The organism is Streptomyces sp. NBC_00012 (assembly GCF_045040875.1).
Classification (GTDB): domain Bacteria; phylum Actinomycetota; class Actinomycetes; order Streptomycetales; family Streptomycetaceae; genus Streptomyces.
This window is the reverse complement of the sequence record NZ_CP108309.1, coordinates 5,604,560-5,835,245: the sequence shown is the minus strand read 5'-3', so window position 1 is coordinate 5,835,245 and position 230,686 is coordinate 5,604,560. Positions and strand designations below refer to the sequence as shown.

The following is a 230,686-nucleotide window of genomic DNA, read 5'->3' as shown; positions in this document are numbered from 1 at the left end:
GTCGCGGTGCGCGGCTCGCGCAGCTGGGCGACGATCCACCCCGGCTTCATGACGATGTACGCCCGCAACGGCCTGAAGGACTTCACGGTCGACGGCGGGAAGGTGAAGCCCGCGATGAACTCCCCGGAGGCGATCGCGTTCACCCGGGACTGGGCGGAGATGGTCAAGAAGGGCGGGCCGCCGTCCTGGACCTCCTACACCTGGTACCAGTGCTCCAGCGACCTCGGGGCGAAGAAGGCGGGGATGCTCTTCGACGCGGACACCGCCGCGTACTTCCAGGCGGTGAAGGGGGCCTCCCCCGCCTCCGGGAAGATCGCCTTCCATCCCGGGCCGAAGGGCCCCGGCGGCTCGCTCGCCACGAACATGTGGATCTGGTCGCTCGGCATGAACGCCCGGAGCCGCAACAAGTTCGCCGCCTGGCTGTTCCTCCAGTGGGCGACCGGCAAGGAGCATCTGCGCAAGAGCGCGATCGAGCACAACCACATCGACCCGGTACGGAAGTCGATCGGCCAGGACTCCGCGTACAAGGACAAGATGCGGGCCGTTCCGGGCTTCATCGAGACCTTCGAGACGGTCGTCGACGAGACGAGGATCCAGTTCACCCCGCAGGAGCAGTTCTTCGACGCGACGACCAGCTGGGCCGCCGCACTCCAGGAGATCTACGGCGGGAAGAACGCCTCGTCCGTGCTGAACGGCCTGGCCGGCGATCTGGCGTCGAAGGTCGGCTGACCGGTGCCGGGACGCGCGGCCCCCGCACTGGAGGCCGACCACGGGGCGGTCTCCGGCACGGGTGCCGGGAGGCGTGCGGTGCGGGCGGTGCCGGCCTGGCGCCGCTCGCTGCGGCCGTATCTGCTGATCGTGCCCGCGCTGCTGCTGACCGGCGGCATCCTCTACCCGTTCGGCCTCGGCCTCTACTACACGTTGTTCGACTTCGCGGCGAGCAAGCCGCGACCCGACCTGGTGGGCGTCGAGAACTACCGCCGGATCTTCACCCAGCCGGCGTTCTGGGACTCGGCGCGGGTGACGGTGGCGTACGCGGTCGGCGCGGCGGCCGTCGAGACGGTGCTCGGGGTGGCCGTGGCACTGCTGCTGCACCGGTCGAGCCTCGTCGGGCGGGTGCTGGAGAAGATCCTGATCCTGCCGCTGATGATCGCCCCGGTGATCGCCGCGATCATGTGGAAGCTGATGCTCCAGCCCTCGGTCGGCGTCATCAACCATCTGCTGGAGCCGTTCGGGCTCGGCGGTGTGCAGTGGACGGACACCCCGACGGGCGCACTGCTCTCGTCGATCGCGGTGGACGTGTGGGTCTACACCCCGTTCGTCGCGATCCTCGCGCTGGCCGGTCTGCGCTCGCTGCCCGCCTCGCCGTTCGAGGCGGCGGCGGTCGACGGGGCGGGCTGGTGGTTCACCTTCCGGCGCCTGACCCTGCCGATGCTCTGGCCGTACGTCCTGGTCGCCGTGATCTTCCGGTTCATGGACTCACTGAAGGTCTTCGACATCATCTACGCGCTGACCGAGGGCGGCCCCGGCGACTCGACGATGGTGCTCCAGATCCGGGCCTACCTGGAGGCGATCCGCTTCCAGCGCTACTCCTTCGGGATCAGCTACATGATCGTGCTCTGGGCCGTGGTCTACCTGGTCACGATGGCGCTGGTGCGCTATCTGGGCCGGATCCAGAACCGGGCCGCGGAGGTGGAGCGATGAGGCGCAGGCTGCTCTCCGTCGCCGCCGACCTGGCGCTGATCGTCTACTTCGTCTTCGCGCTGTTCCCGGTCGCCTGGATGGTGGTCCTGTCGCTGAAGCCGACGAACGAGCTGTTCAGCACGTACTTCTCGTTCACCCCGACCCTCGACTCGTACCGCACGGTGCTGGGCGCGGGGGAGGACCAGGGCGTGCCGTTCCTCCGGTTCTTCGTGAACAGCCTCGTGGTGTCGCTGGGCGCCGTCGCGCTGTCGCTGGTGATCGGGCTGCCGGCCGCGTACGCCGCCGCGCGGTGGCGGTTCCGCGGCTCGGAGAACCTGATGTTCACCCTGCTCTCGTTCCGCTTCGCGCCCGAACTCACCGTGATCATCCCGCTGTTCGTGCTCTACCAGCAGCTCGGGCTCTTCGACACCTACGTCGGCATGGTGTGGGTGCTGCAACTGGTGACGCTCCCGCTGATCGTCTGGATCATGCGGTCGTACTTCTCGGACCTCTCCCCCGAGCTGGAACAGGCGGCGCTGCTCGACGGCTACACCCGCAAGCAGGCGTTCTTCAAGGTCGCGCTGCCCCTGGTGAAGCCGGGGATCGCGGCCGTCTCGCTGCTCGCGTTCATCTTCGCGTGGAACAACTTCGTCTTCCCGCTGATCCTCACCTCGTCGAACGCGCAGACGGTGACGGTCGGCGCGCTGTCCTTCCTGGGCGGCGACCGGCCCAAGTACAACCTGACGGCCGCGGCGGCCCTGGTCTCGGTGGTCCCGCCGCTGCTGCTGGCCCTCACCATCCAGCGGTATCTGGTGCGCGGCCTGTCGTTCGGGGCGGTGAAGTCATGACCGGTCCGACGGCCATCGCGCTGCGCGGGGTCAGCAAGCGGTACGGGAAGCACACCGCGCTCGACGGCCTGGACCTGGAGGTGGCCGAGGGCGAGTTCTTCTGTCTGCTCGGCCCGTCCGGCGCCGGGAAGACGACCACGCTCAAGACGATCGCGGGCCTGGAGCAGCCGCAGGCCGGGACGGTCGAGCTGGGCGGGGCGGACATGGCGGGCGTGGAGCCCTACGACCGGGGCGTGGCCATGTGTTTCGAGTCGTACGCGCTCTACCCGCACCGCACCGCGTACGACAACCTCGCCTCCCCGCTCCGCTCGCCGCGCCACCGCCTCCCCGCGCACGAGGCGCGCGAGCGGATCGGGGAGATCGCCGAACTCCTCGGCATCGGCGCCCTGCTGGACCGCCAGGTGGGCCGGCTCTCCAACGGCCAGCGGCAGCGGGTGGCGCTCGGCCGGGTGCTGGTGCGGCCGGCCAGGGCGTTCCTGCTGGACGAGCCGCTGTCGCACCTCGACGCGAAGCTGCGGCAGGCGATGCGCGCGGAGCTGCGGGCGATCGGCGCGGTCCGGCGCACCACCACCCTGTACGTCACCCACGACTCGGTGGAGGCGCTGGCGCTCGGCGACCGGATCGGGGTGATCAGGGACGGCCGGATGGTGCAGACCGGTACCCGCGAGGAGTTGTGGCACCGCCCGTACGACACCTTCGTCGCCCGGTCCTTCGGCCGGCCGCGGATCAATCTGCTGCCCGGGACGGTGACGCCCGAGGGGCACTTCCGCTCGCCGGACGGGGCCTGCGAGCTGCCGCTGGCGGTGCCGGCGCCGCCGGGCACCGCCGTCCAACTGGGCGTACGGCCCAGGGACATCGGCCTGGCGGGTCCGGCGGGGGGCGACGGCGGGGGCCCGGGCCTGGAGCTGACCGGTGCCGTCCATGTCACCGAACTGCTGGGCCGGGCCACCGAGGTCACCGTACGGATCGGCGGGCAGCGGCTGTCCCTCGTCGTCCCGCGCGCCGAGGCGGCCGGTCTGAGCCCCGACCGGCCGGTCCGGCTCTCCGTACCGCCTGAGAGTCTGCTGCTGTTCGAGGCCGACCGGCCGGCACGTCCAGGACGAAGGATCAGCACGTGAGCAACGTTCCGCAGCGGGGGCCCGCCCCGCGTCAGGCATCCATATCCGAGTACGTCCTCGCGCAGGGCGAGGTGAGCGCCGCCGAACTGGCGGAGCGCTTCGACGTCAGTCTGATGACCATCCACCGCGATCTGGACGAGCTGGAACGGCAGGGCATCGTCCGCAAGTTCCGCGGCGGCGTCACCGCCCAGCCGTCCGGTGTCTTCGAGTCGAACGTCTCCTACCGGCTGAAGACGATGCGGGCCGAGAAGGCCGCCGTCGCGGAACGGGCCGTGGAGCTCATAGAGCCCGGCATGGCGGTGATGCTCGACGACTCGACGTCCACGCTGGAGATAGCGCGCAGGCTGCGCTCGATCACCCCGCTGACCGTCGTCACCAACTTCCTGGAGGCGATCAATCTGCTGTCGCAGGAGCGCGGCATCCATCTGATGGGCCTCGGCGGGGACTTCGACCCGCTGCACTCCTCGTTCCTCGGTGTCTCGTGCGTGGAGGCGGTGCAGTCGCTCCAGGTCGACATCTGCTTCACCTCCACCTCCGCCGTGTCCGGCGGCTTCGCCTACCACCAGGAGCAGCACATCATCTCGGTGAAGCGGGCGATGCTCGACTCGGCGAGCCGCAATGTGCTGCTGCTCGACCACTCGAAGCTGGGCCGGGTCGCCCTGCACCGGCTCGCCCCGCTCTCCCGCTTCGACCTGCTGCTGGTCGACGACGGGGCGTCCCCGCAGGCGCTGCGCGAGCTCGACGAGCACAAGGTGCCGTACGAGGTCTGCTCCACCGGCCGGGACTCCGGAACGGAGGACCGCGATGACGGGTGAGCACGATGACGGGTGAGCGCGGGGCGGCGATGCCGGATGAGCGCGAGGCGGCGGTGACGGATGACTGAACTGGCCCTTCGCGCACTGCGCAAGACCTACACCGGGCGGGGCCGGGCCGCCGTCGAGGCCGTCCGGTCCATCGACGTCGAGCTGCGCTCCGGCGAGCTGCTGGGGCTGCTCGGCCCGTCCGGCTGTGGCAAGTCCACGACGCTGCGGATGATCGCCGGCCTGGAGACGGTCACCGGAGGCGACATCCTCATCGGCGGCTCGTCGGTTGTCGCGCTGCCGGCCCGGCAGCGCAACATCGGAGTGGCGTTCGAGAACTACGCGCTCTACCCGCCGCTGACGGTCGCGGGGAACCTCGGTTTCGGTCTCGCCGCCCGGGGCGGGTGCGGGCGCGCCGAGATCCGCCGCCGGGTCGCCGAAATGGCCGAACGCATCGGGATCACCGACCTCCTGGACGCCCGTCCGGCCGGGCTCTCCAGCGGCCAGAAGCAGCGGGTCGCGCTGGCCCGCGCGCTGATCCGGGTCCCCGACGTCCTCCTCCTGGACGAGCCGCTCTCCCATCTCGACGCCGCCCAACGCGACACCACCCGGCGGGAGTTGAAGCGCATCCAGCGCGACAGCGGCCACACCGCCATCCTGGTCACGCACGACCAGGAGGAGGCGCTGTCGCTCGCCGACCGGATCGCGGTGATGCGGGACGGCGAGATCCAGCAGCTCGGCACGCCCGAGGAGATCTACGACGCCCCGGCGAATCTGTTCGTCGCCGACTTCGTCGGGGAGCCGGCCGTCAATCTGCTGCCGGGCACGGCCGACGGATCGGGCGGGGTGCGCCTCTCGGACTCCGTGCGCGTCCCCGTACCGCACCGGATCCCGGCGGGACGCGCGGTGGTGCTCGGCATCCGCCCGGAGGATGTGCGTCTGGACGACACTGGTGCACGGGCCCGGGTCGCCGCCCACGAGCCCCTGCTGGAATCCGGCATCGCCACGCTCTCGCTCGACGGGGTGGCGGAGCCACTGGTCGTCGTGACCGGTCCGGAGGTACGGCTCGACCGGGACGACACCGTACGCATCACCGCCGATCCACAGCACGTCCATGTCTTCGACGCCCAGACAGGAGACGCTCTGCGATGACCCGCCCCGAGACGGTCCGCCCCGCCACGAGGATTCTGCTCGCCGGTGACCACTTCGTCCGCAACTCGCTGCTCGCCGAGGCCGTGCACCGCGCGCTCGACCCGCTCGGCACGGATCCGCAGCTCGGCGAGCTCACCCTGCCCTGGCCGCTGGAGCCCTTCGGCAAGGTCGCCGAGGTCGACGAGGCGAGCGACGCCGAGGACGCGCTGATCGCCGCCCTGGACGGGGTGGAGGTGTGCGTGACCCAGATGGGCCCGTTCACCGAGCGGGTGCTGGCCGCCGCCCCCGGTCTCCGGCTGATCGTGGTCTGCCGGGGCGGCCCGGTCAATGTGAACGCGGCAGCGGCACGCGCCCGGGGCGTGCGGGTGTGCTTCGCGCCGGGGCGCAACGCGGCGGCGACCGCCGAGTTCACCGTCGGGCTGATCCTCTCCGCCCTGCGCCGCATCCCCGAGGCGCACCGCTCCCTCGCCGCCGACGGCCGCTGGGACGCCTCGCACTACACGTACGAGAACTGCGGCCTGGAGCTGGAGGACACCCCGATCGGCCTGATCGGTTACGGCGCGGTGGGCAGCCGGGTGGCCCGGGTGCTGTCCGCGTTCGGTGCCGAGGTCGAGGTGTACGACCCGTATGTGCGCGGCGACGTCCACGGCATGCGGGCCGGTTCGCTGGAGGCGCTGCTGGCCCGCTCGCGCGTCCTCACCCTGCACGCCCGGCTCACCCCGGAGTCCCGCCATCTCATCGGCGCCCGCGAGCTGGCCCTGCTGCCGCGCGGCGCGGTGCTGGTGAACGCGGCCCGGGGCGGGCTGCTGGACACGGACGCGCTGTGCGACGCCCTGGACTCGGGGCAGTTGCGGGCGGCGGCGCTGGACACGTACGAGCAGGAGCCGCCCCCGCCCGGCTCGCGGCTCTTCCGTACCCCGCATCTGCTGATGACCCCGCATGTGGCGGGTGCCAGCCGGGCCGTCGCGCAGAAGGCGGCCCGGATCGCGGCGGCCGAGGTGGCGCGCTACGTGCGGGGCGAACCGCTCGCCCACGCGCTCTGAAGGGAGCCGTGACGATGACCGCAACGACGACCGGGACCACAACGAGATACATCGGCGTCGACGTCGGCACGTCCGTGGTGAAGGCCGCGGCCTTCGACCCGCTCGGCCGGACGCTGGCCGTCGAGTCCCGCCCGGTGGGGCTGGCGATCCACGACGGATGCGTGGAGCAGGACATGGACGAGGTGTACGGCGCGGTCGGCGAGGTGCTGGCCGCGCTCGGCTCCGACGAGGTGGCGTTCGCCGGGCTCACCGGCCAGGGCGACGGTGTCTGGCTGGTCGACGCGGCGGCCCGGCCGGTGCGCAAGGCGATCTCCTGGATGGACGGCCGGGCCCATGAACTGGTCGACTCCTGGCTGGCGTCCGGCGTCTTCGAGACCGTCTACCGGCGCACCGGCAGCGCGATGTTCCCGGGCTGTCCGGGCCCGGTGCTGGCCTGGCTCGACCGGCACGAGCCGGCCGCGCTCGATGCCGCGACGACCGCCCTGTACTGCAAGGACATGGTGTTCCAGCGGCTGACGGGGGTCCGGGCCACGGATGTCTCCGACGCGTCCATGCCGTTCCTGGACCCGGTGACCCGTGCGTACGCCCCGGATGTCGTGGCCGCCCTCGGCCTCACCCACCGGGCCCCGCTCCTGGCCCCGGTCAGCGACCCGGTGGCCACCGCCGAACTGCCCTGCGGGTTACGAATCTCCAACGGCCCGTACGACCTGCCTGCCTGCGCGCTCGGCGCGGGTGTCACCCGCCCCGGCGACGGGCTGCTGATCGTCGGCACCTGTCTGGCCGCGCTGGTGGCCACGGAGCGGCTCGACCTGGACGGCGAACCGGCCGGCCTGCACATCTCCACCGACCGACCCGGCCACTGGCTGCGCGCCATGCCCGCGATGGTCGGCACGGCGGCCCTGGACTGGGTCCTGACCACCACCGGCGTGCGCCACACGGAGGTCGACGCGCTGCTCGCCGCCACCCCGCCGGGCGCGAACGGGGTCCGGGTCCTCCCGTACTTCGCTCCGTCCGGCGAACGCGCCCCGTTCGTCGAGCCGAGGCTGCGCGCCGAGTTCACCGGCGTGTCCCTGGAGACGACCCCCGCCGATCTGATCCGCGCCGTCTGCGAGGGCATCGGCTTCGCCGCCCGGCACTGCCTGGAGGCCGCGGGGCTCACCGGCACCCTCGCCCTGTGCGGCGGCGGCACCCGCTCCCCCGCGTGGATGCGGCTGTTCGCCGATGTACTGGGCCGGCCGGTCCGGATCGTCGAGGGGGAGGTCGGTGCGCGCGGCGCGGTGCTCGCGGCGGCGCGGCGGTTCGGCGCGGAGCTGGACACGGCCGCGTGGACGGCCCCGACGGCAGTCGTCGAGCCGGACCCGGCGCACGCGGCGTACTACGCGAAGGCGTACGAGGACCATCTGAACCGGCTCGCGGAGGCCCGTACCCGCGCCCGCGTCTGATCGGCGTACACGCGCCCGCTCCTGATCAGCGGAGAGCCCGGCCGAAGGCGGCGGTCGCGAGCACGGTGCCGTGCGCGTCGGTCAGGCGTATGCCGGTGACCGGCACCGTGCCGGCCGGGACGGGCCCGCCCCAGGAGCCGTAGCCGTCGTCGTCGAGCGTGAAGGAACCGGCCTTGACGGTGGTGCCGTCGGCCCGCTGGACCAGGCAGTGGACGGTGCCGGAGTGCCCGTCGGCGTCCACCGCCATGTAGAGCCAGGGCGAGGCCCCGGCGTAGAGGTAGACCTGCCCGAACGAGTGGTTCCCGTGGGCGAGTTGGGCGGTGAGCAGCTGCGGCTGGACCGGGGAGGCGATGGGCGCGACCGGGGCCGGGCCGCCGGTGTACGCGCCGAGCACCCAGCCGCCGCCGCCGAGCGCCAGGCCCGCTGCCGCCGCCGCGGCGGCGAGGGCGATCCGCCGCCACCGCGGGTGCCGGCCGGCCGGCCGCCGCGCCGGGGCGAGCCCGAGCCGCTCGATCACCCGGTCCTCGAAACCGGCCGGCGGTTCGCGTCCCGGGACGAGGTCCAGCAGCGCGTCCGAGGCGGCGGCCAGCTCGTGGACGTGTTCGCGGCAGGCGGGGCAGTCCTCCAGGTGGTCCATCGCCCCGGCCCGCTCCCTGGCGGGCAGCACGCCGAGCGCCAGCTCCGCGCCGATCTCCCGGAGCTGCTCGCAGCTCAGCGCGCCGTTGTCAGTCATGGTCCACCTGCCTGGCCGCGAGGGACGCCCGGACCTTGCCCATGGCCGCCCTGATCCGGGTCTTGGCGGTACCGAGCGGTATCTGCTCGAAGTCGGCGACCTGCTGGGCCGTCATCCCGTAGATACCGGCCATCACCAGGGCACGCGCCTGTTCCCGTGGCAGCTTGCCGACCGCGCGGCGCAGGTCCGCCACGGCCTCGGCGGACAGCGCGTGCCGCTCCGGGGTGTCGGCGATGGTCTCCATCATGTTCTCCAGATCCGCGGGGTCGACCGGGGTGGCCTTGCGGGCACGTACCGCGTCGATCGCGAGGTTGTGCGCGATGGCGGACAGCCAGGTGGGCACCGATCCCCGGCGCGGGTCGTAGACCTGGGCGTGCCGGCAGGCGCGTTCGAAGGTCTGCTGGGCGATGTCCTCGGCGAGCTGGATGTCGCCCACCACGGCGAGGGCCACGCCGAAGACCCGACGCTGGAACCGCCGTACGAAGGCCACGGCGATCTCGGGATCGCCGGTCATGAGCCCGGCCAGCAGCGCTTCGTCGGGCACCCGCTCCAGGGGGATGCCAATCCTGCGCATACTCCTTACGTAACACGCGCCCGCGCGGATTTCCTGCTGCGGGCGCCCCCGGGACCTCTCGTTCGAACAGGACGGGCCGGGGCGGGGCGGGGCGGCCGGGGCGGGGCGGGCCGGGGACGATCATGAACCCTCGTCCCTGCGGTGCCGTAGGTAATGAAGGCGCGCCCTACCCGGACACGGCGGCGCACGCCGCCTCGGACCCTTGGAGTCGTGATGACGTCCCGCACGACACACATGGCATTGCTCGGGACCGGAGCGGTCTGCGCCCTGGCGAGCGCGGTGCTCCATCTCCTGCTGGTCCCCTCGCACCTGACGGAGATGCCGTACATCGGCGTCCTGTTCCTGATCGGCGGTGTGGTGCTGCTCGCCGTCGCCGCGGGCCTCCTCGGCCGGCAACGGCCGCTCGGCGCATGGCTGATCGGGGCCGTCACCAGCATCGGGATGATCGTGGGTTTCCTGCTGTCGCGGACCGTCGGACTGCCGGGCTACCGCGAAACCGGCTGGGAACCGCCGTACGGCATCCTGTGCCTGATCTCGGAAGTCGTCTTCGTGCTCGCCTTCCTGGCGTGGCTGAAGGCCGGCGGCGCGGGCGGCGGAACGGAAAATCCCCGGGAACGGCAATCCCACGAGCACCCTGGCGCGTATTCCGTCCAGAAGCCTCTGAGGAGGGAAGCCGATGGCGATCTTCAAGCATCTGATCCCCGCCAAGCACCGTGACGAAAAGAGGAACATGACGTCGGGGCACGACGACCACGGCGAAGGGCGCCGTCGCCGCCGTGACCGCCGTAACACCCACCACGGTCACTACTGGTGACCACCACCCGGCACGGCTGAGCGGGCCTCTGTTCCTGGTCCGCTCAGCCGTCGGTTCACGAGGAACGCGTCGATGAGGCGTGTCTCGCACCATTTCGTGCGGCGGCTGCTGTCGGTGGCGGACGATCCCGACGCGGTCGTCGCCGCCGCGCCCGCGGTCGCCCCGCGCGAGGTGTTCCGGCGCTTCTGGCCGTACACACGCGGCGGCCGGCACCGGCTCGTTCCGATCCTCGCCCTCAGCCTGATCGGCCCCGTCGTCGACGCGGCCGAGATCTGGCTCTTCAAGATCGTGGTGGACGACGTCCTCGTCCCGCGCGATCTGCGCCCCTTCGTCTGGATCGCACCGGCGTACGCGGCGCTCATCCTCTGCTCCGGCGCACTGGACTTCGCCGACGACGTGATGTCCACCTGGGTGAGCGAGCGCTTCCTGCTGACCCTTCGGTCGGACGTGTTCCGGCATGTCCAGAACCTCTCGCTCGGGTTCTTCGAGCGGAGCCGGCTGGGGGACGTACTGTCGCGCATCACGGGCGATGTGGACGCGGTCGAGACGTTCCTCCTGTCGGGAGTAGCGGACGGCTTCTCCTACGTGATCCGGCTGGGCGTCTTCCTCGGTCTGCTGTTCTACCTGCGATGGGACCTGACCCTTCTCGCGCTCCTCGTCGTGCCGCTCTTCTGGGGCGCGGCCCGGCACTTCTCGCGGCTGATCAAGGCCGCGTCGCGGGAGCGGCGGCGGCGCTCCGGTTCGATCAGCGCCATCGCCGAGGAGTCGCTGGGCGATGTCGCGCTGGTGCAGGCGTACAACCGGCAGGAGACGGAGGCGCGCCGGTTCGAGCGCGAGGGTGTGGGCAGGTTCCGCGCGGCGATGGCCGCGGCCCGTATCCGTGGCGTGTACGGCCCGGTCGTCGATGTCGTCGAGCTGGCCGGAGCGCTGGCCGTCATGGGCCTGGGCACCTGGAAGCTGGCGCAGGGGCAGCTCACGCTGGGCGGGCTGCTGGTCTTTCTCGCGCTGCTGAGCAACCTCTACGGCCCGATCCGCGATCTGTCCCGTCTCACCACCACGTTCTACGCGGCTTCCGCCTCCGCCGAGCGGATCATCGAGCTGCTCGACCGGCGCCCCCAGGTCACCGAGGCCGCCGGAGCCCGCCGGAGAGGGCGCGCCCGGGGCGAGGTGGAGTTCCGCGACGTCTGCTTCCGCTATCCGGGCACGTCCCGGTGGGCGCTGGCGGACGTGTCGTTCCGTGTGGCACCCGGCACGACGCTGGCGCTGGTCGGCGCGAGCGGCGCCGGAAAGTCCACGGTCGGAAAGCTGCAACTGCGCTTCTACGACCCGGACCGGGGCGCGGTCCTGCTCGACGGCACCGACCTCAGGGAGCTGCGCCTGTCCGAGCTGCGGGAGAACGTCGCGGTGGTGCTTCAGGAGACGCTCGTCCTGCACGGCACGGTGCGGGAGAACATCGCCTACGGCCGCCCGGACGCGTCGGAGGCGGACATCGTCGCGGCGGCCCGCGCCGCCGACGCCGACGGCTTCATCCGGCTGCTCCCCGAGGGCTACGACACCGTGGTGGGCCGGCGCGGCAGGACGCTGTCCGGCGGGCAGGCCCAGCGCCTCGCGATCGCCCGCGCGATGATCAGGGACGCACCCGTACTGCTCCTGGACGAGCCGACCACGGGCCTGGACGCCCGGTCGGGCCGCCGGATCATGGAACCGCTGCGGCGGCTGATGGCCGGGCGCACCACCGTCGTCATCTCGCACAATCTGCTCACCGTCCGCGACGCCACGTCCACGGTGGTGCTGGACCACGGCCGCGTCGTCGAACACGGCACGCACGAGGAGCTGCTGCTGCGTGACGGCGCCTATGCCCGGCTGCACCGGCTGAGTGCGGGGACCGGCCCGCCACCACCGCTGCGGAAGGTCCTGTCATGAGCCCCCGCACCACCCCGCCGCTCACCCCCGGGACGAGACCCGCGCCGGGGTACGAGGTGCTGGCGCATCTGGCCCGGACCGGCTGGCTCGACCTCTACGACGCGTGGAGCGAGGAGCGGGACTGCCGGTGCGTGGTGAAGGTGCTGCGCCCCGACCGCCGCGACGAACAGCGGCTGCGCGAGCGGCTGCGGCGGGAGGGCCACTGGCTGCTGGCCTTCACCCATCCGCATCTGGTCCGCGCGTACGAGACCTTCGACGCGCCCGAGCCGGTCGTCGTGCTGGAGACGCTGACCGGCGAGACGCTGTCGCACCTCGTCGGCCGGCTGCCCCGCCGGGTGTCCGCCCGGGATCTGGCGCTGCTCGGCACGCAGCTGTGTTCCGCGGCCCACTACCTGCACGGCCGGGGCCTGCTGCACCTGGACCTCAAGCCGTCCAACGTGGTGGTCGACTGCGGGCACGCCAAGGTGCTCGACCTGAGCGTGGCCCGGCCGCCCGGCATCGCCCCCGCGGGCATCGGCACCTTCTGCTACCAGGCTCCCGAACAGGCGCGGGGCGGGCCGCTGTCGGCCGCGGCCGACGTGTGGGGCATCGGCGTCACGCTGTACGAAGTCGCCACCGGCGACGCAGCGTTCACCCCCGACCGGTCCATGGACAAAACGACCAGCACGAACGACACCGACACCACCGCCGACGCGACGGACCGGTACCCGCAACTGGAGGAGACCGCGCCGCCGATCGGGTCCCGCCGACGCCTCCCCCGTGACCTGGCCACGGCCGTCGACGCCTGTCTCCGGCCCGACCCGGCCGCCAGGCCCACGATCCCCGAGCTCGCCGACGCTCTCGACTCGACTCTGCCCCGGCAGCGGCGCCGCGTCGCTCCGTCATCGGCCTGCCGGAGGGACGAGCCCTGGCACTCCAGCAGGACTTCTTTATCTGTACTGGTCAACGGCTTGGATGCGGAGCTTTCCGGGTTCATGCGTGGTCTCGACGCCGGTGCTCCGGACCGCGTCGTGGCGGAGGCATCGTCACCGCCCGTCAGTCCCCGACCCGCTGCGCCGGGCGGTGGCGATCGCGGTCGAGGCGGCGAGCGCGAGACACAGCGGCGAATAAGCAAGCCGGTCGAGGCGCCGGAAGCGGGGGGAGGTCGACCCCGTGGCCAGCAGGTCCGTCCGCCCCGACAGCCCGGCCGCACCGCGCAGAGCCAGTACGCCCGCGACGCCGGCCGCACCGGCCCGGGACAACGCCGGGCGCCGCCGCGGTCTGCCCGCGACCAGCAGTGCCGCGGTCCCCAACGCGCCCGCCACCGCGAAACACGCCACCGGGCCCGGCGGATCCGGGCGGCCGACCACCACGTCGGAAAAGGTTTCCCGGTCCGGCAGCGGCCATGCCGAGCCCAGCCCCCACGCGACATGCAGCCCGGCAAGCGCGGTCAGCGAGGTGACAGAGAGCCGGCAGGCAGCACGCTCGATCGTCATGCCACTCACGCTAACGCCCGGATTGAGCGTCCCCGGGACCGGGGCACCGTACCCGCGACGTCCCGTGATGCCCGGTCCGGGCTGCCGCGCACCATCGCCGGACATTCGGATGAAGGCCGAACCGGCACAAGTAGCAGGTGGGAGTGGCGGTGTGGCCTCGTTGTTCGTGGTGGCTGGTACGGGATCTCCTGGCTATCCGCCGAACACCCTGCTGCGGCGCGGAAGTTCGACGCGCACCGTGAGGCCTCCCCCGGCCCTGGGGACGGCGGTCACCCTTCCGCGGTGCGTGACGGTGATCGTCCGGACCACCGCGAGTCCGAGCCCGGCACCGTTGCCGCGGTGTTCCTGGCCACGATGGAACGCCTCGAACAGGGCCGGGATCTCGTCCGGTGCCAGCACGGGACCGGTGTTGGCGACCTCTATGTAGGCCGCGGCGTCCGTGGTGCCGGTGGCCACCGACGCCGTGCCGTCGCGGTGGTTGTGCCGTACCGCGTTGGCCAGCAGGTTCAGCGCGATCTGCCGGATCAGCGCCGGATCGCCCGAGACCGGCGCGGGCTCCGGTGTGCCGGTGATCCGGATGCCGGCCGTACGGGCCTCGTCGGCCAGGTCCGCCAAGGCGTCCCGGGCGGCGTCCGCGAGGTCGGCCGGTTGCGGGGCCGACACTTCGGTCCCACCGCGCGCGAGCGTCAGCAGTGCCGCGATCAGCCGTTCGGTACGGGCGTTGGCATCCAGCGCGCGCTGCACAGCGGGCTTCAGGTCGGCGGGAACCCGGCCCTGCGCCAGCGGGATCTCCAACGCGGTGCGCTGGAGGGTGAGCGGGGTGCGCAGTTCATGCGAGGCGTGCGCGGTGAAGCGGCGCTGCGCGGTGAAGCTGCGGTCCAGGCGGTCGAGCATCGCGTCGAAGGTGTCGCCGAGTTCGCGGACCTCGTCGTGCGGGCCGGTCAGGCCGAGCCGTTCGTCCAGCGTGTTGCCGGTGCTGATGCGCCGGGCCGCCGCGGTGACCTGGCCGAGCCGGCGCAGCGAGCGGCGGCCGGCCCACCAGGCGAGTACGGCGGCGAGCGCGGTGAAGACCACGAGCATCAGCAGGGACCGCAGCAGGAGGCCGCCGAGGACACTGTTCTGGAAGTCGTCGAAGTTCTGCGCGGCGTCGACCGTTGCGGCGCCGGTCGATCCCGGCGCCCCGGACGGCCCGGCGTCCCCCGCCCGTGCAGCGCCGGGGCCCGGCACCGGCGGTCCGGCCTCGGTCGTGACGGCGGCTGGCACGACGAGATCACGGTACGCCTCGAGGAGTTGTCGGGAACTCAGCCAGTTCAACAGGAGCAGCCCGCAGCCGAGGACCGCGAAGACCGCCGTCGTCACCAGCGTCAGCCGGCCGCGCAGCGGCAGCCGGTGCGGCGACGGGCCAAGGAGCCGCGCACGGTTCACAGCCGGTACCCGTAGCCGGGGTCGTGGACGATCAGTGCGGGTTCGCCGATCTTGCGGCGCAGCGCGTGCACGGTGACCCGGACCGCAGTGGTCGCCGGATCCAGTGCGGTGTCCCACAGCGCATCCCGCAACTGTCCGGTGGCGACTGGGGCGCCGTCCGCGGCGAGCAGCAGCTCCAGGACACCGAGCTCCCGGGGCGTGAGCTTCAGCGGCCGGCCGTCCCGTTCGGCGACTCTGCGTACGGTGTCCAGACTCACCCCGTGTCTGCTCAGCACCGTGCTGGAGCCACCGCCCGGGGACCGGCGCCCCAGCGCGCGCAGCCGGGCCACCAGCTCCAGGTACGAGAACGGCTTGGCCAGGTAGTCGTCGGCGCCCTGGCCGAGCCCGTCGACCAGGTCGGAGAGGGTGCCGGCGGCGGTCAGCATGAGGATGCGGGCCGGGTAGCCGACCGTGTTCAACGCCCGGCAGACCGCGTCACCGCTCCGCTTGGGCAGGTCCCGGTCCAGGATCAGGACGTCGTAGTCGGTCGCGGCCGTCAGCTCCAGCGCGCGGGCGCCGTCGTGCGCGACATCGCAGACCATGCCCTCGTCGCGCAGGCCCTCGGCCAGCATCGCGGCCAGATCGGCCTCGTCCTCGACGATCAGCACCCGCATTCCGCTCCGCTCCGATCTGCCGTACCTCGCCCCACTGAGCGGTGTGGCCACCAGTCTGCCCCCACGGGGGTTAGCCGACGGTTAGTCCGGCTCTGACAGGTGGCTAACGCGCGGGTCCATAGAACTGTCGGACGTCATCATCGACATCCGGCAGGGAGTTCAAGAAATGCACGGTCGAACCCGACGGACCCTCCTGGCGTCAGCCGTCATGGCGGCGGCACTGCTGCTGAGCGCCTGTTCCACGGACGACCCGGCGCCCAGGGTGGCCGGGGACAACGGCGCGAAGAAGGCCGAACAACAGGACGGTGCCGCACTCCGGCAGGCCTGGGTCGATTGCATGCACAAGCAGGGGCAGACGGACGTCGAACAGGACAAGGACGGCAACATCACCTTCCCGGCGTCCGACGTCGACGGCGCGTCGGCCGATGGGCGCGAGAAGGCCGCCAAGGTCTGCGACGCCAAGGTTCCCGGTGTCCAGCAGGTCACCGGGAAGACCCAGGAAAAGCTCGTCGAGCAGGCCCGCGCCTTCGTTGCGTGCGCACGCAAGAACGGCTACCCGGACATCCCCGACCCCGACCCCAGGACGGGCGTCGTCACCTTCACCAGGACGACGTTCGACACGGCCAAGTGGGATGCCATCCAGCCGGCCTGCGGCAAGTTCCCGATGCCCGGCTACACGATCGGCGAATGACATGAGCCGCACCGCCAAGACCGCCGCCCCCGCCGACAGCACGCCGACCCGGGCACGGAAGAGTCGCCGCAACGTCGTCGTCCCACTGCTCCTGGTCGCCGTGCTCGGCGGTTCGGGGGCACTCGCTGTGACCCGCCCCTGGGAACGCGGAGAATCCACCACCGGGCAAGTGCCCGTCGCCTACGACGTCGTCGCGGTCGAGAAGGGCTCGCTGTCCACCGGCATCCAGGCCGGCGGCGCACTCGGCTTCGACAACCCCACGCCCGTCGTCGCCACGGGCCGGGGCACGCTCACCGCGCTGCCCGTCGTCGGCACCGTCGTCAGGACCGGCGGCAAGCTCTACGAGGTTGACGGGCGGCCCGTGGTACTCCTGAAAGGTGAGCGGCCGATGTGGCGCGACCTCGGCCCGGAGGCGACCGACGGCCCCGACATCGAGCAGCTCAAACGCAATCTGATCAGGCTCGGCCACGCCGAGGGGCTCGGGCTGGCGGCCGACCAGAGGTTCACCCCCGGCACCGCCACCGCGGTCAAACGCTGGCAGAAGGCGCTCGGCATGCCGCAGACCGGCACCGTCACGCTCGGCAGCGTGGTCATGCTGCCGCAGGCCACCGCACGCGTACAGCAAGTAGGCGCGCAGCTCGGCGCGGCGGTCGGGACCGGTTCGGTCCTGACCGTGACCAGCACAGATCTGGTGGCAACGGTGCAGCCCGCCGAAAACCAGCTATCCCGTTTCAAGCCCAACGGCAAGGTGACCGTGAAGCTCACGGACGGCGGCACGATCGACGGCCACATCCGCTCGCTGGTCCGTGGTAGCACGAGCGGCGGGGAGGGCGGGCCGGGCGGCGGCAGCGGTGACGGCTCGGACAAGACCACGGTCACCATCGCCCTGGACACCCAGGGCCTGGCCAGAAAGTCCGGCCCCTCCTCGGTGGTCGTCAGCGTCGTCGGAGACAGCGTCAGCGATGCGCTCATCGTGCCGGTCACCGCGCTGCTCGCGCTGGACGGCGGTGGCTACGGCGTGAAGGTGGCCGGCGGAGCCGACGCCACCACCGCCCGGCTGGTCAAGGTGGAGCTAGGGCTCGTCGCCGACGCCAAGGCGCAGATAACCGGCGGCATCCGGGCCGGCGACCAGGTGGTGGTCCCGAAGTGACGGCCTCCCAGCCATCGTGCGACGCCCCGGTCCTGGAGCTCACCGGCGTCGTCAAGGAGTACCCGGGCGCGCCGCCGCTGCGCATCCTGCACGGCATCGACCTGACCGTCGAGGCGGGCGAACTCCTCGCCGTCGTCGGCCCGTCCGGCTCCGGCAAGTCCACCCTTCTCGCGCTGCTCGGCTCGCTCGACCGGCCCACCGGCGGGCGGCTGCGGTTCGAAGGGCGCGACCTGTCCGGCCTCGCCGACCCCGAGCTGGCCGCTTTGCGCGCGCACCGGATCGGCTTCGTCTTCCAGCAGTTCTTCCTGCTGTCGGGGCTCAGCACGGTCGAGAACGTCGCCACCGGTCTCCTCTACAGCGGCGCGCCCGTCTCCGTGCGCCGTGTCCGCGCCGCCGAAGCGCTCCGCGAAGTGGGCCTCGGCCACCGGCTCGACCACCGTCCCGACCAACTCTCCGGCGGCGAGAAGCAGCGGGTCGCCATCGCCCGCGCGCTCGTCGGACGCCCCGCACTGCTGCTCGCCGACGAGCCCACCGGTGCCCTCGACAGCGTCTCCGGAGCGTCCGTCGTCGACCTGCTGCGCACTCTGAACGCCGACGGCACCACGGTCGTCGTCATCACCCACGACCGCGACCTTGCCGCATCCTTCCCCCGGCGCATCGGCATCCACGACGGCCGCATCGACTTCGACGAACGCGGCGCACACCAAGCGGGAGCGGCCCTGTGACGTCCACCCTGCGCCGCGCCCGGCTGCGTCCGGCGGACCTGCTGCGCCTCGGCATGATCGGTCCGCGCACCCGGAAGATGCGCTCCGCGTTGTCCGCTCTCGGCATCTCGCTCGGCATCGCGGCCGTCATCGCAGTGACCGGCATCTCGCACTCCAACCAGGCGCACCTGCTCGAACGGCTCGACCAGCTCGGTTCCAACCTGCTCACCGTCGCCCCCGGCAAGGGGCCCGACCAGAAGCCGGTGCCGCTGCCGCCCACCGCCGAGAAGATGCTCGCCAACATCGCCCCTGTCCAGCAGGTCACCGCGACCGGGGCCACCGAGGCCCACGTCTACCGCAACGACCTCATACCGGCGGAACGGACCGGCAGCATCACCGTGCTGGCCGCTCGCCGCAACCTGCTCAGCGCCCTGCGCATGCACATGAAGAGCGGGCAGTGGCTGGACGCGGCGAGCGAGAACCTCCCGGTGACCGTACTCGGCGAGCAGGCCGCGCAACGGCTCGGCGTGAGCGCGCCGGGCGAGCGGGTGTGGCTGGGCGGGCAGTGGTTCGTCGTCGGCGGAGTCCTGGCGCCGAACGAACTCTCCCCCGAGCTCGCCACCGCCGCCCTCGTCGGCTGGCCACAAGCCACCGCCCACTTGGGCGCGGACGGAACCGCCGCCACCGTCTATCTCAGGACGCACCCGGAACGCGTCCCCGACGTGCAGGCGGTGGCCGGGGCCACCGCGGACCCCGCCAACCCGAGTACCGTCGCGGTCAGTCGCCCGTCCGACCTGTACACGGCACGTGCCGAGGCGAAGAACGCCCTCACCGGGCTGGTCCTCGCCCTCGCCGGAGTCGCCCTGCTCGTAGGCGGCGTCGGCATCGCCAACACCATGGTGGTGGGCGTGATGGAACGCCGCGGCGAGATCGGACTGCGCCGCGCGCTGGGCGCCCGAGGTGGCCAGATCGCCGCGCAATTCCTCCTGGAGGCCGTCCTGATGGGCTTCATCGGCGGCGTCGGCGGCCTGCTCGTGGGCGGCCTCACCGTCTACGGCTACGCGTTCGCCCAGGACTGGCCGGCATCGATCCCGCTCTACACGGTCGTCGCCGGACCGCTGGTGTCGGTTCTGGTGGCCGCCCTGGCCGGAATCTACCCGGCGCTGCGCGCCGCCAAGGCGTCCCCGACGGACGCCCTCCGCTCGGCCTGACGTCCCGCACGCCGCCCCGGAGGTCCACCACATCCGGCGCCGGGCCACCGGCGCCGGGAACATCAGCACCAAGCCCGCACCAGCCACTGCAAACCACGAGGCCACACCCCCAGCAGGGCCTGCCCGGCCGCCGCCGCAGGGACTCTTGTGGTCCTAGTCCGAAAGGCTGATCACTTGCGCCCACCTCCTGCTGTTAGCCTGCTCTTGCATATAGGTTGCAATAACAACAGGACAGCAGCTGGAGGGTTCGACCACATGGCCACGTACACGCTTCCGGAACTCCCGTACGACTACGCGGCGCTCGAACCGGTCATCAATCCGCAGATCATCGAGCTCCACCACGACAAGCACCACGCCGCCTATGTGAAGGGCGCGAACGACACCCTGGAACAGCTGGCGGAGGCGCGCGACAAGGAGGCCTGGGGAGCGATCAACGGGCTTCAGAAGAACCTCGCGTTCCACCTCTCCGGCCACATCCTGCACTCGATCTACTGGCACAACATGACCGGCGACGGCGGCGGCGAGCCGCTCGCGGCGGACGGTGTCGGTGACCTGGCGGACGCGATCACCGAGTCGTTCGGCTCGTTCGCCGGTTTCAAGGCCCAGCTGACGAAGGCCGCGGCCACCACGCAGGGCTCCGGCTGGGGCGTCCTGGCGTACGAGCCGGTCAGCGACAAGCTGATCGTCGAACAGGTCTACGACCACCAGGGCAACGTCGGCCAGGGCTCCGTCCCGGTCCTGGTCTTCGACGCCTGGGAGCACGCCTTCTACCTCCAGTACAAGAACCAGAAGGTCGACTTCATCGACGCGATGTGGGCCGTCGTCAACTGGCAGGACGTGGCGAAGCGTTACGCGGCCGCCAAGGAGCGCGCCGACGTGCTGCTGCTCGCCCCCTGACCGAAGGCGCCCGAACGTCCTGCCTCGTGATCGTCTTCTCAACCTTCACCGGGCAGGCGGATGAAGGGAGGGCCCCCGCCTGGACGTGACAGGCGAGGGCCCTTCTGCCACGTCCGAAAACTCAAAGGCCCTATCGCTTCTCCCCGGGACGGCGCTGGTCGGTCACCTCGCGGCGGACCCGGTAGCCGCGATCCGTGTCGGGGTCCCCCTCGAAGTACACCTCCGGCTCGTCCCCGCCCCGGGCGGCCCTGAGCACGGCAAATCCGGTGTCATCGGTGAACGAGCCGCCCTTCGAGAAGCTGAGCGCGATGCCACTGCCCGGGTCCCGCTGCCCCTCCATGTACCACTCCCCCTTCCCGGAAAGGCTGCCCTTCCCGGGAGGGAGAGAGGGGAAGGCTGGTTCGACGGCGCTCCGCGGGATGCCCGACATGTCGAACGTGCCGTCCGCCCGGAACTCGATCCGCCCACCACCGGAGCCTTCCCAGACGCCGACGACCTCTCCGGAACCGAGTTTCGGGGTCTCCCCCTCGCACCCCTGCAGCGCGAACAGAGCGACGAACAGCAGCAGAGGAACAGCCACACATATCGCACACCCACGAAAACGCCTCATATCCAGCCCACTCGCTACTTGTAGATCTTTTCCTGCCAGTTGATATCGACCCGGAATCCCGCGAAATACCCACCCATGTAGCGCGGCGCCTTGTTCGCGCCCTCCTGCCACTTGGCGTGGCTCGGGATGAAGGACTCATTGTTGATGTCGGTCCACGCATGGTAATTGACCGTCAGCGAGTTCCCCGTGGACTTCGTCACCGTGTACTTGAGGGCGTAGGAACCGAGAACACCCTGGGCCGCGCGGTCCTCCTTGCTGATCACGAGCCCGCCGAGGTCCGAAACGTACACGCCTGCCATCTGAAGCAGGTTCAGGTCTTCCTTGTCCCTGGTCTTGGTAGTGCTGTAGTCGGCTCGGCCCTTTTTATCTCCCGTGGCGGCGAACTGCTGGGCGGTCTGCACCCGCGCGTCCTTCATGCTGGAGGACTTGATCAGCATCTGGGTCAGCTCGTCGTCCTCGTCGTAGCTCTGGTTCGCTGACTGGTTCGTGCCGTTGACGTCGCCCCAGATCCAGCGGAAGGCCAGGCTCCACGGGCCGCCGCTCTTGACCTTTCCGTCACCGCCGAACGAGTCGATCAGCCCTCCGGACTGCGGTCGGCACATGGCCTGGGCGTCCATCAGCATCTTCTGGATCTTCTTCATCTCCGGGCTCTGGCTGAACTGGACGGGGAGCGGGTCCGGGCCCAGCAGCAACGGCGGCGGCTGGAGCAGCGGTGCCGTAGGCAGGAAGCCCGTGAGCCCCTGGCTGGATGTCGGTGCGCTGCCGTAGTTACCGCTTCCGGGGAACGGGGGAGCGGCAAACATGTCCGACATCAGCGCCCCGGTGCTGCAGTCCACCCCCATGGTGCACGACACGGACGCCCGGCCCGTGGGGTCCGAGAAGGTCGCGGGGTTGTTCTCGGCGTATCCATAGCCGTTGAGGGACTGGTGCTTGGCCGGTTCCAGCAGCGGGTCGGCGCTCAGGAAGAGCCCCAGGGCAGGGTCGTACTCGCGGGCGTCGAGATGGGTGAGCCCGGTGCCGGAGTCATGGGTCTTGCCCAGGAACGCCCGGTCGTCGATCCAGGAGCCCACCGCTCCGGCCTTCCGCTCGGCACCGAAGACAGTCATGTAGCGCTTGGTGACGGCCTGGGTGTCGGAAGCGATGGCCACGCTGGAGGTGCCGTGCTCGTCACCGGTGAGGTAGTGGAGCTTGTTGGCGCCGGTCTGGTTGGTGCGGACGGCGACGGTCAGGTTCTCGGTGCCGTAGTAGCGCTGCGCCCAGGTGGTGCCGTCCTTCCTGAGGTGGAGTTCGGTGGCGCCGGCGTACAGGATTCGCTCGCCGTTGCCCGCATCGCGGATCAGCAGGTTGCCGTCCCCGTCGTAGAGGTAGTCGGTCGAGTCGGCGCCTTCGGTGAGCTTCGCGAGCTTGCCCTCGGGGGACCAGGCCAGGCTCTGGGGCCCCTTCGCGCCGGGCCGGGTTGTCATGTTGCCCGCGTCGTCGTGGGCGTACTTCTCCTCGACGCCGTCGCAGGTGGCCGCCGCGGTCGTCGCGATCAGCGTGTGCTTCTGGGCCGATGCGTAGCAGTAGGCCGTCCTGGTGTCACCGGTGCTCTTGTGCTCGGTCTCGCTGGTCCGCTGCCCGGCGTCGTCGTAGGTGTAGCCGGTCCAGTACGGGGCCGGGCCGCCGAGCGCGTCGGCGCTCCGGGTGTCGTCGCACTGCTGCGAGGCGGGGGTCCATGCCTCGGTGAGGCGGCGGTGGCCGTCATAGGCGAAGCACTGGGTCTCCGCCTTGCCGGTCCCGCCGAGCGTGGCCGGATCGCTGATGGAGGTGACGTTTCCGGCTTCGTCGTAGCTGTAGTCGAGGTCCTGCAGCATGTACGGGTGCGTCTGGTCGGTGACCTGGCTGCTGATCAGACGCCCGGTCCCCTCTTCATACGTGTGGGCCACGTACACCTTCTTCTGGGCTTCCGTGTCCGCCGTGCCGAGGATGAGCTGCTGCGGTTGGCCGAGGGCCGAGTAGTCGGTGCCCAGCAGGTACCCGGTGCTTCCGGTGATGGCCTTGACCTGACCGAGGCCGGTGTAGCCGCGGGAGACCGTCTCGGCGGAGAGGCCCCCCAGCGCGGGTTCCCGCGCGTACTGGAGCGTGCCGTCGATGTTGTAGTAGCTGCTGAACTCCAGGGTGGACGGCGCTCCGGCCTTGACGAGCGGATCGCCTGCCGGGAGTTCGAGCTGGGTGACCACGGGGCGGTCGAGACCGTCGTACTCGGTCACCCTCCGGGTGTAGGTGTCACCACCCGCGCCGTTCACGTACCGGATCGAAGCGGCCGGCCTTCCCTTGAGCACGGTGTCGTAGGTCTGCTCGGTGAGGCGGTTGGCGTCCGTCTTCGAGCCGGCCCAGGTCCCGGTGATGCGCCCGAGCTCGTCGTACTCGGTCATGATCGGCTCGGTGCGCCGCCCGTCCGTGGTGCTGACCACCTGGTCGAGCGCGTTGTACTCCGTGGTCGCTTCGCCCTTGTCCGGGTCGAGGGCGCGGGTGCGGCGGCCGAACAGGTCGTACTCGTAGGTCCACTTCGCGGTGTCGGGGCCGACGATGGTGGACTCCTTGTCGTCCAGTGTGTAGCTGGTCCGAACCGAGGTGTAGGCGGCGCCCAGTCCCCCGCCGAACTCCTTGTCCTCGGGACTCGGTCCCACGTACTCCCGGGTCTCGACGGTCCGTCCTCGCGCGTCGACGATGGTGCGCTTCGCCGAACCGTGTTCGAGCGCGGTGGTGGCGGTCGAGTCGCCCGTGTAGGTCGTCGTGCTGGTCCACCGCTTCTGTCCGTAGAAGGACACGGTGCGTTCCGTCTCCCGACCCGCACCGTCGTGGCCTATGGCCGTCTGGGTGGCGGACTCGCCGTACTCCGCCCGGTTGTAGCTTCCGGTGGGCGTGCTGCCGCTGTCGAAGATGTCCGCGTAGGTCTCGTCGGCCAGGCCACGTGAGTCGTAGCGGGTGTCGGTGAGGATCCGGCCGCCCAGCGGAGTGGGCGACTGGGTCTGCAGCGGACGCAGCTGCGCGTCGTAGAGGTTGTACGTGGTGTTGTACGTCTTACCGTCGGCCTTCAGCGTCGAGGTCGACACCCAGGATGCCTTGGTGGTGTTCAGCTGGTAGTCGAAGGTGCTGCTCGGCGCGTCCTCGGCGGCCTTGCTGCGGTTGGGCAGCCAGACCGACACCAGCCGGCCGAGCGCGTCGTACTCGAGCTCTGTCTTCTTCAGGTTCGCGTCGTAGGTGCGTTCCGCCAGGCCGCGCCGCGGGTCGAGGAAGCTGGTGGTCTTGTAGTTCTTGGGGTCGATGGCGACCGTCTTGGTCAACGGCCCCGCGTCGGCGGGCGTGTACTCCGTGACGGTCGACTTCTTGTCCGCGTCCGTCACTCTGGTCGTGCGGCCCAGCGCATCGAACGCCGTCGTGCTGACGGTCTGCCAGCCGCTGGGCAGGCGCTGCCCGTCGGCCCCTGCCTTAGCCGGATACCCGGTGGCCCGTCCCGACCAGGTGGCGTTCCCCTTGGTCGGGGCCTGGTCCGCGGTCCACCCGGTGGCTTGCGGGTTGTCGAACACGGTCGCGGTGTCGGACAGCACGTCACCGCGGGTCCCGGAGCCGGCCGGCAGGGCGAGTCCGGCGTCGGCGACGGAGCACGGCCTGCCCACCTGGCGGACCCGGGACTTCAGGCCGGCGATCCCCGCCTTGTCGTTCCGGGCGTACCACGTACGGGCACAGGTCTCGTCCCCGTTCCGGCCGACGTCGCCGGAGTCGTCGACGGTGACAGGCATGCCGTAGTCGTCGTAGGTGGTGGCGACGGCGCGCGTCCGCCAGGTCTTCGACCCGGTGAGGTACGTGTAGGTGGTGGTCCTGCCCGCCCGTACGTACCGGGCGGTGTGGTCCGCGGCGTCCGGCACCGTCTGCCGGGCCGTCTCCTTCGACCAGGGGTCGGCCACCGTGACCGAGACCGGTTCGGTTCCCGCGTAGACGATCTGCTGGCGCAGCTGGCCCGCGTACTGGTCGCTGTCGTCGAGCGTCGCGATGCTCAGGCCGCTGACGGGCACCGGAGCGATGGTCGCCGGCCGGGTGGTGCCGTCCGCCTTCTCGTCCTTGTCCATGCCCTGCATGTAGAGCGAGACGGTCTTGGAGCGGGTGGTGCCCTTCGCCCCCGTGTACACCGTCACCTGCCGGTAGCCGCGCCAGTCGGCCCAGGTCCGCTCCGCCTTCGGGGTGAACGGATCGTCGCTGTAGTGCCATGCCGCGCCCGCGTACTCGTAGGCGTGCTCGACCGCGTCGTTCTGGCCCGCAGGATCGGTGGTGACCACGGCCAGCACCCGGTACTTGTGGAACCAGTCCACGGAGGCGTTCTCCGCCCCGTTGATGTTCCAGTACTGCGGGTAGCAGGACCGGGTGTTCGTGTCCTCCGCGGCGTCCTTGACCTCGCTGCGGAGACATTCCGGCGAGGAGAGGGTCACCGTGGTGAGGGCGCCCGTCTCCGAGGTGACGGTGAGGATGCGCGGTCTGGAGAGGGGCAGGACGTCCTCGGTGCCGTCCACCCGGTTCGGACGCATCTGGTAGGTGAAAGAGATCGAGTGCGAGGCGATGCTCGTGCTTCCGGCCTCGGCGGTCCGCTTCAGCGACTTCAGCGTCAGTGTGTGGTCACTGCTGTCGCCGATGTCGCCGCCGTCGAGGTACTCCTGGGTGAATGCCCAGGAGTCGACGGGCTTGTAGATCTTGTCGGCCGCCGACCAGGAGAAGGTGTGGACTCCGGTGACCCGCTTGCGCGTGAAGAACGCCGGCCCGGCGGCGTTGCACTCCTTGTCGCCGTCCGAGCAGAGCGCGTCGAAGGGCACGTCCGGCCAGTTGCGAGCGGTGTCCTTGTTCAGTTCCGAGCAGTCCGACGCGATGCAGCGCTCCGCATGGCCGAAGGTGACCTTGGCGTCGGCGTCATCGGTGAACAGCGCGTCCTTCCGCAGCCCGTACTTGATCTCCTTCAGGTAGCCGCCTCTTGTGTAGGCGGCGTCCGCGGTTTCGGACTTGTTCTTCTTGTAGTAATTCGTTTCCTTGGCATACCAGTAGGTGGCGGCGTTGCCCTGGGGGCTCTCGACGTGGTCGAGGTTCCAGCGCCAGGCCTGGATCAGTGCGCGGTCGGCGAAGTCGCTCCCCTTGTCGTAGCCGGGTTCCTTGGAGTCATCACCGAAGACCGGAACCGTCCAGGTGGAGTTGGTGCGCTGGTCGGAGGCTCCGTCGAGCTTGTCCAGACCGAAGACGTACTTGGTGCCTTCTCCTGTGACCACGGTCCAGTACTCGCCGTCGTCGTCGCCGTTGTCAGCGCCCGTCGACCGGGTCACCTTCGACGCGTCGTCGTCCTGAAGCCGCCACTGACCGGAGTCGTCGCCCTTCACCAGCCGGGACGACTTTCCGTTCAGGACCAGGCGTGCGTTGTCGTACGTCCAGCAGCGGTCGAAGACGTCCTTGTGCCCGTCGTCGTCGCAGCTGCCGTAAGAACGCTCGATGTACGAATCGGTCAGTCCGAACCCTTCACCGACTGGCGTTCCCTGGTTGTTGGTGTTCGAGGTGCGGCCGTCCACGCTGCCCGAGTCGTAGGTGAGCGACAGTGTGGGCGTCGGATCGGCGGCGGCGGGGGGCAGCGGGAACTTGTGCGACCACGTGAAGGAACCCGTGCTGCCGCCGGCCTCCCACGACGACGAGGCGGCGAGTTCGGTCGCCGAGTAGTCACCCGTACCGGACGGCGATGCTCCGGCGCCTGCCGACAGCGCGGTGACCGCCAGGACCGTGGCGCCCGGCGAAGCGGCCGACGGCCGGGCGGATCCGGAGGGATTCGCTTCGGCGAAGGAGACCTGCGCCGAAACAGACCGGCGGGCGAGGTCGTTGTCGGACTTCAGGGGCGTCTGCCGACGGCACTCGGCCTTCTCGGGCGTCGTCAGCGCGCAGGCGGGGAGTCGGACGAGGCGCAGCCGCCCCGCCCAGCCGCCGCCGACGGCACTGGCGAACTCGCTGTAGTCGACGGATACACGGGCACGCCCCGGGGCGTCAGCGGTCGCGGCCAGCACGACGCCCAGGACACCGGCCTTCCGCGCGGTCCGCTGATCGTGCACCGCGATCTCCGCTTCGCCCCCCGTGTCGGCGAGAGATCCGGACCGCGGTTCGATCGTCACCGGCACGCCGGACGGCGAGGCTGCGCCACGGCCCTTGGCCCGGAGAGCGATGACCGCCTTGCCGGGCGTCGGCCAGGTCGCCTTCCGCTCGGCCGTTGCCTTCTTCGCCTGCTCCTTGTTCACTGCACGGCGGGCGGCGGCCTCCTTGCTCGCCCGCTTGGCTCCGGGGCCGTCGACGGCGTAGACCTTGCTGGTGCGCTGAGCGGGCAGGTCGGGGCGGCCCAGCCCCTTGCCGTTCCCTGCCTGTGCGACCGGTGTGACCACTCCGGTCGCCAGCAGAGCCAGTGCCAGTGCTGTGATCAGCGAGCGCGCACGACGGTGTCTGCCGTCACCACTCGATGGTCTCGAAGTACCTGTGCCAAAGGCCATGACTATTCCGTCCCCACCCGAAAGTTCCGCAGGCCGAAAGCCTGAGAGCGCGCTCGTGATCACGGTCGCGGTGGGGTGCGGCGCCGCGGCACGGCCCGCACCCCACCTGTTCGCCGTCAGTCGCCGATGTTGTAATCGATCTGCTCGTTGCCGGCCATCGCCCCTGCCCACAGCCGTACGTCGGAGATCCTGGCAGGCAGGTAGTGCTTCCACGCGCCTGCGCTGAAGCCCTTGCCCACAGCGAATTCGCCGGTTCCCACCTCGGCGGTGTACGCCATCGCGTCGCCCATCTGGTTGCGGCCGAGATAGAGGCTGATCGTCCCGTCCAGGGGGTCGCAGACACCGGTCAGCCGTACGGGGCTGTCGAATTCGGCAACCTGGTCGGAGACGACCGAGGAGAAGGTGCCGTCGGCGTTCAGGCGGCCGAAGTGCCACTTGCCGGACGGCACGAGGCGCTCCTCCAACGTCTCCTCGTCCAGCACCGTGTCCTTGCCGGTCAACTCGTACCAGAAGCCCCAGGCCGAACCGTCCGCGGTCCGCTGGCCCACCACCTGTCCGGTGTATCCCACGCTCTTGGACACGAGCTTGGCACCGTCGAGTTCCACCAGGGTGGAGACGGTGAAGGCACCCTGGTCGGACATGAGCGGCCCCGGGGTGGTGGCGGCGCCGTCCACCCCGTCCAGGGCGATCGTGCCGCCGTCCAGCGAGGCGCCACCGCTCAGGGTCAGGTTCCTGTCGTACCCGGAGCTGTCGGGGACGGCGGTCGCGCTGCCCTTCTCCGGCGACCACTCGGCGACCAGCTCGGTGCCGGCGAAGCCGTCCGAGATCAGCAGCCGCGCCTCGTCCGCCACTTCCTCGGCCGTCAGAGCCCGCTGCCATACGGCTACTTCGTCGATGCTGCCGGGGAAGTGGTACTGGTAGGTGTCGGCCCACTTGTACCGGCCGATCTGGAGAGCGCCGGGCGCCTGCCAGGCGCCCGGGGCTGTCCTGGTGCCCTGCAGAACACCGTTGACGTACAGTGCCAGTTCCTGAGTGACGGGGTCGTAGGTGCCCGCCAGGTGCGTCCACGCACCGACGACCGGCGGGTTCTTCGCCTTGACTCCGTAGTAGGCCTTCCCCGTGGCCTCGTCCTTCTCCTTCACACCGAAGTACCAGGTACCCACGTCCTGCGAGTAGCTGAGGATGAACGGCGTGTAATGGGCGCCGTCCTGGGAGACGACGATCCCCACGCTCGACGTGCGGTCGAGCCGGGCCCAGGCCGAGACCGTGTAGGCGGACCGGGTCTCCAGCGCGGGACCGCCGGTCGCCGCGTACCCGGTGGTGCCATTCAGAGACAGCCCCTTGTCCGTGACCGGGGTCTCCAGCGGAGCACCTGACGCGTCATGGGTGAGCAGTCCGCGGCGCCCGCGGTCGTCCCGCACCGCTCCTCCGGCCAGGGTGGCGTCGTCGGCGCCGTCCGCCGTGGCGGCGTCCTTGGCAGCTCCGTCCGCCTCGTCGAAGTGCCACCTGCCGACCGGCCCCTCGCCCGCCGCGACGAGGAAGTCCACCAGATTCTGCGCGCCCCAACGGCCGACCGTGTCCTTCGCCCGGACGTACAGCCTGAACGTTCCCGACTTCGACGGCGTGATCACCTCCTTGGCCGTCGCACCGGCGCGCTCCGGCGACCACGCGGCATCCTGCGAGAGCCGGTACTGGTACGCCGTATTGGTGTCACCCGTCGCGGCGGAGAAGGTGAACGTGTCCTTCACTCCGGGGCCGCCGCCGGGCGCGCACGCGTTGGTGGTGCACTCGGTGTAGGTGGTACCGAAGGTGATCTTCGGGGCCTTCGGAGCGGTCGGGTCGACCTTGAAGTAGCACCAACCGGTCGTCGAGGCGTTCGACGGCCCCGGCAACTGGCTCTTCCCCCCGTTGTAGTACGAACGCGTCCACGACCGGTACCGGTACAAGGTGCCCTCCGCGAGAGCCGGCGCCGACGCCGAGAGCTTCACGTTGTCACCGACGTAACCGGTGGTCGGGCGCTCCATCTCGGTGAACGCGTTCGACCACGTCCCGTCGGCCGCCTTCCTGTCCACGTCCATCGCGACCCGCAGCTGCGCTTCCTTCTCGCCGCCGGACGCCGTCTGCGGAGTGGACGTCAGCGTCGGCGTGGGGTCGGACACGATCGCCGGATCGGACTCCTTCGTCTCGCAGACCGTTCCCGAACCGGTCACCAGCCCGATCCCGGTCGGCTTGGCCGGCAGCCCGACGAAGTCCACCGCGAGCACCGCGTCGTTCTTGAACCGCTTCCACGCCCCGGTGTCGCCCTCGTCATGCGCCTTGACCATCAACGTCAGCCGGGAGAACTTCCCCGCGGCGAAATCACGCACCGTCGGCGTCAGATTCTCGTTCGTCTCATCCGCACTGTCATTGAACTCGATGGGTGCGTCCGGCGAATCCGGATCACACAGCGAACCCCGCCCGGCGGACACGTTCCGGTCCACCATCAGGTCCAGGTCCTTCGGCCGCGACGACCAAGTGGTGGACGAGGAGATGTTGTTCGTGCGGACCAGGTCCACCCATCGCGGGTCGCACTGGAACGCCCACGGCTCCGTCACCCGGAACGTCGCATCCAGCACCTGCTTACCCTTCAGGCTCGCCGGCGAGAACTCGAAGTACAGCCGCTGCACATACCCCGGCCCGCAGTAATACCCGTTCCACGTACCGCACTTGCCGGCGCCCTTGCCCTGGTCGTCGTCCCCGTTGCCCCACCCGTAGGACTCGTACCCGTCCGAACGCAGCAGCGTCCGCTCCGACTCCCCCCACGTCACCGTCGGGTCGATGAACAGCGGAAACGCCTTCGCCTCGGTCTTCGCCAGCATGTCGGCATCCGGTACGACGGCCAGGGCGTCCTGCGCGAGCTCCACATCGATGCGGGAGACGTTGTCCCCCTGGCCGGGTTCGACACCCGTCCCCGACGGCGCCGCCTCCGCGGCGTCCCCCGCCACGGCCGGACCCTCGGCCGCGGACCGCACGACACCACCCTTGAGAGATGCGGACGGGCTGGTGGCCGCGCCCGCCGAGTCCCACATCCGGGCCGGCGGCGCACGGAAGACGGTCTGCCCGTTCCCGTCCACAGCGGTGAGGTTCCCGGCGGCGCCCCTGCGGACCTCCAGCCCCTTCGCCCTCAGCCCGAACGACAGTTTCTTCAACTCCGGGGCCGCGGCCGCCTCCGGCGTCTTGACCACCAGCACCTGCTGGAAACTCTCCACCGTCGCCGTGACCACCAGATCCACATCCGGCAGCACGTCGCTGTAGACCGCGCTCGGGCCGTCGATCCGAGGTGCCGGAAGTTTCACCGGCCAGTCCAGCTCAAGCGAACGGCCCCGGTCCGAGATCTCGACCAGCGGCTCACCGCCCCCACCGGAGAACGACATCTCCACCACGGCCGCCTTCGGCCCCACCGAACCATCCGCGCGACGCTCCAGCGTCGCGTCCGGGTCCTGCCACCCGCCCCCCGGTTTCACTACCCGCACCGGAACAACCGACTGCTCCAGCGTGAAGGTGAACCCGTCCGGGTTGGCGAACATCGTGGTCCGCTCGGAGCGCTCGCCCAGCACCTCGACCCGGGTGCCCGACTCCATCGCACGGGCCAGCGCCAGCTGCCCCTCCGTCCGCTCCCCCGTGCCCGTGTCCGCTTCGGCGGCACTCGCACCAGGTAATGGCGACACCACCACCGACAACAGAACCGAAGCAACCACCGCCACGTATCGGCTGCGCCGTCTTCGAGCACGCCAGAACGCCAACCCCATGCCCCACCCCAGAGTCACAAGTTGCTCACAAGTCGCTCACAAGTAACCAAGATCTAAACGCCACTTCCATGTACCCGTCAAGGGTTTTCAGTGGCCGCCCAATCACTTCTCACAGAGAGGCCCTGGCGAGGACCACGGAGTCGGAAGAACGTGCCGACCAGGATTCGTTCGCCGGTTTCAAGGCCCAGCTGACGAAGGCCGCGGCCACCACGCAGGGCTCCGGCTGGGGCGTCCTGGCGTACGAGCCGGTCAGCGACAAGCTGATCGTCGAGCAGGTCTACGACCACCAGGGCAACGTCGGCCAGGGCTCCGTCCCGGTCCTGGTCTTCGACGCCTGGGAGCACGCCTTCTACCTCCAGTACAAGAACCAGAAGGTCGACTTCATCGACGCGATGTGGGCCGTCGTCAACTGGCAGGACGTGGCGAAGCGTTACGCGGCCGCCAAGGAGCGCGCCGACGTGCTGCTGCTCGCCCCCTGACCGAAGGCGCCCGAACGTCCTGCCTCGTGATCGTCTTCTCAACCTTCACCGGGCAGGCGGATGAAGGGAGGGCCCCCGCCTGGACGTGACAGGCGAGGGCCCTTCTGCCACGTCCGAAAACTCAACAGCCGGCGACGCGCCCCAGCAGCGTGCTCAACACCTGCCCGGCATGGGTCCAGAGCACCGCCCCGCCGGCCTCCGGCACCAGATGCCGGACCGCCCCCGGAATGCGCGAGGCCAGCCGGACCCCCTGATCGGGCGAGTGACCGGTGTCCCTCTCCCCGTACCAGAGATCGACGGGTACGGAGATGTCCGACAGCCCGATCCCCCAGCGCCCCATGGCCAGGACGGTGTCCCGGGCATAGCCGGCCGCCCCCTGCGCGAAGGCCTCGTCGAGAGCATGCCGGTACGCGGCGGCGAACGCGGGCTGCCGGTACACATCGAGGTCGCACTCCGGGCTGCCGGACATGACCATGTCCCACATCCCCTGGGCGGTGAACCCGGCGAAGACCCGCTCGGCAGCGGCCGGATCGGACACGGTCAGGCCCACCAGGCCCCGCAGCTCCTCCGGAAGCACGTCCGTGAAGCCCGGCTCCGCGACCTCGTCCGCACCGGAGACCACCGCGAGCGCCCGGACCGCCCCGGCGGCGGCGCACGCCAGCGCGAAGGGCGCCCCCTGCGAATTGCCGACCATCAGGGGCCGCCCCAGGCCGCGCTGACCGGCGAACGCCCGGATGTCGTCGACGAAGTCACCGAACGTACGCCCCGGCGCGGGCGAGGAGACCCCCAGACCGGGGCGGTCGACGGAGATCAGCCGCACCCCGAGCCCCTCCAGCACACCGGCACCGAACCCGAGATGCCTGCTGGTGGCCGCCCCGGGCGACAGCAGCACCGGCACCCCGTCCTCCGGCCCCCACTCGGTCCAGCCCAGCGACCGCCCTCCCGGCAGCTGTTCCGTACCGACACGAACCGGGTCACTCACACGCAAACTCATGCACCCGATCATGCCCGGGCCCGCCGCACCCGTCGAACAGATTTCCCGTCGGCGCCACCTTCCGCCCTGTCACGCCAGGGGGCAGGTCAGCCGGGCAGCGGGCCGCCGAGGTTCGGCATGGGGACGACCTTGCCGGGGTCCGGCGCCTTCGCCCGCACCGGCTTCCCGTGGTCCGCCAGATTCATCGTCGCCTTGACGCCCGCCGCCCCCATGGGCCAGTCGAGCCGGGTACGCACGATGCGCCCCTTCCGGTCGATCCAGGCATCCGCGTACACGGTGATCCCACCGACCTGCTCCCGCGCAGAGTCGATCTTGGCCCGCATGCTCTTCGCCATCCGCAGCGTGACCGTCTCATCGGTGAGCACACCGCGGTAGTGGACCGTGGGCGTGCCGTTCACCGTCTCCTGACCGACCTTCGAGATCCGGCGCATCTGCGCCACCTGGCGCAAGACGTGCTCGGGGTCGTTCATCGGTGCCCGCAGCGCGTAGTGAGCCTCGGCCTCGTCCCGGCGAATCGATCCCCAGGATCCTTCCATCTCGGCGAATCCACCCACGTAGACGGTGCCACCGGCGAAGATCTCGTCCATGCGGGGCGACGTCTTCCCAGGAACCGCCGGATTGCGGAGAGCGACCGCGAGACGCCCTCTGGCACCCGCCCAGTCGAAGTCGCCCTTGATCGAGACGACGTAGTCGGTGGTGCCGTCCCCTATCTCGATCCGCTCATCGATCCGGGCGCTGCTCTTCTTCGTCTCGGCCACCGCGGCCCGTACCGCCGCCCCGTGGTCCGCCGCAGAGCGGGACGCGGAGGCCTTCCCGGACTTCTCCGCCCCTCGCGCCGATCCCGATCCCCCGGAACATCCAGCGCACAACAGCGCCACGGCGACGACAAGCGGGACGAGGGGGCGCTGCATGGTGTCTCCACAGGGTGGTGGCCGGGTGCCGAGGCAGGCCCGACGCGTCGAACGCGCGATCGTATCAACGCGGTCCCGGGGCCTACCCGGTGACCAGCACCATCATCAGCCCGTCGTACCCCTTGCTCCCGACGGTCTGCAGCGCGGTCGCGGTCAACGTCGGCTCGCCTGCTACGAGTTCGGTGAACCGGCGGACGCCCTGCACCTTGGGGTCGTCGCTCTCGCCGTCCACCACCTCTCCGTCGCGTACGACGTTGTCGGCGACGATCAGGCTGCCGGGCCGGGTCAGCTTCAGGGACCAGGCCAGGTAGTCGGGGTTGCTCGGCTTGTCGGCGTCGATGAACACGACGTCGAACGGCCCGTACCCCTCCGCCGCCAGCTCCGGCAGCGTGTCGAGGGCGGGGCCCACCCGGATCTCGACGACGTCCGCGAGCCCGGCCCGCTCGATGTTGGCCCGCGCGACCTCCGCGTACGCCGGATCGGCCTCCAGCGTCACGACCTTGCCGCCCTCCGGCAGCGCGCGGGCCAGCCAGATGGTGCTGTAGCCACCCAGCGTGCCGATCTCCAGCACGGTGCGCGCCCCCTGGAGCCGGGCCAGCAGATTCAGCAGCTTGCCCTGGTTGGCGGCGACCTGGATCGCCGGGAGCCCGGCCCCGTCACTGGCCTCCACGGCCGCGTCCAGGGCTTCGTCCGGGCCCACCAGCAGGCCGTTGAAGTAGTCGTCGACCTCGGTCCATTGCGCCAGCGTCACGGCGTGATCCTTTCGATCCGATGTGCGTTCCCAAAGAAAACTTACCCCACTTGGAACGGATGCGATGATGAGCGCCATGAACACCACGAGCCCGGTCCCGGCCGACCCCACCGCCCTGCACCCGATGCCCGGCCAGCCCCGCGTCGTCCTGCTGAAGCCCCTGGTGAAGTCCGAACTGATCGAGGTCGGGGACTTCTCGTACTACGACGACCCGGACGACGCGACCGCGTTCGAGACCCGCAACGTGCTGTACCACTACGGCCCGGAGAAGCTCGTCATAGGAAAGTTCTGCGCGCTGGGGACCGGGGTCCGGTTCATCATGAACGGCGCCAACCACCGGATGGACGGCCCGTCCACGTTCCCGTTCCCGTCCATGGGCGGCTCCTGGGCCGAGCACTTCGACCTGCTGACCGGGCTGCCGGGCCGGGGCGACACGGTCGTGGGCAACGACGTCTGGTTCGGCTACAACTCCATGGTGATGCCGGGCGTACGGATCGGGCACGGCGCGATCATCGGCGCCGGCTCCGTCGTCACCTCCGACGTACCCGATTACGGCATCGTCGGCGGCAACCCGGCCCGCCTCATCCGCACCCGCTACGACGAGGAGACCGTCGCCCGGCTCCTCGCCGTCGCCTGGTGGGACTGGCCCACCGAGCATCTCACCCGCCACATCCGCACCATCATGTCCGGCAGCGTCGACGCCCTCGAAGCGGCCGCCCCGGAGGGGACACCATGACGATCACCGTCCGCGAACTGGCCTACTACCCGGTCAAGGGCTGCGCCGGGACCACGGTCGAGTCCGTGCAGGTCTTCGGCACCGGCCTCGAACACGACCGGACGTTCATGGTGGTGGACGCCGCCGACGGCGCCTTCCGCAGCCAGCGCACGCACCCCGCGATGGCCGCGATCAGGGTGGAAGTCCTTGACGGCGGAGCGGCGTTGACCCTGACCGCCGAGGGCGTGGAGCCGTTGCGCCTGGATGTCGACGGGGACGGCGCACGCCGCGACGTCAGCATGTTCAACCGCCCCCTCGGCGCGGCCGTCGACCAGGGTGACGCCGTCGCGGAGTGGTTCTCCGACGCACTCGGCGTGAAGTCCCGCCTGGTACGGGTGGCTCCCGGCTTCGACCGGGACGGCTGGGGCGACACCCCGGGCAAGGTCAACTTCGCCGACGCGCACGCGGTGCTGGTCGCCTCGACGGCGTCCCTGGACGACCTCAACGCCCGCATCACCGCCCGGGGCGACGCGAAGCCCGTCCCCATGAACCGCTTCCGCCCCAACATCGTCCTGACCGGCGACGACGAGCCCCACTTCGAGGACCGGGTCCGCCGGATGCTCCTCGGCACGGTGGAACTCGCCCACTCGGTACGGGCGATGAGGTGCGCCGTCCCCATGGTCGACCAGGCCACCGGCCACCGCGCGGGCCCGGAGCCGATCCGTACCCTGTCGACCTACCGGCGCGAACCGGAGTACGGCAACAGGGTCAGCTTCGGCGCGAAGAACGCGGTGGTCTGCGAGGGCACGGTGAGCGTCGGGGACGTGGTCGAGGTCGCGGAGTGGCTCAACGCGTGAAGGCGATGGCCAGGCTGCCGGGCATGGACATCGTGATCCCGCTCTTCGACCGCTTCGAACCGCTCGACGCGATCGCCCCGTACGAGATCCTCGCGTACGTGCCCGGCGCCACCGTCCGCTTCGTGACCGCCGAACCCGGCCCGGTCCAGGACGTGTTGGGCTCCATGCCGGTGCACGGTCCCGACGAGGCCCCGGGGTGAGACACCGCTCTTGTTCCCTTGTGGGTTACAGCGGATTCAGCCTCCTCGCGGCGAGGCGAGCGGGCCACGCGCCCCAGCAGACTGAGGGCGAAGACAACCAAACGGCGATTTTTGGTTTGTCTCTGTGGCCAATCGGCATATCAGGCCGTTTGGGAGGCCTCTCCGAGCAGCAGTATTCCCCTCGCAAGGTTCGAGGTAAGGGGACAGGAAAATGGCTGACTGGAAGAACGTCTCCGGTGGTCTCACTTCGATCTCGGTCGGGTCCAGGACTCATGTCTGGGGCGTGAACTCCCTGGGCCAGATGTACCGCTACACCGGCCACGACTCCAACCCGTGGGTAGGCATCCCCGGCAAGGCCGTCGACATCGGCGCAGCAGCCGACGGCACCGTATGGCACGTCAACTCAGCAGGCGGCATCTACCGCTACACCGGAGACCAGGGCTCCACCGACTGGGTCTCCGTCCCAGGCGGCCTGACCCGCATCTCCGTCGGATCCAGAACCCACGTCTGGGGCGTGAACTCCCTCGGCCAGATCTACCGCTACACCGGCCACGACTCCAACCCCTGGATCGGCATCCCCGGCAAGGCCGTCGACATCGGCGCAGCAGCCGACGGCACCGTATGGCACGTCAACTCAGCAGGCGGCATCTACCGCTACACCGGAGACCAGGGCTCCACCGACTGGGTCTCCGTCCCAGGCGGCCTGACCCGCATCTCCGTCGGATCCAGAACCCACGTCTGGGGCGTGAACTCCCTCGGCCAGATCTACCGCTACACCGGCCACGACTCCAACCCCTGGATCGGCATCCCCGGTAACGCCGTCGACATCGGCGCAGCAGCCGACGGCACCGTATGGCACGTCAACTCAGCAGGCGGCATCTACCGCTACACCGGAGACCAACCGAGCTGATCCCGGACGCCGACGAAGGTGGGCCCACGCGTGGTGCGCGTGGGCCCACTCCCGTTGGTGGCGGACGCTGTCGGGAAAACGTGTGTGCGTACGGGATCCCCGCCATGCAGGATGGCGTCGGAAAGCGAGGTCTCGTGGACGAGTTGAGGCGATTCCGTCAGGCGGCGGTCGAATGGGCGGCCGGCGGAGCGGGGGCGGACGCGGCAGCCGCAAAGGCGCGGGAACTGGCCGGTGGCGTGCGTACGGTCGTGCTCGTCGAGGGAAGCAGCGACCAGGTGGCGATCGAGGCCCTGGCCACGCGCCACGGCCGCGACCTCGGCGCGGAGGGCGTCGCCGTCGTACCGCTAGGCGGCGCGATGAGCATCGGGCGCTTCCTGAACGTGTGCGGCCCGCCGGGGCTCGGCCTCCCGCTGGCGGGGCTCTGCGACATCGGCGAGGAGCGGCACTTCCGGCACCACCTGGAACGGGTCGGACTCGGCTCCGGCCTCACCCGCGCCGGGCTGGAGGCCCTGGGCTTCCAGGTGTGCGTGGCCGACCTGGAGGACGAACTGATCCGTGCCCTCGGCGCCGACGACGTACAGCAGGTGATCGAGGCCCAGGGCGAGATGCGCCCCTTCCTCACCTTCCAGGGCCAGCCCGCACAGCGGGAACGCCCCGTGGAACACCAGCTGCGCCGGTTCATGGGCACGCACAGCGGCCGCAAGGCGCTGTACGCGCGGGCGCTGATCGCACACCTGGACCTCAAATACGTACCCCGACCGCTGGAGCGCCTCCTCACGAACGTCTAGTGCGGCCCGCCCCCGGGTGCGTCAGCCCCCGAAGGCCCCGCCCTTCACCCCGTCGACGAACGCGGCCCACTCCTCGGGGGCGTAGAACTGGAGCCCACCGTCGCGGCACTTGCTGTCCCGGACGGCGCGGCCGCCGTCGGCGGTGCGGGCCACCTCGACGCGGTCCTGCTGCCCTCCCCGCGAGGCGCTGGACTTCTTGAAATCGGTGACGATCTGCTGGTTCCTCATTACTGCTCTTTCTCGCTCTCAGGGATGCTTGCGATGTGCTCACGCAGGAAGATGAGCGATTGCGCGGGCGTGAGCGCTGCGGATCCGAGGGCTTCGAAGATCTGCGCATGGGTGGCCATCTCTTCGAAGTCCTCGATGATGACGGTGCTCGTCGCGCTGTCGAAGGCGACTGCCTCCGGGGCGGGTTCGGGACCGAAGTTGAACATGACGAAGTGCGATGCCATGTGCGCGGCCTCCCACTCCGTGGCAGGGAGCACCTGAACGCTGATGTTCTGCCGTTGCGCCACGTTCAGGATGTGCAGGAGATGGTCGCGATGCGCTTTCACGGAAGGCATCGGGGCCGTGAGTGCGGGCTCCCAAATGACCGCCACGAACCGGGCGCCGTGCTCCTCGATCACCTTCCTGCGCGTCTGAAGAATGGCCACCATTTCGTCAACCGCCTCGGGCGTATGAACCTTCAGGCCGGCACCGAGCAGCGCCCTCAGGTAGTCGTCCGTCTGTAGAAGTCCTGGCAGGAACAGCGGCTGCCAAGTACGGATATACGTCGCGTCGGATTCGAGCGTGATGAAGTCCGCGTACTCCGGCTTGGCGGCCCATTCATAGTTGAGCCACCATCCACGCTTGTTGGAAGCCCGAGCCAACTGCTCCAACTACTGGTACACGGAGGCGTCTTCCACCCCGTACAGCTCAGGAAGCATCCGCCATGGTCCCCATCCCGGTCTTCCGTCGCATAAGGCTGATCCCAGGGCGAGTTCGCCGCCCTCCCCGCCCCCTTCGCCGCACGGCACCGACGCCGTGGCCGCAGCCTAAGGCCTGTCCGGCCGGTCGTGTCAGTCGTCGGACCTAGCATGGCGGCCATGGCAGTCACGGGGTTCAGGTCACAGACGAGGGTGGGGGCGGCGGAACGGATGCTGCGCGGGGTTCTCGACGCCGCTCGGGGTGCGGATGCGGCGGGCCCGGCGGAGGAGGGCGCCGCTCTGCGGGCGGTGGAGCGGGGGCGGCCCGCGCGCATGGTGGCGGCGAAGGTCGCTGCGGCCGGTGGGGTCGACGGTCAAGCGGCGGGGCTGTTGCGGGAGTTGGCCGGGAGTCGGCTCGGCGCCGACATGGAGCGGTGGCGCGGCCTGCACGACGCGCTTCCCGGGCACCGGGGCGACCTGCCCGCGCTGCTCGCCGAGCAGCCGGCGCCCCTGGGGCCCGGCGACACGCTCCGTGCGCCCGCGCCCCGCAGCGTCCACGCCACACTCGGGCTGCTCCTGGAGCACGCCGAGCCGTGCGACGCCGCCGCCGCGCTGGCCGCCCTGCCCGAGCGGCTGACGACGGACCTGCTCGCCGGTGGGGCACCGCCCGCGTCCGCCCTCGTCGCCGCCGTGCTGGACCACGGCGACCGCCGTTCCCGTGCCGCGCTGGCCCGCCATCCCCGGCTCGACGCCCGGGTGCTCGCCCGGCTGGCCGCGCTGGGCGACGCCCGGGTCTCGGCCGCCGTCTACCGCAACCCGCGCACCACCGCCTCCCTGCGCCGCGCCATCGCGCACCGGACCGGCACCGTTCCCCTCGACGAGGCGCTGCTCTCCGAGCTGACGGCACCGCAGGGCGATGTGCCGCACTCCTGGCTGGCGCCGCTGCTCGGCTCCGGCGACCCGCGGCTCGTGGGCCTCGCGCTGCGGGTCGGGTTCCGTCAGGTCGCGCAGCAGTACGCGCTGTTGCGGGTCTGGGAGCGGAGCGGCCCGGAAGCCGTACGCGCGCTGCTCGACGACCCCACCGCGAGCCCCTGGCTGAACCGGGCCGTCGTGATCACGGTGACCGGGGCCCTGTCCGACACCGGCGGCGACGCCCCGCGCCGGCTGCGCGCGCAGTGCGAGCCGTACGAGGACCCCGCCCGGCTGCCCGCACTGCTGGCCACCGCGCGGGGCACCAGCACCCTGCGCGATCTGCTGGCCGAGCCGTACGCGCACGATCTCGACGCCCTGGCCACCACCCATGCCGCGACCCCGTTCATGCCCAAGGCCTGTGAGGAACTGGCCCGTCACGAGGCGGCGGACGACACGCAGCGTCTGGCGTTCCGGCTGAGCGTCCTCAACGAACCGTGGCGGGCCGGCGGCCGTCGCGCGGGCAACAGCACCCCACCCGCGCGGCGCCTGGCGAAGGAGGCGCTCGACGACAGCGCGACCCGCTGGGCGGAGGGCATGGTGGGGGCGGGGCTCCTCGACCCCGTCGAGCTGGTCCGCACCGCGCGGCCCGCCGTGCACGCCGTGGCCGCGCTCGTCCGGCTCGCCGAACGGAACCAGCTCGGTGAGGCGTCCACCGCCGAACTCCGCGCTCTGACCGGGGCCCACCTGGGCGAACGGCCGCACGCCTGGGCGGCGCTCGACACCCTGTTGCCCGAACATCCGGGCACCGTCGCGGAGTTGATCGCCGAGGCGGGCACGGCCCCCGTCGGGGAGGCCGGTGAACCCGACCCGCCGGCCGCCGTGCCGCCTCCCCGGCCGTCCCTGAACCGGGTCGAGCGGGTCCACGCCCTGGCCGCCCTCGACCTGCTGTACGCCCTCGCCCCCGCCGACGCGCCACGGCCCGCCTCCCCCGACGTCCTGAGCGCGCTGACCGTGCACGACTGGAGCGACGCGCCCGGCCTGGCCACCCCGGACTGGTTCGCCGACGCCTGCGCCGCCGAGGGCATCCCGGCGTCCGAGGACGGCTTCGCGTACGCCGCGCCCAGCCTCGCCGAGATACGCGCGAACCTCCCGGCGACGCAGGGATCCGGTGCGCAGCTCACCGAACATGCCTACGGCCAGGGCTTGTTGCCCGCTGACGAACTGATCGCCCTGTTGCCCGCACGCAGGCTGCTCCTGCTGCCCCACGACTGGCGGCGGCTGGCATTCGCGGAGGCGTGGCGGTCCGCGCTCGCCCGGCGGCTGCGCTCCGAGCTCGGCACCGACGCCGATGCATGGCTCCGCCTGGCCGCGACGGTGACGGCGTCCGAAGCCGCCTCGGAGGGGCTGACCTGGGCGGAGCTGCTGCACCGCGCACCGTCCGGTGGAGCCGCCCCGGCGGCCGGCGGCGGGTCGCCCTCGTCGGTGCCCGTGCCGGGCACGCCCGACGAGGCGATCAAGCTCCTGGAACGTGGCAACCATCTGTGGGCCTGGCCGGAGGGCACCCTGCTCTGTCTGGCCGACGCCGAGGTCGTCGACGCCGTGCTGCCCCGGCTCGGCCCCGACGGGCCCTGGCTCCTGGCCGCGTACCTGCTGCGGTACGACCGTACGCCGCGCCGGGTCCTCGACCGGCTGCTCGCCGGACGCGACCGCGACGCGCTGCGCGTCCTCGCCGAGCAGTCCCGCTGGATGAAGAGGAGCGGATCGGTGGAGCGGATCGTCGACCTCGACGACCCGGACGTGGACCTCACCCTGCTGCGGCACTGGAACCCCCGGCCCGCCGTCCACCGGATCGTGACCCGCTCACGGCCCGTCGACGGGAAGACATCACTGGGCGGCCGGGTGCTGGCCGACTGGCGCGCCCGCGGTTCCGCCCGCCCGGCCGGGGGCCTGACGTGGCTCTGCTCCGCCGAACCCGACCTCGTCGAGCAACTGCTCGTCAAGGAAGGCGCTCAGCTCGACCTCGCCCATCAACTCCTCGGCTGTCTGCGGCTGTTCGAGCACGGCGGCGCCGACCGGCTGGCCCGTGTCGCGGGCGCGGACCTGCTGGGGCGGGCCGCCACCACCGTGTGCGCGAAGGCCCTGGCCGCCGCCGACCCCGCCACCGTGCTCCGCACCCGGCTCGACCGCGAACTCGCGCCGGGAAAGCTCGTCGCGAAGCTGCGGCGCGCCCGGCACGCCGCGCACACGCGCGAGATCCTCGGGTCGCTCCCGCCGGGCGAGGCGGTGGACTGGGCGGCGCTCGAAGCCGCCCACGCCGAGGACCCGCTCCCGTACTGGTCCGACGTGGTTCGTCTCGACGGCGTGCCCGAGGAGGTCCGGCTGCGGCACGCGGCGCTGCTGCCCGAGCCGGGTCCCGACGGCCTGTCCGGGAGCGCGCGGCTGACCCGGGAACGGGCGCGGCACGGGCTGGGCACCCTGTTCCACTGCGCGCCGGCCACCCAGCTGGACGGCCTGCTCTCGGCGGGCCTGCTGACCGGCGCGGACCTGCTGCGGCAGGCGGCCCCGGCCGCGCGGATCCTCGCCTACCTGAGCGGGGCCGCCCGCCGCACGGACGCCCCGCCCGGGGCCGCCGAGGCCCGGACCGGCCTCGCGGAGCTCGTACGCTCCCGGCTCGGCACGGACGAGGCGGCCTGGACCCGCGTCGCCGAGCGGCTGACCGGGCACGACCCCGAGTGGGAGCCCATGTCGCCGGTGACCGCGCTGCTGGACGTGGCCGGGCCCGGATGACCCATCTCTGCTGCCGGCGGACCGGGAGAAGGGGCTGGAATATCCCCGGCGACTCCCCACACCCGCGTGCACTTGCGGCAGCCATCCATGACCTCGGCCGCCTCGGCGTCCCCTTCAGCAACGACGACCTGCTCCCCTACGCCAAGCTCGCCGCCTCCGTCGCCCACCTCGATCTGGAACACCTCGGCGACATCGACCAGGCGGAGCAGCAGGCCGAGCGGGCGGCCATCGTGATCCTGCCGCTCGAACCGGTCCTGGCACTGCTGCTCCGGCTCGCCCAGGAGGGCGAGCTGCGCCGCAGCGCCCAGGGCACCGAGCGGGGGGAGTGAAGCCGACGAGCATCACCCCTCAGCCGTCCCCCTGGGCCTCCACCAGCACGCCGCCCGCCTCCGTGCGGAAGTACAGGACCGAGCGTCCGGTCCGGCGGCGGTCTGCCAGGCCCGCGTCGAGGAGGACCTTGAGGTGGCGGCCGACCGAGCCCAGGGCCTGGCCCGTCAGGGCCACCAGTTGGGTGGTGCTCTTCGGGTCGGTGAGGAGGACGAGGACCATGGCCCGCGCGGGGCCGAGGAGTCGGGACAGGCTGTCCGGCACCCGGGCCCGGTCCGCGTCGGCCAGGGCGCCGGAACACGGGTAGACGACCGCGTACCGCTCGGCGTCGTCGTCCCAGGAGACCCAGCCCGAATGCTGGGTGACCGGGACGAACAGCAGCCGCACGCCGGCCAGTTGTTTCGTCGGGTAGTCGTGCGCGTTGATCTGGAGCCGGCTCCCGCCCAGCCACCGCATCCCTGGGCGCAGACCGCCCAGGGCGGCCGCCCAGCCGCCCTGGCTCAGCTGCCCGGTTCGCGCGACGATGTCCGCCTCGATGATCCGGCGGCGGCGCGGCCAGTCCGGCAGGACGGCGTGCAGCCAGATCCATTGCAGGACGTCGGCGGCCCGCTGGGCCAGGTCGTCACGGTCCAGGAGCGCCGGGAGGGGGGCGCCGCCGAGCGATACCGACAGGTCCGCACGGGCGCGCTCGGGCGTGGTCGACCGGATGGGGGCCAGCTCCTCCTCGAAGGACGGGGCGCCCTCCCCCGTCGGCGTGGGCGTGATGAAGTCCGCGTTCCAGCTGCCGCCGAGCGCCGCCGGCACGAGACGAGCGGCGACCGGGTCGGCGGCCTGCCGGGCACGGTAGGCGGGCAGATGGACGTCGAGCCAGGCCCGTTCGCCGGGGTGCCCGGCGCGGGCCCGCTCCAGGGAGTTCAGGGCGGAGACGGTCTCGGCCAGCGGTGAGACGACGAACCGGCTCCCCGCGAGGGTGTCCGCGTTGATCTGCCACAGGCCCAAGACGTCATGCCTCCACGTTTCGCCTCCGCGCGAAACAGTAACGGTCGCCCCGGACGGCCGCTGAGACTCCCCGCATGCGCACCTACCGGGAACTCTTCCGTACGCCGCAGTTCGGACCGCTCTTCGCGACCAGTGCCGTGCAGGTCGCCGCGTCGACGACGAGCGGGCTGGCCCTCGGTACCCTCGTCTACGCCGCGACCGGCTCGCCGCTGCTCGCGGCCCTGTCCATGTTCAGCTCCTCTCTCGCCCAGATGATCGGGGCGACGGTGCTGATGTCGGCGGCGGACCGGCTGCCGCCGCGGGCCGCGATGACCGGCATGGCGCTCGCCTTCGGACTGGCCACCGCCGTCCTCGCCGTCCCCGGGCTGCCGCTGCCGGTGGTCTTCGCGATCACCTTGGCCGAGGGCGTGGTCGCGGCCGTGGGCGGCGGTGTGCGGTACGGGCTGCTCAACGAGGTGCTGCCCAAGAACGGTTATCTGCTGGGGCGTTCCGTACTGAACATGTGTGCCGGCCTGATGCAGATCGGCGGGTTCGCGCTCGGCGGGCTTCTGGTGACGACGCTGTCCGCGCGCGGCACGCTGCTGGTCGCCACCGCCCTGTATCTCACGGGCGCGGCCGTCGCCCGGTTCGGGCTGGTGCGCCGGCCGCCTCGCGCCACGGGACGGCCGTCGGTCGCCGAGACCTGGCGGATCAACGCCGTTCTGTGGTCCTCGGGCCCGCGCCGCCGGGTCTATCTCGCGCTCTGGGTGCCGAACGGGCTGATCGTCGGCTGCGAGTCGCTGTTCGTGCCCTACGCCCCCGAGCACGCCGGGCTCCTCTTCGCCTTCGCCGCGCTGGGGATGCTCATCGGGGACATTGTGGCGGGCCGGTTCGTCGCGCGGCACTGGCGGGGACGGCTGGCCACGCCGTTGCAACTGCTCCTGGCCGCCCCGTATCTGCTCTTCGCCGCGCGCCCGGCGCTCCCCCTGGCGTTCGCCCTGACCGTGCTCGCCTCGGTCGGGTTCTCGGCGAGCCTGCTGTTCCAGGAGCGGCTGATGGCCCTGACCCCGGACGAGATCACCGGTCAGGCGCTCGGCCTGCACTCCTCCGGCATGCTCACCCTGCAGGGCGTCGCGGCGGCGCTGGCCGGCACCATCGCCCAGCTGACCTCCCCGGCGTCGGCGATGACCGTGATGGCGGCGGCCTCTCTCGCGGTCAGCCTGGCTCTCGTCGCGGCCGGGCGCAGGGCTGCGGGAGCCGTGGATAGCGTTGCGCCTCATGGGGCTTCGGAAGCGATGGACGTCACGGGTGCTGCTGATCGACGAGCTTGAGCGGCTGCTGCTGTTGTGCGGCGGGGACCCGAGGCGGGACGGTGCTTGGTGGTGGTTCACCGTCGGCGGTGGGGCCGAGGACGGCAAGGACTATGTTCAAGCCGCGATACGGGAGGTTCGGGAGGAGATCGCGCTGAGCCTGCCGGCCGCCCGGCTGGGGCCGGTGGTGTGGACGCGGCAGACGCTGTTCAGCGTGGACGGTCAGGGCTTCGACCAGTACGAGGAGTACCGAACGGCCCGCGTCACCGCCGCCGACGTGGCGGCGATGCGGATGGAGACCGACGAGGCCCGGTACGGCCATCGCCGGTGGACGGTGGACGAGCTGTCGGGCTCCCGGGAGACGGTCTGGCCGAAGGGGCTGGGCGGACTCCTGCCGCCCCTGCTGGGGTCCCCGTCCCCGGGGCGGCCCCCGCTGCACCCGGGCGACTTCAACGAGGACGCGGACTAGTACTCCAGCGGTGCCAGGACAAGAACCAGGGCGACCGGAGCGGTGCGGGACCGTACGGCGGACGGCCCCGCACCCGGTGGGTCAGTCGAAGACCGGGCCCTGCGTCCGGGTCCGCTTGATCTCGTAGAAGCCGGGGATCGACGCCACCAGCAGCGTGCCGTCCCACAGCTTCGCCGCCTCCTCGCCCTTCGGGGCGGGGGTGACGACCGGGCCGAAGAAGGCGATCTGCTCGCCGTCCGCGCCCGGGACGGCGATGACCGGGGTGCCGACGTCCTGGCCGACCTTGTCGATGCCCTCCTTGTGGGAGGCGCGCAGCTCGGTGTCGTACGCGTCCGAGTCCATGAAGTCCGCGAGCTCGGCCGGCAGGCCGACGTCCTGGAGCGCGCCCACGACCGCCTCGCGGGTGGGGCCCTCGCCCTGGTTGTGGAAGCGGGTGCCGAGCGCGGTGTACAGCGGGCCGACGATCTCGTCGCCGTGCTTCTGCTGGGCGGCGACGACGACGCGGACCGGGCCCCAGCCCTTCTCCAGCAGCTCCCGGTACTCCTCCGGCAGCTCGTCGACCCGGTCCTCGTTGAGGACGGACAGGCTCATCACGTGCCAGCGGACCTCGACGTCGCGGACCTTCTCCACCTCCAGCATCCAGCGGGAGGTCATCCAGGCCCAGGGGCAGAGCGGGTCGAACCAGAAATCGGCGGGGGTCTTTCCGGTCGTCGCCGTGCTGTTGTCAGACATGTCTCTCCTCATGAGGGCGTTCGCACCTGTGGCGCAGAACGTCCGCGGACGCGCCTGTCATTCCCGCCTGCCGGGCCGAGTGACGACATGGGAGGATCAAAGTATTCGAACGTGACACAAAGGAGTGTGCCCGTGCCCGGTGAGAACCTGTCCCGCGACGAGGCCCGCGAGCGGGCCGAGCTGCTCAGCGTCGACGGCTACGAGGTCGATCTCGATCTGCGTTCCGCCGTAGGCGGGCCCGACGGGGACGGGGACACCGCCTCCGGTCCGCGGACCTTCCGCTCGGTGACCACGATCCGGTTCCGCAACGCGCGGGCGGGGGCGTCGACCTTCGCGGATCTCGTGGCGCCCGCCGTGAACGCGGTGACGCTGAACGGGCGGTCGCTCGACCCCGCCACCGTCTTCGACGGCACCCGGGTGGCGCTGGAGGACCTGCCGGAGGGTGCCAACACCCTCGTGGTCGACGCGCAGTGCGCGTACAGCCGGACCGGCGAGGGCATGCACCGGTTCGTCGACCCGGAGGACGGCGAGGTCTACCTCTACACGCAGTACGAGCCGGCCGACTCGCGGCGCGTCTTCACCAACTTCGAGCAGCCCGACCTGAAGGCCCCCTTCCGCTTCCAGGTGACGGCGCCCGAGGGCTGGACGGTCTGGAGCAATGGGGCGGAGGAGTCGCGGGACGGCGAGGTCCGGCGGTTCGCCGCGACGAAGCCGATCTCCACGTACATCACGGCGATCGTCGCCGGCCCGTACCACTACGTGACGGACTCCTACAGCCGTACCTTCGAGGACGGCACGACGCTGGAGATCCCGCTCGGCGCGATGTGCCGCAAGGGACTCGCCCGGCACTTCGACGCGGACGACGTCTTCCTGATCACCAAGCAGGGCCTGGACTTCTTCCACGACAACTTCGACTACCCGTACCCGTTCGGGAAGTACGACCAGGCGTTCGTGCCGGAGTACAACCTCGGCGCGATGGAGAACCCGGGCTGTGTGACGTTCCGCGAGGAGTACATCTTCCGCGGCAAGGTGACGCAGGCGGCGTACGAGGGCCGGGCCAACGTCATCCTGCACGAGATGGCGCACATGTGGTTCGGCGACCTCGTCACCATGCAGTGGTGGGACGACCTGTGGCTGAAGGAGTCGTTCGCCGACTTCATGGGCGCGTTCTCCATGGTGGAGTCGACCCGGTTCAAGAACGGCTGGATCACCTTCGCCAACAACCGCAAGTCCTGGGCGTACCGCGCCGACCAGCTGCCGTCCACGCACCCGATCACGGCCGATATCCGTGACCTGGAGGACGCCAAGCTGAACTTCGACGGCATCACGTACGCCAAGGGCGCCTCGGTGCTGAAGCAGCTGGTGGCGTACGTGGGGCGGGACGCGTTCCTGGAGGGCGCCCGGCGCTACTTCAAGAAGCACGCCTACGGCAACACGCAGCTGGGCGATCTGCTGTCCGTGCTGGCCGAGACGTCCGGGCGCGACATGACCGCCTGGTCTCGGTCGTGGCTGCAGACCGCGGGCGTCAACTCGCTGACCCCGGTGGCGACATACGACGCCGGGGACCGGATCACGGAGCTGGCGGTCCTCCAGGAGGCGGCCGAGTCCCACCCGGAGCTGCGGCCGCACCGGGTCGCGGTCGGCCTGTACCGTCGCGCCGCCGACGGCGACCTGGTGCGGTACGCCCGTGCCGAGGTCGACGTGGCCGGGCCGCGCACGGTGGTCGGGGAGCTGGCGGGGGCCGAGCGGCCCGAGCTGATCCTGGTCAACGACGACGACCTCACGTACTGCAAGGTCCGCTTCGACGAGGCGTCGCTGGCCACGCTGCGGGCGCACCTCGGCGACATGACCGACCCCCTGGCACGGGCGCTGTGCTGGTCCGCGCTGTGGAACATGACCCGGGACGGGCTGATGCCGGCCCGCGACTTCGTCTCGCTGGTGCTGGCCTTCGCGGGCCGGGAGTCCGACATCGGCGTGCTCCAGATGCTGCACGCCTGGACCCGGACCGCGCTCACGCAGTACTCGGCGCCCGGGTGGCGCGAGGAGGGCGGCCGGGCGCTGGCCGAGGGCGCGCTGCGGGAGCTTCGGGTCGCCGAGCCGGGCAGCGAGCACCAGCTGGCGTGGGCGCGGTTCTTCGCGTCGGTCGCCGACTCGGAGGCGGACTTCCGGCTGCTGTCGGGGCTGCTGGACGGCTCGGCCCGGATCGACGGTCTCGATGTCGACCAGGAGCTGCGGTGGGCGTTCCTGTCCCCGCTCGCCTCGCACGGGGTGGCCGACGAGTCGGTCATCGATGCCGAACTGGCCCGCGACGACACGGCGTCCGGCAAGCGGCACCAGGTGCGGTGCCTGGCCTCGCGGCCCTCCGCCGCGGTCAAGGCGCAGGCGTGGGCGGGCGTCGTGGAGTCGGACGCGCTGTCCAACGCGCTGGTGGAGGCGACGATCTCGGGCTTCGCCCAGTCGTCGCAGCGGGAGCTGCTGGCGCCGTACACGGGCAAGTACTTCGACGCGATCGAGCGGGTCTGGGCCGAGCGGTCGATCCAGATCGGGGTGATCGTGGTCAAGGGCCTGTTCCCGGCGCTTCAGGACGACCCGTCGACGCTGGCCGCGACGGACGCCTGGCTGGCCGCCCACGAGGACGCTGCGCCGGCGCTGCGCAGGCTGGTGCTGGAGGCCCGGGACGATCTGGCGCGGGCGCTGCGGGCGCAGGCGTGCGACGCGGGGGCGGCACAGGCCGCGGCAGGGATCTGACGGACGCGGGGCGGGGCGGGGCCGGTGCGTCCGCCCCGCCCCGGCTCGTCCGGCTCCCGGAAGGGGCCGGGCCTTTTCGGCCGTCGAACGCGCGTACTTTAGTACGACGTTGTCCTGAATTGTCGACGAGCGTGTAACAGGGGTTAGCGCCGCTGCGGCTTGCGGGATACCCCGGAGCATGACCCAGAACACTCCGCTCTCCCCCTGTCACCCCCGCACCGCCGACGATGTCCGCCAACGCGTGCTTTCCGCAGCGCAGTTGAGGGAACGGGGGGTGTCCGCGTCGACGGCCGCCGCGCACTGCGGGGCCGACGGGCCGTGGCAGCAGCCGCTGCCCGGCGTGTACGTCCTGCACCCGGAGCCGCCCACCGGCGAGGAACGACTGGTCTCCGCGCTGCTGTACGCCGGCCGGCCACCAGCCTCCGGCCGCCGGGGCGTACCGGCCCAGCCGGAGCGGGAGAGCGGGCCGGAGTCCGGGTACGGCGAGGCCGTGCTCACCGGGTTCGCCGCACTCGCCCTGCACGGCTTCGCCGCCGTGCCGCCGCCCGCGTCGGCGGCGAGCATCGAGGTACTGGTGCCGCGCACCCGGCGGCTGCGCTCGGTCGGGTACGTGTGCCTGGTGCGCTCCTCCGCGACGCCCCGCGCCGAGCAGGTGGGCGGCCTGCCCGTGGCCCCGGTGGAGCGGGCGCTCGCGGACGCGATCGCGGGGCTCCAGGACCCCCTGGCGGTGCGCGGGCTGCTCATCGAGGCGGTGCGCGGCGGTCACTGCGAACCGGCCGTCGTGGTGCGCGAGTTGAGCCGCGCGAAGCTGCTGGGCCGGTCGCAGGTGGTGGCGGCCGTGGACTCGTTCCTCGCCGAGGGCCGGGCGGTGGCGGAGAGCCGGCTGTACGAGATGGTGCGGGCGCACGACCTGCCGGAGCCGCTGTGGAACGTGGAGCTGCGGCTGCCTGGCGGCCCCCGGCTCGGCGGTGTGGACGCCTACTGGCCCGAGCAGGCGGTCGCCGTGGAGCTGGACACCAGGGCGCCGCGGCGCGGCGGGCCCGGCGACGGACGGCGCGGGGAGGAGAACGGGGCCCAGTGGTCCGCGTACGCCGCCCGGCGGGAGCACCTGGAGCGGCTGGGCATCACCGTCGTCCACCTCACGCCGAAGAAGCTCCGCGACGCGAGCGAGCAGCAGGCGGTCGTGGTCCGTACGGCGCTGATGGCGGCGGCCGACCGCGAACCGGCCGCACAGGTGACGGTCCTGCCCCGTTGAGGACGGCGAAACGGGCCACAGGCGCCACTTATGACCCGCTTGGTCCTTGATGGCGCATCAGCACCAGTGGCGGGATTCTGCCATGTCCACATCTCGCCCCTTCAACTCTCCACAAACCCCTGTCATTTACGAAAGGGTGAGCGGTCATCCGGTACCGAATTCCGGACTCTCTCTTTCATATCCAGGGATGCTGATGACCTCCGAATCCCCCAGTTCCATACCCGGGGCGAGACGCGTGGCCCGAGTCGCGGCCGCTGCTGGTCTGGTGGCCGCACTGGCCGCCACCGGCGTCGCCCCCGTCTTCGCCGCCGACGCGCCCGACACCGCTCCTGTCAAGTCGGCCGCCGAGGGCGCCACGGCGAGCAAGCTCGGCACCAACGACGAGCAGCTTCTGGCCAAGGCGAAGGCCAAGGGCCAGAAGAACATCACGATGATGGTCGCCACCGCTCCCGGTGCGACCGAGCAGGTCGCCAAGCAGCTGGACGCCGTCAAGGGCTCCGTGCTGGGACGTGCGTACGACAAGCTCGGCTACGTACGGGCCACCGTGCCCACCGCGACCGCCGAGGCGACCATCAAGGCGGCGTCCAAGCTGTCGTCCGTCCAGGGCATCGATCTCAAGCAGGAGATCAAGCTGGACGACCCGACGCCCGCGGCCGACCGTGCCGCCGGCGCCGGGGTGAAGGTCAAGTCCACCGGCTCGTACCCGGCGCCCGGCAAGAAGACCCCGGCGAAGAACCCGTACAACCCGTCCTTCGAGACGGGCGCGGTCGACTTCGTCCAGCAGCACCCGAAGGCCGACGGCCGCGGGGTGACCATCGGCATCCTCGACTCGGGTGTCGACCTCGGCCACCCGGCGCTGCAGAAGACCACCACCGGTGCCCGCAAGATCGTCGACTGGGTGACCGCGACCGACCCGGTCAGCGACGGCGACGGCACCTGGCTGCGGATGACGGACGCCGTGTCCGGCCCGACGTTCACGTACGAGGGCCTCACGTACAAGGCGCCCGCGGGCGACTACCGGATCAAGCTGTTCGCCGAGGCCGCCACCAAGGGCGGCGACATGGCGGGCGACCTGAACCGCGACGGTGACACCACCGATGTCTGGGCCGTGCTCTACGACCCGGTCACCGGCACCACCCGTGTCGACCTGAACAGCAACGCGGACTTCTCCGACGACGCCGTGCTCAAGCCGTACAAGGAGAAGCACCAGGTCTCCTACTTCGGCAAGGACGACCCGCGGACCGACGTCGCCGAGCGCATCCCGTTCGTCGTCGAGACCCGCAAGGACGTCGTCTACAACGCCGCCGGTGACACCTCCGACTTCGTCAACATCGGTGTCATCGAGAGCGAGCACGGCACCCACGTCGCGGGCATCACCGCCGCGAACGGCCTGTTCGGCGGCAAGATGAACGGCGCCGCACCCGGCGCCAAGATCGTCTCCTCGCGTGCCTGCACCTGGGACGGCGGCTGCACCAACATCGCGCTCACCGAGGGCATGATCGACCTCGTCGTGAACCGCGGTGTCGATGTCGTCAACATGTCGATCGGTGGCCTGCCGCCGCTCAACGACGGCAACAACGCCCGCGCCGCGCTCTACAAGCGGCTCGTCGACATGTACGGCGTCCAGCTGGTCATCTCGGCCGGCAATGACGGTCCGGGCGTCAACACCATCGGTGACCCCGGCCTCGCCGACCACGTGATCTCCGTCGGTGCGTCGATCTCCAAGGAGACCTGGGCCGCCAACTACGGCTCCAACGTCACCAAGAAGTACGACATGCTGCCCTTCTCCTCGCGCGGTCCGCGTGAGGACGGCGGCTTCGCACCGATCCTGACCGCCCCGGGCGCGGCCATCAACACCACCCAGACCTGGCTGCCCGGCGGCCCGGTCAAGGAGTCGGGCTACTCGCTCCCCGCGGGCTACTCCATGCTCCAGGGCACCTCGATGGCCTCGCCGCAGGCCGCCGGCGCGACCGCGCTGCTGCTGTCCGCCGCGAAGCAGAAGCACATCGAGCTGCCGCCGGCCGACCTGCGCACCGCGCTGACCAGCACCGCCACCCACATCAAGGACGTGCCCGCGCACGCCCAGGGCTCCGGTCTGATCGACATCGTCGGCGCCTGGAAGCAGATCGAGAAGCAGGGCGCCCCGGCGCACGAGTACTCGGTGAAGGCCCCGGTCGACACCGCGATCGACTTCGCGCTGGAGACCCCCGGCTTCGGCACCGGCCTGTACGACCGCGAGGGCGGCCTGAAGGCCGGCCAGACCAAGTCGTACGACGTCACGATCACCCGCACCACGGGCCCGGACAAGGCCGTCAAGCACAAGCTGTCGTGGAAGAACAACGACGGCACCTTCAAGCTGACCGGTTCGAGCACCGTCTCGCTTCCGCTGGGCGAGCCCGTCACCGTCAAGGTGCAGGCGAAGCCGGGCAGCGTGGGCGTGCACAGCGCGATCCTGAAGGTGGACGACAGCAAGACCGTCGGTGTGGACCAGCAGATCCTCACCACGGTGGTCGTCTCCACGAAGCTCGTGAAGCCTTCCTACGCGTTCAAGGCGTCCGGCTCGGTGCAGCGCAACAGCAGCGAGTCGTACTTCCTGACCGTTCCGGAGGGCGCCAAGACCCTTGAGGTCGCGATGAGCGCGCTGCGCTCCGGCAGCCAGACCCGCTTCATCTCCCTCCACCCGTACGGGGTGCAGATGGAGGACAGCTCCACGATCTTCTGCTACCCGAACTACGAGAACCCGGCCAACACCTGCCGTCCGGACGTGCGCTCGTACAAGGACCCGCAGCCGGGCGTCTGGGAGATCGAGGTCGAGGCACGGCGTACGTCGCCGCTGCTGGACAACCCGTACAAGCTGGACGTCTCGCTGCTCGGCGCCACCTTCGACCCGGCGGTGCAGACCATCGCCGAGGCGAAGGTCGGCACGCCCGCCACGGTGGACTGGAAGGTCACCAACAACGCCGGTGACCTCCAGGGCGCGCTCAAGGGCGGCTCGCTGGGCTCCGCCAAGGTCGACAAGCCGTCGATCAAGACGGGCGACAAGCAGAAATACACGGTCACCATCGGTGAGGGCGTCGAGAAGCTGGACGTCGCCATCGGCGGCACGTCGGACGCCAACGCCGACCTGGACCTGTACGTCTACAAGGGCAACACCGTGGTCGGCAAGTCCACCACGGCGGGCTCCGAGGAGTCGGTCAGCCTGGCGAAGCCCGCAGCCGGCACGTACACCGTCGAGATCGACGGCTACGACGTCCCGGCCGGCACCACCACGTACGACTACCGCGACGTGTACTACGCACCGTCGCTCGGCACGATCAAGGTCGACGAGTCGAAGGCCGTGAACCTGGCCAACGGCGCCTCGGCGCAGATCGGTGCCGAGGTCTCGGTCGCCGGCGCGGCCCCCGAGGGCCGGCAGTTCTTCGGCGAGGTCCACCTGGTGAACGGCCGCGGTACCGCCGCGGGCGCCGGCAGCGTCGTGATCGAGAAGGTCACGCCGTAACGGCCACCGTGTGATCCGTACGACAAGTACGGCAGTGGGGCGGGCGCTCGAAGGAGCTCCCGCCCCACTGCCGTGTGCCCGGGCGGGCGGGCACTGTCCGTACCCCGGACAATGGATTGGACAAGAAAGCCGTGGACATACGCATCATGGAGCGGCAACCGTGCCAGTTCGTACGTTCGAAGGAGTCCCCGTGAAGGTCGGAATCGTCGGCGCCACCGGTCAGGTCGGCACAGTCATGCGCAGCATCCTGGCCGAGCGGAAGTTCCCGGCCGACGAACTGCGACTGTTCGCCTCCGCGCGCTCCGCGGGCTCCACGATCGAGTGGCAGGGCCGGGAGATCACCGTCGAGGACGCCTCGACGGCCGACTACACCGGGCTGGACATCGTGCTGTTCTCGGCCGGTGGCGCGACGTCGAAGGCGCTCGCCGAGAAGGTCGCCTCTCAGGGTGCCGTCGTGATCGACAACTCCTCCGCCTGGCGCAAGGACCCCGAGGTCCCGCTGGTCGTCTCCGAGGTCAACGCGCACGCGATCAAGAACCGCCCCAAGGGCATCATCGCCAACCCGAACTGCACCACGATGGCCGCCATGCCCGTGCTGCGCCCGCTGCACGACGAGGCCGGTCTCCGGACGCTGACCGTCGCCACCTACCAGGCGGTGTCCGGCTCCGGTCTGGCCGGTGTCGCCGAGCTGCACGGCCAGGCGTCCAAGGTCGTCGCCGACGCCGACCGGCTCACCCACGACGGCGAGGCCGTCGAGTTCCCCGAGCCGAACGTCTACAAGCGCCCGATCGCCTTCAACGTGCTGCCGCTGGCCGGTGCGATCGTGGACGACGGCTCCTTCGAGACCGACGAGGAGCAGAAGCTCCGCAACGAGTCCCGCAAGATCCTGGAGATCCCGGAGCTGAAGGTGTCCGGCACCTGCGTCCGGGTGCCGGTCTTCTCCGGTCACTCGCTCCAGGTCAACGCCCGTTTCGCCCACCCGATCAGCGTGGCGCGCGCGTACGAGCTGCTGAAGGACGCGCCGGGCGTCGAGATCTCCGAGATCCCCACCCCGCTCCAGGCGGCCGGCAAGGACGCCTCGTTCGTCGGCCGGATCCGGGTCGACGAGACCGTGGAGAACGGCCTCGCGCTCTTCGTCTCCAACGACAACCTGCGCAAGGGCGCGGCGCTGAACGCGGTGCAGATCGCGGAGCTGGTCGCGGCGGAGCTTAACGGCTGACGCCGGACGGACACGGGAAGGGGCGGTCGCCGGGTGCGGTGGCCGCCCTTTCGTATGCCTTCGGTGTACGTCAGAGGGCGAAGTGGCGCCGCAGGGCGGCGTCGATCTCGGCCATGCGACGACGGGGGACGGTGCCCACCCGCTTCAGGACACGGTCCGGGGCGACCGCCCGGACCCGCTCGCACTGAACCTTCGAGTCCCTCGGCAGACGGCACTCGCCGGCCCTGAGAAGGACCTGGAACGTGAGCACGCGGGCGGTGTTCGACGTCAGGGGCACCACGGTGACGACGCCTCTGCCATTGAGCTCGACCGACTGGTTGGCGGCGTTGTTGGACACGATCACGGCCGGCCCGACCTTGTTGGCCTCGCCGCCCCTGGCCGGCTCCAGGTCGATCAGGTGGATGTCTCCCCTACGCATCGGCGATTCCGTCCCCGGCCGTACGGTCCCAGAGCTCGGCGCCCTCGCTCGCGTCCCACTCCTCGAACGCCTCCGTGTACTCCGCCTCCAGGCCGGCGGTACGCAGCAGCTCGATCGCGGCGTGTATCACCGCGGACCGGGAGTCCGCCTCGGTCTTCGTGGCGTACTCGTCGAGGAAGGCGATGTCCTCCTGCGGCAGACTCACGCTGATCTTCATACCATCGATGCTACTGCGGTGGCATCCGCAAGGCTACTCCACTCCGGCGCACGACGTGGAAGGATGACCGGAAACGTCACATACCAAGGAGATGACCGCGTGCCTGGCACGAATCTGACCCGCGAAGAGGCACAGGAGCGGGCGCGCCTGCTGACCGTGGACGCGTACGAGATCGATCTCGACCTCTCCGGAGCGCAGGAGGGCGGCACCTACCGGTCCGTGACCACCGTGCGCTTCGACTCCGCCGAAGCCAATGCGGAGACCTTCATCGACCTGGTCGCCCCGGCCGTGCACGAGGTCGAGCTGAACGGCAAGTCGCTGGACGTCGCGGCCGTGTTCCGCGAGTCGCGCATCGCTCTCCCGCACCTGGTCGCGGGCTCCAACGAGCTGAAGGTCGTCGCCGACTGCGCGTACACCAACACGGGCGAGGGCCTGCACCGCTTCGTCGACCCGGTCGACCAGCAGGCGTACCTCTACACCCAGTTCGAGGTGCCGGACGCCCGCCGGGTCTTCGCGAGCTTCGAGCAGCCGGACCTGAAGGCGACGTTCCAGTTCACCGTGAAGGCGCCGCGGGGCTGGACGGTCATCTCGAACTCGCCGACGCCCGAGCCGAAGGACGACGTCTGGTCCTTCGAGCCGACGCCGCGCATCTCGTCGTACATCACGGCCCTGATCGTCGGCCCGTACCACTCGGTGCACAGCAGCTACGAGAAGGACGGCCAGTCCGTCCCGCTCGGCATCTACTGCCGCCCGTCGCTGGCCGAGTTCCTCGACGCGGACGCGATCTTCGACGTCACGCGGCAGGGCTTCGACTGGTTCCAGGAGAAGTTCGACTACGACTACCCGTTCGCCAAGTACGACCAGCTGTTCGTCCCGGAGTTCAACGCCGGCGCGATGGAGAACGCGGGCGCGGTCACCATCCGCGACCAGTACGTGTTCCGGTCGAAGGTGACGGACGCGGCGTACGAGCGGCGTGCGGAGACCATCCTGCACGAGCTGGCGCACATGTGGTTCGGCGACCTCGTCACCATGGAGTGGTGGAACGACCTGTGGCTGAACGAGTCGTTCGCCACGTACACCTCGGTCGCCTGCCAGGCGTACGCCGAGGGCTCGAAGTGGCCGAACTCCTGGACCACGTTCGCCAACTCCGAGAAGACCTGGGCCTACCGCCAGGACCAGCTGCCCTCCACGCACCCGATCATGGCCGACATCCGTGACCTGGACGACGTGCTGGTCAACTTCGACGGGATCACCTACGCCAAGGGCGCCTCGGTCCTGAAGCAGCTGGTGGCGTACGTCGGCATGGACGAGTTCTTCAAGGGCGTCCAGGCGTACTTCAAGGCGCACGCCTTCGGCAACACCCGTCTCCCCGACCTGCTGGGCGCCCTGGAGGAGACCTCCGGCCGCGACCTGAAGACCTGGTCGAAGGCGTGGCTGGAGACGGCGGGCATCAACGTCCTGCGCCCGGAGCTCACCACGGACGAGAACGGCCACATCACCTCGTTCACCGTGCTCCAGGAGGCCCCGGCCCTCCCGGCCGGCGCCAAGGGCGAGCCGACGCTGCGCCCGCACCGCATCGCCATCGGCTGCTACGACCTCGACGAGTCCGGCAAGCTGGTCCGCACGGACCGCATCGAGCTGGACGTCGACGGCGCGCGCACGACCGTGCCGTTCCCGGCCGGTACCGCCCGCCCCGCCGTGATCCTGCTCAACGACGACGACCTCTCGTACGCCAAGGTCCGGCTCGACGAGGAGTCGCTGCGCGTCGTCACCGAGCACCTCGGCGACTTCACCGAGTCCCTCCCCCGCGCCCTGTGCTGGGCCTCCGCCTGGGACATGACCCGCGACGGCGAGCTGGCGACCCGCGACTACCTGGCTCTGGTGCTCTCCGGCATCGGCAAGGAGTCGGACATCGGCGTCGTCCAGTCGCTGCACCGCCAGGTGAAGCTGGCGCTGGACCTGTACGCGGCGCCGGAGTGGCGCGAGGCCGGGCTGACGCAGTGGACCGAGGCCACCCTCGCGCACCTGCGCGCGGCGGAGCCGGGCAGCGACCACCAGCTGGCCTGGGCGCGCGCCTTCGCGGCGACGGCCCGCACCCCGCAGCAGACGGACCTGCTCCAGTCGCTGCTCGACGGCAGGGAGGCGGTCGAGGGCCTGGCCGTCGACACCGAGCTGCGCTGGGCGTTCGTCGAGCGGCTCGCCGCGACCGGTCTCATCGAAGAGGACGAGATCGCCGCCGAGTACGAGCGGGACAAGACGGCGGCGGGCGAGCGCCACGCGGCGACCGCCCGTGCGGCACGCCCCACCGAGGAGGCGAAGGCGGAGGCGTGGGCCTCGGTCGTCGAGTCCGACAAGCTGCCGAACTCCCTCCAGGAGGCGGTCATCGCCGGCTTCGTCCAGACCGACCAGCGCGAACTGCTGGCCCCGTACACGGAGAAGTTCTTCGCCTCGGTCAAGGATGTCTGGGACTCGCGCAGCCACGAGATGGCGCAGCAGGTCGCGGTCGGCCTCTACCCGGCCCTCCAGGTCTCACAGGCCACCCTGGACACCACGGACGCCTGGCTCTCCTCGACGGAGCCGAGCGCGGCCCTGCGCCGGCTGATGTCGGAGTCCCGTTCGGGTGTCGAGCGTGCCCTGAAGGCCCGCGCCGCGGACGCGGCGGCGGCCACGGCGTAACGCACCGGACGGCCCAGCAGTGAGGGGCGCCTCCCGCGACGGCGGGGGCGCCCCTTCTCGTCTCACCACCCGGCTGCCGGATCACAGCCGGAACGTGTTGCCGACCAGGTCGACCACGACCTCGATCTCCGCTCCCACGGTCGCTTCCGCCGCGCCGTAGGGACGCGGGAAGCTCGCCTCGAACGGCGGGAAGCCGGTCCCGTCGACCCGTACGCGAATCCAGATCAGCCGGGAACCGCCGTCCGCTGTCGTGTCCTCGGGCCCGACCCCGATCACTTCCGCCCTCGCCCCGACCCCGGCGGCTTCGAGCCGGAGCGTCGCCCGCCGCGCGTCCCAGTGGTGGAGCACCGTGCCGAGTCCCACGTAGCCGACGAATGCCGCGAACAGGCCTCCGGCGATCAGGAGCCCCAGATCCACGCCCTCGGCGTCTCCAGACACCGCTCGGGCCCCGGCGACCAGGGCCGCGCCCACGCCGCCGGCGAGGAGGACCAGGCCCACGGTGCATCCGATCACGGCCAGGACGGGACCTGTCGGTTCTATCCGCTCGGGCCCGGTGCTGCTCTCCTTCGGCATCGCAGAACCGTAGCCCGTGGCGGGTCCGGGTGGACAGGTGCGGGCGGGAATCCGCCGGTATGGAAACCGCCCGTCGGGCGGGCGCGGTCGCGCAGCCGTCCGACGGGCGGGAGCAGGGAGGTACCCGAGGCCTTTCCGGTTACGAGCCGGACTCCTCGTAGCGGCGGGCCAGTTCGGCCGCACCGGTCTCCGTCAGGCTGCCGTGCAGGCGCATGCGGGCGACGCCGCCGTCCGGGAAGGCGTCGAGGCGGACGTGGGTGACGATCGCCTGGGCGCGGAGCGGGAAGCGGTGCAGGGTGTCGGGCTGGAGCCGGGTGCGGGGGATGATCTCGAACCATTCGCCGGTCTCGCCGTTGCGGCCCTGGAGGGCGATCCAGCCGGCCGAGTTGCCCTTGAGGTAAGCCGTGTCGATCTCGATCGCCCGGACCGCGCCCTGGGCGGGGAGACGGAAGCGGACCCAGTCGTTCGTGTCGCGGACCCGACGGCGACGGTTCTCCCAGCCGTCGTCCATCTTGCGGGAGGTGCCGGGCAGGATGATCTGGGTCGGCGAGGAGTAGAAACGGTCGGAGGCGTCCTCGTAACTGCCGCCGTTCAGGACCGAGATCAGGTCGAACGTGCCGAGCGTGGCGAGCCAGGCCGGGTCGGGGAGGACCTCGCCGTGGACGCGGAGGCGGGCTATGCCACCGTCGGGGTGCTGGCACAGGCGGATGTGGGTGCAGCGGCGGCCGCCGGTGATCTCGAAGCCGTTGGCGGCGTGTCCGCGCACGGGGGTCGGCGGGACGATCTCCTCCCACTTCACGTCGTCGGCGAGGAGCTCTTCGGGGCTGGGCGAGCCCGCGACCGCGATGGCCTGGATCGAGACGCGCTGCGGGTAGTTGCCGCGGAAGTGGGCCGTGTCGACGACGATGCCGCGGATGATGCCGGGGGCGCCGAGGCGGATGAGCGCCCAGTCGTGCTCCTCGGGGGCCGGGAACGGGTGCTCCGCGTCCGCGCCGCGTCGGCGGCGGGTCTCCCAGCCGTCCATGATCTTGCCCTTGTGCCCGAAGTGCTCGGGGTCGAAGACCGCGCGCTCCCGGAGCAGCAGGTTCTCGCGCTGGGCGAAGAACTCGTCGTTGGCGGCGATCACGCCCGCGCCGAGACGGCGGTCGGCGAGGTCGACGAGCTCGGTGAAGGGGAGGTCGGTGGTCCGGTAGTCGGCGTACGGGTCACCACCGCTGTACGGGGCCGCGTCGTTGGCGTGAGGGTCCTCGTGGTGGTTCTCATTCTGATCGAAGGTCATGCGTCTACTGTCGCGGCGAACAACCCATCAGGTCCAGCGAAAGTTTTTGCATCATTCATTCAGTTGAAGTGAATGATTCGGCTGTCGCGGTGAGCGCGGCGAGGACCCTGGCCACCGCGGGACCCCGCTCGGCACCCTGCCGTACCGCCGCCACCACATGACGGCGCGGCTGGTCGGCGTCGAGCGCGCGCATCACCACGCCGCCCCGGCTGCGGCGTTCCGCCGACGCCATGCGCGGGACCAGCGCCACTCCCAGGCCCGCCTCGACCATGGCCAGGATCGCCGTCCAGCCGGAGGCGCTGTGCGCCTGTTCGGGCACGAATCCGGCGGCCTCGCAGGCGGCCGTCGTGATCTGCGACCAGGGCCCGGAGCCGCCGAAGATCCACGGCTCGCCGGAGAGGTCCGCCAGCCGGAGGGCGGGCGCGGCGGCGAGGGGGTGGTCCGCGGGCAGCGCCACGTCCAGGGGGTCCGCGAGCAGCGGCAGCACCGCGAACCGGGGGTCGCGGGCCGTCGGGGCGTGCGCGGCGAGGGACAGGGCGAGGTCGACGTCACCGGCGACCAGGAGCTCGTACGCCTGCGCGGCCTCCGCCTCCCGCACCCGCACGTCGGGCCCCGGGCGGCCCTCGGCGCGCAGCCGCTGGATCGCCGGTACGACGAGGGCGGACACCGCGGTCGAGAACGCCGCGATCCGCACCTCGCCGGCCTCACCGCGCAGATAGCCGGTCAGTTCGGCGTCGGCGCGCTCCAGTTGGGCGAAGACGGCCTCGGCGTGACGCAGCACGAGGTGCGCGGCGTCGGTGAGCCGGACCCGCCGGCCCTGGGCCTCCAGGAGCGGCACGCCGAGCTGCCTGGACAGGCCGGAGAGCTGCTGCGAGACGCCGGACGGGGTCATCAGCAGGGCTTGCGCGGTGGCGGTGACCGTGCCCCGGTCGCGCAGGGTGCGCAGGATGCGGAGCTTCTTGACGTCCCACTCGATCATGGCCGCAACCTACCCGGCACCGCGGCCGGGGTGTCCTGCCTCGGACATGCGCGCGCCGCTCGGTACTCGTCGCGGACATGCGTGTGCGCCGCCCGGTACTCGTGGAGTACCTGCGGCGCACACGCGACGGGCGTGGAGTGTCAGGCCTGCTTCTTGGACTTGTCCAGGACCATGACCAGGCCCGTGATGACCAGGAACAGGACGATGGGTGCCACGACGTAGAGGCCGATGGTCTCCATCGCGCTCAGGCCGGGCCCCGGGTCGTCACCGTCGTCGCGGGTGAGCGCGAGCGCGGGGGACGACATGAGCAGCATCATCAGCGTCGTTCCGGCCGCGACGGCGCCGGCGCGCATAGCGTTCTTCTTGTCCACGGTGCAAACGTAGCGAACGCCCGCGAGGGGCGCGCGCCCGGGGGTGCCGTACGGGGTCGGGGGCGGGGTCCGGGGCGGGTCATCGGGTGGGGTCCGGGTGGTCCTCGCGCGGTTCGAAGACCTCCATCAGCCGGTGCAGGCGGGGCGCGGCGGCCAGCTCCTCCAGGGTGACCGGGTGGCTCTGCGCGTCGGCGACGGGCAGGCGCCAGTTGGGGTACTGGTCCCAGGTGCCGGGGAGGTTCTGGGGGCGGCGGTCGCCGAGCGCGTCGGGCAGCCAGACGCCGGTCAGGCGAGCGGGGGTGCGCAGCAGGAAGCGGTGCACGGCCCGTACGGCCCCCTCCTCGTCGCCCTCGCCCTCGGGGAGCAGGCCGAGTCTGGAGAGGTACCCCAGCCAGTCGGCGGTGTCCGCCGCGTTGGCCGTCAGCTCCTGGTCGAGGGGGCGGGTGAGCAGGCCGAGGCGGTGGCGCAGCGTCACATGGTCGCCGGTCAGCCGGGCCACGGTGGACGGCAGGTCGTGGGTGGTGACCGTCGCCAGGCAGTCCTCGCGCCACTGCTCGGGGGCGAGCGGGCGGCCGGTGCCCGCCCAGTCCCGTTCGAACCAGAGGACGGAGGTGCCGAGGACCCCGCGCCGGGACAGCGCTTCGCGGACCCCCGGTTCGACGGTGCCGAGGTCCTCCCCCATGACGACCGCGCCGGCCCGGTGCGCCTCCAGGACGAGGACGGCGAGCATCGCCTCGGCGTCGTGGGTGACATAGGTGCCCTCGGTGGGCGGGCGCCCCTCGGGCACCCACCAGAGCCGGAACAGGCCCATGACGTGGTCGATGCGCAGGGCGCCCGCGTGGGCGAGGAGCCCGCGCAGCAGTCCGCGGTACGGGGCGTAGCCGGACGCGGCGAGGACGTCCGGGCGCCAGGGCGGCAGGCCCCAGTCCTGGCCGCGGGCGTTGAAGGCGTCCGGGGGCGCGCCGACGGACATGCCGTGCGCGAAGGCGTCCTGCTGGGCCCAGGCGTCGGCGCCCCCGGGGTGCACGCCGACGGCGAGGTCGTGGACGACTCCGACGGCCATGCCCGCGTCGAGGGCAGCGCGCTGGGCGCCGGCGAGCTGACCGTCGGTCAGCCAGGCGAGCCGGCAGTGGAAGTCGACCCGGTCCAGCAGTTCGGTGCGGGCGCGGGCGGTCTCCTTGGAGCGGGGGTCGCGCAGCCCGGCGGGCCAGCTGTGCCAGTCGGAGCCGTGCACCTCGGCGAGCGCGCACCACAGGGCGTGGTCCTCCAGGGCCTGCCCCTGCCCGGCCAGGAAGTCGCAGTACGCGGCGCGGCGGCCGGGGGTGAGGGGCACCTCGCGGACGAGTTCGAGAGCCTGGCGCTTGAGCTCCCAGACGGCGTCACGGTCGATCAGGGCGCCCTTGTTCAGGACGGTGTCGCTGAGCGCCGCGGCGTCCTGCCGCAGGTCGTCGAGGGTGCCGCGGTCCGCCACGTGCCCGTACTCGGGGACGGACTCGATGTGCAGGTGCACGGGGTCGGGGAAGCGCCGCGAGGAGGGGCGGTACGGGGACGGGTCGGTGGGGCTGCCGGGCACGGCGGCGTGGAGCGGGTTGACCTGGACGAATCCGGCGCCGAGGGTCCGGCCGGACCAGGCGGCGAGGTCGGCGAGGTCCCCCAGGTCGCCCATGCCCCAGGAGCGGGCGGAGAGCAGGGAGTAGAGCTGGACGAGGAAGCCGTGGCTGCGGGCGGGCGGCCGGGGCGCCCGGGGCGGGGCGACGAGGAGCGTGCCTGCCGCGGTCCGCCCGCCGGGGGCCCGTACGGCCAGCCGGTGCACCCCGAGCGGCGGTTCGGTCCACCAGGCGGGGGCCGGGGGCGCCCCCGTACCGGCGTCCTCGCCCCCTCGGTCCGCCGGGTCCTCGCCCCCTCGGTCCGCCGGGTCCGTGCTCCCGTCGGTGGTGCCCCGCTCCGAAACGGCCGGATCCGGCCGGTCGGCCTGGACGCGCATCCGCGGGGGCGGGGCCGCGCAGGGGTCTTCGAGGGCGATGTCCAGCGTGGTGCCGGGCGGCAGGGCGATCAGCGCCGCGGGCAGCGGCTCGCCGGTCCACACCACCAGCGTCGGCGGGAGCAGCCGGGAGCGGGCCGCGGACTCGGCGGTGGCGAGCGACTGCCGTACCGCCTCGGGCGTGGCGGCGTCCACGCCGAGCGCGCCGAGCACGGCGACGACCGTGTCCTCGGGGACGGACACCGTCACATCGGCGGACGGGGAGTAGGAGGTGGCGACACCGTGCAGTGCGGCGAGCCGGGACAAGCCCATTCAGACTCCTGGGGACTCCATGCCCCACGCGCCACCGGACGTGGCCGGCTCGCTGGTCAGCGGGGCGTTTACGGCGAGCGGGGGTTCGCTGGTCAGAGGGGTGGCGTCGGCGAGCGGCGGCTCGCTGGTGAGGGGTATGGCATCGGCGAGCGGCGGCTCGCTGGTCAGCGGGCCGACACGGGACGCGGGAACCGGGAGCGGACCGGCCGGCGGGGCGGTGGCATCCGGCACCTGTCCGGAGAGGGCGGAGAGCAGAAGCTGTGCGGCGGCGGGCATGGCGGCCTCCTGGCCGTGGGGTGACAGGACACAGCAGACCTACCCGGCGGGCTCGACCACAGACGTAGGCGTCATCACAACGAGTCCAACGTGCCCTGGGTCACATTCCGTTCCTCGCGGGCCGGTTCTCCGTAAGTTGTCCGCTCTTTTCGGCCATCCGGCGTCATCTTTGGTGTCCGCCGCCGCGCCCCGCCGCCGCCCGCCCCGTCCGCGGCATCGGGCATTTCCGGCACACCACCCACGCGCATTGACACCCTCGCGCGCGGGTGGTGGGCTCGGAGCCCACCGGCGGAAACGCCGGAGACCAGCGGCGGGAACGAGGGAGACGAGCGATGCGGCTCAGGCGCGGAAAGCAGGCGGCGGCCATCGCGGTCGCCATGCTCGGCGGACTGCTCTCCACGGGAGCCCCGGCCGCCGTCGCGGCCCCTTCGCCCCCCGGCTCCCCCGCCGTCACCACCCCCGACCGCACGGACGACGCCGGGCTGCCCGCCGTATGGCCCCGGCCGCATTCCATCGAGGCCGCCGGGCAGTCCGTACCGCTCCTGGCCGAGGCCACCCTCGTCGCCGACGCGCACGCCGACCCGTACGCGGTCGACGCGCTCCGGCGCATCCTGCGGGACGCGGGCGTGCGGACCGTCCACGAGTCCCTGCCCGGCCGCGGCCCGGTCATCAGGCTCGGCGGCGACGGCGCCCGCGACGCGCTGCGCAGCCTGCACGCCCCCGAGCGCGGAGACCTGCCCTCCGGGGGCTACCGGATCGCGGTCGGCCGGGTCGCGGGCCGGGACACCGTCGCGGTGGACGGTCTCGGCGAGGACGGCCTCTTCCACGGCGTGCAGACCGTGCGTCAGCTGATCCGGGACGGGAACGTCGCCGGGGTCACCGTCAGGGACTGGCCGGGCACCGGCGTGCGCGGGATGACCGAGGGCTTCTACGGGCGGCCGTGGACCCGCGAGGAGCGGCTGGCCCAGATCGGCTTCATGGGCCGCACGAAGCAGAACAGGTATCTGTACGCGGCGGGCGACGACCCCTACCGCCAGGCCCGTTGGCGCGACCCCTACCCGGCCGACCGGCGTGCCGACTTCCGGGCGCTGGCCGAACGGGCCCGTGCCGAGCATGTGACGCTCGGCTGGGCGGTCGCCCCCGGCCAGGCCATGTGCATGTCGTCGGCCGGCGACGTGAAGGCGCTGACGAAGAAGCTCGACGCGATGTGGGCGCTGGGTGTGCGGGTCTTCCAGCTCCAGTTCCAGGACGTCAGCTACAGCGAATGGCACTGCGACAGCGACGCCGACACCTTCGGCAGCGGTCCCGAGGCGGCGGCCAGGGCCCAGGCGCGGGTGGCCGGCGAGGTGGCGCGGCACCTCGCGGAGCGGTATCCGGGCTCGCAGCCGCTGTCGGTGATGCCGACGGAGTTCTACCAGGACGGTTCCACCGACTACCGCGAGGCGCTCGCCACTGAGCTGGACGACCGGGTCCAGATCGCCTGGACCGGTGTCGGGGTCGTGCCGAAGACCATCACCGGCGGGGAACTGGCCGGTGCCCGAGCCGCGTTCGGGCACCCACTGGTCACGATGGACAACTACCCGGTCAACGACTACGCCCAGGACCGGATATTCCTCGGCCCGTACACCGGCCGGGACCCCGCGGTGGCCATAGGTTCCGCGGCGCTGCTCGCCAACGCGATGGAGCAGCCGTCCGCGTCCCGCATCCCGCTGTTCACCGCCGCCGACTTCGCCTGGAACCCGAAGGGTTACCGGCCCCAGGAGTCCTGGCGGGCGGCGATCGACGACCTGGCGGGCGGCGACGCACGCACCAGGGAGGCGCTGCGCGCGCTGGCCGGGAACAGCGCGGAGTCGGTGCTCGGCGGTGACGAGTCCGCGTATCTGCGGCCGCTGCTGGCCGCGTTCTGGAAGTCCCGTGCGGCGCACGACGTCACGGCGCGGGACGACGCGGCGCGCGGGCTGCGGGAGGCGTTCACCGTGATGCGGGAGGCCCCGAAGTGGCTGAAGGGCCCGGCGGACGGGCACCTCGACGGCGAAGTGCGGCCGTGGACCGAGCAGTTGTCCCGGTACGGCCGGGCGGGCGAGCTGGCCGTGGATCTGCTCCAGGCCCAGTCGCGCGGCGACGGCGCCGCGGCCTGGCAGGCGTCGCTGGCCCTGGAGCCGTTGCGCAAGGCCGCGAAGGCGGACGGCGCGACGGTCGGCAAGGGGGTCCTGGGCCCGTTCCTGGACCGGGTGCGCCGGGAGGCGGACGCCTGGACGGGCGCGGACCGCGACGCCGGTACGGTCACGAAGGCTCCGGGCAGCTACACGGTCGAGCTGAAGCGGTCCCGCCCGGTGGAGGCCGTGACGGCCATGACCCTGCCCGGCGGCGGCACGGTGGCCGGCGCGGCACTGGAGGCCCATGTGCCCGGCGAGGGCTGGCGCCACCTGGGCGCGCTGTCGGAGACCGGCTGGACCCAGACTGCGGGCAAGGGGCTGCGAGCCGACGCGATCCGGATCAGCTGGCCCACGGGCGGCCCGGCACTGCCCCCGGTCATCTCCCGCACGGTGGCTCCGATGGCCCCGGCAGGCGGCGCCTCCGGGAGCGCCCCGGCACCGGCCCCGCGGGTGCACGCGCTCGTGCCCTGGTTCGGCGACGAGCCCGCGGCCCGGCTCGATCTCGCGCGCGGCGAGACGGACGCCGAGATCGGCGGCGGGCCGCAGCGGGTCGAGGCGCGTCTGGCCGCCCGCCGTCCCGCCGAGGTGCGGGGCGCGCTCACCGCGAAGGCGCCCAAGGGCATCAAGGTGGACATCCCGAAGCAGACGAGGGTGCCGCGCGGTTCCCGTACCGATGTCCCCGTCGAGATCACGGTCCCGGCGGGCACCCCGGCCGGGGAGTACGAGGTGCCGTTGAGTTTCGGCGACGAACGCAGCACGCTCACCGTCCGGGCGTTCCCGCGTACCTCGGGCCCCGATCTGCTGCGTACCGCCACCGCGTCCTCGTCCGGCGACGAGACCCCGGACTTCCCGGCGTCGGCCGCCTCCGACGGCGATCCGGAGACCCGCTGGTCCTCACCGGTCGAGGACGGCGCCTGGTGGCAGGCGGAGATGCCCCGGACCGCCCGGATCGGCCGGGTGGTGCTGCACTGGCAGGACGCGTACGCCACCCGCTACCGGCTCCAGGTCTCCTCGGACGGCCGCAGCTGGCGCACGGCGGCGACCGTCCGGGACGGCAGGGGCGGGCGCGAGTCGGTCCGGATGGACGCGAGGGACGCCCGCTATCTCAGGGTCCAGGGCGATGCCCGGGGCAGCGAGTTCGGCTATTCGCTCTGGTCGGTGGAGGCGTACGCCGTCGCCGCGACGGAGTAACGATCCGGGCCCTTTCCGCCCCGGGGACGGCGAAGGCCCGGATCCCTCAGGCAGAAATGCCGTCGATCCGGGCCATGGCGTCGTCCGCGCCGAACGGTTGCAAGTACGGCAACCAGCGCGGGTCACGGTGTCCCGTGCCGATGATCCGCCAGGCGAGGCCCGTCGGCGGGGCGGGTTGCTGGTGCAGCCGCCAGCCGAGCTCCGGCAGGTGCCGGTCCGCCTTGACGTGGTTGCAGCGGCGGCAGGCCGCCACCACGTTGTCCCAGGCGTGCTGTCCGCCGCGGCTGCGCGGAATCACGTGGTCGACGCTGGTCGCGGCGGCGCCGCAGTACATGCAGCGGCCCCCGTCCCGGGCGAACAGCGCCCTGCGGGTCAGCGGTACGGGTCCCCGGTAGGGAACGCGGACGAACCGCTTCAGGCGGACGACGCTGGGGGCCGGGACGGCCCGGGTGGCACTGTGCATGAAGGCGCCGGACTCCTCTAGGCAGGTGGCCTTGTTTTCGAGGACGAGGACGAGCGCGCGGCGGAGCGGTACGACGCCGAGTGGCTCGTACGACGCGTTGAGAACCAGGACATGCGGCACGGTGGATGCCTCCTTGTACGCCGGCGGCGCGTGGCTCGCGCCGGGACGATCCGATCTCAGTCTCTACTCCTGCCTGGTCGGAGCGCCACCACGTGCGGGTAACGGGCCGGGAGGATTTTTCTCCCGGCCACCTGCCGCGGGCGGGCCCGCCGGGTGTGCGATCGGCCACAGAAGGCCGCCGCAGGTACCGCCCCACCGCCGCTCACCGGCCCCGGTATCCCCCGGTTGAGGCGTTTCTCGCCGCTCTGTCGGGGCAACGGAACACTCCCGATGCCCCGTTAGTGTGGTCGGAAGGCCGTCGCCCATCTGGAGGTCCCACCGTGTCCCTGTCCGCCCTGTTGGCCGCAGCCCCGTCGCCCGAGCCCGGCAGCTCGTTGGACGAAGCCGCCAAGCAGGCCGGCGACGCCGCGGGCTGGGTGGAGGAGAACTGGTCCACCTGGCTGAACACCGGCCTGCGCATCATCCTCATCGCGGCGATCGCGATCGTGTTGCGGATCGCCATCCGACGTGCTCTCACCAAGCTCATTGAACGGATGAACCGCAGCGCCCAGGCGGTGGAGGGCACCGCGCTCGGCGGGCTGCTGGTCAACGCGGAACGCCGCCGTCAGCGCTCGGAGGCGATCGGTTCGGTACTCCGCTCGGTCGCGTCGTTCCTGATCCTCGGCACGGCCGCCCTGATGATCCTGGGCGCCTTCCAGATCAACCTGGCCCCGCTGCTGGCCTCCGCCGGTGTGGCCGGTGTGGCACTCGGTTTCGGTGCGCGCAACCTGGTCACCGACTTCCTCTCCGGTGTCTTCATGATCCTGGAGGACCAGTACGGCGTGGGCGACACCATCGACGCGGGCGTCGCCTCCGGCGAGGTCATCGAGGTCGGCCTGCGGGTCACGAAGCTGCGCGGCGACAACGGTGAGATCTGGTACGTCCGCAACGGCGAGGTGAAGCGGATCGGCAACCTCAGCCAGGGCTGGTCGACGGCCGGGGTCGACGTGACGGTGCGCCCCACCGAGGACCTCGACAGGATCCGCACGGTGATCACCGAGGCCGCCGCGGCCATGGCCAAGGAAGACCCCTGGAACGAGCGTCTGTGGGGCCCCGTGGAGATCCTGGGCCTGGACGCCGTGTTCCTGGACTCGATGACGGTCCGGCTGAGCGCGAAGACGATGCCGGGCAAGGCGCTGGGCGTGGAGCGCGAGCTGCGCTGGCGGATCAAGCGGGCCTTCGACGAGGCGGGCATCCGCATCGTCGGCGGCGTCCCGGCCCAGCCGGACGAGCCCGCCAAGGCCGACCCCGCGGCCTCCATGGCCGCCCCTTCCGCCTACGCCTCGACCACCTCGCCCCAGTCGCTGGCCACGGCCCCGATCGCCCCGCCGAACATCTCGAAGTAGGCGGCCGGCAAAGCATGTGAGGGGCACCCAGGCATCGTGGGTGCCCCTCACGCCGTTCCGGACCCCACCCCTCCAGGACACCCGGAACACGTCCTCGCGTAACGCTTTGATTGCCTCAGCGATGCTGCCCATTGACGGCCCGGTGGCGCGCGCATACCGTCCTCTCATCGAATAGGAAACTTTCCTAATAGAGGGCAGGTGCAGTACTCATGGCCGGAAACACACCGGGTACCCCCCGCGTTCTGCGGGCCATGAACGACCGTGCCGCCCTCGATCTGCTGCTGGAGCACGGCCCCCTCTCGCGGACCAGGATCGGGAAGCTGACCGGGCTCTCCAAGCCGACCGCCTCGCAGTTGCTGGCGCGGCTGGAGGCGGCCGGGCTGGTCGTCGCGACCGGGACGGTGGCGGGACGGCCGGGGCCCAACGCCCAGCTGTACGGGGTGAACGCGCGGGCCGCCCATGTCGCGGGGCTGGATGTGAACGCCCGCCGGATCGTCGCCGCCGTCGCCGATGTGACCGGGGAGACGGTCGGGGAGTTCGAGCTGCGCACCCCGGGGCGGCGCGCCGACAGTGTGGTGCGTCAGGTGACCCAGGCGCTGGACGGGGCGGTGAAGGAAGCCGGGCTCACCCGCTCCGATGTGCACCGGGTCGTCATCGGCACCCCGGGCGCCTTCGACCCCGGAACGGGGCGGCTGCGGTACGCCTCGCATCTGCCGGGCTGGCACTCCCCCACGCTGCTGGAGGAGTTGGCCGCCTTCCTGCCGATGCCGGTGGAGTACGAGAACGACGTGAACCTGGTCGCGGTGGCCGAGCAGCAGCTGGGCGCGGCGCGGGGGCACGACGACTTCGTCCTGCTCTGGAACGAGGAGGGGCTCGGTGCCGCCCTCGTCATAAACGGACGGCTGCACCGCGGCTTCACCGGGGGCGCCGGCGAGGTCGGCTTCCTGCCGGTGCCGGGCACCCCGCTGGTCCGTCAGGTCACCAAGGTGAACGCGGGCGGCTTCCAGGAACTGGCCGGCGCCCAGGTGCTGTCCCGGCTGGGCCGGGAGCTCGGCATCGACGACGAGCTGATCCGCGGCTCCGGCACCCACCACGCGGTCGCGGCCCGGCTGCTCACCCGCGCCGCCGAGGCCGCGGAGGCCGGCGAGGACGGCCCGTACGTCCAGCTCCTCGACCGGTTCGCCACCGGACTCGCGACCGGTCTCGCCTCCATGATCGCCGTCCTCGACCCGGAGATCGTCGTGCTGTCCGGCGAGGTCATCGCGGCCGGCGGGGAGCCGCTGCGCTGCCGGGTGGAGTCCGAGCTCACCCAGCTGGCAGCCTCCCGTCCCCGGCTGATCGCCGGAGACGTGAAGCACCGCCCCGTACTGCGCGGCGCGCTGGAGAGCGCCCTCGCCACCACCCGCGACGAGGTCTTCGACACGTCCCGCTGACTCTTCTCGGCCCGATCCTCTCCTCCGTATCCCCCGCCCCATTCCTTCACCGGGAGACCGCCATGTCCGGAAACCGCCGGAAGACGGCCGCCGCGCTCGCCGCGACCGCCGCCATATCTCTGCTCGCCTCGGCCTGTACGGGTCAGAGCAACTCCGGTGCCAGTGATGACCCGTCCAAGGAGACGACCATCAACTTCTGGCACGGCTGGAACTCCCCGAACGAGGTCGCGGGAATCCGGGCGACGGTCGACGCCTTCGAGAAGGCGCACCCCAACATCCATGTGAAGGTCGTCGGCGACATGACCGACGACAAGATCAACCAGGCACTGCGGGCGGGCGGTTCGAACGCCCCGGACGTCGTCTCGTCGTTCACCACGAACAATGTCGGCAAGTTCTGTTCGTCGAAGGCGTTCCTCGACCTCAACCCCTTCCTGAAGAAGGACGGGATCGACCCGGACAAGACCTTCCCGAAGGCGATGAACGAGTACACCCAGTTCGACGGGGTGCGCTGCACCGTGCCGCTGCTCGGTGACGCGTACGGCCTCTACTACAACAAGGACGCGTTCGACAAGGCCGGCATCAAGAGGCCCCCGCAGACCTGGTCGGAACTGGCCGCCGACGCCAAGAAGCTGACGAAGACCAAGGGCGACTCGTACGAGCGGCTCGGTTTCATGCCGAACTACCACGGCTACGAGACGACGACCGAGCACTACCTCGGTGCCTGGAACCCGAAGTACTTCGACGCGGACGGCAAGTCGAACATCGCCAAGGACCCGTCGTTCGCCGCCATGCTCACGACCCAGAAGAAGCTGGTCGACGACCTGGGCGGCTACGAGAAGCTGGAGAAGTACCGCACGTCGTTCGGTGACGAGTGGGGCGCCAAGCACCCGTTCCACACCGGCCAGGTGGCGATGCAGCTGGACGGCGAGTGGCGGCTCGGGATGGCCGAGGAGACCAAGCCGAAGTTCGAGATCGGCGTCGCCCCGATGCCCGTCGCCGACGACGAGGCCGACACCTACGGCAAGGGCTATCTGACCGGCACCATCGCCGGTATCGCCGCCACCTCGAAGAAGGAGAACGCGGCCTGGGAGCTGGTGAAGTTCATGACGACCGACACCGACGCCGTGGTGAATTTCGCCAATTCCATCCACAATGTGCCCTCCACCCTGGCGGCGCTGAAGTCGCCGAAGCTGAAGTACGACCCGCGGTTCAAGACCTTCCTCGACATCGCCGCGGACCCGGAGAGCACCACCACCCCTCCCTCGGTGAACGGCGGCGCGTACCTGGTGTCCCTGCAGAACCTCGGATTCGACATCGAGAAGGGCAAGCAGAAGGACATCGAGGCGGGTCTGAAGAACACCGCCAAGGAGATCGACGCAGCCATCGCGCAGGCGAAGTAGCGCCGCGATGACCACATACACACTCCGTGCGAAGCGCCGCCGGTCGGCGCTTCGGACAGCGGCCTTCATGTCGCCGTGGCTGATCGGGTTCTGCGTCTTCTTCGCCTACCCGCTGATCTCCACCGTCTACTTCTCCTTCACCTCGTACGACGGTTTCACGGCCCCCGAGTTCAGCGGGCTGAAGAACTGGTCGTTCGTCTTCAACGACTACCCGCTGTTCTGGCCGGCGCTGCGCAACACGCTCTGGCTGGTCGTGGTCATGGTCACCTGCCGGGTGGTGTTCGGCCTCGGTGTCGGGCTGCTGATCACGAAGATCAAGACGGGTGCCGGGGTCTTCCGGACCCTGTTCTACCTCCCCTACCTGGCCCCGCCGGTCGCGGCGACCCTCGGCTTCGTCTTCCTGCTCAACCCGGGTACCGGGCCGGTCAATTCGATCCTCGGCGAGATCGGGCTTCCCACGCCCGGCTGGTTCACCGACGCCACCTGGTCCAAGCCGGCCCTGACCGCGCTCGCGGTCTGGGGGGTGGGCGACCTGATGGTGATCTTCATGGCCGCGCTGCTCGACGTACCGAAGGAGCAGTACGAGGCGGCGGAGCTGGACGGGGCGACCGCGTTCCAGCGGTTCCGCTTCGTCACCCTGCCGAATATCTCGCCGATCATCCTGTTCGCGGTGGTCACCGGGATCATCCAGACGATGCAGTACTACACCCAGCCGTTCGTGGCCGGGAAGGTCGCCTCGGGCGTGATGGGCGGCTCCGGGCAGCAGTTCGAACCGGGCTATCCCGACAAGTCGACACTGACGCTGCCGCAGGTCGTCTACAACCTCGGTTTCCAGCGCTTCGACTACGGCTCCGCCTGCGTGGTCGCGCTCGTTCTCTTCGTACTCGCCATGGCGTTCACCGCACTGCTGATGCGGCGCCGAAGCGGACTGATCCAGGCAGGTGAGTGACGTGGCGCAGGTACTCGACGCCGTCAAGGAAGCCGACCCCGCGACCGGCCCGGTCACCCCGGCCGAACGCAGGGCGCGCCGCAAGTCGCTGCTGAACTGGATCGCCGTGCACTCGCTCGGCGTCGCCGCCGCGCTCTTCTTCGTGCTGCCGTTCGTCTTCCTGCTGCTCACCTCGCTGATGAACGGCCAGCAGGCGCTGACCCGCGATCTGTGGCCGCACCCCTTCGAGTGGAGCAACTACCAGCGGGTGTTCGACACCGACGGCTTTCTGACCTGGTGGAAGAACACCCTGCTGTACGCGGGGCTCGGCACCGTCCTCACGGTCGTCTCCTCGCTGCCCGTGGCGTACGCGCTCGCCAAGTTCCGCTTCCGCGGCCGGCATCTGTCGCTGATGCTGGTCATCTCGATGATGATGCTGCCGCCGCAGGTCATCGTCATCCCGATGTACCTGTTCTGGGCGAAGCAGCTGGACCTGTCCGGCACGCTCTGGCCGCTGATCATCCCGATGGCCTTCGGCGACGCGTTCTCCATCTTCCTGCTGCGGCAGTTCCTGCTGACCATCCCGAACGAGTACCTCGACGCGGCGAAGGTCGACGGCTGCGGCGAGCTGCGCACCCTGCTCAAGGTCGTCGTGCCGATGGCCAAGCCGGGCATCGCCGCCGTGGCCCTCTTCCAGTTCTTCTACGCCTGGAACGACTACTTCGGCCCGCAGATCTACGCCTCGGAGAACCCAGCCGCCTGGACGCTCAGCTACGGCCTGGAGTCCTTCAAGAGCGCACACCACACCGACTGGAACCTGACCATGGCCGCGACCGTACTGGTCATGGCCCCCGTGATCCTCGTCTTCTTCTTCGCACAGAAGGCATTCGTCGAGGGCGTCACACTGACCGGAGTAAAGGGCTGACCTATGAAGCTCGCAGTAGTTGGTGGCGGGTCCACCTACACACCTGAACTGATCGACGGTTTCGCCCGGTTGCGGGACACGCTGCCCATCGAGGAGCTGGTGCTCGTCGACCCGGCGGCCGACCGTCTGGAGCTCGTCGGCGGCCTCGCCCGGCGGATCTTCGCCAAGCAGGGCCACCCTGGGAGGATCGTCACCACCTCCGACCTGGACGCGGGCGTCGCCGACGCCGACGCGGTCCTGCTCCAGCTGCGCGTCGGCGGCCAGGCCGCCCGCAACCAGGACGAGACCTGGCCGCTGGAGTGCGGCTGCGTCGGCCAGGAGACGACCGGCGCCGGCGGCCTCGCCAAGGCGATGCGCACCGTGCCGGTCGTCCTGGACATCGCCGAGCGGGTCCGCCGGACCAACCCGGACGCCTGGATCATCGACTTCACCAACCCGGTCGGCATCGTCACCCGGGCACTGCTCCAGGCCGGCCACAAGGCCGTCGGCCTGTGCAACGTGGCGATCGGCTTCCAGCGGAAGTTCGCCCGGCTGCTCGACGTCACCCCCGCCGAGGTGCACCTCGACCACGTCGGGCTCAACCACCTGACCTGGGAGCTCGGGGTGCGACTCGGCGGCCCGGACGGCGAGAACGTGCTGCCGAAGCTGCTCGCCGAGCACGGCGACGCGATCGCGGACGACCTGCGCATGCCCCGGGCGATCACCGACCGGCTCGGCGTCGTCCCCTCGTACTACCTGCGCTACTTCTACGCGCACGACGCGGTCGTGCGGGAGCTCGGCACCAAGCCGTCCCGGGCGGCCGAGGTCGCCGCGATGGAGAAGGAACTGCTCGCCATGTACGGCGACCCGGCGCTGGACGAGAAGCCCGCGCTGCTCGCCAAACGCGGCGGCGCCTTCTACTCGGAGGCGGCCGTGGACCTGGCGTCCTCGCTGCTCGGCTCGGGCGGCTCCGCGGTGCAGGTGGTCAACACGTACAACAGGGGCACGCTGCCGTTCCTGCCGGACGACGCGGTGATCGAGGTGCAGGCCCGGGTCGACGGCACGGGCGCGACGCCCCTCGCCGTCCCCGAGCTGGACCCGCTGTTCGCCGGTCTGATCGCCAATGTGACGGCGTACGAGGACCTCGCCCTGGAAGCAGCCCTGCGCGGTGGCCGGGACCGGGTCTTCAAGGCGCTGCTCGCGCACCCGTTGGTCGGCCAGTTCGAGTACGCCGAGGCGCTCACCGACAAGCTGATCGCGCACAACCGGGAGCACCTGGCGTGGGCGTGAACGCTTCGGTCCTCGCGATCGACGCGGGGAACAGCAAGACCGACGTGGCACTGATCGGCGCGGACGGAACGGTGCTGTCGACGGCCCGGGGCGGTGGCTTCCAGCCGCCGGCCGTGGGCGTCGAGACGGCCGTCGACGTCCTCGGCGCGGCCGTCGACCGGGTGCTGGAGCTCTCCGGCGAACCGGCCGGCCGCGTCGCGCACGTGTCCGCCTGTCTCGCCAACGCCGACCTCCCGGTGGAGGAGGAACAGCTGGCCGCCGCGCTGCGCGCGCGGGGCTGGGGCGCCACCGTCGAGGTGCGCAACGACACCTTCGCGATACTGCGCGCGGGGGTGGACGAGCCGCGCGGTGTGGCCGTGGTCTGCGGCGCGGGGATCAACTGTGTCGGCATGGTGCCGGACGGGCGCACCGCGCGGTTCCCCGCCATAGGCCGGATCTCCGGTGACTGGGGCGGCGGCGCGGGTCTGGCGGAGGAGGCGATGTGGTTCGCCGCGCGGGCCGAGGACGGCCGCGGTGAGCCGACCGAGCTGGTCCGCACGCTGCCGGGGCACTTCGGGCTCGGCTCGATGTACGCCCTGATCGAGGCGCTGCATCTGGGCCGGGTCGAGTTCGAGCGCCGGCACGAGCTGGCTCCGGTGCTCTTCGCGACCGCGGCGGCCGGTGACCGGGTGGCGGGCTCGCTGGTGGACCGGCTGGCGGAGGAGGTCGTCGCGATGGCCTCGGTCGCGCTGGGCCGGCTCGATCTGCTGGGCGAGGAGGCGCCGGTGGTGCTGGGCGGCAGCGTACTGGCGGCCCGTCACCCGCAGTTGGACGCGAAGATCGCCGACCTCCTCGCGGCGCGCGCCCCGAAGGCGGTGCTCCGGGTGGTGACCCAGCCGCCGGTGCTGGGCGCCGCCCTGCTCGGCCTGGACCACACGGGCGCGGCCGCCTCGGTGCACGAAAGGCTGCGTGCGCAGTACAGCTGACACGTCAAGGGGCGTCCCGCGGTGCTTCGGCGCCGCGGGACGCCTCTTGCGTACGGGAACCGTTCAGTTGTCCCGCACGTGTTCATGAGTGGGGAGATCGGCTCGCATCGGGTACTGGTCCGCCGATCGTCTTGATCCGCGGCGCAGGCCTTGATCGAATGCAGGTGACCGCAATCGGATGTGTGTGATCGCATCCGTGGGCCGATGCAGGATCCGGACGTTCCAGGTGTGGATGCCGGTCCCTGCGGCCATACTTCATGGCCGGGCACCAGCTCCCGATCGGCCGGGGGCCGGGCCACCGTCAGTGACCGAGGGGGAGGTCGAGTGACATACCCGCCGAATGTACGCACGGCGCCGGAGCACGAGCAGGCGCAGCCGTCCGCGCCCGCGACCGTACCCGCTCCGCAGCAGCGCGGTGTTCTGTCCATGACGGCCGACAAAGTGCGGGCCGCGGCCACCACCGAGCCCGGCAGGCTCCAGATCATCGGGGCCGTACTGGCCCTGCTCGTCGTCGCGTTCGGGGCCGTGACGGCGTTCGAGGTCGCCGACCGCGAGTCCGCCGCCGGTGACGTGGTGGGCCGCAGCCAGCCGCTGAGCGCCGACGCGGCGGCCGTCTACCGCTCGCTGGCCGATGCCGACACCGCCGCGGCGAGCGGCTTCCTGGCGGGGGCGCAGGAGCCGCGCGATGTCCACGACCAGTACGAGCGGGACATCAAGGAGGCGTCCCGGCTGCTGGTGAAGGCCGCCGCCAACACGGACGCGGCGACCGAGTCCGGGCAGGAGATCACCACGCTCAACGTGGAACTCCCCCGCTACACGGGCCTGATCGAGCGGGCCCGCGCCAACAACCGGCAGGGCCTGCCGCTGGGCGGCGCCTATCTCCGGTACGCCAACCAGAAGATGAGCAACGTACTGCTGCCGGCCGCCGAGCGGCTGTACGCGGCGGAGACCGGCCGGCTCGGCGAGGACAACGACTCGGCGCGGACCTGGCCCTTCCTCTCGCTGGGGCTCGGCGTGGTGGCCCTGGCCGGGCTGCTCTGGGCGCAGCGGCGCAACTACCGCAGGACGAACCGGGTCTTCAACCACGGGCTGCTCGTGGCGACCGCCGCGTCCACCGTGATCCTGCTGTGGCTGGCCGTGGGGCACACGGTCGCCCGGTCCGAGCTGAACGCCGCGGATGTGAACGGGCAGCAGTCCCTCGATGTGCTCAACCACGCGCGGATCGACTCGCTGAAGGCCCGCGCCAATGAGAACCTCACGCTGGTCGCCCGTGGCGCGGTGCTCACCCCGGACGGCAAGAACGACAAGTACGAGACCGACTACAACACGGGCATGAAGGCGCTGGGCGAAGAGCTGGGGAAGGCCGGGGGGCTCGCCGACGACGCCCGGGGAAGCGAGCCGGTGAAGGACGCAGTCACCGCCGTCACCGAGTGGCAGGAACGCCACCGGACCGCCCGCACCACCGACGACAACGGTGACTACGAGGGCGCCCTGGAGCAGATCATCGGTCCGGAGAAGTCGACGGGGCAGTCCTTCCAGCGGGTGGACGACGCGCTGGCGAAGGCGCTCGCCCACGAGCAGGACCAGTTCACCCGGGCCGCCGAGGACGGGCGCGGGGCGCTGTGGGGCCTGTCGGCCGGGGCCGCCGTGCTGGCCGTGCTGGGTGCCGCCGCCGCGATCGTCGGCGTCAACCGCAGGCTCTCGGAGTACCGATGAGAGGGGGAGCGATGACCAGGAAGCGCAGGGGCGCATGGTCCGCCCGGGTCAGGCTGCGCGGCTGGGGCGGAGTGACGGCCATGGCCGCGGCCTGCGCCGTGACGGCCTCGCTCACCCTGCTGCCGCTCTCCCACGGCGGCGCCGAGGTCTTCGGCAGGGGCCTCGCGGGCGGGCGTGCCGCGCAGGCGGTCCAGGTCACGGCGGACGACTGCACGGACCCGGAGGCGAGCCTCCCGCCGTCGTCCGCCGACGGTCCGAGCATCGAGAGGATCAAGAAGCGCGGAAAGCTGATCGCGGGCGTCGACCAGAACAGCTTCCGCTGGGGATACCGCAACCCGGAGAACCGCCGGATCGAGGGCTTCGACATCGATCTGGTGCGGGCCATCGCCGAGAACATCCTGAACGACCGCGATGCGGTGATCTTCCGGGCCATTCCCACCAACAAGCGGGCCGAGCTCCTGGCGAACGGCAAGGTCGACGTCGTCGTCCGCACGATGACGATCAACTGCAAGCAGGCACGGAAGGTCTCGTTCTCCACCGCCTACTTCCAGGCCGGACAGCAGGTCCTCGCGCCGAAGGACTCGCCGATCACCGGGTACGACAAGTCCCTGGCCGGCAAGCGGGTCTGCACCGCCAACGGCTCCACGGCCTACGACGCGCTGAAGAAGCAGTCGTTCGGCGCGGTCTTCGAGGACCCGCACGACGGCACCGCCGCGGACGAGAACCAGCTCACCGTCCCCAACCAGCTCGACTGCCTGGTGCGGTTGCAGATGGGCGAGGTCGACGCAGTGGTCACGGACAACGCCCTGGCGGCCGGACAGGCCGCCCAGGACCCGGCGGTCGAGCTGAAGGGCGAGAGGCCCTTCACCACCGAGTACTACGGTGTGGCGGCGAAGCTCGGGGCGGACGATCTGGTGGCCCGGGTCAACCAGGTGCTGGTCGACTACCGCAGTGGCGGTGCGAAGAGCCCCTGGATGCTGTCGTACCAGGATTGGTTGGAGGCCGGGCTGCCGGGGATAAAGGGACCGCCGGCCCCCAAGTACCGGAGCAACTGACAGCCGGTCCGTCCGGGTGTGCGCGACGGCGCGGACCCCGGCCGGCGAGGCGGTGGCACTGATCCTGCCGGGCACGTCCCGGCAGCAAGAGCGGAGAGGTGATCGATGGGCGCGGGCCCCTTCCCCGGCTATGCGGCCAGGCCCCCCGGCCCGGTCATGGACCGGGACGAGGCGGACCGTGCGCTGGCCCGGCTCGGCGCGGAGCACGAGGCGATCGAGACCTCGCTGCTCGCCCTGCAGGACCACGCGGGCCGCCGGCTCCTGGAGGGCGCCGAGCTGACCGGTGTCACCAAGGAACGCTGGGCCTCCACCGAGCAGTCGATCACGCTGCTGTGGGGGTATTTCGACGCCTACGCGGGGGCGCTCGCCCGGGCCCGTTCGGTACGGGCCCGGCGTCGCTATCCCAACCGGGACGATCTGCTGGCCCTCACCGAGCTGCTGCGCGGCCAGGGCGTCACCGTGGCGCACGCGGCGGCCCGCCCCGACCCTTCGGTCAACGTTCCGGCCAGGCTCTCCGAGCGGTTCACGCTGGAGGAGCTGGTCGCCCGGATGAACGAGCTGTACGCCCGCTCGCTGGACATGGTCGTCGCCTCCGACTCCGTGTGGTCCGCGCTGCCCGCCCGGATAGATCTGCTCGCCGCCGAACTGCACCGCACCCGTTCGCTGGCGCACTCCGTGGGGGTGCGGCCCGGTGAGCACCCGGCGGGCGACGACCTGGCGGCGATCACCCACGAGCTGACCACGCTGCGGGTGCAGGTGATCTCCGATCCCCTCGCGTTCTGGCTGCCGGGGCCCGGCAGTTCGGCGCCCGGCGGCGGCCGCCCCGACACGACGCGCTACGACCGGGCCGCCCGTGCCCTGGACGACGTACGCCGTGAGATCGAGGCGGTGCTCGCGGTCCGGCAGGACGCCGAACAGCGTCTGGTCCAGCTGCGCGACGTGCTCTCCCGCGCGGACCGCACCCTGACCGAGGCCCGGTCGGCACGTGGCGAGGTGCTGGCGAAGATCGCGGCCACCGAGGTGCCAGCGGTCAGCGGCCCGGCGACGGTGCTCCAGGAGCGGCTGGCCGCCGCTTCGGAGTACCGCAGGCATGCCCAGTGGCACCGGCTGTCCCCGCTCCTGGAGACGCTGGAGCGGGAGGCGGAGGAGGAACTGCTGCGGGCCCGTGAGTCGTTGACCGCGGTCACCGCCCCGCTGGCGGTGCGGGCGGAGCTGCGCGGCAGGCTCGACGCGTACAAGGCGAAGGTCGCCCGGCACGGTCTGGCCGAGGACCCGCTGCTGATCGAGCGGTACGACGCGGCGCGCCGGATGCTGTGGAGCGCGCCGTGCGATCTGCGGGTCGCCGGACAGGCGGTGCTGCGCTACCAGGAGGCGGCGGCCGAGCTGCTGTCCCAGCGCCGGGCACCGGGACCGGAGGACCGGCGATGACGGCGGACATGTGCAAGGTGGCAGGGCCGCTGCGGCGGCGGGGCGATCAGGAGGACCGACCATGAGTACGCAGTGCCAGCGCCCCGCGTGCGAGGGCAGTTACGAGGACATGGGCGGCGGTGAGCTGTACTGCGACACCTGCGGTCTGGCGCCGGTCGTGTCGCCGAACGGCATGGTGAGCTCGCCGCCCACCGGGATCGCGGGCGGCGGCGCCAACAGCCGGGGCAGCAGGAGCGGTTCGCAGTCCTCGTCCCGGGCGTCCTCGCGTTCGTCCCGGTCCTCCCGCTCGTCGACCTCACGGCGTTCGGTGTCGGGACGGCTCTCGCGCTCGTTGTCCGGTACCGCCACCTCCCCCTCGGTCTCGGTCCGTTCCTCCGGTTCGTCCTCGGGGGCGTCCGCCCGGGGCAGGCTGGGCGTGGGCCTGGTCGAGGTGCCGGACGTACCGCGTCCCGACCCGCACTCGGCGGTGATGGAGAACCCGGAGGTGCCGGAGCGGAAGCGTTTCTGTTCGCGTTCCGACTGCGGGGCCCCGGTCGGCCGGTCGCGCGGCGAACGGACCGGCCGCACGGAGGGGTTCTGCACCAAGTGCGGTCACCCCTACTCGTTCGTGCCCAAGCTCCATGAGGGCGACATCGTCCACGGCCAGTACGAGGTCGCCGGGTGTCTGGCGCACGGCGGGCTCGGCTGGGTCTATCTCGCGGTCGACCGTGCGGTCTCGGACCGCTGGGTGGTCCTCAAGGGGCTGCTCGACACCGGCGACCAGGACGCCATGGAGGCCGCGATCTCCGAACGCCGCTTCCTCGCCGAGATCGAGCACTCCAACATCGTCCGGATCTACAACTTCGTCGAGCACCTCGACCAGCGCACCGGCTCGCTCGACGGCTACATCGTGATGGAGTACGTCGGCGGCAAGGCGCTCAAGGACATCGCCAACGACCGCCGGACCGCCGCCGGGAAGCGCGATCCGCTGCCGGTCGAGCAGGCGTGCGCGTACGGCATCGAGGCGCTGGAGGCGCTCGGCCATCTGCACAGCCGCAACCTGCTGTACTGCGACTTCAAGGTCGACAACGCGATCCAGACCGAGGACCAGCTGAAGCTGATCGACATGGGCGCGGTGCGCAGGATGGACGACGACGAGTCGGCCATCTACGGCACGGTGGGGTACCAGGCACCGGAGGTCGCGGAGGTCGGCCCGTCGGTCGCCTCCGATCTGTACACGGTCGCGCGGACTCTCGCGGTGCTCACCTTCGACTTCCAGGGCTACACCAACGTCTTCGTGGACTCGCTCCCGGACCCGGACAACATCGAGGTGTTCCGGGCCTACGAGTCGTTCTACCGGCTGCTGGTGCGGGCCACCGACCCGGATCCGGCACGGCGGTTCGCCTCGGCCGCGGAGATGGCGGAGCAGCTGACGGGTGTGCTGCGCGAGGTGGTGTCGCTGCAGACGGGGCGGCCGCGTCCGGCGCTCTCGACGCTGTTCGGCACCGAAGTGCGGGTCACCGACACGCAGTTGTTCCCCGAGCCGACGGGCGACGTGTCGAAGCTGGGGATCCGGGCGACCGCTCCGGCCCGGTCCGGCCGCTTCGGACGGCGCGGCGGGGCGGGCACCGCGCCCCGCCGCGCGGCACCGCTCGCGCCCGCCGCACCGCCGCCCGGCGCGCTGCCCGCGGGCGCCCCGCCCGTTCCCGGGTACGCCGCGCCCGGGGCCGGTCCGCTGACCGCGCCGCCCACCCACGTACGGACGGGCAACGGGCCGGACGGGAACGGCGAGGCCGTCGCGTACGCGCAGGCGCAGGGCGCGATTCCGGCCCCCCGGGTCCCGGCCGCCGCACCCCCGGCGCTCGCCCCCGTCCCGGACAGCCCGCGGCTGGCCCGGCTCGACGTACGTTCCACCTCGCTCGCGCTGCCGGTGCCCCGGGTCGACGCGAGCGACCCCAACGCGGGTTTCCTCGCCGGGCTGATGACCACCGCCCCGTCCGAGCTGATCTCCGCGCTGGGCGCGGTGCCGGTGGCCTCGCTGGAGACCCGGCTGCGCGAGCTGCGCGCCCGCCTGGAGCTGAAAGACCTCGGTGCCGCGGGGCAGACCCTGACGGCGTTGGAGGGCCAGTACCCGGACGACTGGCGGGTCGTCTGGTACCGCGGCATCACCTCGCTGGTGACCGGCGACAACGAGAACGCGGCGCTGTCCTTCGACGCGGTGTACGACGCGTTCCCCGGCGAGCCGGCGCCCAAGCTGGCGCTGGGGATCTGCGCGGAGGTCCTGGGCCAGCTGGACAACGCCGCCGAGTACTACCGGCTGGTGTGGGCGACCGACCCGAGCTTCGTCAGCGCCGCCTTCGGGCTGGCCCGGGTACAGATCGCCGCCGGGGACCGGGCCGGGGCCGTCAGCGCCCTGGAGTCGGTGCCGGAGGCGTCGATCCACTACACCGCGGCGCGGGTCGCCGCGGTGCGCGCCCGGCTGCGCGGGCGGTCCCCGCACGAGCCGCTGATCACCGATCTGATGGCCGCCTCGGCCCAGGTCTCGGGACTGGCCGGTTTCGGTCTGGACGCGGTGCGCCGGGAGCAGCTTTCGACCGAGGTGCTGGGGACGGCGCTCGACTGGGTACTCTCCGGTAGCCCTTCGGCCGGAACGCCGGCCCGGCCGACCGCCTCCACCGGGTCGCCGGGGCCGGGAACACTGCTCGGCAGTGAGCTGGACGAGCGGGGCCTGCGCTTCGGGCTCGAGCGTTCGTACCGGATGCTCGCCAGGCTTGCGGAGCCCGGCGATGAGAGGATCGAACTGGTGGAGCGGGCCAACCGTTTCCGCCCCCGGACGTGGGTGTGAAAATGTCGCAGAACCCCCAGGAGACGGCCCTGTCGAAGTGCCCCGGCTGCGAGGAGCCGCTGGAGCCGGTGGACCTGTTCTGCGGTGCGTGCGGGTACGACCTCTCGGCCGTGCCCGCCGCTCCCCAGGACCACCCGACTGTCGCCATGACCGTGCCCGAGGGCAGCTCGGCGGGGCTCCGCTTCGACCGGCGGCGCGGATCGGACGGACCGAGCGGACCGGACGCGTCGGACGGATCCGGTGGATCTCATGGATCTGACGGATCTGACGCATCGGACGGATCTGACGACTTCGAGCTGGCCGCGCCCGCGCCTGCCGGCACGCCGTCGCCCGACGCGTCCGCACCGGCACCGGGGGCCGACGCCCCGGCACCGGCGGCCGCGCCCGACCCCCGTACCCCCGCCGTGGATCCGGCGGCCAGGCCGTCGGCCGGCGCCAAGCGCTGTGTGGCCTGCCGGGCGGGCAGCGTCGATATCGACGGTTACTGCGAGAACTGCGGTCACGCCCAGCCGCGCGAGCGCGACCACATGGAGCAGGAGCTCGGTTCGGTGGCCGCCGTCAGCGACCGGGGTCTGCGTCATCACCGCAACGAGGACTCGTTCGCGGTGTCGACCACCGCCCTGCCCGACGGTTCACCGGCCGTCGTCGCGATCGTCTGCGACGGCGTCTCGTCGGCCAGCCGCCCGGACGAGGCGTCGGCCGCCGCCGCGAGCGCGGCCAACGAGGCGCTCCTGGAGTCGCTGCCGCGCGGCACCCACCCGCAGCAGGCGATGCACGAGGCGATCCTCGCGGCCGCCGAGGCGGTCAACTCCCTGGCCCGGGAGCCCGGCCAGGCCATGGAGCACGACCAGCACCGCCACCAGAACGCCCCGGCGTGCACCCTGGTCGGGTCGATCATGGCGGGCGGTCTGCTGATCGTCGGCTGGGTCGGCGACAGCCGCGTCTACTGGGTGCCCGACGACCGCGCCAACCCGCCCGCCCGGCTGACCGAGGACGACTCGTGGGCCGCGCAGATGGTGGCGGCGGGCCTGATGAACGAGGCGGAGGCGTACGCGGACGAGCGGGCCCACGCGATCACGGGGTGGCTCGGCGCCGACGCGTACGAGCTGGAACCGCACACCGCGACCTTCAAGCCGGACCGGTCCGGTCTGGTGGTCGTGTGCACGGACGGCCTGTGGAACTACGCGGAGTCGGCGGCCGAGATGGCCGCGGCGGTGCCGGCCGACGCGCATCAACGGCCGCTGCACGGCGCCCAGGTGCTGGTGGGTCACGCGCTCGACGGCGGGGGCCACGACAACGTAACAGTGGCTCTGCTGCCGTTCGCCGTGGAGCCCCAGGGGGCAGGATCGGCCTGCGGTACCACGTGAGTCCCGTTCCGTAACGCTTGGTTCCAGTTCCGACCGCCCAGTCCGTCACCGCTGCCTTCGCCCGCTTTCCCTCCCTCACAGCTGTCTTCATCCGACACCTGGAGTCCCAAGGAGCCGACCAGATGGCCAACTTCTCCAAGTCGAACGTGCCGCAGTTCTCCGTCGAGGTGTACCAGAACGAATATCTGCCGGAAGGCGGTCGCGAGGTCAACGCGATCGTCACGGTCACCTCGACCGGGGGCGGCACCACCGGCGGCGTCCCGCTGTCCGGTGCGGCCGCCTCGGCCGCGCACGTTCCCGGGCAGGCGGCGAACGCCGCCGTGGTGATCATGGTCGACTGCTCCGGTTCGATGGACTACCCGCCGACGAAGATGCGCAACGCCCGCGACGCGACGGCCGCGGCCATCGACACCCTGCGCGACGGCACCTCGTTCGCCGTCGTCGGCGGTACGCACGTCGCCAAGGAGGTCTACCCGGGCAACGGCAGGCTCGCCGTGGCCGACGCGCAGACCAGGGCCCAGGCGAAGGGCGCCCTGCGCGCGCTCAGCGCCGGTGGCGGTACGGCGATCGGCACCTGGCTGCGGCTGGCCGACCGGCTCCTCGGAGCGGCCGACGTGGACATCCGGCACGGCATCCTGCTCACCGACGGCCGCAACGAGCACGAGGCGCCGGAAGACCTGCGGGCCGCGCTCGACTCCTGCGCGGGCCGTTTCACCTGTGACGCCCGCGGTGTCGGCACCGACTGGGAGGTGAAAGAGGTCACAGCGATCGCCTCCGCACTGCTCGGCACGGCCGACATCGTCGCCGACCCCACGGGGCTGGCCGCGGACTTCACGCGGATGATGGAGGACGCGATGGGCAAGGAGGTCGCGGATGTCGCGCTGCGGCTCTGGACGCCCGTCGGGGTCGAGATCAAGTTTGTGAAACAGGTCGCACCGACGGTCGTCGATCTGACCGGCCGGCGCACCGAGGTGGGGCCCCGCGCCGGGGACTACCCCACGGGCTCCTGGGGCGACGAGTCCCGCGACTACCACGTGTGCGTGACCGTGCCGCTGGCCGGAATCGGACAGGAGATGCTGGCGTCCCGGGTCTCGCTGGTCCTCCCCGACCCGTCGGGCGGGGCTCCCCAGACGCTTTCGCAGGGCCTGGTCAGGGCCGTGTGGACCGAGGACATGGTGGCGTCCACCTCGATCAATCCGCAGGTCGCGCACTACACCGGCCAGGCGGAACTGGCCCAGGTCATCCAGCAGGGGCTCGATGCCCGCAAGTCGGGCGACTTCGACGGCGCGACCGCGAAACTGGGCCGCGCGGTGCAGCTGGCATCGGCCTCCGGGAACGAGGACACTGCGAAACTGCTTTCGAAGGTGGTGGACGTCGTGGACGCGGCGACCGGTACTGTGCGACTGAAGGCGAAGGTCGCGGACGCCGACGAGATGACACTCGAAACGCGCTCGACCAAGACCGTTCGCGTCAAGAAGTAGAACTGATCAACAAACAGCAAACAGTAGGCACAGCGCCACACAGTCGAGCCGCCCGGCCGGAATGATCCGCCGGAGGCGAAGAGCAGAAAAATACGCCGGCCCCGGGGCCGGCCCAGGAGAGGGGGAAGCGCCGACATGCCGACCTGCCCGAACGGACACCAGTCGGGTTCCGACGACTGGTGCGAGGTCTGCGGCCATCGCATGACCGGCGCGGGCGCGCCCGCGGGTGCGGTCCCCCCGCCGCCGCCCCCGCCGCCCGCCGCCGGTTACGGCTACCCGCAGGGTCCTGGTTCCGATGCGACCCAGGCGGCGGAGCTCTGCCCGCAGTGCCGCACGCCGCGTGAGGCGATGGCACCGTTCTGCGAGGAGTGCCGCTGGAACTTCCTCACGAACACCGCGACGTCGTACACACCGCTGGCCCCGGCCCAAGGCGTTCCCGGCCCGCCGCCCGGGCTCAACCTGCCGCCCGGCTTCCAGGCGCAGCAGCAGCCGCCGGGCCCGCCGCAGCAGCAGCGCGACCCGTTCGAGTACCAGGGTTCGCGGCCCTCGCAGATGAACCGCCCGGCCGAGCCGCTGGCTGCCCAGCCCGGCCCCCCGGCCCCCGGTCCGGGCCCGCAGTCGCCCCCGGCCCCGGGTCCCGGTCCGCAGTCGCCCCCGCCGCCGTTCCAGCAGCAGGGTCCGCCTCCCCCCTCCTTCCAGCAGCAGTCGGCACCGCCCGCGCCGTTCCAGCAGCAGTCCGCACCGCCGCCGCCGTTCCAGCAGCAGTCGGCGCCGCCCGCGTTCCCGCAGCCCGGTCCGCCGGCTCCGCAGCCGCCCGCGCCGCCGCAGCAACAGCAGGGGCCGCAGAGCAGCGGCGGTGACGACGACTGGATGCTGTCGCCGCCGTCCGGCGCCCAGGGCCCGCAGCAGGCGGCACCGGCGCAGCAGCAGCCGCCGTTCCCGGGGCAGAACCAGAACCAGCCGCCCGCGAGCTGGACCGCGGTCATCGCCCCGGACCGGGAGTACTTCCTGGCGATGATGCAGCGCAGCGGCCCCGAGGCGACCGGGCTGAACCTGCCCGCGTACTCCCCGGAGCAGCAGCTTCCGCTGGCCGGCAACCAGATCACCATCGGCCGCCGCAGGCACAGCACCGGTGAGTCGCCCGACATCGATCTGTCCGTGCCGCCGGAGGACCCGGGCGTCTCGCACCAGCACGCGGTGCTGGTGCAGCAGCCTGACGGCGGCTGGGCCGTGGTCGACCAGAACTCCACCAACGGCACCACGCTCAACGGCGCCGAGGACCCGATCCAGCCCTATGTGCCCGTCCCGCTCCAGGACGGTGACAAGGTGCACGTCGGGGCGTGGACGACGATCACGATCCGCCGCGGCTGATCCGCGTCGCGCAAGTCGCACGCGGTCACGCACGTCGCACGCATCACGCCGTCACACGCGTCACACGGTCGGCAGTGGCCAGGCGTACGGTCCCTCGGGGTCGTCCAGCCAGGCCCACTGCCGCCCGTCCCTGACCGTGATGCCGAACCTCTCCCGCTCGGGGCGCTTCTCGCGCTGCCAGAGGGAGAGGGCCTCGCGCGGGTCGAGGGAGCCCTCGGTCAGCGCCAGCAGGAACCGGAAGAGGTCGTTCTCGCTGACGCGCCTCGGCAGCGCGTGGGTGTGCGGGCGCCGGGCGGGCTGCACCGGAGTGCCGCGCAGCGGTACGAAGTAGGCGGCCGTGTGCAGGAACCGGCCCTCGGCGTACTTCCCCCGCGCCGCTTCCCGCACCCGCAGCGTGATCAGTCCGGTGGCGAACGGCGCCAGGATCCGGGCACCCGGTACGCACTGCTCCAGCCAGGACTGCGGTACGCACGGCAGGGTGCAGGTGGCGATGATCCGGTCGTACGGGCCCCGGCGGGGCCAGCCCCGGGTCCCGTCCCCGGTGATCACCGCCGGGTGGTACCCGGCCTCGGCCAGGTGCCGGCGGGCCGACTCGGTGATCTCCGGGTCGAGGTCGACGGTGGTCACGGCGTCGTCGCCGAGCCGGTGGGCGAGCAGCGCCGCGTTGTAGCCGCTGCCCGCGCCGATCTCCAGGACCCGGTGCCCGTCCCGTACGTCCAGCTCTTCGAGCATCCGGGCCATCAGTGACGGCTGGCTGCTCGACGAGATCAGTTCGCCGTCCCGGATCCGGGTGGCCAGCGGCCCGTCCGCGTACGCCCCGCGCAGCCACCGGGCCCGCCGGGCCGGGTCGGGGTCCTCGCACCACAGGCGGTCGTAACCGCCGGCCACGAAGTAGTACGGCACGAACAGGTGCCGCGGCACCTGTTCGAAGGCGGCCCGCCAGTCGGGATCGCCCAGCGCCCCGCCGGCCACGATGGAGCGCACCATCGCCCACCGCTCCTCGGCGGCGGCCACGGCGAACCGGTCGGTGTGCGCGTCCACACCTCCACTTTCCTGCGCCGGGGGCCCGGGGGCCAGGAACCCGGGCGGGCGAAGGGCTGCCGGGGTCCTAGGACCCCGGTCCTCGGCCGGTGCGTCTGCGACGATGGACGGGTGACAGAGAATCCGCGCGACACGCTTCAGGAGCAGACCTTCTACGCGCAGGTCGGCGGCGAGGAGACCTTCCGGCGCCTGGTGCACCGCTTCTACCAGGGTGTCGCCGAGGACCCGCTGCTCCGGCCGATGTACCCGGAGGAGGATCTGGGCCCGGCCGAGGACCGGTTCGCCCTGTTCCTGATGCAGTACTGGGGCGGGCCCCGTACCTACGGCGAGCGGCGCGGACACCCCCGGCTGCGGATGCGGCACGTGCCGTTCCGGGTGGACCGGGCGGCGCACGACGCCTGGCTGAGCCATATGCGGGTGGCCCTCGACGAAGTCGGGCTGGCACCGGAGCACGAGCGGCAGCTGTGGGACTACCTGACCTACGCGGCCGCCTCGATGGTGAACACCGAGGGCTGAGCCCCGCACCAGCCGCTGTTCCTCCCAAGCGCGGAATTCGGTCCTCCGACACCGATAAACGGTCACAATCGGATCAAGTACTCACGCAAGCGGTTTCCAAGTGAGCACACCCTTGAAAGCATCCGTAGAACGCCGGGGGGCGTGAGTGTGCTGAGGGCCCAGGGGGCGTGAGTGACGGGGTTCGTCTTTCTCCGGGTACGGGCCCACCGGCTCCTGCTCTCCGCGGCGGTTCTCGCCGTTCTGCTGACCGCCTCGGTACTGGCCGCGCTCACCGCCTTCTCCGGTTCCGTCGGTGACGCGGCGCTCCGCCACGCCCTCACCCACCGTTCGGCGGCCGACGCCTCGCTCGTGATGTCCGCGCAGGTGGCGCCCGCTCAGCGGGACGCGACCGACACGATCGCCCGGAGGACCGCCCGCGCCGCCTTCGACAGCCTTCCGGTGACCGTCCGGACGCTGGAGACCTCCGGGGCGTACGCGCTGCCGCGCGATCCGCGGGCCCCGAAAGCCCTGGATGGCGAGCCCGATCTCGCCCACTTCGCCTCGCTCGACCGCAGCCGGGTCCGGATCGCCGCGGGCCGCTTCCCGGCACCGGGCGACGGGAAGTCCGATGACCCCGTCCAGGTCGCCCTGCCCCGCCCCGCCGCCGAGGCGCTGAAGCTGAAGCCCGGTTCCCGGTTCACCGTCACCGACCGGCTGACCGACAAGCCGCTGCCCGTCCTGGTCACGGGCGTGTACGAGGTGTCCGACCCGGCCGATCCGTACTGGCAGCTGGACGAGCTCGGCGGGCGCGGCATCCGCAAGGTCGCCTTCACCACCTACGGTCCGCTGCTCACCGACCCGGCCGCGGCGCGCTCCGGACGGCTCAGTTCCGGGACGATGTCCTGGCTTGCGGCCGCCGATTTCCGCACCGTCACCACGGGGCGCATCGACTCCCTGCACGGCGCCGCCACCGCCGCTCCGAAGGCGCTGTTGGCCGCCCCCGAGTTCAAGAACGGTGCCACCGCGCGCACTTCGCTCCCCCTGGTGCTGGAGCAGATCGACCGGGCGCTGCTGGTCTCCCGCTCGACGCTGATGATCGTGGCCGTCCAGCTGGTGCTGCTCGCGGGATACGCGCTGCTGCTGGTGGCCCGGCTGCTGAGCAGCGAGCGCGACGGCGAGACCCGGCTGCTGCGGGCCCGGGGCGGGTCGCGCGGCCGCATCACGGCACTCGCCGCGATCGAGGCGTTGCTGCTCGCGCTGCCCGCCGCGCTGTTGGCCCCGCTGCTCGCCGGGCCGCTGACCCGGCTGCTCGCGGGGAGCGGTGCGCTGTCCCGGATCGGGCTCCGGATCGACGGCGGCGCCACCGCCACGGTGTGGCTGGTCGCCGTCGTCACCGCGCTCAGCTGCGCGCTGGCCGTCGTGGCGCCCGCGCTGACGGCGGGTGGCGGGGAACGCCGGGCGGGCCGGGGCTCGGCGCTGCCCGCGCCGCTGCGGGCGGGTGGGGACATCGCTCTGCTGCTGATCGCGGCGGTGGCGTACTGGCAGCTCGACCGGCGGGCCACGGGTGCCGGCGGCGGTGTGCTGAGCGGGGACCGGCAGGGCCGGCTCGGCATCGACCCGCTGCTGGTCGCGGCTCCCGCCCTGCTGCTGCTCGCGGGCACCGTACTGACGCTGCGGCTGCTGCCGCCCGCGGCCCGGCTCGCGGAGCGCGGCGCGGCGGGCGGCCGGGGGCTGATCATGGCCCTGTCCGGCTGGCAGTTCAGCCGGCGCCCGCTGCGCAACGCCGGGCCCGTGCTGCTGCTGGTCCTCGCGGTGGCGATGGGCATGCTGGCCATCGGACAGCGCGCCTCCTGGGACCGTTCGCAGAGCGACCAGGCGGACTTCAGGGCCGGTGCGTCGCTGCGCGTGATCACCGGTGTCGAGGACGATCCGGTGAAGTCGGGCGGGTACGCGCGGCTGCCGGGCGTACGCGACGCGGCGCCCGCGTTCCGCACCACCACCGAGCTCTCGGGCAACCGCACCGCCTCGGTCCTCGCCCTGGACACCGCGCACGCCGCCGAGCGGATGCTGATCCGCGACGATCTGGGCGACCGGCCGCGGGATCGGCTGTTCGACCCGCTCGACCCGCCGCGTACCGGACGGGCCGGGCTGGTGCTGCCGAAGAAGAGCGAGCGGATCGCGTTCGACGTGCGGATCACGGCGGTCGAGGCGTCCGGCCGGCCGGGCGACGAGCCGGTCCTCGCCGTGCTGCTGGAGGACCGCTACGGCCTGCCCTACCGGGTACCGGCCGGATCCGTACCCGTCGACGGCAGGGCGCACCCGATCACCCTCGCGGTGTCGGCCGCGGGTGACCTGGCCGTGACCGGCTTCGAGCTGAACGGCAACCGGCCGTCCGGCGCGAGCGAGACGTACCGCCTCGGCGTCAGCGCCCTGCGGACCGTCACTGCCGAAGGCACCGAGCAGCCGGTCCCGGTCCCCGAGGGCTTCCGCTGGGAAGCCGAACTGACCGGCTCCGGATCCGGTGCCGAGACGCGGGCCGGCGAACCGGTGGACGCGACGGCCTCCGCGAAGAGCCCGCTGGCCTTCACGTACGAGACCGGCGCCGCCAGCAACATGTGGGAGTACACGCCCGCCTACTCCGTACGGGTCACCGTGCCCCGCCCGAAGGCGCCCGCGCCGAAGGCCGTCGTCACCGACGCGTATCTGAAGGCCGCCGGGGCGAAGAAGGGGCAGCACGTCGATGTCACGCTGGCCGGCGAGACGGTCCGGGTGAGGATCGTGGACTCGGTGCGCCGGCTGCCGACCACCGGCGACGGCTCGAACGGCTCCGGGCCCGGGGGCCGGGACCGCGACGGCGGGGCCGTGCTGCTCGACCTCAGGGCCGTCGGCCAGGTCTTCGCGCAGCGTCCGGGCGCCGTGCTCACCGCCAACGAGTGGTGGCTGAGCGCCGCCCCCGGCCGGGCGGCGGAGGCGGCCGCCGCACTGCGGGCGCGGCCGGACACCGATCCGTCCCAGGTCCTGGTGCGGGACGAGATCGCGCGGGAGCTGGTCGGCGATCCGCTGGGCGCCGGGCCGCAGTCCGCGCTGCCTGCGGTGGCGGTGGTCGCCGCGGCCCTGGCGGCGGTCGGCTTCGCGGTGAGCGCCGTCGGCGCGCAGCGGGAACGGGCCGCCGAGTTCGCCGTCCTGCGGGCGCTGGGCACTCCGCGCCGCCGGCTGACCAGGATGATCGCCGCCGAGCAGAGCGTACTGATCGCGATCGCGCTGCTGGTCGGGACCGTGCTCGGGGCGGTGCTGAACCGCGCCGTCGTACCGCTCGTCGTACTGACCGGGCAGGCCACCGCGCCGGTGCCCGGGGTGCTGGTGCAATTGCCGGCCGGGCAGATCGCGGCGCTGCTGGCGGGCGTCGCCGCGCTGCCGCTGGTGGTCGTCGTGTCCCTCGCCCTGCGCGGTGCCGACCCCGCGGCCTCGCTGCGTGTCCAGGGGGACAACTGACATGACTCCGCGTTCCGTTCGAGACCGCAGCACCCCCGCCGGCGCGCCCTGGGTGCGCACCCGGCTGCGCACCGCGCCCGGCACCGCCTGGGCGCTGGCGCTGCTGGTGCTGGTCACGTCGTTCCTCGCGGCCCTCTTCCCGCGCGCGGTGGAGCGCCAGGGGACCGAGGGGCTGCACCACGACATCACCGCCGCCAGCCCCGGACACAGCGTCCTGGAGCTGAGCAGCCCGCAGCCCAGCCTCCAGCTGCTCCCGGCCGAGCGCGAGGCGGCGGTGCGCGGCGCGGCGCTGAAGGCCGTCCACGAGAGCGCGCGCGCCGCGCTGCCCGCCAAGGTGCGGCCCGGTGCCGCCGACTCCGCGTACGGCTTCAGCACCAGCCGGCCGATGCCCGCGCAGGAGACCTGGCTGCCCCGGCCCGACGGGCTCGACCCGCAGCTGAGCTACGCCACCCTGTCGGACCTCCCCCGCCACGCCGCACTGCGCTCCGGGGCCTGGCCCACCGTGCGCGGCACGGTCACCGAGGACACCGACGAGGTGGAGGGCGCGGTCACCGAGGAAACGGCGAAGGCGCTGGGGGCCCGGCCCGGCTCGACGATCTCCGTACCGACCCGGGCCGGGGAGCATCTGACCGTACGGATCACCGGCGTCGTCGCCCCCAGGGAGCCCCGGAACACCTACTGGTCGGCCGATCCGCTGTTCCGGACCCCGGCCCTGGTGCCCGAGCCGAACTCGATCCCGCCTCGCCCGTCCCCGCCTCGCTACTACTGGACCGCGGCCGTACTGCTGCCGCCGGACGCCGGGCCCGCCCTGCTCGGCTCGACCGGCGAGCCGGAGATGTTCTGGCGGTTCGCGCCGGACGCCTCCGGTCTGACCGCCGCCGGTGTGCCGGGGCTGCGCTCGGCGCTCGCCTCGCTGGAGAGCGGTCCGGGGCTGGTGCGGCTGCGGGCGATGGCCGGTGACAACGCGGCCTTCCGGACCGAACTGGACCAGATCCTCGCCGGGTACGCCACGCTGCGCGCGGCGATCGAGCCGGTCGTCACGGTGGCCGCCGTGGGCGTCGGGGCCGTCGCCGCCGTGGTGCTGCTGATGACAGCCGGGCTGATCGGCGGGCGGCGCCGGGAGGAACTGGCGCTGCTGCGGGCGCGCGGCGGTTCGCTTGCCGGGCTGGGCGGGCGGCTGCTCGCCGAGACGGCGGTGGTCGCGGTGCCCGCGGCGGCGCTGGGGCTGCTGGCCGCGCTGCCGTTCTTCGGACCGGCCAGGCTGTGGCCCTCGGTGGCCGGGCCGGCCGTCGTCGCCGCGCTGATCTGCGCCACGGTGCCGGTGGGGGCGGTGCTGCCGCATCGTCGGCCGCGGCTGCCCGGGACCCGCGACGATCTGATGGACGCCCGCCCGTCCCGGCTGCGTACGGTCGCCGAGCTCACCGTGCTGGTGCTGGCGGTGGGTGCGGTGGCCGGGCTGCGGCGGCGCGGTACGGCGGACGGCGACGGCGATCTGCTGGTCAGCGCGGCCCCGGTGCTCGTCGGGCTGATCGCAGCGCTGGTTCTGGTGCGGCTGCTGCCGTGGCCGCTGCGGCTGGCCTCGCGGGCCGTCGCCCGGCGGCGCGGGGCGGTCGGCTTCCTGTCGCTGGCCCGTGCCGGGCGGAGTTCGGCGGGCGGTGCGCTGCCGCTGCTCGCGCTGCTGCTCGCGCTGACCACGGCGGCGTTCGGCGGTTCGGTCCTCGCCGGGGTCTCGGACGCCCGGGACCGGGCGGCGGTGCTCTCGGTCGGCGCGGACGCCCGGATCAGCGGGCTGCTCGACGCGGCGCCGCTCCCGGCCCGCCTGGTCCGGGAGGTCCGGGCGGCGGACGGCGTACGGCAGGTGGCCGCGGTGCAGGTGGTGTCCGGGGTACCGATGCCGCCCGGCGCGGACGGCACCGGCAGCATGAAGAACACGGTCGTGCTGGGTGTCGACCCCGACACATACGCCGGGCTGGCCCGTACGGCGGACCTGGGGGCGTTCCCGGCCGACCGGCTGCGGGCGGGCAAGGGCAAGGCCGGGAGCGTGGTCGTGCCGGTGATCGCGTCGCCGTCCATCGCCGCGGAGCTGGGCGACGGGCCGCGCGACCTGACCACCCCGGCCGGGGACCTCAGGGTGCGGGTGGCCGGAATCGTGCCGCGTACCGCCGCCGTCCCCGACCACGACTTCCTGCTCGTCGACACCGCGGCGCTCACCCGGCAGCAGACCACCACCCTGCTGGTGGCCGGTGACCCGGACCCGAAGGCGCTGCGGGCCACGGCCCGGCAGGCGGGCAAGGGCATCTCCGTACAGCTGCGTGCCGAGGAGCGGGCGGCGTTCGTCGACACCCCGATGCAGCGGGGGGCGAGCGGGATCTACGCGGCGGCGGTCGCGGTCGGGGTGGGCTACGCCCTGCTGGCCGTCCTGCTGTCGCTGCTGCGCACCGCACCGGAGCGCACCGCCCTGCTGGCCCGGCTGCGGACCATGGGCCTCACCTCCCGGCAGGGCAGGCGGCTGCTGAGGCTGGAATCGCTGCCGCAGGCCCTGCCCGCGGCCCTCGGCGGGGTGCTGGTCGGCTGGGCGACGATCGCGCTGCTGGCCCCGGGCGTCGACCTCGCGGGGCTGGCGCTCTTCAACGGGCCGGGCGCCACCGTGCCGGACACCGCCCGGCTGCGGCCCGACCCGTGGTCGCTGACGCTCCCGGCGCTCGGCGTGCTCGTCCTCACCGCCGCCGTGGCCGCCGTCCAGGCCCGGTGGGCCGGCCGTCGCGGACCGAACACCGAACTCAGGGCAGGAGACCCCCGATGACGTCGCCGTCGGCCGACACCACACTCGCCGAGCTCGAAAAGCGCGCCACCGAGCGCCGCGACCGGCCCTCGTACGGGCACGACGCGCTGATCGCCTGCGACCGGCTGGTCCGCATCTTCTCCGCGGACGGGGTGGAGGTGCAGGCTCTCCAGGGCCTGGATCTCCTGGTCACCGAGGGCGAGTTGATGGCCCTGGTCGGCGCTTCGGGCAGCGGCAAGTCGACCCTGATGAACATCCTGGCGGGCCTCGACGTGCCGACGGCCGGGTCGGCGAAGGTCGCGGGCTGCGATCTGCTGTCGATGGGGCCGAAGGAGCGGCTCCGCTACCGGCGGGACGTCGTCGGGTTCGTCTGGCAGCAGACCGCCCGCAATCTGCTCCCGTACCTCACCGCGATCCAGAACGTCACCCTGCCGATGCAGCTGCGCGGCCGGGGCCGGGTCCGGGGTGCCGAACGGGCCGCCCGCGCCGAGGAACTGCTGCGGATCCTGGAGGTCGCGGACTGCCGCGACCGGCGCCCGCAGCAGCTCTCCGGCGGTCAGCAGCAGCGGGTGGCGATCGCGGTCGCGCTCGCCAACAACCCGTCGGTGCTGCTCGCCGACGAACCGACCGGTGAGCTCGACTCGACCACCGGCGAGCAGGTCTTCGCGGCGTTCCGCCGCGCCAACGAGGAGCTCGGCACCACGATCGTGATCGTCACGCACGACCAGGCGGTGGCCGACGAGGTCCGCCGCACGGTCGCCATCCGGGACGGCCGTACGTCCTCCGAGGTGCTGCGCCGCACCGAGGTCGACGCCGCCACGGGCCTGGAGTCCCAGGTGGCCCGGGAGTACGCGATGCTCGACCGCGCCGGCCGGCTGCAACTGCCCGCCGACTACACGGAGGCGCTCGGGATGGAGCACCGGGTGATGCTGGAGCTGGAGCACGACCACATCGGGGTCTGGCCGGACGACCAGCCGCGCCCGTGACGGCTGTTGGTGGTGCTGGCCCCAGGTCGTTTCGGCCGGGTGGCCCGATGTTCCCGCGCCACGACAGCCCTTAGCGTCGTGCGGGAGTCATCCACCTGATCCCGAGGAGCACCATGCGCGTCGCCATGCTGGCCGCCGCCGGCCTGGGCCTGACCGGCTTACTCGCGGGCGGTGTGCCCGCGTCGGCCACCCCCGCAACACCCTCCTTCCGCCAGCGGCTCGTCTGGGGCCCCTGCTCACCGCAGCAGCGGGAGCTGAACGAGGCGGGTGCGCAGTGCACGGAGGTGACCGTCCCGCTCGACTACTCCGACCCCGGCGGCCGGACGATCCGGATCGCCGTCTCCCGTATCAGGACCACCGCGAAGCACGGGCAGCGGCGGGGCATCCTGCTGTCGAACCCGGGCGGTCCTGGCGGCACCGGGCTCGCCAACACGCTTCATCTGCGGCCCGCGTTGAAGGACGCCGCCGACCGCTACGACCTGATCGGCTTCGACCCCCGCTTCCTCGGCGAGTCCACCCCCGTCACCTGCGACCCCGCCGCCCCGGCGCCCGCACCCGGCCCGGCCACGACCCGCCGCGAGGACTTCGAGCGGTCGGTACGGTCCGCCCGCGACACCGCCCGCCGCTGCCAGGAGCACGGGGACAACGCACAGCTCCTCCCCCACGCCACGTCCCGGAACGTCGCCCGCGACATGGACGCGATCCGCGCGGCACTGGGCGAGCGCAGGCTGTCGTACTACGGCGTCTCGTACGGTGCCGATCTGGGCGCCGTCTACACCCAGATGTTCCCCCGCCGCGCCGACCGCGTCGTCATCGACTCCTCGACCGACCCGTCGGCCTCCCAGTACGAACTCTTCCAGCGGGCGGGCAAGCCGCTCGAGGAGGCGCTGGACGCCTGGGCCGGGTGGACCGCCCGGCACGACGACACCTACCGGCTCGGCAGCACGCGGGCCGAAGTGCGGTCGAGCGTCCAGCGGTTGCTCGACGGGGCCGAGCGGCGCCCGGTCACCGTCTCCGGCGTCCGGCTCGACGCACCGCTGCTGCGGCTGGTGCTGAGGCAGCTCATCCAGCACGAGGAGTACGACCCGGCGCTCGCCGGTACGGTGCGGGACCTGGCCGACGCCGCGGCGGGCCGGCCGGTCGAGCCCGGCCCGGAGCTCGCCGCCATGCTGGAGCTGCTCGCCTCGCCCGAGCTGGCGGACAGCATGCTGGGCGGGGCCCTCTTCATGTGCGGCGACAGCGGCTGGCCGGCCGGTGGCTGGCCCGGGGACCCGGAGACGTACTGGAGGAACATGGAGGCCAGTCGCGCCACCCAGCCCGTCTTCGGCCCGCTCGTCAACGGCATGATGGCCCCGTGCGCGTTCTGGAGAAGCACCTCCCGCGAACCCGCCACGGTGATCGGCAACGACGTACCCGTGCTGATGCTCCAGGCCCGGCGCGACAACAACGTCCCGTACGAAGGGGCGTTGGCTCTGCACCACCGCCTGACCGGCTCACGGCTGGTGACGGCGGACATCCGCTCGCACGGGGTGTACGGGCGCGGCCTCGACGGCCTCACCCCCGTCCCCTGCGCCGACGGAGCCGTCAACGACTACCTGCGGGACGGCACGCTCCCCGCCGCCGACCTGACCTGCCCGCGCACCGGGGAGGACCGGTGATCAGCAGACGTACGGGCCTGGCGGCCACGGCGGCGGCCCTGCTCACCGGAGCCTCCGGCCCCGCGGCGACGGCCGCGCCCCGCCGCGGTCCCGGGCTCGGCACCCACCTCCAGGACGATTTGGACGCGATCCTCGCCACCGGAGCCACCGGCGTACTGGCCGAGGTCCAGGACGCCCGCGGCCGCACCACGGCCCGCGCCGGCTCCGTCGGCCCGGGGGACCGGCGGCACCCGGTGCCCCGGGACGCCTACTACCGGATCGGCAGCGACACCAAGACCTTCACGGCCACGCTCGCCCTCCAGCTGGTGGGCGAGGGACGGCTCGCGCTCACGGACACCGTCGAGCGGTGGCTGCCCGGCGCGGTGCGGGGCAACGGCAACGACGGCCGCAGGATCACCGTCGCCGACCTGCTGCGCCAGACCAGCGGCCTGAACGACTATCTCGCCGTCTCACCCGACGCGGCCGACGCGTTCACCCCGGCCGGGTATCACCGTTCGCGGTTTCGCACCACGGCCCCCGAGGACCAGCTGAAGGCGGCCCTGAGCCGGCCGCCCCTGTGGGTGCCGGACGCCGGACGGCCCGTCCCGGAACGGCGCTGGGGCTACTCCAACACCAACTACGTGGTGGCGGGCCTGATCATCGAGCGGGTGACCGGCAACTCCTGGGCGCAGGAGATCCACGACCGGATCATCGGCCCGCTGGGTCTGCGCCACACCCTCACGCCGGGAACCTCGCCGTACCTGCCCGAGCCGACGGCCACCGCGCACACCTGGTTCCCCGGCTGCGCCCGGCCGACCGACACGACGCTGGCCTCCGGCGGCGGGGCGGACGGTTCCGTCATCAGCACCACCCACGACCACGGGGTCTTCCTGCGTGCCCTGATGAGCGGCCGGCTGCTGCGCCCGGCCCAGCTGGCCGCGATGAAGGAGACGGTCGTGGCCGAGGACTGGATCGCGGCGCCGGGAGTCCGTTACGGGCTGGGCATCGCCTGGCGCCCGGTGGCCGGGAGCGACGGCGGGATCTGGTTCCACGGCGGAACCCATCTGGGGATCGTCTCCGAGAGCGGGGTGACGCCGGACGGCTCGCGGGCCGCGACCAGCGCCACGTTCACCCTGCGGATGGGCGACCCGGCCCAGGACGCCCAGGACGCGGCCGCGCGACGTCTGGTGGACCGGGCCCTGACCGGATAGGTGGGCCGGTCGCTCAGCCCGTGCCCACCGACACGGCGAGCGTGCCGAGCCCGCTGCCCGGTCCGCGCAGGGCCACCGAGCCGTACGGGGTGCGCAGCCGGAGCCAGGACCCGGCCGCGAGCAGGGCGACGGGAAAGTCCGGCGCGGGGCGGAGGAATCCCAGCGACTGGGCGGCGTGGACAGCCCGCAGCGGAAGCCCGGTACCGGCGACCGTGCGCGACCAGATCTCGCGGCCGATCAGGTCCCGCTCCGCCCGGGTACGACGCTCCTCGGGCAGCGCCTCGTCGCGGGAGCGGAACTCCGCCACCGCCGCGGTGACCGCCGCCCGCAGGGAGACCGGGTCGGGCAGTCCGGACAGTGCGCGCCAGCCGCCGCGGGGCGGGAGGACCCCCGTCCACGGCGGTCCGGTGACCGGTGCGGGCATGACGCCCGAACCGGCTGCCGCGCCCTCGACGTCGAGGGATTCGAGGAGTTCACCGGCGGACACGGTGACGTCGAAGCCGTCGTCCGGTCCGGCCAGCCGCGCCGCCCGGATCGCCAGGACCTCGAACGACGGCGGCCTGCCGAACACGGCCAGCGCACCGCCGCCCGCCTGCATCCGCACCGCGGCGGCCCGGTCGTAGTGGAGCAGCCGGCCGAGGAAGGCCGCGAGATCCGCGGCCTCCCTCGTGTCGGCGAACTCCAGCAACCGTACGGGCACCGTCATGCTGCGGCGGGCTCCTCGGCCAGGTACTGCTGGAGGAAGAGCTTCTCCTCGGCGGAGATCCGCCGGGGCCGCTCCTCGGCCAGGTCGTACGGCACGACGACGGTCGAGGCCCGGACGTACACCTGGTCCGGGTCCTTGATCTCGTACGCGATCGTCAGCGACGCGGCACCGATCTTCGTGACCCACGACTCGACGGTCACCGGCTCGTGCCGGTGGACCAGCGGCCGTACGTAGTCGATCTCGTGCCGGGCCACGACGGAGCCGCCCGCGAAGGACGGCGAGCCGTCCCCCGGCGCCAGCCGGAACATGAAGTCGATCCGCGCCTCCTCCAGGTAGCGGAGGAAGACCACGTTGTTCACATGGCCGAAGGCGTCCATGTCCGACCAGCGCAGCGGGCAGTTGTAAATGTGACGAGCCAAGACGATCAGCCTCGCGTGAGCTTCTTGTACGTGGCACGGTGCGGGCGGGCCGCGTCCGCGCCGAGGCGCTCGACCTTGTTCTTCTCGTACGACTCGAAGTTACCTTCGAACCAGTACCACTTGGAGTCGCCCTCGTACGCCAGGATGTGCGTGGCGACTCGGTCCAGGAACCAGCGGTCGTGGGAGATGACCACCGCGGCGCCCGGGAACTCCAGGAGGGCGTTCTCCAGCGAGGACAGGGTCTCGACGTCGAGGTCGTTGGTGGGCTCGTCGAGGAGCAGCAGGTTGCCGCCCTCCTTGAGCGTCAGCGCCAGGTTGAGGCGGTTGCGCTCACCACCGGAGAGGACGCCGGCCGGCTTCTGCTGGTCCGGGCCCTTGAAGCCGAACGCGGAGACGTACGCCCGCGAGGGCATCTCGACCTGGCCGACGTTGATGTAGTCCAGCTCGTCCGAGACGACGGCCCAGAGGGTCTTCTTCGGGTCGATGTTGGCGCGGGACTGGTCGACGTAGGAGATCTTGACCGTGTCACCGATCTTGACCGAGCCGCTGTCGGGGGACTCCAGGCCCTGGATCATCTTGAACAGCGTGGTCTTGCCCGCGCCGTTCGGACCGATGATGCCGACGATGCCGTTGCGCGGCAGTGTGAACGAGAGGTCGTCGATGAGGACCTTGTCGCCGAAGGCCTTCGAGAGGTTCTCGACCTCGACGACGATGGAACCGAGGCGCGGGCCCGGCGGGATCTGGATCTCCTCGAAGTCCAGCTTCCGCATCTTGTCCGCCTCGGCCGCCATCTCCTCGTAACGGGCGAGACGGGCCTTGGACTTGGTCTGCCGGCCCTTGGCGTTGGAGCGGACCCACTCCAGCTCTTCCTTGAGCCGCTTGGCGCGCTTCTCGTCCTTGCGGCCCTCGACCTTGAGGCGGGTGGCCTTCTTGTCGAGGTACGTGGAGTAGTTGCCCTCGTACGGAAGGGCGCGGCCGCGGTCGAGCTCGAGGATCCACTCGGCGACGTTGTTCAGGAAGTACCTGTCGTGCGTGACGGCGACGACGGCGCCGGAGTACTTCGAGAGGTGCTGCTCCAGCCAGTTGACCGACTCGGCGTCGAGGTGGTTGGTGGGCTCGTCGAGGAGCAGCAGGTCGGGGGCCTCGATCAGCAGCTTGCAGAGCGCGACGCGGCGCTTCTCGCCACCGGAGAGGTTGACGACCGGCCAGTCGCCGGGCGGGCAGCCCAGCGCGTCCATGGCCTGCTCCAGCTGCGCGTCCAGGTCCCACGCGTTGGCGTGGTCCAGGTCCTCCTGGAGCTTGCCCATCTCCTCCATCAGCGCGTCGGAGTAGTCGGTCGCCATGAGCTCGGCGACCTCGTTGAAGCGCTTGAGCTTGCCCATGATCTCGGCGGCGCCGTCCTGGACGTTCTCCAGGACCGTCTTCGACTCGTCGAGGTGCGGCTCCTGCATGAGGATGCCGACACTGAAACCGGGCGACAGGAACGCGTCGCCGTTGGACGGGTGCTCCAGGCCCGCCATGATCTTCAGCACCGTGGACTTACCGGCGCCGTTGGGACCCACCACACCGATCTTCGCCCCAGGCAGGAAGTTCAGGTTGACGTCATCAAGGATCACCTTGTCGCCGTGCGCCTTGCGCGTCTTGCGCATGGTGTAGATGTACTCAGCCAAGAGAAACCGTCCGGCAATCGATGTGTGGGCAGATACACCCCATCTTGCCTGACGTCCATCCCAGGATGGAAACCAGTCTCATCAGGGACCCGTGACCTGCCCCTTCACTGTCCCCGCTCGTAGCTGATCTGTCACTGGTTGTCGCCGCCGATCACTGCCGAGCACCCTCGCACGGCCCAGGGACGGCCCAGGAACGATCACTCGGCGGACGTCGCCCGCTCATCGAGCCCGACCTTCACCTTCGGGCTATCGCCCGGTGGGAATCTCGTAAACGATCTCGCACAAGGCGGCGGGCACGACGATATCCGCGGTCTCCACGGGTCGGCCTTGGTCGCTGTAGTACGTCCGCCTGATATGGGTGACGAGAGCCGCCTTCTGGATGCCGAGAAGCGAAGCCTCCTCGGCAGTCGCCTGCCGCGGCTCCGGCTGCTCGACAGCGTGGCTGACCGTGATGCCGATCGCAGCCATGCGGTTCACAACGCCCGCCCCGGCGTGCGGCCCGCCCTCGGGGAGAACGACGAGTGTGCCGGCGGTGAGGTCGTACGGCTCCCAGCTCGTCGACAACTGCACCGGCTTACCGTCGGCCAGGAACTCGTACACGGTACGGACGCACAGGTCGCCTTCGGCGACACCGAGCCGCGCCGCGATCTCCGCCGGTGCCGGAACCTTGGCCTCGGTCCGGCTCTCCCGGTCCCCGCGCCTGCCCACAGCCTGCATGTCCGCACGGAACGGGGAATCGTCACGCTGTTCGCGTGCCGATGAACGGACCACCCGGACACGCCGACGAGGTTCGGCGACATACGTACCGGAACCCGCGCGGCCTTCCAGAACACCCTGGGAGATCAGCAGCTCCTGCGCCCGGCGGACCACGTTCTCGCCGACGCCGCACTCCTGGCCGATCTGAGCACGTGAGGGCAGCCGGTCCCCCGGCGTCCACTCGTGCTCCGCGATCCGTTGTCGAATAACGTCCGCGATGCGGAGATAAGGCGGCTGCTCAGGCATATGGAAAATCTAGTCCACTAGCTCTAATCTAGTTAACTAGCCTCACGTACTGCGATCACTTGGCGACGGAGATACCTGTGCCCGCTTCCGAACTGAGCGTCGAGGGCATCGCCGCCCGGTTGTCCGCCGCCGGGCTGACCACGCGCGCGATGCAGCGCAGCTGCCGCACATCGATCGAAGCGGAGGTTCCGGACGACTTCCCCGCCGACTCATGGCGGGAGGTCCTGGATGCAGTGGCGAAGGCCGATCGATTCGGCCTCTTCGCGAGCAACGTGGACGGCCGCGTCTTATGGGCAGCCGTACACAAAGCGGTCCCCGCGACGGGCGATGTCCGGGGACCTGGCCATCAGCGATAGGAGCTGATCAGCATGTTCAACCGTATCCGCGGTGCCGTCTCACGCACCAGTGAGCGGTACTTCCCGAGGGGCCGGCACCACCGCCCCTTAACACCCGCCCACTCGACGGCCGTTCACCTCGGACTCGCCAACTCCCCTGCACCGCACATGGGGCGGTTTCGAGACGGCATGGGTGTTCTCGCAGACGACGAGATCGCGCTCGTCCGCCCGTACGTGCTGGCAAGCGGCGAAGGTGCGATGAGGCTCTCAACGGCCGTAGCTCACACTCCCTTCGCGCAAACCTGGTTCGCACCGCCGGAGGCGACCTGATGCCTTCTCATCAGCGACCAGGCGTGACGAAGGCGGAAGCCACTCCCTACAGATCGAGCTCGTGCCTGATTGGTACGCACGGTGAGTGCGCGCATTCCTCCCCCACCGTGGCACCGATCGGCGTCCCCGTGGTCTACGAAGCGTGCAACTGCCCCTGCCGCCCTTCCGCTTCAGGAGAGGTGCCCCAGTGAGCAGATGGACGCCTAGTGGTGCGCTTGCCGCCACCGTCGAAATCACCGCGACCAGCGTGCAGCGAGGCGATGTGACCCAGATCGGAGGTCAGCCGTGTCGCGTGGCCGACCTCCTCCAGCTTGCAGGTGCGGCAAAGCGGCTTCGTTTCGAGTCGGGAGAGTTGCTGACCATGCACTCCCGGACCCGCCTCATCGCCCTGCGAATGCTGAGAAGGAGGTGATTCCATCCGTGGCTCCTCGCCGTGATGTCATCGCCGACGACCTCCGGACACAGATCTCAACCGGCCGCATCAAGACTGGCGAACGTCTCCCTTCGGAGGCACAGCTCGCCTCCCGCTACGCGGTCAGCACGCCGACGCTGCGTAGCGCCCTCGCAGTGCTCCAAGGCGAAGGGCTCGTCGAGAAGATTCACGGCAAGGGGAACTTCGTCCGCCACCCCCTCCGCAGAATCACGTACGTCGGCGGTGGCCGCACTCCCCTCGCTCAGACCGCGCCCGATCCGGCTCTACGTATGACCGTCCGCACCACTCATACGCCAGCGAGAGGGCATCTGACCGCTCTGCTGAGGGTGTCGGCAAGCAGCCCGCTGACCGAATTCCTCTGCCTCAGCCACGAGGGGAAGTCACCGCACAGCCTGGCTCGTATCTATGTCCCCCGCGACTTGGCGCCGGCCGACGGTTCGAGCGAATCACTCTGCTGCGAGGCGGCATTGGTCAGGCTGACCGAGCTCCGTCCCCCGCTGGCCGAGGTTCGGGAGCGGGTCAGCGCACGCTGCCCGTGGAGGCAGCGCTCCTGGTTCTTCCCGGCGACCGCGCCGACGCGCTCTTCACCCACCACACGATGACCGAAGAAGGGGAGCCGGAATGATGACGACCCACAACGAAATGCGACTCCTCCCGTGGTCCGGCCCCGAGGGCAAACCGTGCTTCCTGAGCACCGACGACAACGGCGGCCACCTGTCCCGCCTGGCCGACAGCACCGAAGCGGTACAACTCGGCATGGCGGCTGAGCTCTTGGAGCATGCGTCAGAAGTACTCGGCGACGAGGAGGCCGAGCTGAAAGAGCTACGAAACCTGGCGACGGACCTGACTGGAGCCCTACACAACGTGATCCGTGTGGCAACAAGCCGCGGCCACCGCCTACCGATACCGGATTCTCTCCGCTCGCGAAGGTGGCGACGAGGGCCCTCGGCTGCTGGCGGCAGCCTTCGGCTAGCGGTAACGCATATCCAACGACAGAGAAGCCCCAGACCGGTACTGGGGCTTCTCTGTTGGATCCACTCCCTCGCTCACCGCTAGGCGATCGCGGGTGCACGCTTTCCGACTCTGCATGGCCGTGTTCATCCTGGTTCGCACACGTCCACTCGCCAGGTCACAGCTGGGCTCGCCGGGGAACTGAACGACCACGTGTGACGGCGAACGAGACTACGGATGAGACCGCGCCGACGGGCCGGGCCAAGCACGTTCTCCCGTGCCTACCGCTTCCTGCGGATCTCGCTCTTCTTCGCCTTGGCTTCCCTCTCCTTACGCTGCGCAACGCCGTAGGCAGACCAGGAGCCCTGGTGCTTCGCGCAACGAGAGGTGCCGACCACTGCGAGGTTCCGGCACGCTGCACCAGCTTTGGTGCGAGCGCCACACCTGGACTGAGATGCCATTCCATACCCCCTACGAAGAGGCCAGGTAACTCCAGACCCAGGCAGGCTTCCATGTCGGACTTGAACGGGGTAGGCGTATACGAGAGGCATGGGAGCACGTTCAGGGTCGCCACCGAAGCAGACCGGTAGGAGCTTCAGCCGGCAGCGGTTCAGGTTGAGCGTGGAAGCTCGGTCCGGGTAGCCCTGCCGTGACGGCTTTCAAGAGCGCCCGCATACGGGAACACCTGACTCTCTGAGCTACACACTCGCCACGAGTGTCCCCCCGCACATGACCCACAGTCCGTTGAAGGGGCCATGCTCTTACAGGCGAGCCGGGTAGGCCGACACCCGCTTTAGGGGTTCGATCGCAGCCCGCTCCGGCAGCCGTCACTTGCTCTGGCACCCGCTTTAGGAGCGAGGTTGGGCGGTTGCTGGTGTGAGCTGCGAAGACGTGGCTTGGAGCAAGGCCCCGAGTCTGCACTGTTGTTGCCGCCGAGTCCCCGTGAGTCCCCGCCCGTTCTGGCACAGGAGTGGCACGCCTGTGTGGTGGTGAGGCAGCCGACCCTTGTCGCACCCCGGGTCGCTCTTCTAATCAGTACCGTCATCGTCGAGTGAAGTGCGCGCCTTCTCGATGAAGTCATCTAGCTGATGCTGTGGTTATGAACTCCTCGTAAACCACTTGCCGCGAGTCACGGCGTTGTCGCCGGTGCTCGCCTCTCGCCGTAGTCTTCGCTTGTTCCCGCGCGGCCCACCCCGTAGCGAGTGCCGCCCCCGCCAACGCTCCCAGTACTGCTGCCACCCCTGCGTCCATCGAAGGCGGATTAGCGGCGAATCGCGACGTGCACCCTGACTCTTGCCTTACCTACCACTCTCCCCTGCTCCCATCCCGTCCGCCGTCGACCCACACACCGTGGAGCGGGCGTGGTTCATGGCGTCCAGGTGGAGCGCGCCACTGTACGAACGACCTGGATGCCATGGGCCGCGTCTGCTCGGCTCTGCCTGGGTCGATGGCGGACGGGATGGGAGCTCCCCGCGCACGCCACCACGGACCCGCAGACGGAAACGGCGCCCCTCCATCCCGGTGCCGGCCGATCCCCCGCCGGAGGCGGACTACCTCGCTCGCCTCCGGCGAGCTTGGGCAAGGAACCCCCGGCTTCTTGCCTCAGTAACAGAAGGTGCGGCCTACGGCCGCGCAAACCTTGGTAGCTCGCTGCGCTCGCGCGCGACGGCGTTCGGGAGCTCCCGCCCGCCGCGTGCTTCCGGGCCGACTCGGACCTAGCGTGCCCGACGGGTCGGCACAGTCTCTGAGACTCTCCCGGCTACGCTCGCGCGGGAGCGCCCCGCGGCGCGTGGCTGCGGGGCGCGTGGCTGCGGGGCGCGTGGCTGCGGGGCGCGTGGCTGCGGGGCGCCTTGTGGGGTTTAGTCGACCTGCTCTCCGTCGTGCGTACCGCCCTTGCAGAGGTTGTCCGCCAGATCGGGCATTCCGCCGCCCTGCCTGCACTCAGATGGGGTGACGACGGATGGGGCACCCTGTGCGGTGGCGGCGGTGGCGGTGGCGGCGCCTGTGAGGCTGAGTCCGGCGAGGGCTGCCGTGGCGATGACGGCGGCAAGGATTCGTCGAATGCGCATTTGGTTCGCCTTTCACGGATTGCCTCGGTTGGGGCACTAATCAGCTTGACTTCCACCCATGTGGGTGGCACGTCATGTTGAGCCATTCGGGTGACAGTGCTGTCAGGTGCGGGGGCGGTGACGCGACCCGTCGGACAGGCCCTGGAACGAAGAGACCACCCCGGCCGGATGGGTGGTCTCTTCGTTGTTCCGGAGGGGGCAGCGTCCGCAACCATCGTCTTGGCCGTGGGCCGCTCTATGCGGTGATCGACTCATGGCCACCGGCCCTATCCACCAGTGGGCGCGCGTCGGCGCAGCGCGGGCGGAGCGGGCCGGAGGCAGGAGCGTCGCCCGCAGCGGAGCCGGGAAGCGCGCCCGGCGGAGCGGAGCGCAGCCGGGGCTTGATGGAGTAGGGAAAGTTCTACCGCGCTGGGATCAGGTGCTTGCCGTCGTGGCTCCGCACGTGAGGGCCGGCCCCGTCCAGGGCATCCAGCAGGCGGATCGCGTAGACCTCGGACATGCGCTCGCTGATCTGCTCCTGGGTGAGCCATTCGACTGCCACGGATTCCGCGGACGTGCGCTCAGTGCCTCCAGAAGGCTTGCACCGGAAGACCAAGGCGACGATGCCCCGGGTCGTGTTCTTGTAGACCCCGGTGAGTTCGTCCACCTCGACGTGGATACCCGTCTCCTCCAGGACCTCGCGCACGACGCCCGCCTCCGGGGTCTCGTGCGGCCACTTCTCCTCCAAGTCGCGTCGGTACTCGACCACCCTCGGCGTACTCCGCCAGGCCCGCGCCGTTTTCCGCGCCGTACAGGAACGTGACGCCCTCGGCCTGGAGGAGCACGAACCGGACACCGTCCTCGTCCTCGCCGACTGGCAGTACGCCGGCCACGGCCACACCCCGGGTGAGTCCGCCCTCGCCGCCACCATCGCCCGCGACCTCCGGCTCAACCGAGAAACCGCACGCGAGGAACTTCGGTCAGCCTCTGACGAGAGGGAGTGGTGACCATGGCAACGCGGCTCCCGGCCCGCTACCTGACGCCTGACGACCTGGTGGAGATGTTCGACCTCCCCAGCGTCGAAACGGGCTACCAATGGCGTCGCAAGCGGGTTGGTCCTCGCGGATTCCGTGTTGGCCGGCACCTGCGGTACGACCCGGATGACGTCCGCGCCTGGGTCGAGTGCCTCCAGGAGGGGGCTGCCGCCTGATGGCCGGACATATCCAAGACCGCTGGTACAAGGTCGAGATCGGCGCGGACGGCAAGACCCGCAAGGTGAAGAGCGACCGATACGGCATGGGTCTCCGCTACCGCGCCCGCTACATCGGCCCGGACGGCACCGAGAAGTCCAAGAGCTTCCCGGGCAAGCAGAGGCGCCTGGCCGACGTCTGGCTGACCAACATCGAAGCCGACATGGCTCGCGGCCAGTACATCGACCCGCGAGCGGCACGGACCACCTTCCGTGAGTACACCGAGCGCTGGATCGCGGCACTGACCACCGACCTCACGAGCCGGGCCGCGGTGGAAGGGCGGCTACGCCTTCATGCCCTGCCTTACCTCGGAACGCGCCCGATCGGCTCGTTCCAGCCGGAGCACATCCGCGACTGGAATCGTCAGCTCGAAAGTGCCGTGACGTCAGCCTCCTACCGGCGTCTGATCTTCAATGCGGTCTCCTCCGTGCTCACCGCGGCCGTGGATGACCGTCTGCTGGCCTCAAATCCCTGCCGAGCCCGATCCGGTCAAGGCGCCTCGCCCCGCGCCCTCTCGCGTCCGTCCGTGGTCGGCCTCGCAAGTCTTCGCCGTGCGGGCCGGCCTCCCCGAGCGCTACCAGGCAATGACCGACGTCGGCGGCGGCTGCGGCCTCCGCCAGGGCGAGATCTTCGGTCTCGCGGTCGACAACATCGGAGACCTCGGCTGGCTCTATGTCCGGCAGCAGGTGAAGAAGGTCCGCGGCTCTCTCGTCTTCGCACCGCCGAAGCGAGGCAAGCTCCGGGGCGTTCCGCTGGACCCCGAAGTGTCAGTGGCCCTGACCGAGCATCTGAAGCGCTTCCCGCCGGTCGACGTGACCTTGCCCTGGGTGACGCCCACCGGGCCCAAGGTCACACATCGGCTTGCCTTTACAAGCAGCGTCGGCACCGCCCTGTGGAGCAACGGCTTCAACGACGAGCGGTGGAAGCCCGCGCTCGCCGCCGCCGGCATCATCCCGGTGCCGGACAAGGGCCAGCGTTACGCGGCGGCCCGTGAGCACGGACGGCCCCGGTACGCGTCGGCGTACCGGGGCCGTCATCAGCGAACGTGACAGTCCGCCCCGTATTCGTCACTCCGCGATCCAGGGTGCGGGGCGACGGTGCGGAATTACTGTGCGGAAGGCTGGGCCTTGCGCTTGCGGAGGAGGAAGACCGCGCCGCCGCCGACGACGACGAGGGCGATCGCGACGCCCGCGATGACCGGGGTGGCGCTGGAGCCACCGGTCTCGGCGAGGTCACCCGAGCCGCCGGAGGTGCTGCCGCCGGAGGTGGCCGGAGCGGGCTTGTCGCCGCCGGTCTGGGTGTCGGTGCCGCCGGTGGCGCTGCCGCTGGTCTTGCAGTCCAGGACGCCCTTGAACGTCTTGGAGAAGCCGCCGGGTCCGGTGATCGTGAAGTCGTACGCCTGGTCCTCGGCGACCGGGACCGTGACGGTCTCGGACTTGCCCGCCTCGATGGTGTGCTTCACACCGGCCAGCTCGAAGGTGAATGCCTCGTCGCCCGTGTTGGCGGCGGTGACGTCCACTCCGCCCTTGGCGCAGTTCTTCTTCGCCGAGACGGCCGGGATCGCGCCCTTCTTGGCCCAGGTACCGGTGGCGGTCGCGGAGACCGTGGACTCGCTGGAGCCGGCCAGGATCATGGTCTGGCTCTTGGTGACACCGGCGAACGCGCGGCCGACCGGCACCGAGGTGGTGGCCTGGACCGTCAGCGAGGCGGAGCCGTCGGCGGTGCCCTCGGGCACGTCGAAGTAGAGCTCGGCGCCGTTGGCCGCGGCGGTGACGGGCTTGCCGGCCTTGTCGGTGACCTTGACGCCGCTGGCGGCGTCGGCGGGCGGGGTCACGGAGACCTGGCCGGCGTTGGTGCGGACGGTGACCGGGCCGAGCCGCTCACCGGACTTGCCGGAGACCGCTGCCGGGTCCAGAGCCAGGGACGGCTTGGGCTCGGCCTGGTCGACGGCGCTGCGCTCCAGCCAGTCGGCCAGCTTCTCTGCCTGGCCGTCGGTGGCCTCGACGTTCACGTCGTCCGAGTAGCGCCAGATGGCGACCTGGGTGCCCGCCGCCGCGGTCTTCTCGGTGAGCGGGCCGGTGCCGGCCTCCTTGGCGAGCGCCGCGAGGTCGTCGACCTGCGGGTAGGAGTGCTCCAGGACCCAGCGGATCTTGCCGGCGTTCTTGTTGCTGCCGAGCGAGGTCTGGTTCCAGGGGGTCTCCAGGTACTTCGCCTGGTCCTGGGTGGGGTTGTGGATGTCGATGCAGTACGTCTTGAGCTTGCCGCCGCCGTCGACGGTCATCTCGAAGAGACCGGCGGGCAGCTGCTGGTCCCTCTTGCCGTCCGTGTGCAGCACGGCGCGGTCGAAGGTCTTCAACCCGTCCAGCACCGCGGCCGCGCCGCCCTGATGCTGCGGCGCCTCGTCGGCGACCGCGCCGCCCGCGCCGACGAGGGCGCCTGCCATGACCAGACCGGATGCCACCACCGACGCGGCCAGCCGGGCTATGCCGCGCCGCCGTGGAGAATTGGCCGTCGTCCCCAAGGACGACGAAGCGGTCGCTGAAGAAGCAGAAAACACAGAATTCCCCTCCGGGCGGGACCCTCCGCGCCTGATGCGCGTGTGGGGATTGCCCCGCCAGTCGACTCAAGTGCCCCGTGAGTACTGGGGAATCCTAAGGACGAAGCGATGAACAGTCCCCCGTCGTACCGTCGTACAACCATTCCGAATCGGAATCGTTATCACCGGTATCACTCGCGTTCGCCTCCCCGGCCGTTCCTGGCCCGTTTCCCGGCCCGCATTCGACCTGCTCCCGGCCCTCTTCGGGCCCGTCAAGGCACCGGAGCCAGTTCCTGTGCGGCCTTCTGACGGTTCGTCGACCGCCTGCTCCGGGAACCTTCCGGCCCCCCGGACGCGTCAGGCCCGCCCGGCCCGGCGACCTCCTCCGGCTGCGCCGGCACGCCCGCCCGCTCCGCGCTCCCCACCCGCGCCGTCAGCGCGGGCTCACCCCTCATCACCCGCCGGAACGCGGCCGTCCCCCGTGTCAGATCGTGGCCCACCGCGACCGCCTCGATGTCCACGAACGTCCGCCGCTGTCCCTCCCGTTCCTCCTCGCGCACCTTCAGCCGGCCGTGCACGACCAGTGGTTCCCCGACCGAAACGGAACCGGACAGATTCAATGCCAGAGTCCGCCAGGCCCACACGGTGTAGAAGCTGGTGTGCCCGTCCGTCCAGAGCTGTTTCTCGCGGTCCCAGCGGCGCGGCGTCACCGCGAACCGGAATCGCGCCATTGGGCCGGTCGCGGTCTCCCGGAACTCCACCCCCGTAGCCGCGTTGCCCACCAATGTCACCAAGGTGTCGTTCATGACTCCGCCTCCCCTTCGGCCTTCGGAACAGCGCCCGCGTCCACGCGGTCACTGGTCCCAGGTTGAAGGGGAGGCGGAAATCCTGCCGACGCCTGTGGATTACCCGCCGGTTGTGGAAATCTCCGTCACCGCCGCGTACCTCTCGCGCACCTCGCGGTACCGCACGAGCTCCGCGGCCACCGGGTCGAGCACCCGTGCCCGCCCGCAGGCCGCCGCCGCCTCGCGCAACTGCCGCTCGGTCTCCTGCCCGTACCGGCGGGCCGGCCCGCGCGCCGCGGCCGCGCACGACCACTCCACGAGCGGCCCGCCGAAGACCCCGGTCAGCATCACCAGGGCGGGCGTGACGAAGCCGGGTTCGAGCACGCCGACGATCTGCCCGACCAGCCAGAGCCCGCCGAAGATCTGCAGCAACGTCATCGCGGCCTGCGCCAGCACCGCCGCGGGCCACCACTTCGGCCGCGGCGGCTTCCCGCCCACCCGGCCGCTGTGCGCCACGCCCGAGGCCCCGGCCACGCCCGTCGCCACCACCGCCGGGCCGCCCGGGGTGTGCTCCGCGCCGGCCTTCTCCACCAGCGCGTCGAGCGCCTCCGGCAGCCCGTCCGCGCCGTGCACCGCCGCCTCGCGGACCGCCTGTGCCCAGGGGGCGGGCAGCCCGTCGGCGGCCTCGTCCGCCACCGTCCGTACCGCCTGCTCGACGCACTGCCGGGCGGTGAGCTGTTCCTCGGGCGGGTCGGGCTGCGCCGGGCACTCCGGCCTTCCGGACTGCCGGGTGGACTCGTACCAGCGCCAGAGCCTCAACCACGGTGTGCCGCACGCCCGTCCGGCGTTCCTGCGCCACTCCCGCTCGGCCGCCTGGCCCGCCGCGGCCGCCCCGACGGCTTCCGCCAGCCGGTCGGCGAACTCCTCGCGGGTCTGTTCGCCGAGACCGGGCCGCCCCTCGGCCACGTACACCGGGCGGAGCCTGGCCGCGGCGGCGTCCACGTCCGCGGAGAGCCTGCTCGCCGCAGCGGTGCGCTCCTGGACGAACCGGCCGAGCACCTCGCGCAGTTCGCCGACGCCCTCGCCGGTGAGCGCGGACAGGGACATCACCGTGGCGCCGGGTTCGCCGTGTTCGCCCAGTGCCATGCCGTCCTCGTCGAGCAGCCGGCGCAGATCGTCGAGGACCAGGTCGGCGGCGTCGCCGGGCAGCCGGTCGATCTGGTTGAGGACGACGAAGGTGATCTCGGCGTGCCCGGCGAGCGGTCGCAGATAGCGTTCGTGCAGGGCCGCGTCCGCGTACTTCTCCGGGTCGACGACCCAGATCACGGCGTCGACCAGCGCCAGTACCCGGTCGACCTGATCCCGGTGTTCGGTCGCCGCCGAGTCGTGGTCGGGCAGATCGACGAGCACGAGCCCCTGAAGCGCCTCGTCGGTGTCCGCGCCGCCCTGCTGCGGCCTGCGCCTGAGCCGTCCCGGAATGGCGAGCCGGTCGAGCAGTCCGGCGGCCCCGTCGGTCCAGGAGCAGGCGATGGGGGCGGCGGTGGTCGGCCTGCGCAGCCCGGTCTCGGAGATCTGGGCGCCCGCGAGGGTGTTGAACAGCATCGACTTGCCGCTGCCGGTGGCCCCGGCGATGGCGACGACGGTGTGCCGGGAGGAGAGCCGCTGCCGGGCCGCCGCCTCGTCGAGCACCCGTCCCGCTTCGGCGAGGGTGTCCCCGTCGAGCCGGGCCCGGGACAGTCCGACGAGTTCACGCAGCGCGTCGAGCCGGGGCCGGAGCGGACCGCCGGAAGGCACGTAGGCCTCGACCTGGGGCGGCCTTACGTCGTCGTCCCGGGCGGGCCCGGGTTCGGGGTCCGCGGCCTTGACCACCGCCCGCCGGGCGATGAGCCCGTCATTCCAGTCCCGGCCCGGCTCCGGCACCCGGCCCGGCTCCGGCACCCGGCCGGCCTCCGGCGCCAGGACCGGCCCGTCGGTCTCCCGGTCCTCGTGGGGAGCGGGGCTCCCGGCCGGGCCGGTCCCCTCATCAGTGACGGCAGTCATCGCTGCCACCTCTCCTTCTGCAGTACGGACAGCGCGGCGATCAGTTCGGCCTGCGGCTCAGGGGCCACGTCGAGCGCGTCGAGCGGTGCGAGCCGCCGGTCGCGCTCGCCGTTCAGCACCCGGTCCAGGCATTCGGTGAGCAGCACCCCGCCCTTGTCGCGCAGCCGCAGCGCACCCTGGGCGCCGATCCGTTCGGCGAGCTGCTCCCCGGCGCCACGGGTGCGGCGGCCGCCGAGCAGCTCGGCGGCCAGCAGCGCGGCCACGGTCTCGGCGTCGGGCGCGGCATTGCGTTCCAGGCTGCGCACCTCCTCCTCGGCCAGCTCCTCCAGAACCCGCCACCACCGCCGTACGGCCATGGCGATCCGGCCCCGGATGTCCTCGGCGGGCCCCCACCCCCCGGCCTCCCGCCCGACGTCCTCGAAGCCGAACTCGCCGGCCGCGGGTTCGCGCTGCCAGGTCGTACGGATCTGCTCGTCGGCGGCGGCCACGGCGCACTGCAGAAGCGCGGCGAGGCTCTCCACCAGCGCGTCGAGGAGTTCCTCCGAGGTGCTGTACCGCGGGTAGCCGCGCCACCTGGTCCGGGCGTCCCCGGCGAGCACGCCGCCGCCGCGCAGCCTGCGCCGGACCCGGGCGCCCTCCGCCCGGTACGCGTCCTCGACCACGCCGGTCAGCCGCACGGCCGCCGCGTACTGCGCCGCGACCGCCCCGGCCAGCTCGGGCATCCGTACGTCCAGCGAGTCGATGACCCCGGCCGCCGTACGCCCGACCGCCTGCTGGCGGGCCGCCGGGTCCTGGGCGCGGTGGCTGAGCCAGGCCCGCAGCGGGGCGACGGCGGTCGCGGGCAGCAGTCCGCTGCCGCCACCGGCCGATTCGGGCAGCTCGGGAATGGTGAAGCGCGGCACCTCGCCGAGCCCCGCCCGGGTGAGCAGCGCACCGTACTGCCGCGACACCTCGGCGATCACCTGGTGCGGCACCCGGTCGAGGACGGTGACGAGCGAGGCGTCGTACTGCTTGGCGGTACGCAGCAGATGCCAGGGCACCGCGTCGGCGTACCGGGAGGCCGTGGTCACCATCACCCACACGTCCGCGGCGCAGATCAGCTCGGCGGCCAGCCTCCGGTTCCGCACCACGAGCGAGTCGATGTCGGGTGCGTCGAGCAGCGCGAGCCCGCGCGGCAGCCCCGGCGAGGTCTCGACCCGCAACGAGGTCCCGTCCTCCTCCTCGCCGCCGTCGAGTCCGTCGAGGTCGTCGCACCGGCCAGGCCCCCCGGACTCCTCCGGCGGCAGCCAGACCCGGGTCAGCCGCGGCAGTACGCGTGCCCCCGCGAACCAGTGGTGATCGTCCGGATGGCAGACGAGCACGGGCGTCCGGGTGGTCGGCCGCAGCACCCCGGCCTCGCTGACCGGCCGCCCCACCAGCGAATTGACCAGCGTCGACTTCCCCGCCCCGGTCGACCCGCCGATGACCGCGAGCAGCGGCGCTTCGGGATCCCTGAGCCGGGGAAGCAGATAGTCGTCGAGCTGGGCGAGCAGCTCGCTCCGGGTCTGCCGGGCGCGCGCGGCCCCCGGCAGCGGGAGTGGAAGACGCACGGCGGCGACACGGTCGCGCAGGGCGGAGAGTGCGTCGATGAGCTGAGGCCGTACGTCCAAGGTCACCACATGCGAAGAATGCCCAATTTTGGCGCCTTTTTGAAGCGTATAGCCACCTCTGCGCGCCGGTTCTCCCCCAGGGGCGAAGTCGGGACAGAGGGGATGAGTGGGGCGCAGGCATAACGAGTGCACAACACCCGGGGCGTGAGGCGTCAAAAGCGGTGCACGAATCCCACCCACCTGCGATTATCGGTTCGCTTCACCGAACCTCCACATCGTGCCACGCAGGTGAAGCAACCAGGACGAGGCGATCGGAGCCCTATCCTTGTCCCGGCAGGTCACCGACCGGCCCGGCCCCAGGGCTCCAGGCCGCCGAGGCCACCACCCGGCCCCCGTAGCTCAGTGGATAGAGCAGGCGCCTTCTAAGCGCTTGGCCGCAGGTTCGAGTCCTGCCGGGGGCGCAAACATAGCCTCACCTGCGAAAACGCCGGTGAGGCTTCTTTTTGGCGCGAAGCACATCGCTTACGCGTCAAGCGCCTTGACTGCCCACGACAGTGGGCAGCATGGTGACCGCATGACAGACGCGCGGCACTACATCGCCCCCATGCCCGCCTCTTGGATCCGCTCCCTGCGACCCCGGAATCTTTCCGACAACACGATTCGCATCTACTCGCAAGCGACAAAGCCGTTCGGCGAGTCTGCTCGACAAAGAGAGCGGCTACCGGCCGCCGGACTACGGGACCGAGGGGCGACCGGCACCGGCCGACCTCGACGAGATCCACCGCGAGCACGTCGAGGCGTACATCACGGCCACGATGCAGCGTCGGGTTACGCCTCCGCGTCCCAACGCTCAGCAACGGCACGCGCCTTGGGTCCGATGCCGGCCTCGGAATCGAGAGTGCGGATCAGCACCGCGGGCGCGCCGTCGGCGAGCTCTTCGGCGGTGTATCCGATCGCCTGGAGGTGCGCGGCCGCCGCGACGACCTCGCGCGGCAGCCCGAGGCCGACGGCGAACGCGGAGACGAGCTGCGGGGTGATGTTGTACCCCTGCCCGGCGATGATCTTCCCGACCAGGCTCTTGCCCGGGCTCCAATTGGTCTCTGGGTCCACGGCGACAGCCGCGAAATCGCGCGTGCTCATCCGCCGGCCCGCGCCAACGCTCGCCTGCACAAGTTCGGTCAGTGCGTTGCGCTGTTCAGGCATAACCGCCCCCTCCGAACATTTGTGTCCACGCCCGCGAGTAGGTTGAAAGCGAAAAAGCAGGTCAAGGCGCGCAACCATCGCGTGCCCGCGTGCCCGCGTGCCATTGTCCACGATCGCGGGCGGCGGTGGGGGCCCGGCGGCGCTGGACACGGCCGACGCAGCCGACCAGTACGCCCTCGCGGTGGCCCGGCAGATCCTCAGCACCACCACCGGGCAGCCCGCCCCCCGCCGTGACCGAGGAGCCCGTGGCCGCTGGAACACGCCACTGCGGCCACGACGACTACCACGACGCCCACGAGTGGGCCGACCGCCCGCACATCTGGTGCCCCGGCCACAGCCTCACCGAGAAGCCGACCGAGATCAGCCTTCCCGACCTCTGCACCTACGGCGAAGGCCGTGCAGACGAGCAGCAGCCCACCGTGATCGAACTCCCCGCGTTCCTCGACGGAACCGCCACCCGCGCCGACCCCAACTGCCCGCATACGAAGCCGCAGCGAAGGCCATCTGCCAGGGCTGCCCCCTCCGGCCGGCCTGCGCCGACCACGCCCTCACCACCGGGGAGCAGCGCGGCACCTGGGGCGGCCTCACCGCCCGCGAGCGCCGTCGCCTCCTCCGTCCGACTGACCCGACTTGGCTTGACGAGCAGGGCCGAGTACGAGTGCCCTGCGGCACGTACAAAACGCTGATGGCGCACATTCGGTACGGCGAGACCTGCGAGCCCTGCCGGGATGCTCAGGCGGCCCGTACGCGGGCTGCACGGGTGGCACGGCTCGACAAGGAGCATGCGGTGGGCGGGACCGCGGCCGGGGCTGCGATCCACCGCCGCCTCGGCGAACCCGTGTGCGTCGGGTGTCGTGCCGCGGTGGCCCGGCAGTCCGCAGCGCAGCGAGCAGCACGGCTCGCCGAGGAGCAGCGGCCGGTACTCGCGTTGGCGTCGTGACGGCCGACGACGCGTGACGACGCAGCACAGACGCCCCGCCACCACCACGGTGACGGGGCGTCGACACGCTCGGACGACGGCTACGGCGACGGGTACCGCGATACGTCCGTCACCTTGCACGTCACCTTGCCCGACGCCTCTTCCAGGCCCTGCGCCTTCTGAACCGACTTTTGCCCGGGCGCCAAGTTGTTCGTTGCGGCCATGCCCTCACCGAAGCGCGTGCCCTCCGCGTTCACGAACTCCACGCTGATGATGTAGTTCGCCTTCTCCCCGGAGTGGTTCACGATCTCCACGTCCGCGTCCGGCCACGTAGTCATCGAGTTCACCGTGCACCCGGTGATCTTGACGTCCCCTTCCGGGCCCTTCTCCTTCTCGGCAGGCTTCGCCTTCTCCTTCTCGACCGGCTTCTCCGCCGGGGCGGTCTTCTCAGGTGCTTTCGCGGCAGGCGAGTGCCCTGTGGCGCTGCTCTCGGTCGTCGAGCCGACGCTCGCTATGCCAGCCACCAGGACGCCGCACCCCCCGAGCACGACCAGGCCGCCGATCACGGACAAGGTGACGATGAGCCCGGTCTTCGACTTCTTCGGTGGCGGCATCGGCGCACCCCACCCCGGGCCCGGTTGCGGCGGGTACTGCCCCGGCTGCTGCTGCCACTGCTGGGGCTGCTGGCCGGGCTGCGGCGGGTACGACATGGATCCCCCCATGGGATGTACAGGTGTGAGGGGACACCGTACGGCCTGCCCGGAATGCGCGACCCCAGAAGCGGACAGATCGTGACGACATTGTGAACGCTCGCCACACGCCCGGCCCGCCGCCACGCCTCTCCGATCAATCCAGATCGCTCGCACCGACCGCATCACCCAGGCCACCTGGAGTGAGGTCGCGGCGAGGCCATGTCCGTAGGAGCCTGAAAAGGCACGCCTGTACTCGCAGATCCAAGGAGAAATCCATGCGCACCAACAAGGCGTTCGCAGTTCTCAGCTCAGCACTGGTCGTCGGCAGCCTGACAGTCGCACCGGCACTCACCTCGCAGGCGTCGGCCGCCCCCAAACCTACGCAGTCAGTAGCCGCGCCCAACGCTGTCACCGATTCCTACCGGGACGGCTACCGCCAGGGTTTCCGGAATGGATACGCGGACGCGCGGGACGACTGCGACCTCAGCTCCGGTTACGGCTTCCGCAGCCAGTCATCAAACGAGCGATGGTCGCAGGGTTACGCCAACGGCTACGACGACGGCTACAGCCGATCCTTCGACCGGTTCTGTTAGCGGCCTTCACTGACCGGCTGCGCCTCACGTGGCCGGCCCATCGGCCCATCCGGGCATGGGCCCAGCCTCGCCCCGACGCACCGCGACGCACATCGGACTACTCCGACGACGCCCGGTGCTTCCCCGCCGCGATCTGGCCGGCCGTCTCCCCGGTCACGCCCATCCGCTCACCGATCGCCCGGTACGTGTGCCCCTGCCCCTTGGGAAGCCCGTCCAGCGACAGGACCCCCCGCAAGCCGCCAACCAGCGGGTATGACACCCCTACAACACGCTGCGCCCCGCCGTGTCGTACAGCGGGGCGCAGCCGTACGACCGGACGGCCCGAGTGTTGTGCGCGGGAGCTGCTGCAACCTTTCGGCCGCCTCGCCTGTCTCACAGAGCACAGATCTACGTACGGAGAGTGCCATCGTGAGACCCGCCGCTGTCCTGCTCGCCGCCGCCGCGCTGCTCGCCCTGACTGCCTGCTCGGTCAAGGAGAAGGACGTGCCGAAGCCCGCGCCGACGAAGAGCGTCGACCACTCGGCAGCCGAGAAGGCCTCGGGTATCCCGCCCGCCCCGACCGGTAACGACCGCGACGCGTACCTAGATGCGATCGCAGCCGTTGACCCGCAGATCATCGTGGACGAGGAGAAGGCGATCGATGCCGGGCGGAACCAGTGCAGCAGCCTCGCAGGCGGGGGCGCCAAGGTGGATCGGCTCGCGGCGCAGCGCTTCGGGAATGACGCCAGGCCGCTCACGGACGCACAGGGCAAGGCGCTGAACGCCGCGCTGCGCAAGACCCTTTGCCCCGCCTGACGTTGCCGCCCGTTATCGATCTGTGATCGAATCAGGGTGACCCCGCCATGCCCGGAAGTAGCGACTGGTCGAGCCGTTGTATCCGCCGCACCTCAAATGCAACGGTTCGGCAGCTGCGTACGAAGTCTTCAGCAGTACCGAGCATGACCGTCTCCGGTCTATGAACTGCCTGGTTACGCAAGTCCCGCAACTGAGCGAGGATATCCAGCGCGGCAGGCGCGAGACCCAGCCCTTCAAGCTCCTGCATCAGGTGTTGGGTTGTGCGACTGGACGGCCGATGGTCCAATACTCCCCTTTCCCTCAGCAGGTCCCTGCATAGCGACTTGCTGTGGTGCCTCTACTGTGGCGCGGTGATGACTGAAGTGATCGTTCTCAACGGTGGTTCCAGCTCGGGGAAGTCCGGGATCGTCCGGTGTCTGCAGGCAGTCCTGCCGGATCCGTGGCTGGCCCTGGGGACAGACACGCTGGTTGATGCGATGCCTGTGTCCATGCAGGCATCGGATGCCGGGATCGAGTTCGCTCCGGACGGACAGGTGATCGTCGGGCCGGAGTTCCGGGCGCTGGAAGCGGCATGGATCGAGGGGGTTGCCGCGATGGCCCGTGCGGGTGCCCGGGTCATCGTTGATGAGGTGTTCCTCGGCGGAGTGGACTCGCAGAAGCGATGGCAGAAGGGTTTGGGTGAACTGCGGGTGCTGTGGGTCGGCGTCCGGTGCGACAGTGCGGTTGCCGCGGGCCGTGAGGTCGCGCGAGGTGATCGGGTCATCGGCATGGCGGCGTCCCAGGCGGATGTGGTCCACCGGGGCATGGTCTATGACCTGGAGCTGGACACCACGCATGCCGAGTCGATGGAGTGCGCACGGGCCATCGCCGCGCATGTCAGCTGACAGAGGCCGAGCTCGTTGAACCGGTGGATCACGTCGCGGACGGTGTCTCGTCGGCCTGGACCAATCAGCCCGAGGGCACCCGGCTCGAACCACAGCCCGGTGAACATCGCGGTCGGAGCACTGGCGAGCGCGGCGTGGTGGTGACGTAGGTCCGGGCTCATCCCCCGAGCAGGTCAGGCGCGCAGGAAGGTCAGGACCGCCAGGACCCTGCGGTGTGTCTCGTCGGCCGGGGGAAGGTCCAGTTTGGCGAGGATGTTGCCGATGTGTTTGCCCACCGCCGCCTCGGAGACGACCAGTTCACGGGCGATCGCGCCGTTCGACCGGCCCTGGGCCACCAGGGCGAGCACCTCGCGTTCGCGGGCGGTGAGGCGTTCCAGCGGATCGCGGCGACGGCGCAGGAGCTGGCGCACGACCTCCGGGTCGACGACCGTGCCGCCGTCGGCGACCTCGCGCAGCGCGTCGGTGAACTCCTCGATCTGGCCGACCCGGTCCTTGAGCAGATAGCCGACGCCCGAGCCGTCGCCGGAGTCCAGGAGGTCGGCGGCGTAGGCGCGTTGGACGTACTGGCTCAGGACCAGCACCGGGAGGTCGGGGCGTTCCGCGCGGAGGCGGATCGCCGCGTGCAGGCCCTCGTCCTGGAAGTCGGGCGGCATCCGGACGTCGGTCACGACGATGTCCGGGTCGTGTTCGGCCACGGCCGTCGCGAGTGCTTCCGCGTCACCGACCGCCGCGACCACCTCGTGGCCGAAACGGCCGAGCAGGCCCGTCAGTCCCTCGCGCAGCAGCACGCTGTCCTCGGCCAGGACTACACGGAGCGATCGGTCCACTCGCAAGGGATCTCCACACTCAATCGGGTCGGGCCGCCGGCCGGGCTGGACAGCGCAAGTCTGCCATCGAGCACGGAAATCCGGTCGGCCAGGCCGGTCAGTCCGCTGCCTCCGCCGGACGTGCTCGCGCCGCCCCGTCCGTCGTCGTGGATCTCCAGGAAGAGGTGACCCGCGCGGTGGCCCCCGCTGACCCCGGCGCGGCTCGCGCCGCTGTGCCTGGCGACGTTGGCCAGTGCTTCGCAGACCACGAAGTAGGCGGCCGCCTCGACGGCTTCGGGGAGCCGGCCGGGCAGGTCGAGCCGCAGATCGACGGGGATCACGGAGCGTTCGGCGGCGTCGGCGACGGCGGCCTGGAGGCCGTAGTCGGCCAGCACCTGGGGATGGATGCCGTGGATCAGTTCGCGCAGTTCCGCGAGGGCCTTGCCGGCCTCCTCGTGGGCCCTGGCGAGCTGGTCGGCGAGGGGGCCCGGCGGGGCGTCCAGGCGGGCCAGGCCCAGCATCATGGTGAGGGCCACGATGCGCTGCTGGGCGCCGTCGTGCAGATCGCGTTCGATGCGGCGGCGCTCGGCCTCGAAGGCGTCGACCAGCCGGACCCGGGAGCGGGTCAGTTCCATGACCCGATCGTCCGGCTCCGTGGGTCCGGGGGTGAGCAGGAGGCGGGCCAGTTCCGCCCTGGCTCCGGCCAGGGCGCCCAGGGCGTAGCCGCCGAGCAGCAGGAGGACGAGTCCGCAGGCCGCCGTCGCGAAGGCTTCGGGCCAGGTCGTGACCGTCCACAGCTTCACCACGCGGAGCTCCTCGCCGTCCCCGTAGACCTCCATCAGTGACGGGGTGCTCGTCATCGCGAGGGGTGCGGCCGTGCAGACGCCCACCGCCAGGGCGTCGAGCGGCCACAGGACCACGGCGAACAGCACCGCGTACCCGAGCTCCCACCAGGTCGCCCGTTCCCGGAACCGGCACACCGCCCAGCTCCGCAGCCCCGGTTCGGCCGGGCGGCGGTGCGGGTCCGGGGCCGGGGCGGGGCCCATCAGGCCGAGCCTGCGCCGCTCCAGGGCGGCCACCGGGATGCCGGACAGGGCCAGGAGGGCGAGCAGCGGAAGGCCGATCAGTACGACGGAGAGCGCACCGCCCACGACCGCGCCGGTCACGGTCACCACCAGGACGGCCGCGCCGGCCAGGGCGCCGCTGATCAGGTAACCGGCCGACCGCCAGGGCCAGGAGGACCGCAGGTAGCGGGAGGTCTGCAGGGCCTGCCACACGGTGCGGGGGCCACTCGTTCGGCTCATGGCCTCACCGTAGAAGGCGGTCCCCGGGCGGGTACATCCGTGCTGCCCGACTCCTGGGGGTAGGGCCGGCCCTACCCCCGGGGGCGGGGTCGCGGAGTCAGCGGTTGAAGGACGAACCCAGCGCCGCGTTCGTGCCCACGGTGCCGAGCGTTCCGTGGCCGAAGGTGAACGAGCCCTTGGCCACCGGGCCGGCCGCCGTGGTCGGGAAGATCCACAGGGAGCCGGCGCCCGCGTTCTCGCCGGGGGCGCCGACGGCCAGTTCGCTGCGGCCGTCGCGGTCGGCGTCGACCAGCCTGGCGGCGCCGCCGAACCGGTCGTTCGCCTCGGCCACTCCGGGAACGTCCGCCGTGTCCTGGTTGAAGCCCAGCGTGCCGGTTCCGGTCGGGCCGGACGCGGTGCCGGGCAGGATCAGGACCGAGCCCGCGTCCTTCGTCGTGCCGAGGTCCTCGCCCGGGACGCCGACGGCGATGTCGCCGTAGCCGTCGCCGTTCATGTCACCGATCGACACCGAGGCCCCGAAGCCGTCGCCCCTCTCGGCGACGCCCGGGACACCGGCGCTGTCCTGGTTGAGGACCTTGGCCCGGTCGCCCTGCGGGCCGTTCGCGCCGCCCGGTACGTAGGTGATCATGCCGCCCTTGGCGAGCGGGAGGTCCAGGTCGCTGTCGTAACCGTCGACCGGGCGGCCCACGACGAGGTCGGCGTACTTGTCGCCGTTGACCTGGCCGGCCGTGATGGTCTCGCCGGCCTGGAGGCGGCCGCCCTTGGCGTCGTTGACGACGGTGTAGTCCTCGGCGAGGCCGGTGGCGCCGCCTTCGCGGATGACGATGCGGCGGGCGTCGTACTCGTCGCCGTCGTGGACGACACCGGCCAGGTCGTCACGGCCGTCGCCGTCGAAGTCGCCCGCGGTGATGTCCATGTAGCGCACGTCGTCCGTGTCGGGGATCTCCCTGGCGGGCGCCTCGGCGCTGCCGTCGCGCTTGAACGGGCCCGACAGGACGAAGGTGTTGTGCATGCCGACGGTGACGATATCCATGGCGCCGTTGCCGTCGAAGTCGCCGGCCGCAGTCCTGGCGCCGACCTCGTCGTACAGCTCGTCGCCGGTCAGGAGGGTGGCGCCGCCGGACAGCCCCTGCGCGCCGCCCCAGATCACGGTGAGCGAACCGGCCGCCCCGGCCGTGCCGATCTTCTCGTTGCCCGCGCCGACCACGAGGTCGCTGTATCCGTCCTTGTCGAGGTCGGCGGAGACCACCGAGCTGCCGAACGCGTCGCCGGCCTCGGCGGAGTCCGGTATTCCGGGCGAGTTCTGGGTGAAGACCTGCTTGGTGGAGGTCTGCGGCCCGCTCTTGGAGCCGTACACCACGGCCACGTACCCAGCCTTGGCCTTGCCGTCGACGGTGGCGCCGGGCGCGGTGAACGCCAGGTCCGGATAGCCGTCACCGTTGAAGTCGTCGCGGCGCGGGGCCGCTGCGGACGCCGCGCCGTTCGCGGAGGCCGGCGCCGAGGTCGTGGCGCGGGCCGGCGTCGCTGCCTGGGCGGTGGGGAAGGTGATCACGGCGGTCGCCACGGTGATGGCGAGTACCACGGTGGTTCCTAGAGCGCGGGATGCCACGTGGACTCCTTCGTTCGGTGTGGGAGGTTCGGGTGAACAGTGCTGTGCGTCGTTGAACAGTGCTGTGCGTCGTTGAACAGTGCTGTGCGTCGTCGGTGGAGCACCAGCACTGTGCAGACTCAGACCGGCTCCGGCGCGCGGCGGTTGCGCCTCCGGAGCGACCGTTACAGCTCCTCCACTCGAACAACCGGCGAACACCTGGCGACGAACTCGGTTCACCACGGCCGGAGTTGAGCGGCAGAATGCGCACGCCACCGCACCATTGACTGCGCCCGCGATCCCCGTCCAGCTTCCGACCTACCTCATTGAATCCTTTCACGGTGTGGGGAGACACCGCGTCCGAGGAGACAGTCATGGCCGCGGCCGACCGGACTGGGCGGGAGGGCTGCTCCATGACCACCACCGTCGAAGGTCCGCCGGATGCGGGCTCCGGGGCACCGGCCCGCAGCGCCTCCTCGCTCGTGGACGCCGTGTTCCGGGCCCGGGAGATCTCCATCGCCGGGGCGCTCGTCCTGCTGGTCCTCGGCACCTGGATCCACCGTCGGCATCGCCGCCGCCGCCCGCTGTCTGAGCGACTCCTCGTACAAGGGCAAGGTCGTGCTGAACGGCCTGGGCGCCGAACCGGATACGCAAGTACGTCAAGGACGGCACCGTCGAGCAATTCTCGCCGTGGAACCCGCAGGAGCTGGGCTACCTCGGTTCGTACGCCGCCGCCGCGCTGGCCTCGGGGCAGATCAGCGGTGCGCAGGGGGAGAAGTTCAAGGCGGGCAGGCTCGGCGAGTACACGGTCGGCGAGGACGGCGAGGTCGTCCTCGGGGAGCCGACCGTCTTCGACCGCGAGAACATCGACGAGTTCGACTTCTGAGGGGGTACCGGACTGCCCGCCGTGGCCGTTGGCCGCCTAGGACCCGGCCACGGCCAGCAGGGCGAACGCGGCGAGGGACAGCAGTGTCCTGACCCGGTGGAGCCGGTTCCAGCGGGACTCGAACGCCGCGCGGGCCGCGCTGTCGTCGCCACCCTCGGACTCCGCGAGCGCCTTGTTGAGCGGGATGTTCCCGGCGATCGTGATCAGGTGGCCGGCGATCGCGCAGACCAGCGCGGCGACGGCGAGCGCCCGGCCCGAGCCGCCGTCGCCGCCGATGGCCACGACGGCCGGGAAGGCGATCACGCCGAGGAAGAGGGCCATGAAGGCCGGTCCCGGCACCTTTTCGTTGAAGCGGCGCATGGCGGCGGTGAACCGCTCGTCGGGCAGCGCCGCGATGCCCGGCATGATCGCGATCAGGAAGGTCAGCATGAATCCGGCGAAGAGGCCCGTCGTGATCACGGCGAGCGCCAGGAACAGGGAGGTCAGGGTGGAGGACATGAGGGACATCATGTCCTCGGCGGCCGGCCCGCCGCTCCCCGTTCAGTCCAGTTCGCCCTGCGGCATCTCCCCGGAACCACCCTCGCCCGAGCCGCCCTTGAGCCGGTCGGCCTGTCCGATCATGGTCGCCAGCTTCCGTACCGACCCGTCCTCGGTGGCGGACGCCAACGTACCGGCCCGCGAGGCGAGTTCACCGAGTCCGGGTGTGCCCGGCAGTTGTTCGCCGCGCAGCGTCTCGGCGAAGTAGGCGGCGACCGCGGTCACTTGGAGGCGCTTGCTGTCACCGCCCCACAGCGGTCCGCCGATCGCCCCCGTCGCGACCGTGCCGTGCTGCTCGCGCGGTGCCCGGGTCTTCGGGTCCAGCCAGCGCACGGTCGCCGTCGCCACATGGCCCGAGGCACCCGCCCTGAGGCGTACGGCGTAGAGCGCGGTCACCGTGTGGCCGGGGCCGACCTCGCCGCCGTCGACGCGGTCGTTGCGGAAGTCCTCGTCGGCGACCTTGCGGTCCTCGTACCCGATGAGCCTGAACTGCTTGACGGTCTTCGGGTCGAAGGCGACCTGGGCCTTGGCGTCGCGTGCCGTCAGTTCGAGGTGTGCGGGCAGCTGGTCGACGAAGACCTTGCGTGCCTGGTCCTCGTCGGCGATGTAGGTGGTGTGGCCGTCGCCCTTGTTGGTGAGCTGCTCCATGAACGCGTCGCCGTAGTCGCTGCCGACGCCGACCCCGAAGAGGGTGATGCCGTGGTCGCGGCGGGCGGAGCCGATGCGTTCCAGGATGGCTTCGGCGTCCGTCTCGCCGGTGTTGGCGAGGGCGTCGGAGAGCAGCACGACCCGGTTGTTGGCGCCCTCGACACGGCCGTCGACCGCCTCGTCGTACCCGCGGCGGACGCCGGCTTCGACGTTGGTGGAGTCGGTGGGTTCCATGGAGTCGACCCGGTCGCGGATCCTGCCCCGGTGGTCCCGCAGCCGGGTCATCGGCAGCAGGGTCTTCGCCTCGTCGCTGAAGGTGACCAGGGAGACCGAGTCGTCGTCGCGGAGTTCGTCGGTGAGGATGCCCAGGGACTTCTTCACCAGGTCGAGGCGGCCCGCCTCGGCCATCGAGCCGGAGATGTCGACGACGAAGGTGAGCGCGGCGGGCGGGCGTTCGTCACGGGCGGGGGCGGCCCGGGTGGCCAGCCCGACCCGCACCAGCGACCAGTCCTCGCCCTTGTCCCCGGCGCGGGCCCCGTCGAGGTTCACGGTGAAGCCGTTGCCGTCCGGGCGCCGGTAGCCCTGGCGGAAGCTGTTGACGAACTCCTCGGGCCGCACGGTGGAAGGATCCGGCAGGCCGCCGTCGGCGAGGGTACGGCGCGCGTAGCCGTACGAGGCGGTGTCGACGTCCAGGGCGAAGGTGGACAGGTAGTCGGGCGGCGCGGACTCCCGCAGCCCGTCCTGCTTCTTCGCGCCGTCGCTGTCGGCACCGGCCGAGGCGGCGGGTGCGGGGCCCGGGAACGCCCTGCTGCCCCGGCTGTCGGAGGCGGCCTTGTTCCCGCTCGACGTCCCCGAGCACCCGGTGAGCAGCACCCCGCCCGCCAGCAGCACACCGAGTGCGCCCCGCCATGTCCGCACGTGCCGCCTTGTGTGTTTACCCGTCCGGCGTTCCATCGCCTGCCCCCAACGTCGTCGTATCAGCACTTGTGAATGTGACGTGCGAGACGGCGCCGGGGAGCAGACGAAGACGTTGCGGATGGATCTCGATGCGGCAACGGAGGCCGGGAGAACGGCGGAGTCGTCAGGACACGATGTCCTTACGACTGAACCCCCGGAAGGCGAGAGCGAACAGGATCAGGGCATAGGTCACCGAGACCGCCGCCCCCTTGGCCATGCCGCCCCATTCCAGCTCCGGCTGGAGTGCGTCCGCCCAGGCGAACTGCCAGTGCGCGGGCAGGAATTCGCGCCAGGAGCCGAGCGCGGTGACGGCGTCCAGCACATTGCCGACGATGGTCAGCCCGACCGCGCCGCCGACCGCGCCGAGCGGTGCGTCGGTCTTGGTGGACAGCCAGAACGCCAGTCCTGCGGTGACCAGTTGGGACACGAAGACGAACGCGACGACGAGCGCGAGCCGCGGCACGGCCTGCGAGGCGGCGAGCGCGCCCCCGGTGGGCAGTTCGAGCGGCCCCCAGCCGTACGCGGCGGCCCCCGCGGCCAGTGCGACGAGCGGCAGCAGCACCATCGCGGCCAGGCTGAAGCCGAGCGCCACGACGAGCTTGCTCCACAGCAGCCTGGCCCGTGGCACCGGAGCCGCCAGCAGGTAGCGCAGCGACGACCAGCTCGCCTCCGAGGCGACGGTGTCGCCGCAGAACAGCGCGACCGGGACCACCAGCAGGAACCCGGCGGAGACGAACAGGCAGGTCGCGGCGAAGTTCGCGGCGGAAGCGGTCGCGGTGTCCATCAGGGTGATCCGGTCGCTGCCGCCGCCCCGCGAGCCCGGGGTGCCGCCGATCGCGAACGCGACGATCAGGATGAACGGCAGCGCGGCCAGCACCCCGCCCATGAGCAGGGTGCGGCGCCTGCGCAGCTGGCGCATCGCCTCGACGCGCAGCGGCAGGGTGTGCCGGGCCCGGTAGCCGGGGGCTTCGGCTCCCTGGGGGAGATCGACTGCGGCACTCATGCGGAGCCTCCGGAGATCAGGGTGAGGAACGCGTCCTCCAGGCGGCGGTGCGGTCCGACACCGGTCAACGGAACGTCCAGCCTGACCAGTTCGGTGATCAGCCCGGACGCGGTGGCGCCGTCGAGCCGTACCAGCAGTCCGAGTCCGTCGTCGGTGCGGACCGCCGAGCCGATCCCCGTGAGTGCGGCGATCTTCTCCACCAGCGGCTCGGGGACCTCCTGCGCGGTGGTGACGAGCAGCATGTCGCCGGAGCCGGTGATCTCGGCGACCGGGCCCGCCTGGACGAGCCGGCCCCGGTCCATGACCACGAGGTGGGTGCAGGACTGTTCGACCTCGGAGAGCAGGTGGCTGGAGACGATGACGGTCCGGCCCCCGGCCGCGTAACGGATCATCACGTCACGCATCTCGCGGATCTGGGGCGGGTCGAGGCCGTTGGTCGGCTCGTCGAGGATCAGCAGGTCCGGCATGCCGAGCATGGCCTGGGCGATGGCGAGCCGCTGCCGCATGCCCTGCGAGTAGGTGCGGACGGCGCGGGCCAGGGCGTCGCCGAGCCCGGCGATCTCCAGGGCCTCCTCCAGGTGCGCGTCCTCGGCGGGGCGCCCGGTGGCCTGCCAGTACAGCTCCAGGTTGGCGCGCCCGGACAGGTGCGGCAGGAAGCCGGCGCCCTCGACGAACGAGCCGACCCGGGACAGCACGGGTGCGCCCGGCCGGATGGCCTGGCCGAAGACCCGGATCTCGCCGTCGTCGGGGGTGATGAGCCCCATCAGCATGCGCAGCGTCGTGGTCTTGCCGGCGCCGTTGGGACCGAGGAGGCCGAGCACCTGCCCCTTCTCGACGCGGAAGGACAGGTCCTTCACGGCATACCGGTCGGCGGATCCGGCGTACTTCTTGGCCAGGCCGGTGATCTGGAGGGGTACGCCTGCCAGTGCGGGATCGGGTGCGGGCGTCGCGGTGCGGCGGCGGGCGGTGAGCAGCAGCGCGGCGGCGATCAGGACGGCGGCGGCCGGGAGTCCCCAGGTCCACCAGGGCAGGGTGGCCGGTGCGGTCTTCAGGGCGGGTGCCGTGGGGACGCTCAGCGGTCCCTCGGGGGTCACGGTGTACGTCGTCGGCTCGGCCGGTGAGGCGTAGCCGAGGTCGGTGGCGGAGAGGACGAGGCGGAGCCGGTGTCCGGCATCGAAGCGGTGGTCGATGGCGGGGAGGGTCAGCCGGACCGGCTTGCCCTGCTGGTCGGGGGTGATCCGGAAGGGGGCGACGAGCTGGGAGGGCAGCAGCTGCTGCTTGCCGTCCGGCGACACGTCGTACACCTTGCCGAACAGCACCGCGTCGCCCCGCTCCGCCTTGACGTCGACGCGGACGGCCGGCGAGCCGGTGACGCTCAGCGGCTCGTCCAGCGGGGCCGAGTCGAAGCGGGCGTACTGGCCGGGGAAGTCGATCGAGAGGCCGACGCCGAGGGACGACAACTGGGCGAGGCCGCCGCCGACACCGGGAACGGCGGAGATGGCGGGCGGGTTGGCCCCGGCCGGGTTGCGGAACGTCTTCGTGCGCCCGGCCAGGCCGACGCTCTCCACGCCGCTGTTCAGCCCCGGGTACGTGGCGCTGGTCGCGCCCCGGGTGAGGGCGGCTCCGTCGGTGGAGTCGATGCCTCCGGTGCGGGTGACGCGGAAGCCGGGCCCGGTGTCGGCGCCCTTGTCGTCCTTGAGGTACCGGTCGAACCAGTCGCCGATCCGCCGTTGCACCCGGTCGGTCTCCGGGTCGCCGCCGTCGTGTCCGCCGGCGATCCAGTCGACGGCGACCGGTGCGCCGTTGCCGCTGATGGCCTCGGCCATGGCGTCGGCCTGGCCGAGCGGGAAGAGGGAGTCGGACTGGCCCTGCACGATGAGCGCGGGCACCTTGATGCGGTCGGCGACGGCGCTCGGCGAACGCTCGGCGAGCAGTTCACGTGCGGCGGCGTCGGGCTTCGTGCTGACAGCGACCCGTTCGTACATCTCGCAGAGCTGCTTCTCGAATTTCTGGCAGCCGCCGCCGGTGGTGACGAAGATTCCGGCCCAGAGCTTCTTGAAGACCCCGTCGGGGAACAGCGCGTCGGCGAGGTTCCAGTAGGTGATCTGCGGGGCGATGGCGTCGACCCGCTTGTCGTACCCGGCGGCGAGGAGGGAGACGGCTCCGCCGTAGGAGGCGCCGGTGATCCCGACGCGGGGGTCGCCCTTCGCGTCGAGTTCCACCTCGGGCCGGTCCGCGAGCCAGTCGATCAGCCGGGACACGTCGGCGACCTCGCGGTCGGGGGCGTTGAGCGCGATGTCCCCGCCCGACTTCCCGAACCCGCGGGCGGACCAGGTCAGCACGGCGTACCCGGAGCGGGCCAACTGCTCGGCCTGCGCCCGCACATCGTCCTTGCTGCCGCCGAAGCCGTGCCCGATCAGCACGGCGGGCCGGCGCCCGGTGCCACCGGCGGTGAAGTACGAGGTGTCGATGGACACCCCGTCGGCCTTCATCATCCGGTCCTGGCGGTGCACGGCGGGTCCGCCGTCGTCGGCCGCGGCGTTCCAGGCGCCCGCACCGGCCAGCACGGCGAGCGCCGCCAGGCCCGCGACCCACCGGCCGCGTCCGCGACGCACCGGCCGCCGCCACCTGGACCTGCTCGCTTCGGGAGTCTCCATGGTGCGACCCTAAGCGGGCCGGCGCGGTGTGCGGCCAGCCACCAGGGGGAGGTCTCCGGCCTCCTTGCGGCGTACGGCGATCGCCCCCGTACTCCATACGCGGTATGCCGGGCCGTTCGAGCGTGGAGGACCGTCGGACACCGGGTGGCTCACATGGTGGTGACTCACATGGTGTTGACGATGAGGCCGATGTGGGTGAAGTAGTTGAGCCCGCCGAAGATCAGGAACGCCAGACCGGCCAGCCCCCAGACGACACCGGTCACCGGAGCCAGCCGGCTCGACGGCCGGCGCAGCACGAACGGGAACAGCAGCGCGCCGATGCCCACCAGGACGTACAGCCCGGACATGAAGCTCGCCTCCAGGATCGGCCACCGCGCGAACTCCCCGGAGATGGGTTCCTCGGGCGGTGCGGCGAAGAGGGTGTACTTCCAGCCCGCGGCGGCGATGCCGAAGCAGGCGAGCCCGAGCCCGAACACGAAGACGGAGATGGGCATGGCGGCGCGGGCCGACCGGTCGACGCGGTCCGCGCTGTTGAGTTCGGCTCCGCGTTTCCAGAGGTAGAAGGCCGCGGCGAAGAGGAAGACGCCGAAGGCGAGCGCCGGTTCGCCGAAGATGATGTTGTCGAACGGGAAGCCCTGACCGGCGAGCGGCCAGGTCAGGGTCATGTGCAGGCCCGTGGTGACCAGGGTGAAGCCGAGGGCTCCGAAGGCGAGGACCCAGCCTTCGGGGTTGATGGTGCCTCCGGGGGTGAGGAGTTGGCGCCCCAGCGCCACCACGAGCAGCAGGCCCGCACCGGCGGCCACCGACATGATCGTGTTGTACGTCGGCATTCTGGCCCAGTCGATCTTGAGGCCGGATGCCGCCAGGGGGATGACATGGTGAATCATTCCGGGAGCGTATCGATGTATATGCAACTGATGCGGCATTTGCCCGTTAATTCGAGTCGCAGGCACACACCGGGCCCCGCGCATTCGAGTAGCAGGCGCACACCGCAGACCGCGCACCCGAGTCACGTGGCGCACACCAGGCCCCACAACCCACCCCTGCCCTTCTCGCCGGAACCGGGCGGTCTTGTCATGGACACAAAGCCGGGGTCTACTCGCATAGACCGATGCGATCGCCCCTCCGCCGCTCGCCGGACGCCGGTGGCCGCGCCGTCACCCCCGTAACGCTCCAACTCCCGGCAGGAGAGATCCCCTTGAGTACATCCACGCCGCTGCGCACGGCACTGATCGGTGTCGCCCTGGCCGCGACCGCCCTGGTCCCGCTTCAGGGCGCCGCGCTGGCAGCACCGTCCGGAACGAACACGGCGGCCACCGCCGCCTCTTCCTCGGTCTCCGGCATCGCGGACGCCACCGCTCTCGCGCTCGCCCGCTCCCTGGCCGATCCGGCCTGGAACAGAGAGGTCCGCAGAGCCGCCCTGGCCGCGGATTCGGTCGGCCTCGCCGGACTGACCGACGACGCCACCGCCCCGGCCGGCCGGAAGCTCGCCGCCCCGATCGCCTCGGCCGACCGGGGCGTCGCCACCGCCAAGGGCCTGGGCAGCGGCGCGGGTTCGCTGCTGCGGCTCGGCCTGGCCGACGCGTCGATGCGGAACCGGCTCGCCTCGGGCGCGGCCCCGCTGGTGGCCGCCGTTCCGTCCGACGACGACGGCCGCTCGACGTTCACCGCCTACGACAGCAGGGGCGCGGCCCACGAACTCTCCCTGGACAGCGCCCCCGGCCGGCCGGTCTACCTCGTCGACATCGATGGCGCGAAGGCCGTCGCCGAGGGGCTGAAGGTCATCGACAAGACCCTGGAGTCCAAGGGCCTCGGCACCCTCGCACCGGCCGCGACCAGCAACCTGGCCGCCGCGTCGGGCATCGACACCACCCGGATCGACTCGGTGCGGATCGGCGACGTCCAGGAACCCTTCTTCAAGGGCGACGCCGAGATCTTCACCCTCGTCACGGGGTTCGGCAAGGACGGCAAACCGCGCGTCGACACCGTCGAGATGCCCTATCTGAACAAGGAGGACACGACCTACTACCCGGGCCAGGTCCTGGTGAACTGGTCCGACTACAAGTACGACATGGCCGACGCGGTCATGATGGAGGACGACGGAGACACCAACTACCAGGCCCTGGCCAAGGCGATCGCCACGGTCCTGCTCACCATCACCGACCAGGGCGTGTACATCCCCCTGGCCGACGCGCTGCTCGAGGCCATCCCCACCAGCTGGTGGACCGATGACCCGGACTACGTCGACTCCTGGTACACCCTCGCCAAGAGCAGCAGCGGCACGCGCAACGGCGCTGCGGGCAACGGCTGGATGACCGTCTCTCCGTACCACGTGCCGGAGCTCTGACCACCCGCGCCATGACACGCCGGAGCATGCGCGGAGTGCGGCGCCGCGCATGCGCCCGGGGTCGGGCCGCCGCCCGGGGTCAGGCCGCCACCCGGCCCTGGAGCGGGACGCCGCCCTGCGGGTACGGCGTCTCCACGGGCAGGAGCGGCGCCGCGTCGTCGAGCCGTCCTTCACGCACCAGCGCGTGGATGCGCCGGGCGAGCGGGGTGACGTCGCGGACGGACACCGTCCACTCGTCCGCGTAGCGCTGCGACGCCTCGCCGGAGAGCCCGAGCTGGAGCGAGCGGTACGGCAGCCGGTCCAGGCGCAGGTCGCGCTCGGGGTCCCACTGGACGCGGGCCGGGGCGCGGCGCAGGTTCCGCTGCCAGGTAGCACGGTCCGGGTGGATTCCCCGGACGTAGTGCGAGAGTTCGGCGTTCTCCAGGGCCCAGTCGAAGCCCTCGCGGGTGATCTCGACGGCCAGCACCGTCTCCTGACCCTCCTTCAGCCCCCAGCCGCAGCGGTACATCATCCACAGGAAGCTCGGCTTTATCCAGGTCATCCTGTCGCGCTTCCAGACGTCGGGGAAGCGTCCGTCACGGGCGGCGGGCACGCCGATGAGGGGGGCGTACGCCTGGTAGACGGTGACGGTGGTGTCCGTGTGCTGGGCACGGATCTCGTGCTGAGGCCTGGTCGGAGCGGTCATGGCCCCATCAGAGCACCGCTCCGACGGGCGCGGCGAACGGTTTACGGCGTACCGGAGTCCAGCGCTCCGCAGGGTGGTGAACGGACCTGTCACCGGCGGCGGCTGACATTCGTCATACGGAGCCCGGTACACGCGGCTCTGCCGGGCAACGGGCCCCGGCGGCCAGTCTGTACGTATCGAGAGCGGGGCCGGGAAGGCACCGCCGACACGCGGAAGAGGAACCCCTCATGACCAGCCCGGCAGCCACCGTCACCGCCCCTGCCGCAGTTGCTCCGGCCGCCACCGCTCCGCACTCGCCGCGCAAGGAGGCCCTGCTGGACAGCATGATGCCGCTGCTGGTGGATGTGGCGGTGCCGCTCGCCTCGTACTACGCGCTGAAGGCGGCGGGCCTGAGCACCTTCGCCGCGCTGGCCTGGAGCAGTGTGCTGCCGGCCGTGCGCACCGTGTGGAGCGTGGTGCGCGGGCGCCGGCTCAATGGGCTGGCGGCGCTGATCGTGACGGTCAACGTGGTCAGCCTGCTGACCAGCCTGGCGGTCGGGGACCCGCGGCTGATGCTCGCCAAGGACAGCGGGGTGAGCAGCATTATCGGGCTGGTGATCCTGGTGACCGCGCTGAAGGGGCAGCCGATGATGAGCGCGGGGCTGCGGCCCGTGCTGGTGAAGGGCGACGCGGCCAACGACACCGCCTGGCAGCGGCTCTCGGCCCACTCGGCGGCGTTCCGGCGGGCGGAGATCCGGTTCTCGGCGGTGTGGGGTACGGCGCTGCTGGGCGAGTGCGTGGTGCGGGCCGTGGGCGCGTACACACTGCCGGTGGAGACGATGGTGTGGCTCGGCACGGTGATCATGGTGATGACGATGGTGTTCGCGTTCCTGGTCTCGGGCCGGGTGGGCGCGGTCCCGATGCAGCGGATGATCGCCGATGCGGCCGGGGCGGAGAAGACGGCGCGGGCCGCGCGCTGACCGGCCCTGGGGCCTTTCCTCCGGCTCGGGCCGGACCGCGCGCCGACCGGCCGGATCCGAGCGGAAGACCCTGGGTGCCCGCTCGATTACCCCTGAGGTAATTGAGCGGGCACCTGCGCGTTCCTACCGTTCCCGTACCGGCATGCGCTCCCCCGTGCGGCCGCATGACAACGGAAGGAAGACTCATGATGTCGACCCCGAACGCGAGTACGGTCCGGCCGGCGGACACCGCCCGCTCCGACCGCCTGCTCCGGTTCGCCCTACTGGCGGACGTGGTTCTCACCGGCGCGAACGGCCTGGGCTATTTGGCGCTCGCCACCGTCCTGGACCCGTTCCTCGGTGTGGACCGCTCGGTGCTGTACCCGGTGGGGGTCTTCCTCACGGGGTACGCCCTGTGGCTGCTGACCGTCTCCCGCCGGGAGACCATCGGCCGCGGCGCGGTCACCGTCGTCATCGCCCTGAACACGGCGTGGGCGGTGGCCGGTGTGGTGGCCGTGGCCGTGGACGCGCCGACCGCCACGGCCGCGGGCAACGTGTGGATCGTGTTCCAGGCCCTGGTGGTGGGGGCGATGGCCGTGCTCCAGTACGCGGGCCTGCGGCGGCTGTGAACCGCACGGCGACGGCCCGTACGGACGGGGGATGCGTCCGTACGGGCCGTCGGCCGGGGCGAGGGATCAGTGGTTGCGGGGGAAGCCCAGGTCCACACCGGCCGGGGCGTCGGCCGGGTCCGGCCAGCGGGTGGTGACGACCTTGCCGCGGGTGTAGAAGTGCACGCCGTCGTTGCCGTAGATGTGGTGGTCGCCGAAGAGGGAGTCCTTCCAGCCACCGAAGGAGTGGTAGCCCACCGGCACCGGGATCGGCACGTTGACGCCGACCATGCCGGCCTCGATCTCCAGCTGGAAGCGGCGGGCGGCGCCGCCGTCGCGGGTGAAGATCGCGGTGCCGTTGCCGAACGGCGAGGCGTTCATGAGGGCGACGCCCTCCTCGTACGTCTCGGTGCGCAGGACGCACAGGACCGGGCCGAAGATCTCGTCCTTGTACGCGTCCGAGTCGGTGGACACGTTGTCGAGGAGGGAGAGGCCGATCCAGTGACCGTCCTCGAAGCCCTCGACGGTGAAGCCGGTGCCGTCCAGGACGACGTCGGCGCCCTGGGCGGCGGCACCCGTGACGTAGGAGGCGACCTTGTCGCGGTGGGCGGCGGTGATCAGCGGGCCCATCTCGGACGTCGGGTCGTTGCCGGGGCCGATCTTGATCTTCTCGGCGCGCTCCTTGATCTTCGCGACGAGCTCGTCGGCGATGGAGCCGACCGCGACGACCGCGGAGATCGCCATGCAGCGCTCGCCGGCGGAGCCGTACGCAGCGGAGACGGCGGCGTCGGCCGCGGCGTCGAGGTCCGCGTCCGGCAGCACCAGCATGTGGTTCTTCGCACCGCCGAGCGCCTGGACGCGCTTGCCGTTGGCGGAGGCGGTGGTGTGGATGTAACGGGCGATCGGGGTGGAGCCCACGAAGGAGACCGCGGCGACGTCCGGGTGGTTCAGCAGCCCGTCGACGGCGACCTTGTCACCGTGCAGGACGTTGAGCACGCCGTCCGGCAGACCGGCCTCGGCGGCCAGCTCGGCCAGCAGCATGGCGGCCGAGGGGTCCTTCTCGCTGGGCTTGAGCACGAAGGTGTTGCCGCAGGCGATGGCGAGCGGGAACATCCACATCGGCACCATGGCCGGGAAGTTGAACGGGGTGATGCCGGCGACGACGCCGAGCGACTGGCGGATCGAGGAGACGTCGACCCGGGTGGAGACCTGGGTGGACAGCTCGCCCTTGAGCTGGGTGGTGATGCCGCATGCCAGCTCGACGATCTCCAGGCCGCGGGCGACCTCGCCCAGCGCGTCCGAGTGCACCTTGCCGTGCTCGGCGGTGATCAGCGCGGCGATGTCGTCGCGGTGCGCGTCGAGCAGCGCCCGGTAGCGGAACAGGACCGCGGTGCGGGCGGCCAGCGAGGACGTGCCCCAGGTGGCGTAGGCCTCCTTGGCGGCGGCGACCGCGGCGTCGACCTCTTCGAGGGAGGCGAGCGCGACCTGGGTGGTGACGGCCCCGGTGGCCGGGTCGGTGACCGGGCCGTAGTTGCCCGACGCGCCCTCGACGGTCTTGCCACCGATCCAGTGGTTGACGGTCTTCATGACAGAACTCCTTCAGAGGTGGGGGCGTCGGTCGGCGACGTGACGTTCGTAGACTTCCCGGGCTTTCACGGCCGACGGCCGGGTGGCCGTTTCGGCGACGGGAACATCCCACCACGCCTGCGCCGGAGGGGGGCCCGACACAGTGTCTGCCGTTTCGGTCTCGACGTAGACACAAGTGGGACGGTCCGCGCCACGTGCCTCGGCGAGGGCTTCGCGCAGGTCACGCACGGTCTTGGCGCGCAGCACCCGCATGCCGAGCGAGCCGGCGTTGGCCGCGAGATCGACGGGCAGCGGCGGGCCGGTGAACGTGCCGTCCGCCCCGCGATGCCGGTACGCCGTGCCCAGGCGCTCGGCGCCGACCTGCTCGGAGAGGCCGCCGATGGACGCGTAGCCGTGGTTCTGGAGGACGACCAGCTTCACCGGGAGTTCCTGCTGCACGGCGGTGACGATCTCGGTGGGATTCATCAGATACGTGCCGTCGCCGACCAGGGCCCAGACGGGACGGCCGGGGGCGGCGAGCTGCACCCCGATCGCGGCCGGGATCTCGTAGCCCATGCAGGAGTAGCCGTACTCCACGTGGTACTGCTGCGGGGAGCGGGCCCGCCAGAGTTTGTGCAGGTCGCCGGGGAGCGACCCGGCCGCGTTGATCAGGATGTCGTCCTCGGTGACGAGGGCGTCGAGGAGGCCGAGGACCTGGGCCTGGGTGGGCCGGGCGTGCGGGTCCGCGGCGGTGAACGCGGCGGTGACGCGCTGCTCCCACTTCTCCTTGGCGTCGGTGTACTCCGTCTCGTAGGCGGGGTCGACGCGGTGGTTGCGGGCGGCGAGCGCGGTGGTGAGGGCTTCGAGGGCGGCGCGGGCGTCGGCGACGAGCGGGAGGGCGCCGAGCTTGTGGGCGTCGAAGCCGGTGATGTTGATGTTGAGGAAGCGGACCGCCGGGTCGGCGAAGAGCGTGCCGGAGGCGGTGGTGAAGTCGGAGTAGCGGGTGCCGATGCCGATGACCAGGTCGGCGGTGCGGGCCAGCTCGTCGGCGGTCGCGGTGCCGGTGTGGCCGATGCCGCCGACGTCGGCGGGGTGGTCGTGGCGCAGCGAGCCCTTGCCGGCCTGGGTGGCGGCGACCGGGATGCGGGTCGCGGCGGCGAACGCGGCGAGGGTCTCCTCGGCGGCGCTGTGGTGGACCCCGCCGCCCGCCACGACCAGCGGCCTGCGGGCAGTGCGCACCGCCCGTACCGCCCGGTCGAGTTCGTGCGGATCGGGGGCGGGGCGGCGTACGTACCAGACGCGCTCGGCGAAGAACTCCTCCGGCCAGTCGTACGCCTGGGCCTGCACGTCCTGCGGCAGCGCGAGCGTCACGGCGCCGGTCTCCGCCGGGTCGGCCAGGGTCCGCATCGCCTGGAGGGCGGCCGGGATCAGGGCCTCGGGGCGGGTGATCCGGTCGAAGTAGCGGGAGACGGGGCGCAGGCAGTCGTTGACGGAGATGTCGCCGGCGGACGGGACTTCGAGCTGCTGGAGCACGGGGTCGGCGGGCCGGGTCGCGAAGGTGTCCCCGGGCAGCAGGAGGACCGGGAGGTGATTGACGGTGGCGAGGGCGGCGCCGGTGACGAGGTTGGTGGCGCCGGGGCCGATGGAGGTGGTGACGGCCTGCGCGGAGAGCCGGCCGGACTGGCGGGCGTAGCCGACGGCCGCGTGCACCATGGCCTGTTCGTTGCGGCCCTGGAGGTAGGGCATCGCGCGGCCCGATTCGACGAGCGCCTGGCCGACCCCGGCGACGTTGCCGTGGCCGAAGATGCCCCAGGTGGCGCTGATCAGGCGCTGTCGCCGGCCGTCGCGCTCGGTGTACTGGCGGGACAGGAAGGACACCAGGGCCTGTGCGGTGGTGAGACGGCGGGTACTGCTCATGGGCGCGGCTCCGTCCCGTAGAAGGGGAGTCTGGGGTCCACCGGCTGCGCGGGCCAGGTGTCGCGGATCCAGCCGTGGTCCGGGTGGTCGCTGATCAGCCACTCCCGCTGCTCCCCGGGGCCCGCCATCACGTTGAGGTAGTAGAGGGTGCGGCCGGGGGAGGCGATGGACGGGCCGTGCCAGCCGTCGGGGATCAGGACCGCGTCACCGCTGCGGACCTCGGCGAGGACGTCCGTGCCGCCGGGGCGGGAGGGCGACACCCGGTGGTAGCCGAGGCCGTCGTGCTCCACCTCGAAGTAGTAGATCTCCTCCAGCACGGACTCGGCGCCGGGGCGGTGCTCGTCGTGCTTGTGGGGTGGGTAGGAGGACCAGTTGCCGCCGGGGGTGAGGACCTCGACGGCGATCAGCCGGTCGCACTCGAAGGTGTCGGCGGCGGCGAAGTTGTTGACCTGGCGGGAGCAGTTCCCGGAGCCGCGCAGCTCGACGGGTACCTCCGGCGCGGGGCCGTAGCGAGCGGGGAGTCGTCGCTCGCACTTCGCTCCTGCCAGGGCGAAGCGGCCTCCAGCGCCGGAGGCGATCTGTGCATGGGCCTCACGCGGTACGTACGCGAAGTCGGATACCCCGCTGAACACGCTTTCCCGGCCCAGCAGTTCAAAGATCTCACCTGAGGCGTGCACCGTACAGCCACCGGTCAACGGCAGAACGATCCACTCGCTCTCCCCGGTGACGAGCGTGTGAACTCCGCCGGGTTCGAGTTCGAGGATCCGCAGGCTCGACCGGTCCCAGCCGGCCCGCTCCGGGTCGATGTCGAGGGTGCAGGAACCGCTCGCCGTGCTCCCGGCCTTCAGGTGGTGGCGCGGTTCGTCGTCAGTCGTGGTCATGGACTCGGCTTCCTCTCGGCTCCAGCAGTGAGACGGCCGTGTCGACGGCCGCGGCCACCTCTCCGTCGGCCGGGTAGAGCAGCGAACGCCCCACCACCAGCCCCTGGACAGTGGGCAGTCGCAGCGCCGTGCGCCACTTCCCGAACGCCCCGTCCAGGTCGTCGCCCACCTCCCCGCCCAGCAGCACCGCGGGCAGCGTCGACGCCTCCATCACCCGGGCCATGTCGTCGGGATCCTCGGTGACGGGGACCTTGAGCCAGGTGTACGCGGACGTCCCGGCCAGCCCGGACGCGATGGCGATCGAGGTGGTGACCGCCTCGGCGCCGAGGTCGTTGCGGACGTGGCCGTCGGTGCGGCGGCAGAGGAACGGTTCGACGAAGACCGGCAGCCGGTGTGCTGCCATGGCGTCGATGGCGCGGGCGGTGGCGTGCATGGTGTCGAGCGAGCCGGGGTCGTCGTAGTCGATCCGGAGCAGCAGTTTGCCCGCGTCGAAGCGGAGCCGGGCAAGGTCCTCGGGGCGGTGGCCGGTGAACCGGTCGTCGAGTTCGAAGGCGGCGCCCGCGAGTCCGCCGCGGTTCATCGAGCCGATGACGACCTTGTTCTCCAGCGCGCCGAGCAGCAGCAGGTCGTCGAGGATGTCGGCGGTGGCGAGCACTCCGTCGACGCCGGGGCGGGAGAGGGCCAGGCGGAGCCGTTCCAGCAGCTCGAAGCGGTTGGCCATGGCCAGTGCGCGGTCGCCGACGGCGAGCGAGCCGCGGGCCGGATGGTCCGCCGCGATGATCATCAGCCGGCCACCGCTGCCGACGAGGGGTCGTCTGCGGCGTCGCGCGGCGGCTTCGGCGACGGCCTCGGGGTGGCGCATGCGCAACTGGACGAGCTCGGATACGGAGGAGGCCGGGGGTGTCATGGGGCGGCTCCGGTGGGGCGGGAGGTGACGGCGCCTTCGGTCAGGGCCGCTTCGACTTCGTACGGGAACGGCATGGCGGACGAGCAGGCGAGCCGGGAGGCGACGATGGCTCCCGCGGCGTTGGCGTACCGCATGATCCGCGCGGTCCCCCAGCCCGCGAGGAGCCCGTGGCAGAGCGCCCCGCCGAAGGCGTCACCGGCCCCGAGGCCGTTGACGACGTCGACGGGCAGCGGCGGCACTTCGGCCGCCGTGCCGTCGCGGTGGACGGCGAGCACGCCCTCGGGGCCCTGTTTGACGACGGCGAGTTCGACGCCCGCGCCGATCAGCGCGCGGGCGGCCGCGTACGGTTCGCGCTCGCCGGTCGCGAGCTCGCACTCGTCGACGTTGCCGACGGCGACGGTGGCGAGGGCGAGCGCCTCGCGGTAGCGGGCGGTTGGGGTGGGCGCGGGGGTGGAGCCGGGCGCGGATTCCTCCGTGGTGTCCCAGAACATCGGGCGCCAGTCGAGGTCGAAGACGGTGATTCCGCAGCGGTCGCGGGCGCGCAGTGCGGCGAGGGTCGCGGAGCGGCTGGGCTCGGCGCACAGCCCGGTGCCGGTCATCCAGAAGACCCGGGCGGACCGGATCGCTCCGAGGTCCAGCTCCGAGGTGTGGATCTCCAGGTCGGGGGCCTTGGGCCGCCGGTAGAAGTAGAGAGGGAAGTCGTCGGGCGGGAAGATCTCGCAGAAGGTGACCGGGGTCGGATACGCGTCGACGGGCGTCACCCACCGGTCGTCCACCCCGAACTCCCGCAACTGGTGGTGGAGATACTCCCCGAAGGCGTCCCGTCCGGTGCGCGTCACCACCGCCGCCCGGCGGCCGAGCCGGGCCGCCGCTACGGCGACGTTGGACGGCGAACCGCCGAGGAACTTCCCGAAGGTTTCCACCCGGGCCAGTGGCAGACCGGTCTGGAGGGGGTAGAGATCCACACCGATGCGGCCCATGGTGATGACGTCGTACCGCTCAGGCATGACCATCCCTTCGACCGCCGTCCGGGGTGACTTCCCCCAGGTCTAGCCCTCCCCCGGAACCGTGTCAATGCTTTGTCCGGACATACGGACGAATGATTGACACCCGCCCTCCCGGCCGGAACCCTGGACGGCATGACCTCCTCCGCAGGGGCCCCGGCCCGTATCCGTATCGGTTCGGCACCCGACTCGTGGGGGGTGTGGTTCCCCGACGATCCGCTCCAGGTGCCCTGGCGGCGCTTCCTCGACGAGGTCTCCGCGGCGGGCTACGAGTGGATCGAGCTCGGCCCGTACGGCTACCTCCCGACCGACCCGGTCCGCCTCGCCGACGAGACCCGCCGCCGGGACCTCTCGGTCTCGGCGGGGACCGTTTTCACCGGATTGCACCACGGACCGGGCGTCTGGGACCGGACCTGGGCGCATGTCGCCGACATCGCGGCACTCACCCGGGCGATGGGCGCCCGGCATCTGGTGGTCATCCCCTCGTTCTGGCGCGACGACCGGACGGGCCAGGTGCTGGAGGACCGCGGCCTCACCGCGGAGCAGTGGCGCGATCTCACCACGCAGACGGAGCGGCTGGGCCGCGAGGTGCTGGACCGCTTCGAGCTGCGCATCGTGGTCCATCCGCATGCCGACACCCACATCGACACCGAGGAGAACGTCGCCCGCTTCCTCGACGCCACCGATCCGGAGCTCGTCTCGCTCTGCCTGGACACCGGGCACTACGCCTACTGCGGCGGCGACAGCGTCAAACTCATCGAGACCTACGGCGAACGGATCGGCTATCTGCACCTCAAGCAGGTCGACCCGGAGATCCTGGCCCGGGTCGTGGCGGACGAGGTGCCGTTCGGCCCGGCCGTGGCGCGCGGCGTGATGTGCGAGCCGCCGGGCGGGGTCCCCGCACTGGAGCCCGTGCTGGCCGCCGCCCGCGAACTGGACGTCGACCTGTTCGCCATCGTCGAGCAGGACATGTACCCGTGCCCGCCCGACAAGCCGTTCCCCATCGCCCGCCGCACCCGGGAGTTCCTCCGCTCCTGCGGCGGGCCGGGGCGCGGGGCGGGACACGGGCCGGGTCGCGGGCCGGAACACGCCGAACGACCCGGGGACGTGACGTAGCGGCGGTGCGCGGTGTTGTCCTCGGTGAGAGGCGGGGGCGCGGCTCCGGTCGCACCCCACCGCCGTACACCACACCACCGCACAAGGAGCACCTCACCATGACCCGAAAGATGCCGCCGTTCCGCAGGAGGGCCGCGGCCCAGGCGCTGACCGCCGCCGCCCTGACCACGGTCGCCCTGGTCGCCGCCCTCGCCTCGGCGCCGGGAGCCTCGGCCGACGAGGGCAACCCGGCACCGCCGCCCGGCTCCAGCCCGGTCTGCGCCTTCTACGACGGCGACCGGCCGACCTCCTTCGGCGAGCAGGGCGACCGGGTCTTCCAGGTGCAGTGCCTGCTGGCCAACCGCCACTACCTGCCGTGGTCCGCGGTCGACGGGACGTTCGGGGCCGAGACGCTCGTCGCCGTGCAGCGCTTCCAGGCCGACCACCCGCCGCTCGTGCCGGACGGCCGGGTCACGACGGCGACCTGGTCGACGCTCTGGCACGCGGGACCGAACCGCGTGACCCCGCTCCCCTTCCCGTAACCCCCGCCCCGGCTCCCCCTCCTCGCCCGAATGCCCTACGGCGCCTTACGCCATAGGGTCGGACAAATCAGCAGATATGCGCTGGGGCTTTTCGTTTGGATCAGGCCGGATCCGGGGGCGTTGCCGGACCCCGCGAGCCCGGCGTGATCCGGACGAGAGGCCCCGGGCGCACGCGAGACGCAGAGGGAGTCCGTGTGAACTGGAACAGCGACCCCGCCGGCCCGCCGCCCGCCGCCCCTTCCGCCCGGCAGCCACGGTCCGCCCCGGATCACCCCCAGTCCCCACCGGCTCCGCCGCAGCCACGCCCGGGGCTCTGGAAGCGCTGCCTGTGGGGCGGCATCGTCCTCCGGCCATGAAGGGCATCGACCTGCGCGCCCTGCTGGAGACCGAGGTGCTGCGCGGGGTGCTCGAACCGTTCGGCCATGGGCTCTGGACCGCGATCGCCGGTGGCGTGCTCCTCTCGTTCCGGACGCCGAACGGGCGTTTCCGCCTCGCCGCGCCCGTGATCGGCACCTATCTCGGCGTCGCCGTGCTGCACTCGCTCTGGGACTCGATGCACGGCATCGCGATCTGGCTGGTGGCCAGGGTCACCGACACGGGCCTGAACCGTGCGCTCTTCGCCCAGGGCTACATCCCGGCCCCCACCGACGAGCAGAAGCACCTGTTCACCGTCTTCTCGATCGGCGGCATGGTCGTGATCACGCTCGTCGCACTGGCCTGGCTGCGGTCGCTGGCGCGCAGTGCGCGGAACGCCGGAGCGGACGGGAGGCAGGCCACTCGCATTCATACCCCCTAGGGGTATAGTGTGGAGCGTGTCGAGGCGCACCGGGCTCCCCGGGGTTCCCGACGCACAGCCTTTCGCACTCGTCACCCTTTGTGCTCGTCGAAGAGGAGAACACCATGACCGCCGAGACCCAGCTCCCCCAGGCCACCGGTTCCTGCTGCTCGCCCAGCGGCTCCTGCCACGACAGCGCGGACACCGGCGCGCAGGCGGGCGGCGTGACCACCGTCTACCAGGTGTCCGGCATGACCTGTGGCCACTGCGAGGGCGCCATCTCCGAGGAGGTCTCCGGCATCGAGGGTGTCACCTCGGTGAAGGCCGTGGCCTCCACCGGGCAGGTGACCGTCGTCTCCGAGGCCCCGCTGTCCGACGACACCGTGCGCGCCGCCGTCGACGAGGCGGGCTACGAGCTCGTCGGCCGGGCCTGAACAGCGTCGGGGCACACCCGATACACCGGACGCACCCGCGTCCCCCTTGCCGCCGGGCCGGACCTGCCAGCAGATACTGGTGGGGTACGGCCCGGTCGGCATTTCAGGAGTTCGGACATGCACAGCGCAACAGAGGCCGCGGCCCGGACGGCGGAGGACTCGACCGCCGAGCTCACGATCGGCGGGATGACCTGCGCCTCCTGCGCGGCCCGCGTCGAGAAGAAGCTCAACCGGATGGACGGAGTCACCGCCACCGTCAATTACGCGACCGAGAAGGCCAAGGTCGCCTTCGGCCCGGAGACCGGCCTCGCGGATCTGATTGCCACGGTCGAGAAGACCGGTTACACGGCACAGCCGGTCCACCGCCCCGAACCACCCGCGCCGCCCGCGCCGCCGATGCGATCGACCACGGCGACGGGTGCAGCCGGAGACGAGGCCGGGACCGAGACCGAGACCGGGACCGAGGCCGATGAGCAGGAAGACGCCGATCCGGCTCTCGCCGCACTGCGGCAGCGCCTGATCGTCTCGGCCGTCCTCGCCGCCCCGGTCGTCCTGCTCGCGATGGTCCCGGCCCTCCAGTTCGACAACTGGCAGTGGCTCTCGCTCACCCTCGCCGCTCCCGTCGTCGTCTGGGGCGGGCTGCCCTTCCACCGTGCGACCTGGACCAATCTCCGGCACGGCGCGGCCACCATGGACACCCTGGTCTCGATCGGCACCCTCGCCGCCTTCGGCTGGTCCCTGTGGGCGCTCTTCCTCGGCGACGCGGGCATGACCGGGATGCGGCACGGCTTCGACCTCACCGCCTCCCGCGTCGACGCCTCCTCATCCATCTACCTGGAGGTCGCGGCCGGGGTCGTCACCTTCATCCTGCTGGGCCGCTACCTGGAGGCGCGGTCCAAGCGGAAGGCGGGTTCCGCCCTGCGGGCGCTGATGCACCTGGGCGCCAGGGACGTCTCCGTCCTCCGGGACGGTACGGAGGTACGCGTCCCCGTCGCCCGGCTCGCCGTCGGCGACCGCTTCGTGGTCCGCCCCGGCGAGAAGATCGCCACCGACGGCACCGTCGTCGAGGGTGCCTCGGCCGTGGACGCGTCGATGCTCACCGGTGAGTCCGTTCCCGTGGAGGCCGGCGTCGGCGACTCCGTCACCGGGGCCACCGTCAACGCCTCCGGCCGGCTCGTCGTCGAGGCCACCCGGATCGGCGCCGACACCCAGCTCGCCCGGATGGCGAAGCTCGTCGAGGACGCCCAGAACGGCAAGGCCGAGGTGCAGCGCCTCGCGGACCGGATCTCCGCCGTCTTCGTACCCGTGGTGCTGCTGATCGCGCTCGTCACCCTGGTCGCCTGGCTGCTCCTGACGGACGACGTGACCGCCGCGTTCACCGCGGCCGTGGCCGTACTGATCATCGCCTGCCCGTGCGCCCTGGGCCTGGCCACCCCGACCGCCCTCATGGCCGGCACCGGACGCGGAGCCCAGCTCGGCATCCTGATCAAGGGACCCGAGGTCCTGGAGACCACCCGCCGCGTCGACACGATCGTCCTCGACAAGACCGGCACCGTCACCACCGGCCGCATGACCCTCCTCGACGTCCACACCGCCGACAACACCACCGAAACCGACGTACTGCGCCTCGCGGGCGCCCTGGAACACGCCTCCGAACACCCCATCGCCCAGGCCGTCGCCGCCGGAGCCGCCGAACGCACCGGCACCACCCTCCCCACCCCCGAGGACTTCGCCAACATCGCCGGCCTCGGCGTCCAGGGCGTCGTCGAGGGCCACGCCGTCCTCGTCGGCCGCGAACAGCTGCTCGCCGACGCGGGCATCGACGTCCCCGACACCCTGTCCGGCGCCGTCGCGGACGCGGCGGCCGAGGGCCGTACCGCGGTCATGGTCGCCTGGGACGGACGGGCGTGCGGCGTCCTCGCGGTGGCCGACAAGATCAAGGAGTCCAGCGCGCAGGCCGTCGCCGACCTCCGCGCACTCGGGCTCCACCCCGTCCTGCTGACCGGTGACAACCGGGCCGTGGCCGACGCCGTGGCCCGCGCCGTCGGGATCGACGAGGTCCACGCCGAGGTGCTGCCCGAGGAAAAGGTGCACGTCATCGCGCGGCTCCAGGGCGAGGGCCGTTCGGTGGCCATGGTCGGTGACGGGGTCAACGACGCGGCCGCCCTCGCCACCGCCGACCTCGGCCTGGCGATGGGGACCGGCACGGACGCCGCGATCGAGGCCGGCGACCTCACCCTGGTTCGTGGAGATCTCAAGGTGGCCGCCGACGCGATCCGGCTCTCCCGGCGCACCCTGACCACGATCAGGGGCAACCTTTTCTGGGCATTCGGATACAACGCGGCCGCCCTGCCCCTTGCGGCATTTGGCCTGCTCAATCCTATGATTGCCGGAGCGGCGATGGCCTTCTCATCGGTCTTCGTCGTGACGAACAGCCTGCGGTTGCGCGCCTTCACGTAATATCCACAAAGAGATCCAGATCACATGGATTTCAGGGTAACCATCCGGCGGGTTCGTGAGTCTAAGAGTGCGATGCCAAGGATGTCTTGGGGGACGTCCGTCGGAGTGTCTTGGGGGACGCTTCGGGCAAGCGTTGGCCGGGGCACGTGCACCGGGGAGCTTTGAGCGGCCCTCCCGTGCGTACGTACCCCGGCAGATCGCAGCAGAAGGACAACTGAAGAGCGCACAGAACGCAGCGCGCAGTGCGCAGTGGTTGAGGAACGCAGGAGCTTCGGCTCCCACAGACGCCCGGCCGGATCCCGTGGGGGGAATCCGCTCCGGGACATGGGAAGCGCCTCGCTGTCGGCCCGTGGGGGGATCGATGGCGGGGCGCTTCTCCCTGTCACCCGACTGCGACCGTCGCTCACCGATGACTGCCGCTCGTCGGCGGCTGTCGCTCGTAGGTGACTGCTGCTCGGCTGCGAACCGACCGCCGGGCACGCAAATCGCCCCGGACACCGCGCTCTGTGCGAAAGCGCGGTACGCGGGGCGAAGTCGACCGGCCTCGGCGGCCGGGGTCGTGCGAGGGGTGCTACGAGGTTCAGCGAGCCTCGACCGGGACGAAGTCGCGCAGGACCTCACCGGTGTAGATCTGGCGCGGGCGGCCGATGCGGGAACCCGGCTCCTTGATCATCTCGTGCCACTGGGCGATCCAGCCGGGGAGGCGGCCGAGCGCGAAGAGCACGGTGAACATCTCGGTCGGGAAGCCCATGGCCCGGTAGATCAGACCCGTGTAGAAGTCCACGTTCGGGTAGAGGTTGCGCGAGACGAAGTACTCGTCGGAGAGCGCGTGCTCCTCCAGCTTCAGCGCGATGTCGAGCAGCTCGTCGGACTTGCCGAGGGCCGAGAGGACATCGTGCGCCGCGGCCTTGATGATCTTGGCGCGCGGGTCGAAGGACTTGTACACCCGGTGGCCGAAGCCCATCAGGCGGACGCCGTCCTCCTTGTTCTTCACCTTGCGGATGAAGGAGTCGACATCGCCGCCGTTGGCCTGGATGCCTTCGAGCATCTCCAGCACCGACTGGTTGGCGCCACCGTGCAGCGGGCCCCACAATGCCGAGATGCCGGCGGAGATCGAGGCGAACATGTTCGCCTGCGAGGAGCCGACCAGACGCACGGTGGAGGTCGAACAGTTCTGCTCGTGGTCCGCGTGCAGGATGAGCAGCTTGTCGAGCGCGGAGACGACGACCGGGTCCAGGTCGTACTCCTGGGCCGGGACCGAGAAGGTCATGCGCAGGAAGTTCTCGACGTACCCGAGGTCGTTGCGCGGGTAGACGAAGGGGTGGCCGATCGACTTCTTGTACGCGTACGCCGCGATCGTCGGCAGCTTGGCGAGCAGCCGGATCGTCGAGAGGTGGCGCTGCTCCTCGTCGAACGGGTTGTGGCTGTCCTGGTAGAACGTGGACAGCGCGCTGACGACCGAGGACAGCATGGCCATCGGGTGGGCATCGCGCGGGAAGCCGTCGAAGAAACGCTTGACGTCTTCGTGCAGCAGCGTGTGCTGGGTGATCTCGTTCTTGAAGGTCGACAGCTCGTCGACCTTGGGAAGCTCGCCGTTGATGAGCGTGTACGCGACCTCCAGGAACGTCGAGCGCTCGGCGAGCTGCTCGATGGGGTAGCCGCGGTACCGGAGGATGCCCTGCTCACCGTCGAGGTAGGTGATGGCGGATTTATAGGCTGCGGTGTTGCCGTATCCGCTGTCCAGTGTCACCAGACCGGTATTGGCCCGGAGCTTCCCGATGTCGAAGCCCTTGTCGCCGACGGTGCTGTCGATCACCGGGTAGGTGTACTCGCCGTCGCCGTACCGCAGTACTACAGAGTTGTCGCTCACGTCATCCCTCACCGACGTAGTGCCTCTTCTTCGAGGTTCCCTGACTGTCTCCACCCTCCCCCATTTGGCTCAGGAGAGTGCACTCGGGGTCGTCCATTGGACCTACTCGCGGCACTGAGTGCCGCGAGCTTACTCATCCTGCCCCCTCGGTTCCGGTTCCGGAAGGGCTGCGTGATGTTTCCCACCGATTTGATCGATCATTTTTTCCGCCGATCCTCCGCCCCAGCCGCCGGACAGCCGGTAATCCAGCGCCGTACAGCGTCTGCCTGCGGAAACCGTGCGGACCGCCTGGCCGATCGCCTGCCGTGAGCCGACCAGTACGACGAGCTTCTTGGCCCTGGTCACGGCGGTGTACAGCAGGTTCCGCTGGAGCATCATCCAGGCGCTCTTGGTGACGGGGATGACGACGGCCGGGTACTCACTGCCCTGGGAGCGGTGGATCGTCATGGCGTAGGCGTGGGCCAGCTCGTCGAGCTCGTCGAAGTCGTAGCCGATCTCCTCGTCCTCGTCGGTGAGCACCGTCAGCGTCTGTTCGTCCAGGTCAAGGGCGGTGACGACGCCGACCGTGCCGTTGAAGACGCCGTTCTCCCCCTTGTCGTAGTTGTTGCGGATCTGGGTGACCTTGTCGCCGACCCGGAAGACCCGTCCGCCGAACCGCTTCTCGGGGAGGTTCGGGCGGCCCGGGGTGATGGCCTGCTGGAGGAGCCCGTTGAGCGTGCCCGCCCCGGCCGGGCCGCGGTGCATCGGCGCGAGGACCTGTACGTCGCGCCGCGCGTCCAGGCCGAACTTGGCGGGAATGCGACGGGCCGCGACGTCCACCGCGAGCACACCGGCGTCCTCCGTCTCGTCCTCCACGAAGAGGAAGAAGTCATTGAGGCCCTGGGTGAGCGGCGGCACACCGGAGTTGATCCGGTGGGCGTTGGTGACGACGCCGGACTGCTGGGCCTGGCGGAAGATGGTGGTGAGCCGGACCGCGGGCACGGGGCTGCCGTCGGCGAGCAGATCGCGCAGCACCTCCCCCGCACCGACCGACGGCAGCTGGTCGACGTCCCCGACGAGCAGCAGATGGGCACCGGGTGCCACCGCTTTCAGCAACTTGTTGGCCAGCAGCAGATCCAGCATCGAGGCCTCGTCGACGACGACCAGATCGGCGTCCAGCGGACGGTCCCGGTCGTACGCGGCATCGCCGCCCGGCTTCAGTTCGAGCAGCCGGTGCACGGTGGATGCCTCGGCCCCGGTCAGCTCGGAGAGCCGCTTGGCCGCCCGCCCGGTCGGCGCCGCCAGCACCACCTTGGCCTTCTTGGCCCGCGCCAGCTCCACGATCGACCGGACCGTGAACGACTTCCCGCAGCCGGGCCCGCCGGTCAGCACCGCGACCTTCCGGCTGAGCGCGAGCCGGACCGCCGCCTCCTGCTCGGGCGCCAACTGCGCCCCCGTACGCCGTCCGAGCCAGGCCAGCGCCCTGTCCCAGTCCACGTCCGCGAAGGCCGGCATCCGCTCCTCGGGCGTCCGCAGCAGCCGCTGCACCTGGGCGGCGAGGGCGACCTCGGCGCGGTGGAAGGGCACCAGATAGATGGCGGTGACGAGCTCGCCGCCCTCGGGCGAGGGCACCTTCTCCCGTACGACGCCCTCCGGGTCCTCGGCCAGCTCGGCGAGGCACTCGATGACCAGCCCGGTGTCGACCTGGAGCAGCTTCACCCCGTCCGCGATCAGCCGCTCCTCGGGGAGGAAGCAGTGCCCCTGGTCGGTGGACTGCGACAGCGCGTACTGGAGACCGGCCTTGACTCTCTCCGGGCTGTCGTGCGGGATGCCGACGGCCTGGGCGATCCTGTCGGCGGTGAGGAAGCCGATGCCCCAGACGTCGGCGGCCAGCCGGTAGGGCTGGTTCTTCACGACGGAGATCGAGGCGTCCTCGTACTTCTTGTAGATACGGACGGCGATGGAGGTGGAGACGCCGACGCCCTGGAGGAAGACCATCACCTCCTTGATCGCCTTCTGCTCCTCCCAGGCGGCCGCGATCATCTTCGTGCGCTTGGGGCCGAGGCCGGGGACCTCGACGAGCCGCTTCGGTTCGTTCTCGATGATGTCGAGGGTGTCGACGCCGAAGTGGGTGGTGATCCGGTCGGCCATCACCGGGCCGATCCCCTTGATCAGCCCGGAGCCGAGGTAGCGGCGGATGCCCTGGATGGTGGCGGGCAGGAGCGTCGTGTAGTTCTCGACGGTGAACTGCTTGCCGTACTGCGAGTGCGAGCTCCAGCGCCCTTCCATGCGCAGCGACTCACCGGGCTGCGCACCGAGCAGCGAACCGACCACGGTGAGCAGATCGTTGGCACCGCGACCGGTGTCGACGCGCGCGACCGTGTACCCGTTCTCCTCGTTGGCGTACGTGATGCGCTCCAGCACACCTTCGAGGACGGCCATATTCGGCAAGGTGGACATACCAGTGACGGTACCGGGCGGGTACGACAGCCCGTGCCGGTGCGGTCAGCCGGCCACCGCGGTGAGCGATCGGTGGTGCTTCGGGGCCTCGATCTCATCGACGAGCGCGACCGCCAAGTCCGCGTAGGAGAAGGCGGATACGCCGTCGGCGACCGGCAGCACCCGGTGGTCCCCCGTCCGGTACCTGCCGGTACGCGGCGCCTCGTCGTCGAGGAAGACGGGCGGCGGGGCTACGACGAGCCAGTCGATGTCCGTCTCGGCGGCGCGCAGCACGTCGAGCGCCGCTGCGTGGCCCAGCGAGAAGGCCCGGTGCTCCTCCGGGGTGCCGGGGGCGTCGTGGACCGCCACCCCGGGAGCGGTCTCCAGCGTGGAACCGATGCCGAGGAAGACCAGCCGGCCGACCCCGGCCCTGGCCAGGCCGTCCAGCAGCGCATGGGCAGCGCCCACGTAGAAGTCCGCCGAGGGCATGTCGACCCGGGCCGCCGCGCCGATCGCCGCGTCGTGTCCCGCCGCGACCTCCGCGACACTGTCCGCCCGGGTCATGTCACCGGCCACCACGCTCACACCGTCACCGGCCAGGTCCCGGTACTTGTCCGTGTCCCGCACCACCGCGGTGACCCGGTGCCCACGGGCCACCGCCTCGGCGACCGCGCGCCGTCCGGCCCGCCCGCCGGCCCCGAAGACAACGATCCTGCTGCTCATGGGAGTCCCCTCGCCCGGGCCCGCGCTCCGCAGGCCGATGCGACGGACGCTAGACCCAATACCGTTCAGTTAGTGGCTTGGATGGTGATGTGGGGGCTGTGTTTGGGCTGGGGCCAGTGTGTGTGGTGGGAGCGTTTCGCGGCCCATTTCAGGACTTTGCGTTTGACGACTCGGGGGTGTGAGCGTTTTCGGCGTGTTGGGTTGAGGTGTTGGGTGAGCCATCGGATGGCGTGATGCCAGATCGCGTCGGCTGCGTCAGCGCCCGGAGGGGGAAATGCGCTCTGCGCGACTGAACGGCGAGCGATGCGGAGGGCTTTGACGAAGGAAACTCTGTCGGGGTCGTGGCCGGAGAGTGCGGCAGTGTCGGCCATCAGGGTGCGGATGGCGTAGTGGCAGCACAGGTGTCCCCAGATTTCTTGCTGGACAAGGTCGGGGGCTTTCGAGCGCAGTACCGCGCGGGGCCCGCGCTGGTGGGTTTTCAGCTCGTCGAAGGTGGTCTCGATCTCCCACCGTTGGGCGTAGGCGGCTGCGAGGTCCTCGGCGCCGGCCTCGGCAGGGTCGAGGATCGTGGTCAACAGCCGGTACTCCTCGGCGTTGTCCCGGCCGTCATCGACCGTGTAGTCGATCACTCTGACCGTGAGCGGCTCCGTCGTGGCCCGGTTCGTGCCCGACGTCGGGACGATCCGGGCCAGCCAGGACCCATCGGCCAGGGTTTCCAGATACCGGGGCCGCAGGTTCGTCTTCACTCGCCAGAGCAGATCCGCACCCGTGGCCGCGGCCTGCTGCCAGAGGCGGAACCCGTAGAAGCCCCGGTCTGCCAGGACCAGCTGGCCCGGCTCCAGCCGCCCGACGAGCTGCCGGGACAACTCGATCTCCGACACGCTGCACGGGCCGGTGGCAGCGTCGAAGACCACATGGGTGCCGCATTCCGCCAATGCCACCAGGCGGGCCTGCGGAAACGCGGCCCGCTCCCCCCGGCTGGAAGCGGGCCGCCCGAAGAACTCCGCGTTGGCTGCCGTGTCTGCCACATCCAGGCACGTCCCGTCGATCGCCACCAGGCGACGCCCGGCCAGCCACGACCCCGGCGTGCCAGGCCCCGCCAGCGGACGCGCAACCCGAGCGAAGAGATCCCGCACCGGCTCGAACCCCAGACGAGACCTGGCCTGGAAGATCGCCGACTTCGAGGGCGGCGTGAACGACTCCGACCACCCCGACGCCCACGACAGCCCGTCCGTGAGCTGCGCGAACACATCCTCGTAGGAGCCATCCGAATACAGCGCCATCCCGATCGAGAAGTACGCCATCACCCGTGCGGGCAACGACCGGTGACGCCGCTCGGTACGCCCCGCCTCCTCGATCACCGCGTCAACCACATCCGCGGGAAACACCCGCGTCAGCAACCCCACAGACACCAAATCCGACAACCGGACATCAGACGACGGCTTCACCCAACCAGAACGCGGCATCCCCCACGATAACCCAGAAGCACTTAACTGAACGGTATTGACGCTAGACCCGCACCCCATGGTTTCCGCAACGATAGTTACGTACGCTCGCCGGGTGAGCGAACCCTTCGACCCCGACATGTTCACCGGCTGCTCCCATCCCCCCTCGCCGTTCCGGATCGGCGGCAAATGGACCCCGATGATCATCCGGTGCCTGGAGTCCGGGCCCAGGCGCTTCAGCGAGCTGGAGGTCCCGCTGCGCGGCATCACGCCGAAGGTGCTGACCGAGACGCTGCGGTCGATGGAGCGGGACGGCCTCGTCACCCGTACCGTCCGAGGCGGAATCCCGCCACGGGTGGACTACGAGCTGAGCGCCCTGGGCCGCACATTGCTCGCACCGATGGCCGCCTGCTGCGCGTGGGCGGCGGAGTATCTGCCGGAGCTGATGGACGCGAGGAAGGCGCACGAGAACCTCGTCCCCGGGCCGACGGCCGACGGGTCCGCTGTGCGGTGAACGGGTCCGCCGCCGCGCGGCAGACGGCAGTTCGACGACAGGGGCCCGACGGCCGACGGGGCGGGGCGCTCACTCCCGGCCGGCTCCGTGCCGGTGGGTGAGCACCCCGCCCGTGGGCGTCGAGGGTTCAGCGCTTGGTGCTGCTGTTGAAGAGCGAGCGTGACCAGACGTAGCCGATCAGGGTGATACCGGCGCACCACGCCAGCGAGATCCAGCCACTGTTGCCGATCGCCGAGCCGGTGAGCAGGCCGCGCAGGGTCTCGGTCATCGGCGTGAACGGCTGGTACTCGGCGAACCAGCGCAGGCCGGGCGCCATCGAACCGGCCGGCACGAACGCCGAGCCGAGGAACGGCAGGAACTGGATGAGCAGCGGCTTGTTGCTCGCGGACTCGACCGTCTTGGAGATCAGGCCGAGCGCCGCCGACAGCCAGGCCACGGCGAACGCGATGGCCGCGGTCAGCCCGGCCGCGGCCAGCCACTCCAGCGGGTTCGCGTCAGGGCGGAAGCCGAGCGCGAGGGCCACACCCACCACCAGGACCAGGCTCACCACCGTGGTGATGACGGAGCCGATCACATGGCCCGTCATGAACGACGAGCGCGTGATGTTCATGGTGCGGAAGCGGTTGATGATGCCCTCGGTCATGTCCTGGCAGACCGCGATCGAGGTCGACATGGCCCCGGCGGCCACGCCCATGATGATGACGCCTGGCGTCAGATACTCCAGATACGCGTCCCGGCCGCCGGAGCCCGGCAGACCGGCGCCGATCGAGTCCCCGAAGGCGTACACGAAGAGCAGCAGCATCAGGATGGGCATCATGGCCGGGCCGAGCGAGACGGCCGGGTAGCGCAGCGCGTGCTTGATGTTGCGCCGCAGCATCGTCATCGAGTCGTTCACGGCGTACGTGAGGGTGCTCATCGCAGGGTCTCCTTGACGTGGAGCGGAGTGGCGTCGGTGCCGTCGCCGGTCAGGGCGAGGAACACGTCGTCGAGGTCAGGGGTGTGAACGGAGAAGTCGGCGGCCCGCACTCCGGCCGTGTCCAGCTGGTCGAACAGGGTGCGCAGCGCCTCCATGCCGGCGTCGCTCGCCACGCGCAGGGAGAGGTTCTCGTCGTCGCGGGCCGCGCCGGGGAAGGCGGCCGCCGCGCGCTCGTACTCATCGACGGCGTCGAACCGCAGCCGTACATGGCTGCCGGGGATCTGTGCCTTGAGCTCGTCGGCGGTGCCCTCGGCGACGATCCGGCCGCCGTCGAGCACCGCGATCCGGTCCGCCAACTGGTCGGCCTCGTCCAGGTACTGCGTGGTGAGGAAGACGGTGACGCCCCCGGCGACCAGCGCGCGCACCGTGTCCCACATCGTGCGGCGGCTGCGCGGGTCGAGCCCGGTCGTCGGCTCGTCCAGGAAGATCACTTTCGGGTCGCCGACCAGCGTCATCGCGAGGTCGAGACGGCGCCGCATGCCGCCGGAGAAGGTCGCGGCACGGTTCTTGGCGACGTCCGCGATGTCGAACCGCTCCAGCAACTCCTCGGCCCGCCTGCGCCCTTCGCGCTTGCCGAGGCGCAGCAGATCGGCCATGAGGAGCAGGTTCTCCTCGGCGGTGAGCAGGTCGTCGAGCGCGGCGAACTGTCCGGTGACGCCGATCGCGGCGCGCACCCCGTCCGGGGAGCCTGCGACGTCGTGGCCCGCGACCTGGGCCTGTCCGCCGTCGGCGGAGATGAGTGTGGACAGGATCTGCACGGTCGTCGTCTTCCCGGCACCGTTCGGGCCGAGCAGCGCGAACACGGATCCGGCCGGGATGCGCAGGTCGATGCCGTCGAGGACGGTCTTGTCGCCGTACGACTTGCGCAGCCCGACGGTGGAGACGGCGGGGGCGTCGACGGCCTTGCGCGTGGACGTGGGCATGACAGATGAAGACATGGAGCCCTCCGGGCTCGAGAAGTGAAATGAGGGACGTGGTACGGGAGTTGCTGGTTCTCAGGCCTTGGCTCGGCGGATGTCGATGTTGCCCCAGCGGGTGCGGGCGCGGACCTGCACGGTCCGCTCCGTCTCGGTCGGCGGCGCCGAGTCGGCGATCGTGTTGTGCACCTGCCCGCGCTCGGCGCCGACGTCGAGCCAGGCGGCGGTGCCCCGGCGGACGCCGATGTCGATGGCGCCGTAGGAGGTCTCCAACTGGACAGTGCCTGAGGCCACTTCGGCGACGCGCAGGGCGCCGTGGGCGGTGGTGGCGGTGACCGAGGCCTCGGCGCACAGGATGTCGATGTCGCCGTAGGCGCCGTTCGCCCGCAGGTCGCCGACGACGGCGCCGACGGTCGTGCTGCCGTGCGAGTTCTTCAGGACGGCGGGTCCGTCGACCGTGCCGACGCGCAGGCTGCCGGAACTGGTGGTGATCTCGGCCGCGCCCTCGACCCGGTCGACGGAGATCGAGCCGTGGGAGACGGTCAGGTGCACCGGCCCGGTCTCGTCGAGCCGGATGTCGCCGCCCGAGCTCTTCACCCGGACCTTGCCGAGCCGGCCCTCGGCGGCCACCTGGGTCCAGGCGCCGGTGATGTCGACGCCGGAGCCGACGGGCAGGTCGATCATGACGTCGACGGCGCCGGCGGGGCCGATGAAGCGGCGCTCCTTCGTCCTGACGGTGAGGACGCCGTTCGCGTACGAGACCTCGGTCTGCTCGGCGGCGCGCACGTCCTTGTCCCGCTTGGGGCTCGCGGGCCGCACCTCGACGGCGGTGTCGCCGCGCTCGCTCGCGGTGAGCCGGAGGGAGCCGGCGCCGACGTGCGCGGTGACCGTGATCGGTTCGGGAGTGTCGAAAGAAGGCATGGCTGTACCGTCCTCATGACTCATCGGGGCGTCCCCGCAGGTGGGACGTGGTGTGGGTGGCGCGGGTGCGGCTAGGGACTTTCGTTTGGATCATGCCGGGCTCGCGGGGTCCGGCCTGATCCGAACGAAAGGCCCTAGCGGACCCAGCCCGTGAAGCTCTGTCCTGTGGTGCTGGTCTTCTGGGGTGTACGGGGCTGCGCGCCACCGTCGACCGCGGCCGACACGGCTCGCACCAGCCACGCGTTGACCGACAGGCCCTCGCGGCCCGCGGCCTCCTCGGCGCGCGCCTTGAGATGGGCGGGCAGGCGCAGGTTGACGCGGGCGGTGCCGCCCTCGTCGCCGTCGGCGGGCGCCGGAGCCGAGGCCGAGGCCGGGGCCCTGAGCGGCTCGGCGGGCCCGCTCCTGTCCTCGTACACCTCCTTGCCCGTCGGCCGTGTCACCACGAAGTCGGGGTCGAGCCCACGCAGTCGTACGTCGACCGATCCGGGGGCGAGTTCACGGGTGATCTCGTCCATCGCGGCGGAGAGCACATTGAGCATCGTCAGGCGGGTCGCCGACTCCAGCGGAGCGGTGAGCCGCTCGGCCAGCTCACGGGCTTCTTCGCCGCCGGCTTCGGCGGCCACCGCGAGTTCGCGGCGGAGGTTGTCGACATACGGCGTGAGGTCCATGACGCCATAGTGGCATCACAGTGGCGCCACCCGCAACCCCGAACGGGAAGCAATCGCGGAGCACCTGTGACTCATAGCCTCTGAACTGCGGAAATACACTGACGCCACATTGCATCAATGCGGCGCCATATGGAGTCTCGACCTCTCCGGCACTTTCGGTGGCGCCATGTGGCGCCATGTGGCGCCATGTGGCGTCACGCGGCACCACATGGCACTACTGCGGCCCATCCGCCGGATCAGGACAGGCAGGACAGGGACGGAGCCCGCGGGCGGGAAATGGCGTCGTGCACCGCACGGGCCGCCGCGCACAGCTCGCCGTCATTGGTCACGGGCCGGCGGCCGCAGCGGCTTGACGACCGCGGCGACAGGTGGCCGGGCGTCGGGCAGCGGCCGCTCCGGCGCCCCTGGGGATGCGTGCGGCACCGTGCCCGGCAGATGAACCCCGGAAAGGCGAATGAACCCCGGAAAGACGAAACGGGGCCCGGTCACAGGACCGGACCCCCCTCGCTTTCCCCCAATGCCGAGGCTTCCCGATCCCCCCAGATCCCTCCCCGGAAGCACCCGACGCCAGATACGACTCAGTGGGGTACCGAACGGTTGCACGCCTTGACGATCTCTTTGCCTTAGTGGCAAAAAGCACCTTGTCAGCAGGCGTGCTCGGCGTACCGGGAGGCGACCTCGGCGAGGACTTCGGCGCCGTCCCGGGCCCAGAGGGCCTCGTTGAAGATCTCCACCTCGACCGGGCCGTCGAAGCCGGTCGCCTCCACCAGGGAGCGGAAGGCGCGGAAGTCCACCGCCCCGTCGCCGAGTTGGCCCCGGCCCACCAGGACCCCCGCCGGGAGCGGGGTGATCCAGTCGGCCAGCTGGAAGGAGTGGATCCGGCCGCCCGCACCGGCGCGGGCGATCTGCGCGGCCGCCTGGTCGTCCCACCAGATGTGGTACGTGTCGACGACGACACCGACCTGGTCGGCCGGGAAGCGCTCCGCGATGTCCAGCGCCTGGGAGAGCGTGGAGACGACGCAGCGGTCCGAGGCGAACATCGGGTGCAGCGGTTCGATGGCCAGGCGTACGCCGCGTTCGGCCGCGTACGGGGCCAGTTCGGCCAGGGCGTCCGCGATGCGCTCGCGGGCGCCGTGCAGGTCCTTGCTGCCCTCGGGGAGGCCGCCGGAGACCAGGACCAGGGTGTCGGTGGACAGGACCGCCGCCTCGTCGAGCGCGGCGCGGTTGTCGTCCAGGGCGCGGGCCCGCTCCGCCGGGTCCAGGGCGGTGAAGAAGCCGCCGCGGCAGAGGCTGGTGACGGAGAGTCCGGAGTCGGCGAGCAGTCGCGCGGTGCGCTCGATGCCGTACGACTGGACGGGGGCCCGCCACAGGCCGACCTTGTCGATGCCCGCCTTGGCGCAGCCCTCGGCCAGTTCGGGCAGCGACCACTGCTTGATGGTCTCCTGGTTGATGGAGAGACGGCCGTCGCTCATCGGGTGCCTCCGTTGACCGCGAGCAGGGCGCGCATCCGGGATTCGGCCAGCTCCGGGTCGGGGAACAGGCCGAGCCGGTCCGCGAGTTCGTACGCCTTCGCCAGGTGCGGCAGCGAGCGGGAGGACTGGAGACCGCCGACCATCGTGAAGTGGTCCTGGTGGCCGGCCAGCCAGGCGAGGAAGACCACGCCCGTCTTGTAGAAGCGGGTGGGCGCCTGGAAGAGGTGCCGGGACAGCTCGACCGTGGGGTCGAGGAGGTCGCGGAAGCCCTGGGTGTCGCCCGTGTCGAGGACCCGTACCGCGTGGGCGGCCAGCGGGCCCAGCGGGTCGAAGATGCCGAGCAGGGCGTGGCTGAAGCCCCGGTCGTCGCCCGCGATCAGCTCGGGGTAGTTGAAGTCGTCGCCGGTGTAGCAGCGCACCCCGCCGGGGAGGCGGCGGCGGACGTCGATCTCGCGCTCGGCGTCCAGGAGCGAGATCTTGATGCCGTCGACCTTGTCCGGGTGTTCCGCGATGACCTTCAGGAACGTGTCGGTGGCGGTGTCGAGGTCCGAGGAGCCCCAGTAGCCGTCCAGCGCGGGGTCGAACATCGGCCCCAGCCAGTGCAGGACGACCGGCTCGGACGCCTGGCGGAGCAGGTGCCCGTACGTCTCCAGGTAGTCCTCGGGCCCCTTCGCCGCCGCGGCGAGCGCGCGGGAGGCCATCAGGATGGCCTGGGCGCCGCTCTCCTCGACGAGCGCGAGCTGCTCCTCGTACGCGGCGCGCACCTCGGCGAGGCCGGCGGGGCCGGTGAGCTGGTCGGTGCCGACGCCGCAGGCGATGCGGCCGCCGACCGCCTTGGCCTCGGCGGCGGAGCGGCGGATCAGTTCGGCTGCTCCGGCCCAGTCCAGGCCCATGCCGCGCTGGGCGGTGTCCATCGCCTCGGCGACGCCGAGGCCGTGCGACCAGAGGTGGCGGCGGAAGGCGAGGGTGGCGTCCCAGTCGACGGCGGCCGGCGAGTCGGGGCTGATGTCGGCGTACGGGTCGGCGACGACATGGGCGGCGGAGAAGACCGTGCGCGAGGCGAGCGGGCTGCCGCCGGGGGCCAGGTCGAGCGGGGTGGTGCGGGGTTCGTACGGACCCTGCGGGAGGTGGATGGTCACTCAGATCAGCTCCGATGCACCGTGCGTGGGGTGGCTCGTCACAGCGACAGCTCCGGTACGTCGAGACGGCGGCCCTCGGCGTGGGACTTCAGGCCCAGCTCGGCGAGCTGCACGCCGCGGGCGCCGGCCATCAGGTCCCAGGCGTACGGCTCGTCGAGGACGATGTGGCGCAGGAAGAGCTCCCACTGGGCCTTGAAGCCGTTGTCGAAGACCGCGTTGTCGGGGACTTCCTGCCACTGGTCGCGGAAGGACTCGGTGACCGGGAGGTCGGGGTTCCAGACCGGCTTGGGGGTGGCCGAGCGGTGCTGGACGCGGCAGTTGCGCAGGCCGGCGACGGCGGAACCGTGCGTACCGTCGACCTGGAACTCGACGAGCTCGTCGCGGTTGACGCGGACGGTCCAGGAGGAGTTGATCTGCGCGACCGCGCCGCTCTCCAGCTGGAAGATGCCGTACGCGGCGTCGTCGGCGGTGGCGGCGTAGGGCTTGCCCTGCTCGTCCCAGCGCTCGGGGATGTGCGTCTGGACGTGCGCCTGGACGGTGGAGACCCGGCCGAACAGCTCGTGGAGCACGTACTCCCAGTGCGGGAACATGTCGACGACGATGCCGCCGCCGTCCTGCGCGCGGTAGTTCCAGGAGGGGCGCTGGGCCTCCTGCCAGTCGCCCTCGAAGACCCAGTAGCCGAACTCGCCGCGCACGGAGAGGATCTCGCCGAAGAAGCCGCCGTCGATGAGGCGCTTCAGCTTCAGCAGACCCGGCAGGAAGATCTTGTCCTGGACGACGCCGTGCTTGATTCCGGCCTCGCCGGCCAGCCTGGCCAGCTCCAGGGCGCCCTCGACGTCCGTGGCGGTGGGCTTCTCGGTGTAGATGTGCTTGCCCGCGGCGATCGCCTTCTTGATCGCGTCCACCCGGGCCGAGGTGACCTGGGCGTCGAAGTAGATGTCGATGGTGTCGTCGGCGAGGACCGCGTCGAGATCGGTCGACCACTCGGTCAGGCCGTGCTGCGCGGCGAGCTCCTCCAGCGCGTGGGCGCGGCGGCCGACCAGCACGGGCTCGGGCCACAGCACGTCCCCGTCGCCGAGGTCCAGGCCGCCCTGCTCGCGGATCGCGAGGATCGAGCGCACCAGGTGCTGCCGGTAGCCCATGCGACCCGTGACGCCGTTCATGGCGATGCGCACTGTCCTGCGTGTCACGAAACTTCCTCCATACAACCGTAGCAAGCGCTTTCTATCCAGGATGACGCTAGCCTGCCGACAGCGGCCCGGACAAGAGGGCCCGGCCCAAAACCCTCGGAGGAAAGCGATGACAGTCACCCTGGCGGATGTGGCGGCTCGCGCCCGGGTGTCGCCGGCCACCGTCTCCCGCGTGCTGAACGGCAACTACCCGGTGGCCGCGTCCACCCGCGAACGGGTCCTGCGCGCGGTGGACGACCTGGACTATGTGCTCAACGGGCCGGCCAGCTCGCTCGCGGCGGCCACCTCCGACCTGGTCGGCATCCTGGTCAACGACATCGCGGACCCGTTCTTCGGGATCATGGCGGGCGCGGCACAGACCGAGATCGGCGGGCCGGGGGACGGCTCGGGCCGGGCGGGCGGCGAGAAGCTCGCGGTGGTCTGCAACACCGGCGGCTCGCCCGAGCGCGAACTCACCTATCTCACCCTGCTCCAGCGCCAGCGCGCCGCGGCCGTCATCCTGACCGGCGGCGCCGTGGAGGACCCGGTGCACCAGGCCGCGGTCTCCGCCAAGCTGGCCAAGCTGGCGGACGCGGGCACCCGGGTGGTGCTGTGCGGGCGGCCCCCGCTTCCGGACGGCGAGGCGGTCGTGGCCGCCCTCGCCTTCGACAACCGGGGCGGCGGCCGCCGCCTCACCGAGCACCTGCTCTCGCTCGGCCACCGGCGGATCGGCTACGTCGCGGGCCCGCCGGAGCGGACGACGACCCGCCACCGGCTGGAGGGCCACCGCGACGCGATGCGGGCGGCGGGGCTCGTCGGCGACGGTACGGGCACCGGGGCGCGCCCCGCCGTCGGGTACGACGCGGAACGCCTCACCGTCCACGGCCCCTACGACCGCCGCTCCGGCTACGAAGCCACCCTCGAACTCCTGCGCCGCGAACCGGAGGTGACGGCGATCGTCGCCGCCAACGACACGGTGGCGCTGGGCGCGAGCGCGGCGGTCCGGGACCGGGGGCTGCGCATCCCCGAGGACATCTCGGTGGCGGGCTTCGACGACCTGCCGTTCTCGGTGGACGCGGTCCCGGCGCTGACGACCGTACGGCTGCCGCTCTTCGAGGCGGGCGCGCGGGCGGGCCGCCTCGCGATGGGCAAGGAGACACCGCCACCCGGGGGCATCGCCACGATCGGGGCGGAGCTGATGGTGCGGGGGTCGACGGCGCCGCCGCGGGGATGACCGCGCGAGATCGTACGGTTGGGGCCTGTCCGGGAACACCGCATGCCGGTGCGGTGGCACGTACTGACGAAAGGACACGCACGTGAAGCTCGCTTTCTCGACCCTCGGAGTGCCGGGGATGCCGGTCGCCGATGTCGTCCGGCTCGCCGCCGGGCACGGCTACCAGGGGGTGGAGCTGCGCGCCCACCCCGAGGAGCCGGTGCACCCGGGCATCACGGCGGACGAACGGGCCGCCGTGGTCCAGGAGTTCAAGGAGGGCGACGTCGAGATCCTGACCGTCGCCGGATACGTCCGGGCCGCCGCCGAGGGCGACGACGCGCCGGTGCTGGAGGAGCTCGCCGGGCTGGTGGACCTGGCGCACGACCTGGGTGCGCAGAACGTCCGGGTCTTCCCGGGCGGCGGAGGCCTGCCCGCCGCCGAGGCCGACGCGAACGCTGCCCGGCGGCTGGCCGCCGCCGCCGAGCACGCCGCCGACAAGGGCGTACGCATCCTGCTGGAGACCCATGACTCGCACCGGGGCGGCGCCGACGTCGCCCGGGTCGTCGGGACGGTCGGGCACCGGCAGGTGGGCGCGCTGTGGGACATCATGCACACCTGGCTGGCGGGCGAGGAGCCGGCCGCGAGCCAGGCGGTGCTGGCCCCGCACCTGGGATACGTACAGGTGAAGGACATCGCGTCGGCCGAGGACACCGAGCCGTTGGCGCTGGGGGCCGGGGTGCTGCCGCTGGGCGCCTGCCTGGACACGCTGGACCCGGACAGCTGGGTCTGCTGGGAGTACGAGAAGCGCTGGCACCCGGCCGCGGCGGAGCTGCCGGGGCTGCTGGACGCCGGACGGGAGCACCTGCTGCGGCTGGGCGCGACGCCCGGGCGGTAGCCCCCTGCGCCTCGCAGGGGCGGCAGCCCCTCGCACTCCGGGGGCCGTCCGGTCAAAGAGCATGTGGCGTCGGCGACTTGTCCGCCCCTGTCAGCCCCTCCCGGTACTGTCCGGGCCCATGGATGATGCCGTGAAGATCGTTGTCGAGCGCCAGTACGCCCCGGACCCCATCGACTACGAGCGCCTCGTCTCGCTGGTCGAATCCACCGGCGAACGCGTCGTACTCACCGAGAACGGCGTGCCGGTGAGTGTGCTGTTCCCGGCGGGGAGGGTGGCTGAGCTGGAGCACTGGGCCCGCGCCGACTGCCCCGTGCCCGGACCGATATCGCAGGGTGAGGACGAGGAAGAGGGACCGGACGAGGCGATGTGGGACATCGGCCGGCTTCGGGTCGAGCCGTTGGCCGACCCGCAGGAGTACGGCTCCTGCACCCGGTACGTGCGCGCCGACGGCAGGCGGGTGAGCTTCGCCCGGGGCGGGGCGGTGGTGGCCGTGCAGTTGGACGCCGGCGAGGTGGAGTGGCTCGAGAACAGAGCCATGCATGCGCGCCAGGGGTACATGAGCCCCAAGCAGGCAGCGGCATTCGAGGAGTTCCTGGCGCGACAGCCACCGGCCGGCGAGCTGTGAACCCGCGCTACCGGCCGGTCGCCACCGGCTGAGGATCGCCCGAGTCGGTGGCGCCCACACCGGGGTCGCTCACGCCAGGGTCGCCCGCGCCGGAGCCGCCCGTGCCAGCCGTACCAGTGGTGCCCGTATCCGCGTCGGGGTCGGCCTCCGGCCCCGCCACCGTCGTCAGCCGCGGCCGCCGCGCCCCCGCCAGCGAGGTCAGGGCGACCCCGCCGACCAGCAGCGCCGCCGCGCACCACCGCAGCGGGCTCACCGACTCGCCCAGCAGCAGCGCGGCCGAGGACATCCCGAAGACCGGGACGAGCAGGGTGAACGGGGCCACCGAGGAGGCCGGGTGGTGGCGCAGCAGGAAGCCCCAGGCGCCGAAGCCGAAGACGGTGGTGATCCAGGCGACGTAGACGATGATCCCGGCACCGCTCCAGTCCAGCGCGGCCAGCGCCTTGGCGTCGCGGTCCCAGCCCTCGAAGAGGAGCGAGAGACCGAGCAGCGGGAGCACGGGCACCGTCGAGACCCACACCATGAAGTTGAGCGAGTCGGGCGGGGCGGCCTTGCGGGTCAGTACGTTGGACACGCCCCAGCAGGCCGCCGCCGCGATCACCAGGACGAAGGCGAGCACGGGCCCGCCCGCCCCTTCGTCGACCGCGGCGACCCCGATGCCCGCGAGCGCCACCCCCATCCCCAGCACCCGTACCTTTCCCGGGCGTTCGCCCAGGGCGACGGCGGCGAAGAGGGCGGTGAAGACCGCTTGGACCTGGAGCACGAGGGAGGAGAGACCGGCGGGCATCCCCCGGTCCATGCCGATGAAGAGCAGGCCGAACTTCGCCACCCCGAGGACCAGCCCGACGCCCACGATCCACTTCCAGGCGACCTTGGGCCGGCCGACGAGGAAGACCGCGGGCAGCGCGGCGACCAGGAAGCGCAGGGCCGAGAAGAGCAGCGGCGGGAAGTGCCCGAGGCCGACCTCGATGACGACGAAATTGACACCCCAGACGGCGGCCACCAGGGCGGCCAGGGCGATGTGGAGGGGACGCATGCACCGAGGATCACCCGCACCGACCATGTAGCACCAGCGCGGATTCCTTCATGGTGAAATTGAGTATCGCTAATGAATCATGCGACTGATCAACTCGTGAATCACCGAGTCCGGGAGGTTCTGGTGCTCGATCTGGCCCGGCTGCGCGCCCTGCACGCCGTCTCCGTCCACGGCTCCGTCGCGGGCGCCGCCGCCGCGCTCGGCTACACCCCGTCGGCGGTCTCGCAGCAGATCACCAAGCTGGAGCGGGAGACCCGCACCACACTGCTGGAACGGCGCGGCCGCGGTGTCGCGCTGACCGAGGAGGCGCTCCATCTGGCCGCGACGGCCCAGCAGTTGCTGGCGATCGTGGAGCGCGCCGAGACGACGCTGGAGGAGCGCAGGGGGCTGCCGACCGGGCGGCTGTCGATCGGCGCGTTCGCGTCCGCGGCGCGCGGACTGCTGCCCGGGGTGCTGGCCGGGCTGGACCGGGAGCACCCGGCGCTGGAGGTCCGGATGACCGAGGTCGATCCGCATCTCTCGGTCGACCTGGTGGCCAAGGGCGTGATCGATCTGGCGGTCGCGCACGACTGGGACATCGCACCGCTGCCCGCCCCCGAGGGCGTGGCGCAGGCGGTGATCGGCGACGACCGCTGCGATCTGCTGGTGCCCGAGGGGCATCGCCTCGCCGGGCGGGACGCGGTGCGGCGCGAGGAGCTGGCGAAGGAACGGTGGATCTGCCAGCCGCCGGGGACGGTCTGCCACGACTGGCTCGTACGGACGTTGCGGGCGGCGGGCTGCGAGCCGGACATCCGGCACCAGGCGGAGGAGAACCACACCCAGCTGGCCCTGCTCGCCGCCGGCCTCGGCGTCGCGATGATCCCGCGCCTGGGGCGCGGGCAGCTGCCGCCGGGGGTGGTGGCGGTGCGGCTGGATCCCGTGCCGGTGCGACGGTTGTACGCGCTGTGGCGTACGGAGGCGGCCCGGCGGCCCGCGATCACGGCGGCGGTGTCCGCGCTGCGGGCCCACGGGGCCGCGGTGGGGCTGAGCTGAGGACGGCCTCCGACTTCCGGGAGGGGAGTGCGTCCGGTGCCACGCCGCACGGGCTCAAATCGGTCCGGACCCTTGACCGGAAGTTATTTTCTGGATATCCGTGCTCCTTGGAAGTTTCTTTCACGATTCTCGCCACCTCTCGTCCCCGAGTACGGCCGAAGGAGCTCACGTGCACCACCGCACCTCCAGACGCACCCTCCTCACCGCCACCGCCGCGACGGCCGTAGCCGCCGTCACGGGCGCGGTCCTCGCCCCCGGCGCGCTCGCCGCCCAGCGGTCCGCGAGCAGCGGACAGCACCATTCAGCCGCCACGACCAAGCGCCTCAAGCGGATCATCTCCGGGATGTCCCTGGAGGAGAAGGTCGGGCAGCTCTTCGTGATGCGGGTGTACGGGCACTCCGCCACCGACCCCGACCAGGCCGACATCGACGCCAACATGGCCGAGATCGGGGTCCGCACCGCCGCCGAGATGATCGACAGGTACCACGTCGGCGGGATCATCTACTTCACCTGGGCGCACAACACCCGCGACCCGCACCAGATCGCCGAACTCTCCAACGGCATCCAGCGCGCCGGTCTCGCCGGCCCCACTCCCCTGCCGCTCCTCGTCTCCACCGACCAGGAGCACGGCATCGTCTGCCGGGTCGGCGAGCCCGCCACCCTGATGCCGGGCGCGATGGCGCTGGGCGCGGGCGGTTCGCGCTCCGACGCCCGCCGGGCCGGGCAGATCGCGGGCGCCGAACTGGCCGCGATCGGCATCAACCAGAACTACGCCCCGGACGCCGACGTCAACGTCAACCCGGCCAACCCGGTGATCGGCGTACGCTCCTTCGGCTCCGACCCGCAGTCCGTGGCCGCCATGGTCGCCGCGCAGGTGAAGGGGTACCAGAGCAGCGGGATCGCCTCGACGGCCAAGCACTTCCCGGGCCACGGCGACACCAGCACCGACAGCCACACCGGACTGCCCGTCATCACCCACACCCGGGAGCAGTGGGCGGAGCTGGACGAGCCGCCGTTCCGGGCCGCGATCGCCGCGGGCATCGACTCGATCATGACCGCGCACATCGTGGTCCCGGCCCTGGACCCGGCCGAGGACCCGGCGACACTGTCCCGCCCGATCCTCACCGGCATCCTGCGCGAGGAGCTGGGCTACGACGGTGTCGTGGTGACCGACTCGCTCGGCATGGAGGGGGTGCGGACGAAGTACGGCGACGAGCGCGTGCCGGTCCTCGCCCTCCGGGCCGGCGTCGACCAGCTGCTCAACCCGCCGGACCTGAGCGTCTCCTGGAACGCCGTGCTGGAGGCCGTGAAGAGCGGCGAGATCAGCGAGGCCCGGATTGACGAATCGATCCTGCGCATCCTGCGGCTGAAGACGAAGCTCGGACTGTTCGACGACCCGTTCGTCAGCCGCGCGGGGGTGGACCGCACCGTGGGCACCCGGTCCCACCTCGCCGCCGCCGACCGGATCGCCGAGCGCACCACCACGCTGCTCGCCAACGAAGGCGCGGTGCTGCCGCTCTCCCGGCGCTCCCACCGCAACCTGCTCGTGGTCGGCGCCGATCCCGCCTCCCCGTCCGGCACCACCGGACCGCCGACCACCACCCTGGCCACCGCCTTCGGCGAACTGGGGTACGCGGCGACCGCGCTGTCCACCGGCACCGCACCCACCGCGGCGAAGACCGCCGAGGCGGTGGCCGCCGCGCAGGGCAAGGACGCGGTGGTCGTGGCGACGTACAACGTCTCGGCGACCAGCTCGCAGCGCACCCTGGTGAGCGCGCTGGCGGCGACCGGCGTCCCGGTGATCACGGTGGCGATCCGCAATCCGTACGACATCGCCCAGCTGGCCGGGACCGGGTTCGCCGCGAACCTGGCCACGTACTCCTGGACCGATGTCGAACTGCGGGCCGCCGCCCGGGTGATCGCGGGCCGGGCCGAACCGCAGGGCACCCTGCCGGTCCCGGTGCAGCGCGCGGACGACCCGTCGAAGGTGTTGCACCCGGTCGGTTACGGGCTGACGTACTAGCCGGAAAGCGCGGAGGGGCTGTGCGCCGCGCGCACAGCCCCTCCCCCTGCTCACGGAACCTGATCACGGAACCTGCCCGCGGAACCGTTACCGCCGCAGTTGGCGCTCGTTCATCACGTCCTGCCTGTCGAGCCGCGCGTCGAACTTCGCGAGCGGCTTCGCCTTCGCCGGGTCGTCCCGCACCGCGGCCGGGGCGACGCCCGCCCAGCGCAGGATCGCCGCGGTGGCCTTCGCGCTGTCGTTCTCGGCGAGCTTGGCCACGCTGGCACCGTGGTTGCCGCCGGGCTCGGTCATGACGTAGCTGTCACGGGAGCCCGCGCCGACCCGGAAGCGCTCCGCGCCCCACGGGTCGTTCTCGCCGTACACGTACAGCATCCGGTCGGCGTGGTGCTTCACCCAGTTGTCGACGTCGCGCATCACCGAGGGCTGGAACTTCATCGGGATGGAGCGCGGCACGAAGGTGCGCGGCGGCTGGTACCCGTACCGGCTGAGACCGCCGACCCACGGCTGGCGGATGTCGGGCGAACCGAGCTGGGTGCCCGCCTGGTAGTAGTACGGGGTGTACCGCTCCAGGCTCTGGTCGGTGTACGTGGAGAAGCCGGAGATCGAGTCGATGGAGTCCCAGATCACCTGGTCGGTGGCGGACCCGGCGTCGGCCGGGACGGTGTCGCAGTCGGACTCCAGGCTGTACTGCCAGTACGCCCAGACGTAGTCCATGACGACGGCCTCGTACGCCTTGTCGAGCGAGCCGGTGGTGTCGAAGGTGTAGCCGTTCGCGGCGGCGTACTCCTGGTACTTCTTCTCCAGCGGCTCGCGGCGGACCAGCGCTTCGCGCTGGACGCCGTTCAGCCTGTCGCGGCACTCCTTGGTGCCGACGTTGTCGAAGAACCGGTCGTAGGCCGAATCCTCCTTGTCCACCACGTCGTTGGGCGCGACGTAGGCGACGACGCCGTCCATGTCCCTGGGGTAGAAGCGCTCGAAGTAGGTGGCCGTCATGCCGCCCTTGGAGGCGCCGGTGGCCAGCCACTTCTCGGTGTAGATGGCCTTCAGCGCGGTGAAGACGCGGTGCTGGTCGCTGGCGGCCTGCCAGATGTCGAGCTCGGACCAGTCGGCGGGCGCCGGGCGGGACGGGGTGAAGAAGCGGTACTCCAGGGAGACCTGGTTGCCGTCGACGATCCGGGTCGGCTCGGCGCGGCCGGGGTTCGTGGAGACGTTGTATCCGCTGGTGGAGAAGACCGTCGGGCGGGAGGTGTCCTTGTGCAGCACGGTGATGCGCTGCTGGAAGGTGCCCTTGGACGGGTGCCGGTGGTCGACCGGCTGGCTGTAGTTGAGGACGAAGTAGCGGTAGCCCGCGTAGGGCTTCTCCTCGATGAGGCTCATCCCCGGAATGGCCAGGATGCGGTCCTTGATGTCCGTGCCGGTGCCGTTGTCCGCGGCGGGTCCGGTCCGGACCGTGGCCGGTTCCGCGGCGGTGGCCGCCCCGGCCGAGGCACCCGTCACGCCCACCGTGCCGATGAGCACCGCGAGCGACAGGAACCCTCTGAACGCCTTGCGCATACGCCCTCCCAGGAGTCACAACATTCGCCGTGAACCTAGCCGGGCAACACCCGTGCCGCCAGACCCGGTCGGCACCTCGTGCCCCGGGCCCGGGCCGGTCAGCAGAGAATCCAGCCCGTGGAGCCCGACTTACCCGAGATGGTGGCCGAGGCCCTGACGCACCGGTTCAGCGCATGGACCGTCACCGGACCGGCCTGCTTGGTGTACCGGCCCCGGTCGACGACGGGGCTGCCGCCGCGCGCCTGGAGCGTGACGGACATGGTGCGGCGCGGACCCGACTTCTTGGCCACCGCCGTCGCGCAGGCGTAGGAACGGTTCTTGTAGACGCGCAGCTCCCCGGTCTTGAACGCGACCGTCTTCGCGGGACGTCCGGCACAGACCGACGCCGCGTCGGCGCGGCCGGCCGAGGGACCGCCGAGCACCAGGCCGAGGGCGGTCACCAGCGGCAGGACCACCGAGCACACCAGCATCCGGCGGCCGGTACGACGCCCGCTTCGGCTTTCCCCTCCGCCGCCGCCCTCGTCGGGCAGCTCGACCTTCCCGGACTTACGCGTCCCTCTGACCACCAGCAACTCCACCATCAGTCGAACACTTACGCCCCTGTGCGCGTATACGCATACATGCGTACGACGCAGGAGGCCATCCGGAGGTTGCGTACGGCGCGCTCCGGTCCCCGGGCAACCGAATCGCCACAGCATGGCTCCAACAGGACAGAGCCATACGAAAGGCAGGAACTGTCATGCTTCAGCTCCGCACCGCACAGGGCCCCCGCGGCCGACGCCTCATCGGCCGGACCCTGCTCGCCTCCGCTCTCCTCACCGCCGCCGCCGTGGTCCCGGCAGCGGCGGCGGCCCCGCAGGCCCCGGTGACCGCGGCGGCCCCGGCACGCAGCGACATCGGCGCCCCCGCGTACCAGCAGGTCGCCCACTTCTACGGCGCCTACATCGACGCCGTCACGGCCGAGGACGGCGGCAGGCTCGCCACCGCCCTGCGGACCTTCTACCTGACCCCCCAGCTGCGCGACCGGCTCGGCACCTGGGAGCAGCGCAACCACGCGGACGGTGTGCTCCGCGCCCAGAACACCCCGCTCGCCTTCCGGGTCACCCCGGGCGACAGCGCCGCCGGCCACACCTGGTCGACGGTGCGGCTCACCTGGAGCGGCGGCAAGCACCCCACGTACTCGTACCTGACCGTCCGTTCGGACCTGCGGACCGGAAAGATCTCCGGCATCGGCCAGTGACCCGGCGGGCGGGCCCGCCGCTCACACCCCGGCGGGCTCGTCCTCCCCGATGAACGTGCGCCACAGCACGGCGTAGTGCCCTTCCCTGGCCAGGAGTTCGTCGTGCGTGCCGTCCTCGACGACCCGGCCGTGGTCCATCACCACGACCCGGTCGGCGCGGGCGGCCGTGGTCAGCCGGTGGGCGACGACCAGGGTGGTGCGGCGGCCGGTGAGCCGGTCGGTCGCCTGGTTGACCAGGGCCTCGCTGGCCAGGTCCAGCGAGGCGGTCGCCTCGTCGAGCAGCAGGACGTCCGGGTCGACGAGTTCGGCGCGGGCGAGCGCGATCAGCTGGCGCTGGCCGGCCGAGAGGTTGCGGCCCCGTTCGGCGACCTCGTGCAGATAGCCGCCGTCCAGGGTGGCGATCATGTCGTGGGCGCCGACCGCCCGCGCCGCCGCCTCCACCTCCGCGTCGGTGGCCTCGGGCCGCCCGTAGGCGATGGCGTCGCGGACCGTACCGGCGAAGAGGTACGCCTCCTGCGGTACGACACCGAGCCGGTGCCGGTACGCGGTGAGGTCCAGGCTGCGCAGATCGGTGCCGTCCGCCGTGACCCGGCCGCCCGTGGGGTCGTAGAACCGGGCGACGAGCTTGACGAGGGTGGACTTGCCCGCGCCGGTCTCGCCGACGAACGCGACCGTCTGGCCGGCCGGTATCCGCAGGTCGACCCCGACGAGGGCCTCCTCGGCGTCGTCGTCGGCGCCGTACGCGAAGGACACGCCCTCGAAGGCGATCTCGCCGCGCAGCGACAGCACGTCCAGCGGTTCGTCCGCGGTGTCGGTGGAGGTCGGCTCGCGCAGCAGCTCCTGGATGCGGCCGAGCGAGACGGTGGCCTGCTGGTAGCCGTCGAAGACCTGGGAGAGCTGCTGCACCGGGGCGAAGAACAGATCGATGTAGAGCAGGTACGCGACCAGCGCACCGGTGGTGAGCGTGCCGTTGTCGACCCGGCCCGCGCCGACGATCAGGACGGCGGCCGCGGCCACCGACGACAGCAGCTGCACGAACGGGAAGTAGACCGATATCAGCCACTGGCCCCGGACCCGGGCCTCGCGGTAGTGGTCGCTGCGCTCCGCGAACCGCCGGGTGCCGTCGTGCTCGCGGCGGAACGCCTGCACGATCCGCAGCCCGGAGACGGACTCCTGGAGGTCGGCGTTGACGACGCTGATCCGCTCACGGGCCAGCTCGTACGCCTTGACGCTCTTGCGGCGGAAGAAGAACGTGCCGACGACGAGCAGCGGCAGCGTCGCGAAGACCACGAGGGCCAGCTGTACGTCGAGGACCAGCAGCGCGACCATGATGCCGAAGAAGGTGACGACGGAGACGAAGGCGGTGACCAGACCGGTCTGCAGGAACGTCGACAGCGCGTCCACGTCCGTCGTCATCCGGGTCATGATCCGGCCGGTCAGCTCGCGCTCGTAGTAGTCCAGGCCGAGCCGCTGGAGCTGCGCGAAGATCTTCAGCCGCAGTGAGTACAGCACCCGTTCGCCGGTGCGGCCGGTCATCCGGGTCTCGCCGATCTGGGCGGCCCACTGCACGAGGACGACCACCAGGGCCAGCGCGGACGCCGCCCAGACCGCGCCGAGCGCGAGCTGCGAGACGCCCTGGTCGATGCCGTGCCGGATCAGCACCGGCAGCAGCAGACCGGCGCCCGCGTCGACCGCGACCAGCGCCAGGCTCACCAGCAGCGGCAGCCCGAAGCCGCGCAGCAGCCTGCGCAGCCCGTACGCGTCCTCGGCGGCAACGGCCCGTGCCTCGTCGATGTCGGGGGTGTCGGTGGCGGGCGGCAGGGCCTCGACCTGGGCGAGCAGTTCGGGGGTGGCGGGCATGCCGGCCGCGCCGGTGTCGCGCGGCTCCTCCTTGCGGACCCACAGGTGGGGGCTGATACCGCGCTCGGCGTCGAACTCGGCGTCCAGCTCCTCCTGGAGCGCGCGCTCGTCCTCGGGGGTGGTGTCGGCCGCGGCGGCCGCCGGCAGGTGTCCGGGCGAGGTGCCGCCCAGCTCGTCCGGGTCGGTGAGCAGCCGCCGGTAGAGCGGGGAACGGCGCTCCAGCTCCTCGTGGGTGCCGATGTCGGCGAGCCGGCCGTGCTCCAGGACGGCGATCCGGTCGGCGAGGCCGAGGGTGGAGCGGCGGTGGGCGATCAGCAGGGTGGTCCGCCCGGCCATCACCTGGCGCAGCGCCTCGTGGATCTCGTGCTCGACGCGGGCGTCGACGGCGGAGGTGGCGTCGTCGAGGAGGAGCAGCCGGGGGTCGGCGAGGATGGCGCGGGCGAGTGCGACGCGCTGGCGCTGGCCGCCGGAGAGGGTGAGCCCGTGCTCACCGACCTTGGTGTCGTAGCCCTCGGGCAGCTCCGCGATGAAGCGGTCGGCCTGGGCGGCGCGGGCCGCCTCCTCGATCTGCTCCTGGGTGGCGTCCGGGAATCCGTAGGCGATGTTGGCGCGGACGGTGTCGGAGAACAGGAAGCTGTCCTCCGGTACGAGACCGATGGCGGCGCGCAGCGACTCGTGGGTCAGTTCGCGGACGTCGTGGCCGCCGACCAGTACGGCGCCGTGCGTCACGTCGTAGAAGCGGGGCAGCAGCAGCGAGACGGTGGACTTGCCGCTGCCGGACGCGCCGACGACGGCGACGGTCTCGCCGGGCTCGATGGTCAGCGAGAACCCGTCGAGGACGGGGCGCTCGGCGTCGTAGCCGAACCGTACGTCGTCGAACTCGACGCTCGCGGGGGCGTCCGCCGGGAGGTCCTTGGTGCCGTCCTTCATGGTCGGCTCGGTGTCGATCAGTTCGAGTACGCGCTCGACACCGGCCCTGGCCTGCTGTCCGACGGTGAGGACCATGGCGAGCATCCGGACCGGTCCGACGAGCTGGGCGAGATAGGTGGAGAACGCCACGAACGTACCGAGGGTGATCTCGCCCCGAGTGGCGAGCCAGCCGCCGAGGGCCAGCATCGCGACCTGGCCGAGCGCGGGGACCGCCTGGAGGGCGGGGGTGTAGCGCGAGTTCAGCCGGATGGTCCGCAGCCGCCCGGCGAACAGCTTCCGCCCCACCTCGCGCAGCTTGCCGGTCTCCTGCTCCTCCTGCCCGAACCCCTTGACGACCCGGACCCCGGAGACGGCCCCGTCGACCACTCCGGCGACCGCGGCGGCCTGCCCCTGGGCGTACCAGGTGGCGGGGAAGAGCCGGTTGCGGGAGCGGCGGGCGATGAACCAGAGGGCGGGGGCCACGGCGATGGCGACCAGGGTGAGCAGCGGCGAGAGCCACGCCATGATCACCAGGGAGATGAGGAAGAGCAGCACGTTCCCGATGGTCATCGGGAGCATGAACAGGAGCCCCTGGATCAGCTGGAGGTCGCTGGTGGCGCGGCCGACGACCTGGCCGGTGGACAGCTCGTCCTGCCGCTTCCCGTCGAGCCGGGTGATCGTCCCGTACATCTCGGTACGGAGATCGTGCTGCACGTCGAGGGCGAGCCGGCCGCCGTAGTACCGGCGGATGTACGTGGCTATGTACACGAGCGCGGCGGCGGCTATGAGGAGCCCGGTCCAGACGGCGAGGGACCGGGTGTGGCCGACCACGACGTCGTCGATGATCACCTTGGTGATCAGCGGGACGAGGGCCATCACCGCCATGCCCGCGAGCGACGAGCCGAGCGCCAGCAGCACATTGCGCCGGTAGCGCCATGCGTACCCGCACAGCCGCCGGGCCCACCCCGGGGTCTGCGCCGCGCCCTGTACGTCCCCTGCGTCCGTCACCGGTGCCTCCCGTTCGACCTGGTCTACCGGAAGGCACCAACGCGGTGGGCAGCGGATTTCATCCCGCTGTCACAAAGACGGGGCCGAAGACGGGGCTATTGGCGTAGGGGGGTGCGACGGTCGGCGTAGGACCGGCCCGCGACCGACTGCGTCAACCATGCGCGCCCCGCCCACTCGTCCTGCTGACTTCATTGGCACCTCAAGCGTGACATACGCTGCTCTGTATATACGTTGCTTTGCATGGATGATCTTTTCATCGTCGAGATCGAGCCGGAGGTCCGTCTGTGGCTGACCAACCTCTCCACGGCCGACTGAACGCACGGAGCACGCCGTCGGCCGGCTTGCGCGGAGCGCGACCACGCTGAGCGAGCCGCACTCACGACACCTGGGCGACGGTGTGCGGGAGTTGCGGTTCGATCTGGGGCGCAGCCGCGAAGCCGTACGGATCTCGTACTGGCTGGCGCCCGAACGCCGCATCGTGCTGCTGGCCGTCTTCCGCAAGACGCGGCAGCGCGAGAATGCCGAGGTCGTCCGTGCCAGGCGGGCGAAGGCCATCTGCGAAGCGGAACACAAACCGGTACATGACGTGTTCACCCGCGACGTCCAGGAAGGAAGAGCACGTGGTCAGTCACGCAGAGTGGAAGCTCGCCCGGGACCGGAAGGTCGCAGAGAGCATCTCGGAGGGGGAGGACGACGCCGAGAGCGCCGAGCGCGTGCGGCGGCGCCAGGAGCTCGACCTGGCCTGGGATCTCGGGCAAGCCGTCTACGACCGCCGCACCGAGCTCGGCATCGCACAGACGGAACTGGCGCGGCGCGCCAGAATGACCCAGCCGCAGGTCTCCAAGCTGGAACTGGGCGGCACCATGCCCACGGTTCCGCTCCTCGCCCGCCTGGCGCGGGCCATGGACTCCACGTTCAGCATGGAGCTGGACGGCGACACGATGCGGGTGGCGTTCACCGCGCACGCGGGTTCCGGGGCGTCGGAGGCGGGCGCTGGGACGGACGTCGAGGCAGGCGCTGAGGCGGACGGCGGGGCGGGCCCGGCGGCTGCCGAGGCCCGCGCGGCCCACGGCTGAGCGGGGCCTCGGCTGAGCGGGGCCTCGGTGCGGGTCGGGGCCGGCCCGGCCCCGACCCGCCGGCGCCGGTCCCTACGCCCGCGGCGTCGCGGTGAGCATCCGTACGGCCGGTGCCTCCGGCACCGCGGGCACCGCTTCCTGCGGGGCGGCGGGCGGGGCGATGGTCGAGGTCGTCTTCGCGGCGACGGCCGGGTTGAGGTCCTTGTGCACGGCGCGGGCGACGGCCTGAATGGTGTTGATGCCGTCGTTCATCGTCTTGTTGTCCTGGGTGAGCACGGTGATCCCGTAGTCGTGCCCCTTGCCGGTGAAGGCGCCGATGCTGTGCACCCGCCAACCGTGGGTGGCGCGCGGCAGCCAGCCGTTCTTGACCTGCACGGTCACCCCGGACGGGGCTCCGGCGGGCGTGCCCCAGCGCTGCGAGGAGACGACCTTGCGCATCAGACCCAGTTCGTAGGAGCGCGCGTTGTCGCTCAGCACGGAGTTCTTGGCCGTCAGCAGGGTCAGCAGCCGAAGCTCGTCCTGGGCGGTGATCTGGGTCAGCCCCCAGTAGCCACCGGAGCCCGGCACGGTGTGCGTCATCCCGGCGGCCTTGAGGAACGCCTTGACCTTGGTCACCCCGAGCTGCTTCCACAGGCTGGTGGTCGCGTTGTTGTCGGACTTGGTGATCATGGCGGTGGCGAGGTTGATCTCGCGCTGGGTGAGGTAGCGGTTGTGCTTCTTGTTGTCCCAGAGCAGCGTCGCCAGCACGGTCGCCTTCACGACGCTGGCGGAGTCGTACTTCGTCGTCGCCCGCAGGGTGCAGTTGGTCTTGGTCTTGCGGTCGTAGAGCGCCACGGCCGTCGTGGACTTCCGGCCCTTGAGCGCGGCGGTGATGTCCTTCGACAGCTTGGCGGCCAGTCCCGCCTTCGCGGACGTGCAGCTCACCGTCGGCGTCGCCGCCGCGGCGGGCGCGGCGCCGAGTGCCACGGGTGCGAGCACGCCCGCGGCGAGCGCGACGGAGAGCGCGGCCTTGGCGCGACGGGATATGCAGGGCTGTTCTTTCATGCGGCTGGTCCCCCATGAGTGGATCGGTTTGGTGCGCCCCCGGCGCACCCGTGAGTAACGACTCACGACGGGCCGGAAAGTTGCGCATTTTGGGCTGTGTGGTTCGTCGCCCGTCGTGCGGGTATCGGTCACCGGGTGCGACCCGGCACCTTGATCGAATCGAGGGGGAACCTTGACGAGCGCTCAGCCGGTCCGGCACGCCGATGCGTACCGCTGCGGCCGGCTCTTCGCGGCGGTCGCGGCCCTGCAGCGGCTCGCGCAGAACGAACACCATGCGCTGGGACAGCCGGGAGCCGCGGAGAAGGCCGCCGCGCGGCCGGAACCCATTCTGCGAGAGCCCCTGCGGGAGATCGTCCAGTACCTGGTGCAGGCCCGGATCCGCGGTCAGGGAGCGGCGGCCGACCCGGTCTTCCGGTCGCTGACCGATTTCCTGCCACCGGCGAAGGCCGTGCCCACCAGCCTCCATCCCGACGAGCGGCCGGACTTCCACCGGGGCAGGGAGGAGCAGGCGGCGCTCATCGCTAGGGCCTGATCCGCCGGACAGGCCCTGGGGAGCACCCGCCCCGCAAATGACCCCGCCCGCGCGCCCGGGACCGGGAACGTGGGCGGGCAGCGGCCGATGCCTACGGATGCGTCGGCTCGCACATCCTCAGCAGGGCCGGGAGCACAACCACCGAAGGGCCCGGCTCCGCAAGGGACTTCGCCAGGTCGACGGCGAGCGCCTCGGGGGTGGTGCGGTCGTACGCGTCGGCGGCGAAGCCGGCGTTGTTCTCGACGCGCAGCCCGAAGTAGGTCAGCGAGGAGCGGCGCAGCGCGTCGAACATGCCGAGGGCGTGCTGGCCGGGCAGGCCGAAGGCGGTGGTCGCGCCGAGGCCCTGGAGGGTCTCGACGACGAGGTCACCGCCGTTGCGCCCGGCCGGCGGGTGCAGAGCGGCCGCGATCCGCTCGGGGGTGAGCCGCGGCCGCTCGTCGTGGTGCCGTGGCTCACTTCGTGCGGGCCGCTGCGATCTGGCGGGACATGATCGTCGTCAGCTCGTACGCCGTGTGGGAGGCGGCGACGGAGGTGATCTCGGCGTGGTCGTACGCGGGGGCGACCTCGACCAGGTCTGCGGAGACCAGGTTGCAGGAGGACAGCCCGCGGACGATTTCCAGCAGCTCGCGGGAGGTCAGACCGCCGGCCTCGGGGGTGCCGGTGCCGGGGGCGTGCGCCGGGTCCAGCACGTCGATGTCGATGGAGATGTACAGCGGCCGGTCGCCGATGCGCTGGCGCAGCTGGTCGGCGACCTCGTCGACGCCGCGCCGCATGACGTCGGCGGAGGTGACGATGCCGAAGCCCATCTTCGCGTCGTCGTCCAGGTCCTGCTTGCCGTAGAGCGGGCCGCGGGTGCCGACGTGGGAGAGGGCGGAGGTGTCGAGGATGCCCTCCTCGACGGCGCGGCGGAACGGGGTGCCGTGGGTGTACTCGGCGCCGAAGTAGGTGTCCCAGGTGTCGAGGTGCGCGTCGAAGTGGAGCAGCGCGACCGGGCCGTGCTTCTTGGCGACGGAACGCAGCAGCGGCAGCGCGATGGTGTGGTCGCCGCCGAGCGTCATCATGCGGGCGCCGGTGGAGAGCAGGTCGTCGGCCGCGGCCTCGATCGTCTCGACGGCCTCGTTGATATTGAACGGGTTCGCGGCGATGTCACCGGCGTCGGCGACCTGTGCGAGTGCGAACGGCGAGGCGTCCTGCGCCGGGTTGTACGGGCGCAGCAGGCGCGAGGCCTCACGGATCGCGTTGCCGCCGAAACGGGCGCCGGGCCGGTAGGAGACACCGGTGTCGAAGGGCACGCCGACGACGGCGACATCGGCGGTACCGACCTCGTCGAGGCGGGGCAGCCGGGCGAACGTCGCGGGTCCGGCGTACCGCGGGACGCGGGAGGAGTCGACGGGGCCGCGCGGCGTTTCGTTGCTGCTCATGAGGGGTGCCTTCCTTGCTGCGATGCGGGGTGACGCTTCTTGCTGCGATGCGGGGTGACGCTGAGGCGGTGCGCGCTTTGTGTCACATGCGCGCACGTCGTACACGGTGAAGACGGTAGGTGGCCCGCAGACGGCACTGAAGTGTACGTTTCATCCATAATTGAAGTCCCTGATGGATGGACCGTCCATGCCGGAAGTCCCGGTCGTGCCTGCCCCGCCGCCCACTCCCCCGATCCCACTCACCGAGCTGCTCGCCCACGAGGAGCTGGGACTGCACCGGATCGCGGGTCCTGCCGAGGCTGATCTGCTGTGGGTGCACACCTCGGAGATGGCCGACCCGTACCCGTATCTGCTCGGCGGTGAGCTGCTGCTGAGCGCCGGGGTGCAGCTCAAGGCCCCGGACGCGTTCGTGGCCCGGCTGGTGGAGGCGGGGGCGGCGGCGCTCGGCTTCGGGGTGACACCGGTGTTCGACACGGTGCCGCAGGCGTTGATCGAGGCGTGCGACCGGCACGGCCTGCCGCTGCTGGAGGTGCCGCCCGAGACCCCGTTCACGGCGATCGCCCGGACGGTGTGGCGGCTGATGGCCGAGGCCCGCCACCGCGAGCTGCGCCGGGTGACACGCGCCCAGCAGGCCCTGGCCGCGGCGGCGGCCCGGCCGGACCCGGTCCCGGCGGTGCTGCACCAGCTGGCGGCTCAGCTGGAGGGCCGGGTGGCGCTGCTCGCCGCGGACGGCGAGGAACTGCACGCGTCGGGCCGCCGCCCGGCCGCCGACACCGGGGCGGCGCTGGCCAGGCTCGCCCGGGTGGTCTCCGGCGGGTCACGCCCCGCCCCGGCGTCCGCCACCGACACGCTGCGGGACACCCATCTGTCCGCGTACGCGCTGGGCGGCGGCCAGGGGCTCGTCCTGACCCTGGCGACCGGCCGGCGCGAGGCGGGCGACCACACCATCGCCGGGGTCGCGGTCGTCCTGCTCTCCCTGCTGGCCGCCCCGCACCAGGGCGCGGACGCCGCGGGCCGGTCGGCCGCCCTGGTACGGATGCTGCTGGGCGCGGACCCGCAGGACGTCGCGCCGCTGCTCGGCGGTGCCGAGGAGTGGACGGTGGTGCACGCGCGCCGCAGCGGCGACGGCCCGGTCGACCCGCTCACCACCGGAGCGCTGGGCGCCGCCCTCGGTTCGGCCCTGGTCGACGCGGGCCGGGGCGGCGACGCCGTACGGGTGCTGATCCCCGGCGGCGACCGGATCACCCCGCAGCCCGGCTGGACCCTCGGCGCCTCCGCCCCCGCCCCTATCACCGCCCTGGACCTCGCCGACGGCCAGGCCTCCCGGGCCCTGGGCCGCGCCGTCGCCACCCGCACCCCGCTGGCCCACCACCACAACGGCGGCGGCGGGGCCGGCCTGGACGCGCTGATCCCGCCCGACCGCGCCGAGGCGCACGCCCGCGCCCTGCTCGCCCCGCTCACCGAGCCGCTGACGGAGACCCTGCGCTGCTGGCTGAGCCTCCACGGCAGCTGGGACCGTACGGCCATGGCCCTGCGGGTCCACCGCAACACGGTCCGCCAGCGCATCGCCCGCTGCGCGACGTTGCTGGACGCGGACCTGGACGACATGGACGTACGGACGGAGTTGTGGTTTGCGCTGCGGGTGCGGTGAGCGGTTCGCGGGGCGGGCGGTTCAGACCTGCGGGCTGCTCCCGTCGTCGGCCGACGCGGCGAGCCGGTCGCCCCGGCTCCGGGCGATCCGGTGCACGTCACGCAACGCCTCGGCCATGCGGGCCAGAACGTAGCGGAGCTGCGCCGAAGTGACCTGGCCGTCGTCGAGCATGTCGCCGGCGTGGTCGAGCAGTTCGAGCGCCATGCCGAGCTGCACGCTCTCGATGTTGTCGGCCACGCGGGAGACACGTCCGGTCCCGTCACCGACGACGTGGCAGGGCTTGCCCTCCGCGCTGGACCACGGAAGCAGTCGCGCCGACACGCCGGGGGTCTGGGTGATCACGCGGGTACCTCGATGCCAACGCCGTTGCGTTAACGCTGTGATCTGCGGGGCAAGGGGGTTGGGCGAGGCAATGAGGTCATGGTAGCCCGGCCGGTCACGCGCGCTGTGGCACCGCCCGGGAGCCGAGCGATTCAACCCGAGGACAGCCGAAGCGTCAGTCAGTGGGCGGGTCAGACGCCCGAGCGGTGCCAGGTCCCAGTCTCAATGTCGGTGGGGGATGTCATCCTCGGCTCCATGGATCACTCTGCGCGGATCACCGCGTTCGCAGGTCTCGTCGGACCGCCGCCCGGCCCGGCGCCCGCCGTCGACTGGGCGGCGGTCGAGGGCTGGCTCGGCACCCCGCTGCCCGGTGACTACAAGGCGCTCGTGTCGGCGTACGGTGCGGCCGAGATAGGCGGCCCGGGTGCGGCGATCCGGCTGCACCCCCCGTGCGTCAGCACCGACGGCCGCTTCGAGTACGCAGCATGGATCGTCGAGACGCACCGGCACTCGGCGATCCGGCCCGGCATGTTCACCGCGCGTCGGCGCCCCTTCCTGCCCGAGGAGGGCGGCCTGCTCGCCTTCGCCACGACGAGGAGCGGCGACCACCTCTTCTGGAACACGGGCGCGTCGGACGACCCCGACGAGTGGCCGGTCACGCTCATGACCACGAATGTGGCAGTCGGGGTGAGCGAGCCCTGGGTGGACTACGAAGTCCCGTTCCTGGAGTTGCTGTTCACGCTGCTGCGCACCGGCGTGCCGCACCCGGGCGAGCCCGGCGGGCTGCTGGGCCCGCTGTCCTCACAGATACGGGTCTGGCCGCCGCTGGCCGGGGCCGCACCCTGGTCGCCACCGCCTGCGGGCACCGCCGTGGACGCGCGGCAGCACGCGGCGCTCACCGAGGGCTCGGGCCTCGACGCCGTCATGGCGCTGGTTCCACCGCCCCTGGAGCCGTATCTGGGCGAGGGCACATGGGAGCAGGTCTTCGAGCGGCTCGGCACCCGGCTGCCGCCGGACTTCGTGGCGCTCGCGGAGCGGTACGGGGCGGGCAACTGGAGCTGGTGGCTGGACATGAGCGCCCCACTGTCCCTGGACCGGCCACGGGAGCAGGGGCTCGCGGCCACCGTCGAGGGCATGCTTGACGGATACCGCCAACTGCGCGCCGCCCATCCCCAGTACTACCCGATGCCCGCGTGGCCCGAGCCCGGCGGCTTCCTGCCGTTCGCGTCGACGATCGACGGGGACCAGATCGGCTGGTGCGCGGACGGCCCGCCCGAGACTTGGCGCGTAGCCGTCGACCCACGCCACTGGGACCAAGGACCGCCCCTGCCAGGCGCCTTCACGGCGACCCTGCTCACGTGGTTGCGCGGCGGCCCCGCCGAATCCGGCTTCCCCGGTCTGACCGGCCGGGACCTGCATCCGCTGGACGTCATGTTCTTCGAACCGTTCGGGCCGGGCGCGCCGTGGTGAAGGCCCCAAGACGACGGGCTGGGGCCTCAGCACCGTTGCGTTAGGGCCATGAGCGGCTGTTGAGGCCGTGGGCGAAGAACGCGACGGTGGTGCGGACGGTGTAGTTCTGGGCCTTGTGGGGGTGTTGTCCCGCGTTCGGGCCGTACTTGCTGGTGGGGTTCTTTCGGGTGCGGGCCTTCACCCGTTGCCGTCGGTGGGCGGGCAGGAGGTCGCCCAGGGCCGCGCGGCCGATCGTGCCGACCAGGTCGACGAGGGTGCTGGGGAAGATTCCATGGCTCGCGGTGACGGTGTCGGTTGCGGCGGCCAGCAGGACGGTGAAGCTGATCCGTTCCATGGGTATGTCCGGCCGTCCGGTCAGGGCGTCGTCGCCGGCGCGGATCAGGGCCTGGTAGGCGGTGAGCAGGGCGTAGACCTCCTGGTCAAGGCCGTCGATGCTGCAGGAGCGCAGGACACGGCCGTCGAGCATCGTGGCCTTGATCGAAAAATATGCAGTTTCTGCCTGCCACCTGCGGTGATAGAGATCAACGCGCTCGGTGGCCGGATACTTGACGGGGTCCAGCAGATTGGTGATCAGCCGCCACTGCTCGGTGCGGACGGTGCCGTCGGCCAGGGTGACGGTGAGGGTCGCCTCGATCACGCGGACCGACAGCAGTACCCGGAGGACGCCGTAGCCGATGCGGGCGATGTAGGAACCGTCGCCCAGGTGCTCGGCGGAGGTGGGGACACGGCGGGCCCCGGAACGCACGAGGAACCTCGCCCCGCTTTGATGGACGGCATGAAGGAACTCGTTGCCGTCGAAGGCCGCGTCGGCCAGCAGGAGCATCGTCTTGTCCAGGGCAGGCAGAAGCCGCTTGGCATAGGGGAGTTCTCCCTCGGACTCCGGTCCGAAGGCGGCGGTAATGAGCGCTCGGGTGCCACACTCGACCAGGGCCAGCAGCCGCAGCAGCGGATAGCCGAACTCCAGACTCTCCCCGGCCCGCTTGGGGTAGCGCCAGGTGAGCGTCTCGTCGTCGGGGGTGTGCAGCAGGGTCCCGTCGACAGCCACCGTGCGCAGGCCCTGGTAGAAGGACCCGTCCTGCCCGGGGCGGGCGACGGGCCCGGCAAGCGTCTCGAACAGACCCCGCAGAGGCGCGGCCCCCACCCTGCGCCTGGCCCGTGTCAGCGAGGAGACCGAGGGACGCACCAGAGCCAGCGGGGTCAAGGCCGCGGTCAGCTTGGACCACACCATGCGATAGGAGTGGCGCTCGAACAGCGCGAGAGCGAGCACGAACTACACCACCACCCGCGAAGGCAGCAGCCGCAGCCGCTTCTCGCGCCGACCGGTCTCCTCCAGCACCGCGTCCACCAACGCGAAGTCCACGATCTGGGTCAACTCGCCCAGGTGCCCCGGAGCGAACACCCCCGCGGCTGTCTCGACCGTAGACGTGATGACAGACTTCTCCTGCATCGGAACCCCTGACCTTGATCGACTTTCTCGCCGATCGTTGATCTACAGGAGTCCCATTGCCTCGCCCAACCCCCTTGCCTCGCAGGTCACAGCGTTAACGCAACGGTGTTGACCTCGATGCCGTAGATCAGACGCGGCCCGATGTCGATGCCATGCACGGCAAGCCACAACGCCCTCCGCCGCGCCCGCCGCAGACGCGCCTCCTCGCGCCGTTCGTGAGCGACGAGGTAGGGGCGGACGAGAGGGCTGTCCTCGCCACGCAGCATGGACTCGGGGCGCCGGTCGGGCATGCGGCACACGTCTGCGGGAAGCGCGGAGGGGTACGGCTCCGCGGGGCGGTGGCGCCTCTGGGCGGGCCGGAGAAGCCGCAACGGCGGCTCGAAGATCTGGGCGATACAGTGCAACACGTCGTCAACTCCTTTGAGGTTGAAGGCCATGCCCCCGAACCGTGCACAGCCGTCGCGGGGGTCCTACGCGTTCGCGGCCGGCCTCCAGAGGCCGGTCCCATCGCGACGACAGCGGTCGATGCCCGGACATCCACCTCTGTGTAGCGATCCACTCACAGAGTGAGACCGGCCGGGCTAGGCTCGCCAGGGGATCGCAGGTGACGGAGCCGTTGTCGCACGGGAGTTGACCATGAGTAATACCTATGGCGATTGGTTGAAGGCGCAGCGCGAGGCGGCAGGCCTGACCCAGCAGCAGCTGGCCGACACGGCGATCATGACGCGGTCGCACATCTCGCACATCGAGGCGGGGCGCCGCATCCCGTCCAAAGAGGACGCACAGCGTTTGGACGAGGCCCTGAACACGGGGAACGTGCTGAGCAGCTTCCTGCCTGGCGGGGACGACGACACGATCGCCGACTACTTCGAACCCGCGCGCCAGCTCGAACAACAGGCGACAATGCTCAGGGAGTTCGGCCTGACCTTCGTGCCAGGCACCCTCCAGACGGAGGGGTACGCGCGCGCGGTTCTGGGCACCACTTTCCCCCTCGGAGCGACGAGGAACGTGACAGGCACGTCGTCACGCGCCTTGAACGCGCAAGGATCCTCACCGACCCGGTGGCCCCCGTAGTGTGGGTGCTACTGGACGAGATGGTGTTGCGACGCCCGGCAGGCGGCCCCGAAGATCATGGCCGAACAGATCATGCACATCGTCCGTTTGGTCGAGAGCAAGAGGGTGCGCGCTCACGTCCTGCCGCTTGACCTGGGCGCCCATCCGCTCATGCAAAGCATGCTGACGTTGATGTGGTTCGAGGACCAGTCTCCTGCCGCTTACAGCGAAGGCATTTCCATCGGCAAAATCCATGACTCCCCGGCAGTGGTCCAGCGACTGCAGGGCGTACACGATCTCGCCCTGGGCGACGCGTTCCCGATCAAGGAATCCCTCGCCTTGATGAGGGCAACTGCAAAGGAGTACGGGCATCATGACTGAGCACACCATCGCGCACGCTTCCACGCTGAACGGCTGGCGCAAGTCGTCCCACAGCGGGAACGAATCAGGCAGCTGCGTCGAGGTGTTGGACAACCACCCGTCAGGCATCCCCGTCCGAGACTCCAAGAACCCCCACGGGCCCGCACTGGTGATCCCGGCAGCCAGCTGGGCCGCGTTCACCGCAGCAGTCAAGGCCGGGGACATCCCCGCCTGACCTCCGGGCGGCATCCCCGACGCGTCTGGCGCGGGTCGGGGATGCCGCCACAGCTTGTCAGATCACAACGCCTGGGCTGCGGCGCGGGCATCGACGCGCGCCCTCCACCAGATCGTTCACACTCCACCAACGGCCCAGGACCCGCAGCGTTTCGGATCAGTTGAGGAGCTCTTCGTATCGGTGGCGCTCGGGTCCGTCTCATGCAGACCTGATCCGGAGCGTGCCATCGCCAACGAGGCCACCGCCAATGAGTAGTTGGCCAAGGTGAACGAGGGGCACTGCGCGACGTCATCCAAGGCGTGTGCGATTCCGGCAGGAAGTTCCAGGACGAGTACGACCTCGACGAAGACCGTTCCGCGCCCCGGAATCCGCGCTGCGGAGGCGCAGCCCACCCACCTATCCAACCGCCTGAACAGGAGTGCTTTGAAGCGTACGACCTTCATGGCCGCCGCTATCGTCGCGGGCGGCCTGGCGCTGACCGCTTGCGGCCCGCACGAGCCGAAGCTGCCGGACCTGGCCGGCAAGAACTTTGCCACCGCCTACAAGGCCGCCGACAAGGCGGGATACAAGCTGATCCACGCCATGGTGCCCACCAGCGCTCCCTTCGACAGCGACAACGACCTAGCCACCGCCCCGGAGAACATGCCGAAGGAGTACGAGGACTGGACTGCGTGCTGGCACGAGGCCACCTACGTGGACGTCGGTGATGACCCGTTCTGGTCGATCGACTTCTACCTCGTGGCCAAGAAGTCGGACTGCAAGGACGGGCGGCTCAACTTCAAGAAGCAGGACGCCTACGACGAGTTGGCCAAGGAAGCCAGCAAAGACGAGGGCACGACTGACGCTGACGAGGACAGCCAGGACGGCGAGGAGGACAGCAGCGCCTCGTGCTACAGCCCCACCTGGGGCAACTTCTCCTGCGACACAGGGCTGCCCGCACCGGACGAGCGCGACTCCGACGGCTCCTACAAGTACGCCATCTGCGACGAGGGCGAGGCGGCGTACAACGTGGGCTGCTACCCCTACTACGACGAGCTTCAGCGCTGGCAGGACACCCACTCCTATTGATCCGAAGCGCTTCAGGTCCTGGATCGTTGGTGGGGTGTGAACGATCTGGTGGGGGACGCGCGGCATCTGTCGCCTTCTGCGCAGGAGGCGCTGCGGTTGCGAGCGGTGGCCGCGCTGGTGGGGGGACGCGACCAGCGCGGACATTGCGGAGGTGTCCAGGGTGTCGCTGAAGGCGGTGGACGGCTGGTGGGCGAGTGAGCCCGTGTCCTCGGCGTGCGCAGCACCAGAATGCAGGCCGGGATACCGGTGCCATAGAACAAGTTCGGGGCAAGCCCGATTACCGCCTCGATCGCGCCCCTCGTCCAGTAGCCTCGTCCGGAATCTCCTGCTCTCCGCCTCCCCGGAACAGCACCCCATGAGGCATGGCCATGCCGCCGCGCCTCTCCTCCTTGGTCTCCCAGAGCATGTGCTGGAGGTGCATCAGGTCGGCCTTGCCGCGCTCGCCCGTCACGCCGTACGTCGTCCGCCGCGCGCGGTACTCCAGGTCGCCGAGAGTGCAACAGGCGAAAACCGTTCGCCCTGACCGGCCGGGTCCCTGTCGTCAGTAGGAGGTGATTCCCATGCCGTCCTCGATGAAGTCGAAGACATTCGTGTAAGGGTCGCGCAGGGACAGCGGGACATGGTCGCCATGGGCCGAGTTCATCCGCACGGCGCGCTTCCTGGCCTCCGCGTAACTGCCCGCGGGGATCTGTTCGGGCAGCACGATCTTGATGTTCGCGGCGTCCTTGGCGAACGGCAGTCGCGCCGAAGCCTGGCCGCAGACACCTCCGAAGGTCCCGCTGACCGGCTTGTGGTGCAGCAGCCGCCATACCTCGAAGCAGGGATGCGAGAAGGCCACACGGACGTCTCCTTCACGGGCCTGCTTCAGCGCCGCGTCGATGGACTCGTGCTCGTCCCGGTCGAACATGCACCAGACCGTCGGCCAGTACTTCTTCTCCAGGCCGCTGCGCTTCGCCTCTCGGGTCTCCTCCCGCATGAGCCGCACCGCTGCCTCGACCAGTTTGATCGGCTTGCGCTGGGAGCCCGGTGCCGAGGAGTTCGCAATCCGCACTTCCACCCCGGCCACGCCCGCCCGGTCCCGGACGATGTTGATGTAGTCGGGCTCGGTGACCCGGCCCTCGGTGAAGACATGCACGACCCTGCGACGCCGCCCGCCCCTCTTCGCGGGGCCCAGCGAGTCCCTCCCCCTCGTACGCGCCATCAGCTCCGCCCCGCCTCGTACTCGCGTTCCTTCTCGTTCGCGGCCAGCAGCCGCCGGGCGATCTGGCCCTCCAGGAGCGAGGGGACCGCGCCGAAGGCACCGGCCAGATAGGACTTCGTCAGGTCCTCTTCCTCGCCCGGCGACGCGGCGGTCAACGGATACAGCTCGGTGGCCCCGTCCTTGTCCTTCTCCGTCAACCACACCTGGCCCGGTTCCAGCAGACGACCGCCGCTCGGGGTGCTGAGCACCGACGGGTCGTGGGACGTGAAGACGAGCTGCGCACCCTTCGGGTTGGCCTCGGGGTCGTGGAAGAGGCGGACGACCTCGGCGGCGAACCGCGGGTGGAGGCTCGAATCCAGCTCGTCGATGAGCAGCACGGCACCCTCGTCCAACGCAAGGAGCAGCGGGCCGAGCAGCGCGAACCACGAGCGGGTGCCGAAGGACTCATGCCGCCAGTCGAAGGCCACGTCGCCGGTTGCCGACCGGTGGGCGAGTCTCACCGTGGCGCGGCCTCGGCCCTCCTCGACGACCTCGGCTCCGGTGATCCCCAGGTCGGCGACCCTCAGCAGCTCGTTGATACGGCGTGCGCGGCTGCCCGAAAGCTCTTTCGTGGTGAACGCCTCGCGCTGCGTCCGCTCGTCCTCCGGGTTGATGAGCCAGAGATTGCGGCGGAACCAGTGGAAGAGCGGCGAGAGCTGGGGATGGTTGTCCGTGCCGGCCGTGGACAGGAGCAGCGCGTTCGGCCGGGTGCGCCGCTCTAGCTGGGACCGGTCCTTCACGCGGCTGCCGGGCCAGTCGTACACCTTGGCGCGCGAGGCGTCGCGGTCGAGCCATACCTGGCGGTGCCCGCGGGGGTAGCTGTGCAGCCATTCCGCCTCGACGCGTTCCGGGCCGAGCTCGAAGCCGTACGTCCAGCGCACGTCGTCGATCACGATGTCGGCCTCGAAGAAGCTCGGCTCGTCGCCCTCCTTGGCGTCCAGCGCGAAGGGGATCCGCGCGGTGCCGTCGAAGGACGCCCAGCGTGCGTACGAGTTCAGAACGGCGGTGCGCATATCGGTCAGGGCGGCCAGCACATTCGACTTGCCCGAAGCATTGGCTCCGAAGATGCCGATCAGGGGAAGGACACCTGAGGATCGACCACCCGCCAGATCGAGGGGGCGCGCGACTCCACTCGGCTCACCCTCGGGGACGACGAACGACAGCTCCTGCTCCTCGCGCAGGGACCGTACGTTCGCTACGCGGAATCTCAGCAGCACACTGCCCTCCTCTCGCATCCTCGCGGTCAGACTAATCGTCGGCACGGACATCAGCGTGCCGGGTGAGGCCCTGGCCTCCCGGAACATACCGCTCTGGACCGGCCTGAGGGGACTGAACAGCTGATCATTTCGATACAGCACATCACGCACGCGCCACCCAGGTACTGGAGACAGCCGACCAGCTCACACCGCGCGCCGGAGTGCGGGGAAGCGTCGGCGCCCGGCCCACGGCACGCCACAGGTACGCGGAACGCTTCCGCAGCCGCTCCACGGTTCGCCGTCGGCAAGGCGTGCGGTCACCTCTTCCGCCGGCCCGGGGCGCGCGGTGTCCAGGAACTCCCGCAGGACCGGGCTGGACGACACCAGCGACCCGGCGCGATCGGCCGGACACGCCCTACGGGCCTTCGATGCCGATGACCGTGCCGAACGGGTCGCGGAGCTGTGCGATGCGGCGGCCCGGCTCGATCGCCAGGGGCCCGCGGTGGTGCTCGCAGCCGACGGCCAGCAGCCGCTCCCGGACCGTGTCGAGGTCGGCCACGTTCCAGTACACGACCGGGCTGCCGCCCCTCGGGTTGCGCGCGTCGTCGGCGGGGTGGAAGCCGAGCTCGACCCCACCGGTCTCCACCCAGGCGTAGACCGCACCCGTGTCGCTGAGATCGACCCGCACCGGGACGCCGAGCAGCTCCCCGTACCATCGCGCGGACGCCTCGGGGCTGTCCGCGAAGACCATCACGGTGCGTACGCCCTCGAACATGATCCACCCCCGAAAAGACTCACCCTATGCGCGCGACCCGGGGCGCCCGCGGCCGATCATGCCGGGCGGGCGTTCGCGCCGGTGTGCACGGGAGCGCCGCGATCTTCGAAGCGGGCTTCGAGCGCCCCCGATTCCGCCTGTCTGCGCAGGTCGCGGCCGTGCCACGCTGCTGATGACCAGGGCACGGAACCCTGGCCACCGTCAGGAGAAGAGGTTTCCGCCATGCACCGCATCAGCGCGCTCACCGTCACCTCGATCGCCTTGGCCCTGGGACTCGGCGCCGGACCCGTCGCGGTCGCCGCCGCCGAGAACGCCGCGGTCGGGAGCGCCAGGGCTTCCTACAGCTGCAGCCCCGGGTATTTCTGTATCTACAGCGACTGGAACGGAGGTGGCACCCGCTGCCAGTGGTCGGACAAGCAGCGGGCAAATACCGCCGACGACTGCTCCTTCATCCAGCGCGGCCAGAACGTCCGCTCCGTGTGGAACGCGACCGGGCACAAGGTGCAGTACTACACCCAGACCAACTACAACTCCCGGGTCGGATCCACCCCCGCCGGAAAGGGCGGCAACCTCCAGGGGAACTACCAGATCCGCTCCTTCAAGCCCCAGTAGACGGCGGCAGACACGACAGGAGTCCTTCCCGGCCGGTGGCCGGGGAGGACTCTTCGCGTGTCCGCGGCCGGACGGGCCGCGCGGGCGTGCTGCGCATCACCCTGGACAGCGCCGGTGACTCCTGGGTAACTTTTAAACTATCTGAGCAAGCGCTTAGCCAGTCCGGCCGAAGCTCGCCCGAAGCTGACCAAGGAGGCACCCCCGTGCGCCGTACGGTATTCAACGAGGACCACGAGGCGTTCCGGGAGACCATCCGCGCCTTCATCGAGGCCGAGGTCGCCCCCGTCTACGACGAGTGGTTCGCGGCCGGCCAGGTGCCCCGCGACTTCTACTACAAGCTCGCCGAGCTGGGCATATTCGGGATCGAGGTGCCGGAGGAGTTCGGCGGCGCCGGGGTCGAGTCCTTCAAGTTCGAGGCGATCATCTCCGAGGAGTGCGCCCGCGCGGCCGTCAACTTCGGCGGCTCCGGCGTGCATGTGCTGCTCTGCCTGCCGTACATCAAGGCGTACGCCACCGAGGAGCAGAAGAAGCGCTGGCTGCCGGACTTCGTCACCGGCAGGACGATGTACGCCATCGCCATGACCGAGCCGGGCACCGGTTCCGACCTGGCCGGCATGAAGACCACCGCCAAGCTCTCCGAGGACGGCACGCACTACATCCTCAACGGCGCCAAGACGTTCATCACCGGTGGCGTCCACGCCGACCGGGTCATCGTCTGCGCCCGTACCGACGCGCCCAGGGCGGACGACCGCCGGCACGGCATCTCGCTCCTCGTCGTCGACACCAAGGCCGAGGGCTACTCGGTCGGCCGCAAGCTCGACAAGCTGGGCCTGCGCACCTCCGACACCGCCGAGCTGGCCTTCGTCGACGTCAAGGTGCCGGTCGAGGACCTCCTCGGTGAGGAGAACAAGGGCTTCTCCTACCTCGGCCAGAACCTTCCGCAGGAGCGCCTCGGCATCGCCGTCGGCGCGTACGCCCAGGCCAAGGCCGCCGTCCGGTTCGCCCAGCAGTACGTGACCGAGCGGACCGTCTTCGGCAAGACCGTCGCGTCCTTCCAGAACACCAAGTTCGAACTGGCCGCCTGCCAGGCCGAGGTGGACGCCGCCGAGGCCGTCTGCGACCGCGCCATCGAGGCCCACGACGCCGGTGAGCTGACCGCCGCCGAGGCCGCCTCCGCGAAGCTGTTCTGTACCGAGGTCGCGCACCGCGTCATCGACAAGTGCCTCCAGCTGCACGGCGGCTACGGCTACATGAACGAGTACCCGATCGCCCGCCTCTACGCGGACAACCGGGTCAACCGCATCTACGGCGGCACCAGCGAGGTCATGAAGTCGATCATCGCCAAGTCCATGGGCCTCTGAGAGCGGCTACGTTCCTTCCATGAGCGCAGCACTCGACTCCCTGCTCGATCTGCTCGACCTCGAGCAGATCGAGCGGGACATCTTCCGGGGTACGAGCCGTTCGGCGGTCGTCCCCCGGGTCTTCGGCGGCCAGGTCGCGGCCCAGGCCCTGGTCGCCGCGGGCCGTACCGTCCCCGCCGACCGGACCGCCCACTCCCTGCACGCCTACTTCCTCCGGACGGGCGATCCGGGCGCGCCGATCGTCTACAGCGTCGACCGCATCCGCGACGGCCGCTCCTTCACCACCCGCCGGGTCGTCGCCGTCCAGCACGGGCAGCCGATCTTCCACCTCTCGGCCTCGTTCCAGACGTACGAGGAGGGCCTGGAGCACCAGGCGGCCATGCCGTCCGCCCCGGACCCGGAGACGCTGCCCACGGCGGCGCAACTGCTGCCACGGTACGCGGACCGCTTCAGCGAGCCGGGGGTCGTGGACCGGCTGATCGAGGCACGGGCCGCGGTCGACCTGCGGTACGTGGACGAGCCGCCCTTCGGCACCGTCGGCGAACCGCGCGAGCCCCGCTCCCAGGTGTGGTTCCGCACCAATGGGAAGCTCGCGGACGATCCACTGCTCCATGTCTGCATGGCGACGTACGTCTCCGACATGACGCTGCTCGACTCGGTGCTCCTCGCCCACGGGCGCGGGGGCTGGGCGGTCGGTGACGTGGTCGGCGCGAGCCTGGACCACGCGATGTGGTTCCACCGGCCGTTCCGGGCCGACGAATGGCTGCTGTACGACCAGGAGTCACCGTCCGCGTCCGGCGGGCGCGGGCTCGGCCAGGCCCGGATCCACACCCAGGACGGCCGGCTGGCGATCACCGTCATCCAGGAGGGCGTGGTCCGCGTACCCCGGGACTGACACACCGGGCACCGGCCAGGACCGACGCGCCGGGCACCGACCGGGACCGGTACGGCCCGGCGCCGACGGGCCGTGTCCCGTCGATTCGGACATACTCCCCACCATGAGCGACGAGACCACGAGCGGCGCGAAGACCGGTGGCGCGAAGACCGGTGGCGGGGAGTCCGCCTTCACGGTCGTCGTCGCGGCGTTCGCCAATCTCGGCATCGCCGTGGCGAAGGCGGTCGCCGGACTGATCAGCGGATCGAGCGCGATGCTCTCCGAGGCGGCGCACTCGGTCGCCGACACGGTCACCGAGCTGATGCTGCTCACCGCGCTGAAACGCAGCGAGAAGCCCGCGGACGAGGAACACCCGCTGGGCTACGGCCCCGAACGCTACATCTGGGCGATGCTGGCCTCGGTGGCCACGTTCGTCGGCGGTGCGGTCTTCTCCGTCTACGACGGGGTCCACACCCTCGTGGCGGGCGAGGAGCTCGGCGATCCGCTCGTCTCGTACATCGTGCTGGGCGTGGCCTTCCTGCTGGAGGGCTACTCGCTGCGCACCGGGGTCCGGCAGGTCCGCGGCGAGGCCGCCCGGCTGCGGGTGCCCGTCGGGCACTACTTCCGCCTCACGCCTGACACCGCGGTCAAGGCCGTGGTGATGGAGGACTCGGCGGCGCTGGCGGGTCTGCTGCTCGCCGCGGGCGGGCTGCTCGGCGGCCAGCTGACCGGTTCCGGGGTCTGGGACGGCATCGCGTCGGTCCTGATCGGTCTGCTGCTGGTGTACGTCGCCTGGGTGCTGGGCCGGTCCAACGCCCAGCTGCTGATCGGACGCCCGGTGTCGAAGCCGATGCGGGCCGGCATCCGCGAGGAGCTGCTCTCCGTCCCGCACATCGTCGACGTGCTCGAACTCACCACGCTCATCCAGGGCCCGACCGAGATCCTGGTCGCCGCGAAGATCGACTTCCGGGACGCCTCGACCGCCGACCAGATCGAGTGGGCGTGCGAGGAGGCCGAGGAGCAGCTGCGCGAGCGCTATCCGCCGATCCGCCGGGTGTACCTGGACCCGACGCCGGGCCTGCTGCGGCGGGTGCGCGGGCCGGGCACCGGCGACGGTACCGGGCCGGTCTGACCGGGCCGGTCCGGCCGGGTACGGCCCCGTACCGGCCACGCGGCCGGGAGCGGCCCCGTACCGGCCCCGCCCGCCCCGCGTCAGCTCCTCGTCAGCCCCGCCGCGTCCAGCAGGTACCCCGTCATCGGGTCGTAGAACCGCGGGTCCAGCACATGGTCGTCCAGCGGGACGGCCACCTGGAGCGTTCCCTCCGCCTCGCCGAGGAAGAGTGCCGGGTCGTTGCAGTCCGCGTACCCCACCGCGTCCAGGCCGCGCTGCGCCGCGCACCCCGCCCAGCCGTGGTCGGCGACGACCAGATCCGGCAGCGGGCGGCCCTCGCGCTCCAGGCCGTCCAGGATGGCGGCCATCGGGGCGGGCGAGTGGGTGTGCCAGAGGGTCGCGCCGCGCTCCTGCACCGCGACGTCCGCGAACTGGAACACCATGCCCTCGTCGGCGATCAGCCCCGAGGGAATCCGTACGATCTCGCATCCGGCGGCCCGCAGCGCGTCCGCGGTCTGCCGGTGCACATCGAGGAGCCCGCCCGGGTGGCCGGTCGCGAACAGCACCCGTTCCGACCCCGCCACGGCCTTCCGCAGCCGCGCCGCCATCCGCTCCAGGGCGTCGACCGTCAGCTCCGGGTCGATGGTGTCCTGCCCGAACCGGTGCTCCGGGTCGTCGCTGACCCCGCAGCGCTCGGCCATCACCGCCAGCACGTCCTGCTCGTCGCGCCACCGGTCGCCGAGCTCCAGGCCCAGCCAGTAGTGGCGGTCGCCGTTGGCGAGCTTGCGGTAGTGGGAGAGGTTGTTGTCGCGCGGTGTGGCGACGTCTCCGGCGATACGCGTACGGACGAGATGTTCGACGAGGGCGGCACGGCTGGGTATCGGCATGAACCCATTGTGCCGTCAGGTGTGCGCAGTGTGCCGGGGGTCTGGCAACGACGGACCGATCGGCCCGGCCCGCCGGTCAGGGCAGCCGGGTCGAATGCGTGATCTTCTTCAGGTGGTAGTACTGGGCGACGCACTGCGCCGGCCACGCCCGCCGGCCGTGATCGCCGAACGGCTCCAGCATCCCGCTGACCGATACCGGCGTGTACGGAAGCACCTGGGCGCCGCGCGCCGCCCCGTCCCTCAGCGAGCGGTCCTGCCGGTCCCACCGCTGGGCACGCACGTCCATCTGCCGTTCCAGCCGGAGCAGCGGGACGACGAGGCCGACGCAGGTCGCGGCGCACACGACTCCGGCGACCGCCGCCGTCGCCGCGCGGATCCCCCAGCTGCCGGCCCGCAACGCCCGTCCCGACAGGGCGCCGACGCCGACCAGGAGCAGCACGTACAACAGGAGGAAGTCGCCCCAGACGCGCGACGCGGTCCCCACGCTCGCCCCGAAGGCAGGGTAGGCGACGACGACGCAGACGTAGCCGGAGACCAGGAAGGCGAGGAATCCGACGAGAACCAGGAGGAGGGGCCTGCGACGCAGGGACCCGTCCGGCCCGTCCGTTCCTCGCTCGCCTCCGCGCACCAGCAGGCCCAGCAGCACGCCGACAGCGACCGCTCCCAGGTACTGCCAGGTCGTGAAGACCGTCCCCAGGACGTGTCCGAACGCCCGCAGCGCCGCGGTCAGCGCCTCAGGGCCGAACATGGAGGTGCTGTCGGCGCCGAACCGCCCGCGCCGGAAGCGTGCGCCGGGCGACATGTACAGGATGGCCGTCCCGACGGCGACCCCGGCGAAGGCGACCACGCACCAGGCGCGCGTACGGGTCCGGCCGGCCCCGGGAAGGGCCCACCGGCTCAGCAACAGGACGGCGGCGAGCACGACGAACACGACGATCGACGTCTCCTCCGACAGAGTGCCGATGAACACCCCCGCCAGGTACGCGACACCCAGCGCGAAGTCGCGTCCCCGCCGCGTCCGTGCCCGCAGCAGCGGGATCACGGCGGCGCAGGCCAGCACCGGTGCGACGGTGTGCGAGACGGAGGAGGCGGGCCAGTAGAACGCCTTGTACGGGTCGGGCGTCGCGAGGAAGAGGAGCGCCGCCGCCGTCGCGCCGACCAGCAGCGCCAGCCCGCGTGGCGCGGTCAGCCCGGCCCTCTTGAGCGCGGAGGCGACCAGCGCCCAGAGGACGCCCAGCATGAGCACTCCGCTGACCAGGGCGAACCATTGGTGGCCCGGGACGCCGAAGGCTCCGTACGCGATGACGAGCAGCGCGTTGGCGATGCGTCCGTTGTCGTGGAGGAAGAACTTCCCGATCATCCCGGAGGCGCCCCCGTCCCGTACGACCGGGAGGAAGCACCAGTCGTCCCCTCCCGGGCGGACCAGTCGGCCGATCCAGAAGGCCGCGCCGAGCAGGGCGAGCGGCAGCAGGGCAAGGCCCGACGTCCCGATCGCCGCCCACCGCCTCCCGGGGCCCGGACCGGGTTCCGGCCGGGGGGATTCCTCGCCCTCAGCCTGTGTGCCGACGGATTTCGACGTGTCCGTGGTCATGTGCACTGGTGCCCTTCGTACGTTGCTCGCGTCCTGTACGCCGCGGAGTTGAGGTGGCGGGTTCACGGTGCGGTGTGTCCGGTACTGCTCTCGGCCGGGCCACCGCCCTGCCGGGCGAGGGCGGCACCGGAGTCGATGGCCCAACGGGCGAGCAGGAACGAGAAGGGGGTGGCGAGGATCCCCGCGGCCACGGCGGCGATGTTCTTGTCCATGCCCAGCCTGCTCACGCCGAGGTAGAGCAGAATTCCGGTGAGTACGAGATTGACGACGCTCGACAGGGGATACCGGACGAAGGCGTGCCAGGTCGGCTTCGTGCGGCAGGTGATGCAGGAGTTGAGCAGGAACGATCCCACGACACTGACCGCGTATCCGATGACGTGTGCGGCCAGATAGGGAATCCAGACATTCAGCGAGGCGTATACCGCCAGATATACCGCCGTATTAATGATTCCGATCAACCCGAATTCGATGAACTGGCGTACGGTGCGCCTCCTGGATACCCCGAGCGTGGTAGCCCCGGTGCGTCCCGCCGACGGTCTCCCGCCCTCGGGGGCGGACGGGCCCGGACGCGCCCCTGCCGGAAGATCGACCGCGACGACGTGCGGAGATTCGTTCGTCTCCCGCACCAGGTAGTGCGGGCGGCGTTTCGACTCGGAGTAGATCCGTCCCACGTATTCGCCGATGACGCCGAGTGTGGCGAGCTGGATTCCGCCGAGTGCCACGACGGCGGTCAGCAGGGTGGTGTAGCCGGGCACGACGACACCGTGGAGCACGACGCCGGCGATGGTCCACACGGCGTATCCCAGTGCCGCCAGCGCGAGCACGAGGCCGATATGGATGGCCAGGCGCAGCGGATGGCTGTTGAAGGAGATCAGTCCGTCGATCCCGTAGTTGAGCAGGCGTCTGCCGCCCCACTTCGAACGTCCCGCCGCGCGCTGGATGTTCCGGTAGGTGAAACCGATGGTGTCGAAGCCGATCCAGGAGAAGATCCCCTTGGAGAACCGGTTGGTCTCGGGCAGCGCGAGCACGGCGTCCACGGCGGTGCGCGACAGCAGCCTGAAGTCGCCCTCGCCGTCGACGACCTCGACATCCATGCACCGGCCCATGGCCCGGTAGTAGAGGGCGCTGAGAAAGGTACGCAGGGCACCTTCTCCCGCGCGGTCGCGCCGCGCGACGACCTGGTCGTAGCCGCGCTGCCGCAGCTCCAGCATGCGGGGCAGCAGTTCGGGCGGGTGCTGGAGGTCGGCGTCCATGAGGACGACGGCGTCGCCGCGGGACATGCGCAGTCCCGCGAGCATGGCGGCCTCCTTGCCGAAGTTGCGGCTGAAGGAGGTGTAGCGGACCCGCTGGTCCACGGTGGCGAGCGAGCCGATCCGGGCTCTGGTGCGGTCGCTGCTGCCGTCGTCGACATAACAGATCTCGAAGGTCCGCCGAGTCGGTTCGAGGGCGGAGATCACCGCACGGTGGAATACCTCGATGATCTCGTCCTCATTAAAACAGGGGACAACGATCGAAACCTGACATGTTTTCATTTAAATTCCCCATCAGGCGTGGGCGGGACAGCTCAAACCATAAGCCTGGGGGTCTCGCGAAACTGCGTCCGACGGAGCTCGCCGAAGAAAAGGAAAGAGAATATGGGGAGACGCCTCACCCCTTTCGCATCAATTCATATATTCAAGACCGGGCAGAAATCGCGGACACGCCCGCCGGACCCCGCCGACCCGCCCTACGCACGGGCCGCCGCCTCGAACGCCCCCCGCGCCAGCCGGTGCAGCAGTGCCGCCGTGTCCGCGCGGTCCGGCTGCGCGCCGGGCCGGCCCAGGTGCGGGGTCGAGTTCAGCAGGCCGAAGACCGCGTGGACGGCGGCGCGGGCCTCGTGCTCGGGCAGGTCCGGGTACATCTCGCGGACCACCTCCACCCACACCTCGACGTACTGCCGCTGGAGCTGGCGGACCCGCTTGCGGTCGGCGTCCCGGAGACGGTCCAGCTCGCGGTCGTGGAGGGTGATCAGGGGGCGGTCGTCGAGGGCGAAATCGATGTGCCCCTCGATGAGCGCGTCGAGCAGGGCCCGCGGGGAGCTGTCCTCGCACGCCGCGTCCTCCGACACACGCAGCTGCCCGCCCGCCAGCAGCCGCTCGCTGATGCCGACCAGCAGCTCGGCGAGCATCGCGTCCTTGCCGGGGAAGTGGCGGTAGAGCCCGGGGCCACTGATGCCGACGGCGGCACCTATCTCGTCGACACCGACGCCATGGAAGCCGCGCTCGGCAAAGAGGCGGGCGGCCTCCTTGAGGATCTGCTCGCGGCGGGTGGGGGCGTCCGTCCTCGTGGTCATGGATTCGATTCTAGACAGTCGGGTTAGCGAACGTTAACTCCTGCCGGGCCGCGCCCACAGCGTCACGGCCCGCAGCAGCCACTCCACCGGCCCGAGCCGGTACCGGCGCATCAGCCACCCGCTCAGGACGAGCTGACAGGCGTACAGCACGCATGCCCCGCCGACCGCCACCGCGGCGCCCGTACGGCCGTACAGGCCGAGCCCGTACCCGGAGAAGACCAGGGCCATGACGAGGGACTGGGTCAGATAGCTGGTCAGCGCCATCCGCCCGGCGGGGGCGAGGACCCGGGCCGTCGCGGCGCCGCCCGGTGTGGCGAACCAGAGCAGCAGCCCGGTGGCGTACGCGGCCGAGAGCGCCGGGGCCGCCACCATACCGACCGCCAGGCCCAGCAGCGTCCAGCGTTCCGGCAGCGGCCCCACGAGCCCCGCGGCGGAGAAGACCGCCCCGGGGACCCCGATGGCGAGACCCGTCAGGCAGATGCGGCGCAGCCGCGCGCGGTCGGCGAGTGCGGCCGCCCCGAGCCACTGCCGCCGTCCGGCCACGAACCCCACGAGGAAGGCGGCGACCACGAATCCGCCCATCAGCGGAACGGCCGCCAGGATCTCGGGCAGTGCCCGGATGTTGGCGCCGACGACCTCGGCGAAGCCGCCCCGGTACGCGGCGGTCAGCTCGGCCTTCACGGTGGCGGATTCGCCCAGCTCGCCCGGGTCGAGCAGCGCCGCCCCCAGCCCGATCAGCAGCAGGAACCCGCCCGCGACGCCGTACACCCACAGTGCCGCGCGCCAAGCCCTGGCGGGTCCGGCGTTCCGGGCGGCCAGCAGGACCAGTCCGAGCAGGGCGTAGATCATGAGGATGTCGCCGGTGTACAGCAGCACCGCGTGTGCGGCTCCGAGCACGAACAGTCCGGCCAGCCGCCGTGACATCCGGGGCGCGAAGCGCGCTCCGGCCCGGGCGGCCGAGTCCATCTGGAGGGTGAAGCTGTATCCGAAGAGGAAGGAGAAGAGCAGGTAGAACTTCGACTGCGCGAGCAGAACGACCGCCCACTCCACGGCTCCGTCCGCCGCGTGCACACCCGCGAGCCCGCCCCTGGCGCCGGGAGGTCCGGCGGTCGTCATGAGGTTCACGACCAGGATCCCGAGGAGCGCGAACCCGCGCAGGGCGTCCACTTCGACCATGCGCGGCCTCCCCCCGGCCGCCCCGCCGTCCCCGCCCAGCACCGCCTGCGACTGCTGCGTCATCCGCTGTTCCCCCCACCCGATCGGCCGTCACGGCCCGATCCCCCGCACATGTGGCCCATTCCGCCGGTCGCGGCCTCTACCGGCCACGACGGGCTCCGCTCCTGGTCGGGGAGCGGCGCGGGCCATTATCGCGGCCCCGTCCGCGGGGCCCCGCCGCCCGGTGCCCGCCCCCCACAGGACATACCTGGCCGATACCTGACGAAAGCGCCGCGGGTGCCGGCCCGGGGCCCTGGACAAGCCTGTTAGCGCTCGTTAACCTGAAGTCGGACGTTAACGGTCACTAACTACTGCGGTACGGGCAAGGGGGCTCGACACGATGCAGCAGGCACCGGTGCTGGCGAGCGCGGCCGATCCCGCCTCCGAGGCCTGGAAGGCCAACGAGGCGGCGCATCACGCGCTCGCCGACGAGCTGCGTGAGCGGCTCGCCACGGCCAGGCTCGGCGGGGGTGAGAGGGCCCGCGCCCGGCATGTGGCGCGCGGCAAACTCCTGCCCAGGGACCGGGTGGACACTCTGCTCGACCCGGGTTCCCCCTTCCTGGAGCTGGCCCCGCTGGCGGCCGAGGGGCTGTACGGGGGCGCCGCCCCGGCGGCCGGGGTGATCGCCGGGATCGGCCGGGTCAGCGGCCGGGAGTGCGTGATCGTCGCCAATGACGCGACCGTCAAGGGCGGCACGTACTACCCGATGACGGTGAAGAAGCACCTCCGGGCCCAGGAGGTGGCGCTGGAGAACCGTCTCCCCTGCCTCTACCTCGTCGACTCGGGCGGCGCGTTCCTGCCGATGCAGGACGAGGTCTTCCCGGACCGGGAGCACTTCGGGCGGATCTTCTACAACCAGGCCCGGATGTCGGGGGCCGGCATTCCGCAGATCGCGGCGGTGCTGGGCTCGTGCACGGCGGGCGGGGCGTACGTCCCCGCGATGAGCGACGAGGCCGTGATCGTCCGCAACCAGGGCACGATCTTCCTGGGCGGTCCGCCGCTGGTGAAGGCCGCGACCGGCGAGGTCGTGACGGCCGAGGAGCTGGGCGGCGGCGAGGTGCACTCCCGTACGTCGGGGGTGACCGACCATCTCGCCGAGGACGACGCGCACGCGCTGCGGATCGTGCGGAACATCGTCGCCACCCTGCCGGACCGGGGCGCGCTGCCGTGGTCCGTGCAGCCCGTCGAGGAGCCGAAGGTCGATCCCGCGGGTCTGTACGGCGCCGTCCCGGTCGACTCCCGCACCCCGTACGACGTGCGCGAGGTGATCGCCCGGGTCGTCGACGGCTCGCGGTTCGCCGAGTTCAAGGCCGAGTACGGTACGACGCTGATCACCGGCTTCGCCCGGATCCACGGCCACCCGGTCGGGATCGTCGCCAACAACGGCATCCTGTTCTCCGAGTCCGCCCAGAAGGGCGCCCACTTCATCGAGCTGTGCGACCAGCGCGGCATCCCGCTGGTCTTCCTGCAGAACATCTCCGGCTTCATGGTGGGCCGGGACTACGAGGCCGGCGGCATCGCCAAGCACGGCGCCAAGATGGTCACCGCGGTCGCCTGCACCCGCGTCCCGAAGCTGACCGTGGTGGTCGGCGGTTCGTACGGCGCGGGCAACTACTCCATGTGCGGCCGGGCCTACTCCCCCCGCTTCCTGTGGATGTGGCCCAACGCGAAGATCTCCGTCATGGGCGGCGAGCAGGCCGCGTCCGTCCTCGCGACGGTCAAGCGCGACCAGCTGGGCGACGACTGGAGCGCGGCCGACGAGGAGGCCTTCAAGGCCCCGATCCGCGAGCAGTACGAGACCCAGGGCAATGCCTACTACGCCACGGCCCGGCTCTGGGACGACGGTGTGATCGACCCGCTGGAGACCCGGCAGGTGCTGGGGCTGGCCCTGACCGCGTGCGCCAACGCCCCGCTGGGTGAACCCGGCTTCGGCGTCTTCCGGATGTGAGGAACAGATGACGATGTTCGACACGGTTCTGGTCGCCAACCGCGGCGAGATCGCGGTACGGGTCATCCGCACGCTGCGGGAGCTGGGCGTCCGCTCGGTGGCCGTCTTCAGCGACGCGGACGCGGACGCCCGGCACGTCCGGGAGGCCGACACGGCGGTACGGATCGGGCCCGCCCCGGCCGCGATGAGCTATCTGAGCGTGCCCGCGCTGCTGGACGCGGCCCGTCGCACCGGCGCGCAGGCCGTCCACCCGGGATACGGATTCCTCGCCGAGAACGCGGGCTTCGCGCGGGCGTGCGCCGAGTCGGGGCTGGTCTTCATCGGCCCGCCCGCCTCCGCGATCACGCTGATGGGCGACAAGATCCGGGCCAAGGAGACGGTCGCGGCGGCCGGGGTTCCGGTGGTGCCCGGCTCGTCCGGGAGCGGGCTCACCGACGCCCAACTGGTCGACGCGGCCCGCGGGATCGGGATGCCGGTGCTGCTGAAGCCCTCGGCGGGCGGCGGCGGCAAGGGCATGCGGCTGGTGCGCGACGAGGCGCTGCTCGGGGACGAGATCGCGGCCGCCCGGCGTGAGGCCCGGTCCTCGTTCGGCGACGACACCCTGCTGGTGGAGCGGTGGATCGACCGCCCCCGGCACATCGAGATCCAGGTGCTGGCCGACGCCCACGGCAACGTGGTCCACCTGGGCGAGCGCGAGTGCTCGCTCCAGCGCCGCCACCAGAAGATCATCGAGGAGGCGCCCTCGGTCCTGCTCGACGAGGAGACCCGGGCGGCGATGGGCGAGGCAGCCGTCCAGGCGGCCCGCTCCTGCGGCTATGTCGGCGCGGGCACGGTGGAGTTCATCGTCCCGGGCAACGACCCCGCCTCGTACTACTTCATGGAGATGAACACCCGCCTCCAGGTCGAGCACCCGGTCACCGAGCTGATCACCGGCCTGGACCTGGTGGAGTGGCAGCTGCGGGTCGCGGCGGGCGAGCGGCTCCCTCACCGGCAACAGGACATCACGCTCACCGGCCACGCCATCGAGGCCCGGATCTGCGCCGAGGACCCGGCCCGCGGCTTCCTGCCCTCCGGGGGCACGGTCCTCGCGCTGCACGAGCCGCAGGGCAACGGCGTGCGGACGGACTCCGGACTCGGCACGGGCGGCGAGGTCGGCAGCCTGTACGACCCGATGCTGTCCAAGGTCATCGCGTACGGCCCCGACCGGGCCACCGCCCTGCGCCGGCTGCGTGCCGCGCTCGCGGACACGGTGATCCTCGGCGTCCCGACCAACGCCGGGTTCCTGCGCCGGCTGCTCGCCCATCCGGCGGTGGTGGCGGGCGATCTGGACACGGGCCTCGTGGAGCGCGAGGCGGCCGGCCTGGTCCCGGAGGGCGTGCCCGAGGAGGTGTACGCGGCGGCGGCGCTGCTGCGGCAGTCCTCCCCGGTGAGCGCCTCGCCCACCGACGCCTCCGGCTGGGTCGACCCGTTCTCGGTGACCAGCGGCTGGCGGCTCGGCGGCACCCCGGCCCGTACGGTGCTCGACTTCCGGCTGCCGGGCCACGACCCGGTGCAGGTCTCGCTGCGCTCCTGCCCGGCCGGTACGGAGCTGACGTTCGGCCATGTCGGGGAGGGCGCCGAGCCGCCGCGGCCCGTGACGGGGGCCTGCGGCCCGCTGGCGCCGCTGCCCGGCGGCAGGGAGACGGCCAGACTGGTCGAGGTCTCCGGGCCGCGTCTCACCCTCGAACTCGCCGGAGTCACCCACGCGTTCAGCCGCGCCGCCTCCCCCGAAGGTGTGTGGCTCGGCCGGGACGGCGACAGCTGGCACGTACAGGATCACGACCCGGTGGAGGCGTCGCTGGCCGGCGCGGGCCGTTCCGGGGCGGACACGCTCGCCGCACCCATGCCCGGGACGGTCACCGTGGTGAAGGTGGCGGTCGGGGACGAGGTCGTGGCCGGACAGAGCCTGCTGGTGGTGGAGGCGATGAAGATGGAGCACGTGATCTCCGCCCCGCATGCCGGGACCGTGACCGAACTGGACGTCAGCGCCGGTGCCACGGTCGCCATGGACCAGATCCTGGCCGTGGTCGCCCCCGTCGAGGCTCCCGAGGAGGAGGTATGACGACCTCCCGCACGCTGCCCATGACCGTGCCGGCCCAGGATCTGCCCGCCCGGGTACGCATCCACGAGGTCGGCGCCCGTGACGGGCTGCAGAACGAGAAGACCGTCGTACCGACCGAGGTGAAGGCGGAGTTCATCCACCGGCTGGCCGCGTCGGGCCTGACCACCGTCGAGGCGACCAGCTTCGTGCACCCCAAGTGGGTGCCCCAACTGGCCGACGCCGAGGACCTGTTCCCCCGGCTGGCCGACATCGACGGCGTCGCGCTGCCGGTCCTGGTCCCGAACGAACGCGGCCTGGACCGGGCACTGGCGCTCGGCGCCCGCCGGATCGCGGTGTTCGGCTCGGCGACCGAGACGTTCGCCGCCCGCAATCTCAACCGCACCGTCGACGAGTCGCTCGCCATGTTCGAGCCGGTCGTCGCCCGTGCCAAGGCCGACAAGGTGCATGTCCGCGGCTATCTGTCGATGTGCTTCGGTGACCCGTGGGAGGGGCCCGTCCCCGTCCACCAGGTCGTCCGGGTCGCCAAGGCGCTGATGGACCTCGGCTGCGACGAGCTCTCCCTCGGCGACACCATCGGCGTCGCCACGCCCGGCCACGTACAGACCCTGCTCGCCGAGCTGAACGAGGAGGGCGTACCCACCGACACCATCGGTGTGCACTTCCACGACACGTACGGGCAGGCCCTCTCCAACACCCTTGCCGCACTCCAGCACGGGGTGACCACGGTGGACGCCTCCGCGGGCGGCCTCGGCGGCTGCCCGTACGCGAAGAGCGCGACCGGAAATCTCGCCACCGAGGACCTCGTGTGGATGCTCCAGGGCCTCGGTATCGAAACCGGGGTCGATCTCGACGCGCTCACCGCCACCAGCGTGTGGCTCGCCGACCAACTGGGCCGACCCAGCCCGTCCCGTACCGTCCGCGCGCTCTCGGTGCGATAGACACCCGTCCCACAAGGAGTGACCCCTGCCATGTCCCTGGACCACCGGCTGACCGCCGAACACGAGGAACTGCGGCGCACCGTCGAGGAGTTCGCGCACGACGTGGTCGCGCCGAAGATCGGCGACCTGTACGAACGGCACGAGTTCCCGTACGAGATCGTGCGGGAGATGGGGCGGATGGGCCTGTTCGGGCTCCCCTTCCCCGAGGAATACGGCGGCATGGGCGGCGACTACCTCGCCCTCGGGATCGCCCTGGAGGAGCTGGCCCGGGTCGACTCCTCCGTGGCGATCACCCTGGAGGCCGGGGTCTCGCTCGGCGCGATGCCCATTTACCGCTTCGGCACCGAGGAGCAGAAGCAGCGGTGGCTGCCGAGGCTCTGCTCGGGCGAGGCGCTCGGCGCGTTCGGCCTGACCGAGCCGGACGGCGGCTCGGACGCGGGCGGCACCCGGACGACGGCGGTGCGCGACGAGGCCACCGGCGAGTGGGTGATCAACGGCTCCAAGTGCTTCATCACCAACTCCGGTACGGACATCACGGAGCTCGTCACGGTGACCGCGGTGACCGGCCGCAAGGAGAACGGCGCCCCGCGCATCTCCTCCATCATCGTGCCGTCCGGCACCCCCGGCTTCGCGGTCGCCGCCCCCTACTCCAAGGTCGGCTGGAACTCCTCGGACACCCGCGAGCTGTCCTTCTCCGACGTCCGCGTCCCGCTGGAGAACCTGCTGGGCGAGGAGGGCCGCGGCTACGCCCAGTTCCTGCGCATCCTGGACGAGGGCCGGATCGCCATCTCCGCCCTGTCCACGGGCCTCGCGCAGGGCTGCGTCGACGAGTCGGTGAAGTACGCCGCCGAGCGCCACGCGTTCGGCAGGCCGATCGGCTCGAACCAGGCGATCCAGTTCAAGATCGCGGACATGGAGATGCGCGCCCACATGGCCCGGGTCGGCTGGCGCGACGCGGCCTCGCGCATGGTGGCGGGCGAACCGTTCAAGAAGGAGGCCGCGATCGCGAAGCTGTACTCCTCGACGGTGGCGGTGGACAACGCCCGCGAGGCGACCCAGATCCACGGCGGCTACGGCTTCATGAACGAGTACCCGGTGGCCAGGATGTGGCGCGACTCCAAGATCCTGGAGATCGGCGAGGGCACGAGCGAGGTCCAGCGCATGCTGATCGCCCGCGAACTGGGGCTGCCGTCCTGACGCAGGGACGGCAGGAAGGCGGGGCGGGTCCGGATTCCGGGCCCGCCCCGCTGCGACAGGGCGCCGGCTCGACGACCGGGCCGGTGCGTCAGTACTGGTGACCGGGCCGATGCGTCAGTACTGGTGACCGGGCCAGTGCGGGTCGTCCCAGCGGGCGGGTTCGGTGAGGCCCAGGAGCCGTATCCGGTGGAGCAGTTCGTCGGGCACTCCGCAGGCGACGAGCCGGGGCCGGACGTGGTCGAGCACCCAGGTCGTCAGCTCGGCGCGCTTCTCCTCCTCGTCGTCCCATGTGTACCAAGGGAGTTGGTCACCGAGCAGGCAGTAATCCCAGCGGGCGGCGGCTTCGACGAGATGCCGGTCGGCCGTGGCTCCGGACTGTGTCTCCCAGTGGGCGAGCCAGCGGCCGAGCGTGCCGGACGCCTCGGCGCTCAGGGCGAGGAGGTCATGGGCGGGGAGGACGGGGGCCGGGTCGGTGAGTGCGTCGGCCCACCATGCGTCGAGGAACTCCCTTACTGCTGCGGACTGTTCGGCGGGCCACTGCTGCCAGTGACCCCGGGCGAACGAGCGGCCGATTTCGTCCGGGTCGTGGTACGGGTCGGTGTGTCCCGCTACGAGGGACCGGGCGAACTGAGGGAGTATCCGGCGCAGCACGGAGGAGTGGTCGCTCCAGTCGGTAGCCGCCCAGGTGCGCCGCAGGAGGTCGGGGTCCAGCTCCCTGTCCGCCACCTTGAGCCGGGCGAGTTCCTCCGGGCTGCCCCAGTGGCACTCGCAGTTGTGCTCGTCGGGGTGGGCGGTCATTCCGCGGAAGGTGACCGCGAGCCCGTCCAGTGCGGCGTCGAGGCGACGGCGGGCGGAGCGCGGGGCGGCGGGTGTCATGGGCGTTCGCCTTCGGGGCTCCGGAGGCTGACGCCGTCCGAAGGTTGCCACCTTACCGGGGCCGCCGCCGCCCGTCCCTCGCAGGCGCGGGGAGCGGGCGGCGGCATGCGAACCGCGGGTCAGACCTTGGCCGTGGCCGCTTCGGGCGCGGTGTCGGCGTCGGCCGTGACGCGGCGCGCCGCCGGGATGGCGGCGGCGATCGCCGCCGCGACCAGGGCGACGCCGCAGCCGATCAGGAGTCCGGTACGGAAGCCGCCCTCGGAGGTGAGGGTGTAGCCGCCCATGGTGACGTTCATCTGCGAGAGGACCACGCCGATCACCGCGGCACCGATCGACGTGCCGAGGGAGCGCATGAGCGTGTTGAAGCCATTGGCAGCGGCGGTCTCGGACAGCGGGACCGAGCCCATGATCAGCGCGGGCATCGCGCCGTACGCCAGGCCGACACCGCTGCTGGTCACCATGCCGACCACCATCAGGCCCCACGCGGAGCCCATGAGCACCAGCGCCAGGCCGTAGCCGACCGCGATGACCAGGATTCCGCACACCAGGGTGAACTTCGGTCCCCGGGCGTCGATGAGCTTTCCGCCGAGCGGGGAGACGATCATCATCATGATCCCGCCGGGCGCCAGCCACAGGCCCGCCGCGAGCATCGACTGGCCCAGGCCGTAGCCGGTGGCGGAGGGGAGCTGGAGCAGCTGCGGCGCGATCAGCATGCTGGCGTACATACCGAAGCCCACGAAGACGGAGGCGAGGTTGGTCATCAGCACCCGGGGGCGCGCGGTGGTGCGCAGATCGACCAGCGGGTCGCGGGTACGCATCTCCCACGTACCCCAGGCGAGCAGCACCACGACGGCGGCGGCGAACAGTCCGAGCGTGGTGGCCGAGCCCCAGCCCCAGTCGGCGCCCTTGGAGACCGCGAGCAGCAGGCAGACCAGGCCAGCCCCGAGGCCGAGCGCACCGAGCAGGTCGAACCGCTGGCCCTTGGCACCGGCCGGCACATCGGGGATCAGGAACCAGATCAGTGCCGCGACCACGGTGGCCAGGCCGGCCGAGCCCCAGAACAGCACCCGCCAGTCCGTGTACTGGGCGACCGCCGCGGCGATCGGCAGACCGAGCGCGCCACCGATGCCCATGGAGGCACTGACCAGCGCGATGGAGGAGCTGAGCTTCTCCGCCGGGACCACGTCACGCAGCAGTGCGATGCCGAGCGGCAGCACGCCCATGCCCATGCCCTGCAGACCACGGCCGACGATCATGGGGATGACGGACGACGAGAGCGCGCACACCACCGAGCCGACGATCAGCGGCACGGAGCAGACGAGAAGCATCCGGCGCTTGCCGACCATGTCGCCCAGGCGGCCGGAGACGGGTACGCAGACGGCGGAGACCAGCAGGGTGACGGTGATCACCCAGGCCGCGTTCGAGGGGGTGGTGCTCAGGATCTGCGGCAGCTCCGCGATGAGCGGGGTGACCAGGGTCTGCATGATCGCCGCCGTGACTCCGGCGATGGCCAGCGTGGCGACAACGCCACCGGTACGGGTTGATGGCTGGGGCGCGCCCATCCGGGACTCCTCGGGTGTGTATCGGCAGAAGGCTATGTAGCGTACACACTCCATGCATCATGCATTTTATATGTAAGCTACATATCACTGTGGGAGGATGGCGGCCGACGTCCGGAACACACCGGAACGCCCAGACGACAACGGGAGACGGCAGGCGCATGACCAGGCCCACCCATGAGGTCGAGTACGAGCAGATGCTCCTCAGCCGCCACAGCCTCCTGCGGAACAAGGGCGGACGGCGCAAGGGCGGCCTGATGGACCACAGCGCCTACATCCTGCTCAGCCGCGTCCGCATCCAGGGCCCGATGTCGATCGGCGAGCTCAGCGACGCCTTCGGACTCGACGCCTCCACCCTCAACCGGCAGACCGCGGCGGCCATGCGCGCCGGACTCGTGGAGCGCATCCCGGACCCCGCGGGCGGCATGGCCCGCAAATTCCGGATCACCGACGAGGGCGCCCGCACGCTCGACGCGGAGCGCGAGGGCATCATCGACTCCCTGGAGCGGGTCATGGCCGGCTGGTCGGACGAGGACATCTCCGGCTTCGCCGCCTACCTGCGGCGCTTCAACACCGACATCGAACGCCTGGGCGGCCGCCCCTGGCCGCGCCCCTGACCGTTCGCGCAGCCCGGCGCGCCGCCCACCACCCCCGCCCCTGCGGGCGCGGGCGGTGGGCGGCGGGTCCTGGTCCGGTGAACGTGAACGCGCCGACGTCGCGCGGGGCGGGGCGGCCCGGATGACGGACGCCGGGCCGCCCCGACCTCACCTCACTCCGCCGCCCAGGGGACCTGCGGCGCCCGGTAGTAGTTGATGCCCAGCGCCGAGAACCTCGGCCCCTGCACACCCAGCCGCACCTTGTACGTGTCCCAGTCGTGCGTGGCCGCGGGCGACCAGCCGAGCTCCGCGACCCCGGGCAGCCGGGGGAACGCCATCTGCTCGATCTCGTCGCTGTTGCTCAGGGTCTCCGACCAGAGCGGCGCCTCGACACCGAGGACCGAGTCCTCCGGGACACCGGCCAGGTACGTCGCCGGGTTCCAGTCGTACGAGCGCTGCACCGAGACGTAGCCGGCCCAGGCCAGGCCCAGTTCGGTGTCCTTGTCGTACTTCATGTCGAGGTAGCTGCGGTCGGCCGGGGAGAGCACCAGCTTCGTGCCGTTCACGGCGGCGTCCGCGACCTGCTTGCGCTCGGCGTCGCCCGTCCTGTCGTAACCCCAGTACTGGGCGACCGCGCCCTTCGCCGGCGTGCCCCCGGTCAGCTGGTGCCAGCCGACCACGGTCTTGCCGTACTTGCCGACGACGGCCTGCGCCTTGTCCATGAAGGCCACATAGTCCTCGTGGCTGGTGGAGTGCGCCTCGTCGCCGCCGATGTGGAGGTACTTGCCGGGGGTGAGCTCGGCGAGCTCACGGACCACGTCGTCCACGAAGTCGTACGTGACGGCCTTCGGCACGCAGAGCGAGCTGAAGCCGACGTTGGTGCCGGTGTACAGCGGCGGCGCGACCCCGTTGCAGTTCAGCTCCGCGTACGAGGCGAGTGCCGCGTTGGTGTGGCCGGGCAGGTCGATCTCCGGGACGACCTCCAGATGGCGCGAGGCCGCGTACCGGACGATCTCCTTGTAGTCGCTCTTGGTGTAGTAGCCACCGGGGCCGCCGCCGACCTCCGTCTGCCCGCCGTACGTGGCGAGCCTCGGCCAGGAGTCGATGGCGATCCGCCAGCCCTGGTCGTCGGAGAGATGCAGATGGAGCTTGTTCATCTTGTAGAGGGCGAGCTGGTCGATGTACCGCTTGACCTCGCCGACCGAGAAGAAGTGCCGGGAGACGTCGAGCATCGCGCTGCGGTACGCGTAGCGGGGTGTGTCCGTGACCGTGCCGCCCGCGACCGTCCACGGCCCCTTCTGGGTGCTCTTCTTCTCCACGTCGGCCGGGAGCAGCTGACGGAGCGTCTGGACGCCGTGGAAGAGCCCTGCGGCGGCGCGCGCGGTGATGGTGACGGAACCCCGGCTCGACTTCAGGCTGTAGCCCTCGGCGCCCAGTTCGCCGTTGCCGGGGTCGAGGCGCAGCCGGATGCCGTTGCCCGCGTCGCCGGTGACCGGCAGGGCGTATCCGGTGGACGGTCGCAGCACGCCCGCCAGGTAGTCGCCGACCTTCCGGGCCTCGCTGGAGCCGTCGACGCGGATCCTGGTGTCCGCCGTGATGGTGTACGGGGAGCCGCCGGGCCTGGCCTCGGCGGGGGCGGGCACGATCTGGCCGAGCGGACGGGGCGAGGCGGCGGCCGGGCCGCTGTCCGCCGGTCCTTCCGCTGCCGCACCGATACCGGAGATCCCGGCCGCCGTGACGAGCAGCAGCGAGCCGAGAAGGCGGGGAAGGGCGGTGCGCTGTGTCCTGTGCAGTCTCACAAGCCGGGTCCCTTTCGACGGGTTCACACCTGTGGAGCTCCTGAACAACCGAACCATCACCATGGGTATCGTGCGCCTCACGCATGGTCAAGGTGTAGACCACTTCCCCGTTACGGTGCTGGCAGAATCTGCCGCATGGCGGAAATAATCCAGCGCGACGGAACCTGGACCTTCGACGGCGAATCGGTACGGATCACGCCGGGCCGGGGCAAGGGCATCCACCCGCTCCGGGAGGGGCTGGGCGAATGCGTCGTCCCGCTGCGGGCGTTGGCGGGGATTTCCTTCGAACCGGACCGCAAGGGCGGCCGGCTGCGACTACGGCTGCGCGACGGCGCGTGCCCGGTCCTGCGCGCGGCGGACGGCAGGCTCAAGGTCGGCGCGGACCCCTACCAGTTGACCGTGGAGAAGGACCGGACCGGGGTGGCCGAGTACTTCGTCGACGAGGTGCGCGGCGCCCTGCTGGTCGAGCAGGTGCCCACCGGGGCGGTGGACGAGTTCCTGCTGCCGGGGCCCGCGGTGCCGGTCGCCGGCGGCGGCGGGGACGGCACGGCCTCGTTCGACGGGACGACCGTCCGCCTCACCTGGAACTGGAAGGCCAAGGAGGTCAAGACGTCGGGCGGCCCGGTCGCGTTCCCGGTGTCGGAGGTGACCGGCGTGCACTGGGTGCCCGCCATCGGCCTGGAGAACGGGCATCTGCGCTTCGTACGGGGCGAGGGGACGGCACCGGCCCCGGCGGCCGAGTACGACCCGTACTCGCTGGACCTGTGGGGGCTGTCCAAGAAGGAGTACACGGCGGTACTGGTCGCGGCGGCGGTACTGGTACGGCTGCCCGATGCGGCGAGCAGGGCGCCGGGGCCGGACGGCGTCGCCGCGGTCACCGCCGCCGAGGGCGCCGCCCCGGCGGAGATCGCGGCCCCGGAGACCACGACCCCGGCATCCGCACCGTCCGGCGACGATCACGACGCCCTGCTGCGCCGACTGCGCGAGCTCGGCGAGCTGCACCGCGCCGGGGTTCTCACCGACGACGAGTTCACCGCCGCCAAACAGGCGGTGCTCAAGCGTCTCTGAGCGAGCACCCCGTCCCGTTCAAGGGCCCGCGAGACGGCAATCACACCCACCCCTGCCCGATATCGGGCAGAATTGTTGCGTAAGCGCCCCGCTCACCGCAATATCAACGAGTGCTCGAACGCCGCCCGTCGCATGACGACCTCATCGATCACCTGGTGCGCAGCACCGCGCTCCAGCGCGGTGAAGCCGCCCGGGTGATCCTCGATGTGCTGGCGTACTTCGACGAGACGACCGACGACTTCGTCCGCCGCCGCCACCGCGAACTGCAGTCCGGCGGCCTGGTCAACGCGGAGATCTTCGAACGGATCGCGGCCGAACTGCCGCACCGGGCGGTCGCGCCGCCGGAGCTCTCGCTCCGCCAGCTGCGCCGCATCGTCTACGGCTGAGCAACGGGCACCACAGGTACGTCGATGGAGGGGCAGAGACTTTATGTGCGGAATCGTCGGATACATCGGGAAGCGTGATGTGGCTCCGCTGCTGCTGGAAGGGCTGCAGCGGCTGGAGTACCGGGGTTACGACTCCGCGGGCATCGTCATCACCGGCAAGCCGGCGGCCGGCAAGCCCGCCACCCTGCGGATGGTGAAGGCGAAGGGCCGGGTCCGCGAGCTGGAGGCCCGTGTCCCCAAGCGTTTCACCGGCACCACAGGTATCGCCCACACCCGCTGGGCCACCCACGGCGCCCCGAGCGACGAGAACGCGCACCCGCACCTGGACGCCGAGAACAAGGTCGCCGTCGTCCACAACGGCATCATCGACAACGCCTCCGAGCTCCGTGCGAAGCTCGTCGCCGACGGTGTCGTCTTCCTCTCCGAGACCGACACCGAGGTGCTGGTCCACCTGATCGCCCGCGCCCAGGCGGAGACCCTGGAGGAGAAGGTCCGCGAGGCGCTGCGCTCGGTCGAGGGCACGTACGGCATCGCCGTCATGCACGCCGACTTCAACGACCGCATCGTGGTCGCCCGCAACGGCTCCCCGGTCGTGCTCGGCATCGGCGAGAAGGAGATGTTCGTCGCCTCGGACGTCGCCGCGCTGGTCGCCCACACCCGCCAGGTCGTGACCCTGGACGACGGCGAGATGGCCACCCTCAAGGCCGACGACTTCCGTACGTACACCACGGAGGGCTCGACCACGACGGCCACGCCGACCACCGTGGAGTGGGAGGCCGAGTCGTACGACATGGGCGGCCACGACACGTACATGCACAAGGAGATCTCCGAGCAGGCCGATGCCGTCGACCGGGTGCTGCGCGGCCGGATCGACGACCGCTTCGCCACCGTGCACCTGGGCGGCCTCAACCTGGACGCCCGCGAGGCGCGCGGGGTCCGCCGGATCAAGATCCTGGGCTGCGGCACCTCGTACCACGCGGGTCAGATCGGCGCCCAGCTGATCGAGGAGCTCGCCCGTATCCCCGCGGACGCCGAGCCCGCCTCCGAGTTCCGCTACCGCAACCCGGTCGTCGACCCGGACACGCTGTACGTCGCGGTCTCGCAGTCCGGTGAGACGTACGACGTGCTGGCCGCCGTCCAGGAGCTCAAGCGCAAGGGCGCCCGGGTGCTCGGCGTCGTCAACGTGGTGGGCTCCGCGATCGCCCGGGAGGCCGACGGCGGTACGTACGTCCACGCCGGCCCCGAGGTCTGTGTCGTCTCCACCAAGTGCTTCACCAACACGGTCGTCGCGTTCGCGCTGCTCGCCCTGCACCTGGGCCGGATCCGGGACCTGTCGGTCGCCGACGGCAAGCGGATCATCGAGGGGCTGCGCAGGCTGCCCGCCCAGATCAGCGAGATCCTGGCGAACGAGGACGAGATCAAGAAGATGGCGGCCGAGTACGCGGACGCCAAGTCGATGATGTTCATCGGCCGGGTGCGCGGCTACCCCGTCGCCCGCGAGGCCTCGCTGAAGCTCAAGGAGGTCTCGTACATCCACGCCGAGGCCTACCCGGCCTCCGAGCTCAAGCACGGGCCGCTGGCGCTGATCGAGCCCGCGATGCCGACGGTCGCGATCGTGCCGGACGACGACCTTCTGGAGAAGAACCGCGCCGCGATGGAGGAGATCAAGGCCCGCAGCGGCCGCATCCTCGCCGTCGCCCACCAGGTGCAGGAGAAGGCCGACCACACCATCGTCGTGCCGAAGAACGAGAACGAGCTGGACCCGATCCTGATGGGCATCCCGCTCCAGCTCTTCGCGTACCACACGGCGCTGGCCATGGGCCGTGACATCGACAAGCCGCGCAACCTGGCGAAGTCCGTCACCGTCGAGTAGGCCCCCGCGTACGGCCGCTGCCGAGCAGCGCCCGTATCCGTACAACGGCCCCGTACCCGCCACCGCGGGTACGGGGCCGCCGCGCTGCCGGGGCCCCACCGGCGGCCGCCGCACCCCCTCCACAAACGCGCAATCCGCCCCTTCCGGACATCAAATGCCGGTTTACACAGGCGACTTGACGCCATGTCGAGCGGGGACGTCACCACGGGTCACAGGGTGACGGAAAGGGATGCCGGGGCGCCGGGCGTTCAGGGGATGACGACGACCGGGCGCTGCGCGCGCCGCGCGAGCCGGCCCGCGACCGAGCCGAAGATCCGGCCGGCGATGCCGTGCGTGGAGCCGACGACGATGGCGTCGGCCGAGTACTCCCGGCCGACCTCCTCCAGCTCGTGACAGATGTCCCCGCCGCGCTCCACGAGGACCCAGGGGACCTCGGAGAGGTAGTCCGCGCAGGCGAGCTCCAGACCGAGCACCTCGGTGCGGTGGTCGGGCACATCCACGAAGACGGGCGGCTCGCAACCTGCCCAGACCGTGGTCGGCAGCCGGTTGGCGACATGGACAATGATCAGGCCGGAGCCCGATCTTCGGGCCATTCCGATGGCATAGGCGAGGGCGCGCTCACTGGAGGTCGAGCCGTCGAAGCCGACCACGACCCCGTGGCGGAACGCGGGGTCGCAGGAATGACGTGTTTCTTCGACCGTCTGCGGGTCCGACATGGGGTCGGCTACCTGCTTGCGGTCGGCGGGTTCGGGGATTTCGTGACCGGCCATCGGTGTCTCGGCGAAGAGAGTCCTCGTGAGGAGAGCGACTTGGGGAAGCTGCGTCAGCGGGCGGTGTTGCGGTGTCCGGGAATCATCTTCCCAACCCCTTACCCCCAAGGGTACGGCGCCACTCCTCCACTGCCCAGACCCGCGCAAAGCGCGCGCGACGTTTCACGGAGCATGCCCGAGGCGGACCCGGATGGCAATGCCGCTTGTGCCGTACACCGACGCGGCCGGCCCCGGACGGCCACCCTCGGTGACTGTACGGAGTCGCACCCCTCACCCTTTCCGGACGCCGGAGGGCCTCCGCTTCCCCGCGCGACCGCCGGACGAATCTCCCTCCCGGGGTCGGCCCCAGGGGCCGGCAACCCGATCCCGCGCGTCACACCACCCCCGTTCCGAACCGCACGTCCCGTTCCCCACGACCCCGCCGACCGTCGACGGACACCGGCCCGCCCGGCGGAATCCGATCGCCGTCGTTTGCCACCGGTCCGTTCCGTACGATGGGCCGTCCGACCTGCCAAGGGGGCGCAAAGAAGCGGTTGACCACCCGGGTTGTGCGCCGGTTCAATGACTGAATCACACACGCACAACCATCTATTTTCAGCCAACTTCACCCCCCTACCGATATCTTGCCGATTTGGCCGATCAACCCCCTTGCCACCAGGCAGGAAGAGACCGCGCGGTACGCTTCCACCCAACGGGGACGGGCCATGAACGCCAGGCGCACTTCCCTGAGCGTCAACCAGATGAAACGCTTCGTGATCGAATGCTTCCCGCCAAGTTGCCTTGTCGACATAACGCCGGTTGGTGAACTTGTCACGCCGGCACCACGGGACGCAGTAGATTCGATCTTGGGTATCGAAGTCTGGGGAACTCGTGCAGGACCGAGGGGAAAAGTGCAGGAGCGACAGGCCCGTAAGGACCAGGAAGACGCGAACACCGAGGGGGGCTTAGCGTCATGAGCCAGGACTCCGCCGCCGCAACGGAGGCTGTACGGAAGCTCAGTGGCCGTCGACGACGAGAAGTCGTCGCCGTGCTGCTGTTCAGCGGCGGCCCCATCTTCGAGAGTTCGATCCCGCTCTCCGTGTTCGGAATCGACCGCCAGGACGCGGGAGTTCCGCGCTACCGACTCCTCGTCTGCGGCGGGGAAGAGGGGCCGCTGAGGACCACCGGGGGACTCGAACTCACCGCGCCCTACGGGCTGGAGGCGATCAGCAGGGCCGGCACCGTCGTGGTGCCCGCCTGGCGTTCGATCACCTCGCCGCCGCCCGCCGAGGCGCTGGAGGCGCTGCGCCGCGCCCACGAGGAGGGTGCCCGCATCGTCGGCCTGTGCACGGGCGCGTTCGTGCTCGCCGCCGCAGGCCTGCTGGACGGCCGTCCAGCGACCACACACTGGATGTACGCACCGACGCTGGCCAAGCGCTACCCGTCGGTCCACGTCGATCCGCGTGAGCTCTTCGTCGACGACGGTGACGTGCTCACCTCCGCCGGCACGGCCGCCGGGATCGATCTCTGTCTGCACATAGTCCGCACGGACCACGGCACGGAGGCCGCCGGGGCACTGGCCCGCCGGCTCGTCGTGCCGCCGCGGCGCAGTGGCGGTCAGGAGCGCTATCTCGACAGGTCTTTACCTGAGGAGATCGGCTCCGACCCGCTCGCCGAGGTCGTGGCCTGGGCACTGGAGCATCTGCACGAGCAGTTCGACGTGGAGACGCTGGCCGCGCGCGCCTACATGAGCAGGCGGACCTTCGACCGAAGGTTCCGTTCGCTCACCGGCAGCGCACCGCTCCAGTGGCTGATCACCCAGCGGGTGCTGCAGGCGCAGCGGCTGCTGGAGACGTCCGAGTACTCGGTCGACGAGGTGGCGGGCCGCTGCGGCTTCCGCTCGCCGGTCGCGCTGCGCGGACACTTCCGGCGTCAGCTGGGCTCCTCCCCCGCCGCGTACCGGGCCGCCTACCGGGCCCGTCGTCCGCAGGGCGGTGGCGCGGAGCCCGTGATCGCGGTGACCGAGCCCGTGGTGCCCTCCCAGGGCAACTCGGCGATCCGGCGCGCCGCGGCCACGGCCACACCCTCGGGTCCGCATGTCGTCACGGCACCGACGGCCGGCCCGGTCCAGTCGGAGCAGGGGAAACCCGGCCCCGACGCGTACACGACCGGACGACCGACCCTGCCGGGGCAACGGAGCGCCCCGTAGGGTGGGGCCATGAACGATCGCATGGTGTGGATCGACTGCGAGATGACCGGGCTCTCGTTGACGGAAGACGCACTCATCGAGGTGGCCGCACTGGTCACCGACTCGGAGCTGAACGTGCTCGGTGAAGGGGTGGACATCGTGATCCGCCCTCCGGACGCGGCCCTGGAGACCATGCCCGAGGTGGTGCGGCAGATGCACACCGCCTCGGGCCTCCTCGACGAGCTGGCCGGGGGCACCACCCTGGCCGACGCCGAGGCCCAGGTACTGAACTACGTCCGCGAGCACGTGAAGGAGCCCGGCAAGGCCCCGCTCTGCGGGAACTCGGTCTCCACCGACCGCGGATTCCTGGCGAGGGACATGGCGGCCCTGGAGGGCTACCTCCACTACCGGATCGTCGATGTCTCCTCGATCAAGGAGCTGGCGCGCCGCTGGTACCCGCGGGCGTACTTCAACAGTCCGGCCAAGAACGGCAACCACCGGGCGCTCGCGGACATCCGTGACTCCATCACGGAGCTGCGTTACTACCGCGAGGCGATCTTCGTGCCGCAGCCCGGCCCGGACTCGGAGCGCGCGAAGGCCGTCGCGGCCCGCGTCGCGCCGCCCGCACCGTAGGACCTTGTGAAGCCGCTGGTCATAGCCCTTTCGGGGGTTGGGACCGGCGGCTGAACAACTGGGGCGCGAGCACCCTCTCGGACCCTGTACACTTTTTCTCGGCCGGTCAGAAAAAGACCGGACATGGTGGGTATAGCTCAGATGGTAGAGCACCTGGTTGTGGTCCAGGATGTCGCGGGTTCGAGTCCCGTTACTCACCCTGAATGATCAAGGCCTGACCTGTTTTCACAGGTCAGGCCTTCTTCATGTCCAGGATCTTGGGGCCCTTGCCCCGGGACCTCGGCGCCGGCCCGCGCCGGCCCTCCTCCACGCCGACCGGCCCCGGTTCCACCCGACTCGGGTGAGAGCTCGTCAGGTCACCGAGCGGCGCCGTGCTCTCCCTCACAGCGTCAGCGGCTCCGGCGTGCGAGGAATCACTGCCGGGGAAATGCAACGGGCCCGTGCGCCTGTACGCGACTCGGGCGCCGCCGGTTCATCCCCGTCGTTTTCGTTTGGCAGCGTGTCATCGAGCGCAAAAGGAGGAAGAGGACCTTCCTCTTCCGGCCAGCGGTAGACCTGAGCATCAGCGGATGTCTTCCAAGAGGCACTGATCTCACGAAACGGTCCACTCTCCCGCTCGCAGCAGAACGCGGGAGTCACCGCACGCCCACACCATCGGGCAGCATGCCTTCGGAAACTGCCTGAGCCGGGCTTTCAGCCAGCCTTCTCCCATGAATCTGCATGCCGGCGATCCGACATGCCCACTCCCCCGGTCCAGGGGACAGGTCCCGGGACCTGTCCCACAGGACCCCGTCCAGGAACGGTTCCGGGGCGGCGCACAGCAGAGAAAGGAAGTCCCATGCCCGTCAGTTCCTCGTTCGAGATCACCATCACCATGAGTGATGACACCACCAACAGGTTGGTCGATGAGGGTTTCTACCTCTACGGGTTCAAGGCGGTGAATTCCTCGACCGGTGGTGGCAAGCCGCTGGTCTGGTTCGTCACCGACGACTACGCGACGTCTACGAACATCACCTGACAGGAGGAATACCAGGCCTACACCTCACGCAATGAGATCATCCCCGGAGGCACGATCAGCGGCATCAACAGCTACGACATCGCCCTCGGACAGACCCTGACGGTCGACAACATGTCCGGCACCGGCACGGTGGGGGGAAGTCCGGGCTCTTCGCGCCGCATCACGGTCGACAACGAAACGACCAGGCCCTTCACGTCCGGCATCGCACAGTTGAACCACGTGGCGGCCGGACAGGCGGCAAAGGCGACGCCGCTGGCCGCATTCCCGCTGCACGGCAGAAACCTGGACTTCTTCACCCCGGTGGAGAAGGTCCTCCTGATGTTCGCCACGGCGGTCATCGAGACGTCGACTGTCGTCGAGCAGGCCTTCGGACCCGGCCTTCTGGTGGATCTGACCGGCGTGGCGCAGCGGGACGTCACCTACGACGTCGACCACGGCTGGGGCCCGACCAAGCCCAACTGGACTACGCCCGTCGATTCCCTGAGCCTGCTCACGCCCCTGCTGATCCAGCAAGACAGGTCGCTGCCGGCCTCCGCGTGATCCGGTACATCACGGCCGGTACCCCCAGGCCGCGATCCTCCGGGCCGCGCTCCTCCGGACGAAGGGCGCGGCCTGGCGGCGGGCTCGGGCAGCAGTCCGCCTCCGACAGCAGCGGAAAGGAATGCTTTCATGCCCATGATCATCCTCGGGGCGAATGGTGCCGGCCAGACCGGAGTCATGGATCAGGCCAGAGCGCAGAATTACCTGACCAACATCCTCGCCCGAATCGGAATGCTCAATAGACTCGCCCATCTCACACAGGCCCTCAATCAGGCGTTCAACGGAGGCGGATTGCAAACCCACCCGTATTTGTTCAACGGATTCCCGGTCCTGCATGCCAGTGCCGGAAATTTCCAGACGAGCGTCACTCTCTTTTATTATTTGGAAAACAATACCCTGATGTTGTTCGCCATGGGCGAGCATATCCCGGGCCCGCAGGCGCGATATCGGATCACCATCTATGGGCAGGCAGGTACCGACTTCGCTATGAACAGAATCATCTGATCGCCTCCGCCGGCGGCCTCGTGACGGCCGTCACGAGGAGTCGCGGACGACCAGCTCGGTGGGGAGCACGATCTGCGGGTGTTCCTGGGTCTCGCTCGCGATCTCCTTGAGCAGTACGCGGGCCATCGTGCGGCCCATCTCCTCGATCGGCTGGCGCACGCTGGTGAGGGCCGGGTCCATGTGGCGGGCCACCGCCGAGTCGTCGAAGCCGACCAGGGCCACGTCGTCCGGGATGCGGCGGCCGGCCTCGCGGAGGACCTGGCGGGCGCCCGCGGCCATCACATCGGAGGCGGCGAAGACCGCGTCGACGTCGGGGCGGCCGGCCAGCAGTTCGCGCATGGCTCTGGCGCCGCCCTCCTCGGAGAAGTCGGCGGGGGCGATCAGCCGCTCGTCCGGTTCGAGACCGGCCTCCCAGACCCCGGCGCGGTAGCCGTCGAGGCGGCGCTGAGCACCGTGGACGTCCCGGGGCCCGGTGATCGTGGCGATGGCTCGGCGTCCCCGGGTCACGAGATGCCCGACCGCGGCGCGGGCGCCCCCGAAGTTGTCGGAGTCGACCGCGGCGAGCGTTTCGGAGGCCGACCTGCGGCCGCCCATCACGGCCGGCATGCCGAGCTGTTCCAGCAGGTCCGGCAGCGGGTCGTCGGCGTGGACGGAGACCATCAGCACACCGTCGACACGGTGCGCGGTCAGGTACTGGGCCAGCCGGCGGCGCTCGCGGTCGCTGCCGACGAGGGTGAGCAGCAGCTGCATGTCGGTGTCGGCGAGCGCCGCGCCGACACCGCGGACGATGTCGGAGAAGTACGGCTCGGCGAAGAAGCGGGTCTCCGACTCGGGCACCACCAGGGCGATGGCGTCCGTGCGGTTCGCGGCGAGCGCGCGGGCCGCGCGGTTGGGTACGTAGCCCAGCTCGGCGACGGCCGCCTCCACCGCCTCGCGGGTCTGCGCGCTGACCCGTGGCGATCCGTTGATGACCCGCGAGGCCGTACCGCGCCCCACCCCTGCCCGTGCCGCGACTTCTTCGAGCGTGGGCCGGCCACCGCTCCGTACTCGCGCTGCCGTCATGGCTGCCTCCCGTTCGCGGTCAATTTCTCACAGCCGGGTGGCCGGGCCAAGTCCTGGTATCGACTCCTCCGGCAGCCCGTGCGGGACGGGCTGCCGCTCCGCATCACCCCTCTGGGAGCGCTCCCATCCTACGCTGGCGGCGGATGACGTCGGCGTACCAGTGGGCGCTCGCCTTGGGGATGCGGCGCTGGGTGGCGTAGTCGACGTAGACGGCGCCGAAGCGCTTGGAGTACCCGTAGCCCCACTCGAAGTTGTCCATCAGGGACCAGAGGAAGTAGCCGCGTACGTCCGCCCCGGCGGCGACGGCCCGCCGTACGGCGTCGAGGTGGCCGCGCAGGTACTCGATCCGCTCTGGGTCCTCCACCCGGCCCTCGGGCGAGACGTAGTCGTCGAAGGCGGCGCCGTTCTCGGTGACCATCAGGGGCAGGCCGGGGTTGTCGCGGGCCACGTCCATGAGCAGCTCGTACAGCCCGTCGGGGTCGATCGCCCAGTTCATGGCGGTGCGCTCGCGGCCCTCGGCCAGGTGGAAGGCGACGTGTTCGGAGCCGGGCCACGGGGAGTGGTCGCTGTTGCCGTGGCCGTCGTCGCGCGAGTCGCCGGCGCCGCCGGCGGGTGTGGAGACCAGCGTCGGTGTGTAGTAGTTGACGCCCAGGACGTCGACCGGGCGGGAGATGACCGCCGGGTCGCCGTCGTGGACCAGCTCCGACCAGTCGACCAGGTGCTCGGTGTCGGCGATCAGGTCCTCGGGGTACGCGCCGTGCAGCATCGGGCCGGTGAAGATCCGGTTGCCCACCGCGTCGATCCGGCGGGCGGCGTCCGCGTCGGCGGCGCTGCCGGTCAGCGGGCGGACGTGGTGGAGGTTGAGGGTGACCGAGATCTGCGCGGTGGCGGGGAGGCGGTCGCGCAGGACCTCGGTCGCCCGGCCGTGGGCGAGGTTGAGGTGGTGGGCGGCGCGCAGCGCGGCGGCGGGCTCGGTGCGGCCAGGGGCGTGCACGCCGGAGCCGTAGCCGAGGAAGGCCGAGCACCACGGCTCGTTGAGGGTGGTCCAGGTGCTGACGCGGTCACCGAGGGCCCCGGCCATGATCTCGGCGTAGTCGGCGAAGCGTTCGGCGGTCACGCGCTGGGGCCAGCCGCCCGCGTCCTCCAACTCCTGGGGCAGGTCCCAGTGGTAGAGGGTGGCGACGGGCGCGATGCCCGCTTCGAGGAGCTCGTCGACGAGCCTGCGGTAGAAGTCCAGGCCGCGTTCCACGGCGGGGCCGCGGCCGGTGGGCTGCACCCGGGGCCAGGAAACGGAGAAGCGGTAGGCCGTCAGGCCGAGCCGCTTCATCAGCGCCACGTCGTCGCGGTAGCGGTGGTAGTGGTCGGCGGCGATGTCCCCGGTGTCTCCGTTGCGGACCTTGCCCGGGGTGCGGCTGAAGGTGTCCCAGATGGAAGGGGTCCGGCCGTCCTCGGCCGCGGCGCCCTCGACCTGGTAGGCGGCGGTGGCCGCCCCCCAGACGAAGCCGGTCGGGAATTCCGCCGCGTCGGGGGCGGCCTTCGGGGCGATGTCGGGTCGTACGGCAGTCATGCGGGAGCGCTCCCAGGGATGGGCGAACAGGGACAGGTACGGGGTGGAACGTCGGGACGTACGGCCTGCGGTCGGGGGAACCGGCCGCGCCGGCGGTCCGGGGAGGGGCGGGTGACGCGGTGTCACCCCTTGACGGCGCCGGACATGATCCCTCCGACGATCTGCTTGCCGAAGATCACGAAGACCACGAGCAGCGGCAGTGTGCTGATCAGCGCGCCCGCCATCACGATGCTCTGGTCGGGGACGTAGGAGGCGCTCAGCTGGCCGAGGGCCACCTGGAGCGTGGGGTTCTCCTGGTTCAGGGCGAGGTACGGCCAGAAGAAGTCGTTCCACGCCTGTACGAAGGTGAGCATGCCGAGCACCATCATGGCCGGGCGGGCCACGGGGAGCACGATGCTCCACACGACACGGAGGTTGTTCGCCCCATCCACCTTGCCCGCCTCGATGAGTTCGTAGGGCAGCGCCTCGCTGAGGTACTGCCGCATGAAGAACACCCCGAACGCGCTCACGAGCGTCGGGAAGATCACCGACTCCAGCTGACCGCCCCATCCGATGTCGGACATCAACATGAACAGCGGTACGACGCTGAGTTGCGGCGGGATCGTGAGTGTGGCGACGACCGCGGTCATCAGCGCACCGCGGCCCCTGAAGCGCATCTTGGCGAAGGCGTAGCCGGCCAGGGTGCAGAAGAAGAGCGTCGCCGCGGTGATGCTCGCGGAGACGATGAGCGTGTTCCAGATGGCCTTGCCGAGGTGGGCCTGTTCCCAGGCCGCTTCGAGGTTGTTGAACAGGTTGCCGCCGGGGACGAGCGACGGGGTGGTGTCCAGCACCTCGTCCTGAGTACGGGACGCGGCGACGAGTGTCCAGTACAGCGGGAAGAGGGAGCCGATGCCGACGACGGCGAGGGCGAAGTAGGCGAAGGGGCCGGCGTGGTGCTGGCGGCCCGCACCCTGCTTGAGCCTGCTGCGCCGCGAAGTAGCGCCGGGGCCCGCGGCCTTGGCCAAGCGGCGGGGGTCCGGGGCGGTGATGGGGCTGGTCGTGGTCATGGGTATCGCTCCCGGTCAGGCCGAGGTCTTGCGCACGGAGCGCCCGACCAGCCAGTTGATCGCGGCAATGAGCAGCAGCAGGGCGAGCATCGCCCAGGCGACCGCGGCGGCCGGACCGAGGTGTCCGAGCTTCCAGCCGTAGTTGTAGAGGTAGATGCTGAGCGTCTCGTACTGGTGCTCGCTGCCGCCCTGCGCCCCGAGGGTGCCGCCTTCGAGGAGCAGCGGCTCGCCGAACAGCTGCATCGACCCGATGGTCGAGATGACGATCGTGAAGAGGATCGTGGGCCGCAGCGCCGGGATCGTCACGTTGCGGAACTGCTGCCAGCGTGAGGCCCCGTCGAGCGAGGCGGCCTCGTAGAGGTCGGACGGGACGGCCTGCATCGCGGCCAGGTAGATCAGGGTGTTGTAGCCGGTCCAGCGCCAGATCACGATGACCGAGATGGCGATCTTGGACGACCAGTGGCCATTGGCCCAATTGGTGTCGCCGAGACCGATGAAGTCGAGGGCCCAGTTCAGCAGGCCGCCGTCGGCGCGGAAGACAAGGGCGAAGACAAGGGCGGCGGAGGCCACGGAGGTGGCGTACGGAGTGAGGATCACAGTCCGCCAGAAGGTGCTGGCCCGCAGCTTGTAGTTCAGCAGGTGCGCCAGGCCCAGCGCCACCAGCAACTGCGGGATGGTGGAGATCACTCCGATGACGAAGGTGTTGCCGACGGCCGTCCAGAACTCCTGGTCCTGGAGGATCTTGCCGAAGTTCTCCCAGCCGACCCATTCCATCCGGTCGAGGCTGATCATCTCCACCCGGTGCAGGGCTATCCAGCCGGTGTAGAGGAGGGGGTAGAGCCCGAAGGCCCCGAAGACGAGGAAGAAGGGTGCGATGTAGGCGTAGGGAGACGCCTTGTCGTCGAATCGCCACAGTCGGCTGCGCCATGCCTGACGGCCGCGGGACATGGTCTCCGGGGCACGACGGCTCGGCTTCGAACCGTGTGCGCCCCGGGTGGGTATCGAGGTTGCCACAGGTGGGAGTCCTTCCCTGGGGTGTGCCGACACCGCAGGGGCAGGCCGGAATTCGGGTCAGGTCCGGCGATGGTGTCGGAATCCGTGCGCGGGGCCGGCGGCGGGGGCCGGCACCGGTGCGGGTGGACCGGGACGCGCAGGTGAGGTCCCGGCCGCCCGCATCGGTGAGGATCAGCCGATCACCTTGTCGATGGCCTCCGTGGCGGCCTTCCAGGCGTCGTCCGGCTTGGTGCCCCGCTGCTCCATGTTGTTGATCTGGGTGGAGATGCTGTCCTTGATGATGCCGTCCTTCGGGCCCAGCACGGCTGCGGGGATGACCTGGGCCTCCTCGGCGTAGATCTCACCGATGGGGGCGTTGTTGAAGTACTCGAGCTTGGCGTTCTTCACGTCGGGGAGCGTGTAGGCGCCCTTGTTCGACGGGAAGACACCGACGGCCTTGAACACGGCGGCCTGCTGCTCGGGGGCGGTCAGCCACTTGACGAGCTTCTGCGCCTCCTCGACGTTCTTGCCCTTGGCGGGCACGGCGAGGAAGGAACCGCCCCAGTTGGCCGCGGTCCGGCCAGGGGTGCGGGCGATGTCCCACTTGCCCTTGAACTCGTCACCGGCGTACGTGGCGATCTGCGCGGCCATCCACGCGGGGCAGGCGACCGTGGCGACCGTGCCCTTGCGCAGCGCGGCCTTCCACGGGTCCTGGAACTGGGCCAGACCGGCGGTCAGATCCTTCTCGGCGGCCTCGGCGGCGAGTTGCCAGCCCGCCTTGACGCCGGCGCTGTCCTTGTAGATCGCCTTGCCGTCCTTGGCGTAGTACTGCTCCTCGTTGGAGGAGACCACACTGTTGTACATGGCGCTGGCGGAGTCCATGTAGAAGGTGCCCTTGGGGGCCTTCTTCTTGTACTCCTCGCCGAGTGCGAGGTAGTCGTCCCAGCCTCCGGCGACCTTGGCGGCGACCTTCTCACGGTCGGCCGGCAGACCGGCCCGCTCGAACAGGTCGCGGCGGTAGCAGAGCGACATCGGGCCGATGTCGGTGCCCGCGCCGATGACCTTGCCCTCGTCGGTGGTGGCCTGCAGCGCCTTCCAGTTGACCCACTGGTCGCTGTCGACGACCTTGGCCAGGTCGGCGAAGGCGTCCGCCTTGGTGTCGACGAGCTCCTTCACACGGCCGACCTCGATGCCCTGGATGTCGGCCAGTCCGCTGCCCGTGTTGAGCTGCTGGAGGAACTTCGGGTAGTAGACCTGCTCGTCGGCCGTGACGTTTTCCTTGACCGTGATGTTCGGGTGCAGCTCGTGGTACTTGGCGAAGAGTCCGGCCTCCTTGTAACCGAACTGCCCGAAGTCGGCGACAGTCAGCGTGACGTTGCCGTTCGCGTCGGGGCCCGTGCTGCCCGACGGGTCCGAGTCGCTGCTGCAGCCGGTCAGCAACAGGGCCGGGACCGTCAGGCCCGTGGCGGCCAGGACCGCGGCTCTGCGGCTCCGGCCGGTGACGGTGCGGGTGATGCGCATTCCACTACTCCTTGTTCCGGGGTTGGACGTTCCGGGGCGGGTGTTCCGGGGCGGGGCGTTCCAGGGGTGTTCCGGGTGTGTTCCGGAGGGTGTTCCGGGTGGGGGAGGGCAAGCGCGGTGCCGTTCGGGCGGGAGGACCCATCCACCGTGGGAGCGCTCCCATGCGTCGATGTCGGAAGGTTCCTGCCTTGAAGGGGTGGGTGTCAAGAGTTGAAGACGCTTCCGTTGCCCGAGCGTGTCCCGCAAGTCACGGGACCGTGTCCCGCCGAGGTCTTGCCACAAGTCACCCGCCTCGCCCCGGGTTTCGTGCCGTCCGGAGAAAGCGCAGGCCGGCGACCTCCGAGGCGGGTCCACCGCCCCGGTCGTCCGTGGGTTGTCCCCGACGCGCCGCATTTCGGCCCGGCGCCGGGAGCGGCTCGCGTCATCCCCGGTTCACACCGGCCCACCCACCGGAAGGTGAACGGGAGATCGCACGGCGCGGGCGGCCGGGGGCCGTCGGGGCGCGTCCGCCTTCTCCCTCCGAAGCCGCGCCCGGCCGGCCCGCCCCGGCCGCACCGTGGAGCCCTCAGGCCGCCCGCAGCCGAGCCAGCGTGGATTCGAGTTCCGTCTGCGCGGCCCGGCCCGCCGATTCCACGTCCCCGGCCACCACGGCCCGGACCAGCGCGTCATGGACGGCGTCGCCGTGATCCGGGTCCTCGCGGCGCAGGCCGAACAGCTCCACCAGGTCGATCAGCCCCTGCCGCAGCGCGGGCGCGAACTCGCCGAAGAGATCCGTGAGTACGGGATTGTGCGCGGCGGCCACCACGGCCCGGTGCAGCGCGATGTCCGCGTCGACGAACTCCGCGTCCCCCCCGGCCCCGGCCGCCCGCCGCGCGGTGAGCGCCGCGTCGAGGGCGACGAGGTCCTCGTCCGTACGGCGGCCCGCGGCCAACCGGGCGGCCTGGACCTCGATCAGCATGCGCACCTCGTACACATCGGTGATCGCGGCCCGGCGCAACCGGGCCGGCCAGTCCTCCGTCACCCGGTCGGCGATGACGAAGACGCCCGCACCCTGCCGGGACCGGAGCAGCCCGAGCGTGGCCAGGGTACGCACCGCCTCGCGGACCGTGGAGCGGCCCACGCCGAGCGTCCTGGCCAGGGTCGTCTCGCCGGGAATGCGCATGCCGACCGGCCAGTGCCCCTCGGTGATCTGCTCACGCAGATGGTTCGTGGCCTGTTCGACCAGGGGGCTGGGGCGGAGCGGACCGAGCGAGGACACCGGATTCACCTGTCAGGTTGTCTGAGGACTTGCTTTCTGGCTACTGTACCGGCCATGACGCACAGCGGTCTCCTTCTTCTCGGCTGCCGCGGCGGGGCCTGAAGCGACCGGCACCCCGCCGCGGGATGCCGTGCTGCGCCGGTCGCGTCCGGCGATCCGAGAAGAGCCTCCTCATGTCCGACCGTCTGTCACCGATGCACGGCTTCCCCACCATCTGCACCCCGCGCGGGCCAGTGCCCGCCGACGCGCCCCGCTGGAATCCGCAGCGGGCGAGCTCCATGCCCTCCCACCGCTACCGCTCGGCCTTCGACCGCGTCGAGGTCCCGCCGGCCGGCCGCATCTGGCCGCAGGCCCGTATCGAACGTGCCCCGCTCTGGGTGCCGGTGGATCTGCGCGACGGCAACCAGGCGCTGGCCGAGCCCATGGACACGCCGCGCAAGCGCCGGATGTTCGATCTGCTCGTCACGATGGGGTTCAAGGAGATCGAGATCGGTTATCCCTCCGCGAGCCGCACCGACTTCGACTTCGTACGGCACCTGGCCGGCGGCGACGCGGTGCCGGACGACGTCACCGTGGTCGTCTTCACCCCCGCCAAGCCGGACCTGATCGAGCGGACCTTCGAGTCCATCGAGGGGATGGACCGCGCGGTCGTCCATCTGTACATCCCGACAGCGCCCGTCTGGCGCGACGTGGTGCTCGGCCGCAGCAGGGCCGAGGTGCACGCCACGGTGCTGGAGTCCGCGCGGCAGATGGAACGGCTGGCGCGGGCGCGGCCCGGGGCGGACATCCGGTTCGAGTTCTCCCCCGAAGTGTTCATCCTCACCGAGCCGGACTTCGTCCTGGAGATCTGCAACAGCCTCACCGACCTGTGGGACGCCTCCCCGGACCGGCCGGTCATCCACAACCTGCCCGCCACCGTGGAGATCGCGACACCGAATGTGTACGCGGACCAGATCGAGTACATGCACCGGCATCTGGACCGGCGGGACTCGGTGATCCTCTCCATCCATCCGCACAACGACCGCGGCACCGGCACCGCGTGCGCCGAACTCGCCGTGCTGGCGGGCGCGCAGCGGGTGGAGGGCTGCCTGTTCGGCAACGGGGAGCGCACCGGCAATGTCGACCTGGTCAATCTGGCCCTCAATCTGCATGCCCAGGGCGTCGACCCGATGATCGACTTCTCCGACATCGACGAGATCCGCTCCACGGTCGAGTACTGCAACCGGCTGCCGGTGCCGCCCCGCCACCCCTACGGCGGCGATCTCGTGTACACGGCGTTCTCCGGCACCCACCAGGACGCCATCAGCAAGGGCTTCGCCCACCACGCGAGCAGCGGTTCCGAGCTGTGGTCGGTGCCGTACCTGCCGATCGACCCGGCGGATGTGGGGCGTACGTACGAGGCGGTCATCCGGGTCAACAGCCAGTCCGGGAAGGGCGGCATCGCCCATCTGTTGCGGAGCAACTACGGGGTGGACCTGCCGGCCCGGCTGCGCGCGGACTTCTCCCGCACGGTGCAGGCAGCGACCGACGACAGCGGCCTGGAGGCCACGCCGAAGGATCTGTGGGAGCTGTTCGACACGGCCTACCTGGCCGCCGGGCGGGACGGGGACGTCGCCCTGACCTCCTGGTCCACGGACCGGAACCCGGCCGGTGAGCACCGGTTCATCTGCACGCTGCGGGTGGACGACCGGGAGGGCGACTACGAGGGCACGGGCAACGGTCCGGTGTCGGCGTTCACCCGTGCGCTGGCCGCCGCGGGCATCGAGGTGGACATCCTCGACTTCACGGAGCACGCGACGGGCACGGGGCAGGGCAGCCCGGCGATGGCGTACGTGGAGTGCCGGGTGGGCGGAGAGGTGTGCTGGGGTGCGGGCCAGGACACCTCCGTACTCACGGCCTCGATCATGGCGGTGCTGTCGGCGGTGAACCGGTCGGGCTGAGGGCTGCCCGCGGTCCGTCGAGGCGCGTCGTGCGGAGGATCAGCCGAAGGCCGACGGCGGCGGCGCCGGGGACGGCTTGGCGTCCGCGTCGCTCACCGCCGCCGCGCCGCCGGTGAAGTCGGCCAGCGCCCGCCCGTGTTCGACGCGTCCGGGATGCGGATCGGTCGCCACCCGGCGGGTCAGCTCCGCGATCTTCGGCGGCAGGTCCGACGCGAGCAGCACGGCGTTGCCGAAGCGGCGGCCGCGCCACACGGTCGGGTCGGCGGCGAGCGCCAGCTCCGGGAAGACCGTGGCCGCGGTGGCGATCTGGCCGCGCAGATGGGTCAGCGGCGGCCCGTCCGCGAGGTTGGCGACGTAGCTCCCGCCGGGTTTCAGGACGCGGCGGACCTCGGCGAGGAATTCGGTGCTGGTGAGGTGTGCGGGGGTGCGGGCCCCGCTGAAGACGTCGGCGATGACGAGATCCGCCCAGCCGTCCTGGATCTTCCCGAGCCCGGCGCGGGCGTCGATGGCCCTGACCCGGATCCTGGCCTGCGGGTCCAGCGGCAGTTCCCGGCGGACCAGCTGGACGAGGGCGGCGTCCACCTCGATGACCTGCTGGGTGGACCGGGGCCGGGTCGCGGCGATGTAGCGGGCGAGCGTGAAGGCACCGCCGCCCAGGTGCACCACGTGCAGGGGCTGTCCGGGGGGTGCGACGAGATCGGCGATGTGGCCGATCCTGCGCTGGTACTCGAAGGACAGGAACGTGGGGTCGTCGAGGTCCACATGGGACTGCGGGGCGCCGTCCAACGTCAGCGTCCAGGCGTTCGGCCGCTCCCGGTCGGGCACCAGCTCGGCGAGGGATCCGTCCACCGGTTCGGCGAGGGGCTCCGCCCTTCGCCCGGCGCGCCCGGCACCCTGTTCGGTCCTGGTCCCGGTCCTGCCGTCCGCCTTGCGGTCGGACCGCTTACGGGCGCCCGCACCACCGCCCGACGCTCCTCGACGTGCCACCGCTGCTCGCGCCTGCTCACTGCTCTTCGCTCCGGGCCGGTACGGAACCGGCCGTGCCGGGGAAACCCGCCCACCTGCCCATTATGGGCGCGGCCGGGGAGCCGGCGGTCAGCGGCGGCTGTCGGCCGCCTCGATCAGCCGGGCCGCCTGGTCGAGTGCGGCCCGCAGCACGGCCGGATCGGTGACCGGGGCGTCGTCCTCGGGCGGCAGCAGCCAGCCGCTGCCGGTGACCGGCGGCTCGGCGGGGATGCGCAGCCCGCGGCCGGCGGTCCGTGTACAGGCGCTGCCCGGTACGTCCCACGCATCGGCGGTCCCCGGCGGCACGAGGAAGCCGAGGGTGTCGCAGGTGCCGTCGTGCAGGACCGGGCCGACGTCCTGCTCGGTGTCCCGGCGAAGGATGTCCACGGCCTCCAGGCCCTGGCGGGCCGGAACGGTCACCAGGTCGCAGGGTTCGCCCCCGTGGCCCTCCGTGGATGCGGGTGCCGCGGCACCCGTCGCGACCGGGGCCGTCGCAGTCGTCCGCGCGCCGGTCGTCCGTGCGTCGGTCTCCGTGCCGGGATGCAACAAGGGACCTCTCCTCTCATCGCCGGGCGGAGTCGGTTTCCGTCTCCTCATGGACCAACGCGCCGACTGCGTCAAGGGCTACGGTGCCACGCCGCCGCAAAGGGTGGCAGTTCATGGCAGATCGTGGGCGAGATGCCCGGTTTTGCGGGCAAACGGTCCGTGTGCGGCCCGTCACAGCAGGTACGTTCTTGCTCCGCCGGGACACCGGAAGCAGGAACCCCGGCTGCGGAAGAGAGGTTCCGGTCCATGGTGTCGACAGGGGCAGTTCCCAACCTCGCCTTCCGGCGGCTGCGCGGACCGCGCTCCGCCGGGGAGTTCGCTGCCGCGGT

General features: G+C 71.2%; 188 protein-coding genes, 2 tRNA genes and 12 pseudogenes (2 of these 202 cut by a window edge). 107 read left to right on the top strand and 95 right to left on the bottom strand.

Going from position 1 to position 230,686, the window contains the following annotated elements:
* The 8 genes in view from OHA19_RS26820 to OHA19_RS26785 are tightly spaced (at most 60 nt apart) and all read left to right on the top strand, a layout consistent with a single transcriptional unit that may run on beyond the window.
* A protein-coding gene (locus OHA19_RS26820; protein ID WP_405712625.1) for an ABC transporter substrate-binding protein crosses the window boundary here: on the top strand, positions 1-729 show its 3' portion. 693 nt of this gene lie to the left of the window's left edge; 729 of the gene's 1,422 nt are visible here — the last part of the coding sequence; the start codon falls outside the window, past its left edge; the stop codon is at positions 727-729.
* Positions 730-732: 3 nt separating this feature from the next.
* A complete protein-coding gene (locus tag OHA19_RS26815) occupies positions 733-1,704 on the top strand; it encodes a carbohydrate ABC transporter permease (RefSeq protein ID WP_405712627.1) in 972 nt (323 codons plus the stop codon).
* A complete protein-coding gene (locus OHA19_RS26810; RefSeq protein WP_405751942.1) occupies positions 1,701-2,531 on the top strand; it encodes a carbohydrate ABC transporter permease in 831 nt (276 codons plus the stop codon). The genes OHA19_RS26815 and OHA19_RS26810 overlap by 4 nt, the downstream gene beginning before the upstream one ends.
* Positions 2,528-3,649: an ABC transporter ATP-binding protein gene (locus OHA19_RS26805; RefSeq protein WP_405751940.1), complete on the top strand. Its 1,122-nt coding sequence runs from the start codon at positions 2,528-2,530 to the stop codon at positions 3,647-3,649. The genes OHA19_RS26810 and OHA19_RS26805 overlap by 4 nt, the downstream gene beginning before the upstream one ends.
* Positions 3,646-4,464, top strand: a complete 819-nt coding sequence (locus tag OHA19_RS26800; RefSeq protein ID WP_405712633.1) for a DeoR/GlpR family DNA-binding transcription regulator — start codon at positions 3,646-3,648, stop codon at positions 4,462-4,464. Before OHA19_RS26805 ends, OHA19_RS26800 begins: the two co-directional genes overlap by 4 nt.
* A 60-nt stretch (positions 4,465-4,524) precedes the next feature.
* Positions 4,525-5,601, top strand: coding sequence for an ABC transporter ATP-binding protein (locus OHA19_RS26795; RefSeq protein ID WP_405712635.1), 1,077 nt, complete (start codon positions 4,525-4,527; stop codon positions 5,599-5,601).
* Entirely contained in the window at positions 5,598-6,644 is a 1,047-nt protein-coding gene (locus OHA19_RS26790) for an NAD(P)-dependent oxidoreductase (protein ID WP_405712636.1), read from the top strand. The genes OHA19_RS26795 and OHA19_RS26790 overlap by 4 nt, the downstream gene beginning before the upstream one ends.
* Before the next feature lie 14 nt (positions 6,645-6,658).
* Positions 6,659-8,086 (top strand): FGGY family carbohydrate kinase, encoded by a 1,428-nt coding sequence (locus tag OHA19_RS26785; protein ID WP_405751937.1) that lies wholly within the window; start codon positions 6,659-6,661, stop codon positions 8,084-8,086.
* Positions 8,087-8,111: 25 nt separating this feature from the next.
* On the opposite strand, the gene OHA19_RS26780 is transcribed toward OHA19_RS26785, so the two are convergent.
* Entirely contained in the window at positions 8,112-8,819 is a 708-nt protein-coding gene (locus OHA19_RS26780) for a hypothetical protein (RefSeq protein ID WP_405712639.1), read from the bottom strand.
* The gene (locus OHA19_RS26775) at positions 8,812-9,393 is read right to left on the bottom strand and encodes an RNA polymerase sigma factor (RefSeq protein WP_405751934.1); all 582 of its coding nucleotides are present in this window, start codon (positions 9,391-9,393) and stop codon (positions 8,812-8,814) included. Before OHA19_RS26775 ends, OHA19_RS26780 begins: the two co-directional genes overlap by 8 nt.
* A gap of 318 nt (positions 9,394-9,711) precedes the next feature.
* Here OHA19_RS26775 and OHA19_RS26770 point away from each other — a divergent pair, with 318 nt between their 5' ends.
* From OHA19_RS26770 to OHA19_RS26760, 3 genes and pseudogenes are all read left to right on the top strand, one after another.
* On the top strand, positions 9,712-10,110 hold the full coding sequence (locus OHA19_RS26770) for a hypothetical protein (RefSeq protein WP_405751931.1): 399 nt from the start codon (positions 9,712-9,714) through the stop codon (positions 10,108-10,110).
* Between the two features lie 169 nt (positions 10,111-10,279).
* Entirely contained in the window at positions 10,280-12,130 is a 1,851-nt protein-coding gene (locus tag OHA19_RS26765) for an ABC transporter ATP-binding protein (protein WP_405751928.1), read from the top strand.
* A pseudogene (locus OHA19_RS26760) lies at positions 12,127-12,957 on the top strand (serine/threonine-protein kinase); the annotation flags it as partial. The gene OHA19_RS26765 and the pseudogene OHA19_RS26760, both read left to right, overlap by 4 nt.
* Before the next feature lie 198 nt (positions 12,958-13,155).
* On the opposite strand, the gene OHA19_RS26755 reads toward OHA19_RS26760, so the two are convergent.
* From OHA19_RS26755 to OHA19_RS26745, 3 genes are all read right to left on the bottom strand, one after another.
* A complete protein-coding gene (locus OHA19_RS26755; RefSeq protein WP_405712646.1) occupies positions 13,156-13,605 on the bottom strand; it encodes a DUF3995 domain-containing protein in 450 nt (149 codons plus the stop codon).
* A gap of 192 nt (positions 13,606-13,797) precedes the next feature.
* The gene (locus tag OHA19_RS26750; RefSeq protein ID WP_405712648.1) at positions 13,798-15,030 is read right to left on the bottom strand and encodes a sensor histidine kinase; all 1,233 of its coding nucleotides are present in this window, start codon (positions 15,028-15,030) and stop codon (positions 13,798-13,800) included.
* The gene (locus OHA19_RS26745; RefSeq protein WP_405712650.1) at positions 15,027-15,683 is read right to left on the bottom strand and encodes a response regulator transcription factor; all 657 of its coding nucleotides are present in this window, start codon (positions 15,681-15,683) and stop codon (positions 15,027-15,029) included. The genes OHA19_RS26750 and OHA19_RS26745 overlap by 4 nt, the downstream gene beginning before the upstream one ends.
* 166 nt (positions 15,684-15,849) lie before the next feature.
* Here OHA19_RS26745 and OHA19_RS26740 point away from each other — a divergent pair, with 166 nt between their 5' ends.
* The 5 genes from OHA19_RS26740 to OHA19_RS26720 all read left to right on the top strand — a co-directional run bounded on the left by OHA19_RS26740 (position 15,850) and on the right by OHA19_RS26720 (position 20,336).
* Positions 15,850-16,374 carry a hypothetical protein gene (locus tag OHA19_RS26740; RefSeq protein WP_405712652.1) on the top strand — a complete coding sequence of 175 codons (525 nt, stop codon included), beginning with the start codon at positions 15,850-15,852 and terminating at the stop codon, positions 16,372-16,374.
* A gap of 1 nt (position 16,375) precedes the next feature.
* A complete protein-coding gene (locus OHA19_RS26735) occupies positions 16,376-17,524 on the top strand; it encodes a peptidoglycan-binding protein (RefSeq protein ID WP_405712653.1) in 1,149 nt (382 codons plus the stop codon).
* On the top strand, positions 17,521-18,249 hold the full coding sequence (locus tag OHA19_RS26730; RefSeq protein ID WP_405712655.1) for an ABC transporter ATP-binding protein: 729 nt from the start codon (positions 17,521-17,523) through the stop codon (positions 18,247-18,249). Before OHA19_RS26735 ends, OHA19_RS26730 begins: the two co-directional genes overlap by 4 nt.
* Positions 18,246-19,439 (top strand): ABC transporter permease, encoded by a 1,194-nt coding sequence (locus OHA19_RS26725; protein ID WP_405712657.1) that lies wholly within the window; start codon positions 18,246-18,248, stop codon positions 19,437-19,439. Before OHA19_RS26730 ends, OHA19_RS26725 begins: the two co-directional genes overlap by 4 nt.
* Before the next feature lie 255 nt (positions 19,440-19,694).
* Positions 19,695-20,336 (top strand): superoxide dismutase, encoded by a 642-nt coding sequence (locus OHA19_RS26720; RefSeq protein ID WP_405712659.1) that lies wholly within the window; start codon positions 19,695-19,697, stop codon positions 20,334-20,336.
* 130 nt (positions 20,337-20,466) lie between these two features.
* On the opposite strand, the gene OHA19_RS26715 is transcribed toward OHA19_RS26720, so the two are convergent.
* The 3 genes from OHA19_RS26715 to OHA19_RS26705 all read right to left on the bottom strand — a co-directional run bounded on the left by OHA19_RS26715 (position 20,467) and on the right by OHA19_RS26705 (position 31,273).
* Positions 20,467-20,916: a hypothetical protein gene (locus OHA19_RS26715; protein ID WP_405712661.1), complete on the bottom strand. Its 450-nt coding sequence runs from the start codon at positions 20,914-20,916 to the stop codon at positions 20,467-20,469.
* Positions 20,917-20,960: 44 nt separating this feature from the next.
* Positions 20,961-27,485 carry an RHS repeat-associated core domain-containing protein gene (locus tag OHA19_RS26710; RefSeq protein ID WP_405751925.1) on the bottom strand — a complete coding sequence of 2,175 codons (6,525 nt, stop codon included), beginning with the start codon at positions 27,483-27,485 and terminating at the stop codon, positions 20,961-20,963.
* Between the two features lie 116 nt (positions 27,486-27,601).
* A complete protein-coding gene (locus tag OHA19_RS26705; protein WP_405712664.1) occupies positions 27,602-31,273 on the bottom strand; it encodes a LamG domain-containing protein in 3,672 nt (1,223 codons plus the stop codon).
* A 164-nt stretch (positions 31,274-31,437) separates the two neighbouring features.
* Between OHA19_RS26705 and OHA19_RS26700 the strand changes: the two are divergent.
* Positions 31,438-31,752, top strand: a pseudogene (locus OHA19_RS26700) (superoxide dismutase); the annotation flags it as partial.
* Between the two features lie 121 nt (positions 31,753-31,873).
* On the opposite strand, the gene OHA19_RS26695 reads toward OHA19_RS26700, so the two are convergent.
* The 3 genes from OHA19_RS26695 to OHA19_RS26685 form a co-directional block, all read right to left on the bottom strand.
* A complete protein-coding gene (locus OHA19_RS26695) occupies positions 31,874-32,746 on the bottom strand; it encodes an alpha/beta fold hydrolase (RefSeq protein ID WP_405712666.1) in 873 nt (290 codons plus the stop codon).
* 86 nt (positions 32,747-32,832) lie between these two features.
* Positions 32,833-33,657 carry a hypothetical protein gene (locus OHA19_RS26690; RefSeq protein ID WP_405712668.1) on the bottom strand — a complete coding sequence of 275 codons (825 nt, stop codon included), beginning with the start codon at positions 33,655-33,657 and terminating at the stop codon, positions 32,833-32,835.
* 82 nt (positions 33,658-33,739) lie between these two features.
* Positions 33,740-34,408 (bottom strand): O-methyltransferase, encoded by a 669-nt coding sequence (locus OHA19_RS26685; RefSeq protein WP_405712670.1) that lies wholly within the window; start codon positions 34,406-34,408, stop codon positions 33,740-33,742.
* 76 nt (positions 34,409-34,484) lie between these two features.
* Here OHA19_RS26685 and OHA19_RS26680 point away from each other — a divergent pair, with 76 nt between their 5' ends.
* The 5 genes from OHA19_RS26680 (at position 34,485) to OHA19_RS26660 (ending at position 37,878) form a co-directional block, all read left to right on the top strand.
* Entirely contained in the window at positions 34,485-35,144 is a 660-nt protein-coding gene (locus OHA19_RS26680; protein ID WP_405712672.1) for a CatB-related O-acetyltransferase, read from the top strand.
* On the top strand, positions 35,141-35,980 hold the full coding sequence (locus OHA19_RS26675; protein WP_405712673.1) for an MOSC domain-containing protein: 840 nt from the start codon (positions 35,141-35,143) through the stop codon (positions 35,978-35,980). Before OHA19_RS26680 ends, OHA19_RS26675 begins: the two co-directional genes overlap by 4 nt.
* Entirely contained in the window at positions 35,965-36,180 is a 216-nt protein-coding gene (locus OHA19_RS26670) for a hypothetical protein (RefSeq protein WP_405712675.1), read from the top strand. Before OHA19_RS26675 ends, OHA19_RS26670 begins: the two co-directional genes overlap by 16 nt.
* Before the next feature lie 211 nt (positions 36,181-36,391).
* Entirely contained in the window at positions 36,392-37,090 is a 699-nt protein-coding gene (locus OHA19_RS26665) for a tectonin domain-containing protein (RefSeq protein WP_405751922.1), read from the top strand.
* A 134-nt stretch (positions 37,091-37,224) separates the two neighbouring features.
* Positions 37,225-37,878, top strand: coding sequence for a TOPRIM nucleotidyl transferase/hydrolase domain-containing protein (locus tag OHA19_RS26660; RefSeq protein ID WP_405721456.1), 654 nt, complete (start codon positions 37,225-37,227; stop codon positions 37,876-37,878).
* A 21-nt stretch (positions 37,879-37,899) separates the two neighbouring features.
* Here OHA19_RS26660 and OHA19_RS26655 read toward each other — a convergent pair whose 3' ends face one another.
* Together OHA19_RS26655 and OHA19_RS26650 are read right to left on the bottom strand one after the other, a co-directional pair.
* A complete protein-coding gene (locus tag OHA19_RS26655) occupies positions 37,900-38,106 on the bottom strand; it encodes a DUF397 domain-containing protein (protein ID WP_405712678.1) in 207 nt (68 codons plus the stop codon).
* The gene (locus OHA19_RS26650) at positions 38,106-38,756 is read right to left on the bottom strand and encodes a DUF5753 domain-containing protein (protein ID WP_405712680.1); all 651 of its coding nucleotides are present in this window, start codon (positions 38,754-38,756) and stop codon (positions 38,106-38,108) included. Before OHA19_RS26650 ends, OHA19_RS26655 begins: the two co-directional genes overlap by 1 nt.
* Before the next feature lie 207 nt (positions 38,757-38,963).
* On the opposite strand from OHA19_RS26650, the gene OHA19_RS26645 reads away from it, so the two are divergent.
* On the top strand, positions 38,964-42,482 hold the full coding sequence (locus OHA19_RS26645; protein WP_405712682.1) for a hypothetical protein: 3,519 nt from the start codon (positions 38,964-38,966) through the stop codon (positions 42,480-42,482).
* Complete coding sequence (locus OHA19_RS26640) at positions 42,479-42,811, top strand: hypothetical protein (protein WP_405712683.1); 333 nt, start codon at positions 42,479-42,481, stop codon at positions 42,809-42,811. The genes OHA19_RS26645 and OHA19_RS26640 overlap by 4 nt, the downstream gene beginning before the upstream one ends.
* A gap of 19 nt (positions 42,812-42,830) precedes the next feature.
* On the opposite strand, the gene OHA19_RS26635 is transcribed toward OHA19_RS26640, so the two are convergent.
* On the bottom strand, positions 42,831-43,808 hold the full coding sequence (locus tag OHA19_RS26635; RefSeq protein WP_405712685.1) for an ArsR/SmtB family transcription factor: 978 nt from the start codon (positions 43,806-43,808) through the stop codon (positions 42,831-42,833).
* A 74-nt stretch (positions 43,809-43,882) separates the two neighbouring features.
* On the opposite strand from OHA19_RS26635, the gene OHA19_RS26630 reads away from it, so the two are divergent.
* Together OHA19_RS26630 and OHA19_RS26625 are read left to right on the top strand one after the other, a co-directional pair.
* On the top strand, positions 43,883-45,118 hold the full coding sequence (locus tag OHA19_RS26630; protein WP_405712686.1) for an MFS transporter: 1,236 nt from the start codon (positions 43,883-43,885) through the stop codon (positions 45,116-45,118).
* Complete coding sequence (locus OHA19_RS26625; RefSeq protein ID WP_405712688.1) at positions 45,096-45,566, top strand: NUDIX hydrolase; 471 nt, start codon at positions 45,096-45,098, stop codon at positions 45,564-45,566. Before OHA19_RS26630 ends, OHA19_RS26625 begins: the two co-directional genes overlap by 23 nt.
* A gap of 81 nt (positions 45,567-45,647) precedes the next feature.
* Here the strand turns inward: OHA19_RS26625 and OHA19_RS26620 are convergent, their stop codons facing one another.
* Entirely contained in the window at positions 45,648-46,298 is a 651-nt protein-coding gene (locus OHA19_RS26620) for a disulfide bond formation protein DsbA (protein ID WP_405712690.1), read from the bottom strand.
* A 132-nt stretch (positions 46,299-46,430) separates the two neighbouring features.
* Here OHA19_RS26620 and pepN (OHA19_RS26615) point away from each other — a divergent pair, with 132 nt between their 5' ends.
* The 4 genes from pepN (OHA19_RS26615) to OHA19_RS26600 all read left to right on the top strand — a co-directional run bounded on the left by pepN (OHA19_RS26615) (position 46,431) and on the right by OHA19_RS26600 (position 55,019).
* Positions 46,431-49,046 carry an aminopeptidase N gene (gene pepN, locus OHA19_RS26615; RefSeq protein WP_405712692.1) on the top strand — a complete coding sequence of 872 codons (2,616 nt, stop codon included), beginning with the start codon at positions 46,431-46,433 and terminating at the stop codon, positions 49,044-49,046.
* Positions 49,047-49,224: 178 nt separating this feature from the next.
* Positions 49,225-50,301: a hypothetical protein gene (locus OHA19_RS26610; protein WP_405712693.1), complete on the top strand. Its 1,077-nt coding sequence runs from the start codon at positions 49,225-49,227 to the stop codon at positions 50,299-50,301.
* A gap of 187 nt (positions 50,302-50,488) precedes the next feature.
* Positions 50,489-53,800: a S8 family serine peptidase gene (locus OHA19_RS26605; protein WP_405712694.1), complete on the top strand. Its 3,312-nt coding sequence runs from the start codon at positions 50,489-50,491 to the stop codon at positions 53,798-53,800.
* A 190-nt stretch (positions 53,801-53,990) separates the two neighbouring features.
* The gene (locus OHA19_RS26600; RefSeq protein ID WP_405712696.1) at positions 53,991-55,019 is read left to right on the top strand and encodes an aspartate-semialdehyde dehydrogenase; all 1,029 of its coding nucleotides are present in this window, start codon (positions 53,991-53,993) and stop codon (positions 55,017-55,019) included.
* A gap of 70 nt (positions 55,020-55,089) precedes the next feature.
* Here OHA19_RS26600 and OHA19_RS26595 read toward each other — a convergent pair whose 3' ends face one another.
* Both OHA19_RS26595 and OHA19_RS26590 read right to left on the bottom strand, forming a co-directional pair.
* Positions 55,090-55,437, bottom strand: coding sequence for a type II toxin-antitoxin system PemK/MazF family toxin (locus tag OHA19_RS26595; protein WP_405712698.1), 348 nt, complete (start codon positions 55,435-55,437; stop codon positions 55,090-55,092).
* Entirely contained in the window at positions 55,430-55,654 is a 225-nt protein-coding gene (locus OHA19_RS26590) for a ribbon-helix-helix domain-containing protein (RefSeq protein ID WP_405712699.1), read from the bottom strand. The genes OHA19_RS26595 and OHA19_RS26590 overlap by 8 nt, the downstream gene beginning before the upstream one ends.
* 99 nt (positions 55,655-55,753) lie before the next feature.
* Here OHA19_RS26590 and pepN (OHA19_RS26585) point away from each other — a divergent pair, with 99 nt between their 5' ends.
* Positions 55,754-58,330, top strand: coding sequence for an aminopeptidase N (gene pepN / locus OHA19_RS26585; protein WP_405712701.1), 2,577 nt, complete (start codon positions 55,754-55,756; stop codon positions 58,328-58,330).
* Between the two features lie 81 nt (positions 58,331-58,411).
* Here pepN (OHA19_RS26585) and OHA19_RS26580 read toward each other — a convergent pair whose 3' ends face one another.
* The 6 genes from OHA19_RS26580 to OHA19_RS26555 all read right to left on the bottom strand — a co-directional run bounded on the left by OHA19_RS26580 (position 58,412) and on the right by OHA19_RS26555 (position 64,101).
* The gene (locus tag OHA19_RS26580; protein ID WP_405712702.1) at positions 58,412-58,903 is read right to left on the bottom strand and encodes a hypothetical protein; all 492 of its coding nucleotides are present in this window, start codon (positions 58,901-58,903) and stop codon (positions 58,412-58,414) included.
* Between the two features lie 139 nt (positions 58,904-59,042).
* Entirely contained in the window at positions 59,043-60,182 is a 1,140-nt protein-coding gene (alc, locus tag OHA19_RS26575) for an allantoicase (protein ID WP_405712704.1), read from the bottom strand.
* 55 nt (positions 60,183-60,237) lie between these two features.
* Positions 60,238-61,161 (bottom strand): LysR family transcriptional regulator, encoded by a 924-nt coding sequence (locus OHA19_RS26570; protein ID WP_405712705.1) that lies wholly within the window; start codon positions 61,159-61,161, stop codon positions 60,238-60,240.
* 140 nt (positions 61,162-61,301) lie between these two features.
* On the bottom strand, positions 61,302-61,532 hold the full coding sequence (locus OHA19_RS26565; protein ID WP_124717671.1) for a hypothetical protein: 231 nt from the start codon (positions 61,530-61,532) through the stop codon (positions 61,302-61,304).
* A gap of 79 nt (positions 61,533-61,611) precedes the next feature.
* Positions 61,612-63,825 (bottom strand): 4-alpha-glucanotransferase, encoded by a 2,214-nt coding sequence (gene malQ, locus OHA19_RS26560; protein WP_405751919.1) that lies wholly within the window; start codon positions 63,823-63,825, stop codon positions 61,612-61,614.
* Positions 63,826-64,101, bottom strand: a complete 276-nt coding sequence (locus OHA19_RS26555; protein ID WP_405712709.1) for a hypothetical protein — start codon at positions 64,099-64,101, stop codon at positions 63,826-63,828. It abuts the gene before it with no gap.
* A 332-nt stretch (positions 64,102-64,433) separates the two neighbouring features.
* Here OHA19_RS26555 and OHA19_RS26550 point away from each other — a divergent pair, with 332 nt between their 5' ends.
* On the top strand, positions 64,434-67,448 hold the full coding sequence (locus tag OHA19_RS26550) for a beta-N-acetylglucosaminidase domain-containing protein (protein ID WP_405712711.1): 3,015 nt from the start codon (positions 64,434-64,436) through the stop codon (positions 67,446-67,448).
* A gap of 46 nt (positions 67,449-67,494) precedes the next feature.
* Here the strand turns inward: OHA19_RS26550 and OHA19_RS26545 are convergent, their stop codons facing one another.
* Positions 67,495-68,031 carry an HNH endonuclease gene (locus tag OHA19_RS26545; RefSeq protein WP_360544304.1) on the bottom strand — a complete coding sequence of 179 codons (537 nt, stop codon included), beginning with the start codon at positions 68,029-68,031 and terminating at the stop codon, positions 67,495-67,497.
* 320 nt (positions 68,032-68,351) lie between these two features.
* Between OHA19_RS26545 and OHA19_RS26540 the strand changes: the two genes are divergently transcribed.
* The 14 genes from OHA19_RS26540 to OHA19_RS26475 all read left to right on the top strand — a co-directional run bounded on the left by OHA19_RS26540 (position 68,352) and on the right by OHA19_RS26475 (position 87,578).
* Positions 68,352-69,416, top strand: coding sequence for a mechanosensitive ion channel family protein (locus tag OHA19_RS26540; RefSeq protein ID WP_405712713.1), 1,065 nt, complete (start codon positions 68,352-68,354; stop codon positions 69,414-69,416).
* Between the two features lie 209 nt (positions 69,417-69,625).
* Positions 69,626-70,849, top strand: coding sequence for an ROK family transcriptional regulator (locus OHA19_RS26535; RefSeq protein ID WP_405751916.1), 1,224 nt, complete (start codon positions 69,626-69,628; stop codon positions 70,847-70,849).
* Between the two features lie 62 nt (positions 70,850-70,911).
* Positions 70,912-72,249 carry an ABC transporter substrate-binding protein gene (locus tag OHA19_RS26530; protein WP_405751913.1) on the top strand — a complete coding sequence of 446 codons (1,338 nt, stop codon included), beginning with the start codon at positions 70,912-70,914 and terminating at the stop codon, positions 72,247-72,249.
* Positions 72,250-72,256: 7 nt separating this feature from the next.
* Positions 72,257-73,198 (top strand): carbohydrate ABC transporter permease, encoded by a 942-nt coding sequence (locus tag OHA19_RS26525; protein WP_266690846.1) that lies wholly within the window; start codon positions 72,257-72,259, stop codon positions 73,196-73,198.
* 1 nt (position 73,199) lies between these two features.
* Complete coding sequence (locus OHA19_RS26520) at positions 73,200-74,102, top strand: carbohydrate ABC transporter permease (protein ID WP_405751910.1); 903 nt, start codon at positions 73,200-73,202, stop codon at positions 74,100-74,102.
* Between the two features lie 3 nt (positions 74,103-74,105).
* Entirely contained in the window at positions 74,106-75,371 is a 1,266-nt protein-coding gene (locus OHA19_RS26515) for a 6-phospho-beta-glucosidase (RefSeq protein WP_405712721.1), read from the top strand.
* A complete protein-coding gene (locus OHA19_RS26510; RefSeq protein WP_405751907.1) occupies positions 75,362-76,336 on the top strand; it encodes an N-acetylglucosamine kinase in 975 nt (324 codons plus the stop codon). Before OHA19_RS26515 ends, OHA19_RS26510 begins: the two co-directional genes overlap by 10 nt.
* Positions 76,337-76,660: 324 nt before the next feature.
* Positions 76,661-78,052 (top strand): hypothetical protein, encoded by a 1,392-nt coding sequence (locus OHA19_RS26505; RefSeq protein ID WP_405751904.1) that lies wholly within the window; start codon positions 76,661-76,663, stop codon positions 78,050-78,052.
* Between the two features lie 11 nt (positions 78,053-78,063).
* Positions 78,064-79,107 carry a glutamate ABC transporter substrate-binding protein gene (locus OHA19_RS26500; protein ID WP_405712724.1) on the top strand — a complete coding sequence of 348 codons (1,044 nt, stop codon included), beginning with the start codon at positions 78,064-78,066 and terminating at the stop codon, positions 79,105-79,107.
* Positions 79,108-79,212: 105 nt separating this feature from the next.
* The gene (locus tag OHA19_RS26495) at positions 79,213-80,535 is read left to right on the top strand and encodes a hypothetical protein (RefSeq protein ID WP_405712726.1); all 1,323 of its coding nucleotides are present in this window, start codon (positions 79,213-79,215) and stop codon (positions 80,533-80,535) included.
* 61 nt (positions 80,536-80,596) lie between these two features.
* Complete coding sequence (locus OHA19_RS26490; RefSeq protein WP_405751901.1) at positions 80,597-83,359, top strand: tetratricopeptide repeat protein; 2,763 nt, start codon at positions 80,597-80,599, stop codon at positions 83,357-83,359.
* 2 nt (positions 83,360-83,361) lie between these two features.
* Entirely contained in the window at positions 83,362-84,726 is a 1,365-nt protein-coding gene (locus tag OHA19_RS26485) for a PP2C family protein-serine/threonine phosphatase (RefSeq protein WP_405751899.1), read from the top strand.
* 122 nt (positions 84,727-84,848) lie between these two features.
* Positions 84,849-86,207: a vWA domain-containing protein gene (locus tag OHA19_RS26480; RefSeq protein WP_405712731.1), complete on the top strand. Its 1,359-nt coding sequence runs from the start codon at positions 84,849-84,851 to the stop codon at positions 86,205-86,207.
* 135 nt (positions 86,208-86,342) lie between these two features.
* Positions 86,343-87,578, top strand: coding sequence for an FHA domain-containing protein (locus OHA19_RS26475; RefSeq protein ID WP_405712732.1), 1,236 nt, complete (start codon positions 86,343-86,345; stop codon positions 87,576-87,578).
* A gap of 60 nt (positions 87,579-87,638) precedes the next feature.
* Here the strand turns inward: OHA19_RS26475 and OHA19_RS26470 are convergent, their stop codons facing one another.
* A complete protein-coding gene (locus tag OHA19_RS26470) occupies positions 87,639-88,565 on the bottom strand; it encodes a methyltransferase domain-containing protein (RefSeq protein WP_405721459.1) in 927 nt (308 codons plus the stop codon).
* 165 nt (positions 88,566-88,730) lie between these two features.
* Here OHA19_RS26470 and OHA19_RS26465 point away from each other — a divergent pair, with 165 nt between their 5' ends.
* From OHA19_RS26465 to OHA19_RS26440, 6 genes are all read left to right on the top strand, one after another.
* Entirely contained in the window at positions 88,731-89,135 is a 405-nt protein-coding gene (locus OHA19_RS26465) for a globin (protein WP_405712734.1), read from the top strand.
* A 171-nt stretch (positions 89,136-89,306) separates the two neighbouring features.
* A complete protein-coding gene (locus OHA19_RS26460) occupies positions 89,307-92,606 on the top strand; it encodes an FtsX-like permease family protein (protein ID WP_405751896.1) in 3,300 nt (1,099 codons plus the stop codon).
* A 1-nt stretch (position 92,607) separates the two neighbouring features.
* A complete protein-coding gene (locus OHA19_RS26455) occupies positions 92,608-95,409 on the top strand; it encodes an FtsX-like permease family protein (RefSeq protein ID WP_405712738.1) in 2,802 nt (933 codons plus the stop codon).
* Complete coding sequence (locus tag OHA19_RS26450; RefSeq protein WP_405712740.1) at positions 95,406-96,374, top strand: ATP-binding cassette domain-containing protein; 969 nt, start codon at positions 95,406-95,408, stop codon at positions 96,372-96,374. Before OHA19_RS26455 ends, OHA19_RS26450 begins: the two co-directional genes overlap by 4 nt.
* Positions 96,375-96,487: 113 nt before the next feature.
* A complete protein-coding gene (locus OHA19_RS26445; RefSeq protein WP_405751893.1) occupies positions 96,488-98,032 on the top strand; it encodes an alpha/beta hydrolase in 1,545 nt (514 codons plus the stop codon).
* Positions 98,029-99,222 (top strand): serine hydrolase domain-containing protein, encoded by a 1,194-nt coding sequence (locus tag OHA19_RS26440; protein WP_405751891.1) that lies wholly within the window; start codon positions 98,029-98,031, stop codon positions 99,220-99,222. Before OHA19_RS26445 ends, OHA19_RS26440 begins: the two co-directional genes overlap by 4 nt.
* Before the next feature lie 13 nt (positions 99,223-99,235).
* On the opposite strand, the gene OHA19_RS26435 is transcribed toward OHA19_RS26440, so the two are convergent.
* The 4 genes from OHA19_RS26435 to OHA19_RS26420 form a co-directional block, all read right to left on the bottom strand.
* Positions 99,236-99,928 (bottom strand): hypothetical protein, encoded by a 693-nt coding sequence (locus tag OHA19_RS26435; RefSeq protein ID WP_405712746.1) that lies wholly within the window; start codon positions 99,926-99,928, stop codon positions 99,236-99,238.
* Positions 99,925-100,347, bottom strand: coding sequence for a thioesterase family protein (locus OHA19_RS26430; protein WP_124717647.1), 423 nt, complete (start codon positions 100,345-100,347; stop codon positions 99,925-99,927). Before OHA19_RS26430 ends, OHA19_RS26435 begins: the two co-directional genes overlap by 4 nt.
* Positions 100,348-100,352: 5 nt before the next feature.
* Positions 100,353-102,017: an energy-dependent translational throttle protein EttA gene (gene ettA, locus OHA19_RS26425; protein WP_405712748.1), complete on the bottom strand. Its 1,665-nt coding sequence runs from the start codon at positions 102,015-102,017 to the stop codon at positions 100,353-100,355.
* Positions 102,018-102,263: 246 nt separating this feature from the next.
* The gene (locus OHA19_RS26420; protein ID WP_405751888.1) at positions 102,264-103,019 is read right to left on the bottom strand and encodes a GntR family transcriptional regulator; all 756 of its coding nucleotides are present in this window, start codon (positions 103,017-103,019) and stop codon (positions 102,264-102,266) included.
* 77 nt (positions 103,020-103,096) lie between these two features.
* Here OHA19_RS26420 and OHA19_RS26415 point away from each other — a divergent pair, with 77 nt between their 5' ends.
* On the top strand, positions 103,097-103,375 hold the full coding sequence (locus OHA19_RS26415) for a hypothetical protein (protein WP_405751886.1): 279 nt from the start codon (positions 103,097-103,099) through the stop codon (positions 103,373-103,375).
* A 717-nt stretch (positions 103,376-104,092) separates the two neighbouring features.
* Positions 104,093-104,742 (top strand): annotated as a pseudogene (locus tag OHA19_RS26410) (GntR family transcriptional regulator).
* Between the two features lie 2,185 nt (positions 104,743-106,927).
* Here the strand turns inward: OHA19_RS26410 and OHA19_RS26405 are convergent.
* Together OHA19_RS26405 and OHA19_RS26400 are read right to left on the bottom strand one after the other, a co-directional pair.
* On the bottom strand, positions 106,928-107,137 hold the full coding sequence (locus OHA19_RS26405) for a hypothetical protein (RefSeq protein WP_405751883.1): 210 nt from the start codon (positions 107,135-107,137) through the stop codon (positions 106,928-106,930).
* A 400-nt stretch (positions 107,138-107,537) separates the two neighbouring features.
* On the bottom strand, positions 107,538-107,864 hold the full coding sequence (locus OHA19_RS26400; RefSeq protein ID WP_405712755.1) for an NUDIX hydrolase: 327 nt from the start codon (positions 107,862-107,864) through the stop codon (positions 107,538-107,540).
* Between OHA19_RS26400 and OHA19_RS26395 the strand changes: the two are divergent.
* From OHA19_RS26395 to OHA19_RS26385, 3 genes and pseudogenes are all read left to right on the top strand, one after another.
* Positions 107,848-108,123: pseudogene (locus OHA19_RS26395) on the top strand (replication initiator); the annotation flags it as partial. The gene OHA19_RS26400 and the pseudogene OHA19_RS26395 overlap by 17 nt on opposite strands.
* 2 nt (positions 108,124-108,125) lie before the next feature.
* Positions 108,126-108,326, top strand: a complete 201-nt coding sequence (locus OHA19_RS26390; protein ID WP_405751880.1) for a helix-turn-helix domain-containing protein — start codon at positions 108,126-108,128, stop codon at positions 108,324-108,326.
* Positions 108,326-109,367: pseudogene (locus OHA19_RS26385) on the top strand (tyrosine-type recombinase/integrase); the annotation flags it as partial. The gene OHA19_RS26390 and the pseudogene OHA19_RS26385, both read left to right, overlap by 1 nt.
* A 104-nt stretch (positions 109,368-109,471) precedes the next feature.
* Here OHA19_RS26385 and OHA19_RS26380 read toward each other — a convergent pair.
* From OHA19_RS26380 to OHA19_RS26365, 4 genes are all read right to left on the bottom strand, one after another.
* Positions 109,472-110,923: an LAETG motif-containing sortase-dependent surface protein gene (locus OHA19_RS26380; protein WP_405712758.1), complete on the bottom strand. Its 1,452-nt coding sequence runs from the start codon at positions 110,921-110,923 to the stop codon at positions 109,472-109,474.
* Positions 110,924-111,174: 251 nt separating this feature from the next.
* A complete protein-coding gene (locus OHA19_RS26375; RefSeq protein ID WP_405712759.1) occupies positions 111,175-111,708 on the bottom strand; it encodes a single-stranded DNA-binding protein in 534 nt (177 codons plus the stop codon).
* 99 nt (positions 111,709-111,807) lie between these two features.
* Complete coding sequence (locus OHA19_RS26370; protein WP_405751877.1) at positions 111,808-113,727, bottom strand: YfjP family GTPase; 1,920 nt, start codon at positions 113,725-113,727, stop codon at positions 111,808-111,810.
* Positions 113,724-115,376 carry an ATP-binding protein gene (locus OHA19_RS26365; protein ID WP_405753318.1) on the bottom strand — a complete coding sequence of 551 codons (1,653 nt, stop codon included), beginning with the start codon at positions 115,374-115,376 and terminating at the stop codon, positions 113,724-113,726. Before OHA19_RS26365 ends, OHA19_RS26370 begins: the two co-directional genes overlap by 4 nt.
* Before the next feature lie 328 nt (positions 115,377-115,704).
* Here OHA19_RS26365 and OHA19_RS26360 point away from each other — a divergent pair.
* Positions 115,705-115,777, top strand: a tRNA-Arg gene (locus tag OHA19_RS26360).
* Between the two features lie 367 nt (positions 115,778-116,144).
* Here the strand turns inward: OHA19_RS26360 and OHA19_RS26355 are convergent.
* Positions 116,145-116,519 (bottom strand): hypothetical protein, encoded by a 375-nt coding sequence (locus OHA19_RS26355; protein WP_405712763.1) that lies wholly within the window; start codon positions 116,517-116,519, stop codon positions 116,145-116,147.
* A gap of 97 nt (positions 116,520-116,616) precedes the next feature.
* Here OHA19_RS26355 and OHA19_RS26350 point away from each other — a divergent pair.
* Positions 116,617-117,069: pseudogene (locus OHA19_RS26350) on the top strand (hypothetical protein); the annotation flags it as partial.
* A 135-nt stretch (positions 117,070-117,204) separates the two neighbouring features.
* On the top strand, positions 117,205-117,459 hold the full coding sequence (locus OHA19_RS26345) for a hypothetical protein (protein WP_405722183.1): 255 nt from the start codon (positions 117,205-117,207) through the stop codon (positions 117,457-117,459).
* A gap of 80 nt (positions 117,460-117,539) precedes the next feature.
* Here the strand turns inward: OHA19_RS26345 and OHA19_RS26340 are convergent, their stop codons facing one another.
* Positions 117,540-118,148 carry an FxLYD domain-containing protein gene (locus OHA19_RS26340; protein ID WP_405751874.1) on the bottom strand — a complete coding sequence of 203 codons (609 nt, stop codon included), beginning with the start codon at positions 118,146-118,148 and terminating at the stop codon, positions 117,540-117,542.
* 257 nt (positions 118,149-118,405) lie between these two features.
* On the opposite strand from OHA19_RS26340, the gene OHA19_RS26335 reads away from it, so the two are divergent.
* Positions 118,406-118,723: a hypothetical protein gene (locus tag OHA19_RS26335; RefSeq protein ID WP_405712766.1), complete on the top strand. Its 318-nt coding sequence runs from the start codon at positions 118,406-118,408 to the stop codon at positions 118,721-118,723.
* A gap of 97 nt (positions 118,724-118,820) precedes the next feature.
* Here the strand turns inward: OHA19_RS26335 and OHA19_RS26330 are convergent, their stop codons facing one another.
* The gene (locus OHA19_RS26330; RefSeq protein ID WP_405712768.1) at positions 118,821-118,958 is read right to left on the bottom strand and encodes a hypothetical protein; all 138 of its coding nucleotides are present in this window, start codon (positions 118,956-118,958) and stop codon (positions 118,821-118,823) included.
* A 173-nt stretch (positions 118,959-119,131) separates the two neighbouring features.
* Between OHA19_RS26330 and OHA19_RS26325 the strand changes: the two genes are divergently transcribed.
* A complete protein-coding gene (locus tag OHA19_RS26325; RefSeq protein WP_405751871.1) occupies positions 119,132-119,518 on the top strand; it encodes a hypothetical protein in 387 nt (128 codons plus the stop codon).
* Positions 119,519-119,871: 353 nt separating this feature from the next.
* Complete coding sequence (gene cpt / locus OHA19_RS26320; RefSeq protein WP_405721468.1) at positions 119,872-120,402, top strand: chloramphenicol phosphotransferase CPT; 531 nt, start codon at positions 119,872-119,874, stop codon at positions 120,400-120,402.
* Between the two features lie 173 nt (positions 120,403-120,575).
* Here the strand turns inward: cpt and OHA19_RS26315 are convergent, their stop codons facing one another.
* The 3 genes from OHA19_RS26315 to OHA19_RS26305 form a co-directional block, all read right to left on the bottom strand.
* Complete coding sequence (locus OHA19_RS26315; RefSeq protein ID WP_405712772.1) at positions 120,576-121,235, bottom strand: response regulator; 660 nt, start codon at positions 121,233-121,235, stop codon at positions 120,576-120,578.
* Entirely contained in the window at positions 121,208-122,512 is a 1,305-nt protein-coding gene (locus tag OHA19_RS26310; RefSeq protein WP_405751868.1) for a sensor histidine kinase, read from the bottom strand. Before OHA19_RS26310 ends, OHA19_RS26315 begins: the two co-directional genes overlap by 28 nt.
* A 97-nt stretch (positions 122,513-122,609) precedes the next feature.
* Positions 122,610-124,121, bottom strand: coding sequence for an FG-GAP repeat protein (locus OHA19_RS26305; RefSeq protein WP_405751866.1), 1,512 nt, complete (start codon positions 124,119-124,121; stop codon positions 122,610-122,612).
* 534 nt (positions 124,122-124,655) lie between these two features.
* On the opposite strand from OHA19_RS26305, the pseudogene OHA19_RS26300 reads away from it, so the two are divergent.
* Positions 124,656-124,986: pseudogene (locus tag OHA19_RS26300) on the top strand (substrate-binding domain-containing protein); the annotation flags it as partial.
* 36 nt (positions 124,987-125,022) lie between these two features.
* On the opposite strand, the gene OHA19_RS26295 reads toward OHA19_RS26300, so the two are convergent.
* The 5 genes from OHA19_RS26295 to OHA19_RS26275 form a co-directional block, all read right to left on the bottom strand.
* Entirely contained in the window at positions 125,023-125,484 is a 462-nt protein-coding gene (locus OHA19_RS26295) for a DUF1772 domain-containing protein (RefSeq protein ID WP_405712777.1), read from the bottom strand.
* Positions 125,485-125,526: 42 nt separating this feature from the next.
* Positions 125,527-127,125: a von Willebrand factor type A domain-containing protein gene (locus OHA19_RS26290; protein ID WP_405753317.1), complete on the bottom strand. Its 1,599-nt coding sequence runs from the start codon at positions 127,123-127,125 to the stop codon at positions 125,527-125,529.
* Between the two features lie 127 nt (positions 127,126-127,252).
* Complete coding sequence (locus OHA19_RS26285; RefSeq protein WP_405751863.1) at positions 127,253-128,131, bottom strand: ABC transporter permease; 879 nt, start codon at positions 128,129-128,131, stop codon at positions 127,253-127,255.
* Complete coding sequence (locus tag OHA19_RS26280; protein ID WP_405712781.1) at positions 128,128-130,788, bottom strand: alpha/beta fold hydrolase; 2,661 nt, start codon at positions 130,786-130,788, stop codon at positions 128,128-128,130. The genes OHA19_RS26285 and OHA19_RS26280 overlap by 4 nt, the downstream gene beginning before the upstream one ends.
* Before the next feature lie 164 nt (positions 130,789-130,952).
* Complete coding sequence (locus OHA19_RS26275) at positions 130,953-131,675, bottom strand: DUF981 domain-containing protein (RefSeq protein ID WP_405712782.1); 723 nt, start codon at positions 131,673-131,675, stop codon at positions 130,953-130,955.
* 311 nt (positions 131,676-131,986) lie between these two features.
* On the opposite strand from OHA19_RS26275, the gene OHA19_RS26270 reads away from it, so the two are divergent.
* Positions 131,987-133,135 (top strand): DUF3103 family protein, encoded by a 1,149-nt coding sequence (locus OHA19_RS26270; protein WP_405751860.1) that lies wholly within the window; start codon positions 131,987-131,989, stop codon positions 133,133-133,135.
* 79 nt (positions 133,136-133,214) lie between these two features.
* Here OHA19_RS26270 and OHA19_RS26265 read toward each other — a convergent pair whose 3' ends face one another.
* Complete coding sequence (locus OHA19_RS26265) at positions 133,215-133,820, bottom strand: DUF4291 domain-containing protein (RefSeq protein ID WP_405712786.1); 606 nt, start codon at positions 133,818-133,820, stop codon at positions 133,215-133,217.
* A 227-nt stretch (positions 133,821-134,047) separates the two neighbouring features.
* Between OHA19_RS26265 and OHA19_RS26260 the strand changes: the two genes are divergently transcribed.
* Together OHA19_RS26260 and OHA19_RS26255 are read left to right on the top strand one after the other, a co-directional pair.
* Positions 134,048-134,779 carry a VC0807 family protein gene (locus OHA19_RS26260; protein ID WP_405712787.1) on the top strand — a complete coding sequence of 244 codons (732 nt, stop codon included), beginning with the start codon at positions 134,048-134,050 and terminating at the stop codon, positions 134,777-134,779.
* Positions 134,780-134,964: 185 nt separating this feature from the next.
* Entirely contained in the window at positions 134,965-135,387 is a 423-nt protein-coding gene (locus tag OHA19_RS26255; RefSeq protein ID WP_405751857.1) for a hypothetical protein, read from the top strand.
* A gap of 66 nt (positions 135,388-135,453) precedes the next feature.
* On the opposite strand, the gene mmsA is transcribed toward OHA19_RS26255, so the two are convergent.
* Genes mmsA through iolC form a run of 5 tightly spaced genes read right to left on the bottom strand, consistent with a single transcriptional unit; the run spans position 135,454 to position 141,644 of the window.
* Positions 135,454-136,953, bottom strand: coding sequence for a CoA-acylating methylmalonate-semialdehyde dehydrogenase (mmsA, locus tag OHA19_RS26250; protein ID WP_405712790.1), 1,500 nt, complete (start codon positions 136,951-136,953; stop codon positions 135,454-135,456).
* Positions 136,954-136,965: 12 nt separating this feature from the next.
* A complete protein-coding gene (gene iolD / locus OHA19_RS26245; RefSeq protein ID WP_405712791.1) occupies positions 136,966-138,849 on the bottom strand; it encodes a 3D-(3,5/4)-trihydroxycyclohexane-1,2-dione acylhydrolase (decyclizing) in 1,884 nt (627 codons plus the stop codon).
* Positions 138,846-139,730 (bottom strand): 5-deoxy-glucuronate isomerase, encoded by an 885-nt coding sequence (gene iolB, locus OHA19_RS26240; protein WP_405712794.1) that lies wholly within the window; start codon positions 139,728-139,730, stop codon positions 138,846-138,848. The genes iolD and iolB overlap by 4 nt, the downstream gene beginning before the upstream one ends.
* The gene (locus OHA19_RS26235; protein ID WP_405712796.1) at positions 139,717-140,637 is read right to left on the bottom strand and encodes a deoxyribose-phosphate aldolase; all 921 of its coding nucleotides are present in this window, start codon (positions 140,635-140,637) and stop codon (positions 139,717-139,719) included. The genes iolB and OHA19_RS26235 overlap by 14 nt, the downstream gene beginning before the upstream one ends.
* Positions 140,634-141,644 (bottom strand): 5-dehydro-2-deoxygluconokinase, encoded by a 1,011-nt coding sequence (gene iolC, locus OHA19_RS26230; protein ID WP_405751854.1) that lies wholly within the window; start codon positions 141,642-141,644, stop codon positions 140,634-140,636. The genes OHA19_RS26235 and iolC overlap by 4 nt, the downstream gene beginning before the upstream one ends.
* 132 nt (positions 141,645-141,776) lie before the next feature.
* Between iolC and OHA19_RS26225 the strand changes: the two genes are divergently transcribed.
* The 5 genes from OHA19_RS26225 to OHA19_RS26205 all read left to right on the top strand — a co-directional run bounded on the left by OHA19_RS26225 (position 141,777) and on the right by OHA19_RS26205 (position 146,947).
* On the top strand, positions 141,777-142,757 hold the full coding sequence (locus OHA19_RS26225; RefSeq protein WP_405751851.1) for a sugar phosphate isomerase/epimerase family protein: 981 nt from the start codon (positions 141,777-141,779) through the stop codon (positions 142,755-142,757).
* Positions 142,758-142,855: 98 nt separating this feature from the next.
* Positions 142,856-143,278, top strand: coding sequence for a peptidoglycan-binding protein (locus OHA19_RS26220; protein WP_405712801.1), 423 nt, complete (start codon positions 142,856-142,858; stop codon positions 143,276-143,278).
* 352 nt (positions 143,279-143,630) lie between these two features.
* Complete coding sequence (locus OHA19_RS26215) at positions 143,631-144,074, top strand: PrsW family glutamic-type intramembrane protease (protein ID WP_405712803.1); 444 nt, start codon at positions 143,631-143,633, stop codon at positions 144,072-144,074.
* 104 nt (positions 144,075-144,178) lie between these two features.
* Positions 144,179-144,487 carry a heavy-metal-associated domain-containing protein gene (locus tag OHA19_RS26210; RefSeq protein ID WP_405712805.1) on the top strand — a complete coding sequence of 103 codons (309 nt, stop codon included), beginning with the start codon at positions 144,179-144,181 and terminating at the stop codon, positions 144,485-144,487.
* 117 nt (positions 144,488-144,604) lie between these two features.
* Positions 144,605-146,947, top strand: a complete 2,343-nt coding sequence (locus tag OHA19_RS26205; protein ID WP_405751848.1) for a heavy metal translocating P-type ATPase — start codon at positions 144,605-144,607, stop codon at positions 146,945-146,947.
* A gap of 580 nt (positions 146,948-147,527) precedes the next feature.
* Here OHA19_RS26205 and OHA19_RS26200 read toward each other — a convergent pair.
* The 4 genes and pseudogenes from OHA19_RS26200 to OHA19_RS26185 all read right to left on the bottom strand — a co-directional run.
* Positions 147,528-148,817: a citrate synthase gene (locus tag OHA19_RS26200; protein ID WP_072489174.1), complete on the bottom strand. Its 1,290-nt coding sequence runs from the start codon at positions 148,815-148,817 to the stop codon at positions 147,528-147,530.
* Between the two features lie 129 nt (positions 148,818-148,946).
* Complete coding sequence (locus OHA19_RS26195; RefSeq protein ID WP_405721474.1) at positions 148,947-151,247, bottom strand: ATP-dependent RecD-like DNA helicase; 2,301 nt, start codon at positions 151,245-151,247, stop codon at positions 148,947-148,949.
* 54 nt (positions 151,248-151,301) lie between these two features.
* Positions 151,302-151,958: an NAD(P)-dependent oxidoreductase gene (locus OHA19_RS26190; RefSeq protein WP_405751846.1), complete on the bottom strand. Its 657-nt coding sequence runs from the start codon at positions 151,956-151,958 to the stop codon at positions 151,302-151,304.
* Positions 151,959-152,224: 266 nt separating this feature from the next.
* A pseudogene (locus tag OHA19_RS26185) lies at positions 152,225-153,424 on the bottom strand (IS4 family transposase); the annotation flags it as partial.
* Between the two features lie 94 nt (positions 153,425-153,518).
* Between OHA19_RS26185 and OHA19_RS26180 the strand changes: the two are divergent.
* Positions 153,519-153,917 carry a winged helix-turn-helix transcriptional regulator gene (locus tag OHA19_RS26180; protein ID WP_405751843.1) on the top strand — a complete coding sequence of 133 codons (399 nt, stop codon included), beginning with the start codon at positions 153,519-153,521 and terminating at the stop codon, positions 153,915-153,917.
* 127 nt (positions 153,918-154,044) lie between these two features.
* Here the strand turns inward: OHA19_RS26180 and OHA19_RS26175 are convergent, their stop codons facing one another.
* From OHA19_RS26175 to OHA19_RS26145, 7 genes are all read right to left on the bottom strand, one after another.
* Positions 154,045-154,833 carry an ABC transporter permease gene (locus OHA19_RS26175; protein WP_405751840.1) on the bottom strand — a complete coding sequence of 263 codons (789 nt, stop codon included), beginning with the start codon at positions 154,831-154,833 and terminating at the stop codon, positions 154,045-154,047.
* Positions 154,830-155,816 carry an ATP-binding cassette domain-containing protein gene (locus OHA19_RS26170; protein WP_405721477.1) on the bottom strand — a complete coding sequence of 329 codons (987 nt, stop codon included), beginning with the start codon at positions 155,814-155,816 and terminating at the stop codon, positions 154,830-154,832. The genes OHA19_RS26175 and OHA19_RS26170 overlap by 4 nt, the downstream gene beginning before the upstream one ends.
* 72 nt (positions 155,817-155,888) lie before the next feature.
* Entirely contained in the window at positions 155,889-156,731 is an 843-nt protein-coding gene (locus OHA19_RS26165; RefSeq protein WP_405712815.1) for a DUF4097 family beta strand repeat-containing protein, read from the bottom strand.
* Positions 156,732-156,865: 134 nt separating this feature from the next.
* A complete protein-coding gene (locus tag OHA19_RS26160) occupies positions 156,866-157,399 on the bottom strand; it encodes a hypothetical protein (RefSeq protein ID WP_405751838.1) in 534 nt (177 codons plus the stop codon).
* 644 nt (positions 157,400-158,043) lie between these two features.
* Positions 158,044-158,871, bottom strand: a complete 828-nt coding sequence (locus OHA19_RS26155) for a sugar phosphate isomerase/epimerase family protein (protein ID WP_405712818.1) — start codon at positions 158,869-158,871, stop codon at positions 158,044-158,046.
* The gene (locus OHA19_RS26150) at positions 158,868-160,010 is read right to left on the bottom strand and encodes a dihydrodipicolinate synthase family protein (protein WP_405712820.1); all 1,143 of its coding nucleotides are present in this window, start codon (positions 160,008-160,010) and stop codon (positions 158,868-158,870) included. The genes OHA19_RS26155 and OHA19_RS26150 overlap by 4 nt, the downstream gene beginning before the upstream one ends.
* 38 nt (positions 160,011-160,048) lie before the next feature.
* Positions 160,049-161,200, bottom strand: coding sequence for a Gfo/Idh/MocA family protein (locus OHA19_RS26145; protein ID WP_405712822.1), 1,152 nt, complete (start codon positions 161,198-161,200; stop codon positions 160,049-160,051).
* A 109-nt stretch (positions 161,201-161,309) separates the two neighbouring features.
* Here OHA19_RS26145 and OHA19_RS26140 point away from each other — a divergent pair, with 109 nt between their 5' ends.
* The 3 genes from OHA19_RS26140 (at position 161,310) to OHA19_RS26130 (ending at position 163,912) form a co-directional block, all read left to right on the top strand.
* On the top strand, positions 161,310-162,413 hold the full coding sequence (locus OHA19_RS26140; protein ID WP_405712823.1) for a LacI family DNA-binding transcriptional regulator: 1,104 nt from the start codon (positions 161,310-161,312) through the stop codon (positions 162,411-162,413).
* Positions 162,414-162,495: 82 nt separating this feature from the next.
* Positions 162,496-163,287, top strand: coding sequence for a sugar phosphate isomerase/epimerase family protein (locus OHA19_RS26135; RefSeq protein ID WP_405712825.1), 792 nt, complete (start codon positions 162,496-162,498; stop codon positions 163,285-163,287).
* 118 nt (positions 163,288-163,405) lie between these two features.
* The gene (locus tag OHA19_RS26130; RefSeq protein ID WP_405751835.1) at positions 163,406-163,912 is read left to right on the top strand and encodes a type II toxin-antitoxin system Phd/YefM family antitoxin; all 507 of its coding nucleotides are present in this window, start codon (positions 163,406-163,408) and stop codon (positions 163,910-163,912) included.
* Between the two features lie 7 nt (positions 163,913-163,919).
* Here the strand turns inward: OHA19_RS26130 and OHA19_RS26125 are convergent, their stop codons facing one another.
* Positions 163,920-164,945: an EamA family transporter gene (locus tag OHA19_RS26125; protein ID WP_405712829.1), complete on the bottom strand. Its 1,026-nt coding sequence runs from the start codon at positions 164,943-164,945 to the stop codon at positions 163,920-163,922.
* A gap of 123 nt (positions 164,946-165,068) precedes the next feature.
* Here OHA19_RS26125 and OHA19_RS26120 point away from each other — a divergent pair, with 123 nt between their 5' ends.
* Positions 165,069-165,977 carry a LysR family transcriptional regulator gene (locus tag OHA19_RS26120; RefSeq protein WP_405753315.1) on the top strand — a complete coding sequence of 303 codons (909 nt, stop codon included), beginning with the start codon at positions 165,069-165,071 and terminating at the stop codon, positions 165,975-165,977.
* A gap of 169 nt (positions 165,978-166,146) precedes the next feature.
* Positions 166,147-168,000, top strand: coding sequence for a glycoside hydrolase family 3 protein (locus OHA19_RS26115; protein WP_405751832.1), 1,854 nt, complete (start codon positions 166,147-166,149; stop codon positions 167,998-168,000).
* Positions 168,001-168,087: 87 nt separating this feature from the next.
* Here the strand turns inward: OHA19_RS26115 and OHA19_RS26110 are convergent, their stop codons facing one another.
* Positions 168,088-169,557: a S28 family serine protease gene (locus OHA19_RS26110; RefSeq protein WP_405712832.1), complete on the bottom strand. Its 1,470-nt coding sequence runs from the start codon at positions 169,555-169,557 to the stop codon at positions 168,088-168,090.
* 98 nt (positions 169,558-169,655) lie between these two features.
* The gene (locus OHA19_RS26105; RefSeq protein ID WP_405753313.1) at positions 169,656-170,027 is read right to left on the bottom strand and encodes a hypothetical protein; all 372 of its coding nucleotides are present in this window, start codon (positions 170,025-170,027) and stop codon (positions 169,656-169,658) included.
* 269 nt (positions 170,028-170,296) lie between these two features.
* On the opposite strand from OHA19_RS26105, the gene OHA19_RS26100 reads away from it, so the two are divergent.
* On the top strand, positions 170,297-170,797 hold the full coding sequence (locus OHA19_RS26100; RefSeq protein ID WP_405712834.1) for a hypothetical protein: 501 nt from the start codon (positions 170,297-170,299) through the stop codon (positions 170,795-170,797).
* A 21-nt stretch (positions 170,798-170,818) separates the two neighbouring features.
* On the opposite strand, the gene OHA19_RS26095 is transcribed toward OHA19_RS26100, so the two are convergent.
* Positions 170,819-174,574: an ABC transporter ATP-binding protein gene (locus OHA19_RS26095; protein ID WP_405712836.1), complete on the bottom strand. Its 3,756-nt coding sequence runs from the start codon at positions 174,572-174,574 to the stop codon at positions 170,819-170,821.
* Positions 174,575-174,814: 240 nt separating this feature from the next.
* Between OHA19_RS26095 and OHA19_RS26090 the strand changes: the two are divergent.
* A pseudogene (locus OHA19_RS26090) lies at positions 174,815-175,181 on the top strand (type II toxin-antitoxin system RelE/ParE family toxin); the annotation flags it as partial.
* Positions 175,182-175,194: 13 nt separating this feature from the next.
* On the top strand, positions 175,195-175,650 hold the full coding sequence (locus OHA19_RS26085) for a helix-turn-helix domain-containing protein (protein ID WP_405712837.1): 456 nt from the start codon (positions 175,195-175,197) through the stop codon (positions 175,648-175,650).
* 72 nt (positions 175,651-175,722) lie between these two features.
* Here the strand turns inward: OHA19_RS26085 and OHA19_RS26080 are convergent, their stop codons facing one another.
* Positions 175,723-176,694: a serine hydrolase gene (locus tag OHA19_RS26080; RefSeq protein WP_405751829.1), complete on the bottom strand. Its 972-nt coding sequence runs from the start codon at positions 176,692-176,694 to the stop codon at positions 175,723-175,725.
* A gap of 172 nt (positions 176,695-176,866) precedes the next feature.
* On the opposite strand from OHA19_RS26080, the gene OHA19_RS26075 reads away from it, so the two are divergent.
* The gene (locus tag OHA19_RS26075; RefSeq protein ID WP_405712840.1) at positions 176,867-177,226 is read left to right on the top strand and encodes a hypothetical protein; all 360 of its coding nucleotides are present in this window, start codon (positions 176,867-176,869) and stop codon (positions 177,224-177,226) included.
* Between the two features lie 169 nt (positions 177,227-177,395).
* On the opposite strand, the pseudogene OHA19_RS26070 reads toward OHA19_RS26075, so the two are convergent.
* Positions 177,396-177,635 (bottom strand): annotated as a pseudogene (locus OHA19_RS26070) (thiamine pyrophosphate-binding protein); the annotation flags it as partial.
* A 43-nt stretch (positions 177,636-177,678) separates the two neighbouring features.
* Positions 177,679-178,647 (bottom strand): agmatinase, encoded by a 969-nt coding sequence (gene speB, locus OHA19_RS26065; RefSeq protein ID WP_405712842.1) that lies wholly within the window; start codon positions 178,645-178,647, stop codon positions 177,679-177,681.
* A gap of 172 nt (positions 178,648-178,819) precedes the next feature.
* Between speB and OHA19_RS26060 the strand changes: the two genes are divergently transcribed.
* Entirely contained in the window at positions 178,820-180,298 is a 1,479-nt protein-coding gene (locus tag OHA19_RS26060) for a PucR family transcriptional regulator (RefSeq protein ID WP_405751826.1), read from the top strand.
* A gap of 21 nt (positions 180,299-180,319) precedes the next feature.
* Here OHA19_RS26060 and OHA19_RS26055 read toward each other — a convergent pair whose 3' ends face one another.
* Positions 180,320-180,637 carry a hypothetical protein gene (locus OHA19_RS26055; RefSeq protein ID WP_405721486.1) on the bottom strand — a complete coding sequence of 106 codons (318 nt, stop codon included), beginning with the start codon at positions 180,635-180,637 and terminating at the stop codon, positions 180,320-180,322.
* Between the two features lie 237 nt (positions 180,638-180,874).
* Here OHA19_RS26055 and OHA19_RS26050 point away from each other — a divergent pair, with 237 nt between their 5' ends.
* A complete protein-coding gene (locus OHA19_RS26050) occupies positions 180,875-182,089 on the top strand; it encodes an SMI1/KNR4 family protein (protein ID WP_405712845.1) in 1,215 nt (404 codons plus the stop codon).
* A gap of 40 nt (positions 182,090-182,129) precedes the next feature.
* On the opposite strand, the pseudogene OHA19_RS26045 reads toward OHA19_RS26050, so the two are convergent.
* Together OHA19_RS26045 and OHA19_RS26040 are read right to left on the bottom strand one after the other, a co-directional pair.
* Positions 182,130-183,536: pseudogene (locus tag OHA19_RS26045) on the bottom strand (IS4 family transposase).
* Between the two features lie 86 nt (positions 183,537-183,622).
* Entirely contained in the window at positions 183,623-183,973 is a 351-nt protein-coding gene (locus tag OHA19_RS26040) for a hypothetical protein (protein WP_405712847.1), read from the bottom strand.
* A 199-nt stretch (positions 183,974-184,172) separates the two neighbouring features.
* On the opposite strand from OHA19_RS26040, the pseudogene OHA19_RS26035 reads away from it, so the two are divergent.
* The 3 genes and pseudogenes from OHA19_RS26035 (at position 184,173) to OHA19_RS26025 (ending at position 186,252) form a co-directional block, all read left to right on the top strand.
* Positions 184,173-184,970: pseudogene (locus OHA19_RS26035) on the top strand (helix-turn-helix domain-containing protein).
* Entirely contained in the window at positions 184,963-185,184 is a 222-nt protein-coding gene (locus tag OHA19_RS26030) for a DUF397 domain-containing protein (protein WP_405712849.1), read from the top strand. The pseudogene OHA19_RS26035 and the gene OHA19_RS26030 overlap by 8 nt, the downstream one beginning before the upstream one ends.
* 423 nt (positions 185,185-185,607) lie before the next feature.
* Positions 185,608-186,252 carry a hypothetical protein gene (locus tag OHA19_RS26025; protein WP_405712851.1) on the top strand — a complete coding sequence of 215 codons (645 nt, stop codon included), beginning with the start codon at positions 185,608-185,610 and terminating at the stop codon, positions 186,250-186,252.
* A gap of 11 nt (positions 186,253-186,263) precedes the next feature.
* Here OHA19_RS26025 and OHA19_RS26020 read toward each other — a convergent pair whose 3' ends face one another.
* The 5 genes from OHA19_RS26020 to OHA19_RS26000 all read right to left on the bottom strand — a co-directional run bounded on the left by OHA19_RS26020 (position 186,264) and on the right by OHA19_RS26000 (position 189,463).
* Positions 186,264-186,512, bottom strand: a complete 249-nt coding sequence (locus tag OHA19_RS26020) for a hypothetical protein (RefSeq protein ID WP_405712853.1) — start codon at positions 186,510-186,512, stop codon at positions 186,264-186,266.
* A 17-nt stretch (positions 186,513-186,529) separates the two neighbouring features.
* Positions 186,530-186,658, bottom strand: a complete 129-nt coding sequence (locus tag OHA19_RS26015; RefSeq protein ID WP_405753311.1) for a hypothetical protein — start codon at positions 186,656-186,658, stop codon at positions 186,530-186,532.
* A gap of 135 nt (positions 186,659-186,793) precedes the next feature.
* Positions 186,794-187,453, bottom strand: coding sequence for an RloB family protein (locus OHA19_RS26010; protein ID WP_405712855.1), 660 nt, complete (start codon positions 187,451-187,453; stop codon positions 186,794-186,796).
* Positions 187,453-188,709, bottom strand: a complete 1,257-nt coding sequence (locus OHA19_RS26005) for an ATP/GTP-binding protein (RefSeq protein WP_405721492.1) — start codon at positions 188,707-188,709, stop codon at positions 187,453-187,455. Before OHA19_RS26005 ends, OHA19_RS26010 begins: the two co-directional genes overlap by 1 nt.
* Positions 188,710-189,103: 394 nt before the next feature.
* On the bottom strand, positions 189,104-189,463 hold the full coding sequence (locus OHA19_RS26000) for a VOC family protein (protein WP_405712857.1): 360 nt from the start codon (positions 189,461-189,463) through the stop codon (positions 189,104-189,106).
* A gap of 222 nt (positions 189,464-189,685) precedes the next feature.
* On the opposite strand from OHA19_RS26000, the gene OHA19_RS25995 reads away from it, so the two are divergent.
* The 4 genes from OHA19_RS25995 (at position 189,686) to OHA19_RS25980 (ending at position 193,442) form a co-directional block, all read left to right on the top strand.
* Entirely contained in the window at positions 189,686-190,075 is a 390-nt protein-coding gene (locus OHA19_RS25995; protein WP_405712858.1) for a peptidase inhibitor family I36 protein, read from the top strand.
* A gap of 203 nt (positions 190,076-190,278) precedes the next feature.
* Complete coding sequence (locus tag OHA19_RS25990; protein ID WP_405712860.1) at positions 190,279-191,436, top strand: acyl-CoA dehydrogenase family protein; 1,158 nt, start codon at positions 190,279-190,281, stop codon at positions 191,434-191,436.
* Positions 191,437-191,455: 19 nt separating this feature from the next.
* Positions 191,456-192,331 (top strand): acyl-CoA thioesterase, encoded by an 876-nt coding sequence (locus OHA19_RS25985; protein WP_405712862.1) that lies wholly within the window; start codon positions 191,456-191,458, stop codon positions 192,329-192,331.
* 103 nt (positions 192,332-192,434) lie between these two features.
* Positions 192,435-193,442 (top strand): cation diffusion facilitator family transporter, encoded by a 1,008-nt coding sequence (locus OHA19_RS25980; protein WP_405712864.1) that lies wholly within the window; start codon positions 192,435-192,437, stop codon positions 193,440-193,442.
* An 80-nt stretch (positions 193,443-193,522) separates the two neighbouring features.
* On the opposite strand, the gene OHA19_RS25975 is transcribed toward OHA19_RS25980, so the two are convergent.
* From OHA19_RS25975 to OHA19_RS25955, 5 genes are all read right to left on the bottom strand, one after another.
* Positions 193,523-194,308, bottom strand: a complete 786-nt coding sequence (locus tag OHA19_RS25975) for a phosphatase (RefSeq protein WP_405712865.1) — start codon at positions 194,306-194,308, stop codon at positions 193,523-193,525.
* A 76-nt stretch (positions 194,309-194,384) separates the two neighbouring features.
* Positions 194,385-195,899, bottom strand: coding sequence for a DUF6056 family protein (locus OHA19_RS25970; RefSeq protein ID WP_405712867.1), 1,515 nt, complete (start codon positions 195,897-195,899; stop codon positions 194,385-194,387).
* 62 nt (positions 195,900-195,961) lie between these two features.
* On the bottom strand, positions 195,962-197,431 hold the full coding sequence (locus tag OHA19_RS25965; protein WP_405712869.1) for a glycosyltransferase: 1,470 nt from the start codon (positions 197,429-197,431) through the stop codon (positions 195,962-195,964).
* 194 nt (positions 197,432-197,625) lie between these two features.
* The gene (locus tag OHA19_RS25960) at positions 197,626-198,231 is read right to left on the bottom strand and encodes a TetR/AcrR family transcriptional regulator (RefSeq protein WP_405712871.1); all 606 of its coding nucleotides are present in this window, start codon (positions 198,229-198,231) and stop codon (positions 197,626-197,628) included.
* A gap of 33 nt (positions 198,232-198,264) precedes the next feature.
* The gene (locus OHA19_RS25955; protein WP_405751823.1) at positions 198,265-199,470 is read right to left on the bottom strand and encodes a DUF418 domain-containing protein; all 1,206 of its coding nucleotides are present in this window, start codon (positions 199,468-199,470) and stop codon (positions 198,265-198,267) included.
* Positions 199,471-199,786: 316 nt separating this feature from the next.
* On the opposite strand from OHA19_RS25955, the gene OHA19_RS25950 reads away from it, so the two are divergent.
* The 4 genes from OHA19_RS25950 to OHA19_RS25935 are packed head-to-tail and all read left to right on the top strand — an operon-like array spanning position 199,787 to position 205,630.
* Complete coding sequence (locus OHA19_RS25950) at positions 199,787-201,394, top strand: carboxyl transferase domain-containing protein (protein ID WP_405712874.1); 1,608 nt, start codon at positions 199,787-199,789, stop codon at positions 201,392-201,394.
* Positions 201,395-201,401: 7 nt separating this feature from the next.
* Positions 201,402-203,495 (top strand): acetyl-CoA carboxylase biotin carboxylase subunit, encoded by a 2,094-nt coding sequence (locus OHA19_RS25945; RefSeq protein WP_405751820.1) that lies wholly within the window; start codon positions 201,402-201,404, stop codon positions 203,493-203,495.
* Positions 203,492-204,433, top strand: coding sequence for a hydroxymethylglutaryl-CoA lyase (locus tag OHA19_RS25940; RefSeq protein ID WP_405751817.1), 942 nt, complete (start codon positions 203,492-203,494; stop codon positions 204,431-204,433). Before OHA19_RS25945 ends, OHA19_RS25940 begins: the two co-directional genes overlap by 4 nt.
* A 30-nt stretch (positions 204,434-204,463) precedes the next feature.
* Entirely contained in the window at positions 204,464-205,630 is a 1,167-nt protein-coding gene (locus OHA19_RS25935) for an acyl-CoA dehydrogenase family protein (RefSeq protein WP_405712880.1), read from the top strand.
* 114 nt (positions 205,631-205,744) lie between these two features.
* Here the strand turns inward: OHA19_RS25935 and OHA19_RS25930 are convergent, their stop codons facing one another.
* Both OHA19_RS25930 and OHA19_RS25925 read right to left on the bottom strand, forming a co-directional pair.
* The gene (locus OHA19_RS25930; RefSeq protein ID WP_405712881.1) at positions 205,745-206,506 is read right to left on the bottom strand and encodes a hypothetical protein; all 762 of its coding nucleotides are present in this window, start codon (positions 206,504-206,506) and stop codon (positions 205,745-205,747) included.
* Between the two features lie 119 nt (positions 206,507-206,625).
* Entirely contained in the window at positions 206,626-208,068 is a 1,443-nt protein-coding gene (locus OHA19_RS25925) for an MFS transporter (protein ID WP_405712883.1), read from the bottom strand.
* A 158-nt stretch (positions 208,069-208,226) separates the two neighbouring features.
* Here OHA19_RS25925 and OHA19_RS25920 point away from each other — a divergent pair, with 158 nt between their 5' ends.
* A complete protein-coding gene (locus tag OHA19_RS25920) occupies positions 208,227-208,682 on the top strand; it encodes a MarR family winged helix-turn-helix transcriptional regulator (RefSeq protein ID WP_405712885.1) in 456 nt (151 codons plus the stop codon).
* A 152-nt stretch (positions 208,683-208,834) separates the two neighbouring features.
* Here OHA19_RS25920 and OHA19_RS25915 read toward each other — a convergent pair whose 3' ends face one another.
* On the bottom strand, positions 208,835-210,460 hold the full coding sequence (locus OHA19_RS25915; protein ID WP_405751815.1) for a beta-N-acetylhexosaminidase: 1,626 nt from the start codon (positions 210,458-210,460) through the stop codon (positions 208,835-208,837).
* 135 nt (positions 210,461-210,595) lie between these two features.
* Here OHA19_RS25915 and OHA19_RS25910 point away from each other — a divergent pair, with 135 nt between their 5' ends.
* The 3 genes from OHA19_RS25910 to glmS all read left to right on the top strand — a co-directional run bounded on the left by OHA19_RS25910 (position 210,596) and on the right by glmS (position 213,787).
* A complete protein-coding gene (locus tag OHA19_RS25910; protein WP_405751812.1) occupies positions 210,596-211,528 on the top strand; it encodes a DUF4429 domain-containing protein in 933 nt (310 codons plus the stop codon).
* A 110-nt stretch (positions 211,529-211,638) separates the two neighbouring features.
* Positions 211,639-211,914 (top strand): hypothetical protein, encoded by a 276-nt coding sequence (locus tag OHA19_RS25905; protein WP_072489218.1) that lies wholly within the window; start codon positions 211,639-211,641, stop codon positions 211,912-211,914.
* Between the two features lie 43 nt (positions 211,915-211,957).
* A complete protein-coding gene (glmS, locus tag OHA19_RS25900; protein WP_405751810.1) occupies positions 211,958-213,787 on the top strand; it encodes a glutamine--fructose-6-phosphate transaminase (isomerizing) in 1,830 nt (609 codons plus the stop codon).
* 248 nt (positions 213,788-214,035) lie between these two features.
* Here glmS and OHA19_RS25895 read toward each other — a convergent pair whose 3' ends face one another.
* Positions 214,036-214,557 (bottom strand): universal stress protein, encoded by a 522-nt coding sequence (locus OHA19_RS25895; RefSeq protein WP_405712894.1) that lies wholly within the window; start codon positions 214,555-214,557, stop codon positions 214,036-214,038.
* 952 nt (positions 214,558-215,509) lie between these two features.
* Between OHA19_RS25895 and OHA19_RS25890 the strand changes: the two genes are divergently transcribed.
* The 6 genes from OHA19_RS25890 (at position 215,510) to OHA19_RS25865 (ending at position 219,419) form a co-directional block, all read left to right on the top strand.
* Positions 215,510-216,745: a helix-turn-helix domain-containing protein gene (locus OHA19_RS25890; protein ID WP_405712896.1), complete on the top strand. Its 1,236-nt coding sequence runs from the start codon at positions 215,510-215,512 to the stop codon at positions 216,743-216,745.
* A gap of 9 nt (positions 216,746-216,754) precedes the next feature.
* Entirely contained in the window at positions 216,755-217,357 is a 603-nt protein-coding gene (gene orn, locus OHA19_RS25885; protein WP_405712898.1) for an oligoribonuclease, read from the top strand.
* A gap of 126 nt (positions 217,358-217,483) precedes the next feature.
* Positions 217,484-217,556: transfer RNA gene (locus OHA19_RS25880), tRNA-His, on the top strand.
* Positions 217,557-218,195: 639 nt separating this feature from the next.
* Positions 218,196-218,375, top strand: a complete 180-nt coding sequence (locus OHA19_RS25875; RefSeq protein ID WP_405751807.1) for a hypothetical protein — start codon at positions 218,196-218,198, stop codon at positions 218,373-218,375.
* Between the two features lie 111 nt (positions 218,376-218,486).
* Complete coding sequence (locus OHA19_RS25870; protein WP_405751805.1) at positions 218,487-218,915, top strand: hypothetical protein; 429 nt, start codon at positions 218,487-218,489, stop codon at positions 218,913-218,915.
* A gap of 129 nt (positions 218,916-219,044) precedes the next feature.
* Positions 219,045-219,419, top strand: a complete 375-nt coding sequence (locus OHA19_RS25865) for a hypothetical protein (RefSeq protein WP_405751802.1) — start codon at positions 219,045-219,047, stop codon at positions 219,417-219,419.
* A gap of 30 nt (positions 219,420-219,449) precedes the next feature.
* On the opposite strand, the gene OHA19_RS25860 is transcribed toward OHA19_RS25865, so the two are convergent.
* The 6 genes from OHA19_RS25860 to OHA19_RS25835 all read right to left on the bottom strand — a co-directional run bounded on the left by OHA19_RS25860 (position 219,450) and on the right by OHA19_RS25835 (position 226,875).
* Positions 219,450-220,481 (bottom strand): LacI family DNA-binding transcriptional regulator, encoded by a 1,032-nt coding sequence (locus OHA19_RS25860; RefSeq protein ID WP_405751799.1) that lies wholly within the window; start codon positions 220,479-220,481, stop codon positions 219,450-219,452.
* A gap of 103 nt (positions 220,482-220,584) precedes the next feature.
* Complete coding sequence (locus tag OHA19_RS25855; protein ID WP_405712907.1) at positions 220,585-222,048, bottom strand: GH1 family beta-glucosidase; 1,464 nt, start codon at positions 222,046-222,048, stop codon at positions 220,585-220,587.
* Positions 222,049-222,170: 122 nt separating this feature from the next.
* On the bottom strand, positions 222,171-223,094 hold the full coding sequence (locus OHA19_RS25850; protein WP_405751796.1) for a carbohydrate ABC transporter permease: 924 nt from the start codon (positions 223,092-223,094) through the stop codon (positions 222,171-222,173).
* Positions 223,095-223,109: 15 nt separating this feature from the next.
* Positions 223,110-224,108, bottom strand: coding sequence for a carbohydrate ABC transporter permease (locus tag OHA19_RS25845; protein ID WP_405712910.1), 999 nt, complete (start codon positions 224,106-224,108; stop codon positions 223,110-223,112).
* A gap of 171 nt (positions 224,109-224,279) precedes the next feature.
* On the bottom strand, positions 224,280-225,608 hold the full coding sequence (locus OHA19_RS25840) for an extracellular solute-binding protein (protein WP_405751793.1): 1,329 nt from the start codon (positions 225,606-225,608) through the stop codon (positions 224,280-224,282).
* Between the two features lie 565 nt (positions 225,609-226,173).
* The gene (locus OHA19_RS25835; RefSeq protein ID WP_405712914.1) at positions 226,174-226,875 is read right to left on the bottom strand and encodes a FadR/GntR family transcriptional regulator; all 702 of its coding nucleotides are present in this window, start codon (positions 226,873-226,875) and stop codon (positions 226,174-226,176) included.
* 164 nt (positions 226,876-227,039) lie between these two features.
* Between OHA19_RS25835 and leuA the strand changes: the two genes are divergently transcribed.
* Positions 227,040-228,806: a 2-isopropylmalate synthase gene (gene leuA / locus OHA19_RS25830; protein ID WP_405751791.1), complete on the top strand. Its 1,767-nt coding sequence runs from the start codon at positions 227,040-227,042 to the stop codon at positions 228,804-228,806.
* 39 nt (positions 228,807-228,845) lie between these two features.
* On the opposite strand, the gene OHA19_RS25825 is transcribed toward leuA, so the two are convergent.
* A complete protein-coding gene (locus OHA19_RS25825; protein WP_405751788.1) occupies positions 228,846-229,793 on the bottom strand; it encodes a spermidine synthase in 948 nt (315 codons plus the stop codon).
* A gap of 108 nt (positions 229,794-229,901) precedes the next feature.
* Positions 229,902-230,357: a hypothetical protein gene (locus OHA19_RS25820; RefSeq protein WP_405721494.1), complete on the bottom strand. Its 456-nt coding sequence runs from the start codon at positions 230,355-230,357 to the stop codon at positions 229,902-229,904.
* 246 nt (positions 230,358-230,603) lie between these two features.
* On the opposite strand from OHA19_RS25820, the gene OHA19_RS25815 reads away from it, so the two are divergent.
* A protein-coding gene (locus OHA19_RS25815) for a tetratricopeptide repeat protein (protein WP_405712920.1) crosses the window boundary here: on the top strand, positions 230,604-230,686 show its start. It continues 1,276 nt past the right edge of the window; 83 of the gene's 1,359 nt are visible here — the first part of the coding sequence; it begins with the start codon at positions 230,604-230,606; its stop codon lies beyond the right edge, outside the window.

Coding starts and splice junctions, on each gene's coding strand:
- OHA19_RS26355 (WP_405712763.1), bottom strand. CDS start 116,519: ATGCCTGAACAGCGCAACGCACTGACCGAACTTGTGCAGGCGAGCGTT.
- OHA19_RS25850 (WP_405751796.1), bottom strand. CDS start 223,094: ATGACCACGACCAGCCCCATCACCGCCCCGGACCCCCGCCGCTTGGCC.
- OHA19_RS26050 (WP_405712845.1), top strand. CDS start 180,875: ATGGATCACTCTGCGCGGATCACCGCGTTCGCAGGTCTCGTCGGACCG.
- OHA19_RS26170 (WP_405721477.1), bottom strand. CDS start 155,816: ATGCCCACGTCCACGCGCAAGGCCGTCGACGCCCCCGCCGTCTCCACC.
- OHA19_RS25875 (WP_405751807.1), top strand. CDS start 218,196: ATGCCCGTCAGTTCCTCGTTCGAGATCACCATCACCATGAGTGATGAC.
- OHA19_RS26775 (WP_405751934.1), bottom strand. CDS start 9,393: ATGCGCAGGATTGGCATCCCCCTGGAGCGGGTGCCCGACGAAGCGCTG.
- OHA19_RS26375 (WP_405712759.1), bottom strand. CDS start 111,708: ATGAACGACACCTTGGTGACATTGGTGGGCAACGCGGCTACGGGGGTG.
- OHA19_RS26805 (WP_405751940.1), top strand. CDS start 2,528: ATGACCGGTCCGACGGCCATCGCGCTGCGCGGGGTCAGCAAGCGGTAC.
- OHA19_RS26310 (WP_405751868.1), bottom strand. CDS start 122,512: ATGAGCCGAACGAGTGGCCCCCGCACCGTGTGGCAGGCCCTGCAGACC.
- OHA19_RS26030 (WP_405712849.1), top strand. CDS start 184,963: ATGACTGAGCACACCATCGCGCACGCTTCCACGCTGAACGGCTGGCGC.
- OHA19_RS26655 (WP_405712678.1), bottom strand. CDS start 38,106: ATGAGGAACCAGCAGATCGTCACCGATTTCAAGAAGTCCAGCGCCTCG.
- OHA19_RS26525 (WP_266690846.1), top strand. CDS start 72,257: ATGACCACATACACACTCCGTGCGAAGCGCCGCCGGTCGGCGCTTCGG.
- OHA19_RS26530 (WP_405751913.1), top strand. CDS start 70,912: ATGTCCGGAAACCGCCGGAAGACGGCCGCCGCGCTCGCCGCGACCGCC.
- OHA19_RS26280 (WP_405712781.1), bottom strand. CDS start 130,788: ATGGAGACTCCCGAAGCGAGCAGGTCCAGGTGGCGGCGGCCGGTGCGT.
- OHA19_RS26190 (WP_405751846.1), bottom strand. CDS start 151,958: ATGAGCAGCAGGATCGTTGTCTTCGGGGCCGGCGGGCGGGCCGGACGG.
- OHA19_RS26455 (WP_405712738.1), top strand. CDS start 92,608: ATGACTCCGCGTTCCGTTCGAGACCGCAGCACCCCCGCCGGCGCGCCC.
- OHA19_RS26690 (WP_405712668.1), bottom strand. CDS start 33,657: ATGCAGCGCCCCCTCGTCCCGCTTGTCGTCGCCGTGGCGCTGTTGTGC.
- leuA (WP_405751791.1), top strand. CDS start 227,040: ATGTCCGACCGTCTGTCACCGATGCACGGCTTCCCCACCATCTGCACC.
- OHA19_RS26770 (WP_405751931.1), top strand. CDS start 9,712: ATGCCGTACATCGGCGTCCTGTTCCTGATCGGCGGTGTGGTGCTGCTC.
- OHA19_RS26105 (WP_405753313.1), bottom strand. CDS start 170,027: ATGCTGGTGTGCTCGGTGGTCCTGCCGCTGGTGACCGCCCTCGGCCTG.
- iolB (WP_405712794.1), bottom strand. CDS start 139,730: ATGACCACGACTGACGACGAACCGCGCCACCACCTGAAGGCCGGGAGC.
- OHA19_RS26640 (WP_405712683.1), top strand. CDS start 42,479: ATGACCCATCTCTGCTGCCGGCGGACCGGGAGAAGGGGCTGGAATATC.
- OHA19_RS26175 (WP_405751840.1), bottom strand. CDS start 154,833: ATGAGCACCCTCACGTACGCCGTGAACGACTCGATGACGATGCTGCGG.
- OHA19_RS25930 (WP_405712881.1), bottom strand. CDS start 206,506: ATGACACCCGCCGCCCCGCGCTCCGCCCGCCGTCGCCTCGACGCCGCA.
- OHA19_RS26255 (WP_405751857.1), top strand. CDS start 134,965: ATGATGTCGACCCCGAACGCGAGTACGGTCCGGCCGGCGGACACCGCC.
- OHA19_RS25935 (WP_405712880.1), top strand. CDS start 204,464: ATGTCCCTGGACCACCGGCTGACCGCCGAACACGAGGAACTGCGGCGC.
- OHA19_RS26260 (WP_405712787.1), top strand. CDS start 134,048: ATGACCAGCCCGGCAGCCACCGTCACCGCCCCTGCCGCAGTTGCTCCG.
- OHA19_RS26495 (WP_405712726.1), top strand. CDS start 79,213: ATGGGCGCGGGCCCCTTCCCCGGCTATGCGGCCAGGCCCCCCGGCCCG.
- OHA19_RS25980 (WP_405712864.1), top strand. CDS start 192,435: ATGAGCGACGAGACCACGAGCGGCGCGAAGACCGGTGGCGCGAAGACC.
- OHA19_RS26645 (WP_405712682.1), top strand. CDS start 38,964: ATGGCAGTCACGGGGTTCAGGTCACAGACGAGGGTGGGGGCGGCGGAA.
- OHA19_RS25890 (WP_405712896.1), top strand. CDS start 215,510: ATGAGCCAGGACTCCGCCGCCGCAACGGAGGCTGTACGGAAGCTCAGT.
- OHA19_RS25945 (WP_405751820.1), top strand. CDS start 201,402: ATGACGATGTTCGACACGGTTCTGGTCGCCAACCGCGGCGAGATCGCG.
- OHA19_RS25955 (WP_405751823.1), bottom strand. CDS start 199,470: ATGACGCAGCAGTCGCAGGCGGTGCTGGGCGGGGACGGCGGGGCGGCC.
- OHA19_RS26390 (WP_405751880.1), top strand. CDS start 108,126: ATGGCAACGCGGCTCCCGGCCCGCTACCTGACGCCTGACGACCTGGTG.
- OHA19_RS26130 (WP_405751835.1), top strand. CDS start 163,406: ATGGATGATGCCGTGAAGATCGTTGTCGAGCGCCAGTACGCCCCGGAC.
- OHA19_RS26755 (WP_405712646.1), bottom strand. CDS start 13,605: ATGACGATCGAGCGTGCTGCCTGCCGGCTCTCTGTCACCTCGCTGACC.
- OHA19_RS26435 (WP_405712746.1), bottom strand. CDS start 99,928: ATGACGGTGCCCGTACGGTTGCTGGAGTTCGCCGACACGAGGGAGGCC.
- OHA19_RS26785 (WP_405751937.1), top strand. CDS start 6,659: ATGACCGCAACGACGACCGGGACCACAACGAGATACATCGGCGTCGAC.
- OHA19_RS26550 (WP_405712711.1), top strand. CDS start 64,434: ATGCGGCTCAGGCGCGGAAAGCAGGCGGCGGCCATCGCGGTCGCCATG.
- OHA19_RS26570 (WP_405712705.1), bottom strand. CDS start 61,161: ATGATCGAGTGGGACGTCAAGAAGCTCCGCATCCTGCGCACCCTGCGC.
- OHA19_RS26475 (WP_405712732.1), top strand. CDS start 86,343: ATGCCGACCTGCCCGAACGGACACCAGTCGGGTTCCGACGACTGGTGC.
- OHA19_RS26795 (WP_405712635.1), top strand. CDS start 4,525: ATGACTGAACTGGCCCTTCGCGCACTGCGCAAGACCTACACCGGGCGG.
- OHA19_RS26405 (WP_405751883.1), bottom strand. CDS start 107,137: ATGCGCATTCGACGAATCCTTGCCGCCGTCATCGCCACGGCAGCCCTC.
- OHA19_RS26295 (WP_405712777.1), bottom strand. CDS start 125,484: ATGTCCTCCACCCTGACCTCCCTGTTCCTGGCGCTCGCCGTGATCACG.
- OHA19_RS26160 (WP_405751838.1), bottom strand. CDS start 157,399: ATGGACCTCACGCCGTATGTCGACAACCTCCGCCGCGAACTCGCGGTG.
- OHA19_RS26780 (WP_405712639.1), bottom strand. CDS start 8,819: ATGACTGACAACGGCGCGCTGAGCTGCGAGCAGCTCCGGGAGATCGGC.
- OHA19_RS26220 (WP_405712801.1), top strand. CDS start 142,856: ATGACCCGAAAGATGCCGCCGTTCCGCAGGAGGGCCGCGGCCCAGGCG.
- OHA19_RS26595 (WP_405712698.1), bottom strand. CDS start 55,437: ATGCGTAGGGGAGACATCCACCTGATCGACCTGGAGCCGGCCAGGGGC.
- OHA19_RS26450 (WP_405712740.1), top strand. CDS start 95,406: ATGACGTCGCCGTCGGCCGACACCACACTCGCCGAGCTCGAAAAGCGC.
- OHA19_RS25920 (WP_405712885.1), top strand. CDS start 208,227: ATGACCAGGCCCACCCATGAGGTCGAGTACGAGCAGATGCTCCTCAGC.
- OHA19_RS26215 (WP_405712803.1), top strand. CDS start 143,631: ATGAAGGGCATCGACCTGCGCGCCCTGCTGGAGACCGAGGTGCTGCGC.
- OHA19_RS26155 (WP_405712818.1), bottom strand. CDS start 158,871: ATGAGCGACGGCCGTCTCTCCATCAACCAGGAGACCATCAAGCAGTGG.
- OHA19_RS26500 (WP_405712724.1), top strand. CDS start 78,064: ATGACCAGGAAGCGCAGGGGCGCATGGTCCGCCCGGGTCAGGCTGCGC.
- OHA19_RS26675 (WP_405712673.1), top strand. CDS start 35,141: ATGACGATCACCGTCCGCGAACTGGCCTACTACCCGGTCAAGGGCTGC.
- OHA19_RS26515 (WP_405712721.1), top strand. CDS start 74,106: ATGAAGCTCGCAGTAGTTGGTGGCGGGTCCACCTACACACCTGAACTG.
- orn (WP_405712898.1), top strand. CDS start 216,755: ATGAACGATCGCATGGTGTGGATCGACTGCGAGATGACCGGGCTCTCG.
- iolC (WP_405751854.1), bottom strand. CDS start 141,644: ATGCCTGAGCGGTACGACGTCATCACCATGGGCCGCATCGGTGTGGAT.
- OHA19_RS26370 (WP_405751877.1), bottom strand. CDS start 113,727: ATGACTGCCGTCACTGATGAGGGGACCGGCCCGGCCGGGAGCCCCGCT.
- OHA19_RS26080 (WP_405751829.1), bottom strand. CDS start 176,694: ATGAAAGAACAGCCCTGCATATCCCGTCGCGCCAAGGCCGCGCTCTCC.
- OHA19_RS26710 (WP_405751925.1), bottom strand. CDS start 27,485: ATGGCCTTTGGCACAGGTACTTCGAGACCATCGAGTGGTGACGGCAGA.
- OHA19_RS26605 (WP_405712694.1), top strand. CDS start 50,489: ATGCTGATGACCTCCGAATCCCCCAGTTCCATACCCGGGGCGAGACGC.
- OHA19_RS26345 (WP_405722183.1), top strand. CDS start 117,205: ATGGCGCACATTCGGTACGGCGAGACCTGCGAGCCCTGCCGGGATGCT.
- OHA19_RS25950 (WP_405712874.1), top strand. CDS start 199,787: ATGCAGCAGGCACCGGTGCTGGCGAGCGCGGCCGATCCCGCCTCCGAG.
- OHA19_RS26210 (WP_405712805.1), top strand. CDS start 144,179: ATGACCGCCGAGACCCAGCTCCCCCAGGCCACCGGTTCCTGCTGCTCG.
- cpt (WP_405721468.1), top strand. CDS start 119,872: ATGACTGAAGTGATCGTTCTCAACGGTGGTTCCAGCTCGGGGAAGTCC.
- OHA19_RS26285 (WP_405751863.1), bottom strand. CDS start 128,131: ATGAGTGCCGCAGTCGATCTCCCCCAGGGAGCCGAAGCCCCCGGCTAC.
- OHA19_RS26535 (WP_405751916.1), top strand. CDS start 69,626: ATGGCCGGAAACACACCGGGTACCCCCCGCGTTCTGCGGGCCATGAAC.
- OHA19_RS25965 (WP_405712869.1), bottom strand. CDS start 197,431: ATGAAAACATGTCAGGTTTCGATCGTTGTCCCCTGTTTTAATGAGGAC.
- OHA19_RS26680 (WP_405712672.1), top strand. CDS start 34,485: ATGAACACCACGAGCCCGGTCCCGGCCGACCCCACCGCCCTGCACCCG.
- OHA19_RS25975 (WP_405712865.1), bottom strand. CDS start 194,308: ATGCCGATACCCAGCCGTGCCGCCCTCGTCGAACATCTCGTCCGTACG.
- OHA19_RS26740 (WP_405712652.1), top strand. CDS start 15,850: ATGCACGGTCGAACCCGACGGACCCTCCTGGCGTCAGCCGTCATGGCG.
- OHA19_RS26015 (WP_405753311.1), bottom strand. CDS start 186,658: ATGCTCTGGGAGACCAAGGAGGAGAGGCGCGGCGGCATGGCCATGCCT.
- OHA19_RS25870 (WP_405751805.1), top strand. CDS start 218,487: ATGTCCGGCACCGGCACGGTGGGGGGAAGTCCGGGCTCTTCGCGCCGC.
- OHA19_RS25940 (WP_405751817.1), top strand. CDS start 203,492: ATGACGACCTCCCGCACGCTGCCCATGACCGTGCCGGCCCAGGATCTG.
- OHA19_RS26265 (WP_405712786.1), bottom strand. CDS start 133,820: ATGACCGCTCCGACCAGGCCTCAGCACGAGATCCGTGCCCAGCACACG.
- OHA19_RS26630 (WP_405712686.1), top strand. CDS start 43,883: ATGCGCACCTACCGGGAACTCTTCCGTACGCCGCAGTTCGGACCGCTC.
- glmS (WP_405751810.1), top strand. CDS start 211,958: ATGTGCGGAATCGTCGGATACATCGGGAAGCGTGATGTGGCTCCGCTG.
- OHA19_RS25925 (WP_405712883.1), bottom strand. CDS start 208,068: ATGGGCGCGCCCCAGCCATCAACCCGTACCGGTGGCGTTGTCGCCACG.
- OHA19_RS26610 (WP_405712693.1), top strand. CDS start 49,225: ATGACCCAGAACACTCCGCTCTCCCCCTGTCACCCCCGCACCGCCGAC.
- OHA19_RS25865 (WP_405751802.1), top strand. CDS start 219,045: ATGCCCATGATCATCCTCGGGGCGAATGGTGCCGGCCAGACCGGAGTC.
- OHA19_RS25895 (WP_405712894.1), bottom strand. CDS start 214,557: ATGGCCGGTCACGAAATCCCCGAACCCGCCGACCGCAAGCAGGTAGCC.
- OHA19_RS26060 (WP_405751826.1), top strand. CDS start 178,820: ATGGATGGACCGTCCATGCCGGAAGTCCCGGTCGTGCCTGCCCCGCCG.
- OHA19_RS26580 (WP_405712702.1), bottom strand. CDS start 58,903: ATGCCGAAGGAGAGCAGCACCGGGCCCGAGCGGATAGAACCGACAGGT.
- OHA19_RS26765 (WP_405751928.1), top strand. CDS start 10,280: ATGAGGCGTGTCTCGCACCATTTCGTGCGGCGGCTGCTGTCGGTGGCG.
- mmsA (WP_405712790.1), bottom strand. CDS start 136,953: ATGAAGACCGTCAACCACTGGATCGGTGGCAAGACCGTCGAGGGCGCG.
- OHA19_RS26705 (WP_405712664.1), bottom strand. CDS start 31,273: ATGGGGTTGGCGTTCTGGCGTGCTCGAAGACGGCGCAGCCGATACGTG.
- OHA19_RS26275 (WP_405712782.1), bottom strand. CDS start 131,675: ATGATTCACCATGTCATCCCCCTGGCGGCATCCGGCCTCAAGATCGAC.
- OHA19_RS25855 (WP_405712907.1), bottom strand. CDS start 222,048: ATGACTGCCGTACGACCCGACATCGCCCCGAAGGCCGCCCCCGACGCG.
- OHA19_RS26205 (WP_405751848.1), top strand. CDS start 144,605: ATGCACAGCGCAACAGAGGCCGCGGCCCGGACGGCGGAGGACTCGACC.
- OHA19_RS26555 (WP_405712709.1), bottom strand. CDS start 64,101: ATGCCCGCCGCCGCACAGCTTCTGCTCTCCGCCCTCTCCGGACAGGTG.
- OHA19_RS25860 (WP_405751799.1), bottom strand. CDS start 220,481: ATGACGGCAGCGCGAGTACGGAGCGGTGGCCGGCCCACGCTCGAAGAA.
- OHA19_RS26470 (WP_405721459.1), bottom strand. CDS start 88,565: ATGGTGCGCTCCATCGTGGCCGGCGGGGCGCTGGGCGATCCCGACTGG.
- OHA19_RS26590 (WP_405712699.1), bottom strand. CDS start 55,654: ATGAAGATCAGCGTGAGTCTGCCGCAGGAGGACATCGCCTTCCTCGAC.
- OHA19_RS26485 (WP_405751899.1), top strand. CDS start 83,362: ATGTCGCAGAACCCCCAGGAGACGGCCCTGTCGAAGTGCCCCGGCTGC.
- OHA19_RS25985 (WP_405712862.1), top strand. CDS start 191,456: ATGAGCGCAGCACTCGACTCCCTGCTCGATCTGCTCGACCTCGAGCAG.
- OHA19_RS26665 (WP_405751922.1), top strand. CDS start 36,392: ATGGCTGACTGGAAGAACGTCTCCGGTGGTCTCACTTCGATCTCGGTC.
- OHA19_RS26790 (WP_405712636.1), top strand. CDS start 5,598: ATGACCCGCCCCGAGACGGTCCGCCCCGCCACGAGGATTCTGCTCGCC.
- OHA19_RS26100 (WP_405712834.1), top strand. CDS start 170,297: ATGCTTCAGCTCCGCACCGCACAGGGCCCCCGCGGCCGACGCCTCATC.
- OHA19_RS25995 (WP_405712858.1), top strand. CDS start 189,686: ATGCACCGCATCAGCGCGCTCACCGTCACCTCGATCGCCTTGGCCCTG.
- OHA19_RS26110 (WP_405712832.1), bottom strand. CDS start 169,557: ATGCGCAAGGCGTTCAGAGGGTTCCTGTCGCTCGCGGTGCTCATCGGC.
- iolD (WP_405712791.1), bottom strand. CDS start 138,849: ATGAGCAGTACCCGCCGTCTCACCACCGCACAGGCCCTGGTGTCCTTC.
- OHA19_RS26225 (WP_405751851.1), top strand. CDS start 141,777: ATGACCTCCTCCGCAGGGGCCCCGGCCCGTATCCGTATCGGTTCGGCA.
- OHA19_RS26745 (WP_405712650.1), bottom strand. CDS start 15,683: ATGCGGGTGCTGATCGTCGAGGACGAGGCCGATCTGGCCGCGATGCTG.
- OHA19_RS26140 (WP_405712823.1), top strand. CDS start 161,310: ATGACAGTCACCCTGGCGGATGTGGCGGCTCGCGCCCGGGTGTCGCCG.
- OHA19_RS26720 (WP_405712659.1), top strand. CDS start 19,695: ATGGCCACGTACACGCTTCCGGAACTCCCGTACGACTACGCGGCGCTC.
- OHA19_RS26810 (WP_405751942.1), top strand. CDS start 1,701: ATGAGGCGCAGGCTGCTCTCCGTCGCCGCCGACCTGGCGCTGATCGTC.
- OHA19_RS26490 (WP_405751901.1), top strand. CDS start 80,597: ATGAGTACGCAGTGCCAGCGCCCCGCGTGCGAGGGCAGTTACGAGGAC.
- OHA19_RS25960 (WP_405712871.1), bottom strand. CDS start 198,231: ATGACCACGAGGACGGACGCCCCCACCCGCCGCGAGCAGATCCTCAAG.
- OHA19_RS25970 (WP_405712867.1), bottom strand. CDS start 195,899: ATGACCACGGACACGTCGAAATCCGTCGGCACACAGGCTGAGGGCGAG.
- OHA19_RS26420 (WP_405751888.1), bottom strand. CDS start 103,019: ATGCCTGAGCAGCCGCCTTATCTCCGCATCGCGGACGTTATTCGACAA.
- OHA19_RS26290 (WP_405753317.1), bottom strand. CDS start 127,125: ATGGAACGCCGGACGGGTAAACACACAAGGCGGCACGTGCGGACATGG.
- malQ (WP_405751919.1), bottom strand. CDS start 63,825: ATGGGCTTGTCCCGGCTCGCCGCACTGCACGGTGTCGCCACCTCCTAC.
- OHA19_RS26445 (WP_405751893.1), top strand. CDS start 96,488: ATGCGCGTCGCCATGCTGGCCGCCGCCGGCCTGGGCCTGACCGGCTTA.
- alc (WP_405712704.1), bottom strand. CDS start 60,182: ATGACCTTCGATCAGAATGAGAACCACCACGAGGACCCTCACGCCAAC.
- OHA19_RS26735 (WP_405712653.1), top strand. CDS start 16,376: ATGAGCCGCACCGCCAAGACCGCCGCCCCCGCCGACAGCACGCCGACC.
- OHA19_RS26340 (WP_405751874.1), bottom strand. CDS start 118,148: ATGTCGTACCCGCCGCAGCCCGGCCAGCAGCCCCAGCAGTGGCAGCAG.
- OHA19_RS26695 (WP_405712666.1), bottom strand. CDS start 32,746: ATGAGTTTGCGTGTGAGTGACCCGGTTCGTGTCGGTACGGAACAGCTG.
- OHA19_RS26165 (WP_405712815.1), bottom strand. CDS start 156,731: ATGCCTTCTTTCGACACTCCCGAACCGATCACGGTCACCGCGCACGTC.
- OHA19_RS26335 (WP_405712766.1), top strand. CDS start 118,406: ATGCGCACCAACAAGGCGTTCGCAGTTCTCAGCTCAGCACTGGTCGTC.
- OHA19_RS26010 (WP_405712855.1), bottom strand. CDS start 187,453: ATGGCGCGTACGAGGGGGAGGGACTCGCTGGGCCCCGCGAAGAGGGGC.
- OHA19_RS26040 (WP_405712847.1), bottom strand. CDS start 183,973: ATGGCCTTCAACCTCAAAGGAGTTGACGACGTGTTGCACTGTATCGCC.
- OHA19_RS25910 (WP_405751812.1), top strand. CDS start 210,596: ATGGCGGAAATAATCCAGCGCGACGGAACCTGGACCTTCGACGGCGAA.
- OHA19_RS26235 (WP_405712796.1), bottom strand. CDS start 140,637: ATGACACCCCCGGCCTCCTCCGTATCCGAGCTCGTCCAGTTGCGCATG.
- OHA19_RS26125 (WP_405712829.1), bottom strand. CDS start 164,945: ATGCGTCCCCTCCACATCGCCCTGGCCGCCCTGGTGGCCGCCGTCTGG.
- speB (WP_405712842.1), bottom strand. CDS start 178,647: ATGAGCAGCAACGAAACGCCGCGCGGCCCCGTCGACTCCTCCCGCGTC.
- OHA19_RS25840 (WP_405751793.1), bottom strand. CDS start 225,608: ATGCGCATCACCCGCACCGTCACCGGCCGGAGCCGCAGAGCCGCGGTC.
- OHA19_RS26620 (WP_405712690.1), bottom strand. CDS start 46,298: ATGTCTGACAACAGCACGGCGACGACCGGAAAGACCCCCGCCGATTTC.
- OHA19_RS26480 (WP_405712731.1), top strand. CDS start 84,849: ATGGCCAACTTCTCCAAGTCGAACGTGCCGCAGTTCTCCGTCGAGGTG.
- OHA19_RS26000 (WP_405712857.1), bottom strand. CDS start 189,463: ATGTTCGAGGGCGTACGCACCGTGATGGTCTTCGCGGACAGCCCCGAG.